Annotated in this window: 200 protein-coding genes, 5 tRNA genes and 2 pseudogenes (1 of these 207 cut by a window edge); 94 read left to right on the top strand and 113 right to left on the bottom strand. The window is 44.4% G+C overall.

The window, feature by feature from the left end:
- The 5 genes from nifJ to DWB79_RS01015 form a co-directional block, all read left to right on the top strand.
- On the top strand, window positions 1–1,564 hold the end of the coding sequence (gene nifJ / locus DWB79_RS01035) for a pyruvate:ferredoxin (flavodoxin) oxidoreductase (protein ID WP_016522206.1). 1,991 nt of this gene lie to the left of the window's left edge; only the last 1,564 of its 3,555 coding nucleotides appear in the window; the start codon falls outside the window, past its left edge; its stop codon occupies window positions 1,562–1,564.
- A 309-nt stretch (window positions 1,565–1,873) separates the two neighbouring features.
- Window positions 1,874–2,098, top strand: a complete 225-nt coding sequence (locus DWB79_RS01030; protein WP_016522205.1) for a hypothetical protein — start codon at window positions 1,874–1,876, stop codon at window positions 2,096–2,098.
- Between the two features lie 23 nt (window positions 2,099–2,121).
- The gene (locus DWB79_RS01025) at window positions 2,122–3,951 is read left to right on the top strand and encodes an ABC transporter permease (RefSeq protein WP_016522204.1); all 1,830 of its coding nucleotides are present in this window, start codon (window positions 2,122–2,124) and stop codon (window positions 3,949–3,951) included.
- 1 nt (window position 3,952) lies between these two features.
- Entirely contained in the window at window positions 3,953–5,062 is a 1,110-nt protein-coding gene (locus DWB79_RS01020; RefSeq protein ID WP_016522203.1) for an ABC transporter ATP-binding protein, read from the top strand.
- A gap of 39 nt (window positions 5,063–5,101) precedes the next feature.
- On the top strand, window positions 5,102–5,881 hold the full coding sequence (locus tag DWB79_RS01015) for an inositol monophosphatase family protein (RefSeq protein WP_016522202.1): 780 nt from the start codon (window positions 5,102–5,104) through the stop codon (window positions 5,879–5,881).
- On the opposite strand, the gene DWB79_RS01010 is transcribed toward DWB79_RS01015, so the two are convergent.
- Window positions 5,871–6,746: a ketopantoate reductase family protein gene (locus DWB79_RS01010; RefSeq protein ID WP_016522201.1), complete on the bottom strand. Its 876-nt coding sequence runs from the start codon at window positions 6,744–6,746 to the stop codon at window positions 5,871–5,873. The genes DWB79_RS01015 and DWB79_RS01010 overlap by 11 nt on opposite strands.
- 72 nt (window positions 6,747–6,818) lie before the next feature.
- Here DWB79_RS01010 and DWB79_RS12230 point away from each other — a divergent pair.
- Together DWB79_RS12230 and DWB79_RS01000 are read left to right on the top strand one after the other, a co-directional pair.
- Window positions 6,819–6,917 (top strand): annotated as a pseudogene (locus DWB79_RS12230) (NAD(P)H-dependent oxidoreductase); the annotation flags it as partial.
- Window positions 6,918–6,954: 37 nt separating this feature from the next.
- Window positions 6,955–7,872, top strand: a complete 918-nt coding sequence (locus DWB79_RS01000; RefSeq protein ID WP_016522200.1) for a restriction endonuclease — start codon at window positions 6,955–6,957, stop codon at window positions 7,870–7,872.
- A 77-nt stretch (window positions 7,873–7,949) separates the two neighbouring features.
- On the opposite strand, the gene DWB79_RS00995 is transcribed toward DWB79_RS01000, so the two are convergent.
- The 6 genes from DWB79_RS00995 to grpE form a co-directional block, all read right to left on the bottom strand.
- Complete coding sequence (locus DWB79_RS00995) at window positions 7,950–8,828, bottom strand: DUF4261 domain-containing protein (RefSeq protein ID WP_016522199.1); 879 nt, start codon at window positions 8,826–8,828, stop codon at window positions 7,950–7,952.
- Between the two features lie 457 nt (window positions 8,829–9,285).
- Window positions 9,286–9,780, bottom strand: coding sequence for a methylated-DNA--[protein]-cysteine S-methyltransferase (locus DWB79_RS00990; RefSeq protein ID WP_016522198.1), 495 nt, complete (start codon window positions 9,778–9,780; stop codon window positions 9,286–9,288).
- Window positions 9,781–9,842: 62 nt separating this feature from the next.
- A complete protein-coding gene (locus DWB79_RS00985) occupies window positions 9,843–11,207 on the bottom strand; it encodes a hypothetical protein (RefSeq protein ID WP_016522197.1) in 1,365 nt (454 codons plus the stop codon).
- A gap of 479 nt (window positions 11,208–11,686) precedes the next feature.
- The gene (gene dnaJ, locus DWB79_RS00980; RefSeq protein WP_016522196.1) at window positions 11,687–12,835 is read right to left on the bottom strand and encodes a molecular chaperone DnaJ; all 1,149 of its coding nucleotides are present in this window, start codon (window positions 12,833–12,835) and stop codon (window positions 11,687–11,689) included.
- Between the two features lie 350 nt (window positions 12,836–13,185).
- Complete coding sequence (gene dnaK / locus DWB79_RS00975) at window positions 13,186–15,108, bottom strand: molecular chaperone DnaK (RefSeq protein WP_016522195.1); 1,923 nt, start codon at window positions 15,106–15,108, stop codon at window positions 13,186–13,188.
- A gap of 94 nt (window positions 15,109–15,202) precedes the next feature.
- A complete protein-coding gene (grpE, locus tag DWB79_RS00970) occupies window positions 15,203–15,937 on the bottom strand; it encodes a nucleotide exchange factor GrpE (RefSeq protein ID WP_016522194.1) in 735 nt (244 codons plus the stop codon).
- 1,260 nt (window positions 15,938–17,197) lie between these two features.
- On the opposite strand from grpE, the gene DWB79_RS00965 reads away from it, so the two are divergent.
- The 6 genes from DWB79_RS00965 (at window position 17,198) to DWB79_RS00940 (ending at window position 23,460) form a co-directional block, all read left to right on the top strand.
- Window positions 17,198–18,025 carry a hypothetical protein gene (locus DWB79_RS00965; protein WP_016522193.1) on the top strand — a complete coding sequence of 276 codons (828 nt, stop codon included), beginning with the start codon at window positions 17,198–17,200 and terminating at the stop codon, window positions 18,023–18,025.
- Between the two features lie 96 nt (window positions 18,026–18,121).
- A complete protein-coding gene (locus DWB79_RS00960) occupies window positions 18,122–19,663 on the top strand; it encodes a histidine kinase N-terminal 7TM domain-containing diguanylate cyclase (RefSeq protein WP_016522192.1) in 1,542 nt (513 codons plus the stop codon).
- Window positions 19,664–19,832: 169 nt separating this feature from the next.
- The gene (locus tag DWB79_RS00955; RefSeq protein WP_016522191.1) at window positions 19,833–21,131 is read left to right on the top strand and encodes an NCS2 family permease; all 1,299 of its coding nucleotides are present in this window, start codon (window positions 19,833–19,835) and stop codon (window positions 21,129–21,131) included.
- A 253-nt stretch (window positions 21,132–21,384) separates the two neighbouring features.
- A complete protein-coding gene (locus tag DWB79_RS00950; RefSeq protein WP_206181028.1) occupies window positions 21,385–22,320 on the top strand; it encodes an NYN domain-containing protein in 936 nt (311 codons plus the stop codon).
- A 54-nt stretch (window positions 22,321–22,374) separates the two neighbouring features.
- Complete coding sequence (locus DWB79_RS00945) at window positions 22,375–22,983, top strand: MptD family putative ECF transporter S component (RefSeq protein WP_016522189.1); 609 nt, start codon at window positions 22,375–22,377, stop codon at window positions 22,981–22,983.
- Between the two features lie 93 nt (window positions 22,984–23,076).
- Window positions 23,077–23,460 (top strand): VOC family protein, encoded by a 384-nt coding sequence (locus tag DWB79_RS00940; protein ID WP_016522188.1) that lies wholly within the window; start codon window positions 23,077–23,079, stop codon window positions 23,458–23,460.
- A gap of 36 nt (window positions 23,461–23,496) precedes the next feature.
- On the opposite strand, the gene DWB79_RS00935 is transcribed toward DWB79_RS00940, so the two are convergent.
- Window positions 23,497–24,663: an ISAs1 family transposase gene (locus tag DWB79_RS00935; protein WP_016522120.1), complete on the bottom strand. Its 1,167-nt coding sequence runs from the start codon at window positions 24,661–24,663 to the stop codon at window positions 23,497–23,499.
- A gap of 884 nt (window positions 24,664–25,547) precedes the next feature.
- Between DWB79_RS00935 and DWB79_RS00930 the strand changes: the two genes are divergently transcribed.
- From DWB79_RS00930 to DWB79_RS00920, 3 genes are all read left to right on the top strand, one after another.
- Window positions 25,548–28,460, top strand: a complete 2,913-nt coding sequence (locus DWB79_RS00930) for an InlB B-repeat-containing protein (protein WP_016670508.1) — start codon at window positions 25,548–25,550, stop codon at window positions 28,458–28,460.
- 125 nt (window positions 28,461–28,585) lie between these two features.
- Window positions 28,586–29,821, top strand: a complete 1,236-nt coding sequence (locus tag DWB79_RS00925) for a dicarboxylate/amino acid:cation symporter (RefSeq protein ID WP_016670507.1) — start codon at window positions 28,586–28,588, stop codon at window positions 29,819–29,821.
- 28 nt (window positions 29,822–29,849) lie between these two features.
- Window positions 29,850–31,217 (top strand): CCA tRNA nucleotidyltransferase, encoded by a 1,368-nt coding sequence (locus tag DWB79_RS00920; RefSeq protein WP_016670506.1) that lies wholly within the window; start codon window positions 29,850–29,852, stop codon window positions 31,215–31,217.
- Between the two features lie 110 nt (window positions 31,218–31,327).
- On the opposite strand, the gene DWB79_RS00915 is transcribed toward DWB79_RS00920, so the two are convergent.
- From DWB79_RS00915 to DWB79_RS00905, 3 genes are all read right to left on the bottom strand, one after another.
- The gene (locus DWB79_RS00915) at window positions 31,328–31,954 is read right to left on the bottom strand and encodes a diacylglycerol/polyprenol kinase family protein (RefSeq protein WP_016670505.1); all 627 of its coding nucleotides are present in this window, start codon (window positions 31,952–31,954) and stop codon (window positions 31,328–31,330) included.
- 23 nt (window positions 31,955–31,977) lie between these two features.
- Window positions 31,978–33,327 carry a magnesium transporter gene (gene mgtE, locus DWB79_RS00910; protein ID WP_016670504.1) on the bottom strand — a complete coding sequence of 450 codons (1,350 nt, stop codon included), beginning with the start codon at window positions 33,325–33,327 and terminating at the stop codon, window positions 31,978–31,980.
- A gap of 519 nt (window positions 33,328–33,846) precedes the next feature.
- Window positions 33,847–34,755, bottom strand: coding sequence for a BspA family leucine-rich repeat surface protein (locus DWB79_RS00905; protein ID WP_016670503.1), 909 nt, complete (start codon window positions 34,753–34,755; stop codon window positions 33,847–33,849).
- A gap of 150 nt (window positions 34,756–34,905) precedes the next feature.
- On the opposite strand from DWB79_RS00905, the gene DWB79_RS00900 reads away from it, so the two are divergent.
- The 3 genes from DWB79_RS00900 to DWB79_RS00890 all read left to right on the top strand — a co-directional run bounded on the left by DWB79_RS00900 (window position 34,906) and on the right by DWB79_RS00890 (window position 39,160).
- Window positions 34,906–36,132, top strand: coding sequence for an exo-beta-N-acetylmuramidase NamZ family protein (locus DWB79_RS00900; protein ID WP_051125809.1), 1,227 nt, complete (start codon window positions 34,906–34,908; stop codon window positions 36,130–36,132).
- Between the two features lie 212 nt (window positions 36,133–36,344).
- Window positions 36,345–37,835 (top strand): hypothetical protein, encoded by a 1,491-nt coding sequence (locus DWB79_RS00895; RefSeq protein WP_016670501.1) that lies wholly within the window; start codon window positions 36,345–36,347, stop codon window positions 37,833–37,835.
- Between the two features lie 83 nt (window positions 37,836–37,918).
- Complete coding sequence (locus tag DWB79_RS00890; protein WP_016670500.1) at window positions 37,919–39,160, top strand: hypothetical protein; 1,242 nt, start codon at window positions 37,919–37,921, stop codon at window positions 39,158–39,160.
- A gap of 27 nt (window positions 39,161–39,187) precedes the next feature.
- On the opposite strand, the gene DWB79_RS00885 is transcribed toward DWB79_RS00890, so the two are convergent.
- From DWB79_RS00885 to DWB79_RS00855, 7 genes are all read right to left on the bottom strand, one after another.
- Complete coding sequence (locus DWB79_RS00885) at window positions 39,188–40,009, bottom strand: nucleotidyltransferase family protein (RefSeq protein ID WP_051125808.1); 822 nt, start codon at window positions 40,007–40,009, stop codon at window positions 39,188–39,190.
- A 1-nt stretch (window position 40,010) separates the two neighbouring features.
- Complete coding sequence (locus DWB79_RS00880) at window positions 40,011–40,721, bottom strand: nucleoside-triphosphatase (protein WP_016670498.1); 711 nt, start codon at window positions 40,719–40,721, stop codon at window positions 40,011–40,013.
- Window positions 40,722–40,726: 5 nt separating this feature from the next.
- The gene (locus DWB79_RS00875; protein ID WP_016670497.1) at window positions 40,727–42,076 is read right to left on the bottom strand and encodes a uracil-xanthine permease family protein; all 1,350 of its coding nucleotides are present in this window, start codon (window positions 42,074–42,076) and stop codon (window positions 40,727–40,729) included.
- A gap of 179 nt (window positions 42,077–42,255) precedes the next feature.
- Window positions 42,256–43,845 (bottom strand): ClC family H(+)/Cl(-) exchange transporter, encoded by a 1,590-nt coding sequence (locus DWB79_RS00870; RefSeq protein ID WP_245541273.1) that lies wholly within the window; start codon window positions 43,843–43,845, stop codon window positions 42,256–42,258.
- A 77-nt stretch (window positions 43,846–43,922) separates the two neighbouring features.
- The gene (locus tag DWB79_RS00865) at window positions 43,923–44,570 is read right to left on the bottom strand and encodes a bifunctional 2-keto-4-hydroxyglutarate aldolase/2-keto-3-deoxy-6-phosphogluconate aldolase (protein WP_016670495.1); all 648 of its coding nucleotides are present in this window, start codon (window positions 44,568–44,570) and stop codon (window positions 43,923–43,925) included.
- Window positions 44,571–44,736: 166 nt separating this feature from the next.
- Window positions 44,737–45,600, bottom strand: coding sequence for a peptidoglycan DD-metalloendopeptidase family protein (locus DWB79_RS00860; protein WP_016670494.1), 864 nt, complete (start codon window positions 45,598–45,600; stop codon window positions 44,737–44,739).
- A gap of 21 nt (window positions 45,601–45,621) precedes the next feature.
- On the bottom strand, window positions 45,622–46,740 hold the full coding sequence (locus tag DWB79_RS00855) for a hypothetical protein (RefSeq protein WP_016670493.1): 1,119 nt from the start codon (window positions 46,738–46,740) through the stop codon (window positions 45,622–45,624).
- Between the two features lie 22 nt (window positions 46,741–46,762).
- On the opposite strand from DWB79_RS00855, the gene DWB79_RS00850 reads away from it, so the two are divergent.
- The 4 genes from DWB79_RS00850 (at window position 46,763) to DWB79_RS00835 (ending at window position 49,036) form a co-directional block, all read left to right on the top strand.
- Window positions 46,763–47,176, top strand: a complete 414-nt coding sequence (locus DWB79_RS00850) for a cytidine deaminase (RefSeq protein ID WP_016670492.1) — start codon at window positions 46,763–46,765, stop codon at window positions 47,174–47,176.
- Window positions 47,177–47,267: 91 nt separating this feature from the next.
- Complete coding sequence (aspA, locus tag DWB79_RS00845; protein WP_016670491.1) at window positions 47,268–48,668, top strand: aspartate ammonia-lyase; 1,401 nt, start codon at window positions 47,268–47,270, stop codon at window positions 48,666–48,668.
- A 203-nt stretch (window positions 48,669–48,871) separates the two neighbouring features.
- A tRNA-Thr gene (locus DWB79_RS00840) sits at window positions 48,872–48,945 on the top strand.
- Window positions 48,946–48,954: 9 nt separating this feature from the next.
- Window positions 48,955–49,036, top strand: a tRNA-Tyr gene (locus DWB79_RS00835).
- 291 nt (window positions 49,037–49,327) lie between these two features.
- On the opposite strand, the gene DWB79_RS00830 is transcribed toward DWB79_RS00835, so the two are convergent.
- From DWB79_RS00830 to DWB79_RS00790, 9 genes are all read right to left on the bottom strand, one after another.
- Window positions 49,328–49,400, bottom strand: a tRNA-Phe gene (locus tag DWB79_RS00830).
- Between the two features lie 505 nt (window positions 49,401–49,905).
- The gene (locus tag DWB79_RS00825) at window positions 49,906–50,835 is read right to left on the bottom strand and encodes a hypothetical protein (protein WP_016670490.1); all 930 of its coding nucleotides are present in this window, start codon (window positions 50,833–50,835) and stop codon (window positions 49,906–49,908) included.
- 72 nt (window positions 50,836–50,907) lie between these two features.
- On the bottom strand, window positions 50,908–51,264 hold the full coding sequence (locus tag DWB79_RS00820; RefSeq protein ID WP_016670489.1) for a hypothetical protein: 357 nt from the start codon (window positions 51,262–51,264) through the stop codon (window positions 50,908–50,910).
- Between the two features lie 94 nt (window positions 51,265–51,358).
- Window positions 51,359–52,993 carry a glycogen synthase gene (locus DWB79_RS00815; protein ID WP_016670488.1) on the bottom strand — a complete coding sequence of 545 codons (1,635 nt, stop codon included), beginning with the start codon at window positions 52,991–52,993 and terminating at the stop codon, window positions 51,359–51,361.
- Between the two features lie 67 nt (window positions 52,994–53,060).
- Entirely contained in the window at window positions 53,061–53,435 is a 375-nt protein-coding gene (locus DWB79_RS00810) for a chorismate mutase (RefSeq protein WP_016670487.1), read from the bottom strand.
- Between the two features lie 15 nt (window positions 53,436–53,450).
- Window positions 53,451–53,798, bottom strand: a complete 348-nt coding sequence (locus tag DWB79_RS00805; RefSeq protein WP_016670486.1) for a hypothetical protein — start codon at window positions 53,796–53,798, stop codon at window positions 53,451–53,453.
- A 217-nt stretch (window positions 53,799–54,015) separates the two neighbouring features.
- Complete coding sequence (gene trmB / locus DWB79_RS00800) at window positions 54,016–54,741, bottom strand: tRNA (guanosine(46)-N7)-methyltransferase TrmB (protein WP_245541331.1); 726 nt, start codon at window positions 54,739–54,741, stop codon at window positions 54,016–54,018.
- A gap of 95 nt (window positions 54,742–54,836) precedes the next feature.
- Window positions 54,837–55,781 (bottom strand): RsmB/NOP family class I SAM-dependent RNA methyltransferase, encoded by a 945-nt coding sequence (locus DWB79_RS00795; protein ID WP_016670484.1) that lies wholly within the window; start codon window positions 55,779–55,781, stop codon window positions 54,837–54,839.
- Window positions 55,778–56,605, bottom strand: a complete 828-nt coding sequence (locus tag DWB79_RS00790; protein WP_016670483.1) for an RluA family pseudouridine synthase — start codon at window positions 56,603–56,605, stop codon at window positions 55,778–55,780. The genes DWB79_RS00795 and DWB79_RS00790 overlap by 4 nt, the downstream gene beginning before the upstream one ends.
- Before the next feature lie 601 nt (window positions 56,606–57,206).
- Here DWB79_RS00790 and tsaE point away from each other — a divergent pair.
- The 6 genes from tsaE to DWB79_RS00760 all read left to right on the top strand — a co-directional run bounded on the left by tsaE (window position 57,207) and on the right by DWB79_RS00760 (window position 63,092).
- The gene (gene tsaE / locus DWB79_RS00785; protein ID WP_016670481.1) at window positions 57,207–57,662 is read left to right on the top strand and encodes a tRNA (adenosine(37)-N6)-threonylcarbamoyltransferase complex ATPase subunit type 1 TsaE; all 456 of its coding nucleotides are present in this window, start codon (window positions 57,207–57,209) and stop codon (window positions 57,660–57,662) included.
- Window positions 57,659–58,324: a tRNA (adenosine(37)-N6)-threonylcarbamoyltransferase complex dimerization subunit type 1 TsaB gene (gene tsaB / locus DWB79_RS00780; protein ID WP_016670480.1), complete on the top strand. Its 666-nt coding sequence runs from the start codon at window positions 57,659–57,661 to the stop codon at window positions 58,322–58,324. Before tsaE ends, tsaB begins: the two co-directional genes overlap by 4 nt.
- A gap of 3 nt (window positions 58,325–58,327) precedes the next feature.
- Window positions 58,328–59,413, top strand: a complete 1,086-nt coding sequence (locus DWB79_RS00775; RefSeq protein ID WP_016670479.1) for an HD-GYP domain-containing protein — start codon at window positions 58,328–58,330, stop codon at window positions 59,411–59,413.
- A gap of 409 nt (window positions 59,414–59,822) precedes the next feature.
- Window positions 59,823–61,085, top strand: coding sequence for an ABC transporter substrate-binding protein (locus tag DWB79_RS00770; RefSeq protein WP_016670478.1), 1,263 nt, complete (start codon window positions 59,823–59,825; stop codon window positions 61,083–61,085).
- 235 nt (window positions 61,086–61,320) lie between these two features.
- On the top strand, window positions 61,321–62,238 hold the full coding sequence (locus DWB79_RS00765) for a carbohydrate ABC transporter permease (protein ID WP_016670477.1): 918 nt from the start codon (window positions 61,321–61,323) through the stop codon (window positions 62,236–62,238).
- A 17-nt stretch (window positions 62,239–62,255) separates the two neighbouring features.
- Window positions 62,256–63,092 (top strand): carbohydrate ABC transporter permease, encoded by an 837-nt coding sequence (locus DWB79_RS00760; protein ID WP_016670476.1) that lies wholly within the window; start codon window positions 62,256–62,258, stop codon window positions 63,090–63,092.
- A 68-nt stretch (window positions 63,093–63,160) separates the two neighbouring features.
- Here the strand turns inward: DWB79_RS00760 and csrA are convergent, their stop codons facing one another.
- From csrA to DWB79_RS00730, 6 genes are all read right to left on the bottom strand, one after another.
- On the bottom strand, window positions 63,161–63,382 hold the full coding sequence (csrA, locus tag DWB79_RS00755; protein WP_006188992.1) for a carbon storage regulator CsrA: 222 nt from the start codon (window positions 63,380–63,382) through the stop codon (window positions 63,161–63,163).
- Window positions 63,376–63,822: a flagellar assembly protein FliW gene (gene fliW / locus DWB79_RS00750; RefSeq protein ID WP_016670475.1), complete on the bottom strand. Its 447-nt coding sequence runs from the start codon at window positions 63,820–63,822 to the stop codon at window positions 63,376–63,378. Before fliW ends, csrA begins: the two co-directional genes overlap by 7 nt.
- A 27-nt stretch (window positions 63,823–63,849) precedes the next feature.
- On the bottom strand, window positions 63,850–65,094 hold the full coding sequence (locus tag DWB79_RS00745) for a flagellar hook-associated protein 3 (protein WP_016670474.1): 1,245 nt from the start codon (window positions 65,092–65,094) through the stop codon (window positions 63,850–63,852).
- A gap of 169 nt (window positions 65,095–65,263) precedes the next feature.
- Window positions 65,264–67,141 (bottom strand): flagellar hook-associated protein FlgK, encoded by a 1,878-nt coding sequence (gene flgK, locus DWB79_RS00740; RefSeq protein WP_016670473.1) that lies wholly within the window; start codon window positions 67,139–67,141, stop codon window positions 65,264–65,266.
- Window positions 67,142–67,220: 79 nt separating this feature from the next.
- The gene (locus tag DWB79_RS00735; protein WP_016670472.1) at window positions 67,221–67,715 is read right to left on the bottom strand and encodes a hypothetical protein; all 495 of its coding nucleotides are present in this window, start codon (window positions 67,713–67,715) and stop codon (window positions 67,221–67,223) included.
- A 727-nt stretch (window positions 67,716–68,442) separates the two neighbouring features.
- Window positions 68,443–69,975: a hypothetical protein gene (locus DWB79_RS00730; protein ID WP_016670471.1), complete on the bottom strand. Its 1,533-nt coding sequence runs from the start codon at window positions 69,973–69,975 to the stop codon at window positions 68,443–68,445.
- Between the two features lie 290 nt (window positions 69,976–70,265).
- On the opposite strand from DWB79_RS00730, the gene DWB79_RS00725 reads away from it, so the two are divergent.
- Entirely contained in the window at window positions 70,266–71,045 is a 780-nt protein-coding gene (locus DWB79_RS00725; RefSeq protein WP_016670470.1) for an oxygen-binding di-iron domain-containing protein, read from the top strand.
- Between the two features lie 11 nt (window positions 71,046–71,056).
- Entirely contained in the window at window positions 71,057–71,914 is an 858-nt protein-coding gene (locus DWB79_RS00720; protein ID WP_016670469.1) for a methyl-accepting chemotaxis protein, read from the top strand.
- Window positions 71,915–72,028: 114 nt separating this feature from the next.
- Here DWB79_RS00720 and DWB79_RS00715 read toward each other — a convergent pair whose 3' ends face one another.
- The 6 genes from DWB79_RS00715 to hisS all read right to left on the bottom strand — a co-directional run bounded on the left by DWB79_RS00715 (window position 72,029) and on the right by hisS (window position 81,037).
- Window positions 72,029–74,128 carry a methyl-accepting chemotaxis protein gene (locus tag DWB79_RS00715; protein WP_016670468.1) on the bottom strand — a complete coding sequence of 700 codons (2,100 nt, stop codon included), beginning with the start codon at window positions 74,126–74,128 and terminating at the stop codon, window positions 72,029–72,031.
- 69 nt (window positions 74,129–74,197) lie between these two features.
- The gene (locus DWB79_RS00710; RefSeq protein WP_016670467.1) at window positions 74,198–74,908 is read right to left on the bottom strand and encodes a hypothetical protein; all 711 of its coding nucleotides are present in this window, start codon (window positions 74,906–74,908) and stop codon (window positions 74,198–74,200) included.
- A 22-nt stretch (window positions 74,909–74,930) separates the two neighbouring features.
- Entirely contained in the window at window positions 74,931–75,602 is a 672-nt protein-coding gene (locus tag DWB79_RS00705) for a tetratricopeptide repeat protein (RefSeq protein ID WP_016670466.1), read from the bottom strand.
- A 154-nt stretch (window positions 75,603–75,756) separates the two neighbouring features.
- On the bottom strand, window positions 75,757–77,241 hold the full coding sequence (locus DWB79_RS00700; protein WP_016670465.1) for a sigma 54-interacting transcriptional regulator: 1,485 nt from the start codon (window positions 77,239–77,241) through the stop codon (window positions 75,757–75,759).
- A gap of 20 nt (window positions 77,242–77,261) precedes the next feature.
- Window positions 77,262–79,667, bottom strand: coding sequence for a bifunctional cytidylate kinase/30S ribosomal protein S1 (locus DWB79_RS00695; protein WP_016670464.1), 2,406 nt, complete (start codon window positions 79,665–79,667; stop codon window positions 77,262–77,264).
- Entirely contained in the window at window positions 79,664–81,037 is a 1,374-nt protein-coding gene (gene hisS, locus DWB79_RS00690; protein WP_040859305.1) for a histidine--tRNA ligase, read from the bottom strand. The genes DWB79_RS00695 and hisS overlap by 4 nt, the downstream gene beginning before the upstream one ends.
- Window positions 81,038–81,213: 176 nt before the next feature.
- Here hisS and DWB79_RS00685 point away from each other — a divergent pair, with 176 nt between their 5' ends.
- Window positions 81,214–82,293 (top strand): 6-phosphofructokinase, encoded by a 1,080-nt coding sequence (locus tag DWB79_RS00685; protein WP_016670462.1) that lies wholly within the window; start codon window positions 81,214–81,216, stop codon window positions 82,291–82,293.
- A gap of 15 nt (window positions 82,294–82,308) precedes the next feature.
- Here DWB79_RS00685 and fusA read toward each other — a convergent pair whose 3' ends face one another.
- From fusA to selD, 24 genes and pseudogenes are all read right to left on the bottom strand, one after another.
- Window positions 82,309–84,372 carry an elongation factor G gene (gene fusA / locus DWB79_RS00680; RefSeq protein ID WP_016670461.1) on the bottom strand — a complete coding sequence of 688 codons (2,064 nt, stop codon included), beginning with the start codon at window positions 84,370–84,372 and terminating at the stop codon, window positions 82,309–82,311.
- Between the two features lie 17 nt (window positions 84,373–84,389).
- A complete protein-coding gene (locus DWB79_RS00675) occupies window positions 84,390–87,368 on the bottom strand; it encodes a ligand-binding sensor domain-containing protein (RefSeq protein ID WP_016670460.1) in 2,979 nt (992 codons plus the stop codon).
- 161 nt (window positions 87,369–87,529) lie between these two features.
- On the bottom strand, window positions 87,530–87,928 hold the full coding sequence (gene secG / locus DWB79_RS00670) for a preprotein translocase subunit SecG (RefSeq protein WP_016670459.1): 399 nt from the start codon (window positions 87,926–87,928) through the stop codon (window positions 87,530–87,532).
- A gap of 64 nt (window positions 87,929–87,992) precedes the next feature.
- Entirely contained in the window at window positions 87,993–89,267 is a 1,275-nt protein-coding gene (gene serS, locus DWB79_RS00665; RefSeq protein WP_016670458.1) for a serine--tRNA ligase, read from the bottom strand.
- A 196-nt stretch (window positions 89,268–89,463) separates the two neighbouring features.
- On the bottom strand, window positions 89,464–90,021 hold the full coding sequence (locus tag DWB79_RS00660; protein ID WP_016670457.1) for a GNAT family N-acetyltransferase: 558 nt from the start codon (window positions 90,019–90,021) through the stop codon (window positions 89,464–89,466).
- A 217-nt stretch (window positions 90,022–90,238) separates the two neighbouring features.
- Complete coding sequence (locus tag DWB79_RS00655) at window positions 90,239–91,588, bottom strand: acetate kinase (protein ID WP_016670456.1); 1,350 nt, start codon at window positions 91,586–91,588, stop codon at window positions 90,239–90,241.
- A 567-nt stretch (window positions 91,589–92,155) separates the two neighbouring features.
- Window positions 92,156–92,887: an HNH endonuclease signature motif containing protein gene (locus DWB79_RS00650; protein WP_016670455.1), complete on the bottom strand. Its 732-nt coding sequence runs from the start codon at window positions 92,885–92,887 to the stop codon at window positions 92,156–92,158.
- A gap of 102 nt (window positions 92,888–92,989) precedes the next feature.
- Entirely contained in the window at window positions 92,990–93,742 is a 753-nt protein-coding gene (locus DWB79_RS00645; RefSeq protein WP_206181026.1) for a DUF7683 domain-containing protein, read from the bottom strand.
- 62 nt (window positions 93,743–93,804) lie between these two features.
- Window positions 93,805–94,875 carry an NADase-type glycan-binding domain-containing protein gene (locus tag DWB79_RS00640; RefSeq protein WP_016670453.1) on the bottom strand — a complete coding sequence of 357 codons (1,071 nt, stop codon included), beginning with the start codon at window positions 94,873–94,875 and terminating at the stop codon, window positions 93,805–93,807.
- Window positions 94,876–94,972: 97 nt separating this feature from the next.
- The gene (locus DWB79_RS00635) at window positions 94,973–95,632 is read right to left on the bottom strand and encodes a hypothetical protein (RefSeq protein WP_016670452.1); all 660 of its coding nucleotides are present in this window, start codon (window positions 95,630–95,632) and stop codon (window positions 94,973–94,975) included.
- The gene (locus tag DWB79_RS00630; protein WP_016670451.1) at window positions 95,622–95,978 is read right to left on the bottom strand and encodes a HepT-like ribonuclease domain-containing protein; all 357 of its coding nucleotides are present in this window, start codon (window positions 95,976–95,978) and stop codon (window positions 95,622–95,624) included. The genes DWB79_RS00635 and DWB79_RS00630 overlap by 11 nt, the downstream gene beginning before the upstream one ends.
- Window positions 95,962–96,270, bottom strand: a complete 309-nt coding sequence (locus tag DWB79_RS00625) for a nucleotidyltransferase family protein (RefSeq protein WP_002673432.1) — start codon at window positions 96,268–96,270, stop codon at window positions 95,962–95,964. Before DWB79_RS00625 ends, DWB79_RS00630 begins: the two co-directional genes overlap by 17 nt.
- A gap of 241 nt (window positions 96,271–96,511) precedes the next feature.
- Window positions 96,512–96,655, bottom strand: a pseudogene (locus DWB79_RS00620) (tyrosine-type recombinase/integrase); the annotation flags it as partial.
- An 11-nt stretch (window positions 96,656–96,666) separates the two neighbouring features.
- A complete protein-coding gene (locus tag DWB79_RS11965; protein ID WP_016670450.1) occupies window positions 96,667–97,170 on the bottom strand; it encodes a hypothetical protein in 504 nt (167 codons plus the stop codon).
- 100 nt (window positions 97,171–97,270) lie between these two features.
- Window positions 97,271–98,203 (bottom strand): ABC transporter permease, encoded by a 933-nt coding sequence (locus DWB79_RS00610; RefSeq protein ID WP_016670449.1) that lies wholly within the window; start codon window positions 98,201–98,203, stop codon window positions 97,271–97,273.
- Between the two features lie 3 nt (window positions 98,204–98,206).
- Complete coding sequence (locus DWB79_RS00605; RefSeq protein WP_016670448.1) at window positions 98,207–99,307, bottom strand: ABC transporter permease; 1,101 nt, start codon at window positions 99,305–99,307, stop codon at window positions 98,207–98,209.
- Entirely contained in the window at window positions 99,307–100,812 is a 1,506-nt protein-coding gene (locus tag DWB79_RS00600) for an ABC transporter ATP-binding protein (RefSeq protein WP_016670447.1), read from the bottom strand. Before DWB79_RS00600 ends, DWB79_RS00605 begins: the two co-directional genes overlap by 1 nt.
- Window positions 100,813–100,987: 175 nt before the next feature.
- Window positions 100,988–102,079 carry a BMP family lipoprotein gene (locus tag DWB79_RS00595; RefSeq protein WP_016670446.1) on the bottom strand — a complete coding sequence of 364 codons (1,092 nt, stop codon included), beginning with the start codon at window positions 102,077–102,079 and terminating at the stop codon, window positions 100,988–100,990.
- Between the two features lie 752 nt (window positions 102,080–102,831).
- On the bottom strand, window positions 102,832–103,932 hold the full coding sequence (locus DWB79_RS00590) for an aminotransferase class V-fold PLP-dependent enzyme (RefSeq protein ID WP_016670445.1): 1,101 nt from the start codon (window positions 103,930–103,932) through the stop codon (window positions 102,832–102,834).
- Window positions 103,933–103,949: 17 nt separating this feature from the next.
- Window positions 103,950–104,219, bottom strand: coding sequence for a putative Se/S carrier protein (locus DWB79_RS00585; RefSeq protein ID WP_016670444.1), 270 nt, complete (start codon window positions 104,217–104,219; stop codon window positions 103,950–103,952).
- Between the two features lie 3 nt (window positions 104,220–104,222).
- Entirely contained in the window at window positions 104,223–104,828 is a 606-nt protein-coding gene (yedF, locus tag DWB79_RS00580) for a sulfurtransferase-like selenium metabolism protein YedF (RefSeq protein WP_252722487.1), read from the bottom strand.
- A 255-nt stretch (window positions 104,829–105,083) separates the two neighbouring features.
- Window positions 105,084–105,317 carry a toxin-antitoxin system HicB family antitoxin gene (locus DWB79_RS00575; RefSeq protein ID WP_016670442.1) on the bottom strand — a complete coding sequence of 78 codons (234 nt, stop codon included), beginning with the start codon at window positions 105,315–105,317 and terminating at the stop codon, window positions 105,084–105,086.
- Window positions 105,314–105,745: a putative toxin-antitoxin system toxin component, PIN family gene (locus DWB79_RS00570; RefSeq protein ID WP_016670441.1), complete on the bottom strand. Its 432-nt coding sequence runs from the start codon at window positions 105,743–105,745 to the stop codon at window positions 105,314–105,316. The genes DWB79_RS00575 and DWB79_RS00570 overlap by 4 nt, the downstream gene beginning before the upstream one ends.
- A gap of 79 nt (window positions 105,746–105,824) precedes the next feature.
- Window positions 105,825–106,883, bottom strand: a complete 1,059-nt coding sequence (gene selD, locus DWB79_RS00565) for a selenide, water dikinase SelD (RefSeq protein WP_016670440.1) — start codon at window positions 106,881–106,883, stop codon at window positions 105,825–105,827.
- 180 nt (window positions 106,884–107,063) lie between these two features.
- Here selD and DWB79_RS00560 point away from each other — a divergent pair, with 180 nt between their 5' ends.
- From DWB79_RS00560 to DWB79_RS00550, 3 genes are all read left to right on the top strand, one after another.
- Window positions 107,064–107,624: a hypothetical protein gene (locus tag DWB79_RS00560; RefSeq protein WP_156831526.1), complete on the top strand. Its 561-nt coding sequence runs from the start codon at window positions 107,064–107,066 to the stop codon at window positions 107,622–107,624.
- Between the two features lie 164 nt (window positions 107,625–107,788).
- Window positions 107,789–109,780 carry an excinuclease ABC subunit UvrB gene (gene uvrB, locus DWB79_RS00555; protein WP_016670438.1) on the top strand — a complete coding sequence of 664 codons (1,992 nt, stop codon included), beginning with the start codon at window positions 107,789–107,791 and terminating at the stop codon, window positions 109,778–109,780.
- Between the two features lie 463 nt (window positions 109,781–110,243).
- Window positions 110,244–110,852, top strand: coding sequence for an ATP-dependent Clp protease proteolytic subunit (locus DWB79_RS00550; RefSeq protein ID WP_016670437.1), 609 nt, complete (start codon window positions 110,244–110,246; stop codon window positions 110,850–110,852).
- A 70-nt stretch (window positions 110,853–110,922) separates the two neighbouring features.
- Here the strand turns inward: DWB79_RS00550 and DWB79_RS00545 are convergent, their stop codons facing one another.
- Window positions 110,923–112,095 carry a hypothetical protein gene (locus DWB79_RS00545; protein ID WP_016522186.1) on the bottom strand — a complete coding sequence of 391 codons (1,173 nt, stop codon included), beginning with the start codon at window positions 112,093–112,095 and terminating at the stop codon, window positions 110,923–110,925.
- Window positions 112,096–113,826 (bottom strand): signal peptidase I, encoded by a 1,731-nt coding sequence (lepB, locus tag DWB79_RS00540; RefSeq protein WP_016522185.1) that lies wholly within the window; start codon window positions 113,824–113,826, stop codon window positions 112,096–112,098. It abuts the gene before it with no gap.
- A gap of 301 nt (window positions 113,827–114,127) precedes the next feature.
- On the opposite strand from lepB, the gene DWB79_RS00535 reads away from it, so the two are divergent.
- From DWB79_RS00535 to rlmN, 3 genes are read left to right on the top strand one after another with little or no spacing between them, the layout of a single operon-like run.
- Entirely contained in the window at window positions 114,128–114,460 is a 333-nt protein-coding gene (locus tag DWB79_RS00535) for a hypothetical protein (protein WP_016522184.1), read from the top strand.
- On the top strand, window positions 114,453–115,619 hold the full coding sequence (locus DWB79_RS00530; protein ID WP_016522183.1) for a tetratricopeptide repeat protein: 1,167 nt from the start codon (window positions 114,453–114,455) through the stop codon (window positions 115,617–115,619). The genes DWB79_RS00535 and DWB79_RS00530 overlap by 8 nt, the downstream gene beginning before the upstream one ends.
- 58 nt (window positions 115,620–115,677) lie before the next feature.
- Window positions 115,678–116,682 (top strand): dual-specificity RNA methyltransferase RlmN, encoded by a 1,005-nt coding sequence (gene rlmN, locus DWB79_RS00525; protein WP_156831525.1) that lies wholly within the window; start codon window positions 115,678–115,680, stop codon window positions 116,680–116,682.
- A gap of 159 nt (window positions 116,683–116,841) precedes the next feature.
- Here the strand turns inward: rlmN and DWB79_RS00520 are convergent, their stop codons facing one another.
- Complete coding sequence (locus DWB79_RS00520) at window positions 116,842–117,882, bottom strand: OmpL47-type beta-barrel domain-containing protein (RefSeq protein ID WP_016522181.1); 1,041 nt, start codon at window positions 117,880–117,882, stop codon at window positions 116,842–116,844.
- A gap of 44 nt (window positions 117,883–117,926) precedes the next feature.
- Window positions 117,927–118,439 carry an OmpA family protein gene (locus DWB79_RS00515; RefSeq protein ID WP_016522180.1) on the bottom strand — a complete coding sequence of 171 codons (513 nt, stop codon included), beginning with the start codon at window positions 118,437–118,439 and terminating at the stop codon, window positions 117,927–117,929.
- A 655-nt stretch (window positions 118,440–119,094) separates the two neighbouring features.
- Here DWB79_RS00515 and DWB79_RS00510 point away from each other — a divergent pair.
- On the top strand, window positions 119,095–119,895 hold the full coding sequence (locus DWB79_RS00510; RefSeq protein ID WP_051125835.1) for an SDR family NAD(P)-dependent oxidoreductase: 801 nt from the start codon (window positions 119,095–119,097) through the stop codon (window positions 119,893–119,895).
- Window positions 119,896–119,992: 97 nt separating this feature from the next.
- A complete protein-coding gene (locus tag DWB79_RS00505) occupies window positions 119,993–120,487 on the top strand; it encodes a flavodoxin domain-containing protein (RefSeq protein WP_016522178.1) in 495 nt (164 codons plus the stop codon).
- A 219-nt stretch (window positions 120,488–120,706) separates the two neighbouring features.
- Here the strand turns inward: DWB79_RS00505 and DWB79_RS00500 are convergent, their stop codons facing one another.
- Window positions 120,707–123,466 (bottom strand): PD-(D/E)XK nuclease family protein, encoded by a 2,760-nt coding sequence (locus tag DWB79_RS00500; protein ID WP_016522177.1) that lies wholly within the window; start codon window positions 123,464–123,466, stop codon window positions 120,707–120,709.
- A gap of 247 nt (window positions 123,467–123,713) precedes the next feature.
- Here DWB79_RS00500 and DWB79_RS00495 point away from each other — a divergent pair, with 247 nt between their 5' ends.
- The 5 genes from DWB79_RS00495 to DWB79_RS00475 all read left to right on the top strand — a co-directional run bounded on the left by DWB79_RS00495 (window position 123,714) and on the right by DWB79_RS00475 (window position 127,107).
- Complete coding sequence (locus DWB79_RS00495) at window positions 123,714–124,976, top strand: DUF2715 domain-containing protein (protein ID WP_016522176.1); 1,263 nt, start codon at window positions 123,714–123,716, stop codon at window positions 124,974–124,976.
- A gap of 56 nt (window positions 124,977–125,032) precedes the next feature.
- Entirely contained in the window at window positions 125,033–125,551 is a 519-nt protein-coding gene (locus tag DWB79_RS00490) for a hypothetical protein (RefSeq protein ID WP_016522175.1), read from the top strand.
- 114 nt (window positions 125,552–125,665) lie between these two features.
- Window positions 125,666–125,902 (top strand): hypothetical protein, encoded by a 237-nt coding sequence (locus tag DWB79_RS00485; protein ID WP_016522174.1) that lies wholly within the window; start codon window positions 125,666–125,668, stop codon window positions 125,900–125,902.
- 96 nt (window positions 125,903–125,998) lie between these two features.
- Entirely contained in the window at window positions 125,999–126,889 is an 891-nt protein-coding gene (locus DWB79_RS00480) for an Rpn family recombination-promoting nuclease/putative transposase (RefSeq protein WP_016522173.1), read from the top strand.
- A gap of 2 nt (window positions 126,890–126,891) precedes the next feature.
- Window positions 126,892–127,107, top strand: coding sequence for a hypothetical protein (locus tag DWB79_RS00475; RefSeq protein ID WP_016522172.1), 216 nt, complete (start codon window positions 126,892–126,894; stop codon window positions 127,105–127,107).
- A gap of 325 nt (window positions 127,108–127,432) precedes the next feature.
- Here the strand turns inward: DWB79_RS00475 and DWB79_RS00470 are convergent, their stop codons facing one another.
- From DWB79_RS00470 to DWB79_RS00445, 6 genes are all read right to left on the bottom strand, one after another.
- A complete protein-coding gene (locus DWB79_RS00470) occupies window positions 127,433–129,490 on the bottom strand; it encodes a hypothetical protein (protein ID WP_016522171.1) in 2,058 nt (685 codons plus the stop codon).
- A gap of 261 nt (window positions 129,491–129,751) precedes the next feature.
- Entirely contained in the window at window positions 129,752–130,144 is a 393-nt protein-coding gene (locus DWB79_RS00465; RefSeq protein WP_016522170.1) for a type II toxin-antitoxin system HicB family antitoxin, read from the bottom strand.
- Window positions 130,145–130,314: 170 nt separating this feature from the next.
- The gene (locus DWB79_RS00460) at window positions 130,315–130,494 is read right to left on the bottom strand and encodes a type II toxin-antitoxin system HicA family toxin (protein ID WP_016522169.1); all 180 of its coding nucleotides are present in this window, start codon (window positions 130,492–130,494) and stop codon (window positions 130,315–130,317) included.
- Window positions 130,495–130,760: 266 nt separating this feature from the next.
- Window positions 130,761–131,864, bottom strand: coding sequence for an acryloyl-CoA reductase electron transfer subunit beta (gene acrA, locus DWB79_RS00455; RefSeq protein ID WP_016522168.1), 1,104 nt, complete (start codon window positions 131,862–131,864; stop codon window positions 130,761–130,763).
- Between the two features lie 20 nt (window positions 131,865–131,884).
- Window positions 131,885–132,685 carry an acryloyl-CoA reductase electron transfer subunit gamma gene (gene acrB, locus DWB79_RS00450; RefSeq protein WP_016522167.1) on the bottom strand — a complete coding sequence of 267 codons (801 nt, stop codon included), beginning with the start codon at window positions 132,683–132,685 and terminating at the stop codon, window positions 131,885–131,887.
- 15 nt (window positions 132,686–132,700) lie between these two features.
- Window positions 132,701–133,873 carry an acyl-CoA dehydrogenase gene (locus DWB79_RS00445; RefSeq protein WP_016522166.1) on the bottom strand — a complete coding sequence of 391 codons (1,173 nt, stop codon included), beginning with the start codon at window positions 133,871–133,873 and terminating at the stop codon, window positions 132,701–132,703.
- 221 nt (window positions 133,874–134,094) lie between these two features.
- On the opposite strand from DWB79_RS00445, the gene DWB79_RS00440 reads away from it, so the two are divergent.
- From DWB79_RS00440 to DWB79_RS00425, 4 genes are all read left to right on the top strand, one after another.
- Window positions 134,095–135,471, top strand: coding sequence for an aldehyde dehydrogenase (locus DWB79_RS00440; RefSeq protein WP_016522165.1), 1,377 nt, complete (start codon window positions 134,095–134,097; stop codon window positions 135,469–135,471).
- 110 nt (window positions 135,472–135,581) lie between these two features.
- Window positions 135,582–136,604: a calcium/sodium antiporter gene (locus DWB79_RS00435; protein ID WP_016522164.1), complete on the top strand. Its 1,023-nt coding sequence runs from the start codon at window positions 135,582–135,584 to the stop codon at window positions 136,602–136,604.
- A 16-nt stretch (window positions 136,605–136,620) separates the two neighbouring features.
- The gene (locus DWB79_RS00430; RefSeq protein WP_016522163.1) at window positions 136,621–137,499 is read left to right on the top strand and encodes an RsmE family RNA methyltransferase; all 879 of its coding nucleotides are present in this window, start codon (window positions 136,621–136,623) and stop codon (window positions 137,497–137,499) included.
- Window positions 137,496–139,346 carry a hypothetical protein gene (locus DWB79_RS00425; protein WP_016522162.1) on the top strand — a complete coding sequence of 617 codons (1,851 nt, stop codon included), beginning with the start codon at window positions 137,496–137,498 and terminating at the stop codon, window positions 139,344–139,346. Before DWB79_RS00430 ends, DWB79_RS00425 begins: the two co-directional genes overlap by 4 nt.
- A 131-nt stretch (window positions 139,347–139,477) precedes the next feature.
- Here the strand turns inward: DWB79_RS00425 and DWB79_RS00420 are convergent, their stop codons facing one another.
- Complete coding sequence (locus tag DWB79_RS00420) at window positions 139,478–140,113, bottom strand: PrsW family glutamic-type intramembrane protease (protein WP_016522161.1); 636 nt, start codon at window positions 140,111–140,113, stop codon at window positions 139,478–139,480.
- A 455-nt stretch (window positions 140,114–140,568) separates the two neighbouring features.
- On the opposite strand from DWB79_RS00420, the gene DWB79_RS00415 reads away from it, so the two are divergent.
- Entirely contained in the window at window positions 140,569–142,668 is a 2,100-nt protein-coding gene (locus tag DWB79_RS00415) for a methyl-accepting chemotaxis protein (protein ID WP_016522160.1), read from the top strand.
- 155 nt (window positions 142,669–142,823) lie between these two features.
- Here DWB79_RS00415 and DWB79_RS00410 read toward each other — a convergent pair whose 3' ends face one another.
- The 6 genes from DWB79_RS00410 to DWB79_RS00385 all read right to left on the bottom strand — a co-directional run bounded on the left by DWB79_RS00410 (window position 142,824) and on the right by DWB79_RS00385 (window position 149,928).
- Window positions 142,824–143,111, bottom strand: a complete 288-nt coding sequence (locus DWB79_RS00410; RefSeq protein WP_016522159.1) for an HPF/RaiA family ribosome-associated protein — start codon at window positions 143,109–143,111, stop codon at window positions 142,824–142,826.
- Between the two features lie 404 nt (window positions 143,112–143,515).
- Complete coding sequence (selB, locus tag DWB79_RS00405; RefSeq protein WP_016522158.1) at window positions 143,516–145,291, bottom strand: selenocysteine-specific translation elongation factor; 1,776 nt, start codon at window positions 145,289–145,291, stop codon at window positions 143,516–143,518.
- A gap of 34 nt (window positions 145,292–145,325) precedes the next feature.
- Window positions 145,326–146,675, bottom strand: a complete 1,350-nt coding sequence (gene selA / locus DWB79_RS00400) for an L-seryl-tRNA(Sec) selenium transferase (protein WP_016522157.1) — start codon at window positions 146,673–146,675, stop codon at window positions 145,326–145,328.
- A gap of 5 nt (window positions 146,676–146,680) precedes the next feature.
- Window positions 146,681–148,057: an MATE family efflux transporter gene (locus DWB79_RS00395; RefSeq protein ID WP_016522156.1), complete on the bottom strand. Its 1,377-nt coding sequence runs from the start codon at window positions 148,055–148,057 to the stop codon at window positions 146,681–146,683.
- Between the two features lie 22 nt (window positions 148,058–148,079).
- Window positions 148,080–148,808, bottom strand: a complete 729-nt coding sequence (locus DWB79_RS00390; RefSeq protein ID WP_016522155.1) for a glycogen-binding domain-containing protein — start codon at window positions 148,806–148,808, stop codon at window positions 148,080–148,082.
- A gap of 130 nt (window positions 148,809–148,938) precedes the next feature.
- Complete coding sequence (locus DWB79_RS00385) at window positions 148,939–149,928, bottom strand: tRNA dihydrouridine synthase (RefSeq protein ID WP_016522154.1); 990 nt, start codon at window positions 149,926–149,928, stop codon at window positions 148,939–148,941.
- Between the two features lie 268 nt (window positions 149,929–150,196).
- On the opposite strand from DWB79_RS00385, the gene DWB79_RS00380 reads away from it, so the two are divergent.
- A tRNA-Leu gene (locus tag DWB79_RS00380) sits at window positions 150,197–150,278 on the top strand.
- 52 nt (window positions 150,279–150,330) lie between these two features.
- Here DWB79_RS00380 and DWB79_RS00375 read toward each other — a convergent pair.
- The 4 genes from DWB79_RS00375 to DWB79_RS00360 form a co-directional block, all read right to left on the bottom strand.
- Window positions 150,331–151,086: a hypothetical protein gene (locus DWB79_RS00375; protein ID WP_016522153.1), complete on the bottom strand. Its 756-nt coding sequence runs from the start codon at window positions 151,084–151,086 to the stop codon at window positions 150,331–150,333.
- Window positions 151,067–151,798, bottom strand: coding sequence for a YggS family pyridoxal phosphate-dependent enzyme (locus tag DWB79_RS00370; protein ID WP_016522152.1), 732 nt, complete (start codon window positions 151,796–151,798; stop codon window positions 151,067–151,069). Before DWB79_RS00370 ends, DWB79_RS00375 begins: the two co-directional genes overlap by 20 nt.
- A 158-nt stretch (window positions 151,799–151,956) precedes the next feature.
- The gene (locus DWB79_RS00365) at window positions 151,957–152,946 is read right to left on the bottom strand and encodes a glycosyltransferase family 2 protein (RefSeq protein WP_016522151.1); all 990 of its coding nucleotides are present in this window, start codon (window positions 152,944–152,946) and stop codon (window positions 151,957–151,959) included.
- Between the two features lie 8 nt (window positions 152,947–152,954).
- Window positions 152,955–155,456 (bottom strand): hypothetical protein, encoded by a 2,502-nt coding sequence (locus tag DWB79_RS00360; protein ID WP_016522150.1) that lies wholly within the window; start codon window positions 155,454–155,456, stop codon window positions 152,955–152,957.
- Between the two features lie 815 nt (window positions 155,457–156,271).
- Here DWB79_RS00360 and rpmF point away from each other — a divergent pair.
- From rpmF to rnc, 3 genes are read left to right on the top strand one after another with little or no spacing between them, the layout of a single operon-like run.
- Complete coding sequence (gene rpmF / locus DWB79_RS00355; RefSeq protein ID WP_016522149.1) at window positions 156,272–156,460, top strand: 50S ribosomal protein L32; 189 nt, start codon at window positions 156,272–156,274, stop codon at window positions 156,458–156,460.
- 15 nt (window positions 156,461–156,475) lie between these two features.
- On the top strand, window positions 156,476–156,712 hold the full coding sequence (acpP, locus tag DWB79_RS00350; protein WP_016522148.1) for an acyl carrier protein: 237 nt from the start codon (window positions 156,476–156,478) through the stop codon (window positions 156,710–156,712).
- Between the two features lie 20 nt (window positions 156,713–156,732).
- A complete protein-coding gene (gene rnc / locus DWB79_RS00345; RefSeq protein ID WP_040858897.1) occupies window positions 156,733–157,467 on the top strand; it encodes a ribonuclease III in 735 nt (244 codons plus the stop codon).
- Window positions 157,468–157,469: 2 nt separating this feature from the next.
- On the opposite strand, the gene DWB79_RS00340 is transcribed toward rnc, so the two are convergent.
- The gene (locus DWB79_RS00340; RefSeq protein ID WP_016522146.1) at window positions 157,470–158,432 is read right to left on the bottom strand and encodes an Hsp33 family molecular chaperone HslO; all 963 of its coding nucleotides are present in this window, start codon (window positions 158,430–158,432) and stop codon (window positions 157,470–157,472) included.
- A gap of 478 nt (window positions 158,433–158,910) precedes the next feature.
- On the opposite strand from DWB79_RS00340, the gene rplU reads away from it, so the two are divergent.
- The 20 genes from rplU (at window position 158,911) to DWB79_RS00240 (ending at window position 178,220) form a co-directional block, all read left to right on the top strand.
- Window positions 158,911–159,225, top strand: coding sequence for a 50S ribosomal protein L21 (rplU, locus tag DWB79_RS00335; protein ID WP_016522145.1), 315 nt, complete (start codon window positions 158,911–158,913; stop codon window positions 159,223–159,225).
- Window positions 159,226–159,232: 7 nt separating this feature from the next.
- Window positions 159,233–159,556 carry a ribosomal-processing cysteine protease Prp gene (locus DWB79_RS00330; RefSeq protein ID WP_016522144.1) on the top strand — a complete coding sequence of 108 codons (324 nt, stop codon included), beginning with the start codon at window positions 159,233–159,235 and terminating at the stop codon, window positions 159,554–159,556.
- Between the two features lie 35 nt (window positions 159,557–159,591).
- Window positions 159,592–159,843 carry a 50S ribosomal protein L27 gene (gene rpmA, locus DWB79_RS00325; protein ID WP_006187878.1) on the top strand — a complete coding sequence of 84 codons (252 nt, stop codon included), beginning with the start codon at window positions 159,592–159,594 and terminating at the stop codon, window positions 159,841–159,843.
- An 82-nt stretch (window positions 159,844–159,925) separates the two neighbouring features.
- Window positions 159,926–161,233 (top strand): GTPase ObgE, encoded by a 1,308-nt coding sequence (gene obgE / locus DWB79_RS00320; RefSeq protein WP_016522143.1) that lies wholly within the window; start codon window positions 159,926–159,928, stop codon window positions 161,231–161,233.
- Window positions 161,230–161,820 (top strand): nicotinate (nicotinamide) nucleotide adenylyltransferase, encoded by a 591-nt coding sequence (gene nadD, locus DWB79_RS00315; RefSeq protein ID WP_016522142.1) that lies wholly within the window; start codon window positions 161,230–161,232, stop codon window positions 161,818–161,820. Before obgE ends, nadD begins: the two co-directional genes overlap by 4 nt.
- On the top strand, window positions 161,813–162,517 hold the full coding sequence (gene yqeK, locus DWB79_RS00310; RefSeq protein WP_016522141.1) for a bis(5'-nucleosyl)-tetraphosphatase (symmetrical) YqeK: 705 nt from the start codon (window positions 161,813–161,815) through the stop codon (window positions 162,515–162,517). The genes nadD and yqeK overlap by 8 nt, the downstream gene beginning before the upstream one ends.
- Window positions 162,514–163,698 carry an LCP family protein gene (locus tag DWB79_RS00305; protein ID WP_016522140.1) on the top strand — a complete coding sequence of 395 codons (1,185 nt, stop codon included), beginning with the start codon at window positions 162,514–162,516 and terminating at the stop codon, window positions 163,696–163,698. Before yqeK ends, DWB79_RS00305 begins: the two co-directional genes overlap by 4 nt.
- Before the next feature lie 21 nt (window positions 163,699–163,719).
- The gene (gene rsfS / locus DWB79_RS00300; RefSeq protein ID WP_016522139.1) at window positions 163,720–164,070 is read left to right on the top strand and encodes a ribosome silencing factor; all 351 of its coding nucleotides are present in this window, start codon (window positions 163,720–163,722) and stop codon (window positions 164,068–164,070) included.
- Between the two features lie 124 nt (window positions 164,071–164,194).
- Window positions 164,195–165,652: a HEAT repeat domain-containing protein gene (locus tag DWB79_RS00295; protein WP_016522138.1), complete on the top strand. Its 1,458-nt coding sequence runs from the start codon at window positions 164,195–164,197 to the stop codon at window positions 165,650–165,652.
- Between the two features lie 215 nt (window positions 165,653–165,867).
- On the top strand, window positions 165,868–166,317 hold the full coding sequence (gene rimP / locus DWB79_RS00290) for a ribosome maturation factor RimP (protein ID WP_016522137.1): 450 nt from the start codon (window positions 165,868–165,870) through the stop codon (window positions 166,315–166,317).
- A 9-nt stretch (window positions 166,318–166,326) separates the two neighbouring features.
- The gene (gene nusA, locus DWB79_RS00285) at window positions 166,327–167,784 is read left to right on the top strand and encodes a transcription termination factor NusA (RefSeq protein ID WP_016522136.1); all 1,458 of its coding nucleotides are present in this window, start codon (window positions 166,327–166,329) and stop codon (window positions 167,782–167,784) included.
- Between the two features lie 7 nt (window positions 167,785–167,791).
- Window positions 167,792–170,503 (top strand): translation initiation factor IF-2, encoded by a 2,712-nt coding sequence (infB, locus tag DWB79_RS00280; protein WP_016522135.1) that lies wholly within the window; start codon window positions 167,792–167,794, stop codon window positions 170,501–170,503.
- Entirely contained in the window at window positions 170,500–170,877 is a 378-nt protein-coding gene (gene rbfA, locus DWB79_RS00275) for a 30S ribosome-binding factor RbfA (RefSeq protein ID WP_016522134.1), read from the top strand. Before infB ends, rbfA begins: the two co-directional genes overlap by 4 nt.
- Window positions 170,864–172,021 (top strand): tRNA pseudouridine(55) synthase TruB, encoded by a 1,158-nt coding sequence (gene truB / locus DWB79_RS00270; protein WP_016522133.1) that lies wholly within the window; start codon window positions 170,864–170,866, stop codon window positions 172,019–172,021. The genes rbfA and truB overlap by 14 nt, the downstream gene beginning before the upstream one ends.
- A 61-nt stretch (window positions 172,022–172,082) precedes the next feature.
- Window positions 172,083–172,907, top strand: a complete 825-nt coding sequence (locus DWB79_RS00265; RefSeq protein ID WP_016522132.1) for an FAD synthetase family protein — start codon at window positions 172,083–172,085, stop codon at window positions 172,905–172,907.
- A gap of 3 nt (window positions 172,908–172,910) precedes the next feature.
- Complete coding sequence (gene rpsO / locus DWB79_RS00260) at window positions 172,911–173,180, top strand: 30S ribosomal protein S15 (protein WP_016522131.1); 270 nt, start codon at window positions 172,911–172,913, stop codon at window positions 173,178–173,180.
- A gap of 179 nt (window positions 173,181–173,359) precedes the next feature.
- The gene (gene pnp, locus DWB79_RS00255; protein ID WP_016522130.1) at window positions 173,360–175,462 is read left to right on the top strand and encodes a polyribonucleotide nucleotidyltransferase; all 2,103 of its coding nucleotides are present in this window, start codon (window positions 173,360–173,362) and stop codon (window positions 175,460–175,462) included.
- A gap of 21 nt (window positions 175,463–175,483) precedes the next feature.
- Window positions 175,484–175,939 carry a dUTP diphosphatase gene (dut, locus tag DWB79_RS00250; RefSeq protein WP_016522129.1) on the top strand — a complete coding sequence of 152 codons (456 nt, stop codon included), beginning with the start codon at window positions 175,484–175,486 and terminating at the stop codon, window positions 175,937–175,939.
- Window positions 175,940–176,034: 95 nt separating this feature from the next.
- The gene (locus DWB79_RS00245; RefSeq protein WP_016522128.1) at window positions 176,035–177,153 is read left to right on the top strand and encodes an LptF/LptG family permease; all 1,119 of its coding nucleotides are present in this window, start codon (window positions 176,035–176,037) and stop codon (window positions 177,151–177,153) included.
- The gene (locus tag DWB79_RS00240; protein WP_016522127.1) at window positions 177,150–178,220 is read left to right on the top strand and encodes an LptF/LptG family permease; all 1,071 of its coding nucleotides are present in this window, start codon (window positions 177,150–177,152) and stop codon (window positions 178,218–178,220) included. The genes DWB79_RS00245 and DWB79_RS00240 overlap by 4 nt, the downstream gene beginning before the upstream one ends.
- 420 nt (window positions 178,221–178,640) lie before the next feature.
- Here DWB79_RS00240 and DWB79_RS00235 read toward each other — a convergent pair whose 3' ends face one another.
- The 8 genes from DWB79_RS00235 to DWB79_RS00200 all read right to left on the bottom strand — a co-directional run bounded on the left by DWB79_RS00235 (window position 178,641) and on the right by DWB79_RS00200 (window position 188,041).
- A complete protein-coding gene (locus DWB79_RS00235; RefSeq protein WP_016522126.1) occupies window positions 178,641–180,683 on the bottom strand; it encodes a methyl-accepting chemotaxis protein in 2,043 nt (680 codons plus the stop codon).
- Window positions 180,684–180,964: 281 nt separating this feature from the next.
- A complete protein-coding gene (locus DWB79_RS00230) occupies window positions 180,965–181,690 on the bottom strand; it encodes a transporter associated domain-containing protein (RefSeq protein WP_016522125.1) in 726 nt (241 codons plus the stop codon).
- A gap of 51 nt (window positions 181,691–181,741) precedes the next feature.
- Window positions 181,742–182,218 carry a hypothetical protein gene (locus DWB79_RS00225; RefSeq protein ID WP_016522124.1) on the bottom strand — a complete coding sequence of 159 codons (477 nt, stop codon included), beginning with the start codon at window positions 182,216–182,218 and terminating at the stop codon, window positions 181,742–181,744.
- Between the two features lie 4 nt (window positions 182,219–182,222).
- On the bottom strand, window positions 182,223–182,669 hold the full coding sequence (fliS, locus tag DWB79_RS00220) for a flagellar export chaperone FliS (RefSeq protein ID WP_016522123.1): 447 nt from the start codon (window positions 182,667–182,669) through the stop codon (window positions 182,223–182,225).
- 178 nt (window positions 182,670–182,847) lie between these two features.
- The gene (locus tag DWB79_RS00215; protein ID WP_016522122.1) at window positions 182,848–184,980 is read right to left on the bottom strand and encodes a methyl-accepting chemotaxis protein; all 2,133 of its coding nucleotides are present in this window, start codon (window positions 184,978–184,980) and stop codon (window positions 182,848–182,850) included.
- 174 nt (window positions 184,981–185,154) lie between these two features.
- Window positions 185,155–185,226: transfer RNA gene (locus DWB79_RS00210), tRNA-Gly, on the bottom strand.
- Between the two features lie 168 nt (window positions 185,227–185,394).
- Window positions 185,395–186,795 carry an InlB B-repeat-containing protein gene (locus tag DWB79_RS00205; RefSeq protein ID WP_016522121.1) on the bottom strand — a complete coding sequence of 467 codons (1,401 nt, stop codon included), beginning with the start codon at window positions 186,793–186,795 and terminating at the stop codon, window positions 185,395–185,397.
- Between the two features lie 79 nt (window positions 186,796–186,874).
- The gene (locus DWB79_RS00200; RefSeq protein ID WP_016522120.1) at window positions 186,875–188,041 is read right to left on the bottom strand and encodes an ISAs1 family transposase; all 1,167 of its coding nucleotides are present in this window, start codon (window positions 188,039–188,041) and stop codon (window positions 186,875–186,877) included.
- Window positions 188,042–188,296: 255 nt separating this feature from the next.
- On the opposite strand from DWB79_RS00200, the gene DWB79_RS00195 reads away from it, so the two are divergent.
- On the top strand, window positions 188,297–188,959 hold the full coding sequence (locus DWB79_RS00195; RefSeq protein ID WP_040859293.1) for an HAD family hydrolase: 663 nt from the start codon (window positions 188,297–188,299) through the stop codon (window positions 188,957–188,959).
- Here DWB79_RS00195 and DWB79_RS00190 read toward each other — a convergent pair whose 3' ends face one another.
- Window positions 188,960–189,823, bottom strand: a complete 864-nt coding sequence (locus DWB79_RS00190) for a DMT family transporter (protein WP_016522118.1) — start codon at window positions 189,821–189,823, stop codon at window positions 188,960–188,962. It lies immediately after the preceding gene.
- A gap of 418 nt (window positions 189,824–190,241) precedes the next feature.
- On the opposite strand from DWB79_RS00190, the gene DWB79_RS00185 reads away from it, so the two are divergent.
- From DWB79_RS00185 to DWB79_RS00160, 6 genes are all read left to right on the top strand, one after another.
- Window positions 190,242–191,498: a DUF3798 domain-containing protein gene (locus tag DWB79_RS00185; RefSeq protein WP_016522117.1), complete on the top strand. Its 1,257-nt coding sequence runs from the start codon at window positions 190,242–190,244 to the stop codon at window positions 191,496–191,498.
- A gap of 244 nt (window positions 191,499–191,742) precedes the next feature.
- Window positions 191,743–193,323, top strand: coding sequence for a sugar ABC transporter ATP-binding protein (locus DWB79_RS00180; RefSeq protein WP_016522116.1), 1,581 nt, complete (start codon window positions 191,743–191,745; stop codon window positions 193,321–193,323).
- The gene (locus tag DWB79_RS00175) at window positions 193,324–194,364 is read left to right on the top strand and encodes an ABC transporter permease subunit (RefSeq protein ID WP_016522115.1); all 1,041 of its coding nucleotides are present in this window, start codon (window positions 193,324–193,326) and stop codon (window positions 194,362–194,364) included.
- Window positions 194,365–194,382: 18 nt separating this feature from the next.
- On the top strand, window positions 194,383–195,495 hold the full coding sequence (locus DWB79_RS00170; RefSeq protein WP_206181024.1) for an ABC transporter permease subunit: 1,113 nt from the start codon (window positions 194,383–194,385) through the stop codon (window positions 195,493–195,495).
- Window positions 195,495–195,899 carry a DUF6672 family protein gene (locus tag DWB79_RS00165; RefSeq protein WP_016522113.1) on the top strand — a complete coding sequence of 135 codons (405 nt, stop codon included), beginning with the start codon at window positions 195,495–195,497 and terminating at the stop codon, window positions 195,897–195,899. Before DWB79_RS00170 ends, DWB79_RS00165 begins: the two co-directional genes overlap by 1 nt.
- Window positions 195,900–195,994: 95 nt before the next feature.
- Complete coding sequence (locus DWB79_RS00160) at window positions 195,995–197,842, top strand: methyl-accepting chemotaxis protein (RefSeq protein WP_016522112.1); 1,848 nt, start codon at window positions 195,995–195,997, stop codon at window positions 197,840–197,842.
- Between the two features lie 13 nt (window positions 197,843–197,855).
- On the opposite strand, the gene DWB79_RS00155 is transcribed toward DWB79_RS00160, so the two are convergent.
- The 7 genes from DWB79_RS00155 to DWB79_RS00125 form a co-directional block, all read right to left on the bottom strand.
- Window positions 197,856–198,593 carry a 16S rRNA pseudouridine(516) synthase gene (locus tag DWB79_RS00155; RefSeq protein WP_016522111.1) on the bottom strand — a complete coding sequence of 246 codons (738 nt, stop codon included), beginning with the start codon at window positions 198,591–198,593 and terminating at the stop codon, window positions 197,856–197,858.
- 58 nt (window positions 198,594–198,651) lie between these two features.
- Window positions 198,652–199,512 carry an alpha-hydroxy-acid oxidizing protein gene (locus DWB79_RS00150; protein ID WP_016522110.1) on the bottom strand — a complete coding sequence of 287 codons (861 nt, stop codon included), beginning with the start codon at window positions 199,510–199,512 and terminating at the stop codon, window positions 198,652–198,654.
- Between the two features lie 35 nt (window positions 199,513–199,547).
- The gene (locus tag DWB79_RS00145) at window positions 199,548–200,726 is read right to left on the bottom strand and encodes a hypothetical protein (protein ID WP_016522109.1); all 1,179 of its coding nucleotides are present in this window, start codon (window positions 200,724–200,726) and stop codon (window positions 199,548–199,550) included.
- A gap of 238 nt (window positions 200,727–200,964) precedes the next feature.
- Window positions 200,965–201,783 (bottom strand): PhnE/PtxC family ABC transporter permease, encoded by an 819-nt coding sequence (locus DWB79_RS00140; RefSeq protein ID WP_016522108.1) that lies wholly within the window; start codon window positions 201,781–201,783, stop codon window positions 200,965–200,967.
- Window positions 201,780–202,634, bottom strand: coding sequence for an ABC transporter permease subunit (locus tag DWB79_RS00135; protein WP_016522107.1), 855 nt, complete (start codon window positions 202,632–202,634; stop codon window positions 201,780–201,782). The genes DWB79_RS00140 and DWB79_RS00135 overlap by 4 nt, the downstream gene beginning before the upstream one ends.
- Window positions 202,624–203,397: a phosphonate ABC transporter ATP-binding protein gene (gene phnC, locus DWB79_RS00130; RefSeq protein WP_206181065.1), complete on the bottom strand. Its 774-nt coding sequence runs from the start codon at window positions 203,395–203,397 to the stop codon at window positions 202,624–202,626. The genes DWB79_RS00135 and phnC overlap by 11 nt, the downstream gene beginning before the upstream one ends.
- Window positions 203,398–203,538: 141 nt before the next feature.
- Window positions 203,539–204,534, bottom strand: coding sequence for a phosphate/phosphite/phosphonate ABC transporter substrate-binding protein (locus DWB79_RS00125; protein WP_420825630.1), 996 nt, complete (start codon window positions 204,532–204,534; stop codon window positions 203,539–203,541).
- Window positions 204,535–205,067: 533 nt separating this feature from the next.
- On the opposite strand from DWB79_RS00125, the gene DWB79_RS00120 reads away from it, so the two are divergent.
- The 7 genes from DWB79_RS00120 (at window position 205,068) to DWB79_RS00090 (ending at window position 211,951) form a co-directional block, all read left to right on the top strand.
- The gene (locus tag DWB79_RS00120; RefSeq protein ID WP_016522103.1) at window positions 205,068–206,375 is read left to right on the top strand and encodes a PQQ-binding-like beta-propeller repeat protein; all 1,308 of its coding nucleotides are present in this window, start codon (window positions 205,068–205,070) and stop codon (window positions 206,373–206,375) included.
- A 25-nt stretch (window positions 206,376–206,400) separates the two neighbouring features.
- Window positions 206,401–207,198, top strand: coding sequence for a hypothetical protein (locus DWB79_RS00115; protein ID WP_016522102.1), 798 nt, complete (start codon window positions 206,401–206,403; stop codon window positions 207,196–207,198).
- Window positions 207,199–207,246: 48 nt separating this feature from the next.
- Window positions 207,247–208,032 (top strand): hypothetical protein, encoded by a 786-nt coding sequence (locus DWB79_RS00110; protein ID WP_016522101.1) that lies wholly within the window; start codon window positions 207,247–207,249, stop codon window positions 208,030–208,032.
- A gap of 142 nt (window positions 208,033–208,174) precedes the next feature.
- A complete protein-coding gene (deoD, locus tag DWB79_RS00105; RefSeq protein WP_016522100.1) occupies window positions 208,175–208,879 on the top strand; it encodes a purine-nucleoside phosphorylase in 705 nt (234 codons plus the stop codon).
- A gap of 119 nt (window positions 208,880–208,998) precedes the next feature.
- Window positions 208,999–210,762 (top strand): RecQ family ATP-dependent DNA helicase, encoded by a 1,764-nt coding sequence (locus tag DWB79_RS00100; RefSeq protein ID WP_016522099.1) that lies wholly within the window; start codon window positions 208,999–209,001, stop codon window positions 210,760–210,762.
- 274 nt (window positions 210,763–211,036) lie between these two features.
- Window positions 211,037–211,276: a hypothetical protein gene (locus DWB79_RS00095; protein WP_016522098.1), complete on the top strand. Its 240-nt coding sequence runs from the start codon at window positions 211,037–211,039 to the stop codon at window positions 211,274–211,276.
- Window positions 211,277–211,279: 3 nt separating this feature from the next.
- Window positions 211,280–211,951, top strand: coding sequence for a DUF8091 domain-containing protein (locus tag DWB79_RS00090; protein WP_016522097.1), 672 nt, complete (start codon window positions 211,280–211,282; stop codon window positions 211,949–211,951).
- 41 nt (window positions 211,952–211,992) lie between these two features.
- Here DWB79_RS00090 and DWB79_RS00085 read toward each other — a convergent pair whose 3' ends face one another.
- The 6 genes from DWB79_RS00085 to DWB79_RS00060 form a co-directional block, all read right to left on the bottom strand.
- On the bottom strand, window positions 211,993–212,733 hold the full coding sequence (locus DWB79_RS00085; RefSeq protein WP_016522096.1) for a flagellar filament outer layer protein FlaA: 741 nt from the start codon (window positions 212,731–212,733) through the stop codon (window positions 211,993–211,995).
- Entirely contained in the window at window positions 212,733–213,470 is a 738-nt protein-coding gene (locus tag DWB79_RS00080) for a flagellar filament outer layer protein FlaA (protein ID WP_016522095.1), read from the bottom strand. Before DWB79_RS00080 ends, DWB79_RS00085 begins: the two co-directional genes overlap by 1 nt.
- A 209-nt stretch (window positions 213,471–213,679) precedes the next feature.
- Window positions 213,680–214,303, bottom strand: coding sequence for a hypothetical protein (locus DWB79_RS00075; protein WP_016522094.1), 624 nt, complete (start codon window positions 214,301–214,303; stop codon window positions 213,680–213,682).
- A gap of 139 nt (window positions 214,304–214,442) precedes the next feature.
- A complete protein-coding gene (locus DWB79_RS00070; protein WP_016522093.1) occupies window positions 214,443–214,667 on the bottom strand; it encodes a hypothetical protein in 225 nt (74 codons plus the stop codon).
- A gap of 99 nt (window positions 214,668–214,766) precedes the next feature.
- Window positions 214,767–215,018, bottom strand: a complete 252-nt coding sequence (locus tag DWB79_RS00065; protein WP_169558572.1) for a hypothetical protein — start codon at window positions 215,016–215,018, stop codon at window positions 214,767–214,769.
- 636 nt (window positions 215,019–215,654) lie between these two features.
- Window positions 215,655–217,367 carry a M3 family oligoendopeptidase gene (locus tag DWB79_RS00060; protein WP_016522092.1) on the bottom strand — a complete coding sequence of 571 codons (1,713 nt, stop codon included), beginning with the start codon at window positions 217,365–217,367 and terminating at the stop codon, window positions 215,655–215,657.
- 310 nt (window positions 217,368–217,677) lie between these two features.
- Here DWB79_RS00060 and DWB79_RS00055 point away from each other — a divergent pair, with 310 nt between their 5' ends.
- Both DWB79_RS00055 and DWB79_RS00050 read left to right on the top strand, forming a co-directional pair.
- Window positions 217,678–220,095 (top strand): IdeS/Mac family cysteine endopeptidase, encoded by a 2,418-nt coding sequence (locus DWB79_RS00055; protein WP_016522091.1) that lies wholly within the window; start codon window positions 217,678–217,680, stop codon window positions 220,093–220,095.
- A 310-nt stretch (window positions 220,096–220,405) separates the two neighbouring features.
- Window positions 220,406–220,924 (top strand): bacteriohemerythrin, encoded by a 519-nt coding sequence (locus DWB79_RS00050; RefSeq protein ID WP_016522090.1) that lies wholly within the window; start codon window positions 220,406–220,408, stop codon window positions 220,922–220,924.
- Between the two features lie 514 nt (window positions 220,925–221,438).
- Here the strand turns inward: DWB79_RS00050 and DWB79_RS00045 are convergent.
- The 3 genes from DWB79_RS00045 to DWB79_RS00035 all read right to left on the bottom strand — a co-directional run bounded on the left by DWB79_RS00045 (window position 221,439) and on the right by DWB79_RS00035 (window position 225,637).
- Window positions 221,439–223,973 carry an ATP-dependent helicase gene (locus DWB79_RS00045; RefSeq protein WP_016522089.1) on the bottom strand — a complete coding sequence of 845 codons (2,535 nt, stop codon included), beginning with the start codon at window positions 223,971–223,973 and terminating at the stop codon, window positions 221,439–221,441.
- 10 nt (window positions 223,974–223,983) lie between these two features.
- Window positions 223,984–225,006: a slipin family protein gene (locus tag DWB79_RS00040; RefSeq protein WP_206181022.1), complete on the bottom strand. Its 1,023-nt coding sequence runs from the start codon at window positions 225,004–225,006 to the stop codon at window positions 223,984–223,986.
- A 421-nt stretch (window positions 225,007–225,427) separates the two neighbouring features.
- Window positions 225,428–225,637, bottom strand: a complete 210-nt coding sequence (locus DWB79_RS00035) for a hypothetical protein (RefSeq protein ID WP_040858883.1) — start codon at window positions 225,635–225,637, stop codon at window positions 225,428–225,430.
- A 355-nt stretch (window positions 225,638–225,992) separates the two neighbouring features.
- Here DWB79_RS00035 and DWB79_RS00030 point away from each other — a divergent pair, with 355 nt between their 5' ends.
- The 3 genes from DWB79_RS00030 (at window position 225,993) to DWB79_RS00020 (ending at window position 227,568) form a co-directional block, all read left to right on the top strand.
- Window positions 225,993–226,586 (top strand): restriction endonuclease subunit S, encoded by a 594-nt coding sequence (locus tag DWB79_RS00030; RefSeq protein WP_016522087.1) that lies wholly within the window; start codon window positions 225,993–225,995, stop codon window positions 226,584–226,586.
- Window positions 226,587–226,969: 383 nt separating this feature from the next.
- Window positions 226,970–227,200 carry an antitoxin gene (locus DWB79_RS00025; protein ID WP_016522086.1) on the top strand — a complete coding sequence of 77 codons (231 nt, stop codon included), beginning with the start codon at window positions 226,970–226,972 and terminating at the stop codon, window positions 227,198–227,200.
- Complete coding sequence (locus DWB79_RS00020; RefSeq protein WP_016522085.1) at window positions 227,200–227,568, top strand: PIN domain-containing protein; 369 nt, start codon at window positions 227,200–227,202, stop codon at window positions 227,566–227,568. Before DWB79_RS00025 ends, DWB79_RS00020 begins: the two co-directional genes overlap by 1 nt.
- Window positions 227,569–227,786: 218 nt before the next feature.
- Here the strand turns inward: DWB79_RS00020 and DWB79_RS00015 are convergent, their stop codons facing one another.
- Complete coding sequence (locus DWB79_RS00015) at window positions 227,787–228,596, bottom strand: tyrosine-type recombinase/integrase (protein WP_016522084.1); 810 nt, start codon at window positions 228,594–228,596, stop codon at window positions 227,787–227,789.
- Between DWB79_RS00015 and DWB79_RS00010 the strand changes: the two genes are divergently transcribed.
- Window positions 228,540–229,253 (top strand): restriction endonuclease subunit S, encoded by a 714-nt coding sequence (locus DWB79_RS00010; protein ID WP_084762250.1) that lies wholly within the window; start codon window positions 228,540–228,542, stop codon window positions 229,251–229,253. The genes DWB79_RS00015 and DWB79_RS00010 overlap by 57 nt on opposite strands.
- On the opposite strand, the gene DWB79_RS00005 is transcribed toward DWB79_RS00010, so the two are convergent.
- Window positions 229,224–230,579 (bottom strand): restriction endonuclease subunit S, encoded by a 1,356-nt coding sequence (locus tag DWB79_RS00005; protein WP_206182127.1) that lies wholly within the window; start codon window positions 230,577–230,579, stop codon window positions 229,224–229,226. The genes DWB79_RS00010 and DWB79_RS00005 overlap by 30 nt on opposite strands.
- Window positions 230,580–230,686: the final 107 nt, after the last annotated feature.

The raw sequence follows: 230,686 nt of genomic DNA, 5'->3' as shown, positions 1-230,686 counted from the left end.
TGAAATTCCGGCAGACGGTACCTTCCCGACTGCAACTACTCAGTATGAAAAACGTGCGATTGCAGAGCATATCCCGATTTGGAAGAGCGAACTCTGTATTCAGTGCGGTCAGTGTACCGTTGTGTGTCCTCATGCTGCTATCAGAATGAAGGTCTACGACAAATCCAATATCGACCATGCGCCTTCCGCATTCCGTTCTATACCGTATAAGGGCAAGGAATTCGATAATTCCCTCTTTACCATTCAGGTTTCTCCCGAAGATTGTACGGGATGCGGTATCTGTGTGGAGCAGTGTCCTGCAAAGTCTAAGGAAAATCCGGCGATTAGAGCGATTAATATGGAAGGCTTTGTCGAGCACCGTGCTGTTGAATCGGAAAATTGGAAGTTCTTTATGAGCCTTTCCGACCCCGATACGCGCAAGGTCAACTTGAGCCAGCCGAAAGGTATCGGTATGCGCCGCCCGCTCTTCGAGTTCTCCGGCGCTTGTGCAGGTTGCGGTGAAACTCCCTATATCGGTGTTCTGTCGCGACTTTTCGGTGATCGTGCCGTTATTGCAAACGCAACCGGTTGTTCTTCCATTTACGGCGGTAACCTCCCTACAACTCCGTATGCAAAACGCGCGGACGGACGAGGGCCGGTATGGTCGAACTCCCTCTTTGAAGATGCTGCCGAATTCGGTTACGGTATGCGCTTAACCAGCGATAAGCTTGCGGAATACGCGCGCGAAGTTGCCGGAAAACTCAAAGAGAAGGGTGTTGCCGTTGCCGCTATCGATAAGGTACTGAGCAATACGCAGGCTGATGATGCGGCAATCGACGAGCAGCGCGTCTTTGTCGATGAGCTGAAAAAAGAATTGGAAAAATCTTCCGACCCGCTCGCAAAAGAACTGTTGTCCTTGACCGATCACTTTGTTAAGCGTTCCGTATGGATACTCGGCGGTGACGGCTGGGCGTATGATATCGGTTACGGCGGCTTGGATCACGTGCTTGCTTCCGGTAGAAACATCAACGTACTGGTACTCGACACGGAAGTGTATTCCAACACCGGCGGTCAGATGTCAAAGGCAACGCAGATCGGCGCTATCGCAAAATTCGCCGCATCCGGTAAGGAGACCAGCAAAAAAGACCTCGGTATGATGGCGATGAGCTACGGCTATGTGTATGTTGCGCAGGTTTCCATGGGTGCAAATATGTCGCAGGTTATCAAGGCGTTCCGTGAAGCTGAAAGCTATGACGGGCCTTCGATCATCATCGCATATAGCCATTGTATCAACCACGGTATCAACATGACGAAGGGTATGTCGAACCAGAAAGAGGCTGTTACCTGCGGTCTGTGGCCGTTGTACCGCTACGACCCGCGCTTAACGGATCAAGGCAAGAACCCCTTCCAGCTTGACAGCAAAGAGCCGGACTTTAACCTTGCAGACTTTATGTACAAAGAAGTACGCTTCAAGTCGTTAAAGAATGCAAACCCCGAACGTGCTCAAATGCTGCTTGATAAAGCGGTTGCGAAGGCAAAGCGGCGCTGGCAGGAGTATAAGTATCTGGCCGATCGCCCGTTCTAAGCGGATACTGAATAGAGAAAACCTCTAACGATCAAACGAGATTGTTAGAGGTATTCAGTGATGTAACGATAAAAACAAGCCGCTTGCTTCCGGTTGGAGACAAGCGGCTTTGTTATGAAAGGCGCTGTAAAAGTTTTGCGGCGCCTTTTTTTATTCGTGAAGAAGCATCTCCGATGTATCGCGCCGTAAAACACGAGGCTTTCTACCAGCCTCCCGAAGCCCCGCCGCAAATAGTTTAAGGCAGCAAGATAAGCCACAAGAGTATTGAAAAACCATCTCCTTTCATATTTTATAAATTTTATACACAGATTGCAAAAATCAACCGACCGTCCGTATACGGCGATGCTCTTTATTAACTATCTGTCAACCGCAGAAGGCATTGCAACCTATCAGGAAGGGAATGGGGTATATTCTACAAATAACACGGTACAACAGGACATAGATTCGTTACTCGACGGATTTGTACTGGAAAATTATGCCGATATAAAATCCGATTGGGCATCGATTGTCAAACTTCTTGAAGGGTATAATTGATTCGGTTTGTATCTTGTATATATATGAAACCTATGACACTTACCGTGAAGAGGGCCGGCAACAAGTTAAAAGCGTTTTTCTCTCAGCCCTCAAATATCATTCTTACCGTTGCGCTCATTTTACTCGGTGTAACGACTATCTTCCCGCTCATTTCGATGATTATCGAAAGTTTTACCGTACATTTACGAGAGGCTTTATTTCATGGAGAGCCGGCGGGAAGCATATCGCTCAGCGGATGGAAATCGCTTTTACTCACGTCGGAGTATAACTACAGTAAAAATTACTTTTACGTTCCGCTGTTTAACTCAATCTCCATGGCGTTGATTGCGTCCGCAGTTGCGATTGTTATCGGCGGAGTATTTGCATGGTTTATCAACCGGACGAATATCCCGCTGAAAAAACCGATATCGGCGTTGCTTTTATTTCCGTACATTATGCCGTCGTGGACGATTGCGCTTTTTTGGCACAATATGTTTGCTAATGTAACGGTGCACGGATGCAGTGCCAATGGCATTATCGCTTCGTTGTTCCATATCTATGCGCCGGAGTGGTTTGTCTACGGACGGTTCCCTATTGGGATGACGCTCGGTATTCACTATGCGCCGTTTGCCTATATTTTGATCGGCGGTATTCTGAAAAACATGGATGCCAACCTTGAAGAAGCGGCAACCATTCTAAAAACGCCGCGCTGGAGAATCCTTACAAAGATTACCTTACCGATTGTAGCGCCCGCGATGATGAATACGTTTTTGCTGGTGTTCGCCAGTTCCGTAAGCGTGTATGCCGTACCCGTTTTTCTCGGTACTCCTATCGGCTTTATGACGTTAACTACCTCGATGACCTATTTTAATCAGGCATATCCGGCGCAAGGCTATGCCGTCGGTATCGTGCTGGTAGTATTAGGGTTATTCGTACTGGGCATCAACAACCTGTTTACCGGAAAACGAAAGTCATACACAACGGTAACCGGCAAGAGTTCGCAAGTATCATTCATCAATTTGAAAGCAGCGCGGCGGCCGCTTGCAGCAGCAGGTCTTCTTATCGTCTTCGCTATCTCCATTCTGCCGATGATCACCTTTGCACTGGAATCGGTACTGAAAAGCGCCGGTAATTATACACTCGGCAATATGTCGTTTAATTTCTGGATCGGTGATCCCAATTCGCAAGCTCTGCAAGCGCAATACTATAACTGGGAAGGCGGTATTTTGGTCAATGCGCATGTATGGAGTGCGCTGTGGCATAGCTTACTGCTCTCACTTGCCTGCGCACTGATTGCCGGTACGTGCGGACTGTTGGTCGGCTATGCGGTTGTAAACAAACGGCATTCCAAGCTATCAAAAATCGTGAGCACACTCGCGTTTATTCCGTATCTTATTCCTTCGATGGCGTTCGGTATGGCGTACCTTGCCCTGTCGGTTAACTGGTCGTTTTTATACGGGTCGTTTTTTCTGCTCGTGTTAGTCGGTGCTATTAAATATATGCCTTTTGCAACGAAGTCCGCTACAGGCGCGATGCTGCAGCTGTCAGGTGAAATAGAAGAAGCCACAATTTTAACCAATACGCCGTGGTGGAAACGGATGCTGAAAATTATCTTTCCGATTCAAAAACCGAGTTTCTTGTCGGGATATCTTTTGCCGTTTATCTCGTGTATGCGCGAACTGTCTTTGTTCGTGCTTTTGATTGTGGATAGCAATTTCATTACAACAACCCTGCTGATGTATTACAACGAAAAAGGATATTCTCAGTACGGCAATGCGTTAAACTTATTGATTGTCATTATCGTGCTGCTTATCAACTGGGTGGTGAATAAATTGACAGGCGCAAGCGTTACGAAAGGCATAGGAGGAAAATAAGATGTCTGAGATTATATTGGAACAGGTGACAAAGCAATGGGGAAAATTTGTCGGCGTTGATAACCTCAATATGACAATAGACGACCGTGCATTTGTAACGCTGCTTGGTCCTTCCGGTTGCGGAAAAACGACAACGCTCCGGATGATTGCGGGACTGGAAACGCCTACATCGGGAAAGATTATTATCGACGGCACACCCGTCTTCGATTCGGAGAAAGGAATCAATGTGCCGCCGTCAAAACGGAATGTCGGCTTTTTGTTTCAAAACTATGCGTTGTGGCCGCACATGACGGTGTATCAAAATATTGCATTCGGCTTGCAAAACTTAAAGTGGGATAGCCGGCGCATCAGAGAACGGGTGGCGGAGCTGCTTGCCTTGCTGAAAATCGAGCAATTTGAAAAAAGATATCCGAGTGAGCTTTCAGGCGGTCAACAGCAGCGGGTTGCCATTGCGCGAACGCTTGCTCCCAATCCAAAAATTTTATTTATGGATGAGCCGCTGTCAAACCTTGATGCAAAGCTGAGGACGGAAATACGGGTTGAACTGAAACGGCTGCACAGCACTACCGATTCCACATTTGTGTATGTTACGCATGATCAGTTGGAAGCGATGACGCTTTCTACGAAGGTCTGCATTATGGAAAAGGGACTGTTAAAGCAATACGCCGCTCCGCTTGAGATGTACAATAAGCCGTCGTGTATATTTGTCGGCGACTTTATCGGTAATCCTACGATGAATTTTATCGAGGCGGAATACCGTAAGGGTACCATTCAATTTTGCGGATTGCAGGCGGAGTTTGTCAGCGATACGCCGCTCCCGTTTGAAGAAAAAAGCGTTATTCTCGGCATTCGTCCTGAATATGTGCAGATAAGCGAACACGGAAGCGCAGAGGGAACCGTCTTTTCAACCTTACCTGCGGGCATGGAAACAACCGTTAAGATCAATTCACACGGCACCATTCTTACTTCCGTTGTGTTCGGCAGTGTCGATTATGACATTGATAAAAAAGTCTCATTCGATTTTTCCGGCAACTCCATCATCCTCTTCGATAAAGAAACCGAAGCAAATATTGCGATGGGTCACTTGGGCATCTCTAAAACTCAAGGTTAGTTTTTAGGGGTTCACACTTACAGTTTAATGGATAGCAGCATGACGTCAGAAACATTACATCACCTCTACGATTATTTGGTTCCGCTGGTAACGGGAGCCTATCGGGAAGCATCACGGTATAGTGTTCAAGGAATTGAAAAAAAAGAATTGAACGATATTGCCACGTTTACCGACCGGTTTATGGAACAAGCAATTGTAGAAGGCATCCGGCAACGCTTTCCCGAGCATACGTTTATCGGCGAAGAATACGGCGAAAACCGCGGGGAAAGTCCGTACGAATGGCTTATCGATCCGATTGACGGTACGGTGAATTTTGCTGCCGGTATTCCAATGTTCGGCACAACGCTCGCCTTGCGGAAAAATAAAGAAACGATTTTCGGTATCATATTCGATTGGCCGAATAACGCTATTTACTACGCAATCAAAGGAGAGGGTGCGTACTGCGGCACTGTGAAACTGCGGGTGTCGCAGCGTTCGCGGCTTGACGAATCGATTGTCAGTATTTGCTTAACCTCGAGCTATAATGCCGAATACAGCGGAAAAGTACTCGACCTTATACAAAAATTGCAGCCGCATGTACGCGGCATACGGATAATTGTTTGTACGGTCTATGAGCTTATCTGGCTTGCAACCGGCAAAAGCGAAGCGATGATTAACGTCAAGCCGTCAATGGGCTTAAGTTCCTGCGCCGGTAAGTTGATTGTCAGCGAAGCGGGCGGTAAGGTAACCAATCTATCGAATAAGCCGCGACAAGAAATCGATGATTTATTAATCACCAACTCGGTTATCCATGATGCAGTGTATAACATTATTGCGTAGAAAGATACCGATATAATTGTACATGCAGCCGATTCATTTCATCGGGAGCTTTCATTGAGTGCCGGTACATAAACATATATCCGAAACGGCTTTTGAAAATGAGTGTAAAAATATGCTGTAATATCCGAACGGGCAAAAGCCTTAAAAGATACATCTTCGGCGGTGAAAGTTTTATGCCGAAACGGTACAATGTTTGAAGGTTCTTTTTTATTTGCCATACGGTGTCATACATAATGTTCGATTCTTTCCAAACCGTTTCCGGATTTTTTGCTTTATAATACGCATCGGCAATCGGAACAACCATCGCCAGATGACAGAGCTGCCAGCAGTGCATATCTTTTACAATCCCATGCGGTATGTTCGATGCGGTAAAAAGAGCGGCAAGTTTTTTCAAGCGTTCGGATTTATTTCCATTGATTTCGGCAAAGGTTGTAACTTGAATAATACGCGGCGTAAAGTCCGCGTTAAGGATGCCGTTTTCATAACTGCCGCCTGCACCCGGAAATGCCGGTATAATACGTCCTGTTCCGCAAATACGTTCCCAATTACCGTACGGTTCAAGCGTATTGACCATTGTAACAATATTCGGGCTGATATTGTGCTTCAACTCTTGTAACGCCGTATGTACCTGATTTTCCTTTACCGTTAGAAAAATAAAATCATACCAATCATCATTTTCCAATGTACCGATAACGGTAACATTTGCTCTGTGGATGTTGCCGTTTTTCTCATACTGTAGACCGAGGGTTCTCAGTGCTTTAAGCCTTTCCCCTCGCGCGTACACCGTGGTGTTATATCCTGCTTCAGCAAACGCAGCGGCATACAAACTGCCGATTACACCTGCACCGTAGATTAAGAGTTTCATTTTACTACCTGTCTCATACTCGTCAGTTTCCTATCGCCAGTATAGAACATTTTTATCTTTGATGGTATGCTCATAGACAGCAACGCGGGATATAGCGAAGCTGCACGGCAAGCGGTAGAGCAGAGCGCACGGGACTATTTAGCTTGGTTGGATGTACTGCAACAAGCGTAAAGCGTTTCTTGATATCGACCACATTAGGAGGGAAACAATGGCAATTCCAACGTATGAAGAGTGTATGCTACCGCTTATGAAAATTGCTGAAGACGGTAAAGAACATTTATTTAGAGAAGCTACTGATGTATTGATAAATCAATTTAATTTAACTGAGAAAGAAAAACAAGAATTGCTCCCAAGCGGCTCAGCATTTGTTATTAATAATAGAATTGGATGGGCAAGAACATATTTAACAAAAGCAGGTTTGTTACTCAAAACCAAGAGAGGTTATTTTCGTATATCAGAAGAAGGAAAGAAGCTCTTGCAAAAGGAGCCTGCATTTATCAATACTAAAATGCTCAAAGAATATGATGCTTTTAATGACTTTCAGTCGACAAAAGGGTCTGACAATTCTGAAAATAATAAAACTGAACATAACATTGAACAAAGTATTACTCCACATGAATTGCTTGAAAGCGGCTATCTCAGTATAAAAAATGAATTAGCAAATGAGTTATTGTCTACAATTAAAAATATCAGTCCTCAAAAATTTGAAAAGTTAGTTATTGATTTATTGGTTAAGATGGGATACGGCGGTTCAATCAAAGAAGCTGCCACTGTAGTTGGAAAGTCCGGTGATGAAGGGATTGATGGCATTATTAAAGAAGATAAATTAGGACTTGATGTGATTTACATTCAAGCAAAGAAATGGGATAGCGTTACTATCGGTCGCCCCGAAATACAAAAGTTTGCAGGGGCATTGTTAGGAAAAAAAGCAAAAAAGGGGATATTTATTACTACTTCAACATTTACAAACGAAGCAAAGAAATATGTTACCGATATTGATGCAAAAATAATACTACTTGACGGAAAGCAATTAACGGAATTAATGATAGAAAATAATCTTGGGGTAAGCACACAAGATGTTTACACAATAAAACGAATCGATTCGGATTATTTTGAAGAGAATTAAAATCAAGGAAACTGTCAAAAAACTTTTGCGCAGTTAGTGTTAGCGGATTGCTTAAAATAATCTCCTCAATTCTTTTTTTATTCATAATGTCTGTTACCCGCAGCATAGACACCGGTATCTATATCGAGGACTTCGCGTATAGGCTGGATAAGCGATTCTTCGTAACGGCATATCCATCGCTCAGGCGATGCTGAACCGTCCGTTATGCCGCCGATAGTGTCGCCGGTTTCTATGGGGTTATCATTTATTAAAAGATACAACGCGGTGTTGTATGCATGATTTACCATCAGGTTCGGATCAAGTCCGTGAAAATGATATTGTAAGTCGGGTAAGAACAACAAGCTCATGCCGAGCGTATCGACAAGCATGTCTTCGCCGCCTTGAATAGTAAAAAAGCGGGCGTTCACGGCAAATTGAATAAAACGGTTTTCACGGGGAAGCATATAGTTGCGGATGGTTTCTGCGGTAAAAAGTTTTCCCGAATTTTCAAAATAAACGGCAGTACAGTCAGGGAAAAGCTCGACCAGTGCCTCCGTAAAATCCATATCGAGTTCAGCTCGCTCCGATGCGGGAAGCGCCGCCGCCAGCATATCGGTACCGATGAGTGCATATCGGCATTCGGACAAAATAGCATCTTTATCGTCTCCGCAGTCCCACATCTGGCTTTTGGTAAAATCGTCAATGGTATTTTCATCAAAGGCGGCGGGAGCAATCATCAGCATGGGCGGATACGCCCCATCCTTAAATTCCGCCCGATATCGAGTGGCGGCAAATTGTGCTACAGCAGTGTCCGAATCGTACGAAAAACATTCGGCATCTCCCAAGCGCTTTTGCATCACCGCTTCCATCTGTTCCCGAGCTGGTATTGTTACCGGCGCTTTAAACAAGAGCTTGACAATAAAAATGCCGCCGACTTTTTCTTCTTTGGTTAAATCCTGTTGAAAAATCTTATCCATATTTTCCCTTCTCATAAACCGACCCGTTATGACCGATAGTGAGGTAAGCATAACGAGTTCATTGTCCTGTATCGCACATATCAAGGTTTATTCGTGCGGAGAGTTTAGTACGCTGTCGCTATACCCCGATGCGCTGCGTCGAGGTTGTTTATTTTAAGCGGCACAGATAGTACCGTTTAAAAACACTGCGAGTTTGCTCAGCAGAACCGCCATAGATGGCGGGCGCATAAAACAGCAACGACGTTTTACAAAAATCCTATTTTTGTAAAACTCGCAAGGTAATGGCCAACACGGATGTTGCACATTACCGTAACATCGCGCTTATTTACGTGTGCGCGTATCACGTACGAATTGAGCAATCTCCAAAGTTGATTCGTAATCCGCTTTAGCGGATATTATAAAACGTTTCTTTACAGAATAGAGCCAAAGACTCTACACTTTGTTCACTTGTTCAATTTTAAAGAATTTTCTCCAACGTCAGCAATGCTCTTTTTTTATCAAGGCCGCCTGCATAGCCGGTTAAGTTGCCGTTCGCTCCGATAACGCGATGACAGGGTACGATGATGGAAATTCCATTATGACCGACTGCGCCGCCCACCGCTTGTGCGGACATACGGGATAGACCTCGCTGACGGGCAATCTGCTTGGCTATTTCACCGTAGGTAGTTGTATGCCCGTATGGAATAGTACAGAGGATATTCCACACTGCATTTTGGAAGTCTGTTCCGTTAAAATGAAACGGCACGGCAAAATCAGGTTCTTTTCCGGAAAAATAGACATCAAGCCATCGTTTTGTTTGCTGTAAGAACGGCGTTTCTTTTTCTTCATGCTGTTCTTCAAGATACTGAGCAAAAAACTTTTCGCCGTTGAACCACACGCCGGTCAAACCTGCGCTGTCTGCTGCCAGCAAAATATTCCCCAGCGGAGAATCATACCATTGAGTATACGTCATATTTATCCTTCCGATAGAACAAGACAATAGGTTTGCAGTTTTTAAAAGCTCCCTATTGCCGGTTAAAACTCATACGCGGCGGTAAACCTGATAAAGCTGTTACGAGAAAATTGTCCAAGGTTTCCGGTCTTTTTACCGCCGAAAATACCGATGTTACAATCCAAAAGCAAGGTTGCGAGCTGCCAGTGAATACCCGGCATAATACAGAAGTCTGCGTCCTCAAGCCCGACAATGGCGCCAAGCTTCCATTCCAAGGAATTACGCAAGAGCGTTTGCGATATGGAAAATGCAAGTTTTGTATCCGTTGCTTTTTTGCCGTATTCAACATCGTTGATTTGAGCAGCGCTTCTGTTATGATGAAGCCGAATGTTTTCCGTTGCGGTCAAACTCACGGTAAAGCCGAGCGGTGCGGAATAGACCGCGCCGATGTTCCACGCAAGCGACGGGTTATATATGGAAGGATTATTGCCTGATAAATCCGAGGTGATATTTGCGGCGAGTTCCGCACTGAGTGATACGGAGCCGAGCCCGACACCGTAGTCGATACCGATATGGTGATAGGGATTATAAAGACCGGTAAAGGTTACAGGGGAAAGGCCGCCTCCCGCCGGTTCCGCTGCAAACGCAAGCTCCGGCAGCCGACCGTAAAAATACTGAATGCCGAAGTCGTGTTTGCCTCCTACAGCAGCCGTAAGCCGCCCGCCGCCCTGCGAATATACGAGGGTATTCGTTTTAACTGGACGGGTAAAAAACGATGGGTCGGTTTGCACAATTCGGTCAAATTGCTGCGAATACCAGCGGTCGGTTTTTCCGGTAACGATGCGATTGCCTTCAAATACCGGCAAATATACGCCTTCCAGCTTGAGATCATACGGAAGGTACACGACAGCGGATATGAGCGGGCGGGCAATTTTCATCTCCTGCGGGGCATACATCAGCGTAAGGTCGGTTTTGTCGCGAGGATTGACGATATCAAGAACGCTTAAGCTTTCCGCCCGCCCCCAGTTCATCTTTTGGATGCCGCCGGTAATTACAGCCGAACCAAAGAGTATTTTAAGATATGCTTCGTCAATCCACGGAGCGATCTGGGGTTTTTCTGGAAAAACGGTCTGCGTTTTACCGAGTAGGGGGGCGAGGGTTTTACCATTCAGCTTAACACCGAAATATGCTTCCGTCATCGGCGCCGTTGCGTGAACGTGCAGCTTCCCCTCAACCAGCGATCCGGGTTGTACATCCTTAAAAGTCTTAAAATCGTTAAAATAAAACGAGCCGCCGAGGGAAAGCTTTCCGCCAATATCAATCGAAAAAGCACTGCTCGATTCCTCCTCGCTGTCAAAGCCGAAGTCATCGGAAGCCTCTTGCGCACTCAACGCCGCCGCGCAGCACAGACAAAACAAAATGCTTATTACTATGGAATTTTTTTTCATTTCGGTCTCTCCTTTTGGCAATATACGGTGTATCTACTGCGTTATCTATTTCAAAAGGCTTCCGGAACTTTTTTTCTCCGTAAGCAAAATAAACGCATCAGACTTCCTTTTGAAATATACGGCGCATCTACTTCGTTACTGCGCACAAATTAATCCTCAACGTATCAAAGATACGCCTGCGGTTAATTTGTGCTTGCGCCTCGTATCTACACCGTCTCTTTCAAAAGGCTGACGAAATAGCCCCATTATTCTGCGGGCAACCGCAACAAACAGTCTGATGCGTTTACCTTCCTTGGGGGGAAATTTTGAATAAAATTTCACCCCCTTTTTTCCGTAAGCAAGGTAAATGCATCAGACAGGTGCTACACATATCGCAAAATAAGCGGCTGGAGCAGCATTTGAACCGCGTAGCGGTGAAACTCTGCTGATACAGCCGCTTATTTTGCGGGGTTATATGCCAAACGGTCTGATGCATTTACCTATAGCTTAGACAGCGGCACTATATCCGGCGCCGTGTTTTCCCCTTCCATTGCAGAAAATTCGCTTAATAGTTTCTTGCCACTGGAAGATATCCGCGTTGGTATTTTTATGATTACCTTGAAATAGAGGTCGCCGGTTCTGCCGCTTGCAGCCGGAACTCCTTCACCACGCACTCTGATAGAATCGCCGTGTTGTGTGCCTGCGGGAATTTTTACCGTCAGGCGCTTATCATTCAGCGATTTTACGGTTATCTCTCCTCCGAGCGCGGCTTGTGTCATCGAGATGGGGATTACACAGTACAGGTCATTCCCGTGCCGTTCAAATAAGTGATGTGGCTTAATAAAGATGAATACGTAGAGGTCGCCGTAATCGCCGCCGCCTGAACCTGCATTCCCCTGTTTGGGAATGGTGATACGCTTTCCTTCTTCGACACCGGCGGGAATCGTGATGATAATTTTTTGCTTTTTCCGCTCTAAGCCGGAGCCGCCGCATTTTTTGCACGGGTTTTCGATAATGGTACCCGAGCCGCCGCAGCGTCGGCACGTACTTGCAATGGAGAAAAAGCCGGTGTTCTGCCGTACCTGTCCGGTACCCTTGCAGTCGGGGCACATCTTTCTGCCGCCCCCGCCGGCGCTTCCGGAGCCTTTGCACTCCGTACAATGTTCATCGCGTGAATACTGTATTTCAATCTTCTTGCCGTATACGGCGTCGGTAAAGTCGATCTGCAAGTCATACCGAAGATTCGCTCCCCGTGCAGGGCCACCGCTTCGTGCCGAACCGCGGCTCGATGAACCGAACCCGCTGAATCCTCCAAAGCCTCCTCCGCCGAATAAGCTTTCGAACAAGTCGGAAAGACCGCCTCCTCCGCCGAAGATGTCTTCAAAACCTTGGAATGCGGACGGATCAAAACCGCCGCCCATATTTTTAACACCATCAAAACCGTATTGATCATAGACGCTGCGTTTTTTATCGTCAATAAGCACTTCGTAGGCTTCAGTCGCCTCTTTAAATTTTTCTTCCGCTTCTTTATTTCCGGGGTTTTTATCGGGGTGATATTGAATTGCCAATTTACGGTAGGCTTTTTTTATTTCATCAGCAGTAGCGGTTTTTGCTACACCCAATACCTCATAATAATCTCGTTGTGCCAAAATAAGCTCCGTCTAGGGTAAACGCAGCAAACAATTTTTTAGTATATCCCGCAGAATCCTGTAGGCTACTCAACCTTTCCTTTTAGAAATATGCGGGCATCTACTTCGTTATTCCACAAAAATTAGTCCTCGACGTGCAGAAGCACGACTGCGGGTAATTTTTGTTCATGCCTCGTATCTGCCTAGCCTATTTCTAAAAGGCTAACGGAAAGTCTATTCTTAACAAGAATAGTCTCTCCGTCTGCGCTTTGTTTCTATTTATTTGTTACGCTTACCCTTATTGTAAAAAAAATATGCGAAATTTTCAAGAAAAATTCAAGAAAATTTCGCATAGAAGAAAAACTTCTTAGTTATTTATCTTCGTCTTTTACGACTTCGTAGTCCACGTCGTCGGCGGTCCCTTTGGTGGGTCCGCTGTCGTCAGCGCCACCTGTTGCACCGGATCCGGCAGATCCCGCCGCCCCTGCCCCGGCACCCTGCTGCTTGTACATTTCTTCTGCAATCTTGTACGCAGCCTGCTGGAGCGCTTCAGTCTTGGACTTGATGTCGGCAGTATCTCCGCCTTCTACAGCCTTCTTTAAGGTTGCAACAGCATCTTCAATACGCTGCTTGTCGGCGGCGTTCACCTTATCACCCATTTCCTTTAAGGTCTTTTCGGTTTGATAGATCATCGAGTCTGCTTCGTTGCGAACCTCAACTCTTTCGCGCTCTTTCTTATCGTTTTCGGCGTTGGCTTCCGCTTCCTTCACCATGCGGTCAATTTCGCTTTCGCTCAAGCCGCTGGAACTTTCGATGCGGATGTGCTGTTCTTTACCGGTTCCAAGGTCTTTTGCGGAAACATGCACGATACCGTTCGCGTCGATGTCGAAGGTAACTTCAATCTGCGGAACGCCGCGGGGAGCCGGAGGAATACCGACCAAGTCGAAGTTGCCGAGCGTCCGGTTCTGGCTTGCCATACCGCGCTCACCCTGCAAGACATGGATGGAAACCGCCGTCTGTCCGTCAGCCGCAGTAGAGAATACCTGACTCTTGCGGGTAGGAATGGTAGTGTTACGATTGATCAACGGAGTGAACACGCCGCCCATCGTTTCGATACCGAGCGAAAGCGGGGTAACATCGAGCAACAGTACGTCTTTGACATCGCCGCCCAAAATACCGCCCTGAGTAGCAGCGCCGACCGCAACCGCTTCGTCGGGGTTTACACCCTTTGAACCTTCTTTACCGAAAATTTCTTTGATAATCTGCGCAACCTTCGGCATACGGGTAGAACCGCCTACCAGCAGGATTTCGTCGATCTGATTCGGTTCGAGCCCCGCGTCCTTTAAGGCTTTGCGGCACGGTTCTTTCGTGCGTTCAAAAAGGTCATCGGTCATCTGCTCAAACTTTGCACGGGTCAGCGTTTTCTGCAAGTGCTTGGGACCGTTTGCGTCGGCGGTGATGAACGGAAGGTTGATTTCCGTTTCTGCACGGCTGGAAAGCTCGATCTTTGCTTTTTCTGCCGCTTCGCGGAGACGCTGTAACGCCATACGATCCTGTGAAAGGTCGATACCCTGATCTGCCTTAAACTCTTTTTCGAGCCACTCAACAATGCGGTTATCAAAGTCATCGCCGCCCAAGTGGGTGTCGCCATTGGTCGATTTAACCTCGAATACGCCGTCACCCAATTCCAAAATCGAAATATCGAAGGTACCGCCGCCAAGGTCGTAGACCGCAATAACCTTCTCTTTTTTTGAATCCTTGTTAAAGCCGAATGCAAGCGAAGCCGCTGTCGGTTCGTTGATAATCCGCTTTACATCCAATCCTGCGATTTTACCGGCATCCTTTGTTGCTTGGCGCTGTGCGTCGTTAAAGTATGCAGGAACGGTGATAACCGCTTCGGTTACCGGTTCGCCTAAATAGTCTTCTGCGGTTTTCTTCATTTTCTGCAGAATAAACGCTGAAATTTCCTGCGTCGAATATTTTTTGCCATCCACTTCGATACGGACATCATCACCCTGCGGTACGATTTTATACGGAACACGTTTTAATTCGTCGGTTAATTCGCTGTACCGATGACCGATAAAGCGTTTTACCGAATAAATGGTACCTTCGGGATTGGTAATCATCTGGTTTTTAGCAGGCTGACCGACAATCCGTTCATCTTTTTTGAATGCGACGATAGAGGGTGTGGTACGTCCTCCTTCGGCATTTGGGATAACGACAGGCTCGCCACCTTCCATAATTGCAACACAAGAGTTGGTTGTTCCTAAGTCAATTCCGATAATCTTTCCCATAATAAAAACTCCTTCTTATGTACCCCAATATGGGTACTATCTTATAGTCTTATTGACGGCTCCGAAAAGCGCAAAGAGCGTGATCGAGAGCCTCTTATTTCTTCTCGGCCGGTGTAGGCATCAATACCATGACCTTTGCCGGACGGAGAATCCGTTCCTTCAATTTATACCCTTTTTGCAGTTCCGCTCCGACAGTCGGTTCCGTAACCTCCGCCGAGGGATTTGTTGCAACGGCTTCGTGAATGTCGGGGTTAAATACCTTTCCCTGTACTTCGTAATACTGCAATCCGTACTTTGACTCAAGTAGCGAAGATAAGCCGTTCCGGATCATTACAACACCCTGCATAAAGGCAGCAGCGCTCTCTTCTCCGGCCTTTTTACCCGCTTCGATTGCGCGGTCAAAGTCATCCAATATCAGCAAGAGGTCGGAAATCAAATTCGTGTTTGCGTAATCGATTGCCTCCTGCTTTTCCCTTATCATGCGCTTACGGTAGTTATCGAAATCCGCCGCCTTGCGCAGATATTGATCCTGCAATTCCTTGCATTTTGCTTCCAAAGATGCGAGCTTTTCGGCATCGGTCGGTTCCTGCTTTGCTTCCTTTGACGCTTCCGTATCCAGAGCGGTTTGTCCGGCAGCCTCATTTTCATGCTCCTGATTGCCGGTTTGCTGCTCTGGCCCCGCATGCTGTTCGGCATTTTTCGTGCTGTTGCCGTGCGGGTTTGCATCTGCAGCTTTTTTACCGGCTTCGGCGTCCGTGTTCATACCGTTCTGCTCTGTCGGCTGAGCTTCGCACTCCTGCTCATGCTTTTTTCCGTGTTTTTTTGTCATTCCTTTCCTCAAATTATCCGGCACTTTATCTGCCTGTCGGCCGAATTGCCGTTTTATTCTTTATTTGACAGATAGAAAATACTAACGGAATCGCAAATGGTCAAGAAAAAATAATTGACAGGGTAAACGTATCTGGTTGTTTTTCATATCCGCCACGGATGGCGGTGATGCTATACAGCCACAAGTTTTTGCCTTGAGCAAAAACTTGACACGAAAACTGTACAAGGAGGTGCAGTTTTCGTGTCCCCGCAGAATAATGGAGGCGGTTCGACCAGAGGGGCTGTCCAAAAACTTCAGTTTTTGGACAGTTTCCTTAGATTTAGATGCGATGTTTAAAATTAAGTCATTACTGTATAAGGACTTAATTTTAAACTCGCGGGGGTGTCGAAAAAGTAACCAACTTTTGAGACATCCCCTGGTTCAATACAGCAGCGAGATTTGTGTACGCACAAATCTCGCCTTCAATGCGCCCAAGGATGGGCGTGGGATAGGTCAGAAACAAGTTTTGGAACAAAACTTGTCCTCAACCGATGTACATGGACGTACATCGGTTGAGAGGTACACGGATGTACAACAGTCGAAGATGGTTCAAATGGTCTCACAGTCTCAATTTTCCCGCGATTCAGCTCTATTCAACTGATGCGTTTACCCTGCTGCTAGAAAAAAGGAATGTTTATTTTCAGCCGCTGAAATAGCGCGGCTGAAAAACACGTCGAGTTTGCTTACGCAAACATCGCAGATTATATGTACGCTATCGCGTACTAATTGAACAACTTCCAAAGTTGACACTTCGTTCAGTTGTTCAATTTTAAGGAAGGTTTATTTTCAGCCGCTGAAATAGCGCGGCTGAAAAACACGTCGAGTTTAACTTCCAAAGTTGACACTTCGTTCAGTTGTTCAATTTTAAGGAAGGTTTATTTTCAGCCGCTGAAATAGCGCGGCTGAAAAACACGTCGAGTTTACTTACGCAAACATCGCAGATTGTATGTACGCGTTCCGCGCACGAATTAAACAGGTTTCGAGAATTGATATTCTCTCAACCGTTGCATTTTACGGAACTTAAAGTATTATCTGTAATTCGGCTTATACGATAATTGGGATTCACCTGATAATCGGTCTTATCGCCGATACTTTTTACCCGCAACGCCCGATTTCGGCTATACGGTAAAGCATTGGAGCTTCCCTTCTAAGTAATTGAAATACGCGATAGGGTATGCACATATTTGACAGAGAAGCGGGTTTCAAACTATACTGACTTCTATGACAATAGCCGGACGTAATAGAATTTTAATTTTCAGTATCTGTATTGCTGCGCTTATGGTAGTCGGAAGCGTAAGTTGCTGTATTGCTATTGTTGCGCACAATTTACTCGCAGAACTGCCGACAGCGCCTGAAAGTACTTTTCGGTTATTAAGGCTTCCGTTTTTTGCCTATAATAATTATGCAGTCATGGTCGGTATCGCTGCACTTCCACTGATAGCGTTGGTACTGCTTATTTGCGTTTTCTTTCTTTTTGAAAAGACCCATGCACTGGAAATTTCGTTTTTTAGTTTGTTTATTTTCGCACTGTCCGTTGAAGCATTACAACTACTTTTTCCGTTGCAAGTGCGATATTCGTTATTGGTTGTTTTTATGGCTTCCATTGCACGGATTATTTTCTTTTTCCGGTTTGGAGCCTGTTTGGCGCTTTTAACATCAAGCCTCTTTGCTCATAAAACTTTTACGCGGGAAACGGGTTCTATTATTTTTTTGTTGTGTTTTATCGCTTTCGCATTGTCTCATGTTATCCCAATCGATACCATTCATACGGTTTCGTTTTTCTCGTTTTCCCGCTCTTATCGCTATCTCCTTTATTCCTTTAGCGGGATTGTCTGTGTATTGGCTGTAGCATCGTTTTTGCTGGTCGGTATCTACCGCAGTATTACCGAATACCGGAAGGCTGCGATTCGGCTGTTGGTAATGTTAATTGCATATACGCTCTTGCTATATACCGGCTCATGGTTTTTCACTGTGTTTGGTATTGGTGCACTGTTAATAGCTGGGTTCTTTTTTCTAAAAGCTATTCATCAATTTTATCTATGGCAATAGGGAACCTCTAAAAAACTCGGTTAGGTTTTTAGAGACTCCCATATAAAAAATAAAAGATTGACAACACAAAAAATCGCCCTTATAATTTTTTATATTATGAATATAAATATAACGGATGTCTTTGATTCCTTTTGCATGCTTAACGCGGCATCCGCCTTTATTATAGCGGTAGCTTCATTAAAAAAAAGCAACTGGAATCCTGTTTTTAAGTCCATCGCTTACTTAGCCGCTATGATCGGTTTTTGGAATTTAATACGCTTTTTTTTGATACAAACGCACGAGCTTCAGTTAAGTTTTATTATGACTCGTTCCATCTATATGTGTATCGCATTTTCAGCGTTGTTTTTATTTTACTATGCCCAATCTTACTGTATACCGAATTTTCCGCTTTTATATCGTAGATTAATCGCGGTTATTCCCTGTATAACCTGTATATTAAGCATTACGGCAAATCGGCACTCCTTTTTTATTAGTATAAATCCGGAAGCAGAAATATTCGATATTGGTATTCAGCCGTTTATTTACGGCCACTGGTTCTACATACATGTTTTGTACAGCTATGCGTTAATCACCCTGTCGTGTATGTTATTTTTTATCAGACTGTTTTCGCCTCAAGTAAAAAACCGCAAGGCAGTTATCGCTATAACGGTTACAGTCTGTATTTTTACCGTAATAAATATCATCGGTACGTTTATTGGTCAAACGAAACCGATAATGCTTCTTTCGCTATTCGCTCATTTGTTCAGTATTAATGTTTTGTATTTCTTAACCTATCGGGATATGGATCAAAAAGGACTCTATCTTGGCAGAAAGGACTTCTTTCAAGGTTTTAGTCAACCGGTGCTCATCTTTAATACAAAAAACGAATTACTTAAAGCAAATACCGCTGCAATGCAATTTTTTACTAAAGCAAACATCCCCATTCAACGGTATTCGTTGTATGACGATATGTTTTGCAGCCGTTTTTTTGTACCTATTCAGTCTCGAGAGCAAACCGAGTATGCTCTGTACATGCAGCACAGGGCAACGGGAAAAGTGTTCCTTTGTCATAAAAAGATAGTTGTAAACCCTCAAAACGATAAAAGTGTCGGAACAACCATTATTATGTATGATGCCGGTATGTTAGGTGAACTTATACAAAAAATTGAACAAAATGCATTTACCGATGCACTTTGTGGATGTTTAAACCGAAGCTGCTTTGAGTTGCGGAAAGAAACAATCGTACAAAATTCTGTAAAGCCTTGTCTTTTGCTTGTCGCCGATATAGACGACCTTAAAAAGGTCAACGACACATTCGGACACAACGCTGGCGACGATTATATTCAAACATGCGCTGCAATACTCAAACAAGCGATAAATACGCCGAATACGCTGTTTCGCATAGGCGGGGACGAATTTGTTGCCTTTATACCGCATTGTACCGGAACGGATACGGCAACCATCATAAAAAAAATAGAAACATTATGCACAAAGCAAAAAAAATCTTGGGCGGTTTCCATTTCAGTGGGTTCTTCGATGATAAAGAACAATCATACTGACTTAATGCAGCACTTTACACAAGCGGATAGCGCTATGTATGCGCATAAGCAAAAACGCAAACAACAGCTTGCAGAGGTTCAGCAGGCGATGTCTTCTTAACTTATGGCATCGTTAATCTGTACCGCACCGGACGCATATCCTAAAGATAAATAAGGTAGCCTAAAAAAAAGTCAAGAAGCAAAAAAATTTTCTTGCGGAAACAAACATTTCGTGCTACACTGGTAATAGCGCTGATTGGTACTCATTTATTCTAAAAGGAGGCTACTTTATGGAAAAACTCTTTCAGCTTCAAGCGCACAAAACAAATGTGCGTACCGAAATCATTGCAGGCTTAACAACATTCCTTGCAATGGCGTATATCCTTGCCGTTAACCCGCTCATTTTAAGTGATGCGGGCTTAAACCCCGGCAGTGTGTTTACGGCTACCGCATTATCTGCGGCAATTGCAACCTTGATGATGGCGGTACTCGCTAATCTGCCTGTTGCACTCGCTCCCGGTATGGGGTTAAATGCTTTCTTCACGTATACCGTCGTTATCGGAATGAAGTATTCACCCGCTACTGCATTAACGGCAGTATTCCTCGAAGGGTTGCTGTTTATTCTGCTGTCTTTTTTCAATGTACGGGAAGCAATCGTTGAATCAATCCCCATCAATCTGAAAAAAGCTGTTGCAGCAGGTATTGGACTTTTCATCACCTTAATCGGTATGAAAAATGCGGAAATTATCGTTGATAACCCTGCAACGTTAGTCGGTCTCGGCAACGTTACTTCGGGACCCGCCCTATTAGGAATTATCGGCTTGGTTATTACCGCAGTTTTGTATGTGCTGCGTGTTCCGGGATCAATTCTTCTTGGAATTTTGATTACTACCGTAATCGGTATTCCGATGGGGGTTACCGTACCGTTTGGCGGTTGGGAAAATTGGTCAATCGTAAGCGTGCCGGCAGCTCCGGTTTTCTGGAATTTTGATTTTAGCAATGTATTCAGTTTCCAGTTCTTTACAGTATTCTTCTCGTTCCTTTTTGTCGATATTTTTGATACGGTCGGTACTTTAGTCGGTGTTACCAACCGTGCAGGGCTTGTCGACAAAGACGGGGACATTCCGCGAGTAAAGCAAGCGTTATTATCCGATGCTATCGGTACGGTTTTCGGCGCTATGATGGGAACCTCTACGGTTACCAGCTTTGTCGAAAGTACTTCCGGTGTAGCAGCCGGCGGACGAACCGGTTTAACAGCGTTGACAACCGGTGTGTTCTTCTTAATTGCGTTGATTTTCTCACCGCTTTTCTTATTAATCCCGTCAGCAGCTACTGCGCCGGCTCTTATCATTGTCGGATTCCTGATGCTGAGTGCCGCAGCCGAAATCGATTTCACAGATCCTACGGAAGGTATTCCGGCATTCTTAACAATCGTTATGATGCCGTTTGCCTACAGTATCGCCGAAGGTATCGTTTACGGTATCATGTCCTATGTTATTTTGAAGGCGGTAACCGGTAAGTTTAAGCAAATCCCGCTTATTACATGGGTATTGTTCGTTATCTTCCTCTTAAGGATTATTTTCAATTAAACTATGGAAGTGCTGATTAAAGCGAGGAGCGCATTTAATCAGTACTTCCTCTTGTTTCTCATAAGTCTTTAATTGCCTATAATATATAGACTTATTACGAAACAAGAAATTTTAATATTAACACTGGTTAATTCGCATTCGAATTAGTCAGTGTTTCCCTATTCCACAGTTAAAAAATTTCGGGCATTCATTAGGGTATGAATGCCCTTTTTTTATGCTTGCAAAAGATACAAATAAGAATACAATAGTTGGTATGGATAGAAAATATGTATTGCTAATCGACGGTGACAATATCCCGCCGAGTTTTTTGGAATCTATCATCACCGAGGTTTCTAAGGAAGGTGAATTACTGATAAAGCGTTTATACGGCGACTGGACAACACCGAATATGAACGGATGGAAAAATTGGCTTGAAAAAATTCCCATTCGTCCGGTGCAGCAATTCCGCAACGGTCCGAATGCAACTGATAATACCATTATCATGGATGCTATCGAGTTGGCTAATACCAATAAAAGCATTAACGCTGTTTGCATCGTTTCGACGGATTCAGACTACTACAGTCTTGCCCTTAAATTGCGGGAATACGGCCTTTATGTACTCGGTATTGGAAAACAAAACGCTAAGGCGCTTTGGGTAAATGCCTGCAATGAATTTAAGTATCTGGAAAATCTCGATAGCGCTGCAACCCCTGAAGAGGAAAGTCAAGACTCCCCCTTCGATTCTCTGGAGAAATTGCTGAACCATGCCTATAAAAACTCACGAATGACGGAAGACGGATGGGTCAGTCTTTCCGATTTGGGAAAATCTATCAGGCGGAGTATGCCGGAATTTGATCCCCGATCATATAACCATAATACCTTACGAGAAATTCTTGAAGCCTTTCCCGATCAATATGAAATGACAACCGATAAACTGGTTCCGCCCAACCATTGGATTAAAGCGAAAGAACAACAAAAAAGCGATATGCTGAGCGGTACCATTAAACGTTTTAAGGGAAACTGGGGAATCATCGAAACCGTTGATCACGGCGATTTCTACTTCGGTCTTACGAACCTTACTAAATCGTCTCGCCGCAAAAAAATTACGGAAGGAATGCAGGTGCGCTTCAAGGTGTTTAAGGAACCGAATGCAAACGGGGATAACTTTGCTGAACGAAACGGTAAAGCAACGGATGTGGAACTCCGATAGACGGCTTTGTTATATACTGCTATTACGTATGCAAATATAAGGAGTTACAAAACGATGACTTCAACAACATCATCTTTATCAGATAAAAAAATGGGCATTAAGGATTTTATCTATACAGGTGTATTCGGTGCGATATACATTGTGCTGCTGCTGATTATTATGATAGGATCTGCCGCAATCTCGCCTATTCTCTATTTTATGGCGCCGCTGATCGTTGGCTTGGTGTGCAGCACGGTGTATATGTACTGCATGCTGAAAGTACATAAGTTCGGTACGGCTTTGATATTTGGCGTACTTTTTACGGTTACGACCTGTTATCAAAGTTTATATGCGATACTCTTTTCATTAGCAGCGGCGCTTACGGCAGAGTTGATTCTATTCTTGGGTAACTATAAATCGCAGAAGATGTATTTGCTGTCCTTTGTATTTTTTAATCTGAATATGTCTGCGCCGACTATACTATTGCTTTTTAATTACAGCCGGTTTATGAGCCTTGCGGAAAAACGCAGAGGTTTCACTTATGCACAGTCACTTGCCAAAGTAGCATTCAATGGGAAGATATGGTATGCTATTTTATGCTGCGCTGTTATCGGCGGAATAGGAGGGGCGCTTATCACAAAGAACCTCGTTAAAAAATATTTCGAAAAAAACGAAACCGTATAAATACCGGAAGAAAATATGGTAGTAAGCGAAGTTAAACCCTATCAACAAAGGAAGTAAAAATAATTACCTCAATGACAATTACGGAAGCCTGAAATGAAGATTGAACATATTGCCATGTATGTCAATGATTTGGAAAAAGCAAAAGACTTTTTTGTTGACTATTTTGGCGGACACCCCAATGCCGAGTACCATAATAAAACGACAGATTTCCGTTCATATTTTATCACCTTTGATGAAGGTGCACGGCTGGAAATTATGAAAAAACCTCACGTAGCTGATTGTGAGAAACCTCTTGCGCGTACAGGCTATATCCATATTGCATTTTCCGTCGGAAGCAAAGATGCGGTTGATGCCTTAACTGAAAAACTTAAAAAGGCAGGCTTTGAAGTTGTGAGTGGGGCGCGGACTACCGGAGACGGATATTACGAAAGTTGTATTGTCGCAATTGAAGATAATCAAATTGAAATTACGGTGTAATCTGGTATACCGCTAACGGCAATAGCAGCACGGAAATCAATTTTTGTCTAAAAGCGGTAATAAGTCGTGAGGATTCATAAGCGCGCGGAACATAATACCGTTCAAAGCCAGTTTTGATTGAGTTTCCCGCTTGTATATGCGCACGATATTAAGCGCTACTTTATGGAGCATATTCAGATTCTGCTGTATATTCTTACTCTGAATCCTGCATTTATCTTCGTCAAAATGAACATCAAGCAACCAGTGCATCGATTCTACCGACCATTCAGTTCTCGCATGATGTAAAAGCTCCTCGGCACTCAACACTTTACTTGAAATATAATAGTGCCATTGCTCCGTTACCCCTTTGTCTGTCTCAAATCGTGTATGCACCACTCCAATGCATTTAACAGCCGGCCATACCCTGCCTCCCGGCTGCCATTCAACATCATCAGTAGTATACGCACTTCTCGTTTCTATCCGTCCGTGTCCTTTTTCCGTTTGGGTAACGCTATCCATCGTTGAACGTAGTTTTTCATCTTGGACATACGCTGCTATATCGTTCATCAACTCTTTCTGATTACCTTTCGCACTTAATAAATAGTCGGCTTTTGCATCGATAATTGCCTGTGCAGTCTGTATTTGACAGTTTAAAGCATCGGCAACTACCATGCATCCTTCTATCTCAAGTGTCTTTATCAGCTCTTGTACCGCCGGTATCTCGTTACTCTTTGATTGCACTGTTTCCTGCGCAAGAGTGAGCCCTAGTTCGCCTATCTGCGCGCTGACAATGTGTAACGGACTGTCATACTTCTTCATTTTCCCTGTCGAGCGGATTTCTTTCCCGTCTATTGCAATCGTCAAGCTTTTTTTCTTCTTCTTATTTTGCTCTTCTTCTTCCGCTTCAAGCTTTTCCGCAAGATGCGGTACCAATGAGCTTACCCAGTTTTTCATACACCGATTAAGTGATTCAGGGCTTACCATTGCCAAAAGACTTAACAGCCACCAGTAACACGGTATTCTTTTTATACCGAATTCTTTTTCAAGAAACACTTTTACATGCTCACTCGTTGCCCACGCATGTATTTTCTTTACGCTTTTCAGATCGCAGAGGCTTCCCAAAATAACGATGATAACCGCATCTTTTATGCTGCAAAAATATCCGTCGTACTCCCGCTCGCTTTGAAGCACTTCAAGTGCATCTTCTAATTCTTCCCACCTCATGCTCTCACTTTAGCATTTTTTCTTCTGTTTTAATACCTTCACTCAAAAATTGATTTCCGTGCAATAGCAGTACTAAACAAGTATGACATTTATTCGTATATTACAATGATCTAAAACTATCATTCACCGAGGATGTGTAGAGAAATGAAATATGATGCACCGCCTGTTGTTGTCAATTTTTTCTATCATGAGCGAATTAAAAAATCGGCGCGGGGAAAATATCTTACAGCCGATTATACTATTTGAATATCAGTATTACGGTAACGCAACCGGTTATCGATTGCAGTCAAATTGAGCATTGCTGAAACTTGCTGCGGTTTTCTTATTCTAAACAATAACCAAATCTGTTACAATGTACAGCGACAATCGATGAAATTCTGGCGGTGATTGATGTGGTTGTGTTACCGCTGAAACGATATTCGCAATATTGCACAAGCCTGTGCAGCATGTGGCAGCAGTAAACAGGGCAGGTGTGCGATGCAAATTCGGTAGTGAGCGCAACGATCGAAGTTCTCGCCGAAAGCATATCCTTTGTTCGAGGAGGCGGAGAAATGTACGCTATGCCGTCAAACAAGGCGGTCTCCATAACTACGATGCAGTCGCTGAATACACTTGCCCCCCCCCCGTCCCTCCCAAAAATCAGTCTTATGCGGTTACTAAATCTGTTCGGAAACTTCCGTTTCGGAATAGGGTACCTTTAAATGGGATGTTCTAAATCGTGCTATTTGTATGATTTAGAACAGGGATTCCGCATTATAAATAGTGTCAAAAAAACAGTAGCTCACACGGTATAAAAGATGGTAAAATGTTCTTGGGGTGGAAGAATGGAGGTCTCTGTATAAAAAGAATGGAGGTCTCTGTATAAAAAGAATGGAGGTCTCTTTATGAAAAAAACGATACGTTTTTTTATGGTCATGCTTTTAGCCTTTACGGTTCAAGCATTTTTTATAAGCTGTGGCTCCAGTATTGGTTCCGGAGGCAGCGCAACATATTACACCATCACTTATCACAAGAACTATGACGGTGCAACAGCTCCGACTTATTGGTTAAAATACAAAGAAGGCGAAACTGCATCTTTTCGATCGGAATCAAGGAAGGGGCATGAGTTTTTGGGGTGGGCAAAAACAGCAGAGGCAGCCACTCCCGAATACAAGGCAGGCGATAGCGTAAAAGTAAGCTCAGACCTTAATTTTTATGCGGTTTGGAAAAAAATTGAATCTTTTAAAGTTACTTTTGACGCAGGATTTATAAAAGACGGCGACAGTGAGGCGGAAACGAAAATTCAAACGGTAAACGTTTCTTCCTCAAGCGAAAAATTTATATTGGATAAAAATACATTTACTCGTACCGGCTATGTTTTTGCGGGCTGGAGTAAAACAAAAACTTATTCATACGATTCCTATAAGATTGCCTACAAAGACGCAGAAGGTGTGGAATATTTTTACGAAGACACAACACTTTATGCCGTGTGGCTTGAACAATCACAATGCATCACGATTACATATAACAAAAATGACGGTTCCGCAACGCCGGAAGAAACATCTTATTATGTTAAAAAGGGAGAAACTTTTACGCTGCGGGCGAACACTTTTACAAGAGACGGAATGTCTTTTGCCGGCTGGTCAAAATCAAAAAGTTCAAAGAAAAAAGAATACGCCGACAAAGCGGAAATATGGTCATTTTACGCGGACAGCGACATGACGCTTTACGCACTTTGGCATGACGACGCGCATTACGTCATCACCTACTATTCAAACTTCGAAGGTTCAACGTACAACTACAAAGAACAGACTTTAGAAAAATCGGAAAGCGGCGCAACTGGAAACCTTTTGAAAAATACATTTGAACGCACCGGCTACGTTTTCTACGGCTGGTATACTTCAAGCAGTCTTCCAAAAACTTATGGAACGGTGTCGAATTTTTACACCGACGAATCAAAAATCACTTTGACGGAAGATAAAGATTTATACGCCTGCTGGCTTGAAGACAAATCTTCGGAGGCGGTAAAACTTACGTTCAATAAAAATGACGGAACTGCAACGCCGGAAGAAACAAGCCAGTATGTAAAATACGGAAGCGAACCGAGTTATAGTTATTGGGGAGGAAAGCCCACAAATTATAATAAATTGAAATCCAATACATTTATTCGAGAAAACTATGAATTCTTAGGCTGGTCAAATTCATCTTATTCAACAAGCGCTACGTACACGGACGCTCAAACAGACGTTTACTTTACTGCAAACACTACATTATATGCTGTCTGGCAGTACAAGGGACCGGTTGTTATCACTTTTGACGGAAACGGCGGAAAAGATTCCGACGGAAACACTACCGCAACGCAGACTATAACCGCAAACACTTACACTGAATTAAAAGCAAACACCTTTGCAAAAGAAAATTACGGTTTTGCAGGTTGGGCTAAAACCAGCGACGCAACATACGGAAAATATGACGATAAAGAAAGAGTAAAATTCTCAGAAGCCGCAATCACACTTTACGCCGTATGGAAGGAAAATCCTGTAATCACATTCAACGGAAACGGAGGCACTACAAGCGGCGGAGAAACGACAACGACGCAGAGTATGCCTTATGGAGTTTCCACAGCCTTAAATGAAAATCCGTTTACAAAAGCCGGAAGTACTTTTATCGGCTGGAATACATCTGCAAGCGAAACGTTTGCTCAATACACCGATAAAGAAAGCATATCTATTTATGCAGATAAGACATTTTATGCGGTTTGGAAAGACGACATAGTTTTGACTTTTAATGCAAACGGAGGTGTCGGAAGCGATTTTACAAAAACCGTAGCATACGATACGGCAAGTTCTTCGTACAAATTTATCGTTCCGGAAAATACGTTCACAAGGGCAGGTTATGTCTTCATGGGCTGGGGAAATCATACAAATTCTACATACGTGTCGTACAAGGCAGGAGAATCGGCATCCGCTTCAGAAAACAAGATTTTGTATGCAATATGGGCAAAAGAATCCGTTACGGTAACATTTGACCCCAATACTGAAAACGGCGGAAGCGGAATAGCATTTACTCTCAATCTTTTGCTGAACACAGTTACGCTAAAATACGAGGGAACATTGCCTGCAAACACGTTTACGAATTCAAACGGAAATTTTGTAGGCTGGAGCACGTACAAAAAACCAAGTTCAGGTTACCAAATAGAACAAATAATGAGTGCGGGATTGGAAGTTTCCCTTTCCAATTCACAGTTGCCGAATAGCGAAGGCTTTACGCTGTATGCCGTCTGGAATCCGAAAACGTATACTGTAACATATAATCTTGGCGGCAACGGTACAGACATCGTAAAAACCGTGACGAACACCGCAGAATACGGCAAAAGTATAAATTATGCTTTGGAAGCGGCTCCTGCAAGTGAGCTGAGTTACTACAGTTTTATAGGCTGGTCAAATTATAACGGAATGTATCCCGACTTTAGTGCAGGACAAACAGTAAAACTTGACGACGATGAAACTTTCTATGCCGTATGGAAACTTGGTGTAATTTTGGATACGTCAGGCACAGTTTCCTCAAGTTCTCAAGTAAGTTTCCCGTTTAAACTGTTAAAAGAAACAAGATTAGTTTTTGCTGCCACGGCAAGCGGCTCCAGTGGTCTTGATTTCTGGCTCTATAACAGTAACAGTGTAATGATTTCAAACAAAACAAAACTAACATCTGAGACTTACACCTTAAAGTTACAAGCGGGAACTTATAAATTGGTTATAAACAATGGTAATGTTTTGCATGGTAAAGATTACACAATAAAGATAACCCCTGCAGAGTAAATGTATACCGGCTCCGGTCAGCTAAAAGCGGCCGGGGCTGTGTTTTTCGTGCGGAGGATTAGAAAACTCAAGAGCACTGAGCGCTGAGTTGACGCAGTACAATCTTTGGGTTACACTCAATCGTTATGAAAATTTGGTTGAAATATTTTATCGGTATCGTGCTGGGGATAACCTTTGCTCTTGTTGCCGGTGCCGAAAATACGCTGTTTGTACAGGCTGTAGACTTTTTATCAAAAGCGGCAATACAGTTCGGAAGGTATGCCCTCTATCCGGCAGTCTTTTTCGGATTTACGCTCAGTATCTTTGAATTACGCGAAAACAGAAGTTTGCTCAAAGTTGCGATTATTACAAGTCTCATTATCTGCGGCGCTGCATTATTACTGTCCTGTATCGGATTAATATCCGTACTTATTCATACACCGGCACGTATACCCATTTTTGTAGAAGGCATATCCGATGTACAAGTTCTTGGGGTGAGAGAATCGCTGTTACAATTGCTTCCTTCCAGTTCTTTCGAAGCGCTGGTAAACGGAACCTATATCCTACCGCTCTGCATTTTCGGCGGATTCGCAGGAGCAGGTTGTGCAGTTGACAGAAATATTGCAAAACCAACCATCACGCTTATCGATTCCCTTGCGCGGATTTCTTATGCAGTACTGGTCTTTTTTGTGGATATGCTGGTATTCGGTATGGTAGCCATTTCGTCCTATTGGATGATTAAATTTCACGAAATGCTGTTGACTGCGGTTTTTGTCGATTTTGCAATTCTGCTTATTGTCGACCTGTTGATTATCGCCCTTGTTATTTATCCCGCATTATTAAAGATCTTTTGCCGCGATATAAATCCCTATCGAGTTCTCTATGCAAGCCTCGCCCCCATGATGGCAGCCTTTTTTTCACAGGATACCCATGTTGCACTCAGTGTATTGCTGCGTCACTCCAACGAAAGTCTTGGTGTACGCCGGCGTATTTCTTCCGTTGTCCTTCCTGTTTTCTCCATTTTAGGAAGAGCGGGGTCGGCTTTAGTCATTACCGTCAGTTTCGTTGTGATTTTAAAATCTTATTCAATTAACGTATTTAGGATAGCTTTTAGCGATATATTTTGGCTGGTGGGATATGCCTCTCTCTTTTCGTGTCTGCTCGGACGGTTTCCTGCAGGAGGAACGTATATTGCGCTTACATCCTTGTGTATGCTTTACGGACGGGGCTTTGAGTCAGGATATTTAATTTTACGTCCGGCTGCCTTTTTTATCGGCTCCGTCGCAGCAGCAATTAACGCATTAACTGCAATAACGGGAACCTATATCACAGCATATCGATTCAATATGACCGGTAGAAAAGATTTACGATTCTTTATTTAGCCGGAATTCGATACTGAAGTACAAAGCCATGGAACAAAAATTTCCCGTTCCGTCTCTACTCAAAGAAATCAGCGGATATTTCCATGAAGCGGGTTTTTCCGCATATCTCGTAGGCGGGGCTGTCCGTGATTTTTTCTTAAAGAAAAAAGCAAGCGATTGGGATATTGCAACCGATGCGCCGCCACAGGAAGTAATGCGCTTATTCCGGCGGACAATTCCAACGGGTATAGAACACGGTACCGTTACCATCATCTATAAAAATAAACATATTGAATGTACGACTTTTCGTACCGAAGCGGAGTATACCGACGGACGGCACCCCGCAGCCGTTTCGTATACCGCAACGATAGAAGCAGACCTTGCCCGTCGCGACTTTACGATGAATGCGATTGCGGTTTCTCTTCCTGACGGAGCAATCGTCGATCCCTTTAACGGCAGAGCCGATATCCATACAGGGCGGATTCAAACAGTCGGGACTCCGCTTGACCGATTTTTAGAGGATGGCTTACGCCCCGTCCGTGCGGTTCGCTTTGCAGCGCAGCTCGGCTTTACTGTTGATGCGGGAACACTGCAAGCAATTCCGCAGGCTCTGCATATCACCAAAAAAATTTCGATTGAACGATTCCGCGAAGAGTTTACAAAAATGCTCAGCTGTCAAACCCCGCTTATCGGCTTGCGGTTAATGGAAAGTACAGGGCTGCTGAATCTCTTTATCCCGGAGCTGATGGAATGCCGCGGCGTTGAGCAGGGGAGCTATCATCACTTTGATGTACTCGACCACAGTTTTCTGGTATGCAATGCCTGCCCTGCAGGAATGGAACACATCCATATCCGGCTCGCGGGGCTTTTCCACGATATTGGGAAGCCTGCTACCCGCAAAGAAGCGGCGGACGGCAGCTGCACCTTTTACCGCCACGAGGCTGTCTCCGAAAAAATGACCCGCAGCATTATGCGGCGGCTAAAATATTCCAATGCCGAAATAGAAAAGACCGCTCATTTAGTTGCCGAACACATGTTTCATTATGATCCTTCTTGGACTGATGCCGCCGTTCGCCGTTTTATCGTCCGTGTCGGAAAAGAAAATATCGATGATTTATTTGCGTTACGAAAAGCGGATGTTTTCGGGCTCACCGGTACGTATGCGAAGCCGAGCTTTATTGTAGAATTTACGGCACGGATTGATACGCTCCTCAAAGAGGACGGGGCATACAGCCTTAAAGATTTAGCGGTTAACGGAAAAGATTTAATGGCGATCGGTATTCCCGCAGGAAAATGTCTCGGTCTGGTTTTGCATGATCTTTTGGAAACAGTGTTGGACGATCCTGCGCAAAACACCAAAGAGACGCTCTTACCTATTGCCTCTGCGCTTTATGAGCGAATACAACAGTTTCAATAGGTGATGCCGTTTTTCGTCTTATCATTCGGATATGCGTATAAAATTATACCTTGCCGGCAATTTTCGGTGCTTTTTGATGAACGCTGAGTAATGGAATAGCCAAAAAGAACTTACGCACGGAGAAACAAGGCAAGGAAGCCGATAGCCACCGGTATTAAAAGGTTGTCATAATCTTTAAGGGGGAGCATTTCGATACCGGCGCCCACAATACCAAGTATAAGGCTTTTCCAAAAATTCCTGCTGACAGCAAAGGACGAAAGGAAGACTGCTGCAAAGCAGGCTAAACTTCCCGCAACCGTTTTATCCTTAAAAAAAGCTAATCGTATTTTACCGAAGCGCTTCCCCACAAGGCTTGCAAGACCATCCCCAAAAGCAAGTGCAAATATTGCAATCTTTGCCGTATGCATGGGAAAGAGAAGAAGCGCAAGGAGTATCCCGCCGGCAAGTGTCAGCGGTCCTAAGACAAACCGTCCTTTATCACGTTTCCGTGATGCATAACGGGTAATATGCGCAATGATACCAAGTTCATAGCCGCGCATACGGAGAAATTCTGAAATACAGTAGAGCAGGCTGATAACGACAATGCCGATAATTGTCAGGGTATACCAATGTTCAGCAAAGACAACGGTTAAAGCCGATGACAGATGAATGGTTTTTCTGAAAACTTCAACCAACAGCTCTTCGACAGATGCAGTCTGAGAAAATGTACGGTACCGGAAACGCTCAAACCATTTCATATAATCCCGATAAATGTCGAACCTTAAAACAGTAAGAAGCCTGCAATCTTAAAATAGACAATAAGACTAACCGCATCTACAATCGTGGTGATGAGCGGTCCTGCCATAATAGCGGGATCCATGTGGAGCCTTTTTGCGAGAATCGGTAAAAGACCGCCGGTAAGTTTTGCAATCGTAACGGTTACAACAAGTGTTAAGCCGACGCTGGCAGAAACAAGAACCGGTTTACCGTCCAAGAAACAAGATTTTACAAAAATAGTCAGTCCGAGCAGCGCACCCACCATAATTGCGATACGGAGTTCTTTCCATAATACTTTCGCCCAGTCGCGCAGCTGAATTTCGCCGGTCGCAAGACCGCGGATAATTAATGTCGATGACTGACTACCTGAATTTCCGCCGGTATCCATCAGCATAGGAATAAAAGAAGTGAGTATGGTAAGCGTCGCCAGCAGCTCAGTGTAGTGTTCGATGATCTTGCCGGTAAAGGTTTCCGAAACCATCAAAAGCATCAGCCAACCGATACGGTGCTTGGCAAGTTTAAAAACGCCGGTGTTCAGGTAAGCATCTTCAGACGGCTGCATAGCGGCCATGATCTGGAAGTCTTCGGTAGCCTCCTGTTCCATAACATCCATCACGTCGTCAACCGTGATAATACCGATCAGCCGTTTTTCCGCATCGACAACAGGCAAGGCAAGGAAAGCGTATTTCTTAAAAACTGCGATAACGCTTTCTTGGTCATCGTGAGTGTTCACATAGATACATTCGCTTTCAAAAATATTTTCAATCAGTTCCTGTTCGGGCGCCAGCACCAACTCTTTTAATGAAACGATGCCCTCAAGCACCCTGTTCGCATCTGTTACATAACAGGTATAAATCGTTTCTTTTTTAAGCCCCGTCTCTCTGATGTAGTCCAACGCCTGTTTTACCGTCATCGTCTTTTTAAGGCTGACGTATTCAATCGTCATCAGGCTTCCTGCGGAATCGGGAGGATATTTGAGGAATTGATTGATGAGCTTACGTTCTTCTTCGCCGGAGTTTGCTAAAATCTTTCTGACGGCATTCGCAGGCATCTCTTCCACAAGGTCTACGACATCGTCAAACGCAAGTTCGTCCAGAATAGGACCGAGTTCTTTATCTGTAATCGATGAAATAAAAGCACTTTGCTGCTCGCTCGAAAGGAGTGCAAATACCTCAGCAGCAAGGTCTTTCGGAAGCATTCTGAAAAGAAACACCGCATTTGCCGCATTTTCTTTATCCAATATTTCCGCTACATCGACCGCATTCATCTCGGCGAGTTCTGCAATTAAAGCCACGTAGTGCCTATTGTCGAGCAGTTCTTGAATCCGCTCCATTTCCTGCGTTTTATCTTCCATAATTAGGTGCTAGTATACTTAAAACGGATGGTTTCTGCTATAGGGCTCACAGAATCAGGGTAAACATATTGGGCATTTTTTACGACCCCCGCAGAATTATTGAGGCTGTTCAACCAGAGTTGAACCTCTTCGCGGTTCAAATGGTCTCACAACCTCAATAATTCTGCGATTTTATATACTCAGCCTGATGTGTTCACCCGTCTGCTAGGAAAAATGTGCGAAATTTTATTTCCTTAAAATGCAACAGTTGAACAAAGTATGCACCTTGGAAACTGTTGCATTAGTGCGCGAAAAGCGCACACATCAATACGCAAGTTTTCGAAAGAAAACTTGACGGTTAAGGTGAGCGGCGTCATTGTTAGACGCTCACCTTATACCTATGAAATTTCGCACAGACGGAAGGCAACCGTTTAAAATATTTCTGGTGCGGTTGCCCTGTTTAAAGCCTGCAGTGTTGAGAGAAGCTTATAGTTTTACCCGCGTAAAAATAATTTTTCTTAAATATCGAAAAGTTTTACCTTATTCGGCAGCAAACTTATCCGCTGTAACGCCCATAACGGCTGCATTAGCTTGGTACGTTGCCAGCTGTCCTGCAGGAACCTTAATACCGCCTGCCGTTAAAGCCGTACAGCCAGCAAAGGCATCTTCGAAATACGGATCATTGTCCTTATCTTTTTCGGGATTATAATTACACTTCAGTATAATAGTTTTAAGATTTGTGCAGCCGGAAAAGCAATTCTGCATATCCGTAACATTTACAGGAATGACTGGCGCTTGAGTGAGCTTTGTACAGTCATTAAAGCAAGATCTCATGTCAGTAACATTGGCGGGAATGACCGGTGTTTGGGAGAGGTTTGTACAGTCACTAAAGCAGTAGCTCATGTCAGTAACGCTTGCGGGAATTATCGGTGTCTGTGTGAGGTTTGTACAGTCATTAAAGCAGAAACTCATGTCAGTAACGCTTGCGGGAATTACCGGTGCCTGTGTGAGGTTTGTACAGTCATTAAAGCAGGAACTCATGTCAGTAACCCCTTCGGGTATTCCGGAAACTTGTACAAGGGTTTCGCATTCCCGAAAACAAGAATACATATCTGTAAGTCCTGCTATTGTACCACCGAATTTAAGCGCAACTTTTTTAGAAGGTGACGCTTTAAGAGTTTTGCCGAGAGGACTTGCTTCCATAAGTCCTCCTAAGTCTTCTTTTTTAAGCCCTGTTACTTCGATGTAGTTTACTGTGCTGGCAGAGGCTTTTGTTTTAAGATAGTCGTCTAACTGTGCAAAGGGTACCTGTGTGTAGTTTCCCGTGTTGTTGCCGGGAGCCCCACCATTTTGGGGACACGCAGTACATAGTAACGATACGATAACGGCCAACACCGCTACCGTAATCCGGTTAAAGAACTTTCGCATTCTTATGGTATCAGTATTCATCTTTTCCTCCTGATATATGTTTCACCCGTATTTGGGTGTTTTGTTGCTAAATATACTGCATCTCATTGAAAATTTCCATACCGGTTTAACAAAGCTTGCAGGTACTCTATAATGCTCCCAATGAGAAATATATTTGGGTTGTATCCCCTTATGAAAACATCTGTATGCCATTTACGCCAAGTGAAAACGGCGGCGGTATTCTTCTTTTTATTTTGTATTGTATGCCAAGAAGCTACGGCAGAGAATCGGCTGAAATTGGGGATTGAGCGGCTGCCGGAGTACCGCGCCGTTTTTGCAGGGAAGCGGGTAGGGTTAATTACCAACCAAACCGGCATCAATTCCGACGGAACGCCCTCCGCGGTGCTGTTGAGCCGGTCGGTGCAGCTTACAGCACTTTTTTCGCCTGAACATGGTATACAGGGCAACGAACGGGAGGGGGCGTCCATCGGACACAGTGCCGACCCGCGAACGGGGCTGCCGGTATACAGCCTTTACGGAAACACTAAGCGCCCGACGCCGGAGATGTTGAAAGATATCGACATCCTCTGCTTTGATATTCAAGATGTCGGCGCTCGGTTCTATACCTATATTTCCACCATGGCATACGCGATGGAAGAATGTGCGCGGCATAAAAAACAATTTGTCGTGTTCGACCGCCCGAATCCGATTGGCGGCGCCGTCGAGGGAAATATGCTGGAGCTTGAATACCGTTCCTTTACGGGATATTTTCCTATTGTGCAGCGGCACGGTATGACGGTCGGGGAGCTTGCCCTGCTCTTCAACACCGAATACGGTATCCACTGTGATTTGACGGTAATCCCGATGACAGGCTGGAATAGAGAAACATACTTTGACGAGCTGCCCCTGATATGGGTGCCGCCGTCTCCCAATATTCCGTCGCCGCAGACAGCACTCGTGTATGCGGGCGTCTGTTTATTTGAAGGAACCAACCTTTCGGTGGGGCGGGGAACGACAATGCCGTTTCAGTATCTTGGGGCGCCCTACATCGATGCTTACCGCCTAGCCGATCAGCTGAACCGGTTAGGCTTGGACGGCGTGCGCTTTTTGCCCGCATTTTTTACCCCATCGCTTTCGCTTTATACGGGGCAGCTCTGCGGGGGAGTGCAGATTGCCGTTACCGACCGCTGCAATTTTGCTCCTGTTAAGACGGCAATCGCCATGTTCTACGAACTCAAGCGCCTCTATCCCGACACGTTTACAATAAACAATGCGGGCAAAAAATATTGCGGTCTGCATTTATTAACAGGTTGTACACAGCTCACCAATCCTTTGCAAACTACACAGGATTATTTTACCCGTATCGAAAAAGAGACAAAGCAGTTCAGCAACATCCGCAAGAAATATCTTCTGTATTAGTTAGTATTTTAGCAGAAAGACAAATGCATAGGACAGATAGCTTAAACACCGCAGAAAAATTGAGGCTGAGAGACCATTTGAACCGCGAAGAGGTTCAACTCTGGTTGAGCAGCCTCAATTTTTATCCGGGAATATATCCGGTAAACCGTCTTATGCGTTTGTCCCTTGTTCTCCTCTTGCGCCGAAATTATCGGTTATGCTAGTATACGGCCATGTTTAAATATCTTAAAAGATACGTATTCGCTCTAGTGTATGTACTCTTAGCAACGCTGCTATCCGCTCAAACGGTGAGCAGTAAAAAAGATATCGCCGTGTTTAGGCTTTCTCATTCAGGATATGTCCCTTCCGAAGTTGCCGCAAGGATAGATCAACGGATTATCGGCATTGTCACTTCTTTTAAACGATTTAACGTGATTGGTATGGAGTACCGGCTCAACTCAAGTACTATTGCGTCCTTTATCGATCAAATTAAAAGGACAAAAGAACAGCGGTCGGAAATGTCCGAAACCGTGTTATCAGGGGAAGAAGCTTTTACTCGTGCAGATTGGGAACGGCTGACCGGTGCATTTTTGGTATTTGCACCCCGTATTACCGACTATGATGAAAAACTTATCTTTGAAGAAACTGAGGTTGAGGGCAAAAAAGTTATAAAAAAATACTGGATGGTCAGAATAGAAGGAGCCTTATCTATACTCGACGTTTCCGGTTCAGCAGGGGAGCGGGTTATACCGCTGTCTGTTAGAAAAATTGCAAAACGGCGTTCCGATGCTGTTGACGATGCAATCACTTCCTTACTCAGTTCGATATATACAGCTATCAAATTTGAACCGGAATTTGCATTGGCAAGCGGAATACTGGCCGTTGATCGTAAAAATAATACCGTTACAATCGAGCTGGGAAAGGACATCGGTATAAATGCAGGAGATGAATACATCCTTCAAAAGTCTATCTCAGTTGCCGGAAAGCAGTCGGTAAAAGAAACCGGTCTGCTAATTATTTCGGAAGTACACGATACTTTTTCGATTGCAAAGGTGATTTATGCAGACCAGCCGATTGTCGAAGGGGATGGGGTTAAAGAGCTTTTAAAGTCCGGTATTCTGCTGCAAGGGTATGCGGGTATAACCGTTCCCATTACCGGAGTAATGACAAGAAACTTAAAGGAATATCTGCGCGTTCAGCCTACCTTCGGTATACGGGCAGTATACCATGCAAATTTTCATCTCAGTATATCGATCGGATATGAATATGCCATGCAACAGCCGATTGGTGAAGCCTCCGTGCTTAGTGCAAAACCTATGCGGCTTACACCTTTCGGAACAGGGTATTTAGGTGTCGGTGTTTATAATTTCTATACATCCCGTTTTAAGATTACACCGGAATTACAGTTCTGTTTTTCAGGTACCTCCGTTGCTGCACAAACCGGTTCATCAAAACTAGGATCTACTGCTGTTACGGCAGCCCAGCTCGGCGGGCGGGTTTTGGTATCGGCAGATTACTTTATTTCGCGGAATTGGACGATAGGCGGAAGTGCCGGCTTTGGCTATATGCACAATTTACTGAGCCCAGCGCAAGCAGCTGAAAAATTGAAGAACGAAAGCCTCTTTCCCAATCCGGGGCTCAATAAGGTAAATGATTATGCGTGGGATATTCTATCATCGCATTTGAACTTTTACGCTTTTATAGGAATAACAGGCAGGTTCTAGGTACGAATATACAATGGTGATGTCCCAAAAGTTAGTTGCTTTCAGGATATCCCCGATATTACTCACAAAAAAGGGAGAAACGTATGAAAAAAAATAGTGTATTATATGTACTACTGTCAGTGCTTTTGACATCATGTATTGTTGTGCCGAGTGTACCGCAGTACACAGGCGTCAACCCTTATTATGCCGGTTCCGGAGAGGGATATACGTTTTTGGAGACGCTTAATCAGGCAAAAGCAAATGTGTTGCGGCTAGCCATTATCGATCTTATCGGAGAGACGGAAGAAATGCAGAACCGTAGTAAGCTCTATTTGGCTTTTTACGCCGATACAAAGCCGAATGCTTACCTTGAAACCGACTATATGCGTATTTTGCGGCGTGGCGAAACATACCGTGGATACTATTGCGAAATCACCGTTCCTGTAAAAATAGATGAGATACGCCGTACACTCGATATGATCGGTACCTATTCTGCAAAGGGCGGCAATATTCTATCAAGTTCCGAAGTACATGAGGCAAAAACAAAGAGCGCATTGCAAGGAAACAATGTCGGATTTATCGCACAGTATGTTGATGGTATGCTGTATATGGTTGTTCCAAATCAAAAGGCAAAAGACGGAAATACGTTTTCAAAATCTGCTGTCAATATGGCGAATAAATACCTGCTCGATAACGGCTACCGTGCCGTTGATTATGCTGCGGTAGAAGCATTGAAATCAGACAGTGCCTCGCTGTTTACCCAAGAACCTGATACGGCAGATCTTTCGGTCGTACAATGGATTGCACAAAAACTGGGTGCGGATGTCTATATTGAAGTTGATGGTTTTGTGCAGGGCGGTCGAGAAACGGGCGGTTACTATGCTCAAGCTGAAGTCAACTTGAAAATGTATAATCCATCTACAGGAGAATTACTCGGAGCGGTGCCTTATAGCAGTCCCAAGACGTTCGACCGCGGAAGTACCGAAGCGGCAGCGCAGAACGCGATAAAATCAACGGTATTTAAAGCAATGAGCGTTGCCGTTGATCAAGCGAAAAAAGCATTGGTGCGGGATTATGCGCAAGGTATCCGGTATGAAATTACTATTAACAATACTGCCGACAGTAAACTGATGAACAAGTTCCGAAATGCATTGAACACTAAAGTTGAAACAATACGGGTAGTACATCAATCCGCCGCTCAAACAAAATATGCGGTACAATATTTCGGCAGAGTTGAAGACATAGAAAATATTGTCTATTCGGCAGCAGAAGCTATTTCCGGTATGGAAAGTATTTCACTGGTTATGATACGGGGGAAAACCCTTATGTTCCGGTTAGGGCGGTAAAAGGACGCCGAAGGTATATCTTCTCTTTCAGGTACGGTTGCTCTGCATTTGGCGCTGCATATATTCTTCTGCATGCGTAAAGTCTTCGGGCGTATCGATGTCGAAGGCTTCCATTTCAGAGTGGAGCGGGGAGTGTAGAATCAGGTCAGGGTGAGCGTTCATTACGGTTCTGCCGCCGATGCTTCCGTCCAAGCGGCTCAGCTCACCGGCCAATGCCGCCGGAAAGATAACCGGAGAACAGTGCTTGCCGTTAAAGGCAGCAGAAACAATGCGGCCGGGATTGAGACGGAATACGGCGCAGAGGTTGCGAATGCTATTGGCTTGTAAAAAAGGCTGGTCGGCAGTGCAAAATAAGAAGCCGCTTGGGGTATAGGTATGGACGGTATTTGAGGCAGGACATTCCGTGCAGCTGCGGCGAACAGTCTGTACTGCAAGCGTCTCTGTATGACAGACGGAAGCAGTCTGTACCGCAAGAGCAGCCGAATGTCCCTGTCCCCGCTCCGGTTCAGGATTAAAAACAATATCGCAGCGGAATGGATGGAAAGTTCTGCTTCCAGCGGTCGGTTCTTTTAGAGCGCTGCTTTGCACAGGTTGTTTTTGTGTCAGGCGTTCCACCATTTCTGTTATGGGCTGCTGCGTTTCTGAATTAACCGTAATTACCAGATGGGTAATACCTGCCTCAAACAGCATTTCGATACCGTATTGAATTAACGGTTTTCCGCAAAGCGGACGCAGTTGTTTGCAGCAGCCCATACGAGTTGAAAGTCCTCCTGCAAGAAGAATTGCGGTAAGCGGTTGTTCGCGACTGCTATTATTGTTTTTTGCGGGGACTGTCGAGATAGTATTCATATTATTCGGTATTAGTTTTACCGTTTGGAATCTCAGTGTGGACAGCATATAAAAATGCCGCAAAGTTTTGCGCCTGTTCAAGCTGCTTGTATAACGCAGGTCTGTTTTGTGGTGTTAGATGAAACACTACAGCCTCCGGTATTTGTTCCAAGACCGGTAAAAAGCGTGTTCTATGCGGCTTAACAGCGCCGAGGATATAATAACGCGGATTGGAAAAAAGAGTACATACGGTGTGGAAAAAGAGTTCCGCCTCTGCTTCCATAACGCCGAGTTCATCCATTACGATTACCGGCAAAAGAGAAGGCTGTGGTGTTTTGGTACACTCGCGGTCAAACGAAGAATGCATTGTCTTCTCCGCTTGGTTTAAACACATAACTCCGTATGCATCAAATATCGGGGCAAAACCGACCGGCTTTGGGGAACGACATATTCCGACGCAGTTGCCGGTCGAATATCGATATATCGCTGTACCGCTGACAATCGGATGCATATATAATGCAGATTCCGACGATGCCTCTTCTTTTTTTGTAATAAAGCCCGATGGTTGTAAATTAAATTTTTGTATAAGGGCTGCGAGAAAGGTTGACTTTCCACAGCCCTGTTCGCCGGTAACAAAGAATATTCGCTTTCCACATTCTGAGACAACCGGCTGATCAGTGCCGGTGTCGTGAGGAACATTGGAAGATTTATTCTTGTACGGCGATATGTTCAAATCGGTTAATCCTCTTTTGACTTCGGCAGCAAGATGTTTAAAATAAGCGCGGTAACGAAAGCGCCGACAATTGCCTGCTTAAAGATATTTTGGAACCACATCGGCAGATGCTGCATAACTTCCGGTACATTGCTTAAACCGAACGCAACGCCGAGCGATGCTGCGATAATAACTACATCACGTTCCGCAATTTTGCCGTTTTGATAAATTAGGTTTAAACCGCTCATCGTGATCATACTGAACATCAACAAGACACCGCCGCCTAATACGGGGTTCGGGATAGTCGAAACGACTGCACCGAGTTTAGGAAAGAAACCGCACAATACTAAGAAGCCTGCGCCGATACCGATAGTAAATCGGTTAACAACCTTGGTCATACCGATAAGACCAACGTTCTGGCTAAATGAGGTGTTTGGCATAACGCCGAAGATTGCGGCAACCATACTACCGAATCCGTCCGCATGGACAGCTCCCTGTAATTCTTTGTCAGTTATGTCACGTCCGAGACCGCCGACCGCAATACCGGTGTTATCACCGATCGTTTCTACGGTTGTAGCAAGATAGACAAGCAGGAACGGAACAATCGCATCCCAATGGAAGGAGAGGTTCAGGTGCCCTACTGCAAAGAACGGCAGCGGAGCGGAAATCCATGCAGCATTTTTTACCGGCGTAAAATCAACCATACCGATAAAGATCGCTACAATATAACCTGCGATAAGTCCGATCAGGATGGAAGAAATACTCAAAAAACCGGTAAATGTCTGACGGATAAAGATAATCGTTAAAAAGACAAAAAGTGCAATGAGCAGATTTTTTATCGAGCCGAAACCGGGAGTTTTTTCAAGACCAACGCCTCCGCCGACAAATTTAATACCGACGGGAATCAGTGAAATTCCTAAGGTGGTAACAACGGTTCCGGTAACAACGTGTGGTAAGAACTTGCGGAGCGGTTTTACGATAAACCCGAGCAAGAACTCCATTAAACCGCCGATGAATGATGCCCCCAGAATGGCGGCATATCCGTTTGACCAGTCTCCCATTGCGGCATATTGCAATCCTACGCCGATAGCAACGGGGATAAAGCCTGAGCTGGTTCCCATAACAGTGGGGAGACCCGAACCGATTTTCCAAAGCGGCCGCAACTGTACAAACGTAACAGCGCCTGCAACAAACATAGCGCTTTGAAGCAGTGAAACTTTAATATCCGCTGGGATATTAAGTACACCCGATATAACTAGAATAGGTGCAAGGTTTCCGGCATACATAGCTAAAACGTGCTGCATACCCAACGGAATTGCGGTCTTTAACGGAACACGACCTTCGAGCTTATAAATATTTTCTTTTGAAATACTCATAATCTCCTCCTTAACTTATAATATATCACCCGCTCAATCTCGCCATAGTAATGATAGAGATGCGAATGCTTACTCATTCTATCAGTATAGCGTCGAATACGGTAAATAGCAAGAAAAATTTATAAGATTACCTAAAAATTATTTAGCGAACCTGTTCGAAAACACAGTTATCGAACAGGTTACTTTGAAATGCGAGTATGTTCAGCGGTTAAATCGGTAAGCTGTTCTAGCAGAGCGCCGGTATCGTCTTCAGCAAGGACAACCAGTTTATCCCCGGGATATAATACGGTAGTTCCATCGGGGATAATCTCCTCCTCACCATGCATAACACCAACGATACGGCATTTTTGAGGCCAATCTATTTCGCGGACTTTCTTTAACGCAGCAACTGAGTGTAACCCGATTGGCAGTTCATACAGTTGAGGTACACCGGCGTTCGCATTCATTTTTCGATCCGGCCGCTCATATTCCGATTCGAGGATTTGAGTTAAAAGGATATGATCATGCGCCTGCGAACCGATAAAATTTGCCGTCAGATAAGCGGTAAAACAGGTAAGTACCAACCCGCTCAGTTGATGGAGCGAGCCGCTTGTTTCAAATACAATAACGCAGGCGGTAAGCGGCGCTTTAATAACAGTGGTAAAACAGGCGGCCATACCGAAGAGAATCATGGCATTCACATGTTCTTGTGCTAATAAGCCGAGATGCACAAGCGCCGTTGCATACAACGCTCCGCCGGTCGCTCCGCAAGCAAGGAGCGGTACGAAAATTCCGCCGATTGCGCCTGATCCTGCGGAAATGCCGGTAAAAAGCAGCTTAACGGCTAAGAACATCACCAGCGTTGTAAGTGGGAAGGACTGTTCAGTCAGCGCTTTTATCAGCCCGTCTCCGCCGCCGGAGGAATAACTCAACCACAACCCGACCGGTAGCGACAGCAAGAATGGAATAACCGGCCGCAGAACCGGCGGAATATGGAGTGTTTGATAGCATCGCTGGAAAAAATAGATCGACTGTTTAAAGCCATGCCCGACAAGCGTTACAAACATTCCAAGTCCTATCAGCCATGCGAATTGAGAAAGCGGAAATTCTACGGTGGTAAAAAACCGGAAAATCGGGCCGGAACCCAAAAAGATACTTCCGGCAAAATCCCCTGCGAAAGACCCGGCCATAACACAGGCTAAGAGTAACGGCGATAAATGGTGATGGATGTCCTCAAGCGCAAAAATAATCGCGGCAAAAGGCGCATTAAACGTTGCCGACAGTCCGGCGGCGGCTCCCGCAGTGATTAGGCATATCCGTTCGGTAAACGATCGTTTTCCCAGCCGCTCAACGGCATCCCCGACATAAGCGCCAAGCTGCACGGACGGTCCTTCGCGTCCCATTGAAAGCCCCAGTCCAATTCCGAGAACGCCGCCGATAAATTTGAGCGGAAGTTCCGAAAGCGGGGAGAACTGCAATTTTTTCATAAAGACGCCTTCGATCTGAGCTACTCCGCCGCCTTTAATCATCGGCCATTTCGTAATAATAAAACCGATAAATAATCCTACCAGCGCCAACCCCGCCAGCGCAAGAACGACGCCGAGCGTGCCTGCCGTTCGTATGACACCGTATAATGCAATACGGCTATTTTTAAGATAAGAGATCGAAAGCCGAAAGCCCGTAATAACCAGCCCCGTCAATAAGCCGGTTAAGAGGCTTTCAAATACTAAAAGCCATTTATTCTCTTGCCTTTTTTTCAGCAATGTGCCTGTTTCCGAATTGGTATTCATAATAATTCTTGAGGATTCCATCCTAACGGGGTTGAAAAAAGATCATCGACTATTAAGATGTCCCCGCTTCCTTTAGATTACAACTGTAAACCGCGTGCAGCGGCGATTACTTCCTTTAATTGACGGGCGGTGCGGGTAACCGATTCAAAGTCGCCGGTTTTAGCGCCCTTCGTCAACGCTCCCCCGATACCGAGCACAGCGGCGCCTGCTTTAATCCACTCGGCTGCGTTTTCGGCAGTAATGCCGCCGGTCGGCATATAAATTCCCTGCGGAAGCGGCCCCTTAAAGGCGCTGATGATTTTCGGTCCGAAAAGCTCCGCCGGAAACAGCTTGAGAATGTCTGCGCCGAACTCAAGCGCCCGCACCGCTTCCTGCGGCGTCATAACGCCGGGAATATACGGCACTGCATATCGATTGCAGAGGCGGGCGCAGTCCTCGTTAAAGGACGGCCCGACAATGTATTGCGCTCCGGCAAGAATGCATACCCGTGCCGTTTCCGCATCGAGTACCGTACCGGCTCCCAGCAATACATCCGCACCGAATGCTTCGCTTAATTCACGGATAATTTCGTCGGCATGCGGTACCGTCATCGTAATTTCGATTGCCGTGATTCCTCCGGCACGCACCGCCTCCACGATTTTAAGCCCCTGCGCTTTATTTTCCGCCCGAATAACGGAAACCGCCCCCGCCTCAATCAGCGCCTGTATCAGTTCGTATTTTTTCACTATTTCCTCCGCTAGGTCAATCTCATCAGACAGTTGCAAGAATATTCCCGCAGAATAATGGGGGCTGGCCAACCAGAGTTGAACCTCTTCGCGGTTCAAATGCTTGCCCAGTTTCCTTTATTCTGCGTGGTTTTAAAATACAATCTGATGTGTTTATCCTGATCTATTAGTCTACTTGGATGGTAAACCGTTCCGATTTTTCATTGCCGGTAATATCCCGGGCTGTAATTAATATATCGGATTTTCCGCGGTTTAAGATAATCTTCCCTAAATAGAGGCCGTTTTTCCGCCGGTATAGCAGCGTATCGGTAAGAGCAGTGTTGCCCAAATAGGAACTGCCGTCTTTTTGCATAATGGTTTCAAAGGGAATGGTTCGAATGTTTGTTCCGTTCACAAAAATCGTAATACGGAAAGGACTAAAGTTATGACCGCCCTGTGTAATCGTGTCGGAGATATCCGCATATAATTCATAGCTTCCCTGCCGTACGTTTTTTTGTCCGCTCACTTGAAACATGGTGTTTTGCTCATTTATCAAAATGATATCTTGTATCTGCGGCGCTATTTTATCGTTGACCGATGGAAGCAGTAACAACGGATTGATATATACTTTTTTTTGATTATCGCTGACCTGAAAGATAAGGTCGTTAGGCTTCCCCCATCCGCTGTTACCCGTTTTTCCGATAACCGCAGTTGATTCAGTGGTTGCTCTGTTTCGGAACACCATAGTGTCGTCCAGATTCCCATAAACCGTTTGAAGTCCGTCATCGTGTAAAAATACCAATGCATTTCCGAGTGTAGAAGGAAAAGCGCCGGTTCCATATTTTTTATCCAGAGTGATCAAAAGGATACCGTCATCGGCGGCGCGTACCGTCATCGCCTCTTCAAAGGTTAAACCTTGTTCGAAAGTATTTTCACCGATGCGTTGTCCGAAAAGCCGTAAGAAATTTTGTGTGTCAGCAGGCCATTCCAGTGCGGATAATTCTGCAAAAAATACCACTGCAGCTAAGAGGCAAAAGAAAAATCGTTTCATATCAGTATCCTATTTTTCACTTTATTTTATATCGATACGCGCTAATTTTGTGTCGGTTGCAAGGAATATCGTTTCCCGTTCTTGTACAAGGAACGTATTTTTTGAAGGAAAGGAGGTATGCCCAACGACATAAAAAGGCGCTTCGATAAACGATAATGTTGAGCTTTGTTCCTGCCGGCTGATAATCGCCATAATATTCTTATACGGATTTTGACCGCCGGAAATGACCGTACCGCGTTGAGGCATAATACCTGATATTAACCGATCGCAGTCGATAAAGCCAATCCCTTCGGCACACTCAAATACGGCGTTCTCACCTTTTACGTCGAAATCCACAAAGACCTGCCTGCGAAGATTTCCTTCCAATTTTCGGTGATGTATGATTTTATATTTATTACCGTCTATCCGTATAAGCAATGCTCGTTGGCTGTCAATTCCGCACACACAGGCGGCAAGCTTCCCGTCGGTGGAGATTGCTGCTCCCAGTATAACCTGATAGTCACTGCCTCCCGGATAAAAGTCGGATAGCACATTGCCTGCAGCATCAACAGCGACGAGTTTTCCGTCAGAGAATCCAATAATAGTTCCGCCTTTTGTGCTATGAAAGGCAGTAATCGGTGCGGTGTGCAGATAACGCCAGCGCGGTTTTCCATCGGCGCCATATTGTTTAACGGCGCTTCCGCCCGGCTCAAACAGGTAGAAACGGTCTTCGTCGATGTACACAAAGCCCGGTTCTTCGATGACAGTTATCAGCGAACCATCGGGGCGGTAGATCGGTGTTTTAGCGGCATCGCTTCCGTATTCCGTCCACGCTGCGGAAGAAGCTGAAATGCGCTGGGTTACGGGAGATGAGCGGAGCAATTCACCGTCGGCGGTAAAGTAACCAAACCGGCTTTCCGTCAAAAATACTTTCGGTGTTTTACCGGAAAATTGTTCCGCTGCCGCCTGTGGGACTGCGTTTTCGGCTTCGTTCCCCATGCCTTCCAATTCTGCCTGAGCGCTATCCGGTGTGATGGTGCGTACCCACACAGGTTTTAAATAGATATCGGATCCGAGGGGGACTGCTGCTGCAAAAATATATATGAATAAAAAAAGAATAGGAAAAATAATAAAACGATTATCGAATGCTGCAATTTTCATGATTGTATGGTATAATAGTAATATGAAAAATTCAAGTAAGTACGAACATCTCTTTGAACAAGCTATGGAAGCTGCGAAAAATGCGTACGCTCCTTATTCTCATTTTAGAGTAGGCGCTGCATTACTACTTGATGACGGGAGTGTCGTTACCGGCGTAAATGTTGAAAACCGTTCTTACGGATTGACCAACTGCGCCGAACGCACCGCTATTTTCAGCGCGGTTGCAATGGGTAAAAGAAATTTTACGGCTATTGCAATCGCAACTCCCGATGCGGATTATCCGGTGGGGCCGTGCGGCGCGTGCCGGCAGGTTATCTCCGAGTTTATGCAGCCGGATGCTCCGGTTATATTCGGCTCATCCGCCGGTAATCGAATCGAGACAACCGTAAGTGGTGTTTATCCTTTTGATTCACTCCACGAGTTGCAACAGAAATAAGAAAATTTATCTGCTGATAAGAAAATTGAGCTGAAATGCTCTAAAAACTCAGTCTTTAGTGTTTTTCAATTGCCAAGAGAAGGAGGAAACAATGCGGCAAGAACATGATCTTTTAGGTTATCGGGACGTTCCCGATGAGGCATATTACGGTGTACAAACGCTCCGTTGTATGGAAAATTTCAATATTACCGGCGTGCATCTTTCCGCCTATCCGGGGTTTATCAAAGCCCTTGCGATGGTTAAGCAGGCGGCAGCACAGGCAAACTATGAATTAGGGTTGTTGGAAAAACCGACAGCGGAAGCCATTATCACTGCTTGTAAAGAAATTATTGCCGGTAAACTGCATGATCAATTCCCTGCAGATATGATTCAAGGCGGTGCGGGAACATCTACCAATATGAACGCAAATGAGGTGATTGCAAACCGTGCACTTGAACTGCTGGGGCATAAAAAAGGCGAATATACATTCTGCCATCCGAATAATCACATCAATCTTGCGCAGTCTACCAACGATGCGTATCCGACGGCGGCAAAACTCGGTATCTGTTTACATACGGAAAGCCTGATTACCGAGCTTGAAAACTTGATCGCATCTTTCCGTAAAAAAGGAAAAGAATTCGGCGGGCATATCAAGATGGGTCGAACGCAGCTGCAGGATGCGGTGCCGATGACACTCGGTCAGGAATTTGAATCGTATGCGGCGAGTTTGGAAGGGGAAGTGCCGCATATACGGCATGCTGTTTCCGGCTTACTCGAAATCAATATGGGGGCAACCGCTATCGGTACCGGTATCAACAGTGACCCTGCCTATGCAGATTTGGTAACAAAACGGCTTGCGGAAATTTCGGGTTATCCTGTTACAAAAGCGAAGAATTTGATTGCCGCAACGAATGACACCACCTGCTTTGTTTCCTATTCGGGACAACTGAAACGCCTTGCAGTAAAAATTTCCAAGATATGCAATGACCTGCGTTTGCTTGGCTCGGGACCGCGCGCCGGTTTGAACGAAATACATCTGCCTGCAATGCAGCCGGGTTCATCGATTATGCCGGGTAAAGTCAATCCGGTTATCCCCGAAGTGATGAATCAGGTATGTTTCCGTGTTATCGGAAACGATACAACGGTAATGATGGCAGCCGAAGCAGGGCAGTTGGAGCTGAACGTTTTTGAACCGGTTATCATTTACAGTATCTTGGAATCGATTTCGATTTTAAACAACGGTATGTCTACGCTTCGGCTGCGCTGTATTGACGGTATCGAAGCGAATGTAGAGCGGTGCAAGGAGCTGACCTATCGAAGTATCGGCTTGGTGACGGCGCTTAATCCGGTACTCGGCTACGAAATCTCAAGCGATATTGCCAAGACTGCCCTCAAAGATGACCGCAGCGTCTACGACCTTGTGTTGGAACGCGGTTTATTATCGAAGGAAGCGCTTGACGAAATTCTGAAACCGGAGAACATGACGCAGCCTAAGAAAATGCACAAGCTGTAAGGGGCGTAAAGAGGATTATCCTCAAGTTAATTGTGGTTGGAGCGTGAAAATGGCGGAAAAGTAAGCAACTTTTGCGGCATTTCCACGCTCTTTTTGTTTTGTTCGTGTAAATATACAGAAAATCTTTAAAAAACTGAAGTTTTTAGACGTGTTTTACACTTGACAGATGATAAAGAAACCGATATGATACATCTCATATTTATGCCAACTTAGCTCAGCTGGCCAGAGCACGTGATTTGTAATCTCGGGGTCTAGGGTTCGAATCCCTAAGTTGGCTCATCGATATGGGGAGATTCCCGAGCGGTCAAAGGGGGCAGACTGTAAATCTGTTGGCTCCGCCTTCCAAGGTTCGAATCCTTGTCTCCCCATTTTTTATTTCAAAATAAATACAGGCGAATACGCCAGCTGAGGTTCGCCGATTTTCATTTCTTTTTTTTCATAATACTCAATTCTAAAGACTTGATTAGATTTGCTTCGCATCCTTCGGAATATTAAAAAGTAGAACAGTGAGGCATCCGTATTATTTATATCGTATCATTTATGTATCATTTATATTGAAGAATATAATACAAAATCAACAGTAAAAGCAGCTATAAAATATATAATAATTGATAATGAAGATGTTGAAGAAAGTTAAAAACAGTAAAAAGATGAAATAATGCCGTCGGACAGAATCGAACTGTCGACACAAGGATTTTCAGTCCTTTGCTCTACCGACTGAGCTACAACGGCAAAAATAATGAACAATTTATATCCGATTTTCCGATATGTGTCAAGTACCTGTTTGCAGTTTGCAGCTTTATGCTTGATATGCAGAATGGGTGAGCTTGTTACTCTATATCATAGATAATCTTTTCGGGCAAGCGTATCAGATGTTTTTGAATCTTCCCGCAGAATAAATAGGCTGTCCGACCAGAATTTCGCCGCTGTGCGCCTCAAATGGTCTCACAGCCTATTTATTCTGCGATTTGTATTTACTTGTCTGATTCGCTTGCCCGTATCTTGAAAAAAATGCGCTAAATTTTTGTTCAAAATTTAGCGCAAAAGAAAAGCAACCGCTTAAAATATTTCTATTGCGGTTGCTCTATATAAGTTAGAGTGGATATTTTGGAACAATCAACAACCCCGACGCAAGCGTCGGGGTATGTTGTTCTCATAAGGTGGTTGCAGTCGGCTTTAATACTCTTTGTTACGACGCAAGCGTCGGGGTATTAAACCCTCCGCACGAATAAACCTATCAATCGATGTCATAGATAATCTTTTCGGGCGGTTGCTCAAGCAATTCGGGATCCTCTAAATATTTATGCAATTCATGAAAAGCGGATGCATAGTAAAATCCGTCGCAGATGCGCTCATCAGTCGTAACGGTGAGGTCGAGATTTCGTATATTGGTAACTGAGCCGTCCCGTTCGATTTTTTGCGATCTTCGCATTGCACTAAAAGTGATAAATACGGGGGCATTGCCGAAATTGTATAAATGATGAAATATAGGACGGATACCTAATGATCCCATCGAAGAAAAAACAATAGAACAGTGAAAAGGGCTAAGTAGCCTTAGTCTTTCGGGTAATAAATTATGGAAGTCGAGCCAGTTCAGAAACGCGATTGCAGCTCGTAATTGAAAACTCGGCATAAATCCGAGTTTCCGCGCAACTTTATCAAATGCGCTCTCTTTTTCTTTATGCTTATTTCGATATTCATTTATTTTATGCGTCATCTCATTATATACATCGGTAACGGTTGCGCTTCGGTCAAAGAAAAACTTCATCATTGTCTCTTCGGCTTCCAGTGTCATTTCTTTCTTGATAGCCATAACAACTTCTATATTATGACGGGCATAGAGCCGTAATCCGCTTAAAAACCGATTAATTCCCGGACGCTGAGATATTGTTCGCACATAGGCTGCGACTACTACATGCATGATGCCGAAACCGGCGAGGCCTTCCGCTCTCTTTTTATGTACAAAATGCTCAATTGCCGCTACATTGATGCTGTCTTGGAATAAATTTTGTGATCCTGTTCTTGATGGCATAATAAAGGGAGCCACTACCGTCATAGGGTCTATCGAACGGATACGTCTTCCTTCTTTTCTATCGCCGAACCGCCGTTTGGTTGGAATGGCCATAGTTGTTTTTTTTAGTTCCACTTTACTATTTTTGTCTTCCATATTTCCTATTTCCCATTAGATTTTCTATTTCTTATTAGAAATATCTGATTATTCATAAATTGCCCTTTTGTGCTAGAGAACCGAATCGACAAGTGTTTTAAAGGAGCTATTTAATGCTTCACTGTATTGTTGAGGCCGCACCGTAAAAAGACCGTTTTTAACGATAATTGAAGCATGTTCTTCTCCGTCATTGAGAAAATCGTTTTTCCGGAATTGCTGTGCTTTTTCTAAAAGCCCTGTTTGTTTATCAATTGCTTGCCTTTGTTGCACAGTCATCATTTTTGAAAGTAAATTCGCAAATTCGCAGAGGTCATTGGGGAATTTCTCCATAAGTGTGCGACCGGCTGCCGCATCTGCTGCTCCGGATAACAAAGCGATAAAGTCATCCCAATGCTCGTTCAAAAAATTGATAATAATCTTTCTGTCCATTTTTTCCCTTGTTGATTGCTTCTCTCTTTTTATATCGGCATAAAATGAGAGACTTTCAATCAATATACATCTGTACGGATAACAAGAAAAAAAATTATTCGTGCGGAAAATAGAGTTTTAGGTACTGCTTGGCAAAAATATGCTTCCATGAAAATTCCGTGTGGAGCGCGGTATATGCTTGTAAAATAATATTTTTAAAATACGAAATATCAGTCAGCTTTGCTTTGTCGGTTGCAAAAAAAGATTCTGCTTGTTTCAATACGGCTTCCGTCAATGTGCTGATATGTATGTCGGTGTTTTGTTCTTCGCCGACAGGGAGTATATATAAGAAGCCTGTTTTTCCGTTTATGATTTTTTGCAAGCCTCCTTGTGCGTTCGCAATCGGGATAGTACCGTAGACCTGTGCGATAAGATCCTCCAATCCACACGGTTCAAATAAGCTCGGTAAAACGATAAAGTCCGCTGCTGCGGTGATGAGCCGAGCCGCCTTTCGGTTATATCCCTTACAATAGACGAATTTCCCGGGCAGCATCGCGGCGAGGGCGATCGCTTCAGCTTCAAGCTCGGGGTTTCCCTGTCCCATCACGATAAATCGTAGGTTGGGGGAGTGTTCCAGTATGCGGGGAATTGCTTTGAGCAATACATCGACGCCTTTTTGCCGAACCAATCGGCCGTGGTACATGAGGTAGAGTGATCTGTTCTGTTCTTGTGTGCTCATGCTGCCGTATTGTTGTATGCCATCATACAGCGGCGCTGTAAAGGTCTGCGTCTGCAATTTATCCAGTAAAAATGAACGGCATGCATATTTTCCTTCAAACTGCTCTTTTTGTATGTCAAACGTAAAAGGGAGTCCTGAGCATTCCATATCGAGAGGATTATATGTCGCGAAATCGATTCCGTTGGTAATACCGGTAATGTGAATATGCTTTTGGGCAAGGTTTTTTGAAAAAAGATAAGAATACGGTGAATGTTCCGGTGAAATCAGCTGCTTTGCATACCACGGAGACACCGTCGTTAAATCGGCAAAGGCGGAACCGACAAGAAACGGTTCAACGGTATAATCGATTCTGCCGTATTCCAATACTCTGTGGGGAAGATCGGTTAAATGTGCTGCATATTCGAATGAATAAAAGGTTTGACGGTAGCCGTCCCCTGCATTATGAATGGTGATAAGCATATTGGTATGCCGAAACAGGCGTCTACCCGTACAGCGGGCAGAGATAAACGCAGGCAGCAAAGCGGTGTGGGCATCATGGCAGTGCAATACCTGCGGAGCGGTATGGGTGCGTAATCCGTAACAATAGACTGCTTTTTGAAATAATACATTCATTTCGTGGCTGTCTACGTAACCGTCTCCTTTTTTAAGATCAGGCCGGTGCAGCTTTTCCCGAAAATAATCGAGTTCTTCGGCACAGTAGGTATAAATATCTTTTTTTTCCGTGAAAATACCGGAGTCGATAAAGATGAAACGGATGTTTTTCCTGAAAAGTTCAAAATATCTCACCAAATGTGGGATATCACCGACGCGGATGTTCACTTCTCCTATGCAGTTATCCAGAATCTCGCTATTGTTGCCATAACGGGGTAAAAATACCGTAACCGCAAAACCGTAATCGGCAGCTGCTTCTGCTAACGATTTTACAACGTTTTTTACGCCTCCGGCTTCTGCAAAACCGGCATATTCACGGCTTACCACCCATATCGATGTATTATTTTCCTTGATGCTCATAAAACTAGAATGTCCTTAAAGAAAGTAAAGGGAACTCCTAAAAAACTATAGTTTTCAGAAATATCCACTAAACTGTGTGATTAAACAGATCCGGTCGGAGTTTTTCCGCTTCGCCCAAATAGATCGGTACGGCTTGCTTTTTCCCATAGTAATAAAAGAGAAAACGAATGATACCATGAGGACTGCCGTCGATATTCGGTTCCGCACTGCAAAAAAGCACAGTCGCAGAAGCATAACCGGCGGAGCGCAATAAAGTTGCAGGATTTGCTGCCGTTATATCGGATGTAATCGAAAATTGTAGAGAAATGATGTCTTTTTCACGCAATCTGTTGACTTCCAAAAAGCGTGTGTACGCGGTAACGACAGCAGTTTTGATCTGCTCCTGCGTATTTTGAGTGCATACGGCTGCTCTTCCTGCGTACAGTTTTTTCCAAAAAATCATTGTATGTCCTTATGTCTAATTAAGACCGTTAGAGAGTAAGAGAATAGCGGAGGCTGCAATTGCAATTGCCAGTCCGAATATGCAGGCGATACCGCTGATAATGCAGCGGCCGAGGTAGTAGGGCTTCCGTAAATAAATACTGTAGTTGATTTCAAACAATAAAGCAAAAACGGCAACTAAGAATAGTAAAATGCCGTCTGCGATAAGAAATTGCAGAATGATAGTCTGACTGGAATCCAAAAAGTTTTGAATATTTCCTAAAACAAATAAAACGAATAAGGCAATCAAAACAGTAAAGAGAAAGAGTACGGTTCTATGCAGAAAACGAATAGTAACTTGTTTTCGAATTGTCGGAGATGCCATCAAAAACGGAGTATACCTTGTCCGCTTGGAACATGCAAGGTATCGACAGGGCAACTGCATTAAAAATATTTTTGTGCGAAATTTTTCCTAAAATTTCGCACCTTTTCCTAGCAGACGGGTAAACGCATCAGGTAGATTAGATAAGAATCGCAGAATAAGTGAGGCTATGAGACCATTTGAACCGCGAAGAGGTTCAACTCTGGTTGAACAGCCTCACTTATTCTGCGGGGATAGTCAAAAACGAGCCTGATGCGGCTGCCCTGTCGTGTGCAGGTCGGATAAACATCAGTTCGGTGATGGGGTGCGCTTTATTGAGGCCTTTTTGTTCAAATTTGGTTTTTGGACGCCATGACTGCGGAGGGGCGAAGCCTTCGTATTTTGAACGAAGGCCTTCGGTGGCAGAAAGTTCGGCAAAGGCGTCCTCCGCATAGTCGTACCAATCGGTTACCATATAGAGGTAGCCGTTTCCTTGCAATTTTTGAGCCAGCAGGTCGGTTCTGGGGCGATGGAGCAGCCGCCGCTTATGGTGTTTTTTCTTTTGCCACGGGTCGGGAAAAAAGATATGGAACCCTGCGATTGAGGCGTCGGGGATCATCTTTTCCAATACTTCGATGGCGTCATGTTCGATAATGCGGATATTTTTAAGACCGCGCTGCTCAATTTCGTTTAGCAGCTTTCCGACCCCTGCTTGAAAAACCTCAATCCCGATATAGTTGATTTCGGGATGCTGTGCTGCGATTTCAGCTGTTGCGACCCCCATGCCGAAGCCTATTTCAATGATAACCGGATGATCATTCGCAAATAGCTCTGTAAAAGAAAGTTGGCGCGGTTCGTAGGGGATGCACCAGCGCGGTGCATATTCGGTATATGCCTTTTTTTGAGATTCGGTAATCCGGCCTTTTCGCAGCACAAAGGTTCTGATGGGGCGTCCCTGCGGCTGCATACCGGTTGCGCCGGTTTGTTCACTATGGTCTATCTGTTCTGTTATCATGGTTATTCCTTCTTTGCTGTGAGAGAAGCTTAAAAAACTCCTGTTTTTTAGAGCTTCTCGTGGTTCACTTTTTCGATAAGCGAAAAATACAAGGGACCCGCTCCCCCGCAGGTATCGGGTAAAAACCGGCAGCCGAACAGCGTTTTTTCGCCGAGTATCAGCGGTGTACTATTTTTGCCGGCTGTTTTGGTATTAACCGCACCCGATTCTACTACTGCCGTATTGCTATGAACCGCAGGGACATTCCCGTCAGTTGTTTCGGTATTGGTTGTGTCGAATTCCATCGCTGCGGTAAATTCTGTTGCTGCGGTACCGCTATGAATGACAGCTTCGGTTCCGTATTTTTTCAACAGTTTTTGTACGACGCCGTCGTTTTCCGCATCGGCAAGCGCACAGGTTGCGTATACTAAAAAGCCGCCCTGTTTTAATAGTAGAAAAGCTGCCGAAAGGAGCGCCCACTGCCGCTGTGCCAGCATTTTAATCCGTGCAGGTGTCCAGCAGGCAAGGTACTTCGCATCGGTAATCACATGGCGCTCCGAAGAACAAGGTGCATCCAGCAAAATACGGTCGTAATACGCTTGCCGGTAGCGGGGGAGGGTAGCGGCGTCATAGCCGGTAACTTCGATGCGGGCATTTATGTCCGGCGGCAGATGTTCATTAAGTACGGTTAGCAGCCGTGCGCGGCGTGCTCGCGACAGTTCATTTGCCTGTATATGCGCTTCCTGTCCCATACCGGAGGCGAGTACCAGCGTTTTGCCGCCCGGAGCGGCGCACATATCCAAATAGCTGCCCTCATCAATCGGCGGAAGCGCCTGTGCCGCATAGATACTCGCTTGGTCTAGGTAGTACGGCTTTCCGCCGCATATCGAAAACGCCACCGGTTGCGTCTCTTGGAGGAGCGCTTCCCGAAGTGCCGTCCAACGGTTGCCGAAAAGAGCGCTGTAGTAAGCTTCAAACGCGGCTGCCCCGCTTATCTGCTTTGACCGCTTCACGGGTGCCGCTCCGAACCTATTTGATGGTTTATAAGTAATGCAGCTGGAGCAGTTGTGTCCGCACCTGCTTCCGGCTGTCCTTTATTTGTGAACGTTGTGCTGTTTGTGCATGCCTCCATACAAGCTTTCCAGAGGGTGTCGGGCTGCATAGGCGGCGCTTCAACGGTAATGTCTTGGTGCGTAACCGGATGGATAAACGAGAGCTTGTAGGAATGTAGCCGTATGCCGCCGCTCGGTTCACTGCGCCGCGCTCCGTATTTTAAGTCTCCCTTGATGGGATGTCCGGCGGCTGCCATCTGTACCCTAATCTGATGCGTACGCCCTGTTTCCGGACTGATACGGATAAAGTCGTACCGGTCTCCTTTTCCGCACAAAGTCCAATATAAAACGGCTTTTTTAAGCGCCGGCTTCTTATTCTTTTTAGGTTTTGTGATATCGGTAGACGCTGTATTTGCAGGAGTTATATCGATAGGAGCCGCACCGATAAAGGCTTTTTGTGTTTTGGTATGGAAGCCGAGCCAATGCTCCAGCCGCTGCGGTACCGATGCTTCTGCGGAATGTACTGTAGATCGTTCGCATATTGCCCAATATTCTTTTTGCACAGTGCCCGCTTCAAAAGCGCGGGAAAACAGCGTTTGTACCGGTGCAGAAAAAGCCAGCAGCACGATGCCCGATACGGGAGTATCAAGCCGGTTCACCGGAGCGACAAACGGTTTATGCGGAAAAAGCGACGCGAAAAACGTCTGAGAATTTTCACCGCTTGCTTTATACGCAACCGCACAGTAATCATCTTCAAAATAAATACGGGTAGTTTCTTTACACATAATACAAGGATAACAGAAACGCATTATAGTAATTTTTTCCCGCCTAGACAATCACGACAATCGCATCGGATGTTTTTAGTATTCCTACAGAAAAAAGAGGCGATTCAACCAGAATTGAATCGCTTTGCGCTTCAAATGGTCTCACCGCCTCTTTTTTCTGCGATTTTTTCTAACTACCCGATGTGTTTGTCTTTCTCCTAAAATAAAAGTGCACGAAATGTTAGGAAAAATTTCGTGCAGAAAGAAGAACAATCGCATCGGATGTTCTTACTATTTCTGCAGAAAAAAGAGGCATGGAGGTTAAAATAAGCCGGTATCTTTTTGATATTTTCCAAAAGACATAGACTTGACAAAGGTTTATACCAGTGCTATGTTGATCGAAAAGGAGATGTTATTATGAAAAGTATATTTTTTTATAGGATACCCCCCCCCCCCCATTGGGTGTAAATTTATTGATAGTAAATTATCTGTTAGGAAAGCCTATTCGTCCTTTTACTTCTGTTGATGAACTATACAAACAGCAGATTTCGGAATAGTATGCTCATACTTGTAACTATTACGAAGGATCTTTTCTTTAACTAAGAAAAAAGTTAGGGCTGATATGGTATACAGAACAAAAACAGTAGAAGATACTATCAACTTTGGTCAGGCTTTAGGTCGCTTACTCAATGCAGGCGATATACTTGCTTTACAAGGGACACTCGCAGCAGGAAAAACGCAGCTGACAAAAGGCGTTGCGCGAGGGCTTGATATATCCGAAGCCGTTACCAGCCCCACTTTCACCATCATATCGGAATATTACGGACGTCTGCCGCTTTATCACATGGATGTATATCGACTCAGCTCACCGGAAGATTTTTTAGATCTCGGTGTTGAGGATATGTTGTATGGTCAGGGCGTGTGTATTATCGAATGGAGTGAAAAAATTATGTCGGAATTACCGGCACGTACCATTCTTATTCATATCAAGACAGAAGAAGATACAAGTAGAACTATTACTATCACAAACTGGCCGTATCAAACGGACAGCTTAACCGAATATGAGGTAGCACCATGAATGTACTTGCAATAGATACCCTCACTCCAACCCTTTCAGTTGCAGCTTATGGCTCTAACGGATTAGTTACCCAATCCTTCACCGGTAACGGTACCACTCATGCAGAACGGCTGCTCCCTCTTATTGATGCAACCGTATCAGCTGCGGGATTTACTGCTGCCGATACTGAAACAGTATTGGTGCCTGAAGGTCCCGGTTCTTTTACCGGTTTAAGGCTTGGATTTGCAGCGGCAAAAGCATTGCAGCTGAGCAGTAACAGCTGTTTTATTCCTATTCCTACGCTCCCATGCATAGCATCGCAGTATGAGGCGTGGAACGGAAATATCGCCGTAGTGATAGACGCAAAAAGAGAACGCTTTTACGCTCAACTTTTTAAAAATGGCTCAGCGGTAACGGAAGCTTTTGACAAAACAGCGGCTGATTTACTCCCGCACTTTTCGGAAAACGAAGAATGGCTGGTTACCGGCTATGGAACGGCGGCGTTTAGAGACACTGCTGCAATTTCACAAAGTAATATTCGCTTTCATTTTATTGAAGCGGATACCCTCTCTTTTGCATATTCGATGATTAAGTATATGCAAAAGCACGGTAATATACTGAAGAACGCGGCTGATTATGCAGGGCCTCAGTATATTCGGAAGAGCGATGCGGAGAAGGACTAAACTATGGAAAAAAGTATATTATTCGGGCAGAAGCCCCGAATTACAGGAGAGCTGACTTCGGAAGAACAACAGGCGTATTTTGACGAACTTGCTGAATTGACAAATGCGGGAAGCATTCCTACTATGATTCTTGACAGTAATTTAGTTATACGCTACATGACCAAGAGCGTGTATACATTACTTGCGGGTTATTACACATTGGAGAAAAAGCCTTTTTTCAATGTTTTCGGCAGAATTTTTACTCAAGCGGAGATAAAAGCCTTTTTTGAAAGTATACGGTCGCCGGAAAAAGGTTGGTCATGGATCGGTAATATGGTGCATAAATCGCACACATTAAAAACCCTGTATACGAGAGTGCGGTTTCATCCTATTTTTGATAGGGATAATCGTTATTTGATTGGATATTGGGTAATTATTGAAGATGTAACAGCGCAGCAGACCGGAATGTATAAAATGATGTTAAACGGCTTGCTGCAAGCGTCAATGCTGAAAGACAACGATACCGGAAACCATGCGCAACGGCTCAATTTTTATTGCCGAGAGTTTTCCGACTACCTGTTTGGACTTAACCAGTATCCGCAAATTACACCGGATTTTATCGAGAATATTTCCTTTTTAGCCGCTATTCACGATGTGGGCAAGATCGGTACACCGGATTATATTTTGCAAAAACAGAGCAAATTAACCGGCATTGAATGGGAAGTCATGAAAGAACATACTATTAACGGTGCGCTCATTGTGTCTTCTTATCCTATTGCAATGGCAAAAGAAATAACATTGAGCCATCATGAACGGTGGGACGGCTCTGGGTATCCCTTTAAGCTGGAAGGTGAGATGATACCGCTATCGGTAAGGATCGTCGCGATAGCTGACGTATATGATGCGCTCCGTATGAAACGCTCATATAAAAACGAACTTTCTCATGACGAAGCAGTGCAATATATTTTTGATAATGCAGGAAAGCATTTTGATCCGCTGTTGGTGACGCACTTCAAAAAGATTCACCACGCATTTGATAGAATATGGCACACCCTTAAAGATGATGAGATGGAACATTCCGGCACAGCCGCTTCTCAAACAGCGGTATAAGAAACACAAGGGTTAATACCCCGATGTTCTGCGTCGGGGTTGCTTATTTTAAAATAAAAAATGGGAAGACAAGGATTCGAATCCTAAACCCCGAGATTACAAATCACGTGCTCCGGTAACTTGAGCTCAGTTAGCAGAAATATGACACATATCATCTAGTTTTTTATAATCTATCAAGTGTAAGAAAAAAAATCGAATAGTTTTTCAATGATGAAATGCCGGTAATACACAAATTAACGTGCAATATAAGCCAAGTGTAAGAAATGTTAGCGGAATGATTTTCCTTGACAAATCGAAATTCACGGGTGATACTTATAATGAGTACGGATGAGGTGTACTATGGCTTTTGCGTTGCAAAGCCTTAAGCCGCTTTTCAGCGGACAACAAATATCTGGTTAAGGAGTGTTTTATGAAAAAACTCATGGCTGCGATGCTTGCCGGTGTTTTACTTGCGGCATTTTCTCCTGTTTTTGCGAACGGCGCAAATGAAGGAAGTGGAGAGAAGGTAACATTAACAATGGGCTCTTGGCGTACCGATGATGTTGCGCAGATCACTGCGTTGCTTAAAGAGTACAAAAAAGTAAAGCCGAACGTAACGATCGAGTTTAAACCGACTATCAATGTCGATTACAATGCGACGTTACGGCTTCAGCTTGAAAGCGGTACCGGTCCTGACCTAATGTATGCACGTTCGTACGCAACCGGTGCAAAACTGCTTATGGACGGCTATTTTGCCGATGTGTCGGATATTCCCGGGTTAAAATCGAATTTTACCGCAGGAAATCGTGCACCGTGGACAGCCGCCGATGGACGAAACTTTGCCGTTCCGTTTAATGCGATTGTGCAAGTTGTCTACTATAATAAAGATATCTTTAAAAAAGCCGGTGTTGCGGTTCCGCAAACGTGGGAAGACTTTTTAGCTGCCTGTGATAAATTGAAAAAAGCCGGCATTACGCCGATTGCAAACGGACTTGCCGATGAATGGGACATTAACGAATGTTTTATGATGGGCATTTTACCGGGCTTTGTCGGCGGAGCCGAAGGCCGTAGGGCGTATGAATCGGGAAAGGTACCGTTAAACGATGCCAAAATGGTGAGTGCGTTTCAGGCAATGGCCGATGTAGCGAAATATTGTCCCAACGGTTTTGCCGCTCTTACATACAACGATTCGATTGCATTGTTTGCTACCGGTCAGGCTGCTATGTGGGTAGACGGTTCATGGAATGCCGGCGCCTTTAAAGACGTTAATTTTGAATGGGGAACGTTTGTACCGCCTGCTCCCGCCGGTAAAAAAGCCGCCGTTTGTTTCCATCCCGACACGGGTATGGCGTATAATAAGGCAAGTAAGCATGTTCAGGAATGTAAAGACTTTTTAGCATGGCTTTGCACGGTACAGGGTGCGACTGTTTGTGCCGAATTTATGCCTACCGGCTTTTTCCCGATGATTAATGCTCCCATTAAACTTAAAGATGCACATGCGAACGAAATTCTTGCGCTTACGACAGGAAAGCTGCAGGATGCTCGTTTTGTATGGGAACGCTTTATGGACGGCGATCCCAGCGGTTATGTGCTGATGAATCAGGGCGTTATCGCTGTTATGAAGGGTGAGAAAACCGCCAAGCAAGCTGCTGATGCATTAGCCGCAGGCGTTGCAAAGTGGTATAAGCCTTAAGTTTTTGTATCCATTACAAACAGAGATGGAGCTGTCGAAACGGTAACCGACTGTTGAGGTATCAGGGCAACCGCATCAAAAATATTTTTAGCGGTTGCTTTCCTTCTGTGCGAAATTTTGCTTAAAATTTCGCACATTTTTCCGCGGGGTTGTTAAAAAAACGGCCTGATGTGTTTACGCTGGTTGAGACGTCTCCATCCCTGTTTATTCTGTTTTGCGCAACGGAGTTGTGAATATGAATATAAAAAAAAGTGACAGGTACGGATGGCTTATATATCTTTTGCCTGCTTTTATCGTGTACACTGTCTTTATGGCTTTCCCGCTGGCGGATTCAATCAGACTCAGTTTTTTTTCCGGTTCTTCGGCGTCCGGTAAAAATATCTTTGTCGGCTTAAATAATTATAAAGAGCTTTTTGGTGATGCCGACAATGCTCGCCGGTATTGGGGGGCGTTCGGGAATACATGGTATTTTTTCTTTATTCACATGCTGGTTCAAAATGTTTTAGGCCTGACGTTTTCGCTTATGCTCACAGCCAAGGGGATGAAGTGGACACGTTTTTATCAAACGATTATTTTTATTCCGGTTACACTTGCCATTTTGGTTACCGGTTATTTATGGAAACTGATACTGAATCCTCAATGGGGAGCGCTGCCGCTTATGTTAAAAAATCTCGGTTTGGAAACACTGATAAAACCGTGGCTCGGTGAGCAGCAATATGCACTGACGGCTCTTTCTTTGGTATCGTCATGGCAGTGGGTTGGTATTCCCACTATGATGATTTTGGCCGGCTTACAAACCATTCCGGACGATTTGCTGGAAGCTGCCGATATTGCAGGCTGTAACGGTTGGCAAAAAATTCGATATATAAAACTCCCGTTAATAAAACCGGTACTCGGTATGGTTGCAATCTTAACGTTTGTAAATAACTTCAATGCGTTCGACGTTGTTTTTGCGATGGAAAACGTAAACGGTGCGCCGCAATATGCAACCGACTTGATTGGTACGCTTTTTTATCGTGTAGGAATTGCAGGACAGCATCCGGTAGGTATTCCGCACCCCGGTATGGGAGCCGCAATTGCAACGGTAACGTTTATTATGCTGATGCTCGGCGTCGGTATAATGCTGCGCTTAACACAAGGCGACAAGGATTAAAGTAAAGGGGAAATACAATGAAAGCGTCTCTTTCTCGTGATAGAATGCATATTGGTTCTCACATTGTGCTTATTTTTTGGACATTTTTAGTGCTTTTCCCTTTGTGGACAATGGTTGTCAATTCGTTTAAGTTTAAATTTGATATTTACACCGACCCGTTTGGGTTACCTAAAAAATGGAATTTTGAAAGTTATGTGTCGGTTATAACAGACGGTGACTTCTTTTTATATTTTCGCAACAGCTTATTTGTAACAATCGGTTCGATCTTTCTTGTTTTATTATTCGGCGCTATGGCGTCTTATGCATTGGTAAACTGGAAACATAAGGCATCTCGTTTTTTATATCTCTTTTTTATCGCGGGTATGATGCTTCCGATTAAAATCGGCAGTATCCGCCTTTTGCAGCTTATTAAAGGGTTGGGACTTTTGAATACTTTATGGGGGCTATTCCCCGTATATACGGCGATGGGTTTACCGATAGCCGTATTTGTCTTAACTGAATTTATCCGTCAAATTCCAACCGAACTGACTGAGGCTGCCGTTATTGACGGAGCTACACGTAAAAAGGTTTTTACCATTATTATCCTGCCGCTTTTGCGTCCCGCGCTTGCAACCGTTGCCATCTATAATCTTATTCCATTTTGGAATGACTTGTGGTTCCCGCTTATCTTTATCAACAATGATGCACACAAAACATTGTTGCTCGGCGTAACGCGCTTGTTTGGACAATACATGACCGATTGGTCTCGGATTTTAGCGGTACTCACCTTGTCTGCTGTACCCGTTTTGGTTCTCTATCTTACGATGTCTAAAAACTTTATTAGAGGATTGACCGCAGGGGCTGTAAAAGGATAAACAACACACTGCGGACACTTTTGGGGAAGCAGAGCTTAAACTGCCTGTACGGTTAAGCTCTTTGCTTTTTACTTTAATCCCAGTTGAGCAAGCGAATCGATATTGCCGGTCGCGAGCGCCGCTTTATTTTCACGCTGAATTTCGTCGTAAATTTCTTCGCGGAATACTTTGACCGAGCGGGGGGCTTCAACGCCGATTTTTACCTGATCGCCCCGTACTTCAATAACGGTAATTTCAATAGAATCGCCGACGCGGATTTTTTGGTTTGTCTTTCGGGAAAGGATTAGCATGGTTCACCTCCGCGTTTCATTTCAGCGACGATATCATGCTTAGTCTTCCATTTTTCTCCGCCGATAACCAGCTGCATTGCCTTTTTATTCTTTTTATTGATGATAAGCGGTCCTTGCAAATTTGCTGTAATTGCCGACCCATCTGATGGAATAGTAACCAATGCGAACACCAGTACGTCTGACGGAGATTCAATGCCGAGCGGCTCAAGCAAACTGTCATCGATGTCCAGTTCATAGTCCGGTCGGAAGATAAAGGGATCGATGGCGATAAACGCAAGCTCTGCATCGTCAAGCGACTGAATCCATATAAACGGCTTTTGCTTTGCATCGAGCAGGGCAAAGCGGTGATATTTTTTAAATCCGTAAAAACCTTCAGACAGGGTGATGATTTGATCTTCTTCAATCTGAACCGTACCCAGCGCCTTCGTTTTTATTTCCATACTAAAACTCCCTTTCTTTTGTCATCGTTATCTTAAATAATTGAGCAGCGTGTTTTTATATAAATTGCCGACCGTGCTTAACGATGCTTGATGAGTATACTCATACATTTTAAGATCGGAAATAGCTTGTGTCAAATCCAAATCGGCTTCGCGGGATTCCGCTCCCGTTACGTTCGGTATCTGCATATTCAAACGGGCGAGCGCCGCTTCTGCACGTTCATAGCGGGAACCGTTTTCCGCAAGCCGCGCTGCGAGGTTGTCGATAGCCCCGTCCACACTGCCGAGCACTTTACCGCCGAGCGATTCATGGTCGCCTGCATACATCGCGTTGCGCATCGCGATGACCGCATCAAAAAGCGAACCTCCCGATACGCGCACCGAATCGGCAAGATTGTACGGCGGCCGCTGCTGAGGTTTCACAATGCCGAGCGAGGCGAGCACGTTTCCCTCGCCTGCATCGCGCAGCCAGAGTTGCCGTGCATCGGTGGTTTCGATATTCATACCGTTGGTAACAGGGTCGAGCGAAGCCTTAACCGCTGCGCCTGAACTGTTGATCTTAGACATAATCGCATAGACGTTATCGCCCGCGATGAGCGGGATAGTAACGCCGTCCACCTCGATGGCGCTGTCCTGCTGCACGATGAAGTTCCGTGCATCGGTTGCAGAAAAGAGCGTTTGCCGTTCCGCCCAAAAGATACGGTTCCCCGCCTGATTTGCCTCCATAAACGAAAGCTCATCGCTTTCCACCTGTTTGGTGTCGATGGAACCGTTGTACCGTACATTGGTGATAACGGCGGAACCGGCGCCGTCGATATCGCCCATCACAATCTCAAAAGGTTCGGTAAAACTTTTAGTACCGGCAAAGAGACGGGTGCCGTCCGCGCTAAAACTATTCGCCGTTTGAACAAGCTCGTATAACAGTTCGTCTACTTCGGGCGCCATCTTTTTAAGATCCGAAGCAGTATAAGTGCCGGTTGCACCCGCTACGGAAAGTTCGCGGAGCCGCTGCATAATGTTGAGTGCGCTTTGCATCGGCTCCTCTGCAACCTTATATTGGTCGTTGAGCGTCTTGGCATTTTTTTCAAAGCGGTCAAGCCGTGCCAGAAGCGATTTATAGCGTACCGAGTGTCCTGCAGCGATAGGGTCATCGCGGAGCTGCTGAATGCGCCGCTGAGTACTGAGCTGACTGTTTACCTTGTGCAGCCTACTTTCTTGCCTCCGCACCGAATAGCTGCTGTCCGAATGCTGCATATTTGAACTAATCCGTTGCATACTTACTCCTTTTTCCCGGTAAATATATCAGGGGTAGTGTGATATAGCCCGCAGAATAAAAGCGGCCGTCCAACCAGAGTTGAATCGCTTCGCGATTCAAATGGTTTTCCTGCCGCTTTTATTCTGCGGCTTCGATTAGTCACCGCCCCCTGATATATTTACCCATGGCCTAGACGCCAAGCCTGTTAATCACGGTGTCGAGCATCTCGTTGACGGTAGCGACAAAACGAGCAGTCGCATTGTAGCCGTGCTGGAATTTAATAATATCCGCCAATTCTTCGTCGATGTTGACACCGGAAATCGAATCGCGCATATCGCGAAGTTCCTTGCCGATAGCGGTTTGCGTATTCAACGCAAGCTCGGACTGTTCGCCTTTTAAGCCCATATCGGTAACAGCCTCGGCGAAGAATTCGTCGAAGGTGCGGGTGTTGCCGACCATAACCGGCGTATTCCGTATCTTTGCGATAGCGACGGCGGCGCGGTTGTCTCCGGGGTAGGGGATGCCTTCAGGACTGGGGTAACCGGCGGCGATATTCTGTAAATCGCTTACGACAACCGGATTGATTTCCATCCAGCCGGATGGGTGCGCAATAGGGGAAACCGCATACTGTGCGCCTTCCTGCGACAGTACGTTCACCGCATCGGGCTGCTGCCAGTCGTAGGCGTTTTCCGCACCGCTTCCGGTAAGAATGCCGGAGTATCCCGCTAAAAAGCGCCCCGAATCTTCGACGTGTCTGATGACAAAGTCGGGATTTTCGGTATCCTGCGCCGCCGTTCCCTTGAGCACGAGCTTATTGTTTTGGTCGAGATACGCGACAACTTCTGCGCCGGAACGGTTGATGCGGTCTACAAGGTCGGCGACCATATCGGTGGAAGCATAGGGTACTTGAACCGTTCCCGTTCCTGCAGAAAGAGTGATCGTCCCTTCCAATCCGATTTGTTCGCGCGGATCAAGGCTATATGCGCCGGTCAAACGGAAGATATATGAAGAATCGTATTCGCCGTCACCGTTCCGGTCGAAATTACCGACCGTATTGTTGATAAAATATTGTTCTTTGAAAAAATCGATACCGGTTTTTCCGTTTAAGCCCATCGCATTGCGGTGAATGTCGTTAACAAGGTCAACAAAGTTCATCGCCATTGTATCGAGTTTATTGATTTCGTCGCGGACATCTCCGTCACGCAATTCGATAAGGGCAGCCAGCCTGCCGCCGCCAAAGTGCGCAAGATTGCCGGAATCTTCCCATACGACATTGGCATACCCTTCGTTTGCGGTACCGCTTTTAAGTCCGAAAGTACGGAACGTTCGCCCCTGTACCAACTCCATACCGTCCGAATAAATGATATAGGATTCGTCGGCATCTACCTTCTCTACAGAGATGGAGATAAGGTCGGCAAGTTTTTCGGTTAAGACATCGCGCTTATCCATCAAGTCGTTGGGATTATCGCCCATCGCTTTGACTTTTACGATTTCTTCATTGAGCGCCGCAATCTGCCGTGTAAAGGAGTTTACCTGTTTAACCCGCGCTTCAATGTCGCCGTTGATCATATCGCGGATGCCCTGCAATCCCCGATATTGGTGGTGCACGGCATCGGTCAGCGTTTTTGCACGGGTAGCAACCGCACTGCGCGCCGCCGTCGATTCGGGATAGACTGAAAGCTCCTGCCATGAATCCCAAAACTGATCGAGCCGTGTCCGAACGGAAGTATCCTCCGGTTCGTTATACAGCTGTTCCAGCATATAGATGTAGGAATCGCGTGTTTCCCAGTATCCCTGCTTATCGGTTTGGGCGACAATCCGCTGATCCAACAGCTCGTCGCGCAGGCGGGTAATGGAGCTGACAGCAACACCCTGTCCGATTTGTCCGGGAGTTTCCGCCCGTGAAAGATCTGGACGGTACAGCGGCTCGTAAGAATCGAGCTGAACACGCTGACGGGTGTATCCTTCCGTGGATGAGTTCGATATGTTATGACCGGCAGTTTGAATAGACTGCTGGTGTGCAAATAAACTGCGTTTTCCTAATTCAATCGAAGCAAATGTAGACATTTTTATCACCTTCCTCCTTGAATATATGTGAGGCGCCGATGATGTTTTATTTGCATCAAGCGACGCCGCTTTTCAACATTTAAAATACCGTATCGATAACCAAACTGCTGTAATTCGATTGACTCGGCGCACCGGTGCGGGTATAAAATGCTGTTCTTGTGCCGATTTCTGCGGCATCCATCATATCCTGTACCAACGTCTGTACGTGCGTAACGTAGGCATCAAGCGTATCGTTTGCAGTTTTTGCAAGCTGTGCTTGCTGTTGCAGACTGCGATATAAATAACCGAGTTTTTTTTGATTTTCTGCAGGCAGCAATGCAATATAGCCGTAAAAATCACGTACCTCTTCGTTATACGGATCAAGCTGATTGAGAAGCAAAAAACACTGCTTATCGAGCCGTAAAAACTCATTGGAAGCCTCCGTACTTTTCAACACGCAGCGTTCAATCCCTTCCCATGAACGGCTCCGCACAGAATCGGAAAGCTCTTTTTGATATGCATATACTTCTTTCATCACGGTAATTTGCTGTTGCAAGATCTGTTCGATTTTCTCTGCAGCCGATATTTTGTCCATCTAATACCCCTTCTGCTACAGTGTCGGAATTTAGCGGGAAACCTTGAGGAAGATCGGCAAACGCATCAGATTTCTTGGTGCATTGCCCGCAGAATAATTGAGGTCGTTCAACCTCTCCTTTTGAAAATATGCCTACTGTCTACGGCGTTGCTGCGCAAAAATAAATGCTCAACGTACAGCAAGTACGTCTCCGCTTTATTTTTGTTTGCGCCTTGTATCCAGTACCACTATTTTCAAAAGGCTAACGGAAAGGTCATTGCCAAAGCTACAACTTCTATTTTGCGGAATTTAATATATCTGTCTGATGCGTTTCACTCTTTTAAAATAAGCTGCGTGAAATTTTGGATAAAATTTCACGCAGAAGGAAACGCATCAGACGTTTTTATACCCCCACAGAATAATTGAGGTTGTTCAACCTCTCCTTTTGAAAATATGCCTACTGTCTGCGGCGTTGCTGCGCAAAAATAAATGCTCAACGTACAGCAAGTACGTCTCCGCTTTATTTTTGTTTGCGCCTTGTATCCAGTACCACTATTTTCAAAAGGCTAACGGAAAGGTCATTGCCAAAGCTACAACTTCTATTTTGCGGAATTTAATTTATTCATCTGATGCGTTTTCCCTTCTTTTATAGAAGAAAAAAAATGCACGAAATTTTGAGGAAAATTTCGTGCATGCGGTATGAAGTGTGTTTTGTTTTATAGGGAACCTCTAAAAAACTAGAGATTTCCTATAAATTGAGGAGGGTTGAAAGCGCGCTAAGGTTCGCCGTGATTTCGTCTTTAATAGCTTGCCACTCATTAACCTTTGTTTCAAGCACTTTAACCGTCTCTTTAGGCATCACAATATCCTCAAGGATGTTTTTGCTGAATATAACCGATGTATCGGTTCCGAGCTTAAGAGTATACTTTTCTTTTTCGGCTTCCTCCATCTCAATGTTGATGGTATCGATGTTATATGTAATCATATCCGGTGCTTTTACAACACTCCCTGATGCCTGCATTGAGGTTGCGATGCTTTCGTTCATGTTGTCATTACGCGAGGAAGTTATATCCATATCCATACCGATTTTAAAGTTGTCGCTCTGTTTTGCGGTATCGGCATAAAAGGTACCATGCATATCGAAGACCGGAAGCAGCGGGGTATCGGGGGTATCCGTAAAAGATACGGAGACGGAACAATCGATATCGGCTGTTGTGTCGGTTACAGATCCCTTAGAAGCAAACACACAGGATACTATACCCGCTTTCGAGTCTTTATCTGCGGTATTAGACTCGGTAATATCGAGCGTGTATGTCATGCCGTCTATCGGGTTTTCATAATTTTTGATATCACAGCTGAATGTTACTATCTCTTTTCCACTGACGGCAACCGTATACCGAGCTTTTGCGACAAGGTTATTCTTAACGGTCAATTCTTCCGTAAAGGTACAGTCTTTTATGTTATCTTTTATTTCCGTATTAAATTTTTCTTCAATTTCTTTAAATTCTTTTTCTAAGAGTTTTTTATAAAAATTCCAGAGGAATTTTAAACGGTTATCGTTTTTTACCGCATCTACCAAAGCAGGGATAAATTTAACGACATCATCATTATTGAATACGATGGAATATATATCGCCGTTCTGCGTGATAACTGCGTTCTTATAGAGAATATGCTGAGCTTTATCATAGCGCTTTTGCGAGGCCTTATTCGGACGGATTGAGCTTAATGTCCTCAGTGTATTGTAGGTTAAATCGATATTGAGATTTGCCGGAAATTCATTAGGTGCGGCAAGTGCAAGGGCTTTTCCAAAATCCTGTGCGGGAATGGAAAAGGTTTTATTGAATATCGAAGGACTTGCCGCTTCAATATTTTTTTGCCCGATAACAATATTTATCAGGTCGGTTTTTTCTTCGTTTTTTAAAATATTGTTCAATGTATAAGAATACTTAAATGCCTTAGCTTTTTTATCGTTGACCCAAAGTCCTGTTATACCGATTTTATTTGCGATCATCGTATTGGCAATCGTTGTTGTTTGTGATATATCTTGCGATTTAGGCCCTTGCAGATCATAGTCGGTAAGGAAAAATTTTGCTTTTGCAGAGCCGTTATCAAAAATATCACTGCGCAGCATAAAATTATTTTCAAATTTTTCGAATGCACTGATAAGCTTTTCGGTCGATGCCTTTTTAATGCTTATGATATTCTTTGTATCTTTATTACCGCATGATACCGTAAAAATAAGCATCATAAGGGTAAAGCCACATAATTTGACGTATCTCATATTATATACTCCTTTGCAGAAACGGGCTTCTTTGCTCGAAAGCCAGCCGTACTATATACTTTTTTGTGATATTTGTCAGCATCTTTTAAAGGTCGTAGGGCAAGAGCATTACGTGCTTACATTGCTATCTCGGCAAAATAAAAGGTACAGGCTGGTTCCGTCAGTTTTGAAAATAAGTTGCCTGTTAGGTTTTTAGAAACTAGGAATCATCCGCTTGTCTATAAGTGAATTTCTCGTTATACTGGCACTATATTTTGATACCTTTTTTGATGTGAGGTAATAGAAAAATAATGACAGCTGATGCAAATGTACGTGTACAAGGAAAGATTCTCTATGAGGATGAGAATCATAAGTTTATCTGGCTGGGCGGCGAAACAAAATATCGAAAGGGCGCCGTACAGACGATGCAGTATCTAATCATCGATAACGGTCGCGGTATTTTACTTGATCCGGGGGGCGTTCACCTTTTTTCGCAGGTAGTAACTGCCGTCAGTAGGTTCATATCAGTAGATAAAATCGACATCATCTTTTTCTCTCATCAAGATCCTGATGTATCTTCCGGTATTGCCCTGTGGCTTGGTATTACACAGGCACAGATTTATATTTCTTCCCTTTGGATACGATTTATGCCTCACTTCGGCATTGTTGACGTTTCGCGTATGACCGGCATCCCTGATAAAGGAATGGATATCTCTTTGACTTCCGGCAATAAACTGCGCTGTGTTCCTTCCCACTTTATGCATTCGCCGGGTCAGTTTTCGCTCTTCGACGAACGTTCTCGTATTTTGTTTAGCGGTGATATTGGCGCCGCCGTATTTGAAAAAGAGGAAGATGAAACACTCTTTATCGACGATTTTCAAAAACATATCCCGTTGATCGAACCCTTTCATGTTAGATATATGGCAGCCAATAAGATTGTTAAGCGGTGGGTTGAAGTAGTGCGGTTATTGAACCCTTCCATTATTGCGCCGCAACACGGGGCTATTTATACCGATGATAAGGTAGAGCTTTTTTTGAATTGGCTTTCTCATTTGCAATGCGGCATAGATTATCTTGACCGATTATTTTAGGAAATGACTATATGGTAGAAGAACAAGAAGCGCTTCAAAATTTTACCGATTTAGTAGATAAAATTGTCATTAAATACAATAAAGGTATTGTTTTAGATTTTGTAACGCAGCATTCATTTCAAATTATCAAAAGCTCGATGGAGCAGCTGGAAGAACGGTTTGAAACTATCCTTTCGGTCTTTGAAGAAATTCAAAAAGAGAGTAGTTCTTCTGCTGGGAATGCTGTTCGTGTTGATAATCTGCTGGATGCGGCGCTCGGCAGCAGAAAAACGCTGCAAAAAGAAATCCATAAACGGCTTGATGAAATCGATGAAGCGGCAACCACGGCACGAACTACGGCTACCTCATTTGAAACGCTCAAGGAACACACCGGCGAAGTTAAAGCAATGGTCTCCGATATTCAAAATATTTCGATAAAAACCGGTATTTTGGCTATTAATGCTTCAATTGAAGCCGCGCATGCAGGTAAGGCCGGGGATGGGTTTAGAATTATCGCAAATGAGGTACGGAATCTTTCTACCCAAACCGGTACCTTTGCTAAAATGATTGAGGCAAAAATGGCTGAATTGCAGTCATCGGTAACGAGCATTAGTGAAAATATGTCTCTTTTTATTTCGCTCTTTTCAAAGTTTCAAAAATCATTTACCGGTATTCTCGCTACTTACGATAAAAATTCGGAAACCTTGGATGCAGCCGGTCTTTCGTTGGCAGAAATATCCTCTTCGATTAAAGAGCAGGATACTACCATCCACGGAGGTTTTAGCTCACTTAAAGAGATCGAAAATTTCTTAAAAGAAACAAGCGCCGTATTGGAAGTAGTGCAAACCAGCCATCGGCATTTGGGTACTTTATTGCAGAAAAAAGAATAGAGGAAACGTTGGTGCCGTTCTCAACCTCTGCCGTCCTCGCTTAAAAATGAATATCTCTGTCCATTCTTAGGCGTGCTGAAACGTATTATCTTTTTATCGGAAAAAAAATATCCCCTAATTAACCTTAAATTTTCCTACTTCGTTTGCGAGTTTTTCGATACTTTGCCGGTTTTTCTGTGTCATTGCGTTAACTTCTTGTACCGCATTATTGATCTGTATGGCGCCCGAAGCCATTTCGTTCATACTGTCGGTGATAATGCGTGTCAATTCGTCGAGTGTATGCATTTCGTGTGCAGCACCTTCTCCGCCTTTCAGCATTTCTTCTGAGCCGGCTTGCACTTCGGTTGTTACGGTATTGATATTTTTAATAGCCGATAAAATCTCTTTGCTGCCGTGTTCCTGCTCTCTCATTGCTGCGGTTAACAGATCGCTCATCGATTTTACTTGTTCCGCCAATTCAAAAATCAAGTTGAACTTTCCTTCTACGATTTTAGACGAGGCGGACAGCGTTTCAATTTCCGCAGTTAAAGATTTAAGCGTTACCGTAATTGTTTTACCCTGTATTGCAGAGTCTTCCGAAAGCTTACGGATTTCGTCAGCGACAACGGCAAAGCCTTTGCCTGCTTCCCCTGCATGAGCCGCCTCGATAGCTGCGTTCATTGCAAGCAGGTTAGTTTGCGATGCAATATGCTGAATAACATTGGATGCTTCCATTAACGAACCGGATTCTTCGGCGATCTTCTGTGTTACGGTATTAGAAGTTACCAAGGCTGCCTTTCCATCTCCCGTAGCGGAAACAAAGTTTTTAATAATTTGATCGGTTTTTCCGAGCGTTTGACCGATCGAAGCAATATTTGCAACCATCTGTTCTATTGAAGACGAAGATTGTGCAACGCTGCTTGCTTGCGTTTCAATGCTGCCGTTTAATTGCTTGATTGTTCTGATAATCTCTTCAACAGTTGCTGCCGTTTCGGTAATACTTGCCGCTTGATTAATCATCTTCTCTTTTACCGTTTCCGTCGTTGCTGTAATTTGCCGTATTGCACTTGCTGTTTCAAGCATATTCTCTGCAAGACTGGTACCGGTTACTTCCATATCGGCTGTATTTGCTTCTATGGAACGGATAGCTCCAGCTATCTTACCGATTGTTTCGTTAAAGTATCGCGCTATATCGGTAAGTTCGTCTTTTCCCTTTACAGGTAGTGAAACCGTTAAGTCTCCCGTTCCCTGTGCTATTTCTTTCAGCGCATCGGCTGTCTTTTGCAGCGATCGTGAAAGTCCAAGTGAGACACCATAGATAATACAAACCACCAAAATTACCAATATCGTATCGATAATAATGATAAGTCTAATGGCACCCATGTATTTTTGGCGGTAGTCCGTTACAATAAGTGTCCATCCTGTTGTAGGGATTTTTGCGTATGCAGCATCTTTTATCGCGCCTTGATATTCATAAGAACCGGCTCCGGAAGTTGTCGATTGAACGGCTTTATGTTCAAAACGACCGACACTTTCAAGACTTTTATCAGATTGAGATTTTACGTATGAATTTTCTTGCGAATAAATAAGCTCCACCTGATGGTCGGCAATAGTAACACCGTCTTTATCAAGGATATAGACTTCACCGGTTTCTCCGATTTTTATATCTTGTATTGTTTCATATATTTTTAAACCGTCGTATACGGTTGCGATGGTGCCTATGATTGTTTTGTGTTTTCCGTAGATGGGCGCTGCTACCGTACAGACCAGTGAGCCGTTTTTATGTGCAGAAGGATAGGGAGTGCTTAAAAAAAATTCACCCACAACACTCTTTTGAAACCATTCGAGGTTTTTAACATTTGTCGTTGTGTCATCATCGGTTCTATAAGCATTTCCTTGGGTATCGGTTACGAGCATACGCAAGCATCCGTCTTTTTTGGCTATTTCCGCTTCTTTTTGTAAAAATTTTACTTTTTCAGACAGGTGAATATCCGGATTTGAAACTACGGAACCCCGTGCTAATGTTTCCATTTGTGTTCTAAATTTTTCAATATATGTTTGCTCAAATATCGTCGCTTGGTTTTCTGCAAATACTATTAGATGCGATGCAGCTTGTTTTTCAAGCGTAAGGCGGGAACTGCGGATAGAAATGACATTAATGATTGTCATTGAAACAGCAAAGAGTAAGCCAAAGCTTACTGACAAACGTGCTTTGAGCGGAAATCTTTTGAGCATAATTACCCCTTCTACTTCAATGTTATACTTTATATATCGTTAAAATAGAGCCGCTCATTGAGTGTTTCACTAATTTTTCTCTATTAAAATATATCCGATGTCTTCCAATGGACTGTGGAGCGTACTAAATGTTGATGTGTATCCGTAGCTGACGGCATAAAAACGCACGTACCAGTATGCTTCCGTTCCGCTCGAGCTGGCCGCCTGCACGTCGTCATCGCCTATGGCGATATTGTCTTTATTAAAGATTTTGTTATTATTCTGAATCCTGCCGTCTCTTCGCGGAATCCCTCGTGAAACCCCATTTATGGTAAGCTGTGCCGGATCGATAGCAGGTGAACCGTAGTCCTGTAAGCGGAAGCGGACAGTAACATCTGCAGAATGTGTGCCAATCAACGGGCGCGTTAATATCTGATTCGTCTCTAAGCGATAGTATTTTTTGGTTTCTTCCAAATACTTTGCTGCTGCGAACGGGTGTTTAGCATTATAGTCGTCGATTATACTCTTATCATTTTTACAGTCATTCTCCCGTTCATAGATGCGGTAGTAAATTTCAGTTCCTTTAATATAGCCTGCTGCTTGTGTTGCATTTGCAGTGTCTGCGGTATTGAATTCACAGTACCGCTGACTTAAATCTTCAAGATTACTGGGATCATGCCCTGAACGTTCCGGCTTTTCAAGATAGATAAAGCTTTGAATGCCGCAAGCGGTAAGGAGTATAGTACTGAGAAAGCAGAAACAGAAGATATATTTCCTATAGCGAATCTGAAACAGCTGCATAGACCCTTATACTATTTTCCCGCTAATTGATCGAAAGCGCGATAATCCGCGATTTTGCAAGCAGTGTCCAATCATTATCGGGGTATGACTCCGTAAGTTTTGTATATGCTTCAATCGCTTTATCCGGATGAGCAAGGCTTTCTTCAAGCCGTCCGATGTTAAACAATGCTCGGGGCTTCAGCGGAAAGTCGTCTGATGTTGCTGACAAGGTATACAGTTCCAACGCTTTATCGTGTTGCTGTAATTCATCGGCACAGGCTGCCGCATTAAAATAAGCAATACCGGCAGTGTAAGATTTTGGCTGCGCCTCTCCTGCTTTTTGGTAAAAGGTGAGCGCTTTTTCCCAATCTTTCCGGAGTACATAGATTTCTCCGAGCGTTGTATAGGCTCTAAATGCAGAGTATGTACGGCCGTTTGCTGCAGCTTGCTTTTCAAGTTTCTCGACAAGTGCATCTTCCTCAGCCGTCATATCTTCGGCATTTTTATTTCGTAAATCCGTCCATTCGGAGATCATTGTCTCCGTTTCTATAGAAGCTTTTTTTGCTGCACGTGTAGTGAGCGATGATGCAATCAAAGTGATTGCGACAACAGCACAAATTACTCCCAGTATAATGACGATCGGTTTCCGATTCTGAGTTAAAAACTGCCCACAGCGTTCTGAAAAAGAAAGCGTCTGATCATTTTGTTCTGCCATATATGTCTCCCGTTAATCCTTTGGGCATCTCTAAAAACTTGGTTAGATTTTTAGAGATGCCCGACGAGTTTCAATTTAAGTCTTTTTACTGTAATGACTTAAATTGAAACATCGCAAAATAAATCTAAGGTAAACCTCTAAAAAACTGAAGTTTTTAGAGGTTCTCCTTTATGTTTAGTTCTTTCATCAACCGTGAAAGATATGTTCTTTGAATTTTAAGTATTGAAGCCGCCGTTGTTTGATTTCCGCCGGTTTTCTCCAGTACTGTTCGGATATATGTCCGTTTAAATACGTCCGTTGCGGATTTAAGACCGTCAATCTCGCCGGTCAACATCGCCGCAGCGGATCGAGGAAATAAATATTCAGCGGTAATGAGCGGCGGAGATCCGTTTAAGCATCCGTATTCCACACTGTTTTTTAGCTCCCGTATATTTTCCTTCCATTCCGCTTGTTGTAACGCCTCTTGAGCATCTGCCGAAAAACCGGTAAACGGTTTCCGCATTTCCTGTGCTGCCTGACGCAGAAAAAACTGTGCAAGTGCGCCAATATCTTCTTTGCGCTGCCGCAGCGGCGGTATATACAGCGGCAGTACATTTAACTTGCCGTATAGCTCCGATAGGAAGTCTCCTTCGCGGGTTAACTGCTCGATATCGCGGGAGGTTGAGGCTATTAACCGTATGTTTCCGCCGCTTTGTTCAAGCTGCAAAATCCTGTTTAAAAGCCCCTTCTGGAGTGAAAGCGGAATGGCCGCCGCCTCATCAAGGAACAAAGTACCGCCTTCAGCTTGTTTAAAACAGCTTTCATCAGAGATATCGGTAATGGCGGCATCATCCGCAGTACCGCCGAATAAGCGATGCGCAAGCAGCTGCTCTGCCGGTTCAGTGCAATTCACACGAATAAAGGGATGATTCGCATGGCGGCTGTGAATATGCAGCTGTTTCGCAACTGATGCTTTTCCTACTCCATTTTCACCTATAATGAGTACCGGTATATCGGAGGATGCAAGCTGCTTACAGAGCTCAAATTTCTCCCGCATTACCGGACTGGACGCTATAAAAGGCGTTTCTTTCGTTATATATTCTGTTCGTTGCTCCCTGTGTTTTATAGCATCCGCATAGAATCCGTATGCATACGAAGTACGATAAACCGGTGCGGCATACCCCGCTACAAGGCTCAATAACGAAAGGTCGGACTCTGAAAAATTCCCTCCGTCTCTTTTATTTACTGCTTCAAGGACACCGATACGGTTATCCTCTATACACAACGGTACTGCGATAAAGCCCGATGTCGAATAAGGAGTTCCGTCCATACCGTTGGAAGTAAAGCGGCTTTCCGTATCGGGAGCATTCATTCTTAACGGTTCGTTTTGTCGTAAGACCCATGCTGCTGCTGCCGGTAATTCTTTTTTTGCGTCAAAGCGATAAAAAGTATCATCACATATATACGCAACCGTTTGAGCTTTTTGTAACGTTTCATCCGCTAAAAAAAGAGAAGCAGCGGTACTGTCCACTGCTTGCATACCCGAACGGAGAATCATTTCGAGTAATGTATCCCCCGAAGCCGAAGCTCCACGGGTGAACAAGGGTGTATTGATGAGAGCAGCTATTCTTTCGGGTAAAATATGACCTAAAATATACATACGCTGCTCTCACAGCAAAACTATTCCGAGGCTTTATTCTTCATAAGATCGCCCAACGTAAAGGCTCCCTCATCGTCTTCTTGTTTGGTAGACATATAGCGGGAAAGTTCTTCCTGTTGAAGGCGTTTCTTATAGTCGCGAATTGAAAAAGCCGTTTTCTTATCCTTAACATTGACATCAAGGACAGCTGCCTTTACTTTATCGCCGACAGCATATTTCTTTAACACTTCATCGGGATTATCTTCGCGGTTTTCTACGAGATTTTGCTTGTGAATAAGACCTTCGATATCACCGGGTACTTTTACGAATATGCCAAAGTCCGTTACCGAAGTAACTTCGCCTTCGACGGTAGAACCGGGTTTATATGTTTCTGCAAAAGTCTTCCATGGATCATCGCTTAATTGCTTTACGCCGAGGCGAACTCGGTGTTCGGCCGGATTGCATTCGATAACAATTACTTCAAGGTCTTGACCTGCTTCAAGTTCGCTATTCGGATGGCGTACCCGTTTTGTCCACGAAAGATCGTCAACATGCAAGAAGCCGTCGATTCCTTCTTCAAGTTCGATAAATGCACCTGCGTTGGTCAATTTAACCACTTTGCGGGTTAAACGGGTGCCGACGGGATAGCGTTCGTCGATATTATCCCACGGATTTGCCGTTACTTGTTTTAAGCCGAGCGAAACACGCCCTGCCTGAATATCATAGCCGAGGATCATACATTCGACTTCATCGCCGATTTTGACCATATCGCTCGGTTTGCTCACCTTTTTTACCCAGCTGAATTCGCTGATGTGTACAAGACCTTCAATCCCTTCCGACAATTCTACAAAGGCGCCGAAGTCGGTAATCTTTGTGACATGACCTTTTACGATATCGTTTACTTGGAATTTGTCTTCAAATTCAAGCCACGGATCAGGGGTGAAATGCTTTAATGAAAGATTGATGCGCTTTTCTGCAGGGTCAAGTCTGATAACTTTTAAATCGATTTCTTGACCTTTTTTAACAAAATCCTTCGGACGGGTAACATGTCCCCAGCTCATATCATTGATATGCAACAAGCCGTCAAAGCCGCCGAGGTCGATAAATGCCCCAAAGCTGGTAAAGCTTTTTACGGTACCTTTTACAACGTCACCGATGTTCGTATTTTCAAAAAATGCTTCGCGATTCTTTTCAAGCGTATCTTCAAGATATTTTCTTCTATTAACTACAATATTGTCTCTGTTTCCCTTGCGGTCAAAGACCATCTTTTCAATATAGAAAGTTCCCTTTTCGCCTAACAGGGATTCAGGTTTATCCACTTTCTGGGCGGCCGCTTGACTGATAGGTAAGAATGCAATCATGTTTGCACCGAGATCAACATCATATCCACTTTTGTTTACAAGCTTTTTGATGACACCTGTTACCGGAGTTTTATTCCGATATGCATTCTGCAACTCTTTGCGTAAAATGTTACGGTCTGCTTTTTCCTTGGAAATAATCAGCTTACCGTCAGTTGCTTCGGTCTTTTCAATGTATACCTGTACAGTATCGCCGATCTGAGGCTCTTCGGTAAACTCTTCGCGTGCAACACGCCCTTCCGATTTACCGCCTACGTCAATAAAAACCGAATCATCGGTTATCGCAATAATACGGCCTTCTTTTAATGTTCCGACTTCAGGAGATTCAAAATTTAAATACTCCTCTGGTAATTGTGTTTGGATGCTCTGATCGGAATTTGTAATCGCATCCATTGCCACTTCCTTTTGTTCCATAAATAACCCTTTATCGTGTATTTTGTCTTTTATTTTCTCACAAACCTGCATTATGGTCAAGTCCGATGTATCTAAATAGAAAGCATCTTTGGCAATTTTTAGGCTACCTTCTTTTTTATTCCGGTCGATAGTATCCCGTTCTTCAATGCTCTTCAGTATTTCGGCTTCCGAGAGATTGCTGGTGCCTTGCTCAAAGCGGCGCCGTGCGCGTGCCTCAGCGGAAGCGTCAAGGTAGATCTTACATTTGGCATCGGGGAATACCACGGTGGTCATGTCCCTGCCCTCGCAAACAATATTCAGTTTTGCCGCAGCGGTACGGATTTTTTTATTGATAAGATGCCGAATAGGAACAATCGCAGAGAGGGCTGCAACAACCGATTCCACAGCATCGCTGCGGAGATATGCTTCTATGCAGTGGCCGTCTAAATACATTCCATCCCGCTTATATTCAAGCGATACGGTTTTTGCAAAATCCGTCCACTTTGCTTCGTTTTCCAAATCCGGTTTTGCTGCGCCGGCGCCGCTTTCATCCCCGCCTAATGACCGCAGAACTGCGAGGGTGAGCGCACGGTAAAAGCTGCCGGTGTTCATAAAGGTAAAGCCAAAATCCGCCGCGATCAGCTTTGCAACAGTGCTTTTGCCCGAACCTGCCGGGCCGTCTATCGCAATAATCATTTTTTATCGCCTTTCAAAGATGCCGGAACATCTTTTAATAACAGATTGGTTTCCGTCCGGCTCGGCAGGTGTTTTAGGCGCACCGACATTTCGGCGCAGTTCTGCGATACCGGAGAGGCGGAGTCACCGCTCGGTTCGCTGGTATTATCGGAACTTTCCGGCAGCGGCTCGATAAAAAGCCCCCAGTCTATGCCTTTCTTTTCGGCATAGCCGTACTGCTGCTGTATCTTCTTAGATTCGGGGAAGACTTCTACGCGGCAGCCGCATTGTTCCAGATAAGTCGCCGCTGCGTTGTTCCGGCGAATGGAGTTACCTTTCTCGTAAAATACGATTGCATCGATAAAACCGGCCTCTTTTGAGCCGATACCGAGTTGTTCCAATCCTGCGAGAAGGCGGTCAAGTCCGATCGAAGCGCCGACCCCGCTCACCGTATCCTTCATATAGAGCCCTGTTAAATTGTCGTAGCGGCCGCCGGAACAAACCGAGCCGAGCTGCGGAAGGTCGGTTAAAAAGGTTTCGTACACAATGCCGGTGTAATAATCAAGGCCGCGTGTAATGGAGGGGTCGAGTATGAAGCTGTCCGCGATACCTGCATCGCATAGGAGCTGATATACGTCCCGTAAGCGGCCGGTATCGGGGGCGGCGCCTCCCGCAAGTGTTTCTATGTGCGCAAGGATTGTTTCAAAATCGGCGCCTGCCGAAAGGCCGTTGCTGTATTGCACAATTTTTTCAGCCTTTTCAGCTCCGGCAATTTCCGCGAGTTGTTCGATTACTGCTTCTTTGCCGATTTTTGCTAATTTATCGACAATGCGGAGGATGTCTTCGCTTTTATCCTTTAGCTCCAGCCTGTCCAAAAACCGGTTGAATATGCCGCGGTGCGAAATATGAATACGGAAGTTTGTAACGCCGAGCGCTTTGAGGGCGTTATACATAACTTTCAGGATTTCAAAATCGGTATAGGCACAGTCCGAACCGACGCTGTCAAAATCGCATTGAATAAATTCGCGGTAACGCCCCGCCTGCGGTTTTTCGCCGCGCCAGACTTTTGCAATATGATACCGCTTAAATGGAAAGTATAATTCGCTGTAGTGCTCCGCAATAAAGCGGGCAAAGGGAACGGTCAAATCAAAACGGAGCGCAATGTCGCGTCCGCCGTTATCGTTAAAACGGAATACTTGCTTTTCGGTTTCCCCGTTGCTTTTGCGCAACAGTACTTCGGAATATTCCAAAGCGGGGGTGTCGATGGGCACGAACCCTGCATTTCTGAATACATTGGTAACGGTTTCAATTAAAAGAGCCCGCCGTATTTCATCGCGCGGCAAAAAATCTCTAAATCCTTTAAGAACTTTCGGTTGTATCAATTCACTCATTTTTTTAGTATAGCGAATTTTCATACCTGTTACCAGTGTAATTCCACACCGCCTGTTTTCAAAAGGAAAGGTTGAGCAGTCCCAATTATTCTGCGGGGCTGTTAAAAAACAATCTGATGCGGTTGCCCTGATAATTTCCGCTTGCGTAAGTGTAAAAAGCAGGGTATTCTTTTAACATGACTGCACATAAACGCCTCGGCATTTTAACATCGGGGGGCGATGCTCCCGGCTTGAACGCCGCTATCAGAGCTTTAGCTCGGACAGCGATGAACCGTTACGGAATGGAAGTGGTCGGTATTGAGCAAGGATACCGCGGCCTCATCGAAAATAAGTACCATATATTGACTGAGCAAGATCTTTCCGGCATCCTCGCGCGCGGGGGGACTATTTTGGGGGCTTCCCGTGAAAAACCGTTTAAAGACCGCGGCTGGCGTAATGCGGACGGCAGCGGGGCGGTGGATTGTATCAAAAAAAATTACAAAGACTTACGGTTAGACTGTCTTGCCGTCCTCGGCGGCAACGGGTCGCAGACTACTGCCGATATGCTCGTAAACGAAGGTTTAAACATCATCGGTATTCCGAAAACCATCGACAACGATATTGTGCATAATGATATGAGCTTCGGCTTCCACACCGCGCTTGATATTGCAACGGATGCGATCGATCGGCTGCATACGACGGCGGCAAGCCATAACCGTATTATGGTGATAGAAATTATGGGGCATAAGGCGGGGTGGCTTGCGCTCTACGCGGGTATTGCCGGCGGCAGTGATGTCATTATCATCCCCGAAATCCCCTATCGGATTGAAGCAATAGCCGAACACTTACTGGAACGCCGTAAAAAAGGCAAACATTTTTCAGTTATTGCAGTTGCCGAAGGCGCCGTATCGTTTAGCGAAAAGGATATGAACAAAAAAGCGTTAAAGGAATCGCGCAAATCTATGGTTGGTTCAATCGGGTATCGGGTCGCAGGGGAGATAGAAGCGGCTACCGGCGCCGATGCGCGGGTTACGGTGCTCGGCTATTTGCAGCGTGGCGGTACTCCTTCCGGCTATGACCGTATATTGGCAACGCGCTTTGGCGCCGTTGCCGCCGAGTTCGCTGCTGAGGAACGGTACGGCGTGATGACAGCTCTGCAACAGGGGGTTATTACTGCCGTACCGCTCAATAAGGTCGCCGATAAGGTCAAAAAAGTACCGGAAGACCACCCGATGATTCGTGCCGCATGGGATGTCGGTACCTGCTTTGCCGGTTAACTTACCGGCAGCCGGTTAGCTGCCGAGACCGCCTTTTTTAATTTCAAAGTGGCTAAAGCTCATTGTAAAAGAGGCGCGGCCCTGCGTAACGGAGCGTAAATCGGTGGAAAAGCCGAAGAGTTTCGCCATCGGCGCTTGTGCATGAACAACATCGATATTCGGCTTCGAATCCATGCCGAGTACCATACCGCCGCGCTGCGTCATCTGGCTCATCGCATCTCCGACAAATTCCTTAGGACAGAGTATATCAACATTCATTACCGGCTCAAGCAGTTCGGGGGCGGCTTTTCGGCACGCCTCGTCAAAACCCATCGCAGCGGCGGCCTCAAACGCAAAGGTTGTCGCAGTCAGCTCGTCGTATTCGGCATCGATGAGGGTTACGCCGATGTCTACGCACGGATAGCCGTATTGAATCCCCGAATTAAAGGCGCCGCGGATCGCGTGTTCCACCGCCTCGATAATATCTTCAGGCAGGGAATGCGCCTGCGGAGTACCGCCCGTGGAAACCTTAACCGTGTTCTTAAAGCTATTCCCCGAACCTCGTTCAAGCGGTTCTACACGGAGCGTAAGCTGCGCTGTCTGTTCTTTACCGGCAAGTACCTTGCTGAATCGTTCGGTATGTTCTGCCGTTTGAGTAACGGATTCGCGATAGGTTACCTGCGGCTTACCGATACGGGCTTCCACCTTAAAGTCCTGCAGCATACGGGTTGTAAGAACGTCCAAGTGTAGCTCCCCCATACCGGAGATAATCAGCTGTCCTGTTTCCGCATCCTCACGGCTTATAAAGGTTGGGTCTTCCCGCGACAAAATCGCGAGTGTTTCTTTGAGTTTATCACTTTCCGAAAGGCTTTTCGGCTCGATGGCTACGGAGATAACCGGTTCGGGAAACTGCATAGATTCAAGGAGTATCGGCATCCCCTCGCTGCCGAGCGTGTCGCCCGTTTGCGCCAATTTGAGCCCGACAAATACGGCAATATCGCCCGCTTCTATGCTGTCCATCGGCTCGGATTTATTGGAGTGCATTCGCAGGATACGGCCGATCCGCTCACGCTTTTTCTTGCCGACGTTATATACCTGATCGCCTGCCTTTATTTTCCCCGAATACATACGGACATAGCAAAGTGCGCCCGCTTCCCTGTCATATTGAATCTTAAAGACCAAACCGAGCGGCACGCCGTCGCTTTTGCAGGGAACGGAAATAGGCGTTCCTTTTTTCAGCTGAATTCCCTCGGCAGGCGCAACTTCATCGGGGGCAGGGAGATAGTCTACGATTGCGTCGATGAGCGGCTGAATACCGGTATTGCGCCGCGAAGATCCGCACAAAAACGGAATATACTGCCGTTTGAGTACTGCGGTACGGATTTCTTTTTTGATCAAGTCTGTCGGAATGGGTTCTCCTTCAAGCATCAACTCCGTTATCGTATCGGAGTAGGCGGAAACAACATCCAGCATTTTTTCGCGGTATTTTTCAGCCTCTGCACGGTATTGGTCGGAAAGCGGGCTGCGGGTAAATTTTTCACCTTCGGTTTCCGCATCCCAGCGGATTTCTTCCATTGTAATCAGGTCGATAACACCTTCAAAACTTTCCGCACTGCCGATAGGAATTTCAAGCGGCATTACCGTGCAGCCGAATTTCTCTTTGACATCCTCCATCGCCGCAAAAAAATCGGCGCCGATTCTGTCCATCTTGTTCACAAAACAGATGCGCGGTACATTGTAATGATCCGCCTGCCGCCACACTGTTTCCGTCTGCGGTTGCACCCAACCTACAGCACAGAGTACGGCAACTGCACCGTCGAGTACACGCAGCGAGCGTTCTACCTCAGCGGTAAAGTCGACGTGTCCGGGCGTATCGATAATGTTGATTTGATGATCACGCCAATAGGTTGTCGTTGCAGCGCTCTGAATGGTGATACCCCGGTCTTGTTCTTGCTGCATCCAATCCATTGCCGCAGCTCCGTCATCGATTTCTCCGATACGGTGAATTTTTCCGGTATAAAAAAGAATACGTTCGGTTGTTGTTGTTTTTCCGGCATCGATATGCGCCATAATGCCGATATTCCGCATAGTGTTAAGCACGTGCTGCTCCTTGTTAATCAGTGACAGTTGTTGATTTGATCCATCGTTGTGTCATAAAATACAACTTTATTTCTTCCCGTTTGTTTTGCACGGTAGAGCGCACAGTCCGCTTTATGGATCATTTGTTCAAAAGTATCTTTTTCGGTAGGTTCTCCCGCAAAAACTCCGATGCTGATGGTCGTTTGTCCTACCATTTCTTTTGGGTGCCGCTCATGCATCGTTTCCACTGTTTTTCGGATTCCTTCCGCAATATGCATCGCTTTTTCGGGAAGTAAATTGTACAATACAATTAAAAACTCTTCACCACCGTATCGACCTATTAAGTCTGTTTCCATTCGAATGCGTTTTTTTAAATCCGATCCGATTAAACGCAATAGTTCATCGCCTGCCTGATGGCCAAAGCAGTCGTTATAATTTTTAAATAAATCGATATCAAACATCATAACCGCCATCGAAACATGATGCTCTACTGCCATTTGCCATATCTTTAAGCCGATCATATCAATATACCGGCGGTTGCCTATTCCTGTTAAGTGGTCGAGTAAGGAAAGCTCTTTAAGGGTAAAGTTGTCTTGTATCAGTACCAGTTGTTTTTCTTCAAGAAGGTCTGCATACCGCTGCAGCCAATATAGCTTATGAATCTTGTAGATTAAGAAAATAATAATGGATGCTATTACTATATAAAACCAAATCATAATGGGCGAGATGAGAAAACTTTGCCGTATGGTGAACGAGATACTGTCGTATACGGGATTCCATTCATCCGCTGCATTTTTCACTGAGAACGTATACGATCCGGGGGGAAGATGTGTATATTGTACATAATTTTGGTCGGATGAAACGATCCAATCTTTATCAATACCGGTTAATTTATATGCATAAACCGGCTTCTTGCTCCGGGAAGAGTAGGGGGCTGCAAATGAAAATTTAATATCATTCGTTTTGTAGTCGAAAATGATCGACTGTTTTTTTGTATAGAAATTAATCGATTGTCCGTTTGCCATAAGTGTCCGTATTTTAATAGGTACAAATTTGAGACGGGATGCATAGAGTTTTGCTTCAGAGATTTTTAATATTCCTTTATCGGTACCAAAGAAAAATATCCCTTTATTTTTTAAAGCGATGGGGGGACAGGAAAAATAACCGTATTGGCGTATGTTAGCGATATTATATGCTTGAGCCGTTTGATGTGCTACATCGAATAAATTTAAATATTTGAGCCCTGCTATCCATAAAAAGCCGTCATCTGCATCAGTTATACCGATAATCTGATTGGAGGAAAGCCCGATATCCTTTGTATAGGTACGGAAGAGTTCTGTTTTTGGGTCAAACCGGCAGATACCGCCATCGTTTGTACCGAACCATAGATATCCCTTTGAATCTTCACAAAAAGAATCGACACGGTTGGCGGAAATGCCGGTCGGTTTATTTACATCATATAAATACGAAATAAAATCCTGTGTTTCGGGGACGTACCGGCATAAGCCTTTGTTTGTACCGATCCACAACATACCGCGACTGTCTCGATTGATAAAAAAGATAATGTCATTACTTAACGAACGCGGGGCGTCGGAATGGCGGTACTGTGCTAGAATACCGTTTTTGGGAGAAAAATGGATAAGCCCTGCGCCATACGTGCCTATCCAGAGGGTATTATCTGAATCTTGATAGATAGACCGTACCAAAAAACTTGAAGTATCGGATATCCGGTTGTTATATAATGAAACAGGTATAAATGAAGCAGTGGTTGAATCAAAGAAAAACAGCCCTTTGTTGGTACCGACCCAAGCTTCCGTATCGCTGATAGCACTGATAGAATAAATGAGTGCACCGTTCACTTGATTTTTATCTACTATGAACGGGAACTCTTCCGCTTGCCACTGATAAAAACTGTATCGAACGAGGATATTATTGGAGGCTGCCCAGATATAGCTATTACTGGATGTTAAGCAGGAAATACTGTCATCAAGATGCGATAATTTTTTTTGATTTGCGACAGCATCGGCATGCAGCGGTACTGCAATATCACCCGAAAGGCGATTTAGATCCGCTATATTGAGTGCATCCGCCGTTCCGACAAACAGCATATTATATTTATTTATAAAGAATGAATATACGACATTATTGGTTAGCGATCCTACCAGATTCGGATTTTCTTTATATGGGGTTACTTCTTTTGTTCTTTTGTTGATGATATACATGCCGCCGCCCCATGTTCCTGCTGCAATGTACTTGTTGGTAATAAAATTATTATAGAGTGCATATATCCGTGCATCCGGCAACGAATATACTTCATAGCTGTTGTCGCTGGGCGTAATCCGGACAAGCCCAACACCCCAGACGGAAAGCCAGTACACACCATCGGTGTCTTCTATAAAGTGATACACAACACCGCTTTTTCCGGGGCATCCTTCCGGTATTAAGCTGCACGGTTCAAAAGCCCCTTCCGATTCGTTATATTGCCATACTCCGTTATATGTTGAGGCATAGACGACGCCGCGAGAGTCTTCGCTGATTGACCTAATGGTATTATTCCCGATAAAGGAATCATATTGATGGTTATTAAAAGGTATAAAGTTTTTACAGTTTCCGTCGCGGCAAAAGTATAATCCGTTGATTGTCCCCACCCATAGCTGCCGTTTTGAATCGCGGAAAATCGCTGTAATTACATCATCGCTGACAGGAAAATGTTTGAGTGTTCCGCTTTTGATATCGAAACGCTCTAATCCGCTATATGTACCAAGCCAGAGTACATCATCAGTATCCATATACATGGTTTGAATGTGACTTGAGCGCATGGTGGTATTATCAAAGGGAATGTGTTCGTATTTTTCGCAAGTAATTCCGTTATACTTAATGAGTCCCGAACGGGTAGCAAAATACAGACAATCTTGACTGTCTTCTGCAACACCGACAACTGCATTAAAGGGGAATAAAGCCGGTTCGGTATAAAATGAAAGCGGCGCCAAGTCCGTACAAAATACTAAGCCGGCCATTAAAAAAAGTATGCTAACGAATGTAATAAAATGTTTCACGCCTACTCGCACGCTCCTTTTACAGAGGAACAATCCTAACATGAGATGGCACTATATTCATCTCGTTGCAACTTATTGGAATACATATTTCAAGAAACAGTTATTAAATATGAGAACATTGCTTAATGAGATGTGTTTTCGGCAGCTGTTCCTTCGGAAGATTGAGGAGCCGTTTCGGTATCCTCAATATTGCCGGTTCCATTAGCATCGGATGATGCCTCTTTCCACCATTCTGTTGCCGTTTCTGCCTGCTGTATTTGAGCATCCTGCTGTAAACCGGAATCCCCCGGACTCTTGTTTAACCATGCAAGAAAGAACGTAACGACAAAAAAGAGCGTTATCAGTGTATATGTTGCTCTTGTCAATATGTTGCCGGAACGCGAGCCAAATGCGGAATTTGATCCGCCTGAGAAAAGACCTCCTAAACTGTCTCCTTCTTCATTCTGCAATAACACCAGTCCGACAATCAAAAATGCAACTATAATAAAAAACACTAATAATGCGATACTTATTCCGCTCATAAATACTCCAGAAATTTAGTAAATTGCCCTCTATTATATAAATAATTGAAGGCTTGTGCAAGTATTATTTCTTTTTGATGACATCAAATCCGCAGTAGGGTACCAATGCTTCAGGTATTTTGATGCTGCCATCTTTCTGCTGATAGTTTTCGATAATAGCGACAAGCGCGCGGGACACCGCAATCGCAGTACCGTTTAGCATGTGGACGTACTTGTTTTTTCCGTCGTCGTCTTTAAACCGTACATTGAGGCGGCGTGCCTGATAGTCGGTGCAGTTCGATGTAGAGGTAACCTCACCCCATTCTCCGCCATTGCGCCCGGGCATCCATGCTTCCAAGTCCCATTTACGGTAGGCGGGAGCGCCGAGGTCTCCGGTACAGGTATCGACAACACGGAACGCAATGCCTAAACCGGTAAAGATTTCTTCTTCGATAAGGCGGAGTTTTTCGTGGATGGCATCGGATTCTTCGGGGGTGCAGTATACGAACATCTCCAGCTTGGTAAATTGATGTACACGATACAATCCCTTCGAGAACTGACCTGCTGCTCCCGCCTCACGCCGGAAACAATGCGAAAGACCGCAATACATCAACGGAAGTTTTGCTTTTTCAAGGATTTCGTCTGCGTGGTAGCCGCCGAGCGTAATTTCCGCTGTGGCAACAAGGCAGGTGCCTTCGTCTTCTATAGTATAGACATTCGATTCGCTTCCGCGCGGATTAAAACCGATACCGCGGAGGATTTCTTCTTTCGCAACGTCAGGGGTAATAAACGGTGTAAATCCGTGCTTGCGCAAAATATTCAGGCCGTACAGCACCAGCGCCTGTTCTAAGAACACTGCTTCGTTTTTAAGATAGTAGAATTTTACACCGGAAACCTTTGTTGCAGCATCAAAATCGATTAAGTCAAGTTCTTCCGCCAGCTGCACGTGATCTTTCGGTTCAAAATCGAACTGAGGAACGGTGCCGACCTGCTTTACCTCGCAGTTTTCCGTATCTTCCTTACCGACGGGAGCATCGGGATGCGCCATGTTCGGAATCTGCATCATCGCTGCATCAAGCGCCGCTTCTTTTTCTTTTAAAGCTGCTTCGGCAGCGGCAATTTCGGCTTTAATCGCCTTGCCCGTTTCGATGAGCGCATTGCGTTCTGTGGCATCCTTTGCTTTTTTCATCGCAAGGGAGTTTTCATTCCGTTTTGCCTGAAGCCCTTGCAGCGCAGTTACCATTTCAGTCCGTTCATCAAAGAGGCGGACGGCAGCCTCCGCATCGGCATGCATAGCGCGGTTAATAATATTCTGTTTAACCGCTTCCAAATTATTTTTGATAAATCGATAGTCAAGCATAGCATTCCTTAAAATTCAACAGTTGAATAAAATGTGCATTTTGGAAACTGTTGAATTAGTGCGCGGAAAGCGCACATGTTTAATAAGCGATGTTTCGGCTCTGCCGAAACTCGACGGATAACGAGGCAGCCTTATTGCGGCTGCTGAAGTTACTCCGGTATTCTATGAAGTTCCGGCACTTTATGCAAGCGTTTTCTTATTTTTCAATTTTATATTGAGGATTTACGTCGTAAAAATCTGCCGGCAGGATGTCCATCATAATGATGTTGTGATACTCCATATTTCTGATGAAACCGTCGCGGATTTCGCCGATTTTTTTGAAGCCGACTTTTCCGTAGCACGCGATCGCCCGCTGATTAAAGTCATAGACTCGTAACAGAATAGTATGCAGGTTGAGCTTTTTGAAAGCATAATCCAGCAATAGCGATAAGGCTTCTTGCCCGTATCCCTTATCCCAATAGCTCTTATTGCCGATGAAGATGCCGATTTCTGTTGTCCGATGGAGCTGATCGATGTCTTTAAAGCCTATATTGCCGATTAATTGATCGGTTTTAATGTCGATGATGCCATAATTGTGAGCTTGCGCAAGTGTTTTTAGGAATTCTCTTTCGCTGTCGACGGTAACAACCGATGTCATCAATGTTAGATTTTCGAGAATTTCCATATCGTTCAGCCAAACGGCATACTGTTCGGCATCTTCAAGGTTAAGCGGCGAAAGATAGCATTGGGTGCCTATTAGTTTTTTTATGTACATACAAACCTCCAAAAGCCAACCGTATCAGGCTGCTGTGTGTATCTCCGCAAAATAAGTGAGGCTATTCAACCAGAATTTCGCCGCATTGCGGCTCAAATGGTCGCCTAGCCTCACTTATTTTGCGCTGTTTATCCACTTGTCTGATGCGGCTGGCTTTTTCTGAAATAAAAATTGCTCGCGCTTTTGCGCCATAGGGCGGAAAAGCGCGGTACATTTTTTACCGTGCGCCGGGAATCTTTACGACGATGTTTGCAAGCTCCGGTTTTTTTTCAAGGTCTTTTTTTAAGCCTTCCGCACGAGCCTTGTTGACATAGTCGGGCGATTGGAATGAATAGGTGAACTTGGTATGCACGTCGTAGGTTCCCTTCATCAATGCATACGCGTCTTCCGTCATAACGAGCTCTTCGTCGGTGGGGATAACGAATATCTTTACCGGCGAGTCATCAGCGCTGATGCAGGTTTCCGCGTTGCGGGTGCGGGCAAGCGCATTCTTATTGGGATCAATCTTGATACCGAGATGGGTTAAGCCTTCGCAGACGGCGAGCCGGGTGTCGAAGCCGAATTCTCCAACGCCGGCGGTGAAGACGATTGCATCCGGTTTTTGACCAAGCGCGGCGATATAGGCGCCGAAGTATTTTTGCAAGCGATATACTTCCATATTAAAGGCGAGCCGTGCCCGTTTATCGCCTTCTTCCATTGCCTTAGAAACATCGCGGCGGTCAACATATTGTCCGGTAACGCCGAGCAAGCCTGATTTCTTGTTCAAGGCGGTATCCATTTCCGCCGGTGTCATGCCAGTTTTCCGCATAATATAGAAAGGGAGGGCAGGGTCGCAGTCGCCGGAGCGGGTACCCATAACCAAGCCTTCCAAGGGGGTTAGTCCCATCGAGGTATCGAAACACTTGCCCTGCTTAACGCAGCACATCGAAGCGCCGTTCCCGATATGGGCGATGACGATATTGGTATCCTCCGGCTTTTTTCCGAGGATGACGGCTGCCCGCTTTGCCGTGTAGAGGAAGCTGGTGCCGTGGAAGCCGTAACGGCGGGCGGAATATTTTTCGTACCATTCGTGGGGGATGGCATACATAAAGCTTGTTTCGGGCATAGTCTGATGCCACGCCGTGTCGATAACCGCACAGTGCGGAACATTCGGCAGTACTTTCTGAGCAGCCTCGATACCCATAATATTGGCGGGATTGTGCAGCGGCCCTAAATCCTGCACTTCGCGGAACGTGTTGAGAATTTCGGGGGTTACGATAACCGATTTGATAAACTTATCTCCGCCGTGGGTTACGCGGTGGCCGACAGCTTTAATCACATTCATGTCGGTGATAACACCTACGGACGAATCCGTCAGTGTTTTAATGATAAGCTCAACCGCATGGGTATGGGTGGGGCAGGGGCTTTCCAGCACATATTTGTCTTTTCCCTTTGCCTCGTGGGTAATAACGCTGCCGGGCTGGGTTACCCGCTCTACAACACCCGATGCGAGGACACTCTTATTGTCCCAATCATACACCTGATACTTTACCGAAGAACTGCCGCAGTTCAATGTCAAAATAACCATAAAAACTCCTATCATGAAATAATAAATGTAGAATACCGATAGACCTTCTCTTTTTAAGAGAGTCGCTATCATCTATGAGTTTTCAGTATATAGCGAAATCGGGGAAATGTCAAAAAGGAAGATATATTCTAAGAAAATAATCTTTATGGCTAGGATAAATATCTAGTTTGAGTATTTAAAATCTATGTCGAATATACTCTTATGGTGAGATGGGGTGTAATTTCATTTTCTCTCCATATTTTTACTGTTAAAGCGAGCGAATAAACTCATTATCGATACTCCTATTGTGCATTATCAGTTACTTCAATGCAAACATCGTTACACATCTACTATTTCTTTTATCCTCTGTTCTTTATAGGCTTGTCATTTTTCTTTTGTTATATTGTTCCAACGAATTTTTTTTTCTGCGTATGCCTCTTCCGTTTCTGCATTCATTTTTTCCCTTCCGGCAATAGTTTATGTTCTGTTAAATATCGATAATTCAAACAAACTGATCACCATGCTGTCTGTATGACATTGTTTTAAACTGCATTTTGCCATAAAAAAATGTTTGCTTTGAAGTAGGTGTTAGCTACTTTTCCATTCTGTATTTATTATTATATTCGGGAAATCTTCTCTATTGAAATTATACTTTTTAAGGTATTCGACTAATAGTTTGTCAACCTTTTTCCCTGACAATAGATAATAATCTTCCAATGCATCTTTAATTATCTGTTCTGAATAAATATTTATTCCCTTATTTAGCAAAAAGTTTTTCTTTTCTTTTAAAATATCTATCATCTTTTTCTTATTATATTTTTCAATATAGCTATGTTCTTTATTATTAACCCAAATTAAATTGTCTGGTCGATTATCAAAACCATTATTATTTATGTGATGAACACTCCAATCCGGTGTTGTTCTTTTCACTGGGCATTCACACCATGTTTCTGCAACTATTCTATATACATTATAAAAATATTTATTTATTATATTTACTTTTAAATATCCATAATCAATATGATATTGTTTAACTACATTATTTCCTATTTTTATTCTTCCTAAATTACTTACAAATATTTCTTTCTCTATTTTTTCTTTACCTACTAAATATTCTCTAAAATCTGCATAACATATATTTTCATTTTCTGGATATTTTCTAAAAACTTCTCCTGGGAGTAACGTGTTGTCAGTAATTTTATAAACAGGTATTCCTTTTATTGCATTTGCATATCTATCAGAGTAATTACCTTTAAATATTTCTTGTAATTCATCTTGAGTATATTTAATTATATGAAAAATATTTTTAATTGAAGACACATTTTTCTCCTTGCACCGAAGGGCATCCGTCTAACATTGTTTTAAACCGTAAACGGGCTCAGTTCCGTTGGTTGGCTTTAAAAACGGTGTTATGTGTGTGTGCTATATTATACTAATATATGATAAAAAATAATTAAATTTATCAAACTCAAAAGTTGTCCCTGTTTTAAATTTATTCATATTTTCTTTGGTTATTTTATATTCATAAATTAAATCAGGATCATCTTTTATTACATCTGAAAAAATAAATTCTAATTTAGAAAAATCAATTTCAATATCTTCTGTACATATCAGATTTCCACTTGTTTTATCAAAACAATGTATTTCTCTCTTATATCTATTAATCCTAATATTTTCATAATTAATAGTTACTAGTGGATAATAAGAACCCTTTCTAATCTTATTTCCAAATAAAATCAACGAAACATATTTTTTCCCATTATCTTCGTAAAATTCTTCGTACCCATACTCTTGAGGTTTATATTTTTTATTTAATCTTGAAATATGACCGTTTTCCTTTACAGTGTTCCAAGATAAAATCTTAGCTTTTTCAAAAATAATATCAAAATAAACTGGCTTCTTTTCTTCTGAATCATAAGTATTAACTTTTATTACAACGTTTCCATTAATTTGTTTCAGATAGGTTTTTGCATCATGCAAATATTTATATATTTTTATGAAATCAGATTCTTCAAAATTTTTTACTATACTCTTATTATATTCTAGTAATGCTTTGCGATACTCATCATCATTATAATCAGATAAATAAATATATTTTAAAAATTTTGATTTTTTTATATTTCCATAAGTTAATAACATTTTTGATCTTTTCCCAACGCTTTGCCTTGTGCTCATAACATTGTTTTAAACCGCAGGCAGCTTGACTGCCTGTCGGCTTTGAAAACGATGTTATGTGATTAATAAACAGCAGAGTATCCAGCCCAACTATCTACATGTCGTTCTATTATCTGATTGTAATCGTTATATTCTAAATAATATGAACAAAACTCTTTATTTATCTTTTCTATTATTTCTATTTCTCCATTGAGTCCATAATAACCATATGCAATATACCCTTTTAACAAACCGTTTTCATAAAAAAATTCACCATAATCTGTATTATTTAACCTTCCATCTTTATAGTAATACTTTATTTCGTATGTTTTTCCTTCAGAATTATTTATTACAGAACGTATTAATTTTTCACCGTCGTAAAAATGTTTTATATTTTTTCTTCCTACTACGATTTCAATATAACTATCAGTATTAGAAATTATTTTATAATCGTAATTTCGAGGTGTATTATCTTCATCAATATATTTCAAATTTCCTATTAAGGATTTTCCATTTTTGTAATAGTTCAATTCATAATGATCGTGATCTTCATCGATTTTTTCCTTTACTAAATTTCCTTTGTCATCATATTCATAAGTACTACCATAAAATGAATAAGCAGGCCTAATCACAACGTCATATTCCTCTCCATTGTTCATTATAGACATCTCTGAAATACATATATCATTATATGCACTGCTAGGATAAAGATCTCTAACTCGTAGCCATATTTGTGAAGCCTTTTGTTTTTTGGAAAATTTTAACTTCTGTGAAATCATTTCATCTTTTAGAATAAATTCTTCTGATGTTTTATCATTACCATACTCATCAAGAAAACGAAAATCAATTTTTTTTATTCTATAGTTTTTTTTATACCATCTTGAATCAAAATATCCACCACTTATATCTATTTCATCGAATTCATATTCTTTATCGAAATGAAGAATTAATGTGTAATCATAAAAAGTAGCACTTTTAGGAACAGCATAAACAGTATCAATTTTTTTATCAAAAATATTCAATGGTGAATATCGAAACTTATCATTTTTATCATACGTCATTGTTTCATCAAATCTTATATTTTGAATTCTTAATTCTTTTGCATAAAGTAAAAATGGTGAAAATAATAAAAAATATAACAGTAATTTTTTCATTTTTCCTTCCTAAATAAGCGCCCCAGTGTGGGCGTCCAACTAACACTCGCTTAACCTGCATTTGCGGCTCGTCCGCAATGTCAGGTTGAAGCGGGTGTTAGATGTTTCCATCTATTTTATTGGCTTTTAAAACTGTATGTATCATATCATCATTTTTATACTGCTCGCCTAATTCTTTTATATTCTCAATAAATTTCTTACTATCTTCAATATATTCATAAAAAGAATACACCTCAAGATTTCCTTTTGCATAACAATAAAATATGTCATTATATTTTTTACACAATTTGAAAAATAACTTATAGTTTTTTGTTTTAATTAAATAATATAATAAATGCATTACAGGGTGTATAATAGTATCCATTATCATATACCGCCATAATTCAAATGAAAAACCTGTTGGCAAATCTTTTCTCTGTAAATCCGCTTCTGTATACAATAGCACAATATTTTTATATTCATTCAGTTCAAAGATTAGTTTCTTCTGTAATTCTGTAATATGCTTATTCTTATTTTTTATATAATTTTGTTTATTGAATATATCGATATTACTTATTTCTTGAAAATCTTGGTTATGTACAATAGCGTTTAGTTTATTTTTTGAAAACATAATCCATTCCAAAAGATGCGCAATGACATCTTTATAATTCCAATCATCATAATTACTGACAAGTTGTTCACTTTTGTAACTACTTATAAAATCAGCAATATCTATTTCTATTTTATTGATTTCTGTTATTATTTCTTTAATTGCCATTTTTCTTTTTTTCTGTATCCATAATTTTTATCAGCTGGTTCTTAAATTCAGGAATAATGTTTTTTGCAACATCCCACACAATTTCATAATCAACGGAAAAATAACCATGAATGAGTTTATCTCTCATACCGGCAATATTTCTCCATGGAACTTCTTTATATTTAATTATTACATCACTTGAAATATTTTTAACGGCTTCTCCGATAATTTCAATACTTCGTGCAAAAGCTCGTTGCGTTTTTTCATCTTTTAAAAATACTTCTTCTGATATGGTCCTTGTTTCAGATTCTAAAAAAACAATTTCATCAAAAATATGCTTGAATAACTCTTCATTTGATCGATACATATTCAACCTCATTGAGTATTCTCTGACCAATATAAGGACTTAAACTTTCTATGGTTAATAAATCTATTTTTGTATTCAAATTATCTTCCAAGTAATAAACTAAATTTATAAAGTTATTATAATTTTTTTTATCAGCATGGAATTCTACTAATATATCAATATCGCTATTTTTATTTTGTTGATTATGTACATAAGAACCAAAAAGACCTATTTTTTTTACGCCATAGGACTGGAGAATGTTTTTATTATATTCTAAGAAATTAAAAATCTCTTTTTTTTCTTTAGGTTTCATACTTCTATTATACCTTTTTTTAATATTAAATCTAGATTTATACCTAAAAAATTCAGCTCGTGCAGTAGCACGAGTCCATCTAACAAACGCTTAACCTTTCCTCATAATATCACACGAACGCCCCATTTGCAATCTAAACTGTTACAAGATAAGAAATTAAATCTTTCTTCCATAATACTCACCGGAACACATCATCAACAACCAGATTAGGCCTATCTTCACTAAATAGGATAAAGACGAATCATATTCGGTCGATAGGCCTCTGCACACCGAGATCATCGTGGTTGAGGACAAAGGTGTAAACCATACTGGTTGAAACATCGATGTGACCGAGAAGCTCTTGGAAGGTGCGAATATCGTAACCGGATTCCAGTAGATGCGTTGCTTGTAGTAATGTTATCTTGCGCTCCAACTATCCAATAAATAATCACCAACCCCGACGCAAGCGTCGGGGTTGGTTGTTCTCATAAGGTGGTTGCAGTCGGCTTTAATACCCTTTGTTACGACGCAGAGCGTCGGGGTATTAAACCCTCCGCACGAATAAAATGGGAATGTTGCAAAATGGGTAAATACAACTTTTAATTTTATTCTATTTTCTTGTTTTATTGGAAATAGATATTTCACTATTACTACAGAATCCAACTCTTCATCTGATAATTCTCTATTCAGTCCCCAAGCAATAGGATACACAATTAATAATACACTCGGCACCAAAAGTACAAACAATCGATTTGCCCGATAAAAACCATAACCGAGCAAGAGGCAGAAAATGAGGTTGTCAATAAGTGATAGAAATCGATGTACTATTTTGAATTTCTTTGTAAATCTATATAAAATAAATAAAATGAAATTTACTAATGCATATAAAAATATTAGTGAAGTAAACTTTTCTTCGGGCATTTAGTTCTATGCTTTTGCAGGCTATTACAACCTCAAGGATAATATCAGTATTAATAACATACCCCGACGCAGAGCGCCGGGGTGTAAGGGGATAATTTTTTTAATACGGTTCTCCGTTTGCTTTGGGAGCGGCGGAGTTTTTACTGAACAGCACGAGGGCTATCAGCGTAACGAGATAAGGGAATATCTTGAGCCACACCGGCGGTATGCCGCTTAAAGCGGGGATAACCTGCGAAACGTTCGCGACGGTACGGGCGAATCCAAAGAAGAAGGTTGCACCGAGGATGCCAAACGGTTTCCATTGACCGAAGATCAAAGCGGCGATAGCCAAGAACCCGAGGCCGTCTACACTGCCGTTAAATTCTCCCGAATAGGTTACGAGGATAATGGCGCCGCCCAATGCGGAAAGCGCACCGCTCGCACATACCGCGAAGTACCGCATCCGGTGTACATTGATACCGGCGCTCGCAACGGCGGATGGATGCTCACCGCAGGCACGCAGCCGTAATCCGAATGAGGTCTTATACAGCAGTATCCACGATAAAATCAGTATCGCCAATACCAGCCACGTACTCCAGTATGCCTGCGAAAAGAAAAGTGGACCGAGTATGGGAATTTTTGAAAGACCGGGGATGTCCTGTCGGATAATGCTTGCAACACGCACGTTGCCTGATCCCGTTACGGTACGGGCAATATAAATCGTCAATGCGGCGGCAAGCATATTGATAGCGGTACCGCTGATAACCTGATCCGCTTTTAGCGTAATCGATGCAAAAGCGTGTAGCAACGAAAAAAGGATACCGGCTATAGCCGCTGCGAGCAATCCGATTGGAATAACAATCCCTGCCGGAACGGAGTGCTGCAATAAATTAATTACAACCGCTGCGGAAAAACTGCCGATCAGCATAAGTCCTTCAAGACCGAGGTTTGTAACACCGCTCCGTTCGCTGTATAATCCTCCGAGGGAGGTAATCAAAAGGGGGATCGTATATGCAATTACATAGGGAAAAATTAAGGTTAAAATATGCCACATACGTTATACCTCCTCTGCAGAAAGCCCAGCTGTTTGGCGTGTGCGTATCTTTTTAGAAATCATTCCCCAGAAGCGTTTAAAGAGCAAACTGGTTGCAGTAAAATAGATAATAACCGCAATGATGGTATCCGCAATTTCCGGCGGAACAATAGTGTTCGCGCTCATAAAGCCTTTGCCGACGTGCAGCACGCCGAAGAAAATTGAACTGAGCGCAACTCCGATCGGTGTCCCTGCGCCGAGCAAAGAAACTGCGATGCCATCAAACCCCTGCGAGGGCATCACACCGATCTGCATATTCAACGCATAGCCGGTGTAGTAGGTGAGTCCGGCCAAGCCCGACAGTGCTCCCGCTATCATCATTGAAATAACAATATTCCGGTTTACTTTAATTCCTGCATACTCCGCACAGTTGCGGTTATAACCGACTGCTTTTAATTCAAAGCCGAGCGTTGTTTTGTCCAAGATGATTTTAAGGAGAATCATGGCAAGGATGCCGAGAAAGATACCGTAGTTTACGTATTCGCTGCTGAACAAGTTGGTAAGCCATGGGGTACGAAGCGAGCGGGTAACGGCAATAGATTTACTTTCCGTTTCCAGATATTCCGCTTTTAAGTAACCCGGTACAATATAGAAGACCAGCCAATAAGCAATCCAGTTCATCATAATGGTGGAAACAACTTCGTGTACGTTGAACAGCGCTTTTAATAAACCGGGAATGACACCCCAAAGAGCACCGCTCACAACACCGATAAGAATCAGTAAAATAAAAAAGAGCGGTCGAGGCATAGAAGTTGCCGATAAGGCAAACATACTGCCGAGCAATCCGCCGATCAGCATCTGCCCCGAACCTCCGATATTAAAGAGACCGGTTTTAAATGCAAATGAGACGGAAAGACCTACTAATAAAAGTGTCGTTGCAGTTGCAAGCGTATTTCCGATACGTTCGATGTTCATCAAACCGCCCCGGAAAAGGTAGGTAAAGGCAATAACAGGGTTTTCACCGATACAAACGATGAGAATTGCCCCTGCGACTAAACCGAGTAATACGGCAGAAAGGCTGATTACAAGGGTATTATCTGCAAGAGCCGTGTGTCTTTTTATCATCACTGTTGGCCTCCATGTTTATGCTTATCTCCGGCCATCATCAAGCCTACTTCTTCGACAGTGGTTTCTTCAGGGCGGACAATACCGGTTAATGCGCCGCGGTGCATAACGGCAATCCGATCCGATAGATTGAAGATTTCGTCCAATTCAAATGAAATGAGTAAAACAGCACGGCCTCTGTCGCGATGTTTTACCAATTCTTTATGAATTGCCTCAATAGCGCCGACGTCCAAACCGCGGGTAGGCTGCACGGCGATCAGTAATTCGGGATCGAGGGCTATTTCGCGTCCGAGAATAGCTTTTTGCTGGTTACCGCCGCTCAAGTTCCGCGCTGCGGAATAAACGCCTTCGCCCGAACGGACGTCGAATTGTTTGGTAATATCACCTGCAAATGAGAACATCTTGTTTTTATGCAGGAAGCCGTGCTTTTGGAAAGGTTCTTTGTAGTACGATTTAATGATGGTGTTTTCCGCAATGGAATACTGCATAACCAAACCGTGCTTTTGACGGTCTTCGGGAACCAAACCCATACCCGATTCGTTACGTTCGCGGATTGAAGTTTTGGTAATATCCTTACCGCACAGTAAAACGGTTCCTTCTGCAATCGGCATTAAGCCCGAAAGTGCATGAACAAGCTCACTTTGTCCGTTCCCGTCTACACCTGCGATACCGACGATTTCACCCTTGCGTACTTGCAGCGAAAAGTCATTGACAGCAGGTACTTTTTTTGCACCGATAACTTTGAGATTTTGTATATCGAGTACGACTTCACCGGGTTGTGCCGGTGCTTTTTGTACTTTAAATTCAACCGGACGCCCAACCATTTTTGCTGCCATCTCGTTTTTGGAAGTAGTCGCAACGTCTATTACGTCAATAAACTTTCCCCTTCGTATGATGGTACAACGATCTGCAACGTCCTTAATTTCCTGTAATTTATGGGTGATGAGGATAATGGATTTTCCTTCTTTTACCAGATTCCTCATTATTTGGATAAGTTCTTCGATTTCCTGCGGCGTTAAAACGGCGGTCGGTTCGTCAAAGATGAGCACTTCCGCATCGCGGTACAGCATTTTTAAAATCTCTACGCGCTGCTGCATACCGACTGTTATATCCATAATGCGTGCATTAGGATCGATTTGTAATCCGTATCGGGTGCTTAAATCTTTTATTTTTGTCTCGGCCTTATGCAGGTCAAGAAAAAAACCGCCTTCTTTTCCGAGTATAATATTTTCGGTAACGGTAAAGTTATGTACAAGCTGAAAATGCTGGTGTACCATACCGATACCGAGTTCATTGGCATCATTCGGATTATTGATAACCGCGTGTTTACCGTTGACGAGGATTTCTCCCGCATCGGGGTGATATAAACCGAATAAGATACTCATAAGAGTGGATTTACCTGCGCCGTTTTCTCCGAGAATTGCGTGGATTTCCCCTTTTTTTACCTGCAATGTTATATCATCATTTGCAACAATACCGGGGAATTCCTTGCGGATGTGGCGCATTTCGATAGCATATTGTTCAGACAGATCAGGCCTTCCTTTATTTACACTGTAAACTTTTATCTAATTACTGTTGTTAAAAACCTCTGTTTTTAGGGGTTCCTTATAAACGATTAAAGAAAAATCCGAGGTGTACGATTCATACATCCTCGGATTCGCAAAAACAAACGCTTATCGATTAACGGAATAAATCGCCCTGCTTGTCGGCAACAACGATAGCATCCGATTTAATCTGCTGATAAATTTCATCTACTTTCTTTTGTACATCATCGGAAAGGTTGGGGTTTTCAGCAGGAATACCGACCGCATCTTCTTTTGCAGTTAAAACAAGTGTCGTTCCGCCCTGGAATTTGCCGTTGAGTTCATCTTTGATCATATCATAGGATGCACGATCGACATACTTCATTGCAGAGGTCAGAATAATCGATTTTCCGTCAGGGAGTAAGCCTTCGTTATACTGATTAACGACAACGCCGACAACCCAGACATCTTTTCCGACCTGACGGCGTGCTTTCGCTTCGTTGATAACGCCGACACCAACTCCACCCGCTGCTGCGTGGATACAGGTAACACCGCGGTCAAACATAGAAGCTGCGATCTGCTGTCCTGCTGCGATATCGCTGAATGTTCCCTGATATACGAAGTCTTCCGGATGCATTTCGATGTTCGTCCCGAGATTTTCATTGGCGTATTTGATACCTTGCTGCCATCCCCAGTTAAACTTCTGGACAGCCGGAATTTCCATACCGCCGATAAATCCGAAGCGGCCTTCTTTTAATTGAAGCGCTGCAGCAAGACCGGCAGTGAAGCCTGCTTCCTGTTCGGCAAAGAGAATACCGATGGTATTGGGGCCGTTTTGAGCGTCATAGGAATCGGCAGGGTGAGCATTACCGTCGATGATGACGAGCTTTGCATCAGGATATTTTGTCTGAGCCTTGAAAATTGCGGTTTCAAACTTGAATCCGGGGCAAACGATAAATTTATACCCTGAATCATACAGGTTGGAAATTTCTTTTACATAGTCCGCTTCGGTTGTTCCGACCGGCTTTAAGTATTTAATCTCAACGCCGAGTTCTTTTTCTGCACGGATAATACCTTCCCATGTTCCCTGATTGAATGATTTATCATCAATCGTTCCTGCATCGGTAACCATACCGACTTTCATAGCTTTCTTTGCCGGTTCTTCGCTCTTTGTACATGAGCAAATGACAAAGGCACTGAATACCAGTATGGCTGTTCCCATTACTGTTTTAAAGCTTATTTTTCGCATATTTGCGCCTCCTCAAATAAGTTTAGTAAGTATACCTCAATAGAAATGTCGTGTCAAATCGTTAATATAATGAAGGTAAACGCATCAGTGTGTTTTTTTAACAACCCCGTAGAATAATTGGGGTTGTTAAAACAGAGTAACGCCAATGAATTGACATTCGTGTCAATTCATTGGCTACCGGGTTTTTCCAAAAACTGGTTTCTGTTTATCACCCCTGCTATCCTTGGCAGTTTTGATACGTTGAGGACTATTTTCAGCAGCAGCATATCGTAAAGCATACTCCTCCGTAAGCCTTTTGAAATAGCCTGTCCAGAAGTGTACATCCGTGTACCTCTCTACCGATGTACGTCCATGTACATCGGTAGAGGACAAGTTTTGTTCCAAAACTTGTTTCTGACTTATTCCCCGCCCATCCTTGGGCGTTCTGCCGACGAGATTTGTGCATAGCACAAAACGTCGCTTCTGCGTGGAACCACGGACATCCCTGTCCGTTCTGAAAAAAGCTCTTCCGTAAGCCTTTTGAAATAGACGATGCAGATACAAGGCGCTTAGCAAATTCCAACCGGAGGCGTACTATGATACGTTGAGGATATTCAGAAGCGGCACGGATGCCGCTGGTTTAATCAGAAGCGATGTTTCGGCCTTGCCGAAACTCGTAGCCAAAACTATACACGGATGTATAGTTTTGGCGCAGATGCCCCGTATATTTCAAAAGGACTCGCTGATGGCACCAAGAGCATCGATAGCCGCCTCTATCTCTTCCGTGGTGTTAAACGTAGAAAAGCTGAAGCGGACAATCCCTTGCGCCTCGGTTTTATACGTCTGGTGTACAAGCGGAGCACAGTGGCGCCCGGACGGGTTGCAATGCCGTACCGTTCATCAAGAAGGCGGCTTATTTCCGAAGACGGCACGGTTCCAATGTTTAGTCCGATAACGGGACCGGCATTTTGCACCTTCGGCGCATAGAGCGTGATAAATGGAAGGTCTGCGGCGAGTTTAAAAAAGTATGCGCGCAGCTTCGCTAAGTACGCAGCAGCATTCTCTTGTCCGAGCTGTTCGATATATGCACATCCTGCAGTCAGTCCCGCAAAGGAGGGGACATTCATTGTACCGGCTTCAAAGACATCAGGCATTGTTGCGGGGTGTGTTTTGTCAAAAGAATGAATGCCGCTGCCGCCGGAAAACACCGGCTTAAAAGCAAAGTCGCCGTTCACGACGATGCCGCCGGTACCCTGCGGACCATACAACCCTTTATGCCCGGTAAAGCAGACAATGGTTTGTTCATATTGCGAAATATCCATCGGCATGGTACCGGCGCTTTGGGATGCATCGATAATCAGCGTCAACCCATTCTTTCTGCATAAGCCGTAAATTCTCTGCATATCGGGAACGGCGCCGATAACATTGGAGCAGGCGGTAACAATAATCGCCTTGGTATTGCTCCGTATCTGCGCTTCCATTGCCGTATAGTCAAGCTCGCCTGTTTCAAGATCAAAGCCGATAATCGAAAGCTCCGCCCCCTGACTTTCCAACTGATAGAGCGGACGCAGTACCGAGTTATGCTCAAGCGCAGTGGTAATGAGATGATCGCCTGCTCCGAACAAACTTTTGAGCACGAGGTTCAAAGCTGCCGTTGCATTTTGGCACAGTGCAACTTGCAGCGGGTCTGTTATATGGAAGATACGGGCAACGGCAACACGGGTTTTATACAAAGAGGCGAGCGCCGCATGGGCGGTTTTATGCGCAGCACGTCCCGGATTTGCAAACTGCTGAGAGGCAATCGCGTTATACATTGCGTTCGCAACACTGTCGGGCTTATGGAGCGTTGTCGCACTGTTATCAAAATAAATCATACTACTTACCCTTCTGACTATTTCCCAGACATCTTCACCGCGGTTCTGTCTGCACCGTGGACGGTAAGGGTATACACATCCTGATACGCGGCTCCGCTTGTTTTTAATAAGTCAACCGCTTTTTCAGCATCTTCACGGTTGACCCGCAGCGCCATTCCGCAACCTTCCGAAATTTCGGGAGGGAGCGGGATCAGGCGGGCGCCGGATAGACCGGTCACAGCCATTTCCGCTGCGATTGCCTGATGAGTACTATCAAATGAAATAACGCAAAATACTTCGTTCTGCATAGCTTAGGGCTTTACGACCTTATTGGTACGCATAATTTCCGTAATACGGTACATATTGGTAGCCGAACCGACTTGCAGTTTCTCTTTTAAGCCGTAGAAATCCAAACACAGCCCGCACGCAAGCACTTCCGTCCCCTTTTCTTGCAAGGTTTTTAAATCATTGACGGTTTTTTCGTTCTCGGTTGCAAGGCGGACACCGGAGTTATACATTACCACCATTTTAGGAATGCGATCCTGTTCGGTCAGCGCATACACAAAGTTCTCCAACAGCTTTCTGCCGAAGCCTTCATCACCGGTGCCCATCTTATCGGAATTGATCACCACAACATATTCGTCAGCGCCTTGTTCCAGCACGCTTGTGTCGTTCAAAATGGCACAAGCCTCGCAGCCTTGAAAGTCGTAGAGTACGGTGTATTCCGCATCGTTCAGTTTGGTAACGCTTGCTTTGATATTCAGCTGCCCTGCCATCTTGGTCAGATTCTGGGTCGCAATTTCGTTATCCACCCGTATCAGGATGTTTTCTCCTGCAGTGTTTTCGCTCAATACTTTTTTCGTCATAATGACGGGAATGGGACACACTTTGCCCATCGCATTTACTTCAATCATCATTTCCCTCCATATATACAATCAACATATAATGCATTATGGTATACATTAGGTTGCATACCTGAGTTTTTCTTTTTAATAATTTGGGCGGCTTTTTGCGATACAATCGCAAAAACCAGGCTTTTCGGGGTTCCGCTTTCGCTTCATTCCTCTGCTCCGCTTTGGAACCGGCTTGCGCCGGCCCCTACAATCCTTGCCGCGGAAAAACTCGAAATTCATACCATCAACTCGCCACAATCGGATAATCCGTATGAGGTTTTATACATCACATTCTTCAGGTTTGCTGTTAGGAGCTTTTTGTAAAACAGCTAAAAACTTTTCTCGCGATCCGTTTTTTGCCCGTTGCTCAATATACTGTTCTGTTTGTAGTGCCGATAATTTTTCTCCTATTGCAGCGGCAATAAATTGATTTATTGAAATGTTATCGATTTTAGCAACTTCTTTTATCATTGTGTGATATGAATCCGGGATTCTAATACTCAATGTGCTCATTTTTGACCTCCATTTAATGTATCTATAAACTCCCGCGGCGTTAGTGCAACGATTCCTAACTGTTCCGCTTCTTTGAAATCTTTTTTATTAAATGTTATTATCACTTCACTGTTTGAATGAATCGCAAGCTCCAAAATATGATCATCAAAGCCATCTCTTAAATATGGTCGCCATAAATAGAATAGTTTTATGTGCTTTCCAATCTGACATAGATAATTTAAAAAATCATTAACATCAGCATCGGAATAGTATGCTCTATCTAAGTGTTTTTTCAAAACGGCTTCATATTCTAAAATAAGCGGAACTGAAATAGCAAAATCAAATCTACCGGTACCGATTTCTTGTAATAACTGATTTGACTTTCCATTTACACTTTTTAATGCCGATAGCATAACATTTGTATCTATAACGACTATTGGAATATCCATAATTGGTATTATATATGATACCAATTATTTGTCAATGTTAATCTTGTAAGCATTTTCCTCCATAGATACTAAGTAACCATTATCTCACCACAATCGGATAATCCGCACGCGGTTCGATGGCGCCGATTTGGAATAGGCTGATTCCTGCCTCGGCAAAGGCCGGTCTGATTTTTTCCGCTTCGGCAGGGCTGACGGCAAAAAGTAAACCGCCTGAGGTTTGCGGGTCAAAGATGATTTCTTCGAGTGCAAAATCTTTTATGCCGAAGTGAATTTTCCCTTGAGCAAAGTTCCGGTTCCGCTGTCCGCCGGCGGTAAGCAAAAATTCACCGGCTGCCTGATACGCTGCCTCGATATAGGGAATACGGTTTGCGTCAAGGCGGGCGGTAAAATCCGTGCCGGTCATTTCAGAAAGATGTCCGCTCAAGCCGAAACCGGTTACATCCGTACAAGCATGAACAGTAAACTTCCGAAGAATTTCGGCTGCGTATTTATTGAGGTAGGTCATTGAGGCAGCGGCTTCGTCAAAGGCGGAGCGGGGAACTTCTCCTGCGCTGTACGCGGTGGTGATAATCCCGATCCCCAGTTTTTTGGTTAAAAATAACACATCTCCCGCCTGCGGGGTGTTGTTTCGCCAAATGCGCTCGGGGTGTATCGTTCCCATCACGGAAAGTCCGTATTTTATTTTGGGGTCGTGAATGGAGTGTCCGCCTACCAGCGCAGCGCCTGCTTCTTTCACCTTTTCCGCTCCGCCGGTTAGAATACTTTGCAGCGCCGCGTATGCATTATCGCGGGTTGCTTCCTCAGGATAGCAGACAATGTTCATCGCACATACCGGCTCACCGCCCATCGCGTACACATCGCTGAGGGCATTCGCTGCTGCAATCTGCCCGAAAAGGGTAGGATCGGTTACCATCGGCGGGAAAAAATCAAGAGTCTGGATGACTGCTATATCGGGTGTCAGCTGAATAACAGCCGCATCATCGGAGCTGTCGAAGCCGACCAATAAGCCTTCGTGTGAAGTCTTGGGGAGTGTTTTCAGTAAGGCGCTTAAAACCCCTGCGCCGATTTTTGCGTTACATCCGCCGCAAACAAAGAGCTCCTCGCCCTGTCCGCTCACGGATTTATTATAATTTTCCATAGATTTATTATAATATATGGGGATGCTTTTTACAAGCAAATGTGAGTTGTGATAAAACACGTTTGCAAAACGATATTATCTATGATAGGATAGGCAGAAAGAATGAAAAGGAGGAACTAAGTGAGTTCAAATGTAATCAAACAAAAAGTACATTGCTTCCGAAGGGCCGTAACGCTCGCTGTGGTTGCACTGGTGACACTGACCTTTACCGGCTGTTTTTTATTTGAGCAGGCTGTTGTGCCGTCAGCGCCGGCAAGATCGCTTGCTGTAGGTGATAAAGTGGGTGAGAAGACGATCGTGTGGGAAAACACAGGTGCAGGTTCTTGGCGGTTTCTTGCGATGGGAACTCCATCCGAGCCGATGCCGTGGGATCTTGATAGTTCACGGCATATAAGCACAAAGAACCTATCCTCAGATATGGGAGCCGGAAAAGAAAACAGTATTGTCTTAAAAACTGAATTCGAATCGAACGGGTCTAAAACGCATACGGTAAAAAATTCTTCGGTTATGTACTGCATTTCACGGGGCGGTTGGTTGCCTTCGCGGGATGAAGCCGAGAAAATGGCTCAATTTACGAGCAAAGACTTTTGGACATCCCAGTGTGAGCCAAGTTCAAAGGCTTATTATTACAGTCCGCTTCAAAAAGGATTGCAATCAAAATGGCGAAGCGATCGGGAGCCAGTTGTTGCTATCCCTGTGTACTATCTTGATGCATACGGAAATATAACGGAACCATACTAAAATAGATTACCCAGCGAAAAAATAATTGAGCACCTGTAAAAAACTAAGTTTTTACAGGTGCTCTGTACAAAAACATTCGATAGAATATGCCAGCATTCAAGTGCGGCGATATCATATTTTCCTTCTACACAAACCACCGATAAAACAGTACAATCTTACGGATTATGAAACAGTTTAAACTCATAGCGGATTATCAGCCTGCGGGCGACCAAGGAGATGCGATACGGCAGCTTGCGGACGGCATACTTGCCGGCGACCGGTTTCAAACACTCAAAGGTGTTACCGGTTCGGGCAAGACTTTTACGATGGCGAATATCATTCAGGCAGTGCAAAAGCCGACGCTGATTATCAGCCACAACAAAACGCTTGCGGCGCAGCTCTACCGCGAGTTCAAAGGCTTTTTCCCTGAAAACGCCGTCGAATACTTTGTTTCATACTATGATTACTACCAGCCGGAGGCGTATGTTCCGGCGCGAGACCTCTATATTGAAAAAGACGCTGCAATTAACGATGAGATAGACCGGTTGCGGCTTTCGGCAACGTTCAGCTTGATGGAGCGACGGGATGTCATTGTTGTGTCAACAGTGTCGTGCATTTACGGCTTAGGTTTGCCCGAATCATGGCGCGATTTACGCATCACCATAGAAAAAGGGCAGACCATTGATCCCGGTAAACTCAAAAAACAGCTGATCAGCTTGCAATACGAACGCAACGATGCGGTGTTGGAACGCGGTCGGTTCCGTGTTAAAGGCGATGTGATGGAAGTATTCCCTGCCTATATGGAAGAAGCGTACCGCATCGAATTTGACTGGGAAGAGATTGTGCGTATCCGCCGCTTTAGCCCGCTGACCGGCGAAGTGAGCCAAGAATACGAAGAGCTTTCGATCTATCCCGCAAAGCACTTTGTTATGCCGGAAAATGCTATCCCCAATGCCATCGAGCGGATTAAGCAGGAGCTTGATGCACGTTTGGAAACGTTCAAGGCGCAGGGAAAGCTCTTTGAGGCTGAACGGCTAAAAACCCGTACCGAATACGATATCGAAATGCTCTCCGAGATGGGGTATTGTCCGGGTATAGAAAACTACTCTGCACCGATTGCGAACCGCAAGCCGGGTGAGCCGCCTGCAACGCTTTTTCATTACTTTCCTAAGGACTTCCTCCTTTTTATGGACGAAAGCCACGTAACCTTTCCGCAGATCGGCGCGATGTACGAAGGCGACCGCAGCCGCAAGCAGAACCTTGTAGACTTCGGCTTCCGGCTCCCCTGCGCGCTTGATAACCGCCCGCTCAAAATCAATGAGTTTGAAACAATGCTCAATCAGGCTGTCTTTGTTTCCGCAACGCCCGGTCCCAAAGAATTGCAATATTCTACCCGCGTCGTTGAGCAGCTCATCCGCCCGACCGGTCTGTTAGACCCGCTCATCGAAATTCATCCGAGCGAGGGGCAGATGGAGCATATCTACGGTGAGGTGAAAAAACGTATCGCAAAGGACGAGCGGAGCCTCATCCTCACCCTCACCAAGAAGATGGCGGAAGACCTTACCGACTACCTCACCGGTCTGGGCTTAAAGGTAAAGTACATTCACAGCGAGGTGGAAACCATCGAGCGGGTAGAAATCCTCAAAGGCTTGAGGGCGGGTGAGTTCGATGTGCTCATTGGAATTAACCTCCTGCGGGAAGGTATCGACCTGCCGGAAGTGTCGTTTATCGGCATCCTCGACGCGGATAAAATCGGCTTTTTGCGGTCAACTACCAGCCTCGTACAGATTGTCGGGCGGGCGGCGCGTAATGCCAACGGCAGCGTAGTGATGTATGCCGACCGTATCAGCGACGCGATGAAGGAAACAATAGAAGAAACAACCCGCCGCCGTTCAATTCAGCAAGCCTACAACGATGAGCACGGCATTACGCCTAAAACCATCAAAAAATCCATCGAGGATATTCTGGTACGCGAAACGGAAATCAAAAAAGAAGCCGCCCGCGCCGAAACAGAGCCGCTTGTCAACAGCTTCAATATTCTGAACCCCGCCGACCGCAAAAAGCTTATCAAAAAGCTCGAAGCACAGATGGCTGAATATGCTGATATGCTCCTCTTTGAAGAAGCGGCGGTGGTGAGGGATAAGATCGAAGAGATTAAGCGCCTCGCTTCCTTTTGAAAATATACGGCACATCTGCGTTGTCGCATCATTAAAAGTGTACATCCGTGTACACTTTTAATGGCGAGTTTCGCGGAATCGCGAAACATCGCTGCTGGTTAATACGAGCGGCATCCGTGCCGCTTCTGCAATAAATGCTCGACGTACAACAAGTACGCCTCCGCTTTATTTTTGTTCGCGCCTTGTATCCGGTATCACTATTTTCAAAAGCGCTGGCTGTAAGGGCATCTCCTTCGTTGCTGCGAAAAAATTAATCCTCAACGTATCATAACGGACAAGAGGGGATGCTTTTAGGGATCTATTTTTAAAACTGATTTTCAAACTTCCATAAACGCTGTACTAAAGCGTTTTTTTTTAGTATGTTAGTACGTCAACGGTTTTTATAGCAACCGTATTTTTATTGATAGGCATTTCTGAAAATCCAAACGATTCAGGGATGTTTTATACTCATAAAGGACGCCTCATGAATACTTTTTATAACGCGGAAGAAACATCAAAAGAAAAAACAAGCGATAGCGCAAATGATCAGCTGATGCAAAAATTCTTGAATACCCGTCAAATTATTCTGTCGGGTGAAGTGAATAAAGAACTGGCAGAAAAGGTTATCCGTCAGCTTTTGATTCTTGAATCCGATTCCGCTTCAAAACCGATTTATGTGTATATCGATTCTCCGGGCGGAGATGTTGATGCCGGTTTTGCAATTTTTGATATGATCCGGTTCATCAAACCGCCGGTTTATACGATTGGTATGGGATTGGTAGCCAGTGCAGGTGCGCTTATTCTTTTAGCGGCGCCGAAAAACTACCGGCTTGGGCTTCCGAATAGTCACTACCTCATCCATCAGCCGTTATCCGGCATCAAAGGGGTCGCGACGGATATCGAAATCCATGCAAAAGAAATCGAAAAAATCCGCGTAAAAATCAATGCGCTTATCGCCGAAGAAACCGGTAAGGACGTAGCGGACGTTGCTAAAGATACCGACCGCGACTACTGGCTTTCGGCAGACGAAGCAACCGCTTACGGGCTCATCTTACAGGTCATTAAAACCCGCAGCGACCTTCCCAAAAAATAAAATACCGGTAACGAGCAGCTCTAAAAATTCAACCGAATTTTAAAAGCTGCTCTAATCAACATACCCCGGATCAGCTCCATACAAGCGGCCGTTTGTTATCAGACAGCCGCTTATCAAGGTATTCCTTATTTAAGTGCAGTTCTTTTACCAATGTGCGCATTTGATCGGCGGAGAGCAAATTCTGTTCGGCAAAAAGGAAGATGAGTGCCCGTTCTGCGATGCAGGGAACACGGAGTGCATTCATCCGTTCCGGCGAAGGATTGGCGCAATCGAGATATTCAGTCTTAAACGTATTAAATAATATGGAATGCTCCATATCATCTTGAATTGCTGCAAGCTCCTGCATAAGCGACTGCATATTTCCTCTGCTTGCTTCTATTCCGAGCGGTTTTAATGTAAAGAACGTGTACTGTTTACCGGGTAAAAAATGGTGCTGATCGCAGCGGGTACAGTAATTCGGCTCGAAAGGGTCTTCTTTTTTGCGGTCTCCCCCGATGATAATCAGCGGATCAAAATAGAGCGCGGGGCATTCAACGCCGTTTACAATGTAGTACCGATACGTATTGTAGCCGTTTTGTAGGCAGTCGGGATGTTCGCAATAGGCTGAGAACGGATATATTTCCGTTGCCGTTTCTACCAGCAGCCGCGCCGTTGCATTGAAAATTTCTCCGCGGAAGTTTAACAGCAAGGTCGGCATGACAAACACAAGCCCGCGTCGGTCGCTTTCTTTTTTAATCACATACGCGAGCCGTTCGTCATAAAATGCTGCCTCATCAATAATCCATGTACCGATATGCGGATTTTCCTGCAATAGTTTTTCAAGTGCAAATGAATTGCCGACCGTCGCAATATGTTCCCCGCACCGTTGATAACCGCCGCGGTAGGCGAGGGCGTCATTGGGGTAGTCGGGGAACCGCTCTTTATCAAGGCTGTAGCGTGCAAAGAACGTGTACCGCCTATCCGCCGAGCCGATACCGCTTGCAGGGTCAAACAAATCTTTTTGAGAGTTTGCCCCGCTGGTCAGTTTTTGCACAGCGCCGCTTTTGGTACGAGCGACTTGCGCATCCCGCCATACGTGTCCTGCATATTCTGTTTTTCCAGACCCCATCGGTCCGACTACCAGAATACGGCGGGAAGCGGTAGTAAAGTCAAAATGAGCTTTCGGTTCATGCATTAATAAAGAAGGAAAGCCAAGGTTTTTAAACCATGCGTTAATCTGTTCTTGTGCGGGTTCCAATTGCATTTATAAAGCTCCAAATCGTGAGAAGGGGAATACCCGTAGTACCGTCGTACCGAGTATTTTTTCCGCAGGGACATATTTCGGTTCAATATTACTTAAAAATCGAATGGATTGTGCATCGTTCTTATCAACAGAAGTGAGTTTAAAAACAGTAGTATGGCGCATATCGGTTGAATTAAACCGGTTATCGCCCATCATAAAATATGTGTTTTCAGGGATGTACTCATCTGCTCCGGCAGGGAAAACATTCATATTGCGCTGATTAGTCCATGCAAGATAAAAGGCATAATTTTGCGCTTCTTCCAACAGCCTATTCCGCACTTCATCGTTGATGAATTGCTCTGCCGTAGCGTTTGCGCGGAACAGCTCAATATTGCGGATAACAATTTTACCGAAGGAAAGTTTGATCAGCGCATTCAACTGTGCAAACCGTTTTTCATATAATGAAGCGTCCTGTGCATCGCCGCTTTGCCAATAGGGAATCCATCCCGTCATAAAGCTGCGGAACCATGCAAGTCCGCCGTTGGTGGTTAAAATTTCGCGGCTTATTGTATCGTTGGCACGGAAGAGAGCGCTCATCTCATATCCTGCTTCCGGCAGAAAATCCGCAGCGGCTGCAGTATCCTTATTATCTTTTAAAAGAGAGAGCCGATTGATAAGTGATTCCGCTTGCTGTACCGCATCGTTTAAGTTAAGATCTTTCCGCTGCGATTCAACGGCTTCCAATATACGCAGTTCTTCAGCGCCGATGTATATATCTTTGATTAAACGGCGCTCTGATATGGGAAGGCTCGCTAAATCCCAATTTGCATAGAGCTGATCTTCTTCTACCGGTAAGAATTCGGTATCGCCGCGATGTTTAATGTACAGAACCCCGTCGACAAGCATCAGTTTTTCGCCGGGAAGTCCGGTAACTCGCTTTACCAGCGGATCTGCTTTCGGTTTGCCGTTGTCATCAGTATTGATATTAACCCGCGCAAGGGTGAGCATATAGACCAACTGGGACATAAATGTTTTAAGCCGTGCCTTAGGTGTATCGGGGTAATTCGGATTATTTAAAATAACAATGTCGCCGCGTTTATAGTTCTTCCATCGAGGGAGCCTAAAAGAAGAAAGCGGAAAAGCGGGTCCCGATGGAGTTTTAAAGCCGATAACCGTATCGCCGATCATAAATTCAGGCACCATAGATTCCGATGGAATGCGATATACTTGAAAGATAAAGATATTGATTAACAGCACAAAAAAGATCGCATAAAAAGCGGCATCGATCCATTCGAGCAATTCGATGAGTATTGATTTTAGTATTTCTCCGCCTTTTTTACCCTTGAGCGGAAACATTTTTTTCTTTAATGGAATGGGTTGAATATCGGCAAAATATTTTTGTAAGTTCTTATTTTTCATATAATGAACAGTAATAGCTTTTAAAACAACGATACTGAACCATAACAGCGCAAGGATGGCATCCATTATATAAGGTGAATGTTCTACCAGTGCACGGGAACAAACAAAGCAGGCAATCATAACAAATGGCCAATAATCGAAAAGCTTTCTCGTGAAAACAAGCGAGATATAAGTTCTTGTCCGGTTTAACCTTAATTGCGAATACACAAGCACGGAAGAAAAAATAATACCGGCAATGCTCCCCGCAAGGGCTAAGCCATGCATATTCTTGACAACTAATAGCAGTGAAAAAATAAAAGACAGTCCCGTACAAACGCGGAAAAATAGTGCCATGCATTACCCCTTAAACAATTTTTACAAACAAGATGCCTCATTGCTGTAAGCGGCTTATTGTAGCGGTTATTATTTAGAATGTCAATTTTTCGGCAGTTTGCGTATTGATGTCGCCGTATCATATAAAGGAATAATAGGGGGCTGATCTGTCCAGAGGAACTTCTTTTTCGGTTGGATTTTACGTGATTCAATGCGGGGGCTTGTCATAAATGTATCTATTTTATAGAATGGGAGCATTAGTATTAAATAAATAGTTCTGTTTTTTCAGAAAAGTTTATGAATTTATTAAAGACGAAGTAAAATGGGATCGGATAATAAGCATTTTATTAAAGTAACTGAAAACGCACTCACTCCTCTCAGTTCTGAACAAAAGGTAGTATTAAATCGGCGCGGTAACCAGCTCTTTAACGAAGGCTTTATAAACGAAGCTCAACGTATTTTTATTACTACCGGCTATTCGGATGGCCTTACAAGAGTAGGCGATTATTATGCTGCAAAAAATAATACGTTAGAAGCACTTCGTATGTATTGTCTTGCAAAAAATAAACGCAAATCGGAACCGATCATTGATTCGCTTGTTCGGCTTATTAGAGTGTTAATAGATACTGAACCAAAAGGAGTAGAAAATGTTTGAAAGTATTGAAAATGGTTATTCCGAGCAGACCGACTCGTTATTTCCTGCGTCATTAGATTCCGCTCAAGAACTTCATCATGCAGAAGGAACCGATGAGCTTACAAGACTTTCACGTGAGGGTTATCTTTTCTTGAAAGCAAATGAAATTGATCGGGCAGAAGCTGAATTTAAAAAAATGTTGGAGCTTGATGAAAATAATAATTATGCTCTTGTCGGGCTTGGGGACGCCGCTCGAAAACGAAATAAATGCAAAGAAGCCGCGGAATACTACAGCGAATGTTTGCGGCACCATCCGGGGAATAATTATGCGTTGTTCGGATTAGCGGATTGCTATAAAAATATGAATTTATATGCGAAGGCGATCGAGATTTGGGAACAATATCTTGAACATGATAACGCAAATATCACTGTCTTTACCCGCGTTGCCGATGCATACCGAAAGATACATGATTTTCAAAATTCAAAGAAGCTCTATTTAAAAGTGCTTGAAATAGAAGAGAATAATCCCTATGCGCTTATCGGCTTGGGACACCTTCATTATGATTTTAAAAAATACCGCGAAGCGCTTATTTATTGGCAAAAGATTTTTGATCAGAATCCTGACAATGTAGATATTCGTATCTTAACATCAATTGGAAATTGTTATCGAAAGATGAAGCAATTTGACCATGGTGTCTATTATTTTGAAAAAGCCCTTGAAAAAGATCCCGATAATTTTTACGGTTTGTTCGGCCTTGCGGACTGCTACCGCGGTATGAAGCAGCAGCAGCATTCAATAAAATATTGGGAGGCCATTCTTAACAAAGATCCGAATAATAAAGTTATTCTTACCCGTATGGGCGATGCGTACCGGCATATTGGTGATTATGAAAAAGCCGAACAAATTTATCAGCGTGCGCTTGATATCGATTACGATTCCTATGCGATACTCGGTCTTGCGATTTTGTGCAAGATACAGGGAAAATATGATGAGGCAATAACCAGCTTAACACATCTGTTGCAGGCAGACCGAAAAAATTACCGTATCTATCTTGAACTTGCAGATTGCTACATCCATACAAACGAAAAAGCTAAAGCGATTGAAGTGCTGCAAGCGTTCCAGCAGTACGGCATTAAAAATCAAGCGGTAAGCGATACCCTGTTCTCATTACAAAATTAAGGTATCCTGATTGGGACAAAGCGATAACAGTGTTGCAGAGAAAACCGCCCTTTCAGGAATGCTGCCGGAAGAAATTGCTGCGGTATGCAATTTGCCGCAACGATTTCAGTCGATGCAGATTTTCCAATGGATTGCGCGTGGGTGTTCATCTTTTGATGAAATGACAAACCTTCCGCTTAAAGAGCGGACTCGGCTTGCCGATGAATATACGCCGCGCAATACCGTCTGCGAAACTGTGCTGAAAGATCCTGACGGTACGGTTAAACTCGGAATAGGCTTGTATGACGGCAGCAGTATTGAAACGGTGCTGTTGTTTGACAAAGCCGCGCGGAGAACTGCCTGTGTTTCCTGTCAAGTCGGTTGCCCTATGGGTTGCACTTTCTGCCAAACAGGGCAGCTCGGCTGTTTGCGTAATCTTGCTCCCAACGAAATTGTAGAGCAATTTTTACATCTGGAAAACATCTGCGGTAAGCTTGATAATATCGTGTTCATGGGTATGGGTGAACCGTTGTTGAACCTCGATAGTATCGCGAAAACCATTGCCGTTCTCACTCACCCTAAAGGCAGAAACCTTTCGCATCGACGGATAACGCTTTCTACATCCGGTATTTGTAAAGGTATTTATGAACTTGCGGATAGACAGCTTGATATCCGTCTTGCCGTTTCACTGACTACTGCGGACGAAGCGCTCCGGACAGCATTGATGCCTGTTACAAAGGCTAATCCGCTCGGCGAATTAAAAAAGGCAATCCGTTATTTTAATGATAAAACCGATAAACGAGTAACCCTAGAGCTTGCACTGCTCAAAGACGTCAATACCTCCTATAAGGCAGCGCAACAAGTGTGCGCTTTTGCCGAAGGTCTCAATGTGCATATCAATCTTATTCCGTGGAATCCCGTGCAGCAATTACCGTATAGTACTCCTTCGGATTCCGAAATACGATCTTTTTATCATTACTTAACGGCAGAAAACTTAAATGTAACGGTTCGGCAAAAGCGCGGCAGAACAATCGGCGGCGCTTGCGGTCAATTAGGTAAAAAAGGCTCTTCAAAATCGACATAGCCTGCTATAGAGCAACTCTAACCATGTTTTCAGCACAATATCTTTAGCAGATAAAAAAAACGCCGGCTAATCTGCAAGATTAACCGGCGCTTCAATTAACTAAACATTTAACAGCACGGTAACATATCGCTACCTCGTTAAATTTTCAGTATATCCGATTTATTGACCATCGGCGGGAATGCTCCAGGTCGCGGGTTCGTTTCCCTCTCTGTCGATAACCTCTATGTCGGATGCAGGAGTGATCTTATCTACATAGAATTTGTAGGAGACAGGCTCCGATACGTTACCGACGTTATCGATTGCTTTTACATCGATATTGTAAACAGTGTCGGTCGAGAAATGAAGCGGCTCGATATATTTGACATAGTCGGCATCGTTGATTTTCACATACAGAGCGTCAACACCGGAAAGTTCGTCAGTTGCACCAAACGCAACCGATTCCTTTGTAGAAACGATAATGCGTCCCTCTTCGTCAACAACATCGTCACTCGGAAAAATCATATATGCATCATCTTTATTGATAAGCCGATCACTGTTTTCAATGAAAACAGTAGGAGCGGTTGTGTCAACGATAACGGATGTTACCGAAATAGGAGCTAAGTTGCCGACGTTATCAACAGCCGTGTAATATATCTTTGCAGGACCTTCTTCGCTTACAGAATAATAAGCATCTTCGTCTTCTTTTCCATTACCATGGAGCGTTAAAGCATCTAAATCCGTGCCGATATAGGCTCCGGCAGTTCCGGAACCGGTTAAATCATCGGTTGCCGAAATATACCATTTGGTGTTCGCAGAACAGTAAGCAGCCAAGCCTTTGTAGAATAACGGTTCAGTTGTATTCAATACTGTTTTGGGCGCTGTATTATCGACAATTACCGAAAGGGTTTTTGCAACTTCAAGGTTTTTGCTGTTATCGAAACCGCGATATGAGATATCGTGTTTACCTTCTTCCAAAATCTGGAAGGGGTTGCGGTAAGTCATAAAGCTTGAACCGTCCAGTGAGAATTCAACAAAATCGAGTCCTGTTTCTTTATCTGCTGAATTGAGCTTAAAGAATACATCGCTGTTGACAAAATATTTATCATCGTTGCGGTATTGCATTGCCGCACGTTGATAATCCTGGGACATTGTTTCAGGCACTTGTGCCCAAACTGAGAAGCAAAGAGCCGCAAAAGCAGCTGCAAAGAGTGATTTCTTCATAAATCTTACCTCCAAATACTATAAAAGATGACTCCGCATCTTTTTTAATAATAAATTTCGACTCTGCGGTTGTGTTTCCGTTCGGAAATTTCCGCGTGAGATCCTTCGGGGTGCTCAGCCCCTTCCGCCGATATGGTCATATTACCTGCTGTAAAGGCGCCGGTTGATTCAAAATACCGTGCGACAGCAAGCGCTCGTTGTAACGACAGTTTTTCTTCTTCTTTTGTGCTGTCTAATTTTGCACAATGTCCGACAATTTTTATCTGTGTTACATCCTTCGCTTTTAACAGCTCGGCAATACTGTCCAGTTTATGTGCGGTGAACGTATCAATCTTGTACGTTTTCGGAGCAAAATAAACCGTCGTTTCGGTACCGGCATTTTGTTGCTGCGGTTCCGGTGCTTTTTCCGGTTCGGCAGGTTTTTCTTCCGCAGGAGCGGTTTCAACCGGCTGCTGCTTTACAACGGGTTTTTCTTCCTTCGGCTGCTGAGGCTGTGTGGCGCATCCCATCACAATTGCCGCGATCAGCAACAGAAGAATACCTTTTAGCTTGCTCAAATTTTGACCTCCTCAAAATTCTTGTATAAAGAGTCTCTAAAAACTGATTCGCAATCCGCGTTAGCGGATATGATAAATCATTTCCTTACAGAACCGAGTTGCAATGCAACCCGGATTCGCAATCCGCGTTAGCGGATATGATAAATCATTTCCTTACAGAACCGAGTTGCAATGCAACTCGGATTCGCAATCCGTGTTAACGAATATATTAAATTTCCTTACAGAACACGAGTTGCAATGCAACTCGGATTCAATGCAACTCGGATTCGCAATCCGTGTTAACGAATATATTAAATTTCCTTACAGAACAAGCCGATAGGCTTGCAGTTTTGAAAGCCTCCTATAGTTTTATAGGTTCTTCTTAAATGTACTAATGCTATTTCTATTTTAAATTGACGTTTGTTATTGAGATTCAAAGAATATCGACCGATACTCTTGCCAAAAGATATGTTGTTATAGCGAAGTATTCTGTTATCCGCTATTAAGCTCTATATATGACAGGCGCTCCTACACCGTATCTGTCATACTATCATCCTCATCTTTTTTGTCAAGCCTTTTTATAACAAAAGCTGTTTCTCTATGCAGATTTTTTGTGTATTATTTCACAGAAAATCCGATAATGCGAGGTGTTATGAATATGGAACATGAAAAAGAGATAAAAAAAATTGCAGTGGTAACGGGCGGAACAAGCGGAATCGGTTTGGAAACAGTCAAAGCTTTGAGCGATAAAGGTTATGTCGTGTATACTGTTAGCCGGAGGGTACTCGATGGATACATACCCAAATGCGGAGGACATTTTTCAGCGGATGTGACGGATGAACATGCATTGATCAAGGTTTTTGCCGAAGTATGGGAACGGGAAGCTCGATTGGATGTCTGTGTCTGTGCTGCCGGGTTCGGTATTTCGGGAGCCGTTGAGTTTACGAAGCTTGAGGATGCAAAAAAACAGCTGGATGTAAATTTTTTCGGCGCTTTTTTAACGATGAAGACAGCCGCTTCATACATGAGGAAGCAAGGCTTTGGAAAGATTCTTGCGGTGAGTTCGGTTGCGGGAGAAATTGCCATTCCCTTTCAGGCCTTTTATTCCGCATCCAAAGCAGCGCTTGGAAAATTATTGGAGGCATTTGCCGCCGAAGTTTTTCCGTTTGGTATACAGTGTGCGCTTATTATGCCGGGAGATGTCGCAACTCCGTTTACGGATGTCCGTAATAAGTCGAATACCGGTAACGATGTGTATTCCGGAAGGATCACAAAGAGTATCGCAAAGATGGAACGTGATGAACGGTGCGGCATACCGGCGGATAAACTCGGTTCTTTTATCGCATCGTTAGCGGATAAAAAGCGGATTGGCTTCTTGTATCCCTATAATGCTCCCTATGCTCTGTTGATAAGTCTGTACCGTTTACTGCCTCGTCGTTTAGCCCTCTTTATCGTCCGGCAACTTTATGCTTTATAAAATAAGAATTATTCTTGCTTTTTCTATAAGAATGATTATATTATAGTTACAGTTGATGTGTCAGTAATGATAAATCCATCATCAATAGGAGCGTTATATGAGCAAAACAGGAATTTTTTATGCAAGTAAAGGCGGCGTAACCGAAACTTTTGCAAAGCAGATTGCGGAAAAGCTGGGAGCCGATTTGCATAATATGAAAGATACGAAAGTTGATGCGATAGCGGACTATCAGAATGTCATACTGATGTCCTCCAGCTATTTTTTCGGCGCCTTAATGGAAGATTGGGGCGGTAAAGTAAAACTGCTGCACACAGTTGATTTTTCCGGGAAGAATGTCGCGATTGTCGGCGTTGGAAGCCAAGAACGCCATCCCGACAGCTTTTGCTCCGGAGCTGCGGACTTCTATGATAAGCTTCGCTTCAGCGGCGCCCGCTTTGTCGGTGATGTATGTCCCTGCGGATATGAATTCCAATTCTCCCGTATGGAAAGAGGCGGCAGAATGCTCGGTCTGTGCTTGGACAAGGGCGATGCTAAAGTGAACGAAAAAATCGACGAATGGGTAAAAGCCGTTCAGCCGGTATTTGCAAAATAACTTTTGTTGGTAAGATTTATTTCGCATCTTTCGGAATAGAGATGTCTATTACAAGCTTCCGGAATCAACACCCCCCAACACAAGCGTCGGGGGGTGTTGTTCTCATAAGGTGGTTGCACTCGGCTTTAATACCCTTTGTTACGACGCAAGCGTCGAGGTATTAAACCCTCCGCACGAATAATATACATTGAGGTTTCTCAGATATTTCCGGAAGCTTTTTTATTCCTCAACAGCAAACGTTGTTCTGCAAATAGTGTGAAAGGGGCAGCCCATACAATCTTGCCATTGTACGGCTGCCGGTTTTCTAAAGTCTTCCATACCGACCTGCTGCGCGTACGCTTGAGCAATTTGTAAAAAGGCCTGAATCGACGGTTCAAATTCTTCCCTTGTTTTAGAAGAACGGGAACTGTCCTGAGGTATCACCTCTTTATCGTTGACGATGTACTTTCTCTCTTCTTTTGTAATACCGAGAAAAAAAGCATGGAGTACTTCCTGTTTCAGTCTATTTTCTGCAAGGAAGATGTACATCGGCATTTGGAAATCTCGCATAGCTCCCGAGGTATAGTCTGTCGCGGACGGAACCTTGCCGGTTTTATAATCAATGATAACGGCGCGGCCTTCGGCTTCCTGATAGGCGATGCGGTCTACGAGTCCGTGATAGAGGATGTCTCCGCTTCGATGCTGCAGCTCGTCTTCCATTAAATACGGCGTATAACCGTCCAGTTTTTCCACATCGAACGTAAGCACAAAGTCAACGCTTTTTAAACTGCGCTTTTTAATCGATTCGATAAAAGGCGCGGCGAGCGGCCCTCGGAAATCGGTTTGGCTGTGAACGGTCTCATTAAATATCGATTCAGCCCACGTCCTATAATCGGCGAGATGCGCAGAGATAAACACCCTATCGTTTTCCCGTATACGCTGATAGAGCCGCTCCAAAATACGGTGGCAAATGATACCGATATAGCGCGGATTGAAAAGTTCCGCATCGGTGTCTTCTTCGTCGATGGAGAGTGCCGACGACAAAAACCATTGAGCCGGACAGCCGGAAAAAAGATGTAAGCCGCTTTGACTGATGCGGAACGCCCCGTCCGTATAATGTCCGTCTTTGAGCTTTTCCGAAAGTACCGGTAGGCTGCCGTTAAAAGGTTCGGTTAAAAAGGAAAAGCCTCGCTCTTGTTTAATACCGGCGAATTGTTCAAATCCCGCTTTTTGTACGGAATACAGCGCTTCCGGCGCAGGTTCTTCCCGTTTAAAGAAGCGATATTCCTGCAAAAGAGAGTCGCTGTCATTCAAGTCGGGACGGGGGGCAAAGGCGGTAAAAATGCCATTGCTGACGGTAAAGCCCGAAAAAGTCTGTTCGGAAACGGAAAAGCGCACCGTGCCATATATTGCATACACCGCAAAAAAGGCCTGCGTTGCATCTTTTTCGACAACGCCGAGTTCTTCCCGTTTGTCTTTCCGTAAGAAGGGAAGTTTTTGATAAATCACCCTGCTTGCTTTTTGATTGCAGTTGAGGACAAAGTGATGAGCAAAGGGCGTTGCAGCCGCAACTCTAAACGGAAAGATACTGACTGCTCTTCCGGTATTTTGCGGTACATAGATTTCGCGGGAAAGTTGAGCGGTAAAAAAGCGATAGGGTTGTGCAGGCAGACAGTCGGCAAAATCCTGTTCAAGCTGTACCAATTCCTGCATCAGTGTGATACAGCGGCCGATGACGGCATTGTCTTCGGCTGAGAAGCCGTCGGGATTCAGATACTGCGCTCTAAAGAGAATGTACTGCCGCCTCATTTCGGTAAAAGTTTGAGCCTGCACGAACCGCTCCGCAGCCTTCATAAAGGGGATGAGCCACTCTTTTGCCTGCTCTTTTTCGGCTTGCTCTTCCTCAGCACTGCTATGAGGATTATACGGAATAGGGAGTTTAAACGCCTCCTTCCAGACGTTTTTATAGTGACCTTCATCCTTCCACGAAACAAGACAGTTGTTTTTTATGCCGAAATTGATGAGTGCTTGTATCTGCGCGGGATGCTTCCACGGAATATGAGGATTGAGCAGCAGCGGTTTAAGGCTTTCAAATGAATAATGTTCCTGCACGCACTGTTCAAGCAATGGAAAGAGCTGCCCCGCCTGCTGTTCACCGAGTTTAAATCCGAGCCGAAATTCCGCAGGGATATTCAGCAATGCAAACTCCCGCTTGAGATACGGTACGGTATCTTCAATACCGGCAATGCTGAGCGCAATGTCATCGGCGGGAACTCCGGTTGCCAAGAGCCGCTCAACTGCAAGCGCCGTAGCGCGAATCTCTTCCCGCATGGTGCCGAATTGGATAAGCGGCGTTGTTTCCGCTTTAAAGGCAGGGGCGGGGAGCATCGACAGTTCCGGCCGTTCTTCTAACAGGCCTCGGTACTCGTCAAAATCTTCCATTAATTCGGGATAGAGTAAAATGTACTGTTGTGCATGCGGGATAAATTCCGCCCCTGCCCACGAAGGTTCAAAGAGCCGGTGCGCATCCAAAAATTCCGTATACGCTTTTTTCAAAATCCGTAAATCGGAGAACTCGGCGTCTTTACCGGCTTTATGCTGCGTCGCGCGTTTTTCCCAGTGATCCAACTGCGGCAAAATACCGGCAATCCATTGCGCAAATATAGCGCCGTCGGCTGCGTAGTCCGCCGGGATGATGGTCTGTAGAAAGGGTTTTGCCGCCGCAGCATTGTCGGCTGCAATATGATGCGCAAAGAGCAAGCGGATAATCTGAGATGCCGGGTTTTTATTTTCCGCTTGAGCGATACAGCACTCCGCCTTAAAGGTATCCCATGCGATAAACAGTTCGGCAGGAACCGCTGCAAGGCCGGTCAACGCAAGCGCACGGTGCATCCAAAGCCGAGCCGCAATCCGTGACGGAAACACAAAACAGGTGCGGGCGTCCGTACCGTAGCGGCGGATACAGTCTTCTATAGTGGAACAGCCGGATATGATGCGCATAACAACCTCTTAAATATGTGAAGCTTCTAAAAATCTAACCGACTTTTTAGAGATGCCTATGATCTGGTTTCTATCAGCGATGAAAGCTCAATAATGTATTATACACAAAAAAATCGGATTGAGCATCTCTTAAACGCAATTAGCGGTTTGCTTTACTTTTGCCCGGTAGGATAGTATAATAAGCGCATCGGCTCGCCTAGTCGGGGCATTTAAATTAAGGGATACATGAGAACGGAGGGATGAATAAATGCACAAATTTTATTTTGTATTACTTCTTTGTTTTTTCTCTGCGATTCCCTGCTTTTCACAAGAAACGGCACTGCAGTCCAATGATACAGCGGAAGCCGAACACCGAGAACATGATACGAGCAGCGGGCAGCCGAACAATACTGCGCCATTGCAGAAGAAACACGCCGGATTTGACGAATATCTTTTTGCGCCGGCTGCCGGCATGGGTATCGGTTTTGAGCTTTCTACATCAAAAAATACATTGGAACTTCCGTTCGTCTTAGGCCCTTCAATTAAATTCGATATGCAATTTTCCCTTAGATCCGGTTTTTCGTTTTTACTCTTAAATGAAGTATTTTTTCCGCTTGCCTACACCGCAACAAACAAGGATTCTGCACAAGCGGGTTATACTCCGGTGTGGCATGGCGGGGTATTGTTCGGATATACTCACGGAGTAAAAACCGATTTGGAAATTACGGCAGCAGGCGGCTTGGGCGTGATGTTTATCTTACCTGAACTCGTAACTCAATTGAGTATTTCAAAATTTTTTACCGAAAAATACGGACTGTATTTCACATTAAATAATAAATTTGTTTTTTTACCTGCGGCTTTAGCGGACGATGGAAAAATGCGAGCGATGAGCACGGTAGATGCCGCCTTGGGAGCTTCCTTCCGTATCTATCCGAAAGAAAAATCGGTTACAGCTCAGCCTACGGTAAAATCTAAAAAACAGCGGAAGCGGGTTTTTGAACAGTATGTATTTGCACCGTCATTTGCCTTGTCAACGGTATTTTTAGGGATACGGCCTGATTTGTATATCATTATGGGACCATCACTTAATCTTGATATGATTTTTACAAAAGAAAAATCCGGTTTCAGTTTTTTTATCCATAATAATACGGCGGTGTGGTTTACAACCTATCCCAAAGACCCTGATGAACCGACACCGAAATTGGTATCTTTGCCGCTTACTCTATTTCATTTTATGTTCGGGTATACTCACGGTAGAGGCAGCAATTTCGAAATCTCTGCGGGTATCGGGCTGGGGTTTGCGCTTTCTCCTGCTCATTTTTTCAGGCCGGTCACACTCATGCCTACTGTCAGCACGGAAATTGCATTCACAACATATTTTTCAAAAAAATACGGGTTATATGTTTCGGCGCTTAACTCGTTTATATTTATTCCTTTCGGTTCATACAGGGGGGCTGACGGAAAAAGAAAAACAAGCTATTTATTTATCGATATGCTCAATATCAGCATTGGGCCTTCGTTCCGCTTATAAGGAACGGTTCATTTCCCACTACTATCGGGAAACATCAAGAAACGGAGGTTTGAGATATGAAACATCTACGATATTATTTATATTTTTGCATATTGTGCATCAGTGTGATGTCATGCGCAAGTACCCCGGCTACCGGAGCGCTTTACTTTCCTATTACCGTATTGGCAGGTGTTGCCGATTTAACGGTTTCAACGGCTGGAGAAATACAAGTAGATGCTAGTGATAAAACCGAAGCCTTTGCAAGAAATGCAAGAATGCTGAATAAGGATTTGACTTTTGATGAAACAGAGAAGCATACTCAAAGAGAATCTCCGTCCGAATACGATTATCTTTCAAACATTCAGTTACAACCGCGGAGGGACAGTGCGGAAACGGTGAATCAGCAAAAAAATGATATGGAGCCTGTTTCTTCGATTAGATTGCAAAAAGGTGAATCATTTTCTACGCCGATACCGGTGCATAAGAAACTAACGGTCGTTGTTGAAAATAAGGATAGTAATGAACTAAGGTTTATGTGTACCGGCAAACAGTTCGTCTTGCAGCAGGGAGAAATGGTGATGCTGCATTTTCGGTAAACGATAACAGCCGCTGGTCATCACAGTAGCTGCAAACACTACCAAGCTCGCAGCGTTTAATGAAATGGTAAAGTGTGCTATACTGCTATGGGATGGGGAGATAAGGAGCGTTCTATGAACGATATAATGATGCGGCAATACAATATGCTTTCAAAGGAGCTGCAGCAGGAAGTGCAGCATTATATTGAATATTTATTTGTAAAAATGAAAAAAACGAATAGACAACATATTGTAACAATACCTCAGCAAGAAAAAAATAGAGCTTATGATGCCCTGATACAGTATGCAGGTTGCCTACCGCCGGATATTGATTATAAACAAGAAGCTATAGAATTTGCGGTTACGAAATAAGAAAATGAGTATACCGATAGCAAAAATCGCTGAGGGTACAGTCCCCCTTTAAAACCTGCTCATCTATGCTATAATACAACAAGAGAGGAAACAGCTATGATCACGGCAAACAGAAAATATAAAGATTCGGTTTTTGTCGATCTTTTTGCAGAAGACGAAAAAGCTAAAGAAAACTTTTTATCGCTATATAACGCTTTGCACGGAACAAACCTGCAAATGTCTTGTCCTGTAGAAAACATAAGGCTCGATAATGTTATGTATATGAACATAATCAACGATGTTTCCTGCCTTGTCGACAATAAGATTATCGTTCTTGCAGAACATCAATCCACCATAAACGAAAACATGCCTTTGCGTTTTTTAGAATACATAGCAAGGCTCTATGAAAAACTTCAAGCTCCGACCGATAGATATTTAAGAAAGCTGTCTAAAATACCTACGCCGGAATTCTACGTTTTCTATAACGGCAAGGAAGATTACCCTGAAACTACAGTTCTAAAGTTATCTGATGCGTTTATAACAAAACCAGAAAAAGTGCCGCTGGAGCTTGAGGTAAAGGTATATAACATAAATAAGGACAAAGGAGCAGAAGTATTGAGCCGCTGTAAACCGCTTGAAGAATACAGTCTCTTTGTTGAAGAGGTAAGAAAACAAACGCAACTTGATCCTGAAAATGGCTTTACCAATGCGGTAAAGATATGTATAGAAAAAGGAATCTTAAAAGAATACTTACAGAGAAAATCACGGGAGGTAATAAATATGTTAGTAGCCGAATATGATTACGATACAGACATCTCAGTACAGAGAGAAGAAAGTCTAAGAATTGGAATACAACAAGGAATACAACAGGGTATTGAACAGGGTATTAAGCGAGGCTTTTCCGATGGAGTAATAAAAACAGCTTTAGCTTTTAAGAAAATGGGTATACCGATAGCAAAAATTGCTGAGGGTACAGGGCTTACTCAAGCGGAAATAGAAAAATTATAAATATGTTACTAGCCGAATATGATTATGAAACCGATATAGCCGTACAACGAGCAGAAGAACGGGAAATAGCCTTTGCCACAGGCATTGAACAAGGTATATCTCAGGGAGCCTATCAAACCAAACTTGAAACGGCTAAGGCTTTTAAGCAGTTTGGTTTTGATATTGATAAAATAGCTGAAGGAACAGGCCTTTCCGTTGAAGAAATAAAGGCTCTATAAAAATCAACTTTTTGCAAATAGGCGGAGCAGATGCAAGGAGTTAGGCAAAAAAGTACCGCAGGCCTGTTGAACAGCGTACGTCCGTGTACGCTGTTCAACGACAAGTTTTTCTGACGAAAAAACTTGCTGTAGCTTGGAACCACTGCCATCCATGGCAGTTCTGATACGTCGAGGATTTTCAGAAGCGGCATGGATGCCGCCGGTTACATCAAAAGCGATGTTTCGGCAGTGCCGAAACTTGCTGCCAAAAGTGTACAAGGATGTACGCTTTTGGCAATGTAACGCAGTAATTGCCCGCATATTTTCAAAAAATCGCACAAATCAACTAACCGCGGGACCTGCCTTGATTTTGTAATAAAGCAAGGAATGTATTGGTAGGTTTTTGTATGGAACCTGTTGTATTATCTTCAATAAATATAGTAGGTGTTCCATACTCACTTTCTTTTTTATATGGAAATTTTTCCCATATATATCTTGGACCAATGAATTCTTTAGGACCATCTTTTTTCATCTTAAATTGTTCTATGTCTTCTTTAGTCCATTGATCAAATAATTTATTTTTTAGATTGTATATTTTTAATGAGTTTTCTATTTTTGGTAGTGCTTTGATTGTTTTTCCTAATGATAGGTTTAAATCTGGAAATTTTGAATTTTTTAATGTAAGATCAAAAATCACAGAACCTTCCATTGTTTTTGGTAAAATTGTGTTTTCAAATTTAAGATATCCACCACCTGTCATACAAGAAAAGAAACTTATGTTTGATAAATCACCACCTGTAAAGTTAACTCTAGTTAGCATATCACCAACAAAATCTCCAGTGTAATTTGTTGAATCTAAATTTTCAATGGTTGTATCCATTATTCTCATTGCATTATGTTTAGCACGATTATAATATTCTTGAAGGTGGCTTGCTGGCAGTTTCCCATTTTTATATCCCGTTTTATAACATTTTGTATTATAATAATTTACAATTTTTATATCTCCATAATTCTTTTCTATTTGAGGTTTCCCATTTATTTTTAATAAATATGGAAGTAATTCATTTAGTGTTCCTGCAACATAGACAGAACCAACGGTAACAATTTTATTATTATTAAATTTTTTTATTAATGATACTAATTCTTCAGCATTAGGATAATTTGTATAATCTTCATTATTTGTATCTATATTAAGTTCTCTTTCTCCTCTTAAGAAAATGTTTCCTTTAACTTTATCGGCAGGAATGTTCTTTATATTTTTCAATTTTCCGTTTTCTATTTCATTATAGAATTCGGTTATATCAAAATAATCATTTTGTTTTTGTTCTTCTGTTTCTCCTTGATGACTTGCAAAACTTACATCAACACTTATACCGCCATCTTTAAAATTCAAAAGAGCTTTATTAAGAGCATTAAGTTTAGTTTCTTTTAAAAATTTTGGAGTAATAGGAGTTGATGTATATTCCCATTCAATATTTTCGGAATTTTCTTTCGGCTTTTTATTAAAAGTATTTATTTTTAAGTTTGCTGAATCAAAATCAGGCTCTGTTTTTTCTTTTAAATTATAAGCAATATATTTTGCTATTTCTGTTGTTTCTTCATTACTACATTCCATAATATCTTTTAATGAAATATCGCCGCTGATAGTTTTTATGTTTGCATTTTCATCAAGTGTAATGTTTTGTTTGGTGCTGTCTGCATTCTCGATATTTAAAACACTTAATGCCTTTGCAGCTTTTTTTAATGCAGTTTTACTTATCGTGTAAGCGGTGAAGTTATTATTTTCCTTTTTAAACGATTTTATGGTAAGATTTTTTGTATCAATAACATTACCATTTACGGCTTTTTCCGCCAGATTTGAAATTTGATCCAGCGATATAGTACCTGTAGCAGTAATAGTTCCATTACTATCAGTTGTAATTTGTACACCCGGAATAGGTTCACTGCTTGCTTCCGCTTCAACAATAGCTGAAACTGCCGTTTCTTTTTCAATCTTTACTTTTTTTGTAATGGTATTATCTGTAACATCCGAATATGTTGCATCGCCTATCGTAAGCGCTTTGACCTTATAGCCTGCATTTGCGGAAAGCCTAAAGGTGAGCTCGCTGCCTTTATCAACCTTTCCGTCGGCAGGAAGAGCGGGGCTTACTTCAATGTTGCCGTTTGCGGGCTGTGTTACGGTAACCTTGTATTTTGTTACCGGTGTAGGATTTGACGGATTAGGATTAGGGGAATTTGGGTTTCCCTGTCCCGGATTTTCAGATGGAGGATTAGTTAAATCGGGGGGGGGGGGGGTAGCAGGAGTTTTATGTAATTGCTTACAAGAAATAAGCATCACAAGCGGGCTTAACAGCAGCGCCGATCCTAAAAATACAACAAAAACTTTCGCATGTTTGTTTTTCATAATTGCCTCCATGTTTATCTATATGCATAGGGTATCTCTAAAAACTCGGTTAGATTTTTAGAGATGCCCGACGAGTATTTTTTATAAATTTTTATACTGTAATAATTTATAAAAAATACGTCGCAAATAAGTCTAAGGAAAACCTCTAAAAACGGAAGTTTTTAGAGGTTCCCTATAGCTTATATAGTTTTATGATACCGTATTTTTCAGGTGAGTGCAAGGAACAGGGATTAACAGGGAGCTTGCATTACAGTGTAACAGCTACAGCGCTATTTGTAACCGTTGCTTTAATGCATTTTGCAACTCTTGTGAAAAATTAACTCCGGCTTCTTCCGCTTTATAATTCAGCCATGCCGGAATCGTAACTGTTTTTTTTACAGGCTTTTCAGAAAACTGTTTACGCCAAGCATCAGTGTCGGCTATTACATAATTCACAAATCCGTTTTTTATTTTTATTTTTGATATATCACTCGGCTTTGGTATCACTTGGTGATGGTCTTCATAATGAGCGAGCATCATAGCCATAGCATCCTCTGCCATCTCTATTGCTTCAGCGATTGTGTCTCCAAATGTAAAACAGCCGGGAATATCAGGAACTTTTACACTTATTTTTCCGTCATCGTATTCAAACATAACAGGATATGTATATTTCATATTAAGCTCTCCCATAAAAAGTCAAGAAGAAAGTGTCAACTTTCGATTGACTTTTTACGCACGTTCGCAACGAAGTGAGAACGTGCAGATGATATACTAGTTTGCACTTGAGCAACTAGGGTAAATAAAAGCCGTGCTATTTATACGGCTTTTATTTTACGCTCCTTTAGCTATTTTAAGCCCGCTGCTTTTAGAATGTTATGGGCAGTTCCTACCGGAATATCGCCTTTATGACGAGGTATTGCTATCATTTTACCTGTTTCTTTATGAATTGCCTTATCGTGTTTTGCTCCGGCAATAATTTCATAACCTGCTTTTTTTAATAGTTTTATAATCTCGTTTGCCGTCATAAGTAGCACCTTATACTATTATTATAACACGTGTTAATACGTATAACAAGTGCTATAGGGAGTGTTAGTTTTTTCGGCATACTATTTTTCCCTACGGATTAAACATAATAATAAACCTGTTCAACAACGAAGTTATCGAACAGGTCGAATATACGTGATAAGTATCAAGAAATTGATAGGGGCGTTGCCACCTCCTCCGATTATTACTAAAAAAAGCCTGTTCTTCCACAGAGGAAAAACAGGCTTTTTGCATCACAGCTTAAAAATTACAGGCTGCCTTTTGCCGCTTTAACCGCTTCGGTCAGCATCGGAAGTACCTTGAACAGGTCTCCTGCAATACCGTAGTCGGCTACACCGAAGATCGGTGCATCGGGATTCTTGTTGACCGCGATGATGTACTCGGAATCCTGCATACCGGCAAGGTGCTGAATTGCTCCTGAAATACCGACTGCCACATAGATATGCGGATGTACGGTTTTACCGGTCTGTCCAACCTGATGGTTTGCATCCATCCAGCCGGAGTCAACAACGGCACGGGAAGCCCCGACAACGCCGCCGAGCGCCTGAGCCAAATCTTCAGCCAGTTTGATACCCGCTTTGTGATCCTTACCGATACCTCGTCCGACGGAAACAACCACATTTGCTCCGATCAAGTCTACGATATTCTTTGCGGTTTTCTTGATTTCGAGGATATCGACAGTGATATCGGCCTTGGAAAGTTCAACTTTCGGCTTTTCAATTACGGTCTTTGCCGCTTTTGCAGAATCAAAATCCTGCTTCTTCATAACGCCGGGACGCACGGTTGCAATCTGCGGGCGGAAGCGGGGACACACAATCGTTGCCATCAAGTGACCGCCGAACGCCGGACGGGTCATCTTCAAGTTGGTGTTTACCTTAAAGGGTGTCTTTTCGACATCCATTGTCGAGCTGGTGCGGAGGAATTCCTTATATTTTTCAGTATCGACGTCGAGGTGCGTGGTGTCGGCGGTCAATCCGGTATGGAGCCGTGCGGCACAGCGGGGGCCTAAGTCACGTCCGATGGTTGTTGCACCGATTAAGAAAACTTCCGGTTTTTTATCCTGTACCAATGCGGTAATCACTTTTGTATACGCATCGGTTGTATAATCGGCAAGAAGATCGTGCTCGCAGTAGTACACCTTGTCGGCGCCGTAACCGCCGAGATTCTTTAACGCATCTTCTTTAATACCTTTTCCAAGTACAACGCCGCAGAGTTCGCCCTTTAATTCGTCGGCGAGCTTCCGGCCTTCGCTCAATAATTCAAACGAGGTGTTGAGGATTTCTCCGTTGCGCTGTTCACAAAATACCCACACGCCTTTGAAGGCTTCAGTGTCTTTGCTATCGTAAGCCATTTGTACATTCTCCTCCTTCATTAAATGATATGTTTTTCTGCCAGCATACCGACGAGCTTTTCACAAGCGGCTTTGTCGGCGCCTTCCATCATCGTACCGGCGCCCTTCTGCGGCGGGGTAAAGGACTTGTATACGTTTGTCGGAGAACCTTCCAAACCGATCGTGTCTTTATCGATGAGCGGATCGTCCTTCAAGGTTTCGTAATTGTATACCTCATACGGCTTTGAGTAGCATTCCATAATACCGCTGACGCTCATATAACGCGGTTCGTTCAGCTCTTTGATACAGGTGATAAGACAGGGTGTCTTTACCTTGAGCATCATGTAGCCGTCTTCGAGCATACGCTTTACCGTCAGTGTGTTGCCTTCTTTTTTAATATCAGCTGCGTAGGTGATCTGCGGGAGATTCAGTTTTTCAGCGATCTGCGGGCCTACCTGTGCGGTATCGCCGTCGATTGCCTGCCGTCCGCAGAATACAACATCTTCCGGTCCTACACCGACGCGGCGTACAGCTGCTGCCAAAATCTGACTGGTAGCATACGTGTCACTTCCGCCGAACTCACGGCTGGAAACCAGTACCGCCTTGTCAACGCCGCGCGCCAACAGCTCACGGAGCATGCTTTCTGCAGGGGGCGGCCCCATCGAAATAGCGACAACTTCACAGCCGGTTTGATCTTTTAGCTGCAGCGCCGCTTCAATCGCGTTTAAGTCATCGGGGTTGGTGATGGTCATCATCGAAGCGCGGTCAAGCTGCCCGTTTTCTTTGACGGCAACTTTTCCGGATGTATCGGGAACTTGTTTTACACAAACAATAGCTTTCATCTGTTCTTGTCCTCCTTAATTGACGCCGAGGTTTGCGGCAATAACCATGCGCTGAACTTCGCTCGTGCCCTCGTAAATTTCCGTAATCTTTGCGTCGCGCATCATCCGCTCGATCGGGTAGTCGCGGGTATAGCCGTATCCGCCGAAGAGCTGTAAACAGCGGCGCGTTACGTCGCTTGCGACCTCAGCTGCAACGAGCTTCGCCATTGCCGCTTCCGCAGAATACCGGATATTGGGATTTTCGTTGGCTGCCTGTTTCTTGCATGCCGCCGCATAGACAAGATACTGAGCGCCTTGTGTACGGGCTGCCATATCCGCAAGCTGGAACTGGGTGTTCTGCTGCTGGCTGATGCGTTTTCCGAACTGGACACGCTCTTTTGTATATTTGATGGTTTCTTCGATAGCGCCTTCTGCAAGGCCGAGCGCCTGTGCTGCAATACCGATGCGTCCGCCGTCGAGGGTTGCCATAGCGATAATAAAGCCGCGTCCCTGTACGCCGAGGAGGTTTTCTTTCGGTACAATGCAATCTTCAAAGACCAATTCGCAGGTTGAAGAACCGCGGATACCCATCTTCTTTTCATGCTTACCGACAGAGAAGCCGGGGAAGCCGCGCTCTACGATGAATGCGCTGATTTCTTTTACGGAGCGGCCTTTTTTATCCTTTACGATACCGGTTACTGCGATAACGATAAAGACATCGGCATAGCCCGCATTGGTGATAAAGATCTTGCTGCCGTTTAACACCCAGTGGTCGCCGTCGAGTACTGCAGTGGTCTGCTGTCCTTGAGCATCGGTACCGGCGCCCGGTTCGGTTAAACCGAATGCACCGATTTTTTTACCGGAGGCTAAATCGGGAACATACTTCATCTTTTGTGCTTCCGTTCCGAAGTGCATAATCGGATCGATACAAAGTGACGTATGGGCGGAAATGATAACACCGGTCGTTCCGCATACCTTGCTCATTTCTTCTACGCACATAGCATAGGTTAAAACGTCAGCGCCTTGTCCGCCGTACTGTTTCGGAACGGGAATACCGAAGAATCCCAGCTTTGCCATCTTTTTGACATTCTCTTCAGGAAATTTTTCCTCTTCGTCGACTTCGGCAGCGATCGGTTTTACTTCGTTTTGCGCAAAGTCACGAAACAATTGCTGCGCCATGAGCTGTTCTCTGCTCAACGTAAAATCCATGTTGAATCTCCTTCGTTATATTGATTTTTATTAAAAATCTCTACTTTATATAGAGGCTTTTCTATAGTATAATAATTATCTACGCTATTGTATCCAAGCAAATAATAGTAGTATTTTTATAGATAGATTATATCAGCAAACCGCCGAAATGGATAGAGGAAGAATCGTATTTTATCATACTTTTTTTCTCTTGAGCCTTTGCGTCGGGGGAGAATGATTATATGACAAGAATAGCCATAGCCGCGCTGGTGCGGAATACTTCGACCTTTTTTGCATCAAATGCGACAAAATCATATCAATTCCGTGCCGAACAGCTTCGTAAGCTGGGAGCCGCCGTTCACGCATATCAGCAGCGGATAAGCGATGCGCTCTATAAGGATTTACACAAGGCGCCGATGGAGACCTACCTTACGGAAATCGGTATGGTGCAGGAGGAAGTTCGCTTCTTATCGAAACACTTGAAAAAATTGATGAAGCCGAAACGGGTACGCACGCCGCTCAGTCATTTTTTAGCATCGAGTACGATTTATTACGAACCGTACGGCACCGTGCTGATTATGTCGCCGTGGAACTATCCCGTCAATTTAACGCTGACGCCGCTTGCCGGTGCGATTGCCGCAGGAAACTGCGCAGTGATAAAGCCTTCGAATTACACTCCCGAAACCTCAAAAGTAATCGCCGATTTGATTGCGGAAACCTTTGAGCCGGGTTTTGTTACGGTTGTAACCGGCGGACGAGAAGAGAACGCCGGACTTTTGGAACAAAAGTTTGATTACATCTTCTTTACCGGCGGTACGGTAGTCGGTAAGCTTGTTATGGAGGCTGCCGCACGGAACCTAACGCCGGTAACGCTGGAACTCGGCGGCAAATCCCCCTGTATTATCGATAAAACCGCCGATATGAAAGCGGCAGCGCGGCGCATTCTTTTCGGTAAGATACTGAACGGCGGGCAAACCTGCGTCGCTCCCGACTATGTGCTGATTGACGCAGCGGTAAAAGAAGCGTTTATCGAACAGTGCAAGGCTGTCCTTCATGAATTTTTACCGACGGATGCGTATGCCTCATGCAACATGACGCGGATTGTCAACGACAAACATTTTGAACGGCTCTCACATTTAATGGAAGGAGAAACGGCTGTTATCGGCGGGGAAAAGGATGCGCACGGGCGTTTTATACCGCTGACGGTGTTGGATAATATCAGCTTTGAATCACCGGTTATGCAGGAAGAAATTTTCGGCCCCATCTTGCCGCTCATCCCGTTTACCGATTTGCAGTGGGCTGTCGATCAAATCCGTGCCCGTCCGAAGCCGCTTGCCCTCTATCTCTTTACCAAGGATGCGGCTGTAGAGCGGAAAATTCTGTCGGAAGTATCGTTCGGCGGCGGGTGCATCAACGACACAATCGTGCATCTTGCGACACCGTACATGCCCTTCGGCGGCGTCGGAACAAGCGGCATGGGGAATTACCACGGGAAACAAAGCTTTTACACATTCAGCCACGAAAAGAGCGTAATGAAAAAATCCTTGCTGGTAGACTTACCGATGCGCTATCATCCCTACAGCGAGAAAAATTTCAACCTCGTTAAAAAGTTTATGTAGGGGCATACCGAACGGTGTATCCGGCTGTGCCCTGCAAGCTGTCTTGCGTGATTTTGCCTAAACCGGTATATTTCCAGATATTCCGGTTGCTGATATTTTACGAGGTTTATATGGATGCACTCTTACATAATTTTTTAATGAATTCATCGGTTGTGATATCGTTGATTGTGCTTGTCGCAAGCTTGTTTACGCTGAGTAAGGGTGCGGATTGGCTGGTAGACAGCGCGGTTGCCCTTTCGCTTAAATGGGGAATGCCCAAGATGGTGATCGGTGCGACGATTGTCAGTCTCGGCACGACCCTGCCCGAAGCGTCGGTGTCTACATTGGCGGCAATTAAAGGAAATGCGGAACTCGCGCTTGGGAATGCTATCGGCTCGATTATTGCGGATACGGCTCTCATTATCGGGCTTGCCGCCATGCTTGGTACGGTGCCGGTCGATAAACGGCTTATTCACCGGCAGGGTACCGTGCAATTTGCAGCGGCGATGCTGCTGACACTTGTTTCGCTTCCCTTTTTCTCTCCGGGCAGGGAGGGGAAAATCTATCAGTGGATGGGTTGGATATTTGTCGTGCTGCTCGCGTGTTATATGTACATATCGTTCCGCTGGGCAAAAGAATCTATGGAAGAGAGCGAACAGGATACGGCAGAAGAAAATCAAAAGCCGTTGTGGCTGCTACTTGTGTGGCTGGCTGTAGGAATCACGGTGGTCGTGCTCTCGTCTAAGATACTGATCCCTGCGGTAGAAGTTTCCGCCATAAAGATCGGTATTCCGCAGAGTATTATCGCGGCGACTTTGGTCGCGTTCGGCACGAGTGTACCTGAATTGGTAACTGCCATAACCGCCGTTCGGAAAGGACACGGAGAACTCGCGGCAGGCAACATCATCGGGGCGGATATCTTGAACGTCCTCTTTGTGTTGGGTGTAGCGGCTGCGGTAACTCCCGCCGGTATCCGTGTACCGGTAGATTTTTACTATCTGCAATTCCCGACCATGCTGCTGGTGCTCGGCATTTTCCGCTTTTGTTCAACACGTCAGCGCAGCGTCATAACACGGCTGCAAGGCGCGGTTCTTTTTATCTTTTATACCGCATACATTGTTCTCAATTTTACATTAAGACATATCACAGGTTAAGGGCGGCAAGGCTGCCATGAATATTATTTTATTACGACAGGAAGAACTTTCAGACGGGAATTTTTCTTTTGCCAAAACTGATGAACGCTTTTTACATATCAAAAAAGTGCTGAAGTTCGGCGTGGGGGCGGTATTCAAGGCGGGTATCATTGACGGGGAAAAAGGAACGGCGGAAATTACTTCTTTTTCCGATGAGCTGTTGACTGCACGGTTTACCGTAGCGGACAAAGCGGGCGGAGGAGACGATGTTTCCGTGCTGCCGCCCATCAGACTGATACTCGGGTTTCCGCGTCCCATTCAGCTGCGCCGTATTTTGCGTGATGTCGCAGGGCTTGGGATTGAGGCATTGTATCTGATCGGCACCGAGTTGGGGGAAAAATCTTACCTCAAGGCCGATATCGCTGCGGAAACGGAGATAGAGCGGCTGCTGATTGACGGGTGCAGTCAGGCAGGAGATACTCATATTCCGAAAGTGTATCGAGCCTATAGTGTACGGCATTTTTTCGATCGGTATGGAGATGATATCCGCCCGGATCATCTGCGGGCGACGCTCGATGTTCCTTTTCACATTGAGCAAGGTTCTCAAAGTTCTATTGAACAAAATCGCATGAAACAAGGTCATATTGGGCAAGATTGTATTGAACAAGACGGTGCGCTGTGCATTCCTGCGATGTATCCGCTGCCACAGCTGCAGTGGGACGGGAAGCAAACGCTTTGGCTTGCTGTCGGAAATGAGCGGGGCTGGAGCTTGAACGAACGGCTGTTGTTTGCAAAAAAGCAGTTCACTGCCTATACTATGGGACGGAGAATTTTGCGTACGGAAACCGCCGTTACTTCCGCTATTGCGGTGTGCCTTGCATTATCCGGCGCATGGGAGATGAGAGGAGCACAATGAATCAGGATCAGGTAAAAGAGATATTATTGCAGATTGAAGAGTCGGAACTTGAATTTTCGGTAACATTTACCGGCAAGGCGAGCAAGAAAGTCAACGGGCTGTATAAAAGCGATACGCATGAGATTCTGCTGCACAATAAAAACTTTTCCGTCGATAACGAACTACTGTACACCGCTATTCACGAATATACGCATCATCGGCTCTGCGAGTTGGACGGCACCCGTTCCGGCCGTGTACATACGCAGCGGTTTTGGAGTTATTTTCATCGGCTGCTGCAAAAGGCGGAGGAGAAGGGGCTGTATAAAATCGCTATGGAAGAATCGCCTGAACTGCTTGAACTGACGGATACAATCAGGACGACCATTATGGCGGAGGACGGCAAGCTGATGAAGGAACTCGGCAGGCTTTTGAGCAAGGCGCGGGTGCTCTGTAAGCAAGCCGGTGTCCGCTACGAAGATTATATCGACCGTGTGCTGTGCCTGCCGCGCGCCTCCGCTGCGACGATTGAGAAAATACATGCGTTCGATGTAAAGCCGGAACTCGGCTATGAAGCGATGAAGGTGGTTGCGAATATTGCAAACCCTGATAAACGCGCCGCAGCAGAGGATCTTTTTTTACAAAAGCACAGTCCTGCGTTTGTGCGCGACAGTGTAAAAAATAAACCGCAGGATGAAGACCCTCGGCGTAAGTTGGAAAATGAAAAGCGCCGAATTGAGCGCACGATTGTCAGCCTGCAAGCGCGGCTCAGCGAGTTGGAAGACACGCTTGCAAAGATGCCCGTAACGCCGTTTATCTTCTGTTTTTTCTTTTTGCTGCGGCTGCTTTCTCCCCTCGCTGCGGATAATACCGGAGTCGGCGGCGGGCAAATGCAAATACCGGCGATACCGGACATCCCTGAAGTTACTATCGGCGGAGGGATCACTCGGCCGCCGGCGCCTCCCGTTATTCAGCCTCCGACGTTTTTGCAACAAAAACGCACTCCATCGTCCGCAGCAGGGGCGAAGGGGAAACAGACAAGTAACGCCGCTGCCGCTTCCGGTAATTCCGGTAAAAGCGATGTAAAAAAATCAACGGCGCTGAACGGACTCAACGCTAAAACGCTGGCAGCATTAAGCCAAAACAGCGGTAACCTGACGCTGCTCAATAATTTGCTCGGCAGCGATGCGGGATTAGGCGGCAATGGAGGCTTGGGCAATGTAACCGGTTTGCAAACCGATACGGGCGGCGCCGTTTTAACAAAGATTTTAAGCGAATTGGAAAAACTGCAAGCGCAAACCGCTCAAGCTGCTCAAAAAGAGAATAGGCAAACCGGCCAAGCTGTACAGAAAGCAACTGCATCAACCGGAAATAGTGTTGTGGGAACCAATGGAAACAATGCTGTCGGCACAAGCGGCGGTACGATTACCGATACCGTCAATGATGCCGGTACTGCCGGAAATACCGGCGCGGGCAATGCGGCAGATGCTCACGCTGCGCTTGCACAAGGGGCTGCGGCGGAGCTTATTCGGTTGCGGATAAACGGTAAGGAAATTAAAGACGATTTGGTTTATACATTTTGTTCCGCTCCCGCCGCAAACGGTTCGTTCTTGTACGGAGCAGACCGCCGCTTTACGGCTAACGGCGCCGAGTTGAATGAGACTGCTTATTTTCTGTGCCGAAAGACGGAAGCGCAGCAGTACGAGATTACGATGGATTTACGCCAAGAACCGCTGAATGCAAATTCTTTTTTGTATAAACTCTATCAACTCAGCCCCGTATCGGTGGAGCAAACTTCGGATATCATTTTTTGGCATTATAAGGCTTCCGATCTTGAAGTGGAGTTGATATTCAGAATTGTGCATCTCTAAAAGCTCGGTTAGCTTTTAGAGATGCACGACGAGTTTTACTTTAAGTCTTTATATTATAATGACTTAAAGTAAAACATCGCAAATAAACTTAAGGGAAACCTCTAAAAACTGCGGTTTTTAGAGGTTCTTAATTAAGGACGCGAAGGCGTAACAAGCCGTGCTGCATATAAGCAGGCAATGCCGAGTACCGCCGCTGCGGGGAGTATGAAGCCGCCGCCCAGCGAAATAAAAAAGTTATAAAGCCCGTGGAGAACAACCGCTGCGAGAAAGACGAACGCAGCTTTCCGCTTTGTTTTTGTGTATGCCATTGATGCATAAAAACAGCCGAGCGCCCCGTGTAATACGGCGGCGGTAACAAGCCGGAGAAACTGCACGTTGGAATACCGCAAACTATATGAGATATTTTCAAAACTGCTAAAGACAAAGCCGAAGAATACGCCAAGCAGCATACTCTGTGTAATCCCGAATCTTTTTTTTAAAACCATAGCAGCCGTTAAACCGAATACCGCTGCTTTAACACCTTCTTCTATCAAGGCTGCCGTAATAAAGCTGTTAAACAAGAGCCTCACCGCTTCCGATTGTTTTGCAATACCGGCATCTAAAAAAGTATGCACACTATGCTGGAGCGCAAGCACCGGAAGCAGTGACGCTGCCGCTGCAAAGAATACGGCGGCAAGCGCATAAACGGGAATGTGTTTTTTTATTGCAATATAGACCGCTGCGGCAGCCGGTAAAAACGCGGTAATTAACAGTCCGATAATACTCATACTGAATGTACCGCTAGCAGATCTTCCCGCCGAAGAGATCAAATACGGTAACTAAAATTTTCATATATCCTTCTATTCATCTTTTCTTAGAACGAGTGTCATAAAAAGAACGGAGTTTTGAGAGATATCTGATAGCCGTAACTTTTTCTGATATATTCTATCAAACTTATAGTCTGTTGTCTATTTGCACGGTAGGCCGATCGTATTGGATAAACAGATAGGAATCGCAGAATAACAGAGACTGCTACGCAGAACCAATACTTTTCAAAAGAAAGGGTTGAATATTATTCTGTGGACGAGTTTTACAAAGTAGTTGATGCGTTTCTCATAAAGTCGGATACGTATTGTCATCTCTGCCAAACTTAGATATAGTAACTATATTATTGTAGAAAAGGGAGCCTCTAAAAACTAACCGACTTGTTAGAGGATTCCAGTATGTGGAGGTATTTCTCTTTATGCGGGAAAAGAAAAATTTTTCTATTCGTAAGAAACTGCTTATCATTTTTGGAACATTGATTACGGTAGCCGGTGTTATACAAGGTTCGTTGGCGCGGTATACTGCGCAACAAGCCCTTACTGCGCGGGTTAATGCGCATCTTATCGACAAAGTAAATGATATTGCCTTGTTTATCAGTAGTGATATTGCCAGTGACTTCAATTTTTTACGCGGATTTATGCGTAATCCGGCGATGAAGGATCCTTCGGTATCTTTTACGGAAAAAACACGAATCGTGCGCAGTGATTTCGGCTATGCCGACACTCTCAATTTTTTTAATATATGTGACACTAAGGGAAACAGCTATTATGCCGACGGTACGGTTACCTTTGTCGGGGATACGGACTGGTATAAGAGCGCAGTCAATGGGGATTCATTTATTACCGCACCTCATATTTCAACGGCAACTAAAAAACTGGAAGTTATTTTGGCTGTTCCGCTATTAGATAGCGATCGTGAGGTTATCGCTGTTTTGGGAGCCGGCCTTGAGGGAACCTCTATTTGCGATATCATATCCGAAATCAAAATCGGTAAAACGGGGAATTGTCATATTTTAGGGACAGACGGAACAACCATTGCTCACAAGAATATGTCAATCGTGGAAGCGCAACAAAATACAATGGAATTGGCAAAGACCGACCGCTCCTTTGCATCTATCGCAGAGTTTCAGCGGCAAGCGGTTTCAGATTCTTCCGACGGTATCGGTTATTATACTTATGATGGTAAAAAGCATATTGCAGCCTATACGAAAATGCCGGATACGGAATGGACAATTATTATTGCCGCCCCAGCGGAAGAGTTTCTCGGTGCAATTACAGATTTTCGTAAACTTATCATTATTATCAGTATTATTATCCTTGCGGTAACACTGACAATTATATTTTTTATTGCGGCAAAGATGGTCGCTCCCGTTCAGACAGCTGTTAATGCGTTGAAAGATATTTCGCAAGGAGAGGGCGATTTGACCGTGCAGCTTCCTCTTATCGGTAATGATGAAGTAACGCGGCTATCGGAATATTTTAATGAAACGATTAAAAAGATTAGAACTGCCATACAATCTATCGACAGCAATGCTGAAATGATGCGGTCAATCGGCGATGAACTTGCTCAGAATATGACCGAGACTGCACAAGCTGTCCATAAGATAAATGAAAATATTGACGGCGTAAAACAGCAAGCACTGACACAAACTGCAAGCGTCGGAGAAACGGCTGCAACGGTTGAAGAAATTATCAAGACGATACGGCAATTAAATACCCGCATAGAAAGCCAGTCGGCAAGCGTATCTATTTCCTCTTCTGCGATAGAAGAGATGGTCGCCAATATCGCATCGATTACCGATACGCTTGAAAAGACGGACGGGGTTATTAAAACACTTGCGGAAGCGACCGCCGACGGACGAGAAATCATCGTAAATACCGGCAGTGTTACTCAAAAAATTGCCGAAGAGTCGGGAAGTTTGATGGAAGCCTCAAGTGTCATTCAGCATATTGCATCGCAAACAAACTTACTCGCAATGAATGCCGCTATTGAAGCAGCTCATGCCGGTGAAGCCGGTAAGGGGTTTGCCGTTGTCGCTGACGAAATCCGCAAACTTGCAGAAGATTCTGCTGCGCAGGGTAAAACAATTACCGCAACGCTTAAGAGTTTAAGTGCGGAAATCGAAGGGCTTTCTACGTCTTCAAAAGTTGCCGGCGAAAAATTTGCTACTATTTTTACGCTTTCCGATCAGGTAAAAAATATGAGTACCCGTTTAACCGAGTCGATGAGAGAGCAGGAAAACGGGAGCCGCGAAGTATTGGATGCTATTAAAAATATCAGCGAGGTAACTGTTGAAATAGAAGACGGTTCAGGTGATATGCTGAAAGGCGGAGAAGGGGTCGCGCACGAAATGCAAAAACTCGACGGGCTTACCAACACAATCGCAGCAAGTATGAAAGAAATGGCGGCGGCGGCAGTGCAAATCAATAATGCAATCCAAGGCGTAAAAGAAATCACCAATAAAAACAAACGAAGTATCGAAAATTTGGCACAGGAAGTATCTAAGTTTAAAATATAAGAGGTGAGCTGTAAAAATTATTACATAAGCCGTACCATTGATTTCGGTCAAAGACTTGCCGGTATTCTTGATTACGGGTGATAAGGGGAGCAATTTTTACGCCTCATTATAAAAAAACGGCTAATCCGATGGGGATTAGCCGTTTTGCGGGACTGTTATTTTTTAGCTTGTATCTTATCTTTTTCTTTTCGTACTTTTTGATCCAAAATATCCATCAATTTATTGACCCCTGCGTTAAAGTCATAATCTTCGGTGGAAACGTGTGCGGTTCCACCCTTAAAATTGACGGTACATTCGTAGGTGAACTTTTTGTCGAATTTTATCGTGCAGAGGACATCGACAATTAAATCTTCCGCATACTTAATCCGTTCAAATTTCTTGTGTACGAAGGTTTTTTGATCTTCGTCCAGTGTAAATTTTACCGCCTGTAAATTGATGTTCATACGAGACCTCCTATACGGTATCAGGTGTGTGAAGGCGCCGCAAAAGTAGCTGCCTTTTGAAGCCTCCTTCTTTCGGGTCATTCTAAAAAGGTTGAACACATTTTTAGAAACCTTCTTTATTAAGTATACGTAATAAAATGCAAAAAGTCGAGGAGAATCCGCACACTTTATTTTAAAAGAAGGGTAATCGCACCAGACAAATAAATCATAATCGCAGAAAAAGGAAGACTATGAGACCATTTGAACCATCTTCAACTGTTGTACATCCATGTACATCAGTTGAAGGCGAGTTTTGTGCACGCACAAAACATCGCTACTATATGGAACCACTGCCATCCTTGGCAGTTCTGGTCGAATAGCCTCTCTTTTCTGCGGGAATATGAAAAGAAGTTGATGTGGTTACTCTACAAAACGATTCGGTCATTCTCCTGCCGCTTTACCTTGCCGTTTTTTTCCAGAACATTGAGCAGGGGGATAACATATTTGCGCGAAAGATTGGTCGCGGTACGGGCGTCTGCAATGGTGATGATGTCGCCTGCTTTTTTCCCTTTTAAGATAGCGGCAATCGCTTTATCGTATATCTCACGGTGGTAGTGCAAAAAATTTTCCAATACGACGAGCTTACCGAGCTTTACCAAATCGCGGGCGTCTTTCCGCACCTGCGGCAGCTGGATTTTATCTATTTCGATACCGTCGAACCCTGCTTTAAGCGCCAACTGTAACAGCTGCTGTGCCGTTTTCGACAAGGTATCCCCGCTGCCTGCCAGCTTATACACACTGCCTTCATTGGCGAGTTTGTTTTCCGCACACAGTTTTTTCAGGATTTCCTGCCGCACCTTTACCGGCACAGCCGTATCGATTTCCTCTGCAGTAAAACCTGCCTGACTTTTCTTTGCGGTCTCTAAAATCTTTGCTTCCCATTCGGCAAGCTTTTTGGTAAAGATGAGCTGTTTGCCGCAGGCCGTAACGTCTTTTGCGTCAACCGAAAGCTCCTTAGGTTCCGCGCGGTCTTTCTCTATAAAGCCGGTGATAAAAAAGCCGCAGCTTTTCCACGACGGTAATTCCCGTCCGGCATACACCGAAAAGAACTGTTTAAAGACGGATGCGCGGTAGGAGTCAAAGGCCGCAAGTATTCTGCATGAGGCAAGAATTGAGCTTCCGCCATGCCTGATAAGGACGGCTGGTTGGTTCCATCGTCCGGCGATAGGTTCCTGCAAGGACACCCGCGCCAGCGTAGGATCGGTTTTGTTAAAGTGAATTGCGCCGATGGCATTGGTACTGCCGGTTGCAAGTTCCAGTTCGATATGATTTTTGATGCCGGCGCCGGTTTCCTGTTTGTTAAAATATTCATCGACACGGACGAGCAGCTCGGATCCTTGCAGTACGGGACTTTCGCCAAGGCCTGCAAGCAGCATACCGCGCGCTACCTTTTCTTTTTCGGATATTTTCAGGTTGAGCGCCGTCCGCATTCCCGATTCGGAAGAAGATACGTCGGCGTGGTGATTTTGGATGTTTTTAATCTTGCACTCGGTTCCGTCGGGATAGAGTGCAAGCTGATCGCCGACGGCAATGCTTTTACCGCGGAGCGTACCGGTTACCGTGATGCCGATTCCTTTCAGCGTAAAGGCGCGGTCGATATACAGGAACGGCTTATCCAACGGAGCGGTACGGACGGCACTCAATAATTCCGTAATTTTTTTCTTGAGTTCGTCGATACCGGCGCCGGTATGTGCGGAAACTGCCACCGAGGGTAATTCCCGTCCGAGGATTTCGCGGCAATGACGATTTGCATCTTCCCGTATCAGCTCGATCATATCGGGATCGGCCAAGTCGGATTTGGTTATGACCAACAGGATGGAGTTGATATGCATCGCTTTAAGTACCCGCAGGTGATCCGACGACATCTGCATCCACCCGTCGTCCGCTGCGACAATCAGCATTGCCGCGTCAAGTCCCCACGTGCCTGCCACCATGTTACGGATAAACCGTTCGTGTCCGGGAACATCGACGATGCCGATCGTTCCGTGTACGGGATCTTCCAAGGCGGCAAAACCCAGCTCAATTGTCATACCCCGCTTCTTTTCTTCGGGGATGTGGCTGGTTTCCACTCCGGTTAAGCATTTTACCAATGCGGTTTTGCCGTGATCGACGTGTCCGGCGGTTCCCAAAATATATGCCATAGCCAACGCACCTCTGTGATTTTTTAACGAACCTCTAAAAGCCGGGCGAGTTTTTAGAGATTTCCTGTAATTCTTTGATAATATAGATATCATCGGCAGGATTTACGGCGGCAAGGTGTAAGAGCAGCCTGTCCTCCGAAATAATAGCGATAATCGGAATGCTGCAAAACCGCAGCGCTGTCTTTACCGCTTCCGGTTTATGCGTGTGCAGCATAATTGCCCATGACGGGAAGGCTTCGTCGGGGGTGCTGCCGCCGCCGAGCGAGAAAGGGTAGGGGACAACACATGCGGTTCCGGACGGCAGTTTTCTTACAAGTTTTTCACTGCGTTTTTTTATCACGGCAGGGTCAAGCAGCAACGCTTCGGCCGCGGCGCTCTTTCCGTTATTCAGATAGTGCACGAGGGTCTCTTCCATTAGAGCGGCAACGGCGCGGCCTACCCGATAGGTGCGCATCAGCGGATGGCGGGCAATGAGGGCGATTAAATCTTTTTTGCCGGTAATCCATCCGCACTGCGGGCCGCCGAATACTTTATCCCCCGAGAAACAAACGAGGTCGGCGCCTTCTTTTAATAAGGCCGGTACGGTCGGCTCATCTTGTAGGCTAAGCGAAATAACGCCTGACCCTTGATCCACCGCAAGAATAACCTCAGGCGGCAAGGCCTTGCGGATGGCGGTAAGGGAAGGTTGCTCCGTAAAGCCGCGGATTTTATAGTTTGAGGTATGCACCCACAGCACCATCGCCGTCTGTTCGGTAACGGCGGCGGTAATGTCTTCAAGGGTGGTGATGTTTGTGGTGCCGACTTCTACAAGCGTACAGCCTGCCTCCCGCAGAATATCGGGAATGCGGAAGCCGCCGCCTATTTGCACCTGCTGGCCGCGCGCAACGATAACCTCTTTTCCGCTTGCAAGCGCTTTAAGTAACAGAAACACGGCGGCGGCGTTGTTGTTCAGCATCAGCGCCGCTTCCGCACGGACAAGCGTACTCATCGCTTCGACAGCAAAGGGGAACCGCGGTCCCCGTTTGCCGTCCTCCAAATCCATCTCGATAGCCGAGTATGATTGGGCGGCTTCCTTTGCCGCATCCCAAATACCGTGCGGAAGCGGGCTTCGTCCGAGGTTGGTGTGCAAGATAATGCCCGTCGCGTTGATAATCTTCGAAATCCGCTTCCGTATATGCTGTGTGCACCGCTGCCGGATGTCCGCTATACACGTATCAAAAGACGGAACGGCGGCTCCTTTTAAAGCCTCGGCCCGTATCTGCTTGATATACTCCGATACGATAGAGGCTACAATCGGTCTGCCGAGTTTTTCGATGCAGCCGGAAAGCTCGTGATGTGAGAGCAATTTTTCGACTTGCGGTATCTGTGCCAGTGAACCGTGCATGGCGGTTACTCCTTTGTTTCAGTGGTGATGGTGAGTGCCGACACCCATTTTGTCCGCAAAATGAGGACAGTTGCGATGAGCGCAGTTGTCATATTTGAAAAGAGATTTCCCCAAAAAATAGCGTAGTATTGCAAGACGTGTTCCGTTGCCAATACAAAGATGTAACGCAGCAGCCATATACGGAGTACACCGAGCACAAGCGGCATCTTCGTTTTGCCGAGCCCGATAAACGCACCTTGAATAGTCATACAAATACCGAAGCCGATAATCGAATAGGTGTAGATGTTGAGCGCATTGTTTGCAATACCGATAATTTCCGGCTCCCGTCTGAATAAGACGGTCAGATAAGGCGAAAGCGGAATCATAATCGAAATCATTATAACGGCGATAATGATGCTGGTGATGCAGCCGAGAAGACAATCCCGTTTTGCCTTTTGCGGATATCCTGCGCCGATGTGCATACTGACCATCGTAGTAATTGCCGCGCTAAAAGCCGCAGGCAGGTTGAAGCACAGTGCATTGATATTGCTCGCGATTCCCTGCGCCGCAACGACGATCGCACCGTATCTTTCAATTTCTTTATTGATAAGGAAAAAACCTAAGTACAAAAAAGAATAGTTGAACATTGCCGGAAAACCGACTTTCAGAACCTCTCTGATGATCTTTGAATCGAACTTGAAGTTTTTGACATCGAGCTTGTCCGGACTTTTGTGGATGAACAATTCGTATACCATCCAGACTGTGATCGTTGCATTTGCCAAAAGAGATGCGAGTACGCACCCGAGAATTTCGAGCCGCAATACATAGAGAAAGAGAAAATTCCCGACAACTTTCATAATAAAGAGGATGGTCATTCGGGTAAAAGCCGCTTCGGGTTTCCCATTCGCGTTTTTGATACCGTTGTATACGGACTCCAAAAAGCTGAACGGTAAGACGATACTGTACCACGCGATGTACTGACGGACATACGGCGCTATATCGCTCTGCAAGCTCCGTGAAACCGCCACACTGATGATAAGGAGTAGTGGCGCGCTAATGATACCGAGCATAACCGCGAATAAGAATATCTGTGCTGCGACCCGTTTCCCTTCTTCGATTGCGCCTCTGCCGTTCAGCTGCCCGATAATTGCCATCGCAGCAACGCTTAATCCTTGCGATAAACCCAATACCATCGAAATAATCGGCTGAGAAAAAGTTACCGCCCCCGTTACTGCATAACCGGTGAGGTTATTGATAAAAAGCCCATCGGTGAATGGCATCATCGCTTGCACGGTATTCATCAGAAGCGAGGGAAGAGAGAGAATAAGCAATGTTTTAATAGGGTTGGCGGTCAGGATGAGTTCGCGCCGCGCTTCCGTCGATTGCTTCAGGAATGTCTTCATAGGCGAAGAGACACTATGGCTGTTATTTAACGGAAATAACCGAAGCTGTTCTCCCGTCGGCCATGTAGACGTGTTCGCGGTTTGTCGTATCGGGAATTTGCTTTCCGTCTTTAAAGTATGCATAATACCAAACGCCATTCGGCAGCGGAAGGTATAATTCGTATCTACCCGGCATCACCTCTTCCAAGGTATACATAAAGGGATCCCAGTTATTGAATGTGCCTGCTAGGTATATCCGTTTGCCCGATTCTCCTTGATAGACAAAACGAGTTCTGCCGTTATTTTCAACAGCGGTTCTATATTCTTTTTGATACGGAATCTTTAAAACCGAAAGAGACATTCCGGCGGAGTAGTCGAAGATTTCATCGGGATTGAGCGGGTCTGTAGACCAGAGACCGTTGATAACCAGCCGATAGCGCAGCTCTCTCATTTCTTCCGGTATTTGCATGATGTAGAAGAGAATTGATTTTTTGGTTTCGGTGCTATCATCGCTTCGATACAAGCGCTGGAAAGAATGAATTGATTGAAAGTTTTCATGTTCAAAGGCGATACCGACATGGCGTGCGGATCCGGCTGCCGTAAAAATGATATATTTTCCGGTGATAAGCGGCGCATCCGTCCGTGCAATTGTTTCAACAAGTTCGCCGTAGGTGTATGTGTCGATGGTAGTTTGCTCCGCCGCTTGCACAGCGATCAGTATACACAAGAAAAAAAAGACCGCCACGGCTTTTTGCCGTATTGCATTGCGCATGATGTCCTCCCCGAATATTTTAACCGTATATAAGGAAATGCCAATTACAATTACTGGTAGTTAATCGGCTGTTATCTTTTAATAATAACATACTTCCATTTAATAAGCATCGGAAAATAATCCGAAAACTTTATATTTCGATCAGTTTATCACTTGGCGACTGCTCAAAGTAGGTATGCAGCACGCGCTCCATTTCTTCTCGGTTCTGTGCCCGCAGCAGTTGTGTTCTGCAATAGTGCGCAAACGAAAAGTTGTCGCAATAAAACTGAAAGAACCGCTGCGCCCGCGTAAGGAAGAATTCCGGCGGCTGTTCGGCTTCGAGGTAGTGCAAAAACGATAACGCCGTTTGTTCAAGGTCGATACGGTACGGTGCGGAAGTCGAATCGTCAGCGTGGTTGCGGCGTATTGCTTCAAAAATCCACGGCATTTGTACCGCTGCGCGTCCGATCATCCACCCCGCGCAAGGATAGTGCTGCGCGGCGGTTTGCAGTTTCTCTGCCGAATTGATGTCTCCATTGCCGTATACCGGAATAGGCAAATCCTTCGCGAGCGCTGCCGTGTATTCGTGGAGAGCCGGCCGCGCATAGCTTTGCCGCTGCAGGCGTGGGTGGATCGTGATAAGTTGCACGCCTTCATCAATCAGCATCGTACAAAAGCGTAAAAGATACGCATAGTCGGCGATCGCACCGATCCTCAGCTTTACGCTCAATCTAAAAGACCTGCCTTGCGCCGCAGCATATCCTTCGAGCGCTTGTTTAGCCGACCGTACCGCTTCGGCTGTCGTGTTAAGCGGCTTCAGCATCCATGCAATACCTGCTCCCGTTCGTACAATCGGCGGAGCGGAACAGCCCATGTTTAAGTCAACCCCGATGCCGCCGTGCTGCAGTACGATAGGTATCACCTGTGCGAATGCCTCCGCCTTAGGCGAGGTCAGCTGCCATACCAGTTTTTCCGGCACGGGATTTGCCCGCAGGTACCACTGTTCAAACCGCCCGCCCGCAAGCAACGACGGCGCATGAATCATCTCGGTAAAGTATTCGTCGGGATCGCCGAAAGTATGGATAAGCATCCTCAATCCCGAATGACTGATATTCGCAAGCGGCGCCAGTATGAGCTTCATCGCCGCTCACTGTAACAAAAAGGGCGAGGTTTTGCAATGTGTGGAATTCCGCACATTTTTTTCTAGCAACAGGGCAAATATATCAGAAGAATAGATCAAATACCGCAGAATAAAGAGGCTGTGAGACCATTTGAACCGCGGAGTGGTTCAACTCTGGTTGAATAGCCTCTTTATTCTGCGGGGATATTACATAACTCTGATGTGTTTGCCATGATTAAGGCCTTGACTTTATTTGTAATCTTAGATATAGTACATCACTGTTACAAATGCGGCGGTGGTGGAATTGGTAGACACGTCAGCTTGAGGTGCTGATGCCGCGAGGTGTGCTGGTTCAAGTCCAGTTCGCCGCATGAAGGCTTCTTTTGAAATTCAAAAGAAGCCTTTTTTTATGCACGAGGAATATCAGTTTCCTGTATTCTGCTTGGAAGCTGTCGTTTTTGTGTCTTTTTTTGTAAAGCTGATCGAAGCTTTTGCTGCGCCTCCCGAAAAGATGATGCGGCGTTTTGCTTTCGCGTTGCCGTATTCTCCCGGGCTTTTGGTAAGCTCATTACCGGCAATGGTGAGCGTCCCTCCGTTTTGGACGTAATCGATATGATATTCAGCCTCTTCCGAAGGGAAGATTATGGCAGCGGTTGCATCGATTATGGTGAATGCGCAAGATTTTACAATTTGCGTTTTATCAAAGGACAGCGCACCTCGCGCACTATTGATTACGGCATTTTTAAATACGCATTCGGTCGTTGTTACCGATCCCATATTCAACATCGCAAGGATATGTACCGCCTGCACTCCTTCGAGTCGGATATCCGCACGGTTTACCCGTATGCTGCAATTTTCCAGTAACATCGTTTTCGGTATAAAGACATACAGCGTGCCCTGTGAAGGAGTCATTTGGCGTATCCGCAGTGTTTTTTGCGTTTCTATGCAGGAAAGTTTTTTGCCTTCCGCAAGTTCAAATCGATACGCGATGCGCTCTTCATCGAATGTTTCCGCAATCAAATGTACTTGAGAAAGCTCAATGTCAAGGCCGTTGGTTTTCGGCCGTGCGTAGGTAAGTTCCTCGCCGAAAGCGGCTAATGCGGATAACAAGAATACAACTGCAAGCAAACTCTTTTTTTTCATCATCTCTTTATCATCATTATGAAGGGGTTTGTTCATTCCAGTAGTAGGTATCCGGATAATGACGTTCGCCGAATATCGCCGTACCGATACGTAGCATCGTTGAACCTTCTTCAATGGCGATTTCCAAATCGCCTGACATCCCCATCGAAAGAATATCCGTAGAAACATTGGGTAGTGCCATTGCGGTAACGCGCTTTTGTACCTGTTTAAGGCAGCGGAAGCACGAGCGCACCTTGTCTTCTTCTCCGGAAAACAACCCGATGGTCATAAACCCGCGGATAGTGACGTGGGGTAGGGTAGCGATGGCTTTTACTAATCTTTCCGCTTCTTCCGGCGCGCAGCCGAACTTGCTTTCTTCCGCTGAGGTGTTTACCTGCACTAAGATGTCGAGTTTACGATCTTCTTGTGCAAGCCGTTGTTCCAGTTTTTGCGCCGTATCAATGTTATCGATTGATTGGATACATTGAGCATATTGAATCACCTCTTTAATCTTATTCGATTGCAGATGTCCGATAAAATGCGTCGTATGCGGAACTGCGGAAAGCGCTTCGTATTTATCGCGCAACTCCTGTACCTTGTTTTCGCCGATTAACGTGCAGCCGCAGGAAAACGCTTGTAGAATCCGCTCCGGCTCGACGGTTTTAGTTGCAAGCAGCAGCTGAACTTCTTTTGGATCGCGCCCTGCCTTTTTGCACGCCGCTTTAATCCTTTCCATAATATGCAGGATGTTTTCTTGAATAAGTTCCATAAAAATGTACCGTATGCTCCTGATACCCTAAAGTAAACCTGTTCGGAAACTTCCGTTTCGGAACGGGTCTAGTATATAATCCCTTTGGTATTTATGCAATGGAAAAACAGACGATGTAACACAGCATCAGGTATGCAGGAAAGGGTAATTCTCAATTCTTAATCAATAATTCCCCACCACTCATTCAACATAGCTCGTGCCTCTTCTTGTAATGCAGGCGTAACGCAGGCTTCCAACTGTGCGAGGTTATCGGTGCGGTATGAACGCCCGATGGCTTTGGCCGCTTTGCGTATTTCGCTACCGATAGCGGGGTGCTCATCCAAATACGAAAGAATAATGGTAAACACCGAAGCGGCAGAGCACACTTTTTCCCATTCGGCAAGCTCGGTGATTTCTTTGCGGGAAGTAACACCGGTGTTGATGCGGTAGTTGTATACGGTTTCGGGTATGCCTATGTAGGTACCGGCATGTAAGGCAATAAAAAAGAAGGTAAGAACGTCTTCTGCCATGGTGCAATAGGTAAAGGGAATTTCTGCGAAAGCTTTTTGGACAAGACTGGTTTTAAAGAGTTTGCCCCATAAAAAGTCCGAATAGAGGTGTTCTATCAGAAATCCGTGCATAATTGCATCGCCGGTAAGAGTACCGAAATACACATGTGCTGCTTTTTGTGCAAAGGTTTCGATGCGAGCTTCCGGCTCCCCTTCCGTACCGAATACCGCGGCCTTTCCATGCACAATATCCGCGCCGGAGGCACAACTAGCATCGTATAGGATGCGGAGAGCCGCGGGAGGCAATTCATCGTCGGAGTCGGCAAAGGCGAGATATCCCCCCGATGCAGCGTTCACTGCTGTCCGGCGCGCTTCCACCAGCCCAAGGTTTTTTCCGTGTTCCAAAAATACAAACGGCAGCCCCTGCGCTTTAAACCGCTTTGCGTACACTTTAATAATCCGCTCAAGTTCTTTTGTGCCGGGGCTGCCGTCATTGACAACGATAGTTTCAAACAGCGGCGCTTCCGCCTGCTGTAACACGCTGTCTAAAAACCGCCCGACAAGCCCCTCCGTCCCGTACACCGGCACACAGAGGCTGACCGGCGGCTTTTGCTGCGCAGTACGCCGGAAGCGCGCCGCGCAGCGTTGGAGAAAAGTCATCTTACGGGTTATTCCCAGTTAAAGCCGGAACCGTCGACACTCAATTTCTGAGAAAATGTGCCGCCGGCATTCTTTTCTTCCGGTTCCTGTAAATTCCCGTCTAAATCGTATGTCATTACTTTATTGTCACTCGCTCGATCAGGCTGCGTACTAGAAGAAGCAAGAGCGTTTCCGCCTATAGCGTAAGCACCGCCCGAAGCAATGACGAGCTTTTTCGGCTTAACGGCGATAAAGCGGTAAAATCCATAGCCGACTCCCTGTCTCGAAGTACCTTGAGGAAGTACGGGATACTTTGCATGCAACACCATTGCGTTACCGGAGAACGATGCTGCTTCTGCTATTTTGTACAGTCGTCCGCTACTCTTAAACTCATCGGTTCCATAATCTCCAGTCCTATATGCCATTCTCTTTTCTAGCTTTGATGTAATAGCATACAACATACCATCAACTATTCGCAGATCATTAATGGTGCTTTCAATTTTCGTATAAGGCGGATAGGGACCACTAGGTTCCGTAGGAGTCAATTGAAGTTCTCCGACAGTAATCGTTCCTTTATCAACTCCGTCCTGCTTGGCGTATTTATTTACCGATAATGTATAACCGGCAGGAGATACGTTTATTGCCCTTACACCGACAAACACCCCGTCCTTGTTTGCAGCAAGAGCCGTAACGTCTTTGTCTGATGGGAGTGTAACGTTATAGGATGTAAAAGCAGCCGATGTAAAGTTAGAAGCCCATGTCCGCTGTTGTATTGTGTATCCAGCGGACACTTTAGCAGCACAATACAGGAACTTTTGTCCATCAGAAACATCTGCCGCAATGGCGACAACCTTATTTGTAATACCCAAATTCAGTTGCGCACCCTGTGTAAAATCATAGGTACCGTTTTTCAGCTCAAATCGTGTAACACAATACACCGTTGATTCCTTCCACAGTATATACAAATTACCCTCTTGGTCATAGCAGAAAATATCGGTAATTTTATTGGTTGGAACAGTAGTTTGAAAGATTTTTGTAGCTTCAGCCGGTGCAGAGCTTGTTCCATCAGTGCTTACCCAATAGCGGAAGTTACCACTAGTATCTTTCTCCCACAGCAGCACCGGTGTTTCGGGATATTTGTAGCCGGGTTTTTCTGCATACCATGTCGCATCCGAGTCGCTGAATGTTATTTCCTTTGTTTTCCGGTTAAAGGCAGCGATGCGGTTTTTATTTCCGTTAATCCGCCAATTTTCGTTGAGGTACTTTATGTTGATTCCGTCATCCGCAATGTAGATATAGTCTTCGTCACTACCGATAAAACCGACGGGATTTGCGAAAGAAGCTGATTCAAAAGGAAGGTATGCATCTGCAGTACCGGCTTTCGGGTGTTTTTTTAAATAGGTAACGGTATTATCGTCACGAGAATAGCAGGCAAGCGCACCCACCATATAATAGAGCATTCCACCATCAAGCCTTTGCTCCCGCAGCAAACAGTACACACCGCTTGCGTCCGCAAAGAGCCCGGTACACTGAGTGGGGACATTCATTACCGCGCTGGTACGGAGTTCATCAAGCTCAGCTGCATTTTTTTCGGTAAGTGTAAGAGTCGTTCCAGACAGCGCCGCGGTACAGGCAAACAGTTTATTAGGTTTAGCGAGAGAGGGTGAGCGGTTGCGTTGTACCGTTAAGAAAAGTTCACCGTTATATGCAGCCACTGCAGTAAGAATGTCGGCAGTCACTATGTCTGGCAGTGTAGCAAGGTCAACACTGTCTGAGCGTGTAAAAGTATTATGCCCGGTTTCCGTTACAGCATGGACATGCTTGTCTCCATCGACTACAAAGATCCTATTGGTTTTAGGATCAACCGTCATAGCTTTTATTTCGATAGTACTCGGTAGTACACCCATAATAGCGCTTTCAAATCCGAAATCAATTTTTCCTTCGGTATCAAAGCGGGTAAAGTGTCTGCCGCTCTTATCATACAGCATGTATATCCGTCCGATACCGTCCCGTGCAGTTACCGGAATTATATAATTACCGTTGATCTGCACGTGGTCAATTGGTGTTTCTCCATTTGCTAATTTGAGCGTTACCGTTGCATCCCCGAAAGCACCCTGTTCTACATCGTCAACAAGGATATTCTTCATACTCTTCGGCGTTTTGGAAAGCTTTACGGCAACGGTATTGGTTCCTGCCGTAACGGTGTGCTCTTTTGTACCGCGCCACTCGCCTGCCTCGGTTGTTACAACAACCTTTATGCTTATTTTCTTTCCGATATCAAGCGTCAGCGTAACCGATGTTGTTCCTTCCGCCAGTTGATTACCATCCTCGCCGGTAACGGTAATCTTAGTATTGGATTCATCAAATTGAGGCATTCCCTCGGCATTAACGGCACGGGTTGCCCCATTGTCGATGACAATCCTCACCTCGCCGGTACCTTTTCCGGCTGTCAAACCTTGGTTACAGGCCGTAAAGATAATGCATAGCGCTGCAAACAAAATACTTACGGAAATTAAACGCAGTTTTTTCATAGTCTTCCTCCTCCCACAAAAAATAGCCGATTCGCATTTATTATATAGAACAAAACTTCCAGCTTATTCGTTATCTTTTTCGGTATTCACACTTTACCGTTTTTTTATAATGTAGTATATCCCATTCCGTAGAAAAAACATAGATCTGCGAGAATTATTTGCAAGGCTTCTTGATGCATCAAAGTCTTTTTGCAAAAGCCGGATGGGGTTTCCAAAGGGTGCTCCCTTTGGTCGTCATTTTTCTTTAGATGGGGTTACAGGGCAACCGCATTAAAAATATTTTGAGCGGTTGCCTACCTTCTGTGCGAAATTTCATAGGTATAAAGTGAGCGTCTACAATGACGCCGCTCACTTTAACCGTCAAGTTTTCTTTCGAAAACTTGCGTATTGATGTGTGTGCTTTTCGCGCACGAATACAACAGTTTCCAAAATTTATATTTTGTTCAACTGTTGTATTTTAAGGAAATAAAATTTCGCACATTTTTTTCAGTAAATGGGTAAACATATCAGGTAAAGTAGATAAAAATCGCGGAAAAATTGAGACTGTGAGACCATTTGAACCATCTTCAACTGTTGTACATCCGTGTACAACAGTTGAAGGCGAGTTTTGTGCGTACACAAAACATCGCTGCTGTATGGAACTACTGCCATCCTTGGCAGTTCTGGTCGAATAGACTCTCTTATTTTGCGGGGAACATTCATAAAACGTCTGATGCGTTTGCCCCTGATTGTTCACGATGTATTGACTATTTTCAGGTTCACGTATAATATGGAATATCTTTTTGTGATTTAATTATGAATAGGGAGGTTACCTTATGGCAGTGCCAAGAGCTAAAACGTCAAAAGCACGCACACGCCGCCGTCGAGGAATCAATATGCGGTTAAACGCGCCTCATCTTGTGGAGTGTGCAAATTGCGGCAATTTAATTTTATCTCATCATGTATGTTCAAAATGCGGGTTTTACCGCGGACATCAGGTCGTTGATCCGGATACATTAAATTAAGAGAGGATTTTCTTTATGGACGAATTATTTGTTCAAATTCAAAAGCTGATTGCAGACAAATTGGAAATTGATGCGGATAAAATTACGCTCGATTCTTCATTCCGCCAAGATCTCGGCGCTGATAGCCTTGATACGTATGAACTGGTGTATGCAATCGAAGAAGAGATGGGGATAAAAATTCCCGATGGAAAAGTAAGTGAATTCGAAACTGTTAGAGATGCTTACGATTTCATTAAATCTCAGTCAAAGTAATATTGCAAAAGATGTCGTTCTTGTTTCCTTTTACGCATGTTTTAGAAAAACACCGGAAGCAAGAACTGCTTACTTTTCAAAAAAAAGCAGGATGTAAATTTAAAAATATTAGCTTATTGGATATAGCCTTTCGTCATCGTTCGTTTTCTAATGAACACAGCGATTCTCCGATCAATAATGAGCGGCTTGAATTTTTGGGCGATTCGGTACTTGGTATGATTGTTGCGGCGGAGCTGTATCTTGCTCATCCCGATAAACCTGAAGGTGATCTTGCAAAAATTAAAGCAGCTGTCGTTTCCGAAGACTCTCTTTTTCCCATTGCACTGAATCTCAATATTGATAAATATTTGATGCTGGGACATGGTGAAGAAGTGTCGGGAGGGAGAAAGAAAAAGGCTCTGCTTGCCGATGCGGTGGAAGCACTGATCGGTGCCTTCTATTTAGATTCAGGGTTTAAGGCCGCTCAACAGTTCGTATTAAAAATTATTGAACCGCAGATGCAGTTGGTTGAACAAAATAAACATCGATATCGAGATTATAAATCCTTGCTGCAAGAATATGTGCAAAAAAAATACCGTATTATCCCGAAATATGTGCTGGTAGAGACATCGGGGCCGGATCATGACAGAGTTTTTCAAGTAAAAGTTGTCATCAAAGAGAAGGAATATGAACCTGCTCTAGGAAAAAGCAAAAAAGAAGCGGAACAGGCAGCTGCAGAGGCCGCATTGAAAGCATTATCACCGCAGATTTGCTGATTTTATAGTTCGGCAAGCGGAATATGGTATACGCTGGAGCAATTCCTACAGACAATCTCAAGCGGATCGTCTGCCGTTTCTTTTAAGTTTTTCAGTTCCGCTTGCGGTAATTTCCTCAACGCTTCCAGATAATACTCCTTTGAGCATGGACAATCAAAAGTGATGTTCCGTGTTGCAACCGCTTGAGGGTTAAACTCTCGTAACAGACCGAAGATAATGTCTTCGCAGTTGCCGCCTTCACCGAACCAATCGCCGAGCGGAGGACAGGCGGTAAATGCCCGTTCCATACTGGTAATGGCATCTTCAATTTCTTCTTCCGTCTTTAATTGTCTGCCACGGCGTGTTCCTCCCTCTGTCGGCATCCGTTGAATAAAAAAACCGCCGGCTCCGACTACTCTGCCGATGCTGTCAAATCGGATACTTGTATTAAAAGCGGTGTAGAGCTGTTCCGATTGCTGAAAATACCATGTAAGGTCTTTTGCGATATTCCGGTATTTAATTTCGACAATACCGCGCTGCGGATCTCGCCCCTCCGTTTGATATGCTTCGGGGAACCGTGTAACGCTGAGAGTACCGTTTCCGAAGAAAGGGGCAAGATCCCAGCTTTCAAGTGGAGCAGTAATCGGAATGGGATTTTGCAAAAGGTAGCCGCGTACAGAGCCCCGCGAGTCTGCTTCTACGGAAAAACCGGTTGCAGGGCCATCCGTTTCGTAGCGCAGCTGGAGTGTTTCGCGCCCTTTCATTGTTTGAATCATCAATGCGGCACAGAGGCCTGCCTGACCGAGGACAAGGGTTTCCAGAATACCCAGCCGGTGCTGTGCGCGTATTTGGTTTACGAACCGCGTGCCATGGAAAAGCCCTCCACGGAACAGTCCGTCGTCGGCAGTAAAAATATGGAGTTCATCTTTTTCAAGTTTATCAAGGTGCTGTTGCAGCGCCGTATCTTCAATAGGTGCGTATATCATACCTGTATGTTAATAAAATGAACTATTAAAAACAAGGGTTCACGTATGTGCGCACGGAACTCAGTTTTTAAAAAGGCTACTCACTCGAACCGCTGCATGATGAAATTCGTTGACTTTACTCTGTTCTGAACTGATTGCCGAGCTTGAAAAAAGCAAGAGAAGCAGGCAGCAGAAAAAACGCTCTGTTACGGTGCCTTTGGACGAAAAAACAACCCATTCCATCAAAGTATGACAGTTCCCGTCACATTGTCAGTGCATACGCGAGCGAACTTGGCGTTACCCGAGGAATTTGATGCGTTTGCCATGAATCCACATCTTGACCTTGGTAGCGTTTTTATGCTATATTTTGAAATCAACCGTTTAGTTTTGATGGTATGCACCCGTTCATATATCATCATACAAAAATCTATAAAACAAGCGGAACTATTTATCCTATTTGGTGATAGATACTTTCGCAGAAACGTAAACAGAGGTTTTTATGTACGCACTTTTTGAATATAAAGGCAAGCAGTATAAGGCTGAACAAGGTTCCAAGATTCTGGTGGACAAAATCAACGAACCGCAGGGAACGGCTATCGATATCGATACCGTTTTACTGGTTAATAATGACGGTAAAGTGTCTGTTGGAGCTCCCTACGTTGCGGGCGCGAAAATTTCGGCAACGGTTGAAGAGAGTATGCGTGATAAGAAGGTGATTGTATACAAGTACAAGAGCAAGAAAGACTATCACCGCACAATCGGGCATCGCCAGCACTACACCTATTTAACGGTTAATTCGATTACCGGGGTGTAAGCGCGGAATGATACAAGTCCTTTTGGAGCTTGATGAAAAGGAGCATCTCCTTTCCGTTGAAGCTTCCGGCCATGCGAATAGCGGCATTAAAGGACATGATATTGTGTGTGCAGCCGTAACGATCCTTTTAAGGACGACTGTACAGGCGCTCGGTTCCGTGCAAGCTGATGTCAGTGCGGAACAGCGCGGTTCGCTTTCTTTTCGGGTACTCAGCTATGACGAAACGCAAAGCGAAAAATTACGGTATGCAGCGGAGTTTTTATGGCTTGGGATAACTTCTTTACAGGAAGAATATCCGCAAGCGGTTCAATGCAAAAAGATACAGCGGTAAGCACACAGATGCTTATCTGATACGAGGAGGCTACTATGGCACGGAAACGAGGCGGAAGCGGTGCAAAAAACGGACGAGATTCAAACCCTAAATATTTGGGCGTTAAGGTATACGGCGGACAGACGGTAAAAGCCGGTTCCATTTTAGTCCGTCAGCGCGGAACTCCCATCCATCCGGGCGACAATGTCGGCCGCGGCAAGGATGATACCTTATTTGCAACTGTAGACGGTACGGTTGTGTATCATCACCGCAATGGCAGACATTTAGCATCTGTAACGCAAGCGTAGGGATGGACGAGCGGTTAATTCCGCAATAATAATAGAAGCCGGCTCTAATGCCGGCTTTTTTTTTCGAGAAGGAAACGAGGCGATGATTCAATTTGCGGATGAAGCTTTAATCGAAGTTTCATCGGGAAAAGGCGGGAACGGCTGTATTGCGTTCCGGCGGGAAAAATATGTGCCTAAGGGCGGCCCTGCAGGCGGCGACGGCGGGCGTGGCGGCGATGTGCTGTTTGAGATTAAACGGAATATGCGCACGCTTGTGCATTTACGCCATAAGCGGGTATTCCGGGCAAAAAACGGCTTGGATGGGCAAGGTTCAAAACGATTCGGTGCGAAGGGCGCCGATTGTGTTATTCCGCTTCCGCCGGGTTGCATTATTAAAGATGCCGATACCGATGAGCTTGTCTACGATTTCGGCGACCGGACTGAGGGGCTTATTCCTTTCTTGACCGGCGGTAACGGCGGCTGGGGGAATTGTCATTTTAAAACCTCCACCAATCAAGCGCCGCGCACTGCTTTGCCGGGACAGGAGGGTAAGACCCGCCGGCTTAAAATTGAGCTGAATATCATTGCCGATATCGGACTTGTCGGTTTTCCCAATGCCGGTAAGTCTTCTCTGTTGGATTACTTTACCAATGCCCGCCCTAAGATTGCGCCCTATCCGTTTACCACCAAAATACCGAACCTCGGCGTCCTCCGTATCGATGAGGAACAGGATATTATCATCGCGGATATACCGGGGATTTTGGAGGGCGCTTCGGAGGGCGTCGGCCTCGGTATCCGGTTCTTAAAGCATATTTCGCGGACGGCAGGGCTGGCCTTTTTGATTGACCTTTCCGATGAGAATTATTTAACCGCGTATGATACCCTCTGCGGAGAGCTTGCAGCCTATTCGGAGGAATTGGTGGCAAAAAAACGAGTTATTATCGCAACCAAGCTCGACCTTGAGGGAACAAAAGAGCGGCTCAAAACCTTGCGGGAAAAACTTTCCGATGTGCCCGTACTCGGTATTTCGGTGTTTAACCGCTGGGGATTGGACGAGGTCCGCGATGCGTTTGTTGCACTGGTGGAAGAGCTTGCTGCCGCAGATGCGGATAAGAGCGCTGAAGCTTCGGCGGGGGGCATATCAGGCGAATCCGTACGCGCCGCCGCATCCGGTGATGACTGGACAACCGAAGGTTTATCGGCAGATATGGCTGCGGGCAGTATGTTCGATTTCGATAGTGCTGCCGGAAGCAACCATTTTAACGCCGCCGGAGGTGTACAAAAGACTATCGTGCCGGCTGCGGCAGACAATAACTTTATGCATGCAGAGCTGGAAGACCCCGTTTACGTGCAACAGGAAGGCTTCGGCGCAACGGTGAGTCTAAGCCGCAAGCGGAAGGGTAAAAAATGAGGCTCGCCGTATTGGGCGGATCTTACAATCCTATTCATATCGGCCATTTGATGCTTGCCGATGCGGTTGCTCTCCGTTACGGGTACGACACCATAGCCTTTGTCCCCGCATTCTTATCACCCTTTAAAGACGGACACTCCGGCTGCACCGCCGAGGACAGGCTTGCAATGGTAAAACTCGCAATCGCCGATAATCCGGCTTTCTACTGCGAACCCTGCGAGATACAGCGGCAAGGCGTTTCGTATACCATCGATACGTTAAAATTCCTAAAGAAAAAATTTCCTCAATGTGAAGGAAAAATCGGGTTGATTATCGGCGATGATTTACTGGAAGGCTTTAGCGGCTGGCGTGAAGCGGAGTGCATACCCGATTATGCCGATATAATAGTAGGAAACCGCATTATAGACCGGTATTCTACGGAACAAGCCGCTTCTGCGGGTAAGCTTCCTCATTTAAGGGTAGATAATGCTCTGCTGCCGGTGTCTTCAAGCGGAATACGGGCAGCCATACAAGAAAAAAAGAGCTGGCGCTATCTTGTACCTTCAGCCGTATACTCGTATATTAAAGAACATAAACTCTATGAATGATATCCGTATTGAAAAACTCATCACAGCGCTGGATAGGTATGCACGAGCCAATCTTTCCGATTACCGCTATGAACATTCATGCAGGGTTGCCTCTTATGCGGAAGAACTTGCCCACCGCTACGGCTACGGACACAGGCTGCAGCGGCTTTGTTATCTCGCCGGTATTTCCCACGATATGTGCAAAGAAAAACCCATTGGCTTTCTACTCCGCACGGTACGGACGGACGGTCATCCCGTTACTCCTGACGAAGCGGCAAATTCCGAGTTACTGCACGGGCGGGCTGCAGCGGTTTTATTGCAGGAGCATTATGGGATCCATAAAAAATCGCTTTTAAATGCGGTGCGTTTTCATACATCCGCTTCTACGAAGTTTGATGCGTTAGGGCGGATTATCTATATTGCAGATAAAATCGAACCCGGCCGGAAAAATTGCGGTTACTTACGGGAAAAGGTTGACCACCTGACGCTCGATGAGCTTTTTCTTGAAGTGCTGAAAGAGGTTATCGGCTTTGTGGAGTCAAAAGGGAAAAAAGTGCAGGCGTGTACCTATAAAACATATCGGTTTTTAAAAGAGAAGGGTTCCGTACAGGATAGGCAGACACGGAGGGCACCGGATAGGCAGGCGATGCCGAATAGTCGAGCACAGACGGTGCCGGATATGCAGACGAAAACGATCCGTCGGGAGGCAAGGAATTGAAAGAGGGAAAAAACATCATCTTTTTACTACTCATCTTAGCTATGCTCATTCCTTCTGGGGTGATTGTCGCACGGAATCTCAATGTTGACCCTATCAGTACCTCTCTTTCTGAGGATAATGTACTCAAGGTGCTGTTTATCATCGAAAACGACAATGTTCCTATTTCTACGAATGTTGTTGCTCACTATTCGCAAACACGGCGCGCGGCAATGTTCGATATTCCTGCGAATATCGGCTTGATTTTACCTCAGCTTGGGCGTACCGGCGGTATCGGCTCGCTCTATACGGAAAAAGGTGCTGCTGTTTATAAAGAAGAAATTGAAAAACTGGCCGGTGTTGACATTCCGTTTTATATTGTGTGTTCGTTGACCGACTTTATGCATTTAACCGATTTGCTCGGCGGTATTTCGGTTTTTATTCCTTCTTCGATAGATATCGATTCCGAACAATATGGGAAGATTTTGCTCCCTTCCGGTTCGGTGCTGTTAGACGGCGATAAGGTTCGCGACTATCTGTTGTATGAAGATGAGGCGGATGCCGAAGGTGAAGCGGTAACCCGCAAGCAAAAAGCGGTATTGGCCTTTCTTCGTAGTTTATATGAGCATCCTGAAATGCTCGAAAAAGAACAGTTTAAGGTGTTCAGTCCGCTGCTGCATAGCAATGTTACCGGTGGAAATTTAAAACAGCTTTTGGAATACCTTTGTAAAATCGATTCGGAGCGATTGGTCCCCCAGCGTTTAACCGGCGCCGTTCGTATCGTCGATTCAAAGGAATTACTCTTTCCGTTTCGTGACGGTCAGCAGATAAAGGAAATTATCGGGCAGACCCTTGCCGCGCTGGCTTCAAAAGAAGGTACAACCTTGGAGCGGGTATACGCATTGGAGGTTTTAAACGGAACCGATGTGAACGGGCTTGCGCGGACTGCCTCCGAGTTATATCAGAGTTTCGGGTATGACGTTATCCGTGTCGGGAATGCGGCGCAAACGGGTGTTGAGCATACAGTCTTAATCGATAGAATCGGTAATGAGGCGGTGGCAAAGATCGTCGGGCAGGTTGTCCGCTGCGAAAATATCGAATCTGCTCAAATCGGCGATGATCATTCCGGCATCGAAACAAATGTCGACTTTACGTTGATACTCGGCAAGGATTTTAACGGATATTCGGTACGGCAAAAAAAATAGAGAAGAGGATAAGAAAATATTATGGAAGTTAATTTTGAACAGGCGGCTTTAACATTCGGAACGATTTTGCGTGATCTTAAAGCGGAATCGGTGGTAGTGCTCGATTTACGGCAGGCGCATATTTGGACGGATTTTTTTGTGATTGCAACCATATCGAGCGGTAAACAGGCCGGCGGTCTTGAAGGCAAAATTATGGAAGCGGCGAAAGAGATGCAGATTGAGGAATATCGGACCATTAGAAAAAGTCCGGATGGCGACGAATGGAAACTGCTCGATTTCGGCTCCATCGTTGTGCATTTAATGAGCCCTACCGCTCGGAAATTCTACGACCTTGAACGCTTGTGGTATGACAGCCCTAATCTATTAGCATAAGAGGAATTTCATAATTCTAATGAAGCATTATGAATTTACTCATTGGGCAAGCTTCGGTATAAAGTATCAACGGTTCTTAAAAGTAAAATCTTGGAATTCCGATAATGATTGCAGGAGTATTGTGATGAAAAGACTTGTTTTTATGATATTGACCGCGCTGTCGGTACTAATTGTACCGATGTATGCAGCTGCGGATACTGCTCCATCAAAAACAACGACCGATAAGACCGTACCGCAAGTAAAACAGCAAGCAGAACAGGATGCCCAAAAGAACGGAACAGAAAAACCGGAAGAGAAAAAACAAGAGCTTGATGAGATTGAAAAAGCACAACAAGCATTGCAGTACGGGTTGGAATCGGAAATACTTGAGGTAGTCAATAAGGTTGAAAAGCGTGATTTTGAAACGCTGCAAGGCGATTTTAACCGCCTCTTTATGGAGACAAAAAGTTCTGCCGTGCGCGAAGGCCTTTTCGGTTTATACCAAAAATACGAAAACACTCAACTCACGGAAGCTGCGGTTGCAGTATTGGAAGATTATGAAGCCCAACAGCGGACGTTGGTAAAAGCAGTGCTGTCTTACCTCGCAACGGTAAAGCCGGAGCTTACTCCCGCTTTAAATGAAGCGCTACAAAAAATGCTGACCCAAGATACGGCGGAGTATGGAGCGGAAACGGTTTCCGTATTAGGCGAAATCGGCGGTGATGAAGAAGCGGCCTTTTTAGCAGACTATTTTGATAGTTTGATAATTGACGATGCAAAGCAGGAGCTTATTTTAAAACAGACAATTATGGCTGCGCTTGAAAAACTACATAGCGAAGATACCCGTGCGTTTTTACTTGAGCGGGCACAGGATGAAAACGAGAATATCTACGTTAGATCAAGCGCCGTTGCCGGACTTGCCCAAATGGAGAACCCCGATATTGTGCCTCTGCTGGCGGAGTTTTTTGAACAGCCGGAACCGCAGCTTCGGGAAGCCGCAATACGAGGCGCCGCATCTTTCGATACGGATGAAACCCGAAAGCTCATTTTGCAGGGATTTAAAGACAGCTATTATAAAGTTCGACTTGAAGCCTTAAAAACCGCACAAAAGACAAAAATGGCTGAAGCAGCGCCGTATGTATTATACCGCGCAAAGTATGACCCGACGGATGCGGTTCGGTTTGCAGCGGTAGAAACGTTGGTCGTGCTGAATACGGCAGAAGGCAATACATGGCTTGCCGAAACATTCCGTGATTCTAAAAAGAGCGAAAAATTGCGGATTACAATCCTGAGCGCAGCGTTAAAGCACAATTCTACGGCGCTTGCCGCTGATTTGGATACGGTGGTGCTGGCAACCGTAACGGATAACAAGCAAAAGAAACTGCGGTATGAGTTCGGTAAGGAAATTGCAAAAATCGAAAATACTGCAACGGCAGAAATTTGCAAAGCTTTTTTACAGAGCGATGATGTGCTAACCAAGAGTATCGGGCTTGATATGTTTAAGACGAACGCTCCGGCGGATGCTCGTATGTTAGTAGAAGCTATCGCGCAAGATGAAAAACAAGGTGCGTTGCAACGTCGTGCTCGGCGATTACTGGAATAACAGGCGAGGCGTTATCTTTGCTGCCTTGGCGTATGTATGTCTTGGCAGCGCGGACTTTAGCCGACTGACTTGTTCCCTGTACCAATACAGGTGGAAATCTATGGCTTGCATAATCTTTTTCTTTATGGTACTATCCATAAAGAACTTTATTATCCTTATAAATCTAGGCAGGAGTCGTTCAAACGGCTCTTTTTTTGTTTACGGGAGTTGATGCAATGGAATATGTGCAAAAAGAAACCGTTCCGTATTTTACCGATTATGAACAACTGGTTACCGGTCTCGGATATAAATTGGTTGATTTGCAGATTGTTCACCAAAAAACAATGTGGCTGGTAAAGGCCGTTATCTACAGTAAAAATGGAGTCGGGATAGACGATTGCTCAAAGGTACATCGGGCGTTATTATCACGTGCAGAGGTTTTGCTCAATTCTCAGGATATTCAAATGGAAGTAAGCTCTCCGGGGCTTAACAGAGTAATAAAAAATGCAGCGGAATTTCAGGCCTTTATCGGAGAAAATATAAAGGTATTGGAAGTTTCCTGTCCCGATTGGCTTGAGGGTGAATTGCTGGCTGCGGATTCGACGGGTATCTGTTTAAATATTTCCGGCGGGCAAAGGGATATCCGGTATGCGGATATAAAAAAAGCGAAATTGAATAAGATCTAAGGAGTCGTGATGGCTGGAGTAAAGATTGAAGATGTCCGTAAATTCGCGTTAGAAAAAGAACTGGATGAAGATCTTGCATTTAAAATTGTTGAACAAACATTGAAAGCTGCATACAAAACGGCTTTTAAGACCGATGTTAATGCGGTGGTTATTACCGGTGATGATGCGGTAAGCATATATGCACGTAAAAAGATTGTTGATGATGTTGTGAACCCTGTGCTTGAGGTAGACATAGAAGAGGCAACAAAACTTGCTCCTGACTGCGAACTTGGTGATGAGCTTCTTTTTGAGCTGGATCCTAAAGATTTTAAGCGCGGCTCAATTCAAGCGGGTGTACAGCGCGTGCATCAATCAACGAGAGAGATCCAAAAAGACAGCATTTATTCCGAGTATAAGGCGAAAGAGGGTGAGATTATCATCGGCTATTATCAGCGAAAGAAAAATGATAATATCTATGTCGATCTCGGAAAAGTCGAAGGGCTTTTGCCGCGGAAATTTCAGCTTCCGCAGGAAATATATCATCCAAACGATAGAATAAAAGCTCTTATAAAGGAAGTAAAAAAACACCGGCAATCGAATGTCGTACAGCTCATCCTTTCTCGTACCGATCCCGATTTTGTGCGCCGCTTAATGGAACTTGAGGTTCCTGAAATTTACGATAATATTGTTGAATTGTACAAAATCGTCCGCGAACCCGGCTACAGGACAAAGGTTGCCGTTATCTCTCATAGAGAGGATGTGGATCCCGTCGGCGCCTGTGTCGGTCCAAAAGGTACTCGTATCCAGGCGATTATTACCGAGTTGGAGGGAGAAAAAATCGACGTGCTTGAGTATTCGAGCGATCCGGCTGTATTTATAGCCAATGCCCTCTCTCCGGCTGAAGTATTGGATGTCGTTATCCTTGATACGGAAAAGCGTACGGCGCTTGCCGTTGTCGCGGAAAGTCAGCTTTCAATCGCTATTGGAAAGCAGGGCTTGAATGTCCGGTTGGCGAACCGGTTGGCGGATTGGAGTATCGATGTAAAAACCGAAAAACAGTTCCAAGAGATGGATATTCACGCCGAAACTCGTAAAGCTGCGGAAGATCTGTTCAATGATGAGGCTATTTTACTGGAAGAGGTTGAAGGTATTGACCCTGATGTGTTAGCGCTCTTGCATGAGAATCATATTGAAACGGTTGAGCAATTCTTGGATGTTCCGCATCAAGAACTCTGCGCACTTCCCGGTATGTCAGAAGAAAAAGTTAATGCCCTTGAGGCGTTAATCAACGAATCATTTGAGATTGTTGATGAAAATCAAGTGCCGGAACAGGAAGCACAGCCTGAAAATCAAACAATGCCTGCATCTGCTGAAGATGAAGAAGAAGTATACGAATGTCCCGAATGCGGGGCACCGATTACGATCGATATGACAGTCTGTCCTAACTGTGGTGTCGGTTTAAGTTTTGAATATGAGGACGAAGAATAGGAGTTGTATGGCAGACGGTATCGAAAATACTCAGGAACAAAAAGTTATTCTCAAAAAGGCAAAGCCGGAACCGGCTTCAGCGCCGGCAGCTCAGCCTCAGGTACAGCAAACCGCAGAACAAAGACCGGTGCGGACTATAAAGCGTAAGCTGAAGCCGGTTGCACATCCCGCATCGAATTCCGCTCATTCAAACGCTGCCGGAGATCGTTCTGTCAGCGAACCTAAACGGCGCCCTGTTGTATCTTCAACTCCTGTGGACTCTTCTCCTCAGGCGAAAAAAACATCGGAACGCTCGGCACAGCCTGCAGAACGAAAAAGTCCCGCTCATGTGCAGGGAGAAGAAAACCGGCGCGTGCAAAAGCACAGCGGTGAGCGCACAGAGCGTTATGACAGGAATCGGTCTGATAAACCGATACGGAGAGAGAATGCCGAAACCCAATCTCAGGCTCAACAGACGCAATCTGATAATAAGAATCAAATTCGTTCGCTGGATTTAAGCAGCAAACGACCCGACCGTCGCGCGGGGAATCTTGCGGGCGGTTCTAAACCAATGAGCCGGTTCGGTAACCAAGGTAATCGGCATAAGTCCGGCTTTACCGGTGGACAAGGGCGGACACAGCAGGATGGACGCGGTGAGAACAATCGTGGCGGTCGAGCAGGCGGCTATTCGTCGGATAGACCGCGTACGGGCGGCTTTAATAAACCCGGTTTCCAAGGCGGACAGAATAGAGGTGGTGCCGGCGGTCGGCCGATGTCAAGCCCGATGCCGCTTGAAACCAACAAACAGAATACTAAAAAAGCGTTTAAGGGCAAAAAGACCTATTTGCGTAAAGATCAGGAAAGCGAATTCTTTGAAGAAAAGCTGCTGCAACAGAAGAAGAAAGCTAAAGAAAAGGTAAGCGCCGTTCCCAAGAGCATCGAAATGATGGAATCTATTTCCGTTGCGGAATTGGCTCGAAAGATGAACCTTAAAGCATCGGAACTTATCGGTAAGCTGATGGAAATGGGCATGATGGTAACAATGAATCAGTCCATCGATGCAGATACTGCGACCATCCTTGCTTCGGAATACGAATGCGATGTGAAAATCGTCAGCCTCTATGATGAGACCATTATCGAAACCGTTAGTGATGAAGATGCCGAGTTGCTGACACGTCCGCCGGTTGTTACTATTATGGGACATGTCGACCACGGTAAGACCAAGACACTGGATGCTATTCGCAGTACCAATGTTACTGCCCATGAATTCGGCGGTATTACGCAGCATATCGGCGCCTATATGGTGTCTACTCCCAAGGGAAATATTACCTTCCTTGATACGCCCGGTCACGAAGCCTTTACGATGATGCGTGCGCGCGGAGCCGAGGTTACCGATATCGTCGTATTGGTTGTTGCAGCCGATGACGGCGTTATGCCTCAGACAATTGAAGCGTTGAACCATGCGAAGGATGCAAAGGTTCCGATAATCGTTGCAATCAACAAGATTGATAAACCGGAAGCGAATCCCGATAAGATAAAAACCCGTCTTGGCGAACTCGGCCTTGTTGCCGAAGAATGGGGCGGAGATACGATCTATGTTCCTATTTCAGCGTTGCAGAAAAAGGGAATCGACGACCTGCTCGATGCAATCCTGTTGCAGGCTGAAGTATTGGAGCTGAAAGCGAATTATAGCTGCCGCGCGGAAGGAAAGGTGGTTGAGTCTAAGATCGATCACGGACGCGGCGTTGTCGCAACGATTATCGTACAGCGTGGAACGCTCCATACCGGAGATCCCTATGTTGCAGGCGTTTATTCAGGACGTGTTCGCGCTATCTTTAACGACAAAGGTGAAAAGATAGACGAAGCAACGCCGAGTATGCCGGTAGAGATTTTAGGACTTGAAGGAATGCCGAATGCGGGTGATCCCTTCCAAGTAACCGAATCAGAACGTATGGCTCGTCAGATTTCGTTAAAGCGGCAGGAGCTTAAACGGTTTGAAGATTCACGTAATGTGAAGAAGGTGACGCTCGACAATCTGTATGAAACGATTACTGAGGGCGAAGTCCTTGAACTGAAAGTTATTATCAAGGGCGACGTACAGGGATCGGTAGAAGCCTTGAAGCAATCGCTCGAAAAGCTGTCTACAAAAGAAATACGCTTGAATGTTATCCATGCATCTGCCGGCGCAATCAACGACTCCGATGTTATGCTTGCCGCGGCGGATTCCAATGCGATTATTATCGGCTTTAATGTCCGTCCCACATCGCAGGCAAAGGCGCTTGCCGAACAGGAAAAAGTCGATATTCGCAAGTATAATGTTATCTATAAGGCCGTTGAAGAAATTCAGCAGGCTATGGAAGGAATGCTCAGTCCCGATATTAAAGAGAATGTTATCGGTATGGCTGAAATCCGCAGCGTCATTAAAGTACCTAAGGTCGGCAATATCGCCGGTTCATATATACTTGAAGGTACGGTAAAACGGAGCAGTACGGTTCACCTTATCCGCGACGGTATTGTGGTGTTCTCCGGTAAGCTTGCGTCCTTGCGCCGGTTTAAGGATGACGTCAAAGAAGTGGCTGCCGGCTATGAATGCGGTATTGCGCTTGAGAACTTCAACGACATAAAAGTCGGGGATCAGCTTGAGATTATCGAAACCGTCGAGGTGGCACGCAAGCTGACGGATACGCAGCGTTATGAAGCGCCCGAAGCCCATACCGGTAACGGAGAAACATCCGAATGAGTGAGTTCCGTTTGGATAAACTCGCGGAGCAAATCCGCGAGGAAATTTCTCAGTTGATTTTTTCAGGAAAGATAAAAGATCCGCGTGTTTCTAACTTTCTTTCGATAAACAGAGTAGAAGTGTCCGGCGACCTTGCGTACGCAAAGGTGTACGTTTCCAGCTTTATGGATGCACACAAGACAAAGCAGGGCGTTCGGGGCTTGGAAAACGCGGCGGGATTTATCCGCACAAGCTTGGCAAAAAAGCTGCATATCCATCAGTGTCCTCAGTTTACCTTTATCTATGACGAAAGTATCGAAGAAGGCTTCAATATGGTAAAAAAACTTGAAGCCTTAGAAGCGGCGTCGGATTCCGGGAACAATGCCCAAGAGTGAACCTCAATTTATTATCCCCTTTGCGAAACTTTCCGGTGTAACCAGCTTTACCTCCCTTTGGCAGGTAAAGCATGCGCTCGGTACTAAAAAAGTGGGGCATACCGGTACGCTCGACAGCTTTGCTGACGGTTTACTGGTGTTGCTTTCCGGAAAATTGACTAAACTTGTACCGTATATCACGGATTTTGATAAAACCTATCGCGTGCTGTTCTATTTCGGAAAAGAAACCGATACGCTCGACCCTGAAGGAACTGTTATCTCCGAAAAGCCGCTCCCGGTGTATGCCGACTTTATTGCGGCAAGCAAGCAGCTGACCGGAACCATCGAGCAAGTGCCGCCTGTTTATTCGGCGGTAAAGCAGGCGGGGGAGCGGCTTTCCGATAGAATACGGCGCGGAGAAGCGGTAACCGTTCCACCTCGAACCGTTACCATCTATAGCATCGACATTGAAGAAATTTTTTATGCCCCGAAAGCTGATACGGCGGGTTCCGCCCCCCCCTGCTCGGATACGGGCGCCGAACATTCCGGCGATCATGCGTCTCAAGGAATGCTAGGCGCCGAACACTCTGAAACGGATGCAGCTGCATTGAGTACGGCTCAAAAAGTATTTGGTACCAAACAATCCGAAATAGGCGTAGCTCAAAAAGTGCTTGGCGCTGTGCTATGCGTGCGTTGCTCCAAGGGGACGTATATCCGTTCATTGGTGCGGGATATTGCGCACCGCTGCGGTTCTGCCGCGTATGTCTATGCGCTTAGGCGTACGGCTGTCGGGCCGTTTACCCTTGAACAGGCGGCAGGTTTTTCAGCGTTGCCTCCTTTCGGAAGCACTGCGGCGGATTCAAAGCCTGTATCGTATTCGGTTATTGAAGAAGAGATAAAGCAGGCAGCTTTGCCTTTGAATGAAGAAATTGCTCGCGCTATGCATTTTCAAACAGCGGTGCTTCAAGAGAAATATTATTCTGCGTTTATGAACGGGAAGCCCATCAGCGGGCACTGGTTTACAGGTACGCGACCGCTTTCTGACGGCGGAACTATCGCAGTCTTTTACGGTGGATGCTGTGCAGGACTGATTACAAAAAACGGTAACCGGTTTCATTATGAGACTGTATTCAATCAAGGCAGGGTAAACGCGTCAGATGTGTAAATTGATTCGTGCGGTGTATATTACAAAGAATCTGAGGTGTTTGCCCTGATAGGCTGGAGTGATGAAGATTATCTATTGGGATGATTTAATAAAAGAAGAAAACATATATCCACAGGGTTCCGCTATTTCGATCGGCGGTTTTGACGGGCCGCACCGCGGGCACGAGCGTATCTTATCGGCGGTACTGGCAGCTGCACAGCATAAGGGCATCCCCGCAGGAATCATCACCTTTTTCCGTTCCCCTCGGTCGGTTAAGATTGGAAATGCATATACAGGCGATGTTTCTACACTGGAAATGAGGCTGCAAAAATTTGCCGCGCAAGGATTTAGCTTTACGGTGCTGATTGACTTTTCCACCGATTTCGCTAAAATGAAAGGTGCTGTTTTTTTTGACATACTAATAAAAACTATCTGCATAAAATATCTTGCCGTTGGCAGTGATTTTTCCTGCGGGTATCGCCACGATACGGGAGTAGGGGATTTACAGCGCCTTGCTCGTGAAAGGGGCTTTTGTTTTGATTCCATCGAACAGCTTTATTCGGCACAGCAAGAGCGTATCAGCTCAAGTGCAATACGCCATGCCGTTGAACAAGCTGATTTCGCCCTTGCAAAAGACCTCCTCGGGTATCCTTTTTTCTTAGATGTCGCAAAAATAGTCCAGCGGAGAGAGGGTTCTGTATGGTCGATCGAAAAGTCGGCTATAACACAGATTCTCCCACAGAACGGACGGTATTCAGCCTCTGCATATTTGCAAACGGGAGAGATTATTCCTGTACAGGTGGAGGTTACGGATACGTTGCTTGAAGTTTCCGAAGAGATCGCAGCGCCGGTTCCGTTCGCCGCAGGAACATTGATACACAAATTGGAATTTATACGGAAGGAGTAAGAAATGGCACTTACAAAAGAACACACTGCATCGGTTGTTATGAAATTCGGTGCAAACGAAAAAGATACGGGCAATACCAAAGTTCAGATTGCGTTGTTGACCGATAGGATCCGCCAGCTCACTGAGCACTGCAAAATCAATAAAAAAGATAAGAGCAGCCAGCGGGGACTTTTGGTATTGGTAGGACAGCGCCGGCGCTTGCTGAAATACTACAAGCGTACCAACCTCGAAGGCTACCGTGCCCTTATTAAAGAGTTAGGCTTGCGCAAGTAAGATAGATGCTGCTTAATGTGCAGGGGACAGGGCATATTCGAAAACCTCGGTTTTTGGACGGCTTCCTTGATTTTCCTTAAATCGATTTAAGCGGCATAAAACGGTTACCTATCGGAAACAGGTAGGTAGCCGTTTTTTATAAGTAATTTGAGGAATTGTAATTAATAGAAGGAAAGATTATGAGACAGAGAGTAACGTATAAGATCGGAAATGAAGAGTTAATTTTAGAAACAGGCCATCTGGCAAAACAGGCAAACGGCGCTATTTATGCGCAGTACGGCGGAACCGCAGTGTTGGCGACGGTGTGTGCGTCGTCTACGGCAGTTGAGGGGCTCGATTATGTACCGGTAACCGTCGATTATAATGAAAAATACTATGCAGCAGGAAAGATACCGGGCGGTTTTATCAAACGTGAAGGTCGTCCTAAGGATAAAGAGATTTTAGTTTCGCGGCTCATCGATCGTCCGATGCGACCGTTGTTTGAAAAAGCGTTCGGGCGGGAAATTCAGATTGTACCGACCTGTATTTCCTCGGATATGATCAATCCGCCGGATATTTTGGCGGTTATTGCAAGTTCGGCTGCGGTTGTTATTTCCGACATTCCGTTTAACGGGCCGGTTGCGGGGGCTCGCGTGGCATACCTCGACGGCGAGTTTGTGATAAACCCGACATTCAGCCAGATTGAAAAGGCTGATATGGAAATCGTTGTCGCGGGTACTGCCGAAGGCATTACGATGGTAGAAGGCGGCGCTCACGAGGTTTCGGAAGAGGTTATGCTCAAGGCCTTGGAAAAAGCGCATGAATTTATCAAAGCAATCTGTGCGCTGCAAAATGAGCTCCGCGCGGCGTGCGGCAAGGAAAAGCTGCCGCTTGCACCGGTGAATGCAACGCTCGCAAATAAAGATGCCATTTATGCAAAGGCGTATCCCGAACTTTCCAAAGCCTTATACACAAAGGGCAAGGTAGAGCGCCGCGAAGCCTGCGATGTTATCAGAAAGGCGCTGGCCGAAGAGTATGCGAAGCAACTCGCCGATGAAACACAGGCGAAGCTCTTTGCCGCTTTATTCGACGACATGGAATACCATATTTTGCGCGAAAACATACTGGAAAAAGGCTTGCGGGTTGACGGACGCGGCTTGGAAGATATCCGCCCCATCACCTGCGAGATCGGTGTGCTGCCGCGGCCGCACGGTTCTGCGGTGTTTACCCGCGGGGAAACACAGTCGCTTGCCGTTGTTACACTCGGTACTGTGTTTGATGAACAAGTCTATGATGATATCGAAGGCGACCGCCGAGAGAATTTTATCCTGCATTATAACTTCCCGCCCTATTCGGTCGGTGAGGTAGGACGGCTTGGAACCGGACGCCGCGAAATCGGGCACGGGCACCTTGCGCACCGCTCCTTGATGCCGATGATTCCGTCCAGAGAAGCGTTCCCGTATACCATCCGTGTCGTTTCCGAAATTCTGGAATCTAACGGTTCTTCGTCAATGGCAACCGTGTGCGGCGGTACGCTTTCACTGCTGCACGCCGGCGTCCCGATGAAAAAACCGGTAGCGGGTATCGCAATGGGGCTTATCACCGATGGAAACCGCTTTGCGGTACTCTCGGATATTCTGGGCGAAGAAGACCATCTCGGTGATATGGACTTTAAAGTTGCCGGTACCGCAGAAGGTATCACCGGTTTCCAGATGGATATTAAAATCGCCGGCGTTTCCGCTGAGATTATGAAAAAAGCGCTCGAGCAGGCAAAAAAAGGCCGGCTCCATATCCTCGGCATTATGAACCAAACTATTTCCAAGCCGTCCGAGCAGGTGTCCAAGTATGCGCCGCGGATTGAAACGCTCAAGATTCCGGTTGATAAGATCGGAGCGCTCATCGGACCGGGCGGAAAAATTATCAAGGCGCTGTCCGAACAATACCATGTAACAATCAATACCGAAAACGACGGTACGGTTACCATCTACGGGCGTGATTCTTCATCCGCGCTCGGCGCCAAGGCTGCGGTTACCGGCATCGTGGAAGATCCTGAGGTCGGCAGAATTTATGAAGGTACCGTTAAGTGCATCAAGGATTTCGGCGCCTTTATCGAAATTCTTCCCGGTAAAGAAGGACTCTGCCATATTTCCAAACTATCGCGCAGCCGCATCGAAAAAGTTACCGACGTGTTGCAGGAAGGACAAAAAGTACCCGTCAAGCTGTTGGAAATCGATAAGCTCGGTCGCTTAAATCTTTCGTATATCGATGCCTGCGAAGAGCAGGAAAAAACCGGCAGCCATTAAGCCGTTCTCTGAGGAAAAACGGTGAGTATTGCTGATGGGGCGGTAAAGGTTTTTTCCGTACTCAAGGAAGGAGCCTTGCTGCCTGAATATCAAACACCCGGTTCCGCCGGCGCGGATTTGCATGCATATCTGGCGGAACCGATAACGCTGAACCCGATGGAGCGTAAGCTCATCCCGACGGGGCTTTTTGTTGAATTACCTGTGGGGTATGAGCTGCAAGTGCGCCCACGTTCGGGACTTGCCTTGAAGTATGGCATTACGGTGCTCAATACCCCCGGTACAGTGGATTCCGATTACCGCGGAGAACTGTGCGTGCTGTTGGTAAACCTCGGCAACGAACCTTTTACCATCCGGAACGGCGACAGAATTGCGCAGGCAGTGGTTGCTCAGGCACTACAGGTGAGCTTTGTACACACTGATGCGCTTTCAAAAACCGGACGGGGTTGCAACGGATATGGCTCTACCGGTATTGCATAAATTGATATAAGGGTGATTAGGGCATGAGGATGTTGAAAAAGTAACCAACTTTTGAGACATCCCTGTTCCTATAACAGTGATTAACGGTATAAAAGATGATAGGCATAAGACAAAAGCAGCTTTTTTTATATATTGTCAAAGAGATGCTGCTGTACTTTTTTGTCTGCTTTTTGTTCTTATTCTTTATATTTTTTGTTAATAATATTCTGTTGTTGGCGGAAGATGTCCTTTCAAAACAAGCTCCTTTTAAAGATGTTGCACTGCTGATGCTGTATTCGCTGCCTGCGGTTATCGCGAATGCCGCTCCCTTTGCCGCCTTGATCGGTACGCTCATGGGCATTGGTCGTTTTGTCAGTGATTTGGAATTTCTTTCCATGAACGCACTGGGTATTTCGCCTCGCTTTTTAATGTTACCGGTGTTACTGGTCGGTTTGGTAGTTTCGATTGTTTCCTTTTTTACCAACGATGTATTGCTGCCTGCCAGTGCTGTTAATTTTAGGCGCGTCTATTGGGATATTGCAACCTCAACCCCTGCGCTAGAGCTTTCTTCTTATTCCGTAAAACGCAATCGTAATGCGGTTGTTGTAACGGGATTAATACAGGATGGAAAAATCCATAATCTTTTGATCATTGATAAGAACGCGGATAAAGCATTCCGTATACTTGGCACACAGACTGCCGAGATTGAAACGTCCGATGATCCGTCAATCGTGATGTCACTCAAAATGGCGTTGCCGCACCTTCTTATCTTAGATCCTTCCGATAAAAAAAAATATGATGCGGTGAACGGTGAAGCGGTAACCTATAACGTGCTTGCAAAAACTATTAAATCCTCTTATTTTAATACGATTGGACCTTCTGAAATGTCCTCAGTTGATCTCTATAAAGATATAAAGGAAAAACAAACGCAAAACGAAGATAATCGGACACTCAATCTGTATTGGATGGAATTTCATAAGAAATTTTCTATTCCTTTCGGCGCCTTCTTTTTTGTATTACTTGCCTTTGCCATCAGTAGTGCCGGTAAGGTACATAATCAAGGTGTTGGTTTTGTATTAGGTCTTTTAATAGCCGTTGCATATTGGGCGCTGTTTATGGGTGGGCAAACGCTCTGTTTACGGCTTGATTGGAACGGTACTGTTGCTATGTGGGTACCCAATATTATGGTCTTTGCCGCATCCATTGTGCTGCTGGGGAAAAAATTATTCAGATGAAAATTCTTCAAAGATATTTGCTGCAGCTCTTTTTCCCTGTCTTTGTGATAACGATTTTATTTTTTATTTTGCTCCTACAGCTCGGTGATCTTTTTCTCAATCTACCGCAGTATTTGCAAAATCAAGCACGCTTTGTTACATTGCTTCGGGTGATGTATTTGTATTTGCCCAAGTGTATATCGTTTGCAATGCCGCTTTCTGTTTTGTTTGCAAGTTCGTATACAATGGGAAATATGTACGCAAAAAATGAACTTACTTCGATCTTTGCCTCCGGTATGCCGCTTGCTGTGTTGGTGGCTCCGCTTGTCCTGTGCGGATTTTTGTTATCGATAGGGATGTTTTATTTTGAGGATCGTATCTTAATTCACTTTCAACGGCAGAAAATTGCACTGGTAAATTCTATCTTGGAACCTCAACAGAATTTGAATAGCAGTGATTTGGTTATTTTATCCGAGTCGGGGAAGGTTGTGTATTTTGCCGATTATTACGATGATAATCAAAAGGAATTGAGCAATGTGCTGATTGTGATACGTACCGAATCGGGCGATATTTCTACCGTTATAAAAGGTAATTCGGCATACTGGCAGACCGATCATTGGGAGGTAACGGATAAATCAATCTATACCTTTACCGCCGACAATGATGTTCTCTACCAAGATTCAATCGATGAGAAACTTTTTTCCGAACCTCCCGAAACCTTTCAACGGAATATTACATCTATTGATGAGATGACTATTGCACAGGCAAAACTCTTTATCAATAATTTAAAAAAAATGGGGTTACCCTACCATGAATACCTTTCGCAATATTACCGCCGCTTTTCATTCCCGTTTACAACGTTCATTGTTTTGTTTTTTTCTGTTTCCATCGGCGGTCGCTTTAAAAAAAATATCCTGCTGATGAGTTTGCTCTTTAGTTTAGCCCTTGCAGTTCTCTATTATGTTACTGAGATGATGACCATGCTTTTTGCAAAATGGGAGTATATTTCCCCACTTGCAGGCGCGTTTCTCCCTCTTTTAATTTTTACGTTCTTGAGCATCGCCATGCTGAGAATAGCGCGCACGTAACCCCCCCCTAGTCGTCATTTTTCTTTAGATGGGGTTATAGAGGAAGCCCTTTCTTTTTATCGGAAAAAACTATTTCTAATGCTTTTGAAAATAGCGGAGCAGATGCTAGGAGCGAAGCGGAGACTCGGTAAAACATGTACGTCCATGTACATGTTTTACCTTGCGAGGGGCTGCCCAAAAACTTCAGTTTTTTGACAGTTCCCTTAGATTTAGATGCGATTCTGCATCGAATCCCGTCCGTCCATGGACGGACGGGAATGTGTTTCTCGTAAAAACCTTACGGTGAAACTTTTATTTCAGAACTAAACCCTAGAATCACGGCGGGTTTTTAGGGTAGAACCCTAAGCGGCTATTTTGAAAATAGGATGGGTTCTAGGGAAGGGAAGAAATCTTTTATCCGAAAAAAGTGTCTTCCCCTCCCTAATTGATTTTGAATTTAGCAACTTCTGCGACTAAACTCTCAATACTCCGCTTATTCTGCTGCGTAATACCGTTAACTTCCTGTACTGCATTGTTGATTTGTACGGCGCCGGAAGCCATTTCGTTCATACTGTCGGTAATAACGCGTGTAAGGTTATCCAATTTCCGCATTTCTTCCGCAACGCCTTCGCTACCTTTTAGCATTTCAGCGGAACCTGCTTGAACCTCCAATGTTACCATATTGATGTTTTTGATAGCGGTAAGTATTTCTCTGCTGCCGTGTTCCTGTTCGCTCATTGCCGCAGTTAGGTGGTTACTCATCTCTTTGACCTGTTCAGCTAGGGTAAAGATTGTATTGAATTTTCCTTCAACGATTTTGGAAGAATCGGAAAGCGTTTCAATTTCAGCCGATAGCGTTTTAAGCGTTGTTGTTATTGTTTTTCCTTGGGCAGCTGAATCTTCGGCAAGTTTGCGGATTTCATCTGCGACGACGGCGAAGCCCTTTCCTGCTTCTCCTGCGTGCGCGGCTTCTATTGCAGCGTTCATTGCCAACAGGTTCGTTTGCGATGCAATATGTTGGATAACGCTTGATGCTTCTATCAGAGACCCCGATTCTTCGGCAATCTTTTTGGTAACCGCATTGGATGTTATCAATGTGTGTTTTCCGTCTCCCGTAGCGCCGGTAAGACTTCTGATAGCCTCGTCGGTTTTACCGAGTGTTTGCCCGATTGATGTAATATTGGCAACCATTTGTTCTATCGATGAAGAAGATTGGGCAACACTCGCTGCCTGTGTTTCGATACTGCCGTTAAGCTGTCGAATAGTGCGTACAATTTCTTCGATAGTAGCTGCTGTTTCGGTAACACTTGCTGCTTGAGTAAACGTTTGTTGTTTAACGCTTTCGATATTTGCATTTATTTGATGTACGGCGCTTGCCGTTTCGGTCATGTTGCTTGCAAGCTCTTCGCCGACACTTTGCATAACCTCTGAGCTATCTTCGACCGTTTTAACCGATGTACGGATCTTCTCTATTGTTTGATTAAAGTAATTAGAAAGATCCGTGATTTCATCATGCCCTACAACCGGTAAGCGTACCGTTAAATCACCTTCTCCTTGCGCTATATCTTTTAACGCCTCAACTGCTGCCTTTATCGGCTTTACTATTTTATATGCAGTGATATACACGACAATAATTGCGAATATTAAGATTATAGCCGTAATGGTATATAGCAGTTTTTGCATAACCGTTATACTGCCTAAAAATTCATATATAGGAGCGGCAACGATAATCCGCCATCCGGTACTTGCAATTATTCCAAAAGCAGCTATTTGTTTTTCGCCGTCCCAATCATAGAACCCTACATCCGGTTCTGTAGATTGCAATGCTTTTTTTTCGAATGCTGCTATTTCGACAAAGGAAGGATCGCTTTTCGCTTTTTCCATGCTGTTTTCTTGGGATTTTACCGCTTCAATGTCAGGGTCTCCGATAGTATTACCGGAAAGTCCTATAACATAGCAGTCACCGGTTTCTCCAATTACAATATCAGATATCATTTTAGAAAGACCGGCTGCGTCAACACGTGCATATAAAACGCCGATTATATTCTTTTCGTCATCATAAATCGGAACCGAGAAAAATGTAAAAAGGTCATTGCTTGCCCGAGAAAACATCGGTTCCGTTACATAAGCTTTTCCATTGAGTGCAGATTGATAATATTCTCGATCGGCAACATTCGATTGTTTCCCATCGGTAAGCCATACATTTCCTTCCTTGTCGCAAATTCCGAATGCATTTATTTCAGAATTGTTGAATGCGAGTTCATTTGCAAGGATAGCAATCTTTTGTTCATACGAGATGTCTTTTCTCAGAGATTCTTGTCGTGCGATAGCGGTGAGGGTGGCAAAAAAAGTATTAATACGTTCATCTATCAGAGCAGCAGTGTCTTTCGCCTTTTCAGTAAGTTGGATGCGGACTTTTTCCAACAGCGCTTTTTTTGAAATAGTTGTTGCGGTAATTCCTAAAACAGAAATCGCAAGCAGCATGAGTAATCCAAATACACAGATAAGCTTACGTCGAATTGAAAAATATTTTCGGGGGGGGGGGGGGGGATAATAATGGTTTCTTTCATTTGTGTCAAGCCTCTCTCAGATAAAGTTTTCCTAAATATCGATTTTTTCGGCTATATACAACCTGCAGCGATACTTAATAGGGGGTAATTGTATCTATAAATATATTCTTGTGCAAGAGAGTTGCTATTTTCTATATTTAACCATAAATATTGCGAGATGCCCTAAAGAGAGGCTGTTCGTAAAGGATGGGGCATTTACGCTTCTTTTTTCTTTATCGCGACCTGATCGATTCGCTGTCCATGCATACTGAGTACCGTACAGATATAAGAGCCGGTGTCGATGCTGTCGCCCGACCGAGGAATAGCATCAAGATGGGCAAGCAGGTAACCTGCAAGAGTGTAATATTCTTCGGTAGGAGGGCGTTCAATATCATTTAAAAGTCCGAGCGCCTGTATTTCGTCAAGGCTCATCTGGGCACTGACAATACTACTTCCGTCAGCTTGTATAACGGATTGCTGCCCTGTATGGCTTGCTATCCGGACGCTTCTATTAAACAAACTATCCAACAAACCCTCTTTGGTTACAAATCCTTCGATGCCGCCGTATTCGTCAATAACGCAGGCAGTATGTGCGTTATGCTCGTTCAGTAATTCAAGCGTATGTTTGATGGTTTGTGATTCGGGAATGAACAATGGTTTTGTTAAAATTTTTTGCAAATTCGGCGGCGACGGTTCAAGCCTACTTTGCAAATAATCCCGTGCGCTGACGATGCCGATAACTGCATCGATTTTGCCTGCACATACCGGAAAATAGTCAAAATTTTTGTGTGTCTTTATCAACGTAAGAATATCCTGACTTTTATCCGTAATATCGATCCACACAATATCGGAGCGATAAGTCATACAGCTGCCGATTTTTCGCGTATAGGTAGACGTTTTTTTTTCCTTCGTCTGATATTGCGGCGGTAACGGAAAGTTCATACGGTATGTACAGCGTAAAAAATACAGAGCATAAGGTTCGAATATTATCGGCTATAAACTGAGATCGACGAGAGCCGCAGTACGTGCCGTACCGGCATAGATACTTTCTTTATGTGCATAAGGCCGTTTCAGTGATGCAATTTGCTGCCGTAAACCGGTAATATGTGTTTGCAGAAGTTCACGATTCTTTTTATTTTGAGCTAAAACTCTTTTTTGTAAGTCATCCAAATCCGTTTTAAGATGAGGAATATCTGAATGTTGTGCATTCTTGCAGATATTGGTGTACATGTATTCCAGCGGATCGATTACTTTTTGAATAGTAAATATTTCAGCAATAATCGACTCTTCCAATTCTGTGTGCTGTAAGACAGCATCGGTATTTTCGTCGGAGATACTTTTTTCTTGTTTTTCCAATACCATCAGGTATTCGTGGAATTTAAGCCGCTGCTGCTCTAACAGCGATCTGAACCGTTTGAGGACTGCAACCCGTTCGGCAATTTCGGAATCGTTAAGCGTAGCTGTATGCATGGCCTTATCCTGCTATATTGACGCCGGAAGCAGCCGGTTTTATTTCTGTTGCAGCGGCGGCAGTTGAATTGACAACATGATGCCATGCTTCGCGCAGTTCTTCCATCATGCTGCGTACCGTTATAAGCGGCTGTGGATTCTTTTGCATATTAGCCTGAAAAAGCTGTTGGTTAAAGAAAGAGTAAAGCGATAAAAGATTTTCCGCAATTTCTCCTCCTTCATCCATATTTAAGGATGCCATCAGCTCGGTAATAACATCCTGCGCTTTTAAGATGTACTGATGAATGCGTTCGATATTCTCCGCTTCGATTTTTCCGTCAGGCATGCCTTCAATGGCAAGGGTAATATTTTTAATACCCTCATCATACAGCATAATGATTAGAGACCCCTGACTTGCCGTCTTTACACGTGTCTCTTTATATGCCGTTAAGGCTTGACTGTTATAACTCATTTTTAATCCCCCATGCGATCGCGTGTTCCTTCTATCTTATCGGCAAAAGAAGCGGTCTGTTGAGCCTCTACGTAAAAAATCTTTCGTATTCGTTTATAGGAAGCTCCAGACAGAGGTTAGACATCTCTAAAAACTCGGTTAGCTTTTAGAGATGCCTAATAGTTTTTAGAGATACCCCCTATATCTTAAATTTTCTAACCTCTGCAGCAAGATTTTCGATGCTTACTGTGTTTTCTTGCGTAATACCGTTAACTGCTTGTACCGCATCACCGATCCGTTCCGAAGCGGTAACCATGCCGCGCATGTGTTCGCTGATGCTCAGTGTTATTTGATTTAACCGTTGCATTTCTTGTGCGACCTGCTCTCCTCCGCGCAGCATCTCTGCGGAAGCATCTCGGACACCGCCGGTAACTTCGTTAATATTCCGGATTGCCGACAATACTTCGCGACTTGTATTCTCCTGTTCAGCCATTGCGGTGACAATCTGCTCTTCTTGTTGAGAAATTTGATTTACCGATTCATATACTTCAACAAAGCTTTTTTCCGCTCCGGCTCCGGCGGTGGTTAAGTTGCTGATTATTTGTATTGCATCCTTTATAACGGCACCGATCTGTTTTCCTTGAGTATTTGATTCTTCAGCAAGTTTGCGGATTTCATCGGCAACAACTGCGAAGCCCTTACCTGTTTCTCCGGCATGAGCCGCTTCTATCGCTGCATTCATTGCCAATAAGTTTGTTTGGCTGGCAATATTCTGGATAACCTGACTTGCTTCCAAAAGCGCTTCGGTTTTTTCGGCGATTTGTCCGACAACCTCATTAGCATATCTTACTCTGTGTTTACCATTCTTGGTTTGATCATAAACCGTTTTGATAACCGTATTATTCTTTCCGAGGCGGTCGGAAACAGCACCGATATTTGCGACCATTTCTTCTATGGCGGCTGATGATTGTGCAACGCTTTCCGCTTGTCTTTCAATACTTTGATCCAGCTGCTTGAGTCTTTTAATGACCTCTTCGATTGTTGCAGCCGTTTCGGTTACGCTGGCGCTTTGGTCTACCGTTTGATTCTGCACCAATGCAACGCTTTTTTCTATTTCTTGTGCCGCCATTTCAGTTTCTGTCATATTTCCGGCAAGTTTTTTTCCGACCGTTTGCATAGTGCCGGTGTTTTGCGAAACTGCTTCTATAACCGATCCGATTCTTTCAATGGTTTGTTCAAAGTATTGGGACAGTTCGGCTATCTCGTCGTTCCCTTCAACCGAAAGGTGGGCGGTTAAATCTCCTTCCGCTATGGACATGAGCGCATGGATAACTTTTTTGACCGGCTTTATAATAAATTTTCGGGTAAACCCGGTAATTGTTACTACAAAAAGGCAAAGGATTACAATGAGAATAATCGCTGTTTTAAAGAAGAAATCCGTTCTTCTTTTTAGAGTATTTTCGATTGAAAAACAAAATTTTGCATATCCTATTCTTTGTCCTGAAAAGTCTGTTAGCGGATAATAGGCAAAGGCATTGGTTTTTTCGGTACGAATCATCCCGTCATCGGGTAATGTTTCCGTAAGTTGCGCAGCATCCGAATCAACCTTGCTTTCAAAATTGGAACCGATGAGCTGATAGGTATTATCCAAAGTACGTGCGATAACTGTTACTTTTAAACCGTCTTTTAATACTGCCGGTGTTGTAGTCAAAACGAATTGGTCGATAAATGCCGTATTTACCGCACCGCCGTATTCTACGGTTCCGAGCATTTTCCCTGCTGTATTGAAAAGTGGCCGTACTACTCTAAAGCCCAGATTGTTTACCCCAACTTCAAGCCCGTAAATTTCTTTTTTTTGCGTTTGGGCAGCTACGATGGTCGCTCTAAAGGAAGAAAGGTCGTCGCCGAATTTTGTAGGATTCTGAACACGTAAAAAAGAGATTGCCGACGGCGTATGAAAATGGAATTGCTGCGCTCGATATTTTTGCTTTATATCGGTAAAAATAGGCTGTGTTAATTCCAGTAGTTTTGCTCTGTCCCGTAAAGCAAAGGCTTGAACAATATCTTGATCCCGGGCGATATTATCTAAAAGGATGCGACCGACAAGCGAATAACTGTTTAATTCGTTATAAAACGCAGAATATTTAAGGTCTGCGGTTGTTTTAATTTGATTTTCCGAAAACCATGTGATACTCCGCCAGTCCTTATAGGCAATAATTCCATACTGAAGCAGCAGTAGCATGATGGTAACAATGATCAACTTTGTACCGATGGAGCGGACGTATTTTTTGCTGAAATGCGGTGGTTGTGAATGTACGCCGTTTTGAATCATACTTTTTTTAATCTCCTTTGCAGAGCTATTATGCAGACTTTATACGAATACTGTCAATGGGCGGTAAACTTGGTATACAGGGAAATCAATTTTTACATCTGAATATTAAAAAAGAGAAAATAATTGAGAGATCTATGGAAATGTAAGTTGACGAAAATTACTGTTGTGTGCTACAGCGGATGAAGGGAGTCGAACCCTCGTCTCCAGCTTGGAAGGCTGGGGTAATAGCCGTTATACGACATCCGCAAAAATATGCAACTACTATATCGGAAAATGCAGGGAATGTCAATCGGAATCTTTATTTACGGCATCGGAATCTTTATTTTTTTTATACGGCAGATTCCGGTATTTACCGAAACCTACCGTGTAGCAGGCATCTTAAAAAACTTTTTACGATGCCTGCGTACTTATTGTTTATTCATAGTCGATTTTCAGAACATTTCCGTTGCCAAAGTCTTTTACTAATGTTATGGCTAAAAACGACATCAGCGCAGAATGCATGTTATAGCCGTTTATCTTCCACTGTACTGTAGAACTGGTTACTGTGCGAAAAATGAGCCTATCACCTTCATCACGCTGACCGGGCATAATCGGCGTCTGATCAAACAGTTTTGTACACCGTATCTTTGAAGTGTCAAACTGCAACTCTACCTTCTTCGCAGCTTTTTCCGTGTAGTCGAAGCGGAGCTCGGAAGGCGACTCTTTAACCATATACCGATAGAAATTTCCCTGCTCATCCCCTTGAGAGTTGCCATTTATCGTCCAAGAATCAACCCTTTTCCCCGCAGAAGGCAAGGCGATCAATATGAGTACATCATTCTCGTAAACCGTACCACCGTCAGCTACTGATGTACCGGTTAAGCCGGAATCATCCACATTCCTCCAGCATGTTATTTTGGAAGCATCAAACTGGATGGTAATTTTCCACTTTGCAAACAAGGTAATATCTGCGGTAACGGTGTCGGTTGCAAAGTTCCACGGCGTTGTACAAGTGCTTTCTTTATACCAGCCGCCAAAACCAAAAGAACCCTTTGCCGGATCAGCCGGTTTCGTAACTGTTTTACCGTGTTCTACCTTAATCGGCGTTACCGTAGAGCCTCCCTGTGCGTCAAAGGTTACCGTATATTTTTTTAAGGCAAACATTACCGTTACCGAACTGTCTCCCGTTACGGTGAGCTTTGCACTTTTGTTATCCGATTCTGGCGTTGCACCCGTCCAACTGGAAATATCATAGCCGGTATTCGGTACGGCAGTAAATACAAGAACAGTTCCTTTTTCTATCTTTTTTCCTGAGGTAACGGGCGTACCGTCTGTAGATTTTGCGCTTACGGCGCCTCCTACAGTAGGTTCTGCCTTATAAGTAACGGTGAAAAATTCCGTTGCAGGGGCTCCTTGCGCCTTAAATTTAACCGTTACGCTTAAATCTTTATCTGCCTTTACGGTAATACTCGTACCGGATTGTTTCTCTTCATTAATCAACATATAATCAACTTCATAACCGGCTTCCGGATCGGCTGTAAAGGTAATCTCTGTCCCTTTTTTTACCGATGCGCCCGATGACAGCTCCGTATCTCCTGCTTTTGCTTTAAGCGTACCGTGCCCGCCTTTTGCCGCAAACGTTACGGTAACGGTTGCAGGTGCAACAGGAGTCCATTTTGCAAACAATGTAATGTCCGCGGTAACGGTGTCGGTTGCAAAGTTCCACGGCGTTGTACAAGTGCTTTCTTTATACCAGCCGCCAAAACCAAAAGAACCCTTTGCCGGATCAGCCGGTTTCGTAACTGTTTTACCGTGTTCTACCTTAATCGGCGTCACCGTAGAACCTCCCTGTGCGTCAAAGGTTACCGTATGGAGCGTTGGGGATTGATTCGAAATAGGGTCTTTACCACGGAAATCAATTTTTGTCTAAAAGCGGTAATAAGTCGTGAGGATTCATAAGCGCGCGGAACATAATACCGTTCAAAGCCAGTTTTGATTGAGTTTCCCGCTTGTATATGCGCACGATATTAAGCGCTACTTTATGGAGCATATTCAGATTCTGCTGTATATTCTTACTCTGAATCCTGCATTTATCTTCGTCAAAATGAACATCAAGCAACCAGTGCATCGATTCTACCGACCATTCAGTTCTCGCATGATGTAAAAGCTCCTCGGCACTCAACACTTTACTTGAAATATAATAGTGCCATTGCTCCGTTACCCCTTTGTCTGTCTCAAATCGTGTATGCACCACTCCAATGCATTTAACAGCCGGCCATACCCTGCCTCCCGGCTGCCATTCAACATCATCAGTAGTATACGCACTTCTCGTTTCTATCCGTCCGTGTCCTTTTTCCGTTTGGGTAACGCTATCCATCGTTGAACGTAGTTTTTCATCTTGGACATACGCTGCTATATCGTTCATCAACTCTTTCTGATTACCTTTCGCACTTAATAAATAGTCGGCTTTTGCATCGATAATTGCCTGTGCAGTCTGTATTTGACAGTTTAAAGCATCGGCAACTACCATGCATCCTTCTATCTCAAGTGTCTTTATCAGCTCTTGTACCGCCGGTATCTCGTTACTCTTTGATTGCACTGTTTCCTGCGCAAGAGTGAGCCCTAGTTCGCCTATCTGCGCGCTGACAATGTGTAACGGACTGTCATACTTCTTCATTTTCCCTGTCGAGCGGATTTCTTTCCCGTCTATTGCAATCGTCAAGCTTTTTTTCTTCTTCTTATTTTGCTCTTCTTCTTCCGCTTCAAGCTTTTCCGCAAGATGCGGTACCAATGAGCTTACCCAGTTTTTCATACACCGATTAAGTGATTCAGGGCTTACCATTGCCAAAAGACTTAACAGCCACCAGTAACACGGTATTCTTTTTATACCGAATTCTTTTTCAAGAAACACTTTTACATGCTCACTCGTTGCCCACGCATGTATTTTCTTTACGCTTTTCAGATCGCAGAGGCTTCCCAAAATAACGATGATAACCGCATCTTTTATGCTGCAAAAATATCCGTCGTACTCCCGCTCGCTTTGAAGCACTTCAAGTGCATCTTCTAATTCTTCCCACCTCATGCTCTCACTTTAGCATTTTTTCTTCTGTTTTAATACCTTCACTCAAAAATTGATTTCCGTGGGTCTTTACAGCTAAGAAAAACGCTTAATCCCGACACCAAAATAAGTAGGAGGAAAATGCCTCGTAACATGTTTCGACTCTTCATTATGATACTCCTTAGAATCAAGTTTTCTTCTATAATATCCCCCCCCCCCCCCCCTTAAAAGTCAAGTCTATGATTCCCTTTTATCGCTCAATTTTGTATACTTATGATTATGATTAAGGCTTGTATTTTTGATTTGGATGGAACATTGACCGATACCGTTCGGACGCTCGCGTATTTTGTCAACGCCGAAACGGCAAAGCACGGATTGCCGCCTGCGCCGGTTGAACAGTTTAAGTATTTTGCAGGAAACGGGGCGCGAACGCTTATTCACAGGGTATTGGCATATCACGGCGTTACGGATGCAGCCTTGGAAGATAACATTTTACAGGATTACAATGCAGCTTATGATGCCGATTTTTTATACCTGTGTACCTTGTATGATGGCGTTGCCGATATGATTACAGCGCTGCGTAGCCGGAGGATTCAATTAGCGGTTCTTTCGAATAAGCCGCAGCCGACTACGCAAAAAATCATCAAAGCTTTTTTTGATGCGGGAACTTTTTCCGCCGTTTTCGGTCAACGGGAAGGCGTTCCGCTCAAGCCGGATCCTGCCGCCGTATTTGAGATTTTAGACCTTTTACACCGTCAAAAACAGGAGTGCCTCTACATCGGAGACACTGCCGTAGACATACAGACCGGAAAAAGCGCGGGGTTGACTACCGTCGGCGTTCTCTGGGGGTTCCGCGACCGTGCCGAATTGGAAGGTGCCGGTGCAATGCATATTATCGCAAAGCCGTCGGAGCTGTTGCCGCTTGTAACGGCAATCCGGTAATTAGTCTTTTCTCAAAAATAGAATAAGTGCAATTGTGCAGATAATGATATATCCGGCAATGCTGTAACGGTCGGGTATTTCGTGGAACAGTAAAAAACCGAATGCCGCGGCAAAGAGAATTTGCGTATAGTCGAAAACGGCGATGTTTTTTGCCGGTGCATAGGAGTATGCAGCGGTAACGGTAAATTGTCCTCCTGCCCCCGCAGCTCCGGCGGCAAGCAGCCAGAAAAACTGCTGTAAGCTCATCGGCGTAAAACTATAGAGGAAAAAAGGCAATAATATCAGCATGGAAGTAGCCGAAAAGAAGAACACTACAAACGTACCGGATTCTTTATGTGTTAACAAATAGCGCACGCAGGTGTACGCGCCGCCTGCACAGAGACCTCCGAAACATGCCACTGAGGCTGCAAAGATATGGCCTGATCCTGCAAAAGCTGGTTTGATAATTAAAAGGCTTGCTGCAAATGCGCAGACGGCTGCGAGGAGCCGTGACAATCGTATGTGTTCTTTTAAAAACAGAAATGAGAAAAAAATGGTAAAAAACGGCGCGAGCTTTGCCAAAATAGAAGCGTCGGCAAGCGCTAAGTGACTGACCGCATAAAAATTGGAAACCAATCCAGCAGTACCCAATACCGCCCGCAATATAAGGAAGGGAATATTCTTTTTTTGCGGTAGCACAAATTGACGGTTCTTTATTAAAACAAAGAGTGATGTACAACAGGCAATGCTGTTCCTAAAAAACGCTTTTTGGATAGACGGTAAATCGCCGGAAAGCTTTGCACATAAATTCATCACAGTAAAAAAGAAAGCTGAACAAATAATACACAAGATCCCTTTTTGTGCGGAAGTTAATCGAATATTCATAATGCCGTCAAAGTATAGCAGAAATGAACACGTGAGGTAAACGCATTAGATGCTTTTTAATACGCCTGCAGAATGAAAGACTCTGTTAGTAAAACAGTGTTTCTGCATAAAAATACTGTTTTTTTTAGTATTTTCTCTATTTTTCTGCATATTTATGCATATTTATGCTTGACATTTTTTATATAAGGACTTAGTATCAAATCAACGGTTGTTTTTTAATATACATTTTAAAAGCTGCCGAATGTAGGCGGTATCGCTCTATGATATCCTTACACTCGACCTGTTCAATAACTGCATTGTCGAACAGGTCGACGAGTTCTAAATCGTACAAATAGTACGATTTAGAACATCGCATTTCAAAGTAGCCTGTTCCGAAACGGAAGTTTCCGAACAGGTTTACTATCAAAAGGGGTTGAATATGAAAAAAAACATGCAAGCCGTATTTGTTTTATTGGCCGCAGCACTCTTTATCGTATTCGTGGCAGGGTGTAGTAAAAAGGCTGAAACAAAACCTGAACAAACAGAGTCGGCGTCTAACGGTAAAACCGCCTCGTACCATATCGGTATTGCAACGGGAACCGTTTCTCAATCGGAAGATGATCTTCGCGGTGCAGAAAAATTGATTGAAATGTACGGTTCCGCTAAAACCGGTGGTATGATTCAGCATATCACCTATCCTGATGATTTTATGTCTCAGCAAGAAACAACCATCACGCAGATTGCCGCTCTTGCAGACGATCCCTTAATGAAGGCAATTATTGTAAATCAGGGAATTCCGGGTACGGCGGAGGCGTTTAAGCGCGTTCGGGAAAAGCGCCCCGACATATTATTGTTTGCAGGTGAACCGCATGAAGACCCGCTTGTTATTCAAGCTGCGGCTGATATGGCAATAAGCAATGACTTCGTGTCCCGTGGCTATACGATTATTTGGGCTGCAAAAGAACTCGGTGCAAAGACATTTGTGCATATTTCTTTTCCGCGGCATATGTCTTATGAAACACTCGGTCTCCGCCGCCAGATTATGGAAGCTACATGTAATGATGTTGGGGTAAAGTTTGTATTTGAAACCGCCCCCGATCCGACAAGCGATGTCGGTGTTGCCGGTGCACAGCAGTTTATCCTTGAAAAAGTTCCTCAGTGGATTGAAAAATACGGCAAAGAAACCGCATTTTTCTGTACAAACGATGCGCATACGGAACCGCTTTTAAAACAACTGTTACAGTATGGGGGCATCTTTGTTGAAGCAGACCTTCCTTCACCGTTAATGGGATATCCGGGCGCACTCGGTATCGACCTTACCGAACAGGCGGGTGACTTTGCAGCTATCTTAAAGAAAGTTGAGCAGTCTGTTATTGACAAGGGCGGTGCAGGTCGGTTCGGTACGTGGGCGTACTCTTATGGCTTTACGGTCAGCGCCGGTTTGGGTGAATATGCTCGCCGCATTATCGATGGCGAAGCGGAGAAAGGCAGCCTTACCGATCTATCGAAAGCGCTGGGTGTCTTTACTCCCAATGCACGGTGGAAGAGCGCGTACTATACAGACGCAAATACCGGTGTTCGCGCCAAGAACCAAGCATTAGTATTTATGGATACCTATATTCTCGGGAAAGGCTTCCTATCGACAACCGAGCAAGAGGTACCACAGAAGTACTTAAATATGAAATTTAATAAATAATACAGACAATTAAAAAAAGCCTCCTCAGTAGAACGGGTACATAGAAAGTTTTGAAGTAAACCTGTTCCTAAACAGAAGTTTTGGAACAGGTTACCTTGAAATGCGATGTTCAGGCATCGTGCTGTCTGTACGATTTTGAACTCGACGACCTATTCGATACCTTCGGTATCGAATAGGTCGGGTGTACCCGTTTTTTTTGCTGAATTTTTGCTTAATGTTTAATGGTGAAGGATTGTAGGAATTTATGAATAATGATGAAGTTATCTTATCCCTCGATCATATTACGAAGGAATTTTCAGGAACGCCCGTTTTGCAGGGGGTGAGTTTTGATGTCCATGCGGGAGAAGTGATCGGGCTGGTAGGAGAAAACGGAGCCGGAAAAACGACATTGATGAGCATTTTGTTCGGTATGCCGGTGATTGCCGAAACGGGCGGCTACGGCGGAACGATTCGGCTACAGGGGAAAGAAGTTGTTTTCAAAACGCCGTTCGATGCCCTCGGTGCGGGCGTCGGAATGGTGCATCAAGAGTTTTCGCTGATTCCGGGCTTTTCTTCCGGTGAAAATATTATGCTGAACCGCGAACTTGAACAGGAAAGCATTATTTCCGACCTCTTCGGACGGCGGCTTACGACATTAAACCGCAAAGCGATGCGCGAGCGTGCTCAGAGTACGCTTAATCAACTCGGTGTTTCTATCAGCGCACAAACGCTTATTTCCGAGATGCCGGTTGGGCACAAGCAGTTTACCGAAATTGCCCGCGAAATAGACCGTGATAATGTGCGACTGTTGGTGTTGGATGAACCGACCGCCGTCCTCACCGAATCGGAGGCGGAAGTACTACTGAAATCCATCAAGGCGTTGGCGGAGAAGGGCATCGCTATTATCTTTATTTCCCATCGCTTGCACGAAGTTATGGAAATTTGCGACCGTGTTGTCGTATTGCGCGACGGCGTTTCAATCCAAGACACGGAAACAGCAAAAACGGATATTCAGGCTATTGCGGCAGCGATGGTCGGAAGAAAGGTCGAAGGGCAGACAGCCGAAAGGACGGCGCGGCAGTTCAACGAAACCATCCTCGAAGTAAAACACCTGTGGGTAGATATGCCGGGAGAGCTGGTCGATGACGCAAGTTTCTCCGTTAAAAAGGGAGAGATATTCGGCATCGGCGGTTTGGCCGGACAGGGAAAAATTGGTATTCCCAACGGTATTATGGGGCTGTTCCGTGCAGGGGGTGAGGTTATCTTTAAGGGGCAACCGCTCGATATTACCAAAACCGCCAAAGTGCTTTCGGAAGGACTTGCTTTTGTTTCCGAAGACCGGCGCGGTGTTGGGCTTTTGCTGGACGAAAGCCTTGACTGGAATATCGCCTTTACCGCTATGCAGGCAAAACATAAATACTTAAAAAAATATCTGGGCGGGTTAATCACTATCCGCGATGAAAAGGCGATGAAAGCGCTTGCCGACGAGTATATCAAGATGCTGCAAATTAAATGTACCGGTTCCCAACAAAAGGCGCGGGAGCTTTCCGGCGGCAATCAGCAAAAAATATGCTTGGCAAAAGCTTTCTGTCTGGAACCCGATTTGCTCTTTGTCGCGGAGCCAACGCGGGGTATTGATGTAGGCGCCAAGGCACTGGTGTTGGACGCAATTCGCACATTAAATAAAGAAAAAGGCGTTACCGTTGTGATGATCTCGAGCGAACTTGAAGAGCTGCGCTCTGTGTGCGACCGTATCGCTGTCGTATTTCATGGCAAGGTTGCTCATGTACTTCAGCCCTCCGAAGATCCGGCGGAGTTTGCGCTTTATATGGCAGGAGTAAAATAGATGGAACAGTTAAAAAAACAACTTGCGGTGTTCGGCTGGCCGCGTATTATTATTTTCTTATTCCTATTATCGCTTTTTATTGCGGCTCCTTTTGTCAATGTCAGTATCGGCGCTTCCCTGTCGGATACGATAAATCGCTTTGGGATGAATGCCCTCTTGGTGCTTGCGATGGTGCCGATGGTGCAGGCAGGGTGCGGTCTTAACTTTGGGCTATCGCTCGGTGTTATCGGCGGACTGCTCGGCGCGACAATCGCGATGGAACTGAACTTAGTCGGATGGGCAGGCTTTTTTTCAGCCGTGTTTTTTACGATATTGATCTGTGCGGTGATCGGCTATGCTTATGGTAAACTCTTGAATCTGATTAAAGGCGAAGAGATGACCATCGCTTTGTATGTCGGCTTTGCAACGGTTATGTTCATGTCGATTTTATGGCTGCTGTTGCCGTACACCAATCCGACGATGGTGTGGGGTTATGCGGGAAAAGGTTTGCGTACGACCATCACGCTCGAAGGATACTGGCTGAAAATACTGAACAATTTATGGGCGTTTAAAATCGGCGCTTTCGTGTTTCCGACCGGACTTATTCTCTTTGTCTTTATCTGCTTTTTTATTATGAAGGTATTTATGAAGACACGGACGGGAACGGCATTGACTGCGGTCGGTTCAAATCCCGAATTTGCACGGGCAAGCGGCGTGAATATCGACCGAGCGCGGATTATCAGTACGGTGCTGTCCACCGTTATCGGCGGCGTCGGGATTTTGCTGTATCAGCAAAGTTTCGGCTTTATTCAGCTGTATCAGGCGCCGCTTTTTATGGCGTTCCCTGCGGTAGCGGCTATTCTGATCGGAGGCGCATCGGTCAATAAAGCCTCGATTTTAAATGTGATGCTGGGAACATTTCTGTTTCAAGGTATTTTGACAATGACTCCCTCCGTTATTAACAGTGTACTGCAAACCGATATGTCGGAGGTTATCCGTATTGTGTTGTCAAACGGTATGATCTTATATGCACTGACACGGAAAACGCAGGCGGCGAGGTAGATTATGGTATCGTCTAATATGCTTAAAAAGAAGTGGGAAAATTTTTCCGCGGTTGATTTTATTCTGGATAATTTGGTATCCATCATATTTTTGGTTATTTCGTTCCTTGCCATTCCCGTGTCGGGCTTATCGGCGCACCATATTATCGCCGAAATTTTAACGCGGATCGGCAGAAACTCCTTTTTGGTGTTCGCGTTAATCTTGCCGATTATGGCAGGGATGGGTATTAACTTCGGGATGGTGCTCGGTGCGATGGCAGGGCAGATCGGCCTTATTTTTGCAATGGACTGGAGTATCGGCGGTATCTATGGATTGGTGTTCGCAGCCTGTATCGGAATGCCGATATCCATCTTGCTTGGGATTGTCGCCGGTTCGGTACTGAATCGTGCCCGCGGGCGGGAAATGGTTACCAGCTACATCCTCGGGTTTTTCTTTAACGGGATTTATCAGTTCTTTGTGCTGTACATCCTCGGGTCGGTTATTCCGATGCACAATAAGGCGATTATGCTTTCCCGCGGCTACGGAGTGCGCAATACGCTTGAGTTGGCGCCCGTACGGCAGATGCTCGATACGGCAATTCCGCTCACGATTGCAGGGTTTAAAATTCCGATCCTTTCGTATCTGATTATTATTGCATTGTGTTTCTTTATCGTGTGGTTTAGAAAGACAAAGCTCGGACAAGATATGCGGGCAATCGGGCAGAATCAAACAGTTGCACTCGCCTCCGGTATCGCGGTTGAGCGGACGCGGATTATTTCGATTGTTATTTCTACAGTGCTTGCCTGTATCGGGCAGATTATCTTCTTGCAGAATATGGGAAACATGAGCACCTATAACGCGCATGATCAAACCGGATTTTTTGCCGCCGCAGCAATCCTTGTCGGAGGCGCTTCGGTAAATAAGGCAAGTATTAAAAATGTCTTTATCGGTATTATTTTGCTGCACTTTTTGTATATCGTTACGCCGATGGCAGGACAGCACCTCTTTGATTCTGCGATGATCGGTGAATACTTTAGACAGTTTTCCGGCTATGCGGCGATTGCGTTATCGTTGGTAATGCACGCGGCGCGTAATCAAAAGAATGCGGAAAAACAGCGGGCTGCGCTGCGAGCCGAAAGCGGGAGGGCATAATGATTCGGGTACGTTCAAAAAAAGGTCAGCGGCTGGTTAAAATAGGCTTAGTCGTTTTTTACTTTCTTATTATGGCGCTTATGTTTTTATTCGGCCGCTCTCATACCGTACTGATAGATAACAATAGCGATCCGAACGGTGCATATAAAGCGATTGACGGTTGTACCATTTCGTTTAACGGAGAAAAGCCGATCGAGATGTTTAAAGGCGACCGTGATAAAATTATGCTGCGGGGGCAAACCCATCATGTAAAGGTCAGCTTCTTTAATGGACAAGAAGATGTTACCGGTACTATCACCATTCCGCTTTTTGAAGATGCGGTGATGGTGTCAATTCCGGCCTTTACGAGAGGCGAAAATGCCGTTACTCACTTTGAATTGTATGCTTCGTCGGATGAGCAGTAACCTTGGTTCTTTTTATAGATAATTCTTGACCGAGTAAACAATAAATTATATTATGGCGCAAATTATTCTGTATATAAACTAGAGGAGATTGGCTTATGACTACTGTAGTTTCAAAACCGCCGAAAGCTATTTTTGTATTGAATTTTTTAATATACACCGGTGTTTTTATTTTTATTTTTTTAGATGCATGGTATACAAGGATTCTTCCGACAGATGCGCTCTTTGAAATTTTAATAGCACCTTCTACATTGTTGACCGCCTGTATTACAATTGTTTTTCCTATTGTTCTTTATAAAAGGTCTATGAATATTGTCCTCAACTGGCAGACGGAAAAAGATGGTATAAATAAGGCGAATAGAGCGTTGAATGTATATTCAAAACTCAGTATCGGGGTTCCGATTATATTAGCGACTGTAACTCCGGTTGTATCACTGTTATGGATAGGGGTGAATTCGACAATACTGTTTATTGCAGCAATTTTTACATCGGTAGGTTGCCTGTTTTTTGTTGCTCTCTTTTTTTATGTAATCTGGATTCAGCAGCTTGAACAATATGTAAATTTTTTACCACTTGAAAGAAAACATATTTCTATGTCGTATACAACTCGCGGTATGCTTGTCGGTTTTTTCCTTTTTGCAGGTATCATTTTTCTCTGCATATCCCCATTTTTAGCGAGTCTCTATAATGGAATGACCATTATAGAGACCGTAACACATTCGATTATTCCGATATCTATCGTGGTATTGCTGGGAGCTCTTTTTATCAACTATACACTTTATAAAGGTATTAATAACGGAATTGAAAATATTGTTTCTTTTACCGATAAACTAGCGCTTGGAGATTTTACTCCGAATTATTTGGAATTACAGCGCCGTGATATTTTCGGACTTTTAGGAACGAGATTAAATCTGTTTCATAAAAATACGGTCTCTTTACTTACCGGTGTAAAAAATAATACGAGAGCGATGAAAGAGGCTATCGGGGTACTATCGGTGAATACTGCGCAAACAGCGGATTCAGCCCATCAAATACATACCAATATCGAAGGTATAACGCAACAGGCTGCCACGCAGGCTGCAAGTGTTACGGAAACATCCGCAGCTGTTGAAGAGATAATCAACACAATAACACAACTGAATGCCAGTATTGAAGTACAGGCGGAAAGTGTCGCTCAGTCTTCATCGTCGATAGAAGAAATGACGGCGAATATTGCTTCTATTACGCAAACACTTGCACAAACCGATGAGGCAATCAAACGGCTTGCTGCTGCAACAGCGGACGGAAAAACAACAATAGTAAATTCCAACGCGGTGACGAAAAAGATAGCTGAGGAATCAGGCGGATTGATAGAAGCCAGCAATGTTATCCAAAATATTGCAAGTCAAACAAATCTTCTCGCAATGAATGCAGCAATCGAAGCTGCTCACGCAGGAGAAGCCGGCAAGGGATTCGCAGTGGTTGCAGACGAAATACGGAAGTTGGCGGAAGAATCTTCCGTACAAGGTAAAACTATTACGATGACATTGAAAATGCTTGGTTCCGAAATTGCGAGTTTATCTATGTCATCAAAAACCGTGGAAGAAAAATTTACCAGTATTTTTGAACTTTCCGAACATGTAAAAACAATGAGCACTAATTTAATGAAAGCAATGGATGAACAAGGAAACGGTAATCGTGAAATCTTGAATGCTATCTCAAAAATAAAAGCTGTAACATGGGACGTTAAAAACGGATCGGAACAGATGCTTAAAGACGGAACACAGGTTACCGGCGAAATACGGAAACTTGACAGTCTGACAAAAACCATCACCGATAATATGAGCGTAATGGCACACGAAGCTGTTCAGATAAATAATGCCGTGCAGGAAGTAAACTCTATTACGCAGCAAAATAAAGAAGCAATTGAAAGCCTGTCTGCAGAAGTCGGTAAGTTTAAGGTATAGTGAACAGTATACGTTATATCTTCTTAAGCGTTGCAACTTCATCGGGTGTAAGCTCACGGCAAGAACCGGCAGGTAATTGCCGGTCGAGCATAACGCCGCCCATCGAAATCCGCTTGAGGTAGACTACTTCATTTCCGAGCGCTTTTATCATTTTTTTTACTTGATGGTATTTTCCTTCGCAAATATGCATCAAAAAAGCCCATTCGGTTTTTATGTTTTGTGCTTCTGTGCGTTCAAAGGTTGCGGGAAGACAGGTGAAGCTCTTTCCGAGTGCTAATCCTTGAGTACAGGCCGTTTGGGCGGCGTTAAACTCGGCTTCGGTGAAAGGTACAGCCGTTTCAAGATAATAGCTTTTTATACAGGCTGATTTTGGAGCCGTAAGCCGGTGAGTGAGTTCTCCGTCATCGGTGATGATGAGCAGCCCTTCGGTGTCAATGTCGAGTCGCCCGATGGGGAAAAGATTCATTGCGGAAAAAGGCGGCGGCAGCAGCTCCATAACGGTGCAGTGCAGCGGATCGGCGGTAGAAGTAACAACCCCTGCCGGTTTGTTGAGCATAAGGTAACACCAGGTACGGAGATACAGTTTTTCCCCGTTCCGTAAAAGCATATCGTGTTCAGGGTCAAGCAGCGTCCCTGCATCAGTTACCCGTATGCCGTTGATTCGGAAATCTTCTTTGCGTAAAAGCCGCCTGATATCTTTCCGCGACCCCAATCCGTTCGCAGCAAGTATTTTATCTATTCTTATAAGCATGTTCTACAAATAAATCTAAGGAAAACCGGTGAGCAAAGCTCACCGGTTTTCCTAATGTTTAATCCACAGTCAGGCGGCGGTACAGTTCCCGTACACCTTCGGATCTGTCTTTCAGCAGCGCTGTAATGCAGGGACGTCCGATCATTACCTGCGCTGCACCGAGCCGTTTCGCAGCGGCGATATCTGCGCGGCTCCGCAATCCACCATCTACCCATACCTCGCCTGCAAACTTACGGAGCGTACTGCCGTACTCGGCTAAAAAATCCGCCGTGCTGCCGCGTCTTGTTTCTATCCTGCCGCCGTGATTGGAAATAACCGCAACATCGGGACGCAGCTCTTGTACCAGCTCGACATTTTCGGGTGAAAAGATTCCTTTGATGGCAAATGGCTTTTGTGCATACCGCTGTATCTCTTTTAGGCTCTGAGCGTCTTTTTGCTCAAGGTGAACAAGGTTTCTCATTGTTACAATATTATAGGAATCGATATCGATCCCTATCAGATCGGCAGAGCCGCGTACCCAATCGATCCGTTCAAAGATACGGGGATTAGGATACGGCTTAATGAACACCGCTCCAGTTTTTCTATACCGCTGTAGGGCAGCAAGGCCGCCCTGTATCTTTGTGTCGGGGTATCCGTCCCCGATGCTGAGCAAGAACCCTGCTTCGGCACAGGCTTCAATTAAATCAAAATAAAACGAGGCTTCATCTTCATAACCGACATTTTCGATACCGCCGGTAATAGGCGCTAATCGAATGGGGGGCAGCTCATAATCATTAGGCACATTGGTATAATACTTCTGCCATGCGGCACAGTTATCGATAAAATTAGCGCTCTGAAATACGCCGCCCATCCCGGGCAGTTCACCGATACAGCCGTGTCCGTCGCATTCGGCACAAAAGTGACATTTATATCCGCTCATAATTTTTCTACAATAAAGGCTAGCGTTTTATGCATTTATAAATTACGCTTTAAGGCTATCTTGGCTTCAAACATAGAAGCAGGGGTTGCGTAGAGGAGCGGGTAAAACGAAAAACGGAAATCAAGATCACAAGGTCCGATACTCAATGTGTAGAACGGCGTAAGGGCGAGTACAAGTAACGACATAGTTGTCGGGCGTGTTATCGGCATAGCAATCAGACTATGAAATCCCCCCTGCATTTTATCTGACTCCATCTTTCCGAAACCGAAGAACATATTTAACCCGCCGTATGGCTCATTATGAATGATAGTAAAAGGCTTTATAAGCGGTGCAACAGGAAAAAGACCGGCGGATTGAGTATCACGAATCTTAGAAATAAAGAATGTAAAATCAAAGTCCATGTGTTCAAGTGCGATACGCGGTTCAAAGAACGCAAAGATATTGCCGATAAGATCCTGTTGTAGCGTTGTGCTTCTGAAATTCGTTTTATGCAAACCAACCTGTGTAAAAATGCCGACATTATCATGAACGGTAAAAAGCGCCGAAACAGATGTTGCGAGAGATACTTTCGTTGCTTTGTCCGTAATATGAAAGGAGAAGTTCGCATTGGTAAGTGCAATATTTGTGAAAACGCCTCCCTGTGTGTATAAGCTGTATTCTTGTTTATCCTTTATCCCGCCATTCCAGCTGAAAGATCCTCCTACATATCCGGTGTTCAAAATAAGCCCTGCAACACTGACACCTAAGCCTTCACGAGGCCGAGGAGGTGTAAAAAGTGCGGCAATATCGTTTTCATACATTTTTACCGACCGCATGCGATGCTTAAGAAAGTCAAAGTTATAGTGTTCGCCCGTAAGGCTTTGATGTTGTCCGGTAAAAATCGATAAAATCAGCGGTTTGCCTGCCAAATTCGGAAAGTTCAGAGAAAAATCAACACAGGTGAATTGTCCCGGTATCCGCGACAGTTGTTCCGGATGAAAAAAACGTAGAACATCAGGAATATAGAGTGCAAGGTTTAGGTCGCTGTAAAAACGTTCTCCGTGTAGTAAACGGAAATTAATGGATGATTGTTGGACTATACTGAATTTTGACGAACCGCTCGGTTGTTTGCCTGCTAATATTCCGAAGTTAAATTCAGGTACGTTAACCTCTAAGGCTACAGCAGTGTATATCATCGAAAAACATACAAAGATATGCGCTATATTTTTTTTCATTTAAAACTCCCTATGGGCATTTCTAAAAGCTCGGTTAGCTTTTAGAAATGCCCGACGAGTTTAAAATTAAGTCTTATCCAAATAATAACTTAATTTTAAACGTCGCAACTAAATTTAAGGAAAACCTCTAAAAACTGATTCGCAATCCGCTTTAGCGGATATGACAAATCATTTCCTTACAGAACAAGCCGATAGGTTTGCAGTTTTTAGAGATTCCTTATACAGTGTCGGTATTTTTTTAATGCTGCTTGATTCCTTTCCGCAGACGCAGAGAGAGCATTTCCAGTAAAATGACGGTACCGAAAATAGTATATGTGATAGCGCCGACTTCCCGTATATCATAATAGAGATTGCCCGCCATAAATAAATAATACCCGATACCGCCCGATCCTGCGGCGGCGCCGATTGCGACGGCATTGATAAAATTGATTTCGAAGCGGAAAAATGTCCATGAAATAATGGAAGTTGCAGCCACCGGAATAACCGCTTGCGTAATAATGCCGGAAAATCCCGCCCCGCATGCCCGCAAAGCATCGATTGTGTCACGGTTAATCTGTTCAAAACTTTCGGAAAACACTTTTACCAAATAGGCAATGCTGTGAAAGCACATGCCGATAACAGCGGCATCGGTACCGATATTAACCGTAACCGAGAAAACCAATACCCAAATAATGGTGGGAATTGATCGGATAACTGCGGTGATAATACGGATTATTTTTACAACGGCTAAAGGGGCAATATTTCGGGCTGCACCGAGCGCTAAGAAAAATGCGATAGCAGCGCCGCCGATCGTTGTTAAAATCGATAGTGCAAAACTGATACCGAGTGAGTACGCAAGTTCACCGATGGGTAAATGATCCGACCGCTTCGGCTGCAAAAAAAGGATGCGTCCGTAGTGGAGCAGATTATGCCATGAATCTTTCCAATTGATTGTTTCCTGCGCAAGCAAAAAACATCCCCAGATACTAATGCCGAAAAGGACAGCAAATACAAGCGAGAGCGTATATTGTTTTTTTCTCGACAATCGGCAGCGGTCAATACGGGTATGGTTTTTCATAGTAATATCCTTCGTACCCTGTTTGAAATGCTGTCGATGCAGAGCACGAGTATCATCAATACACAAATGATAAGCCCTGCTTCGGGATAGCGGAAGCTCTTAAAATACAGATTGAAGAGGAAACCAATTCCCGTACCCGTTAAAATACCGATCAGTGCCGAGTCTCTGACATTGGTTTCTATAGCGTAGAGCAGCCATGAAATAAAGAGCGGGAGAACATTTGGTAATACGCCGTGAATGATAATCGGCATATACGGTACACCGGCCGCTTCCAACGCCGTATAGGATTCTTCTGCATGGGAGTCGATAATTTCGGTAAATGCACGGGTTAAATGTCCGGCGGTGATAAAAAAAAGAGCTAAAAAACCGGTTATGGCATTTTGCTTAAATGACAACAGCAATAGAATAGACCATGCAGGAAGGGGGATGTTTCTAAAAAAAGATGCGGTGCCGGAACAGACAATACGCAGTACGCGGAAGTGTCCGGTTGTTTGAGAACCGGCAACTGCCACTATGCAGGCAACGCAAAAAGCTATAGTTGATGCGGTTATTGCGATAACGGCGGTGTACAGCGAAGTTTTAAAAATAAGCGGGAGCACTGAAAGCGATTGTGCCGATGGGAAGAAGTTTTTTATCAGCCAATACAGTCCGCGCGGGATGCCGGTTACCGCATTCCATGCCGTAAGTCCCGTCATAATTGCCGAAACAACATATAACACGGCTGCAGTGAAAAAAACAGTCAATGTTCTTACTTTTTTTTTCTTGAAGAAAGCTCCCGAAGAAGGTGCTTGCCAGTGTCGATGTGATTCAAATGCAGGGCTTTGCCTGCCTATCGGAATATCAAATTTCATGGCTGTCTTTCTTTTCGGTATGGGATCCGGAAGAAAAAATAGTGTGCAGCGCTTCTTCCGAAAGTTCTTCCGGTTTGCCGTCAAAAACCACGTTCCCGTTGCGTAAACCGATAATTCTGTCGGAATATCGTTTTGCATATTCAACATGGTGTAGATTCATAATGCACGTAAGATTCCGCGTTCTAACTATTTTTTCGATATAATTCAGAATATCCTGTGCACTTTGCGGATCGAGCGAAGATACCGGCTCATCGCATAAAAGTATTTCAGGATTTTGCATTAACGCTCGCGCAATGCCGGTACGCTGCTTTTGACCGCCGCTTAAATCGGCACACCGCTGATAAAGGTAGTCCGAAAGACCAAGCTCTTCGAGTATTGCAAATGCCCGCTCTTTTTCCACCGGAGGATACAGCCCGAATAGGCTGCGATACAGCGGTAATGCGCCGAGGCAGCCATGGAGCGTGTTCTCAAGCACAGTGAGCCGTTCTACCAGATTGTAGTTTTGAAAAATCATTCCGATTTTTCTACGGAGTTGTTTTAATCGGCGGCTGTTCATTTTTTGCAGCGCTTCGCCGCCGATTTCAACCGTACCGGCAGTGCAGTCGATGAGCCGGTTGATACAACGGATAAAGGTTGTCTTGCCCGCTCCCGAAGGTCCGATAACGGAAACCATCGTACCCTGTTCAATCGTAAGATTGATAGAATCCAGTGCAAGTCTATCCCCTGCATAGCGCTTTGAAACATTTTTAAAGGTAATCAACAGTTCAGACCTTGTCAGGCGGCTGCAGAACAGCCGCTGTGTTTATATTGGGCACCTCTATTCCGAAGGATGCGAAGCAAATCTAACCGAGTTTTTAGAGATGTCCTATTCTTTAATCAACATCACGTAAGATGTCAGATGATACTACTTAGTAGAATTTCTCAGCTCATCATACCATGCATCATCGGTAGCAACTAGCCGTGTCTTTTCGGAATACTTAGGATATATGCCTTTTTTACCGGAATCCTTTACATTAAAAATGCCGGGATTATTTGCCGTTTTATCCGATGTCAACGCTTCCCGTATCTTTTGTATATCCGAGGTTGAAACCGTGTTCGTATTAACCGTAATCGGCGCATTTAAGACGGGGATGGAACGGATTACGGTTATTTCACTTCCTGCAAAGGATGTGAAGGGTTCGTCGGCTCCTTCGGTTACGCGGTAGACGGCGCCGGTTTTATAATCTTCGCCTTCAAGTAGTTCGTACACGCCGATTGTCTGCGGTATGGCAAAAGCCGCCGCATCCGCATCACCACGGAAAAGGTTGACCTGCGAGCCTTGGTGAGAACCGGCAAATAATACCTTGGAAAATACTTTGTCGCTCAAGATGAGGTCATCAGTATTATCAATAGAAAAAGCCGCTGCTAAAACACGTGCGGGAATAACAAAGCCCGATGTAGAACTTGCTGCCACAAATGACATTTTTTTGCCTTTTAATAAGCTTAAATCAAAGCTGCCGTCCGCTTTTTTATAGTTATCGGCATCTTTCCGCTGTACGCCGATAAAACTGTAATACTTTGCATCGTCAAGCGTTCCGCTTGGCCCCGAATTTGTTGCCACAGGGATAACGGCACTGTTTCGTTTGTGAGCGGTCAGATATCCTTCGGCACCGACATAAGCCATATCGGCCTTACCGGAAACGAGCGCTTCCAATGCGATGTTATAATCGGTCGTGGTAAGAATTTCAACATCGCGTCCGACGGCTTCTTTTAAAATTTCTTGGAATGCTGCGCGGGCATCTTTCATAGATTCGCTTGACTCATTTGGATAAAAAACCATTGTAAGCGGTTTTTGTTCAGCTTTGCTGCATGAACAAACAAGCACAACTGAAAGGCACATCGTACAAAGAAGCGGTTTAATATACCGCAGCAGCTTTTCTGCTGATGAAGTGGCTGTAGCACATAATAAAGAGGATTTCATCACTTTCTCCACATTTTAGGAAATCGCTAAAAGCAGTCTTTAGCGTTTTTTTGATTATGGGCGCCAGTCTACTATAATTGAAGCCTTTATGCAACCGCCCGCCGCCGGTCTGTAATCCGAACCGCAGAGCTTTATGGTTTACACTTTAACCGGTATGTTTACAGGGAGAAACTCGAATCGGTAAGAGGAATATTCGGATGCATACTAAACAGTCTATAGAAGATATACGGCATTTTATCTATACGGAAAATCTCATCATGCGATCGCGGTTTGTAGTAGTCATTCTATTAGCTGTTACAATCGGCATTACTGTATTGCAGTATTTTTCCATTCGGCGAAAAACTTTGTATTTCGGAATCGGCGATAAAAAAAGAACTGAGAGTTCTTTTTTGAGAACTTTGGTTCTTTGCAGAATTTTCGCTTGACGGCAAAAAAATCATCCTTTACGCTTGAGGTGTAGAAAGGAGTTTAACATGAAACGGAAAGCTTCTATTGGGATGAAGGGTAGCATCAGAATAAGTATTATCTTTGCAGTACTGATAACACTTTTGATGCTATGCACCTCTTGCGATCTTTTGTTTCTGGCTGTAGAAAAGAAATATCCTCGCTACACACCTAGTTATGCATATCAACTCTTGTTAGAAGATGTATGGAACGAAAGTCGGCCATACACTGAAGGGAAATATCTGTATCTTATTGAATATGAAAATAGAGGAGGAGTCCGCCTCATAAAACTCGACATGGAAACAGGCGCCTATCAATGGTATGGAGATAGGATGTATGAAGCCGATGAAGGTCGTCCTTCAAACATCGTAAAAATCGGAGATGTCCTTTACGTTATGCGTTTTGAAAGAGGACTGCTATATTGTTACTCGGATACGAATGGAGCATTGTTGGCGCGGGTACAAATTGGCTCCACAAAAGAAGAAATAATCCATAACCGTAGTGTATCCAATACGATTATGACAGATGGTACGGCACTTTATTGGGCAGCGGACAAAGAGGACATTGTAAAACTTGATGCAACAGCAATAGACTGTACGAAAGGATGGGTAATACAAATTTGTCCTCCAGTTCCGCTGCAGCTTAATGCTCATTGGAACGGAAATAGATTGGCAGATCAACAACTTATCGAAGGTATACTGTATCTACTGGCATATAGTCAAAACGGTTCCGGTATCGTTGTCGCTGTCGATTTACAAACCAAAACCGTAAACTGGCAACGACAGCTGGATAATATCAATATGAACAGATACTACGATAACGAATTATACATCAAAGACGATGTATTATATGTGTTAACCAATTCCTTTATACGGATGGATAAAAGAGACGGCTCAATACTTAATCGGTATGACGGCGAAATAGTACCTCCTTCAACAGATCCGGTTGCCGAATCAACCATTTCGCTATGCCGCGTTCGATGTAGTAATGAGCGGCTGTATTACATCGCCGTGCGGGATTTTCCGCCATATAAGTGGCGGAAAGACGACTATTGGTTGATATGTATTGATGCCGTAACATTACAACGTTTATGGAGTGTACCGTTAGAAAATGCTTCATACAGCACACCGCTCACTGTGGCAAACGGAAAAATATATATCATAAAATACAACGACGGCTTATTGGTGTTTGATGCAAAAACGGGAAAACTGCACGGCGCCGATAAAACGGTTTCAGGTTGGTCTAACGGTATAAACGTCTTGTATAAAAATCACTATATCTTTTTTAATAGGAACTCTAATGACAAATACGCAAGCATTTCTTCTATGCGGGTATAAATTCGATATACGAGGAGAATAAACTATGAAAAAGTATGTATATTGCTGCGCAATATTTTGCATAGCGGTTTGCGCCTATCCGCAAGAACTGCCTCAGGCAGACGGAAATGAAGCAGTTCAAAGTGAGACCGTTATGGAAGGAACAACGTCGGAGAGTGTTAAACAAGAAATAGTACCGGAGGCTGTTATGCAGGAAGCAACACCGGAAATTGCCCCTGCTAAAATAACCGAAGTACAGGCGATAATGGGGAAAATCCGGATTGATGGGCTGATTAAGGATGGGCTTTTTAAAAACAAAACGCTCATCAGTCAACAGGCATTGCTGTTGACCGAAGCACAGCGGCTTAATCTGCAAGAACAACATAAACTGGGGTATGTAAAACCGCTTCTGTTTAACTGTTTATTAGGGTTCGGTATCGGGAACTTTGTCAATAAAGATAGAACCGGCGGGATAACCCATGTAGTAATAGACAGCCTTGCAGTCGGTACTATAGTTATTGCCGGCTCTATTTATGCAGGAGAGGCGCTTGTGTACCTTTTTTTATTACCGGTTTTACTATTAGGGCAAGATGACAAACAAGTATCAGACACATGCTCATCAATTGAGAAGACAATGAAAAGTTGCGAAATAATCGTTCAAGCAAGCTTCGGCGTATTTCTAGCAAATAAACTTGCCTCAATTATCAGCGTGAGTGTGCATACGGCAAAATACAATAAAACGCTTAAAGAAGTGCTGACTCCGGCAGGAGTGCAGGTGTCTGTTCAGGCTGCCCCTATCATCGCTCCCAATCAATTCGGATTAGCGTTGAGTATCAATTATTGAAAGAAGTTCCTGATAGTATTATTCTCTCTTTTGTGTTACTATCGCCGCATGATCGGATTCTTTCTCAAAAAAAATTTTTTTGACGGGTGGGATAATTTTCTTCCGCTCGCTCTTTTCAATATTGCGGTTATACTGATTGTTTTTTTATTTTTCGGCTTGGCATACCTGTTGTCATCAATATCCGTGTTGTCTTTATTGAGCTTGTTTGTTTGTATCATATTACTGGGAGTGCTGCTTTTAGCTACCTCTAATTTGATGTCCCGCATTGCCGATTATAAATCGTTTTCATTTAAGGAAATCGGTGAAGAAATCAAACATACGTGGCTGCACGGTGTTTTATTCGCAATAATCGAAATTTTTTGTTGGATCGTTGCCGGAGTCGCCGTTCCCTATTATTTTTCGTTTCAAAATTTTCTCGGCCTTTTTCTCGGTGTTACTGTCGTATGGATTTTTGCGGTTATACAGCTGTCGCTTTTATGGTTTTTTCCGATACGGAGTAGACTGGAATCGAATTTTCGCAAGTGTCTTAAAAAGTGCTTTATCGTTTTTTTTGATAATACCGGATTTACGTTCTTTATGCTGCTGTACAGCGTCGTCCTCATTATACTGACCCCGTTCTTAGCTTTTTTGGTACCGGGTTTGTCTGGGATTCTGCTTGCATGGAATAATGCCTTTAAACTGAGAATGTATAAATATGATTGGATGGAGCAGCATCCTGAAATACCGATTCAGACTGCGCGGAAACAAATACCGTGGGATGAGTTACTGGCGGAAGATCGGGAAACGGTTGGTAGCCGGTCTATTCGAAATCTTATTTTTCCGTGGAAAGACTGATGGCTGCATTCATAATATTTGATAGTATCTATAGGGCATCTGCAAAAACTGAAATTTTTGAGGAAGCTATCCAAAAACTTTAGTTTTCGGGTAGTTCCCATCTCTTTGTTTTTTTGATAGTTTTGATAATAAGGAGGATATGATGAGTATTCATATTGGAGCAAAACAAGGTGAAATTGCCGAACGGATTTTATTGCCGGGCGACCCGCTGCGGGCAAAATTTGTTGCCGAAAATTTTTTGGAAAATGCGCGCTGTTACAATGAAGTCCGCGGTATGTACGGGTTTACCGGCACGTATAAAGGTATAAAGGTTTCCGTGCAGGGAACCGGTATGGGGCAGCCTTCTATTTCCATCTATGTGAACGAGCTTTTCCGTGAATACGGCGTGCAGAAAGCTATCCGTATCGGTACTGCGGGAGCATTACAAAAAGATATTCCGCTTCGTTCATTGATTATCGGGATGAGCGCTGCGACCAATTCAGGTTCAAATACGCTCCGTTTCCGTGGAACTCAGTTCGCGCCTACAGCGGACTGGAAGCTTTTAAAGCATGCCTATGATGCGGCTGTCCGCTTAGGGTATAACCCCTTGGTTGGCCCCATCGCTTCGTCTGATGTATTTTATGACGAGCTTGAAACGTGGAAACTCTGGTCGCGGTACGGTCTTTTGGCGATTGAAATGGAAGCCGCTGAGCTATACACCCTTGCCGCACAGTATAAACGGCAGGCGCTCGCACTGCTTACCATATCCGATAATATGGTTACCAATGAAGAAACCACGGCGGAAGAACGCCAGACATCGTTCACTGCAATGATGCAAACCGCGCTTGAGGCAATTATCGCCGAATAAATATAAATCGAAAGAGAACGGGGATATCTCAGAAGCCGGTTACTTTTTTTGATAACCCGTTTCTTACTTTTTTTGCAAAATTGTAAGCCATTTTGCTGTTGGTGACGCATATATATGGTATGAATATCATCAACAACAAAACGCCTAATGGCGAAATCCCCTATCTTTTTGAACAGGAGACGGCGCTGCCCGATACGGAAAGCTGTCCCGTGATTTTTGAATCGGATAATCCTGAATACAGCTTGGAAAAAACAGCCGATGCAGTTTCTATCTGCGCACAGACCGTATTCGGGATTCCGGCGTTGTACCCGTGGCAGCGGCTCGTGATTGCCAATATCCTCGATGCCATACACGCCGCCGAAGCGGTCGAAGCTGCCGCATCGTCGGCCGGTATTACGGCGTCGCACACCGAACCGCAATATGGACAATATGCCACAGAGCCGGCCGGAATTTCTACAGCGCCGGTCGGAACCGCGCTACCGCAAGCAGAGGATTACTTTCCGTCCGGCACGGGAGAACCTTTAAGCGAACTTTACGACGAGGATGGCGTGTTGCGGGGCAGGCAGATTGTTCTTTTACCGACCGGCGCGGGAAAATCGCTGTGCTTTCAGGTGCCGGCGCTGCTGTTGGATAAGCCGACACTCATTATCTATCCGCTTTTAGCCTTGATGAGCGACCAGATGCGCCGGATGTGCGAAGGTAATCTTGAACCGGTGTTGTTCCGCGGCGGCCAAAGCGGACAGGAACGAGCCGCGCAGTATGCCCGCCTCGAAGGTACGGACGGCAAACCGCCTGCAAAACTCATCATTGCAAATCCCGAAATTCTGATGCAGGAAGAAGTGTTAAACCGTATTGCAAAGCGCGGCATTGCCCACCTTGCTATAGACGAGGCGCACTGCGTTAGTGAATGGGGAGACAGCTTTCGGCCGGCCTATCAAACACTCAAGCAGGTTATCGAAACGTTGAAACCGCCCGCCGTTACCGCTTTTACCGCAACAGCAGGCAACGAGGTGTTGAAACGTATCAGCGAACTCCTCTTTGACGGACGGGCGCATCTGGTGCGCGGAGAGTCGGATCGTACCAATATTGCCTATTATGTACGGCAATGCCGCGTAAAGGCGCCTGCCCTCCTGCAAGAGGTTATGCAGCGGCAGCGGCCGATGGTTATTTTCTGTGCGACGCGGAACGGTACGGAACAAACCGCTGCGTTTTTACGCTATACGCTGCGGGATCGGGCGATTCGGTTTTATCATGCAGGCTTACAGCGGGATGAAAAAGATGATGTGGAGCAATGGTTCCATCAGCACGACAGTGCGATACTGGTAACGACCTGTGCGTGGGGCATGGGCGTCGATAAAAAGAACGTACGCACTGTGATTCATCTGAATGCGTCGCCTACTGCCGAAGCATACATACAAGAAGCGGGCAGGGGAGGGCGGGACGGAAACCCTGCGCAGGCGGTGTTACTGTGGAGCCCCGAAGACAAGGTGCGGATTGCGCTATTACCGGAAAAACAACGGAAACGGGCGGAAATACTCGTGAGTTTTGCCGAAAGCGGCCGCTGCCGGCGCGAGGTACTGCTCGAAGCACTCGGAGAAGTGCGGGCAGTTCCGCTTCATGCAGGGGATGAAAGCATTGCCTGTTCCGGCTGTGATATCTGTAACGGAACTGCGCTGCTGTATCCGCAGGATGAACAGGAGCTGATCAAGTTTGTAGCGGCAAATAAGCGGAAGTTTACCGCCTCGAAGCTTATCCGCGTATTACACGAAAATCTCCCGCTCTGGCGCGCCGGCGATATTAGCAGCCTTGTTTCGCAGCTTATCCAAGAACAGAAAATCTGCCCAGCCAATGCGTTTTTCTGGAAAGGAGCGCTTATATGTTAGGGTAAACGCATCAGGCTCTTTTTGAATTTCCCCGCAGAATATATAGGCCGTTCAACCAGAATTTCGCCGCTGCACGGCTCAAATGGTCGCCCGACCTATATATTCTGCGGAATTTGCCCTATTCCCCTGATGCGTTTACCCATTTGCTGAAAAAAATGAGTGAAATTTTGTGCAAAATTTCGCTCAAAAGGTGGATATCCCAAAAAGTATCTGATGCATTTGCCCTGCTCTTTTGCTCTTGTATGTTTTTAAAAAAAACTGCTATAGTGTCGGTATGACGCTCTATGAATATTATATGATATTTCCCGATGGCGATACGCAGGAAGTTTCCGATGAACTTATGGTCGGATCTCTGTACGACATCAACGGTAGGCGATTAATACCGCCGCTTCCGACAAATAAAATGATTGTGTATCAGGTATGCGGAAAACGTACCCATGAAGAAAGGGGTACTGTTACAATTTATTACATATTAGAACAGTTGGATGCGGTTGAATTACGTGCATACCTCTAATGAATGATCAACACTTATAATGAAACACACCTGCACCGTACCCTAAAAGACTTGTATAGCAGTACCGGTGCCGTGCAGGAAACCTCGTTGCAGGGATTTATCTGTGATATTTACGATGCAGGGCGGATAATAGAAATACAAACCTCTAAACTTTCCGCTCTGCGAGCTAAATTGGAAAAGCTTTTGCCGCTGTATCCTATTCAGATTGTCTATCCCATCATCCAAAATGCATATATACTGATGCTCAATGCAGACGGCTCTAAGCGCAGCTGCCGTAAAAGTCCTAAGCACGGCAATTTCTATCAGATTTTCAGAGAGCTGTTAGGGATTGTTCACTGTCTTGATAATCCAAATCTTACGATACAAATCTTGTATATCGATTGTGAAATTATCAAAATAGATGATAAGAAGGGGCGAAGTAGATATAAAAGACCGCGTATTATTGATAAAAAGCTGTTAAAGATACATCGGGAAGAGGAATTTCACGGTATCGATAGCTTGATCGCGACATTTATGGCAAAGCTGCCTGATGTATTTATTAGCGCCGATGTAAGGAAATTAGGCACCGGTGTATACGCATCATATATCCTATCGTTTTTAAAAAAATGTCAAAAAATAGCTTTTTGTACGAAAGCGGGGCGCTATCATGTGTATAAAAAAACCGGTATCGAATAGATACCGGTTTTCAATCGATTGATACGAGTTAGAACAACGGTTTACCAGCTGTCTTTCATATCGTCATCATCGCGCATATCGACTTCATAAAGGTCGGTAACGGCACGAAGATCATCGAAATAGATGTAGTAATTTCCATAAGCTTCCCACGGATTGCATTCAATGCGGAAACCTACAACCTTTAAGCCCATGCTTGTTCCATAGTGATAATCTTTTTGTACAATTCCCGTTCCTGCTGCATTCTGGGGAGGAACTGCAACGGTCATCAGCTTCCATCCTGCATGGTTCAGCTTTCCTACATAGAGTTCAAAGCGCTGTCCCATATAGTCTTCAAGGATGAGCTTTAAAACGTGCGGATAGCTTCTACCGACAACCCAAACGCTGACAGTTTTCGTAATGCCTTCGACCGGAATCGGTTTGACAGCACGGACTTCAAAGCTATTATAACCGCGGCGATAGAAAGACACCTTTGTACCATAAACTTTGCTATCGGGGAGATTAAGGTTTTCTTCTTCCGGAATCGGCTTTTTCTGTTTTGGAGCACCATCAAACAAACGCCCTTGAATAACGCCTTCGTCTGAAGACATGGAACACGTCCAAGAACCTTCATTTTCAAACTTATCGACCGACACTTCTTTTAAACGCTGTTCTGCAGATTCAACGCCGATACGAGAAGCATCTATTTGATCCAAGTCTAATCCATCGCGAGTATTCTCTTGGGCAAACGCAAACAACGATAATGCTGATAATAATGCTGCTACGGTAAAGTATTTTTTTGTCATTATTTTCCGCCCTCCTTATTCGAATCGGCATCATCAAACTTGGCATTCTCTAACTCAAAACCGTCATAAGAAGCCATACGTGTATTTGTTAATGCTTTGAATTCATCAAAGAAAACATAAAAGTCATCAACATTCTCGGTAGGCTGAGTGCGGATTCTAAATGCGACAAAGCTCATATATTTAAGCTGTGATAAATAGCGTGACCGCTGTTGAATATTTGTAGGAACGGTAACCGCTAAATTTCTCCATCCGTGATAGTTTAATGTCGCAACCGGCAATGTATGTATTCGTCCGTTGCAATCGCGTACCAGAATTTCAAGGTCATACGCATAACCTGCACCCCAGACCCAAAGATCGAATCTTTGAACAATCCCTTTTAAGGGAATTTCATAAGGAGCGGCATCATCGCCAGAGCCTTTCGTCGGATAGACATCGACCCAGTTATCGCCTTGGCGGTTAAATTTAAACTGCATTCCTAAAAATTTGTATTCTTTATCGGAATCAGATTGCATAACTCGCAGAGCGTTCGGCATTCCGTCAAAATACTTTAAGATAGGATAACCTTCAGTGATAAATTTACTTCCAATACCATTCCATGCTATCTCTGATGATTCGGGGGAGTCAAAAGTCTCCACCATATACGTTTGATAATTAACACCGCTATCCTGCGCTGCCAATGGAGTACAAACGACTGCAAACATCAGAACAAAGACCGTAATAACAACGCCTTGTTTCATTCACAACTCCTTTTATTTCCGCCGATATTCTAAGAAATCATACCCATTATAGTCTGAAAAGAAAACTTTGTCAAACAACTCGTAATCCTCAAACCTGAAATAATGGAGCATCAATTCCGCAGCGGATGAAGAACTCTGCCTACAGTATCGGCAGAGTAGGTGAAATATACAAGGGGTAGACGTTTTTTTTGTATTTTTTGTCCGCCTGTTTAACCGGCGTTTCCCTGTCGGTATAGGATAAAGTGGAGTACCGTACCGATTAAAGCGATGCCTGCTAAAATCGAACCGTAGATTATTGGGTTTCCTTTAAAATAATGAAGTCCCAGCGCAAAAGTACCCAGTATAAGGATTCCTATAAATAGAAGGAAGCAGAGGGTACAGGCAACGGTGTAATAGAAAGTAATATCGGTGCAAAAATGTAAGAGTGCATCCAGAATAAAAAGGGCGCTTGCGTACAAAATGATGCAGAGCACAATGGGCATAATGCGGAGATGTGTGCTGGCGAGAAATAATTGCTGATATATTTTTACGGTAAACAGACCAAACAGCGCTGCCGGAATTGGCAAAACGTTAAAACCGGAAAAGATCAGTGCGATTAATAGTACAATGCAGAAAGGAATAAAGGTATCTACAAAAAAGGAATAAAAAAAATAACTTCCCAACGAACCGATATAGCGATCTGTTTTTGCAGAAAAAAAAGACACAATCAGTAAGAACAGCGTTGTCGCTGCACTACCGACAAAAAACAGAAAGATATGCTTATTTTTTTCTTCTAACTGAAAGGCATAAGAGAAAAAAATGAGCGGAATACAAAGTAATAGTAAAACAGCCATATTCAGTCAGAATATCATAAAATGATACGATAGACAACGCTCATTTTAAATAGAACGGGAGACCATTCAAAATGTTCTATAAATTTGAACAGCCCCCTGTTCATTTTTTCGATAATACAATGTTGAACCACCGCTCCTCTTACGGATGGCGTGCGGCTATCCCTTTTTCGATCAACGATATAAACTGATTTTCATACCAATCTTGCGAATAAGGTACATGCTGGCGGACAACCGGTCGAAGTTTTAATTCAATCGTGTCCTTACACGGTTCGCAAACATCATATTCGCGGATATGCCAATAGGTTCTGCCGGTTATAGGGTTAACCAACTCTTTTTTGCAGATGTCACAATGTAAAGTTTTCATAACGATGCTCTCCTAATAATAAAGCTTGTATGTAAAAGCATACCGTATATTTGTTTTTTTGTCGAGATAATCGAGCAAATGCATCAGATGATTTTCTAACTATTCCCGCAGAATCAACAACCCCGACGCAAGCGTCGGGGCACAGTGCTCAACGTTTCGCACTGTATGGGCTATCCGGCACGGATGCCGGTAGTTTTCAGCAAAAACGATGTTTTGAGCGTCCCGCTCAAAACTCGTAGCCAAGGATGTCCACGGATGGACATCCTTGGCGGGGTGGTTGCAGTCGGCTTTAATACCCTTTGTTACGACGCAGAGCGTCGGGGTATTAAATCCTCCGCACGAATAAAGCAACTATTCGACCAGAGTTGAACCTCTTCGCGGTTCAAATGGCCTCATAGTCCCTTTATTCTGCGATTTTGATTTATCTATCTGATGCGTTTACCCTTCGTATAAAAGAAACTTTCCGTAAGCCTTTTGAAATAGCCTGTTGAGCAGTGTACTTCCGTGTACGCTGCTCAACGACGAGATTTGTGCATAGCCCAAATCTCGCTCCTGCATAACACCACCGCCATCCATGGCGGTTCTGCCCCTTCAACGCTTTTGCGAATAGACGATGCAGATGCTAGGAGCGTACAAAAAACACCCGCAGGCACGCTAAAGAATGAACGTCCGTGTTCATTCTTTAGCTGCGAGTTCGCAGTGCGAACTCGATTCTGCTTGGAGCCACCGCCATCCGTGGCGGAAATGATACATTGAGCATTTATTGCAGAAGCGGCATGGATGCTATTGTTCGGGAATGTACATCCTTGTACAGTCCCGAACGGCGAGTTTGCTTTCGCAAACATCGCTTTTGCATAGAACCACTGACATCCTGTCAGAGAAGCGATATTTCGGCTTTGCCGAAATTCGCCATTAAAAGTGTACACGGATGTACACTTTTAATGAAGCGACAACGCAGATGCGCCGTATATTTGCAAAAGGATATTTTCAAAAGGCAGAGTCGTTGATGCTATTCAGCCACCCCGTACACGCCGGAACAACGGAAGCAATACATCCCTCTTTAAAGGGATTTTTCAAGTTAGCCAGTTCCACCAGGCGGAGAAAGGAGTCGCGGCCGCCTGCTTTACAGAGGCGAAGGTAATCCGCCCATGCTGTTTTCCGGTCGGAGAGGCTTTTTGCCCAGAATTGCAATGCGCATACTTGAGCAAGTGTGTAATCGATATAATAAAACGGCGTACTGAAGATATGTCCCTGGCGCATCCAATACCCGCCGCGGTTCAAGAAATCGTTATCGTCGTAATCCCGTTCCGGCAGATATTTTTTTTCGATACTGCGCCATGCAACTTTTCGTTCTGCGGGGCTTGCTTCGGGATGCTCATATACCCAGTGTTGAAACTCATCGACCGTAACGCCGTAGGGTAAAAACAGAAGCGCTCCGGATAGATGGGTAAAGCGGAATTTATCAGTTTGCTCTTCAAAAAACAGATTCATCCACGGCCATGTAAAGAATTCCATACTCATCGAGTGTATTTCGCAGGCTTCGTAGGTCGGCCATACGTACTCCAGCAGGCGGGCATTACGGCTCTGATAGGCTTGGAATGCGTGCCCTGCTTCATGGGTCATTACTTCCACATCGTGCTGTGTATTGTTAAAGTTCGCAAAAATAAACGGCGCCTTGTAATCGGGAATTGTGGTACAATAACCGCCTGCTGCCTTTCCCTTTTTTGCAAGCACATCGAGCATCTGATGCGAGGTCATGAAAGTAAAAAATTCATCGGTTTCGGGGGAAAGTTCCGCATACATCTTTTTAGCGTTCGCCAAAATCCAATCGGGATTGCCATGGGGAATCGCATTGCCGGTGGTATATTCAAGCGGTTCATCATAGTAGTACAGCCGTTCCAACCCCAACCGCTTTGCCTGCCGCTTTCGTAAGTTCACGGCTATCGGCACAATTTCGCGGTAGATTTGATTCCGATAGGCAGCAACCATCTCGGCATTGTAGTCGGTTCTGCCCATCCGGTCATATCCGAGCTGCACGAAGTTTTTGTATCCGAGTTTTTTTGCGATGCGGGTGCGCACTTTGACTAAATTATCGTAGATGGAATCGAATTCTGCTTCATTCTCTGCAAAAAAACCGTAGTAGGCTTTTGCCGCTTGTTTCCGTGTTGCACGGTCTTGATCCTGCATAAAAGGAGTCAGCTGCGCGAGCGTGCGTTTCTCTCCTGCAAATTCGATTTCTGCCGAAGCGATCAGTTTGTCGTAGCTGCTGGTAAGTTTGTTTTCTTCCGCTAAATCTTCCATAATAGAGGGTGAAAACACCTTCATATCAAGTTCGGTCATTGCAAAGATATGTGTTCCAAGTTCTTTTTCCAGTTCTTGACGGAAGGATGATGCAAGCAGCTTTTTATTAAAGTTATTGGTCATTTCGATATAAAACGGATTTGATTCATCAAAAAACGTATTTTCGGCATCGTAAAAACCGTCGCGGGTGTCGATACTGTGCCGTATTTCTGCAAGGGTTTGCATAGTTTGATAATGAGATTTAAGCTTTTGTACTTCGTCGATAAGAGCGATCTGCTCTGCTGCCGAATGTGCGGCTTCAAACTGCTGTTCAGCTTTTTTAAATGCTGTTTTTAATGCCTCCATATCGGGGCGGGTATAGGGAAGGGCGGTAAACTGCTTCATTTCCGGTGTATTCATATATATGCTCCTCTGGTTCTGATAAAATTGTGCGAAGCGATTATAGCATAAGGCCGATGTTTAGGACAGCATCGGAAATTCTCAGGGCAACGACATCAAAAATATTTTAAACGGTTGTCTTCCCACTGTACGAAATTTCATAGGTATAAGGTGAGCATCTAAAATAAAATTTCGCACATTTTTTTGCCCGGTACTTGACGAATATTCGATTAATTTGTATATATACCGCAATCAAAATATAAAAGTTCTCTGGTGTACGTATGGTGTACGCTATTGGGGAATCCCGCATTTTTTATTATGGAGTCTACTTATGAAAAAGCCCTTGGCTATCTTTCTTTCTGCCCTAGCAGTTCTGTTCTTTTCAGCATGTAATAACAATTATCCCGCGCCTATCCCTGTTACCGATATTGCATTTGAACCGCCGCTTCCAACCAAACAGCTTTCGCTCAGTGTCAATACAACATACCAACTTAATGCAAAAGCAAAGCCCGATAATGCAACAAATACAAAGCTTACCTATACGTCGGACACCCCAACTGTTGCTTCTGTCAATGATAAAGGCGTGATTACAGCAAAAAAAATCGGTCAAGCTGTCGTTACGATTAAGGCAGCTAACAATATTTCAAAAGAGATCACGGTGACTGTAACCGCAGTACCGGTTACGGATATCGTATTCGATCCTGCCTTGCCGGGAAATCCACTCTCCTTAAGTGTTGGAGGAACCTGTCCGCTTCATGCAAAGGTACAGCCCGAAAATGCAACGGACAAAAATCTTACCTACAGTTCAAATAATGAAGGGGTTGCATCTGTAGATGCCGGAGGACTGATTACGGCAAAAGCGGTTGGAAGTGCGAAAATTACGATTAAAGCAGCTGACGGTGTTTCTAAAGAAGTTCCCGTAACCGTTACTACAACGCATATCCCTGTTACGGAAATTACTCTCCCTTTTGGTGAAACTACTATTTCCTTGGTGAATGGAGATACCCGTCAAATCAACGCTCATGCCATGCCTGAAAACGCAACGAATAAACAACTAACCTATAGTTCGGATGATGAAACAGTTGCAGTTGTAAATGACAAAGGGGTGATTACGGCGAACGGGGTCGGCTCTGCACACATTACAATACAAGCCGCGGACGGTATTACAAAGGTAATCACCGTTACCGTTACGGCAGCGCATGTTCCTGTTACTTCTATTATATTCGACCCGCCGCTCCCTGCACAGCCGATAGAGTTGGTTATCGGTCAAGTATATAAATTCGGTGCAAAAGCAATGCCTGAGGAAGCTACAAATAGAAAGCTGACATTCACCTCATCCAATAGCTCGATAGCATGGCCATGCGGTGAAGGGAACAGTGAGGTAAAAGCTGACGGGATCGGAGAAGCAACGGTAACCATAACCTCCGATGATAATCCTACTATTTGCAAGGTTGTTCATTTTAAGATGAAGCCAAAACCTGAGATTAAGATAAAAACAACCCCTGCAGAATGCGAAAGTAATGGCGGCGAGGCAACGTTTACGGTAGAAACACTCAAAGGAAAACTTGACTATACGCCTGAAGTCGTAGAAGGAGGCGCAAAATGGCTGAGTGTAGCCGGTAAAGATCACACTGATGAAAGTACAGATACGGTACGCTTAACCGTTCAGACAAACAAAACCGTATGGAATAGAACTGCATGTATCAGATTTAAGGATAATATTACGAATGAATACATCAAAATTTCAAGTAAAAAATATTTGGAAGTGAAGCTTACTCAAAAAAAGAATGAGAATCCGAACGTAACGGTACGGTGGGTACATGGAATAACGCCGCCTAAAGAAGAAGAAAAGGAAAAGATTGAGGTTATCAAGAATAAGATTCCTACCGGGACATACTATGATACCAATTACGTTTTTTACTGGCCGGAAACACAGACTACCACATTTTTTAATACACGGAAAGTCGATCATACGCATGCTCCGAACGGAGGTTATCCCGATGGTAATCAATGTTGGGCTAAAACCGATGCTAATATGCTGCATTGGTGGTTTGAGCAAAATAAAGGTAATATAAAAAAATACATAGAAAAGAAAGGTATAACAGGCAATGCTGCAAAAGCGTATGAGCCTGTTTATACACGCGGACTTGCAGATAATCAAGAGAACATAAAAAGTTCCATAGCAAACCTCTTTCGAGAGAAATGCATCGATAAGGGGGGAGACCCTGCTAATGGACTACAGTGGTATCTCTTCGGATTAGATGATTTTGAAAATGCAAGATCTAACGTCTCTTCTCCGGCATTATTTCCGGATGTCTTTAATAAAGAGAATACTCCTATCGACAGAGCAGCTATTTATACAAAAAAAGAGTTCGAGACTACGCTTAAAGCTGCACTTGAATCTCAAAAAGCGGTTGGGCTGAATAGATATGGGGCTGACGGTACCCAACATGCCATAACACTGTGGGGCGCTGCCTTTGATGAGGATAATAATATTATCGCCATATATATTGGCGATAATAACGATGTGTCCAATAAAATAGTCCCTTACGGTATATGGTATAAAGATGGAGTAGATATCTATGCCGAAACTGAGCCTGTGATTGACTCAAATGATCCGCACTATTTTAATCCGTATTTCTTTAATTATAGTAATAATAGTTATAACGATAATCATTATGTCGGTCAAATAATCACTTTGGATAAAGGTGAAGCACAGTGGGCAGAATGGAAGCGCAAACACCCCTAAAATAGCCTTTACAAACAACACCCCAGTTATAAAAAGTTCAGCTGGACTTTTTATAACTGCATAGTACGCAAATATATTAAAAACATATAGGTATTTTTAGAAAGCGGATACATTCGTTATGGATGTGTCCGCTTTTTTTATTCGTGCGGATGTATCATAAAAAGCGAGGTAAGGCAACTTTCTATTTGACATTATAGCCATATCGTTTTATTCTAATAATGATTACTAATACCTAAAACGTTCTAAAAGCTATCGGTTCTTTTGAACGATTTAGTAGGAGTATATCAGTATATAAAGGGATGAAAAAAGTATGGTAACAGAAACAAAAGATACGGGAGAATTGAATACCCCTTGGGTAGAATGGGATAAAAGACTGGAACTCGGTATTCCGCGAATCGACAGTCAGCACCGTAAGCTGGTGGCAATGTGCAATGAGCTGCGCGAAGCACTGATGAACCGCCAAAAACGGAGTAAAGACGAATGGCTGGTAACGGTAGGCGATGTACTGCGGCAAGCAGTCAGTTATACTCAAACACACTTTACCGATGAAGAAAAATTGATGAAAGCATGCGGATTTTCCGGCTATGAAGCGCATAAGCAGCGGCACAAGGAGTTTGTCCAAACAATTACACAGGTATTGAGAGGATTTGACGAAATGACCGTAACGCTCGGTTTTGATTTTGCCGACTATCTTCGAGATTGGATACTTTCGCATATCGCCTGCGAGGATAAGCAGTACTGTCCGGTTATGCGCTCTTTTTATCACGCATTGCAGGAATACAGCCAGCGGAACCATACATCCGGATCAGCTGCCGCACCACAGTCTTAGATTAAATCATCCCTGCACGAATAAATTTTCAAACTGCTAGTTCGCATTACGAACTAGCTTCCTCGTGGAACCACTGCCATCCTTGGCGCTGTTGAGCAGTGTACTTCCGTGTACACTGCTCAACGACGAGATTTGACCGGCGCTCAAATCTCGCTACTGCGTGCAACCACGCCCGTCCTTGGGCGTTCTGATATGTTGAGCATTTTCAGAAGCAACGTTTTGCCGGGGGCAAAACTTGCAAGTTTAAGCGGCATTGCCGCTTAAACGTTGGCACGGATGCCGCGCGTATTAAGCAGAAACAAGTTTGACACCGGTCAAACTTGTGTTCAGCGAAGTACACGGATGTACTTCGCTGAACGAGCAACGCAGTAGATGCACACACCTCCAGCGCTTTTGCAAAGAGACGGCGTAGATGCTAGGAGCGTACAAAAAACACCCGCAGTCGTATCTTTGATACGTCGAGGACGGTTTTTTGTTAAGCGACAACGCAGATATGCCGTATATTTGCAAAAGACTAGTCGACACGAAAAAGTTGAGCCCTCTGATACGCAGGGAAAAAGCGTTTCTGGCTGCCGCTTTCAAATTGCACGGTAATCACCAATTCACCGCCGCTTTGCCGCGACTGTACGACATAGCCGTAGCCGTAGTCGTCGTGAAAGAGACGCTGCCCGCACTTCCATAGCGAGGCTTCCTCATCGGCGGGAGAGGCAAAGCTTGCTATGGGCTGTCCGGCAACGTCAACCAGTCCCTCGTCAATTTCCGCTAAAAAGCGGCTCGGTTCCATATACGACAGCTTCCCGTACATCCGCCGTGCCGCACAGCTGGTCATATACAGCGCGTCCTGTGCACGGGTACAGGCAACGTACATCAGCCGTCGTTCCTCTTCCATATCTTCGGCGCTTTCGTCATTGCGCGGAAAAATACCGTTTTCAAGACCGGTGATAATTACATTGCGGAACTCAAGTCCTTTTGTGTTGTGCATGGTGATAAGCTGCACGGCATCGGCTCCTGCTTCGGTTTCCGCAAGGCTGCGGTCCAGTTCGATATGTTCCAAAAAGGAAGTCAGTCCGGCAGCCGAGCATGGATACAGTGAGGCGGTATTGGCAAGCTCCTGCAAGTTCGCTGTTTTCTGCGTGCCCATTACTTCGTCCTGATTCCGGTGAAAGACGCCTAAACCTGTTTGCTCAATAACAGCCAGTACAAAGGCAGCGAGCCGCTCGTCCTGCTGCCCGTGTTTCTGCGTAACTGCCTGTTCAGAGGCGCCGGTGTCTATGGTACTGCCGGTTGAGACATCAGACCGCAGGCTGTCGGCTTGTGCGTCGATGTCTGTTGCAGTATCGACCGGCGCAGCGTCGGTGGTATTTGCGGAATCGTATTCGGCAAGGAGGTCGCGGAGCGAATGCAGTGTGTTTAAGAACTCCAGCAGCGCGGTACCTGCTTTCTTAGATATCGGGAGCTTTGCTCCTGCGTCGAGCAGTACGGTAATATAGTCGGCTCCTTGTTGCGGCTGCTGTTGCGGTGTACCTTCTGCTTGTTGTTGCGAGGGCAGGGCAGTGGGCTCTTGCAGTTGGGACAGCTCCGGCTGTACTTGTTTCTGCAGAGGCTGGGCATCGGTATCTTGTAGTTGGGCAAACTCCGGCTGCAGCGATTGCGCGGAGCTGTTTTGCAGGTGAGTAAACTCCTGTTGTGCATCTTCGTTATCTTGTTCCGGTGAACTGCCGAATGCCGATGAACCTGTATATGCGGATAAATGTGCAAATGCTGCGCGGGCATACGCGACCAGTTTGTTCTGTGTGGTTTCGCCGATTCCCCGCGCGGGTTTATTCACCATACGGCGGAATGCAATTTCGTCGCGCCCGTTTGCGATAAGCGCCAAAAGAGCCAGCGCGTCCTTAATTTCCTCTCGTTCGTAGAACTTGAGTGTACCGACTACTTTGTGCGGGATTTTTTCGTGCAGGAAAGTTGTTTCAAAGTTGAGCGACTGTGCATTGGTACGGTACAAAATTGCCCAATCTGAATAGGCGCCTCCCGCCCGCACCGCTTTTTTGATGAGCTGTACACACAGTTCTGCCTCTGCGTCTTGAGACGGTAGGTAATAAAGGCAGGGTTTTTGTCCGCCGGTTCCGCGCGCTGCAATCAGCGTTTTACCGAGCCGTCCTTCATTGCGGGACACAACCGAGTCGGCGACGCGCAAAATCGGTTCATACGAGCGGTAGTTCCGCACCAGCCGGATAATCTTTGTGTGCGGAAATTGACGGTCAAAGGTGAGGATATTCTGTACTTCAGCGCCGCGGAACCGGTAAATAGACTGATCATCATCGCCGACAACACAGACATACGTGTCTTCGCCGGTCAGTTCCCGCAATAGCTGAAACTGAGCGCTGTTTGAATCCTGATACTCATCCACGAGGATTACTTTAAAGCGTCTATGCAGCTGTTGCGCAATAGCGGTATGCTCTTGCAGCAGCTGAACCGGCAGCATAATCAAATCTCCGAAGTCGGCATTCCCCGTTTCGCGGAGCCGCTGTTGATACGCACGGTAGATTACAGCAAACTCAGGCGCGGGGTCGATCATCGTAAGCTGCGGGCTATCGGGCAACAGGCAATAATCTTTCGCGCGGGAAATTTTCCGTATAAAGCGCTGCGCCTCCTGCTTATTTAGCTGAGGCAGCGCTTTCATCAACAGCGTTACCGAATCATCATCATCGTAAATCGTAAAATTAGGAGAAAGTCCCGCCCATTCGGCATATCGGCGCAGCATCCACGCACCGAAAGAGTGAAAGGTACGGATACTCGACCGACCTGCGCGTTCATCCAGCGCCTGTGCCCGCTCTGCCATTTCCCGAGCAGCCTTGTTGGTAAAGGTAACTGCCAAAATCGATTCGGGGCGTACCCCCTGTTCAGCAATGAGCCACGCAATTTTTGTTGTAATAACCCGCGTCTTCCCCGAACCCGCACCTGCCAAAATCAAAAGCGGCGAGCCGGTATGACACACCGCTTCAAGTTGTTCAGGATTTAAAACCGATAAATATCCGCACGTTTCTTCCATCGTTCTCATGTTACTTTTGGCTAAGATTTCCCGTCAGTAATTCTTTAAGTTGATCTAAAATCTGCCCGCCGCCGGTAATGGAAATTTGGCTGATCTTTTCGCTCATCTTATCGACATATTCAAGTTCCTTGAGCTTTAGCAGCAAGGGATTTTCCTCCATCAATTTAGCGGTATTGAGGAGGCTCCGCGTCGAGGCGGTTTCTTCGCGGCGGGTGATGATGTTCGCCTGCGCCTTCTTTTCGGCAATCAACACTTGATTGACAATATCCCGAATCTCTCCCGGCAAAATAATATCTTTCAGTCCGCACGAAAGCACTTCGATGCCGAATTGCGTTTGATACGGTTTTAAGGTCTCCATGACGAAAGTATTGATTTCCTGTTTTTTTTGCAGCAGCTCATCAAAAAGGAGCGTACCGACATACTCGCGCAATGCGAGCTGGAAGCACACGTACAGCTGATTTTCATAATCGGCATTTGAAACCAGCGCAGCAACCGGATCGGTTATTTTATACCGGCACATAAAATTAAGCCGGAGCAGGACTTTATCCTTTGTCAATATTTCCTGACCCGAAATTTCAAGCTGCCGCGCCCGCATATCGGCTTTTATCACATTGACTGATTGAGTACCTTTCCAGAAAAAGTAATTCCCCGGTTCCAGTATTTTGATGAATTGTTTATCAAAGTAGAGAAGTCCCTTCTCGTATGGTTCAACTCCATAGCTGATAACGTAGGGTTTCAATACATCGGCAGTGAGGATATTCCGATCAATATCCGTGCTGATTTCAGGATTGTTCAAATCAATCTGCTGAAATGTTTTGGCACGGCTATTATTCCAAAAAATATGCTGTCCCGGTGTTAACACGTCTTTTAAAAGCTCATCCTCAAAATAGAGCGCAATATGACCGGCGCTCACTGTAACGGTTTCCGTTTGATTGCGGAATGTCTCGTCGGCAAGCAGTTCAGCCGGATCGCCTGCGGTATGCAGTTCTTCAAAAACCGAATGATATTCAAGCGTATAGCTTTTCCAATTCAAAAAAAATCCAGGCTTTAGGATTTTGATAAACTTTCCGTGCTTAAATAGCAATACCTTTTGATCAAACCTAATATACATACTTCCTACGGGTAATTGCATCAGGCTGTTTTTACGACCTCGCAGAATTATTGGGGTTGTTCAACCAGAATTGAACCACTTCGCGGTTCAAATGGTCTCACAACCTCAATAATTCCGCGATTTTTACCTATGCGTCTGATACAATTACCTTCTCTCCTAAAATAAATGGCGCGAAAATTTCTTGAAAATTTCGCGTAATATAATTAAAGAATACGGAAAACCTGTCCTGCCGTCGGAGAACGGATCGCGGCTTTAGGAATGCTGCAATGCTTCTATGCTCGGTACGGTTAGGCGCTCTTTCTAAAAAGAGAACCGTAGCGTACTGAGTTTCGGCAGCTGCGCTCTACATTCCGGTATCTGCTGCAATGCTAAGTTGTCCGCCGGTTGCCGTCTGCAAGCTCCTCACCTGCCCCCGCACAAGTCCTCGGGACGGCACGGCATCAGATAGAAACAGCATGCAAAAGCGCCGAGACATCAGCGCCTTTGCCGCAGACAGCGAGGGCAAGTATTCCGTATGTGTTGTGGTGCTTCTTTTCAGAAGCTGTGTTACCATACGCTGCGTGAAGTGCAGTTGGGAATCGAACCCAATTAGTCCAGTCCGGGCGAGAGAGCGCTTTGCTTCAACTCGGTACCGGATTATCTCATATTTTTTCACGGCAGAACGCAGGAGACTACCGTTCCGGCGCTGCTGTGCTCTGAATGAAACACCGCGTGAAAAAAATAGACGTCTTATTGTATGAGTTTATCGAGGGCTTGACTAGGGGAAAGTGAAAGCTCAGGGCAAATACTTAAAAAATGTCGAGTGTACTTGCCTTCTTTTTGTGAACATCTCTAGAAGTTATATCTGAGTTTTTTGCAGATGCCTATGATTGTATAACAGGCACTATGAGAAGTTCGAAGACGGCAGGGTGAAGGATATCGAGGACGAAATCCCGTTTGCCGTACCGGAGGGCTGGGCGTGGTGCAGGTTGGGGGAGATTTGCGAATTCATATCCAGAGGGAAAACACCCGTTTATACAAAAGAAAGTCAATATCCGGTTTTGGCACAAAAGTGTAATCAATGGGATAGTATAGTATTAGATAAGGTTCTTTTTTTAGATCCAAATTCATTATCAAAATGGACTAATGAATATCATCTACAACACGAAGATATTGTAATAAATTCTACAGGGACGGGTACTATTGGGAGAGTTGGTATCTTTGATATAGGAATTCTAGGTAAATATCCTTTTATTGTCCCTGATTCACATATATCCGTTGTGAGATGTTATAAAGCATACATATATCAAAAGTATATATATACTGTTTTTACATCTGAGTATCTGCAAACTAAAATTAATAAGACTGCAACCGGATCTACCAATCAAAAAGAACTACCGAAAAACGTTCTAATAGAATTCTTTCTTCCTCTTCCCCCACTTTCCGAACAACAACGAATCGTTGCCAAAATTAAAGAGCTCTTTGCTAAACTTGATTTTATCACGGTTTCGCTAACAGAATAGTTTTGTCTCAATTGAATTCAGATAGTTACAGTTTAGTTTTTATATTGGACACAATACCAATCGACTTATCACTGTTTTTCATTGTCTACAGGCTTTTTACATCTTTACATCTTAAACGATTCTCTTTTGCTGTACTTTTGTAAAAAATCGTTTTGATATGCAATACACACGTATTGACTTTTGTATATTGTTAAGTATATGCTTTTAGCAAAGAGTGTAAAATGAAAGCCGTACAAATAGAACGACTTTTATTTACTCAAGTTTGTACAAGTGCAAACTTGTACATCTATATCATACGCACGTTCTCACTTCATTGCGAACATGCGTAAAAAGTCAAGCGGAAGTTAATACTTTCTTCTTGACTTTTTATGGGGAAAAGCACTATGACATATGCAAAAGTCTTTATAAGCGGTAATAGCCAAGCGATACGGCTACCAAAAAGTTTTCAGGTATCTGACAATCAATTATGTATTAAAAAAATCGGTTCATCAATTGTGTTATTCCGCGAAGATAATCCATGGGATAGTTTTGATAGAAGTTTAAATAAATTTCCTGATGATTTTTTTATAGAGGGACGGAAACAACCGGAAACACAACAACGGGAAGGTATTTAGTGTATTTACTTGATACAAATATCTGTATATATATTATAAATAATCGACCTGAACGAGTACGAGAAAAACTAAAAAGCATTGATCATAGAATCATATATCTTTCAACAATTTCATTCGGCGAATTGCAATATGGGGCATACAAGAGCAGTAAACCGGAAGAGAGCAAGCATGCATTACTGGATTTTGTAAAACCTTTTACATTTGTTGATTTCACGACAGAAGATGCGGAAGCATTCGGTGCAATTCGGGCATATTTAGAAAGAAAAGGCAATGTAATTGGGGCGTATGATATGCAAATTGCTGCACAGGCTATGACAAGAAACTTCATATATACAAAGTTGCTTTATATACTGCCGATAATATGTTAGAATATGATTTCCGTTAAAAGCGAAGAGCAATAGTTTTAAACAGTATCAAATGGGCATCTCTAAAAACTCGGTTAGATTTTTAGAGATGCCCGACGAGTTTCAGTTTAAGTCTTTACAGAACAAGCCGATAGGCTTGCAGTTTTTAGAGGTTCCCAAATATTTCAAATCAACAACATCGAGGCAACGTGTCGGAGTTGTTGATTTAACTGTGATTCTTTTTACCACGTTACAATGGTATCGACCAGTTCCCGTTGTTCGCTTGCGGTTCGGCGTAAGTAAATTCTTGTAGTTTCAATACTTTCATGCCCCATCAAATCGGCAAGCAGAGAAATGTCATTGAACTTTTCAAGAAAATTCTTTGCATACCGATGCCGGAATGAGTGCGGATATACAACCTTTCCACTTATTCCGTACTTTCTTGCATAATTTTTTAATTGCTGTGCAATCCCGCGGGTGGTAATATGCTTTTTAAAACGATTCAGAAAAAGATAGCCGGATTGACGTCCGATTGATTCCAGCCATTGTAATGCTTCTTCCTTCAAAATTTTGGGAATATACAACCGCCTGAGTTTTCCTCCTTTTGAATATAAATCAAAGTATCCCAATTTTACATGCTCAACTTTAATTTGAATAAGTTCACTGACGCGCGCCCCTGTAGCCGCCAGAAACCACACAACAAAATACCATTCAAGATTTCCGTCTGTTTTAAGACTTGATTTCAAAAATTGGTAATCAGCGTTACTGATAACGTTTTCAAGAAAATTTTTCTGCTGAACTTTTACGAACTTCAACTGAAGTTGATCTTGGTGCATAAATTGTAAATACTTGTTAATGCCCTGAATCCTCAGATTCACCGTCTTTGGTTTAAAAAATTCAATCAGATACCCTTTATATGCAAGCAGATTTTCCTTGCTTAAAGAATCATAATGTTCGGCATAGTATTTAACCGTCCATAGGTAAGATGTAAGCGTATTCTGAGAAAGATTGCTTTTCTTCAAATACTCTTCAAAAGTTTCGTCGCTTTTCATAACGATCTCCCAATAAATAAAATTTGCGAACATTCGCTTATTGGAAAGTATACCGGTAGTGTATTTTCTTGTTATTATGAGAAGATTGATGGAAAAAATGATATTTGCATAGATGATGAGATTCCTTTTGAGCTTCCGAAAAGCTGGCAATGGTGCAGATTACATGAACTTGGTGATACTAACATAGGACTAACTTATCATCCTAAAGATTTGATAGACACTGGTATTCCTGTTTTACGGTCAAATAACATACAAGATGGAAAATTATATTTATCAGATTTAGCAAGAGTACAAACAAAAATATTCGAAAATCAATATGTTGTAAACAGCGATATTTTAATTTGTGCGCGAAACGGTAGTAAAAATTTAGTTGGAAAATGCACTATAATTAGAAATTTACCTGAAAAAATGGCCTTCGGTGCATTTATGGCCGTTTTTAGAAGTAAATTTAATCTCTACATTCTTAGATATTTGCAAAGTTTTTACTTTAAAGATTATTTAAGAGAATCAAATTCAACTCAGATATATCAATTAACACAAAATATGCTAAGAAATGCACTCATTCCAGTCCCACCAACTGAGGAACAAAAAAGAATTGTTGCTAACATTGAAGAAATGTTTAATGTTTTAGATAAAATTCAAAATAATCTCGGCTAAATTTTCCATTATTTTATTGATATTTCGACATATTTTAATTTGCTCATTTAAGGGTGGAATCGGAATAAGAATTTTTGAAAGAAATTCTTTTCCAATCCGCTGCTGTCCTACAGCACCTGTAAAATTACTAATACCTGCTTTGATGAAACTATCGGTTTTTATAAACCAAAATACATATTCATTAAGAATATATTTACTGTTTATTCGTAATATATGTAATTCCGTAGTTCCCGCTCCATGTTTGTTATTTAAATTCTTAAAAATTACAGATTTTCTATTTTCAAAACAAGGGGTGATTTTTGCAATTCCAATATCATTATCGGAAAAATGACTGAAACCGGATTTTACTGTTCTCCATGTTCGTAATTCATAGGTAAAATTGCTATTAAATTCTGAATCAATTAAGGTCATTGGTACGAAAGAAACTTCTAAAGCATCATTCAGCTTATTCTTAGGATTTATTTTACATATTGAAGAAATTTTTTCCCAACACCAGTTTTCCGGCAAATCAAACGGCACTTCAATCTGTTCCTCGGTTCCGTCATCAATCTTCTCATAATAACAATTATCAGCAGCATTTTTATAGATGTACGAATCATGCTTGTCTCGTTTCACCTCACCGGTTGCGATTTTAGCTTCCTTCTCAGCACGGAGTCTTTCCAGCATAACGCTTGCCGGTTCATCATTCGGATCTTGTGGAACAAGTTTTCCGTGAATGGCTAGTTCTAGGATTTTGCTTTTTGCTTGCTTGATAGCGGTTTGTAGGTCGGTTTTGCTTTGCTCCAATAGATCGATTTGTGCAAAGATTGCTTCGATTTTTGTGACGATGCGTTGTTGTTCCGGTAAAGACGGAAGAGGAATAAGAGTTGTTATAATTTTTGCTTTAGAAATATTTGGTTGTGCCCCACCAAAACCAAGCTGTATAAATTCTTCTCTGTGCTGCAGTAAGAAGTAAAACAGGTATTTATTTGAGATACCCTTAAAATCACTACAAACACAACAAGCCTGATTTGTTGAGGCAGGGGTTGATAATATTCCAAGTTTCCCGATTGTAGCTCCGTACATAGCCATGCAGACAGAGTTTATCGGATTTAATTTCAATGAGGTTTGACTGTATGCCTCTTCTGTAATTTTATTAGGAATATCTGTTATGATTCCATCGTTTAAATCACCAGTTAAAAGCCATGGAATAGTTCCATTTTGATAAAAAGCAATGTTTTTTCGATTTGGCGTACTTCCTGAGCGCCAAGAACCAACTTCTCCCAACCTGCACCATGCCCATCCCTCCGGCACGGCAAAGGGAAGCACATCCTCGATATCCTTCACCCTGCCGTCTGAGAACTTCTCATAGTGCCTGTTATCATCACCGATAAAAATATACGAATCGTTTTTATCGCGTTTCAGTTCACCGGAGGCGATTTTTTTCTCTTTTT

Origin of the sequence: Treponema medium, assembly GCF_017161265.1 — a bacterium.
Classification (GTDB): domain Bacteria; phylum Spirochaetota; class Spirochaetia; order Treponematales; family Treponemataceae; genus Treponema; species Treponema medium.
Note: the sequence above shows the minus strand (reverse complement) of the source record. Positions and strands in the feature narration are given on the sequence as shown.

What these genes read in the sequence shown, in the direction of transcription:
- aspA (WP_016670491.1), top strand. Translation starts at nt 47,268, where the DNA reads ATGCGGCAAGAACATGATCTTTTAGGTTATCGGGACGTTCCCGATGAG.
- yqeK (WP_016522141.1), top strand. Translation starts at nt 161,813, where the DNA reads ATGAATGATATCCGTATTGAAAAACTCATCACAGCGCTGGATAGGTAT.
- DWB79_RS00870 (WP_245541273.1), bottom strand. Translation starts at nt 43,845, where the DNA reads ATGAATACCAATTCGGAAACAGGCACATTGCTGAAAAAAAGGCAAGAG.
- flgK (WP_016670473.1), bottom strand. Translation starts at nt 67,141, where the DNA reads ATGTCTACATTTGCTTCGATTGAATTAGGAAAACGCAGTTTATTTGCA.
- acrB (WP_016522167.1), bottom strand. Translation starts at nt 132,685, where the DNA reads ATGAAAGCTATTGTTTGTGTAAAACAAGTTCCCGATACATCCGGAAAA.
- DWB79_RS00170 (WP_206181024.1), top strand. Translation starts at nt 194,383, where the DNA reads ATGCTTAAAAAGAAGTGGGAAAATTTTTCCGCGGTTGATTTTATTCTG.
- DWB79_RS00575 (WP_016670442.1), bottom strand. Translation starts at nt 105,317, where the DNA reads ATGAGCACATTGAGTATTAGAATCCCGGATTCATATCACACAATGATA.
- DWB79_RS00230 (WP_016522125.1), bottom strand. Translation starts at nt 181,690, where the DNA reads ATGAACTTTCCGTTACCGCCGCAATATCAGACGAAGGAAAAAAAAACG.
- DWB79_RS00160 (WP_016522112.1), top strand. Translation starts at nt 195,995, where the DNA reads ATGACTACTGTAGTTTCAAAACCGCCGAAAGCTATTTTTGTATTGAAT.
- DWB79_RS00175 (WP_016522115.1), top strand. Translation starts at nt 193,324, where the DNA reads ATGGAACAGTTAAAAAAACAACTTGCGGTGTTCGGCTGGCCGCGTATT.
- DWB79_RS00530 (WP_016522183.1), top strand. Translation starts at nt 114,453, where the DNA reads ATGTTTGAAAGTATTGAAAATGGTTATTCCGAGCAGACCGACTCGTTA.
- DWB79_RS00730 (WP_016670471.1), bottom strand. Translation starts at nt 69,975, where the DNA reads ATGAGATACGTCAAATTATGTGGCTTTACCCTTATGATGCTTATTTTT.
- DWB79_RS00960 (WP_016522192.1), top strand. Translation starts at nt 18,122, where the DNA reads ATGAATATAAATATAACGGATGTCTTTGATTCCTTTTGCATGCTTAAC.
- DWB79_RS00375 (WP_016522153.1), bottom strand. Translation starts at nt 151,086, where the DNA reads ATGAACAAACCCCTTCATAATGATGATAAAGAGATGATGAAAAAAAAG.
- DWB79_RS00435 (WP_016522164.1), top strand. Translation starts at nt 135,582, where the DNA reads ATGGATGCACTCTTACATAATTTTTTAATGAATTCATCGGTTGTGATA.
- DWB79_RS00820 (WP_016670489.1), bottom strand. Translation starts at nt 51,264, where the DNA reads ATGGACAGAAAGATTATTATCAATTTTTTGAACGAGCATTGGGATGAC.
- DWB79_RS00200 (WP_016522120.1), bottom strand. Translation starts at nt 188,041, where the DNA reads ATGAGGTGGGAAGAATTAGAAGATGCACTTGAAGTGCTTCAAAGCGAG.
- DWB79_RS00155 (WP_016522111.1), bottom strand. Translation starts at nt 198,593, where the DNA reads ATGCTTATAAGAATAGATAAAATACTTGCTGCGAACGGATTGGGGTCG.
- rbfA (WP_016522134.1), top strand. Translation starts at nt 170,500, where the DNA reads ATGAGTGAGTTCCGTTTGGATAAACTCGCGGAGCAAATCCGCGAGGAA.
- DWB79_RS00645 (WP_206181026.1), bottom strand. Translation starts at nt 93,742, where the DNA reads ATGAGCACAAGGCAAAGCGTTGGGAAAAGATCAAAAATGTTATTAACT.
- DWB79_RS11965 (WP_016670450.1), bottom strand. Translation starts at nt 97,170, where the DNA reads ATGCCCGAAGAAAAGTTTACTTCACTAATATTTTTATATGCATTAGTA.
- DWB79_RS00520 (WP_016522181.1), bottom strand. Translation starts at nt 117,882, where the DNA reads ATGAAGAAATCACTCTTTGCAGCTGCTTTTGCGGCTCTTTGCTTCTCA.
- selA (WP_016522157.1), bottom strand. Translation starts at nt 146,675, where the DNA reads ATGCACGGTTCACTGGCACAGATACCGCAAGTCGAAAAATTGCTCTCA.
- DWB79_RS00660 (WP_016670457.1), bottom strand. Translation starts at nt 90,021, where the DNA reads ATGTACATAAAAAAACTAATAGGCACCCAATGCTATCTTTCGCCGCTT.
- DWB79_RS00015 (WP_016522084.1), bottom strand. Translation starts at nt 228,596, where the DNA reads ATGAAAAGCGACGAAACTTTTGAAGAGTATTTGAAGAAAAGCAATCTT.
- DWB79_RS00095 (WP_016522098.1), top strand. Translation starts at nt 211,037, where the DNA reads ATGACGCTCTATGAATATTATATGATATTTCCCGATGGCGATACGCAG.
- DWB79_RS00765 (WP_016670477.1), top strand. Translation starts at nt 61,321, where the DNA reads ATGAATATAAAAAAAAGTGACAGGTACGGATGGCTTATATATCTTTTG.
- DWB79_RS00190 (WP_016522118.1), bottom strand. Translation starts at nt 189,823, where the DNA reads ATGAATATTCGATTAACTTCCGCACAAAAAGGGATCTTGTGTATTATT.
- DWB79_RS00475 (WP_016522172.1), top strand. Translation starts at nt 126,892, where the DNA reads ATGTTACTAGCCGAATATGATTATGAAACCGATATAGCCGTACAACGA.
- rpmF (WP_016522149.1), top strand. Translation starts at nt 156,272, where the DNA reads ATGGCAGTGCCAAGAGCTAAAACGTCAAAAGCACGCACACGCCGCCGT.
- DWB79_RS00605 (WP_016670448.1), bottom strand. Translation starts at nt 99,307, where the DNA reads ATGATAAAAAGACACACGGCTCTTGCAGATAATACCCTTGTAATCAGC.
- tsaE (WP_016670481.1), top strand. Translation starts at nt 57,207, where the DNA reads ATGGTATACAGAACAAAAACAGTAGAAGATACTATCAACTTTGGTCAG.
- DWB79_RS00570 (WP_016670441.1), bottom strand. Translation starts at nt 105,745, where the DNA reads ATGGATATTCCAATAGTCGTTATAGATACAAATGTTATGCTATCGGCA.
- DWB79_RS01010 (WP_016522201.1), bottom strand. Translation starts at nt 6,746, where the DNA reads ATGAAACTCTTAATCTACGGTGCAGGTGTAATCGGCAGTTTGTATGCC.
- dnaK (WP_016522195.1), bottom strand. Translation starts at nt 15,108, where the DNA reads ATGGGAAAGATTATCGGAATTGACTTAGGAACAACCAACTCTTGTGTT.
- DWB79_RS00675 (WP_016670460.1), bottom strand. Translation starts at nt 87,368, where the DNA reads ATGGCCGGCTTAGTATTTTGTACGGACTTGGCGCCGCTTTCATTTTAT.
- DWB79_RS00035 (WP_040858883.1), bottom strand. Translation starts at nt 225,637, where the DNA reads ATGGTAACACAGCTTCTGAAAAGAAGCACCACAACACATACGGAATAC.
- rlmN (WP_156831525.1), top strand. Translation starts at nt 115,678, where the DNA reads ATGCTGCCGGAAGAAATTGCTGCGGTATGCAATTTGCCGCAACGATTT.
- acrA (WP_016522168.1), bottom strand. Translation starts at nt 131,864, where the DNA reads ATGGCTTACGATAGCAAAGACACTGAAGCCTTCAAAGGCGTGTGGGTA.
- DWB79_RS00535 (WP_016522184.1), top strand. Translation starts at nt 114,128, where the DNA reads ATGGGATCGGATAATAAGCATTTTATTAAAGTAACTGAAAACGCACTC.
- fliS (WP_016522123.1), bottom strand. Translation starts at nt 182,669, where the DNA reads ATGAGTTATAACAGTCAAGCCTTAACGGCATATAAAGAGACACGTGTA.
- DWB79_RS00460 (WP_016522169.1), bottom strand. Translation starts at nt 130,494, where the DNA reads ATGACGGCAAACGAGATTATAAAACTATTAAAAAAAGCAGGTTATGAA.
- DWB79_RS00120 (WP_016522103.1), top strand. Translation starts at nt 205,068, where the DNA reads ATGAAACGGAAAGCTTCTATTGGGATGAAGGGTAGCATCAGAATAAGT.
- deoD (WP_016522100.1), top strand. Translation starts at nt 208,175, where the DNA reads ATGAGTATTCATATTGGAGCAAAACAAGGTGAAATTGCCGAACGGATT.
- DWB79_RS01020 (WP_016522203.1), top strand. Translation starts at nt 3,953, where the DNA reads ATGTCTGAGATTATATTGGAACAGGTGACAAAGCAATGGGGAAAATTT.
- DWB79_RS00955 (WP_016522191.1), top strand. Translation starts at nt 19,833, where the DNA reads ATGGAAAAACTCTTTCAGCTTCAAGCGCACAAAACAAATGTGCGTACC.
- DWB79_RS00085 (WP_016522096.1), bottom strand. Translation starts at nt 212,733, where the DNA reads ATGACAAAAAAATACTTTACCGTAGCAGCATTATTATCAGCATTATCG.
- DWB79_RS00720 (WP_016670469.1), top strand. Translation starts at nt 71,057, where the DNA reads ATGGTAGAAGAACAAGAAGCGCTTCAAAATTTTACCGATTTAGTAGAT.
- infB (WP_016522135.1), top strand. Translation starts at nt 167,792, where the DNA reads ATGGCAGACGGTATCGAAAATACTCAGGAACAAAAAGTTATTCTCAAA.
- DWB79_RS00185 (WP_016522117.1), top strand. Translation starts at nt 190,242, where the DNA reads ATGAAAAAAAACATGCAAGCCGTATTTGTTTTATTGGCCGCAGCACTC.
- DWB79_RS00360 (WP_016522150.1), bottom strand. Translation starts at nt 155,456, where the DNA reads ATGAAAAAACTGCGTTTAATTTCCGTAAGTATTTTGTTTGCAGCGCTA.
- DWB79_RS00075 (WP_016522094.1), bottom strand. Translation starts at nt 214,303, where the DNA reads ATGGCTGTTTTACTATTACTTTGTATTCCGCTCATTTTTTTCTCTTAT.
- DWB79_RS00855 (WP_016670493.1), bottom strand. Translation starts at nt 46,740, where the DNA reads ATGAAAATTGCAGCATTCGATAATCGTTTTATTATTTTTCCTATTCTT.
- DWB79_RS00340 (WP_016522146.1), bottom strand. Translation starts at nt 158,432, where the DNA reads ATGATATACGCACCTATTGAAGATACGGCGCTGCAACAGCACCTTGAT.
- DWB79_RS00815 (WP_016670488.1), bottom strand. Translation starts at nt 52,993, where the DNA reads ATGAGCATCAAGGAAAATAATACATCGATATGGGTGGTAAGCCGTGAA.
- DWB79_RS00965 (WP_016522193.1), top strand. Translation starts at nt 17,198, where the DNA reads ATGACAATAGCCGGACGTAATAGAATTTTAATTTTCAGTATCTGTATT.
- DWB79_RS00505 (WP_016522178.1), top strand. Translation starts at nt 119,993, where the DNA reads ATGAGCAAAACAGGAATTTTTTATGCAAGTAAAGGCGGCGTAACCGAA.
- DWB79_RS00715 (WP_016670468.1), bottom strand. Translation starts at nt 74,128, where the DNA reads ATGCTCAAAAGATTTCCGCTCAAAGCACGTTTGTCAGTAAGCTTTGGC.
- DWB79_RS00925 (WP_016670507.1), top strand. Translation starts at nt 28,586, where the DNA reads ATGAAAATTTGGTTGAAATATTTTATCGGTATCGTGCTGGGGATAACC.
- DWB79_RS00915 (WP_016670505.1), bottom strand. Translation starts at nt 31,954, where the DNA reads ATGAAATGGTTTGAGCGTTTCCGGTACCGTACATTTTCTCAGACTGCA.
- DWB79_RS00140 (WP_016522108.1), bottom strand. Translation starts at nt 201,783, where the DNA reads ATGAAAAACCATACCCGTATTGACCGCTGCCGATTGTCGAGAAAAAAA.
- DWB79_RS00850 (WP_016670492.1), top strand. Translation starts at nt 46,763, where the DNA reads ATGAAAAATTCAAGTAAGTACGAACATCTCTTTGAACAAGCTATGGAA.
- selB (WP_016522158.1), bottom strand. Translation starts at nt 145,291, where the DNA reads ATGGCATATATTTTGGGAACCGCCGGACACGTCGATCACGGCAAAACC.
- DWB79_RS00900 (WP_051125809.1), top strand. Translation starts at nt 34,906, where the DNA reads ATGAAAACATCTGTATGCCATTTACGCCAAGTGAAAACGGCGGCGGTA.
- serS (WP_016670458.1), bottom strand. Translation starts at nt 89,267, where the DNA reads ATGCTTGACTATCGATTTATCAAAAATAATTTGGAAGCGGTTAAACAG.
- DWB79_RS00420 (WP_016522161.1), bottom strand. Translation starts at nt 140,113, where the DNA reads ATGAGTATTATCGGACTGTTAATTACCGCGTTTTTACCGGCTGCCGCA.
- DWB79_RS00725 (WP_016670470.1), top strand. Translation starts at nt 70,266, where the DNA reads ATGACAGCTGATGCAAATGTACGTGTACAAGGAAAGATTCTCTATGAG.
- DWB79_RS00235 (WP_016522126.1), bottom strand. Translation starts at nt 180,683, where the DNA reads ATGCTGCTTGCGATTTCTGTTTTAGGAATTACCGCAACAACTATTTCA.
- DWB79_RS00180 (WP_016522116.1), top strand. Translation starts at nt 191,743, where the DNA reads ATGAATAATGATGAAGTTATCTTATCCCTCGATCATATTACGAAGGAA.
- DWB79_RS00625 (WP_002673432.1), bottom strand. Translation starts at nt 96,270, where the DNA reads ATGAAACCTAAAGAAAAAAAAGAGATTTTTAATTTCTTAGAATATAAT.
- secG (WP_016670459.1), bottom strand. Translation starts at nt 87,928, where the DNA reads ATGAGCGGAATAAGTATCGCATTATTAGTGTTTTTTATTATAGTTGCA.
- DWB79_RS00790 (WP_016670483.1), bottom strand. Translation starts at nt 56,605, where the DNA reads ATGTGTAAAGAAACTACCCGTATTTATTTTGAAGATGATTACTGTGCG.
- DWB79_RS00115 (WP_016522102.1), top strand. Translation starts at nt 206,401, where the DNA reads ATGAAAAAGTATGTATATTGCTGCGCAATATTTTGCATAGCGGTTTGC.
- DWB79_RS01000 (WP_016522200.1), top strand. Translation starts at nt 6,955, where the DNA reads ATGGCAATTCCAACGTATGAAGAGTGTATGCTACCGCTTATGAAAATT.
- DWB79_RS00635 (WP_016670452.1), bottom strand. Translation starts at nt 95,632, where the DNA reads ATGGCAATTAAAGAAATAATAACAGAAATCAATAAAATAGAAATAGAT.
- nadD (WP_016522142.1), top strand. Translation starts at nt 161,230, where the DNA reads ATGAGGCTCGCCGTATTGGGCGGATCTTACAATCCTATTCATATCGGC.
- DWB79_RS00495 (WP_016522176.1), top strand. Translation starts at nt 123,714, where the DNA reads ATGCACAAATTTTATTTTGTATTACTTCTTTGTTTTTTCTCTGCGATT.
- DWB79_RS00550 (WP_016670437.1), top strand. Translation starts at nt 110,244, where the DNA reads ATGAATACTTTTTATAACGCGGAAGAAACATCAAAAGAAAAAACAAGC.
- obgE (WP_016522143.1), top strand. Translation starts at nt 159,926, where the DNA reads ATGATTCAATTTGCGGATGAAGCTTTAATCGAAGTTTCATCGGGAAAA.
- DWB79_RS00480 (WP_016522173.1), top strand. Translation starts at nt 125,999, where the DNA reads ATGATCACGGCAAACAGAAAATATAAAGATTCGGTTTTTGTCGATCTT.
- DWB79_RS00805 (WP_016670486.1), bottom strand. Translation starts at nt 53,798, where the DNA reads ATGGCATCTCCGACAATTCGAAAACAAGTTACTATTCGTTTTCTGCAT.
- DWB79_RS00895 (WP_016670501.1), top strand. Translation starts at nt 36,345, where the DNA reads ATGTTTAAATATCTTAAAAGATACGTATTCGCTCTAGTGTATGTACTC.
- fliW (WP_016670475.1), bottom strand. Translation starts at nt 63,822, where the DNA reads ATGGAAATAAAAACGAAGGCGCTGGGTACGGTTCAGATTGAAGAAGAT.
- DWB79_RS00330 (WP_016522144.1), top strand. Translation starts at nt 159,233, where the DNA reads ATGATACAAGTCCTTTTGGAGCTTGATGAAAAGGAGCATCTCCTTTCC.
- rsfS (WP_016522139.1), top strand. Translation starts at nt 163,720, where the DNA reads ATGGAAGTTAATTTTGAACAGGCGGCTTTAACATTCGGAACGATTTTG.
- DWB79_RS00150 (WP_016522110.1), bottom strand. Translation starts at nt 199,512, where the DNA reads ATGAGCGGATATAAATGTCACTTTTGTGCCGAATGCGACGGACACGGC.
- DWB79_RS00655 (WP_016670456.1), bottom strand. Translation starts at nt 91,588, where the DNA reads ATGGTTATTTTGACATTGAACTGCGGCAGTTCTTCGGTAAAGTATCAG.
- uvrB (WP_016670438.1), top strand. Translation starts at nt 107,789, where the DNA reads ATGAAACAGTTTAAACTCATAGCGGATTATCAGCCTGCGGGCGACCAA.
- DWB79_RS00905 (WP_016670503.1), bottom strand. Translation starts at nt 34,755, where the DNA reads ATGAATACTGATACCATAAGAATGCGAAAGTTCTTTAACCGGATTACG.
- DWB79_RS00920 (WP_016670506.1), top strand. Translation starts at nt 29,850, where the DNA reads ATGGAACAAAAATTTCCCGTTCCGTCTCTACTCAAAGAAATCAGCGGA.
- DWB79_RS00590 (WP_016670445.1), bottom strand. Translation starts at nt 103,932, where the DNA reads ATGATTTATTTTGATAACAGTGCGACAACGCTCCATAAGCCCGACAGT.
- DWB79_RS00485 (WP_016522174.1), top strand. Translation starts at nt 125,666, where the DNA reads ATGAACGATATAATGATGCGGCAATACAATATGCTTTCAAAGGAGCTG.
- DWB79_RS00370 (WP_016522152.1), bottom strand. Translation starts at nt 151,798, where the DNA reads ATGGAACTTATTCAAGAAAACATCCTGCATATTATGGAAAGGATTAAA.
- rpsO (WP_016522131.1), top strand. Translation starts at nt 172,911, where the DNA reads ATGGCACTTACAAAAGAACACACTGCATCGGTTGTTATGAAATTCGGT.
- DWB79_RS00265 (WP_016522132.1), top strand. Translation starts at nt 172,083, where the DNA reads ATGAAGATTATCTATTGGGATGATTTAATAAAAGAAGAAAACATATAT.
- DWB79_RS00025 (WP_016522086.1), top strand. Translation starts at nt 226,970, where the DNA reads ATGACATATGCAAAAGTCTTTATAAGCGGTAATAGCCAAGCGATACGG.
- DWB79_RS00705 (WP_016670466.1), bottom strand. Translation starts at nt 75,602, where the DNA reads ATGGCAGAACAAAATGATCAGACGCTTTCTTTTTCAGAACGCTGTGGG.
- DWB79_RS00110 (WP_016522101.1), top strand. Translation starts at nt 207,247, where the DNA reads ATGATCGGATTCTTTCTCAAAAAAAATTTTTTTGACGGGTGGGATAAT.
- DWB79_RS00365 (WP_016522151.1), bottom strand. Translation starts at nt 152,946, where the DNA reads ATGACTTTTCTCCAACGCTGCGCGGCGCGCTTCCGGCGTACTGCGCAG.
- DWB79_RS00430 (WP_016522163.1), top strand. Translation starts at nt 136,621, where the DNA reads ATGAATATTATTTTATTACGACAGGAAGAACTTTCAGACGGGAATTTT.
- hisS (WP_040859305.1), bottom strand. Translation starts at nt 81,037, where the DNA reads ATGAGTGAATTGATACAACCGAAAGTTCTTAAAGGATTTAGAGATTTT.
- DWB79_RS00825 (WP_016670490.1), bottom strand. Translation starts at nt 50,835, where the DNA reads ATGGAAGACAAAAATAGTAAAGTGGAACTAAAAAAAACAACTATGGCC.
- DWB79_RS00245 (WP_016522128.1), top strand. Translation starts at nt 176,035, where the DNA reads ATGATAGGCATAAGACAAAAGCAGCTTTTTTTATATATTGTCAAAGAG.
- DWB79_RS00045 (WP_016522089.1), bottom strand. Translation starts at nt 223,973, where the DNA reads ATGGAAGAAACGTGCGGATATTTATCGGTTTTAAATCCTGAACAACTT.
- DWB79_RS00930 (WP_016670508.1), top strand. Translation starts at nt 25,548, where the DNA reads ATGAAAAAAACGATACGTTTTTTTATGGTCATGCTTTTAGCCTTTACG.
- DWB79_RS00090 (WP_016522097.1), top strand. Translation starts at nt 211,280, where the DNA reads ATGATCAACACTTATAATGAAACACACCTGCACCGTACCCTAAAAGAC.
- DWB79_RS00410 (WP_016522159.1), bottom strand. Translation starts at nt 143,111, where the DNA reads ATGAACATCAATTTACAGGCGGTAAAATTTACACTGGACGAAGATCAA.
- rimP (WP_016522137.1), top strand. Translation starts at nt 165,868, where the DNA reads ATGGAATATGTGCAAAAAGAAACCGTTCCGTATTTTACCGATTATGAA.
- tsaB (WP_016670480.1), top strand. Translation starts at nt 57,659, where the DNA reads ATGAATGTACTTGCAATAGATACCCTCACTCCAACCCTTTCAGTTGCA.
- DWB79_RS00760 (WP_016670476.1), top strand. Translation starts at nt 62,256, where the DNA reads ATGAAAGCGTCTCTTTCTCGTGATAGAATGCATATTGGTTCTCACATT.
- DWB79_RS00080 (WP_016522095.1), bottom strand. Translation starts at nt 213,470, where the DNA reads ATGAAACAAGGCGTTGTTATTACGGTCTTTGTTCTGATGTTTGCAGTC.
- trmB (WP_245541331.1), bottom strand. Translation starts at nt 54,741, where the DNA reads ATGCAGCCGCAGGGACGCCCCATCAGAACCTTTGTGCTGCGAAAAGGC.
- DWB79_RS00195 (WP_040859293.1), top strand. Translation starts at nt 188,297, where the DNA reads ATGATTAAGGCTTGTATTTTTGATTTGGATGGAACATTGACCGATACC.
- DWB79_RS00500 (WP_016522177.1), bottom strand. Translation starts at nt 123,466, where the DNA reads ATGCGCATCATATCCGGCTGTTCCACTATAGAAGACTGTATCCGCCGC.
- DWB79_RS00055 (WP_016522091.1), top strand. Translation starts at nt 217,678, where the DNA reads ATGAAAAAGCCCTTGGCTATCTTTCTTTCTGCCCTAGCAGTTCTGTTC.
- DWB79_RS00985 (WP_016522197.1), bottom strand. Translation starts at nt 11,207, where the DNA reads ATGAAAAAAAATTCCATAGTAATAAGCATTTTGTTTTGTCTGTGCTGC.
- DWB79_RS00585 (WP_016670444.1), bottom strand. Translation starts at nt 104,219, where the DNA reads ATGCAGAACGAAGTATTTTGCGTTATTTCATTTGATAGTACTCATCAG.
- DWB79_RS00860 (WP_016670494.1), bottom strand. Translation starts at nt 45,600, where the DNA reads ATGAAACGATTTTTCTTTTGCCTCTTAGCTGCAGTGGTATTTTTTGCA.
- DWB79_RS00545 (WP_016522186.1), bottom strand. Translation starts at nt 112,095, where the DNA reads ATGCAATTGGAACCCGCACAAGAACAGATTAACGCATGGTTTAAAAAC.
- DWB79_RS01015 (WP_016522202.1), top strand. Translation starts at nt 5,102, where the DNA reads ATGACGTCAGAAACATTACATCACCTCTACGATTATTTGGTTCCGCTG.
- DWB79_RS00050 (WP_016522090.1), top strand. Translation starts at nt 220,406, where the DNA reads ATGGTAACAGAAACAAAAGATACGGGAGAATTGAATACCCCTTGGGTA.
- DWB79_RS00810 (WP_016670487.1), bottom strand. Translation starts at nt 53,435, where the DNA reads ATGATTTTTTGGAAAAAACTGTACGCAGGAAGAGCAGCCGTATGCACT.
- selD (WP_016670440.1), bottom strand. Translation starts at nt 106,883, where the DNA reads ATGGAAAATTATAATAAATCCGTGAGCGGACAGGGCGAGGAGCTCTTT.
- DWB79_RS00940 (WP_016522188.1), top strand. Translation starts at nt 23,077, where the DNA reads ATGAAGATTGAACATATTGCCATGTATGTCAATGATTTGGAAAAAGCA.
- DWB79_RS00735 (WP_016670472.1), bottom strand. Translation starts at nt 67,715, where the DNA reads ATGGACAAAATATCGGCTGCAGAGAAAATCGAACAGATCTTGCAACAG.
- DWB79_RS00595 (WP_016670446.1), bottom strand. Translation starts at nt 102,079, where the DNA reads ATGCGAAAAATAAGCTTTAAAACAGTAATGGGAACAGCCATACTGGTA.
- truB (WP_016522133.1), top strand. Translation starts at nt 170,864, where the DNA reads ATGCCCAAGAGTGAACCTCAATTTATTATCCCCTTTGCGAAACTTTCC.
- DWB79_RS00685 (WP_016670462.1), top strand. Translation starts at nt 81,214, where the DNA reads ATGACTGCACATAAACGCCTCGGCATTTTAACATCGGGGGGCGATGCT.
- DWB79_RS00610 (WP_016670449.1), bottom strand. Translation starts at nt 98,203, where the DNA reads ATGTGGCATATTTTAACCTTAATTTTTCCCTATGTAATTGCATATACG.
- DWB79_RS00745 (WP_016670474.1), bottom strand. Translation starts at nt 65,094, where the DNA reads ATGCAACGGATTAGTTCAAATATGCAGCATTCGGACAGCAGCTATTCG.
- acpP (WP_016522148.1), top strand. Translation starts at nt 156,476, where the DNA reads ATGGACGAATTATTTGTTCAAATTCAAAAGCTGATTGCAGACAAATTG.
- nusA (WP_016522136.1), top strand. Translation starts at nt 166,327, where the DNA reads ATGGCTGGAGTAAAGATTGAAGATGTCCGTAAATTCGCGTTAGAAAAA.
- rpmA (WP_006187878.1), top strand. Translation starts at nt 159,592, where the DNA reads ATGGCACGGAAACGAGGCGGAAGCGGTGCAAAAAACGGACGAGATTCA.
- DWB79_RS00710 (WP_016670467.1), bottom strand. Translation starts at nt 74,908, where the DNA reads ATGCAGCTGTTTCAGATTCGCTATAGGAAATATATCTTCTGTTTCTGC.
- mgtE (WP_016670504.1), bottom strand. Translation starts at nt 33,327, where the DNA reads ATGGAAGATAAAACGCAGGAAATGGAGCGGATTCAAGAACTGCTCGAC.
- DWB79_RS00070 (WP_016522093.1), bottom strand. Translation starts at nt 214,667, where the DNA reads ATGAAAACTTTACATTGTGACATCTGCAAAAAAGAGTTGGTTAACCCT.
- DWB79_RS00890 (WP_016670500.1), top strand. Translation starts at nt 37,919, where the DNA reads ATGAAAAAAAATAGTGTATTATATGTACTACTGTCAGTGCTTTTGACA.
- DWB79_RS00695 (WP_016670464.1), bottom strand. Translation starts at nt 79,667, where the DNA reads ATGATTATTGCGATAGACGGCCCGGCAGGTTCGGGCAAAAGCACTGTT.
- DWB79_RS00630 (WP_016670451.1), bottom strand. Translation starts at nt 95,978, where the DNA reads ATGTATCGATCAAATGAAGAGTTATTCAAGCATATTTTTGATGAAATT.
- DWB79_RS00240 (WP_016522127.1), top strand. Translation starts at nt 177,150, where the DNA reads ATGAAAATTCTTCAAAGATATTTGCTGCAGCTCTTTTTCCCTGTCTTT.
- DWB79_RS00995 (WP_016522199.1), bottom strand. Translation starts at nt 8,828, where the DNA reads ATGGATAAGATTTTTCAACAGGATTTAACCAAAGAAGAAAAAGTCGGC.
- DWB79_RS00465 (WP_016522170.1), bottom strand. Translation starts at nt 130,144, where the DNA reads ATGAAATATACATATCCTGTTATGTTTGAATACGATGACGGAAAAATA.
- DWB79_RS00470 (WP_016522171.1), bottom strand. Translation starts at nt 129,490, where the DNA reads ATGAAAAACAAACATGCGAAAGTTTTTGTTGTATTTTTAGGATCGGCG.
- DWB79_RS00165 (WP_016522113.1), top strand. Translation starts at nt 195,495, where the DNA reads ATGATTCGGGTACGTTCAAAAAAAGGTCAGCGGCTGGTTAAAATAGGC.
- DWB79_RS00395 (WP_016522156.1), bottom strand. Translation starts at nt 148,057, where the DNA reads ATGAAGACATTCCTGAAGCAATCGACGGAAGCGCGGCGCGAACTCATC.
- DWB79_RS00490 (WP_016522175.1), top strand. Translation starts at nt 125,033, where the DNA reads ATGAAACATCTACGATATTATTTATATTTTTGCATATTGTGCATCAGT.
- DWB79_RS00950 (WP_206181028.1), top strand. Translation starts at nt 21,385, where the DNA reads ATGGATAGAAAATATGTATTGCTAATCGACGGTGACAATATCCCGCCG.
- DWB79_RS00425 (WP_016522162.1), top strand. Translation starts at nt 137,496, where the DNA reads ATGAATCAGGATCAGGTAAAAGAGATATTATTGCAGATTGAAGAGTCG.
- yedF (WP_252722487.1), bottom strand. Translation starts at nt 104,828, where the DNA reads ATGATGATTGAAGTAAATGCGATGGGCAAAGTGTGTCCCATTCCCGTC.
- DWB79_RS00440 (WP_016522165.1), top strand. Translation starts at nt 134,095, where the DNA reads ATGACAAGAATAGCCATAGCCGCGCTGGTGCGGAATACTTCGACCTTT.
- DWB79_RS00390 (WP_016522155.1), bottom strand. Translation starts at nt 148,808, where the DNA reads ATGCGCAATGCAATACGGCAAAAAGCCGTGGCGGTCTTTTTTTTCTTG.
- DWB79_RS00945 (WP_016522189.1), top strand. Translation starts at nt 22,375, where the DNA reads ATGACTTCAACAACATCATCTTTATCAGATAAAAAAATGGGCATTAAG.
- DWB79_RS00935 (WP_016522120.1), bottom strand. Translation starts at nt 24,663, where the DNA reads ATGAGGTGGGAAGAATTAGAAGATGCACTTGAAGTGCTTCAAAGCGAG.
- DWB79_RS01025 (WP_016522204.1), top strand. Translation starts at nt 2,122, where the DNA reads ATGAAACCTATGACACTTACCGTGAAGAGGGCCGGCAACAAGTTAAAA.
- DWB79_RS00875 (WP_016670497.1), bottom strand. Translation starts at nt 42,076, where the DNA reads ATGAGTATTTCAAAAGAAAATATTTATAAGCTCGAAGGTCGTGTTCCG.
- DWB79_RS00445 (WP_016522166.1), bottom strand. Translation starts at nt 133,873, where the DNA reads ATGGATTTTACGTTGAGCAGAGAACAGCTCATGGCGCAGCAATTGTTT.
- DWB79_RS00640 (WP_016670453.1), bottom strand. Translation starts at nt 94,875, where the DNA reads ATGAAAAAATTACTGTTATATTTTTTATTATTTTCACCATTTTTACTT.
- DWB79_RS00700 (WP_016670465.1), bottom strand. Translation starts at nt 77,241, where the DNA reads ATGTATATTTTAGGTCATATTTTACCCGAAAGAATAGCTGCTCTCATC.
- DWB79_RS00145 (WP_016522109.1), bottom strand. Translation starts at nt 200,726, where the DNA reads ATGAAAAAAAATATAGCGCATATCTTTGTATGTTTTTCGATGATATAC.
- DWB79_RS00990 (WP_016522198.1), bottom strand. Translation starts at nt 9,780, where the DNA reads ATGACGTATACTCAATGGTATGATTCTCCGCTGGGGAATATTTTGCTG.
- lepB (WP_016522185.1), bottom strand. Translation starts at nt 113,826, where the DNA reads ATGGCACTATTTTTCCGCGTTTGTACGGGACTGTCTTTTATTTTTTCA.
- DWB79_RS00385 (WP_016522154.1), bottom strand. Translation starts at nt 149,928, where the DNA reads ATGAAGCTCATACTGGCGCCGCTTGCGAATATCAGTCATTCGGGATTG.
- DWB79_RS00775 (WP_016670479.1), top strand. Translation starts at nt 58,328, where the DNA reads ATGGAAAAAAGTATATTATTCGGGCAGAAGCCCCGAATTACAGGAGAG.
- rplU (WP_016522145.1), top strand. Translation starts at nt 158,911, where the DNA reads ATGTACGCACTTTTTGAATATAAAGGCAAGCAGTATAAGGCTGAACAA.
- DWB79_RS00600 (WP_016670447.1), bottom strand. Translation starts at nt 100,812, where the DNA reads ATGCGCCACATCCGCAAGGAATTCCCCGGTATTGTTGCAAATGATGAT.
- DWB79_RS00100 (WP_016522099.1), top strand. Translation starts at nt 208,999, where the DNA reads ATGAATATCATCAACAACAAAACGCCTAATGGCGAAATCCCCTATCTT.
- DWB79_RS00415 (WP_016522160.1), top strand. Translation starts at nt 140,569, where the DNA reads ATGCGGGAAAAGAAAAATTTTTCTATTCGTAAGAAACTGCTTATCATT.
- DWB79_RS00225 (WP_016522124.1), bottom strand. Translation starts at nt 182,218, where the DNA reads ATGCATACAGCTACGCTTAACGATTCCGAAATTGCCGAACGGGTTGCA.
- pnp (WP_016522130.1), top strand. Translation starts at nt 173,360, where the DNA reads ATGAGACAGAGAGTAACGTATAAGATCGGAAATGAAGAGTTAATTTTA.
- DWB79_RS00295 (WP_016522138.1), top strand. Translation starts at nt 164,195, where the DNA reads ATGAAAAGACTTGTTTTTATGATATTGACCGCGCTGTCGGTACTAATT.
- DWB79_RS00770 (WP_016670478.1), top strand. Translation starts at nt 59,823, where the DNA reads ATGAAAAAACTCATGGCTGCGATGCTTGCCGGTGTTTTACTTGCGGCA.
- csrA (WP_006188992.1), bottom strand. Translation starts at nt 63,382, where the DNA reads ATGCTAATCCTTTCCCGAAAGACAAACCAAAAAATCCGCGTCGGCGAT.
- DWB79_RS00060 (WP_016522092.1), bottom strand. Translation starts at nt 217,367, where the DNA reads ATGAATACACCGGAAATGAAGCAGTTTACCGCCCTTCCCTATACCCGC.
- DWB79_RS00885 (WP_051125808.1), bottom strand. Translation starts at nt 40,009, where the DNA reads ATGAATACTATCTCGACAGTCCCCGCAAAAAACAATAATAGCAGTCGC.
- grpE (WP_016522194.1), bottom strand. Translation starts at nt 15,937, where the DNA reads ATGACAAAAAAACACGGAAAAAAGCATGAGCAGGAGTGCGAAGCTCAG.
- DWB79_RS00135 (WP_016522107.1), bottom strand. Translation starts at nt 202,634, where the DNA reads ATGAAATTTGATATTCCGATAGGCAGGCAAAGCCCTGCATTTGAATCA.
- DWB79_RS00215 (WP_016522122.1), bottom strand. Translation starts at nt 184,980, where the DNA reads ATGATTCAAAACGGCGTACATTCACAACCACCGCATTTCAGCAAAAAA.